This is a genomic window from Streptococcus sp. M143, assembly GCF_000162495.1.
Lineage (GTDB): Bacteria > Bacillota > Bacilli > Lactobacillales > Streptococcaceae > Streptococcus > Streptococcus dentisani.
The window spans coordinates 1-230,686 of record NZ_GG730097.1 but is presented as its reverse complement, the minus strand read 5'-3'; the positions used below and the strand labels follow the sequence as shown (position 1 = coordinate 230,686).

Annotated in this window: 216 protein-coding genes, 8 pseudogenes and 1 other annotated feature; of the genes and pseudogenes, 23 read left to right on the top strand and 201 right to left on the bottom strand. The window is 41.5% G+C overall.

Going from position 1 to position 230,686, the window contains the following annotated elements; all coding sequences use genetic code 11:
• Window positions 1-66 precede the first annotated feature (66 nt).
• From sodA to HMPREF0850_RS07760, 3 genes are all read right to left on the bottom strand, one after another.
• On the bottom strand, window positions 67-672 hold the full coding sequence (gene sodA, locus HMPREF0850_RS07770; RefSeq protein WP_000974733.1) for a superoxide dismutase SodA: 606 nt from the start codon (window positions 670-672) through the stop codon (window positions 67-69).
• Window positions 673-741: 69 nt separating this feature from the next.
• Window positions 742-1,779, bottom strand: a complete 1,038-nt coding sequence (holA, locus tag HMPREF0850_RS07765) for a DNA polymerase III subunit delta (protein ID WP_000879626.1) — start codon at window positions 1,777-1,779, stop codon at window positions 742-744.
• Between the two features lie 32 nt (window positions 1,780-1,811).
• The gene (locus tag HMPREF0850_RS07760) at window positions 1,812-2,747 is read right to left on the bottom strand and encodes a dihydroorotate oxidase (protein ID WP_000255190.1); all 936 of its coding nucleotides are present in this window, start codon (window positions 2,745-2,747) and stop codon (window positions 1,812-1,814) included.
• A gap of 230 nt (window positions 2,748-2,977) precedes the next feature.
• On the opposite strand from HMPREF0850_RS07760, the gene gdhA reads away from it, so the two are divergent.
• The 3 genes and pseudogenes from gdhA to HMPREF0850_RS12800 form a co-directional block, all read left to right on the top strand.
• Window positions 2,978-4,324, top strand: a complete 1,347-nt coding sequence (gene gdhA, locus HMPREF0850_RS07755) for an NADP-specific glutamate dehydrogenase (protein WP_000199570.1) — start codon at window positions 2,978-2,980, stop codon at window positions 4,322-4,324.
• Between the two features lie 31 nt (window positions 4,325-4,355).
• Entirely contained in the window at window positions 4,356-4,841 is a 486-nt protein-coding gene (locus HMPREF0850_RS07750) for a GNAT family N-acetyltransferase (RefSeq protein ID WP_009013946.1), read from the top strand.
• 15 nt (window positions 4,842-4,856) lie between these two features.
• A pseudogene (locus tag HMPREF0850_RS12800) lies at window positions 4,857-5,006 on the top strand (NADP-specific glutamate dehydrogenase); the annotation flags it as partial.
• Window positions 5,007-5,161: 155 nt separating this feature from the next.
• Here the strand turns inward: HMPREF0850_RS12800 and HMPREF0850_RS07745 are convergent.
• The 10 genes from HMPREF0850_RS07745 to mecA all read right to left on the bottom strand — a co-directional run bounded on the left by HMPREF0850_RS07745 (window position 5,162) and on the right by mecA (window position 19,317).
• Window positions 5,162-8,743 carry an ATP-binding protein gene (locus tag HMPREF0850_RS07745; RefSeq protein WP_000058661.1) on the bottom strand — a complete coding sequence of 1,194 codons (3,582 nt, stop codon included), beginning with the start codon at window positions 8,741-8,743 and terminating at the stop codon, window positions 5,162-5,164.
• 261 nt (window positions 8,744-9,004) lie between these two features.
• Window positions 9,005-9,370, bottom strand: a complete 366-nt coding sequence (gene rplL / locus HMPREF0850_RS07740) for a 50S ribosomal protein L7/L12 (RefSeq protein ID WP_001196969.1) — start codon at window positions 9,368-9,370, stop codon at window positions 9,005-9,007.
• Window positions 9,371-9,445: 75 nt separating this feature from the next.
• Window positions 9,446-9,946 (bottom strand): 50S ribosomal protein L10, encoded by a 501-nt coding sequence (gene rplJ / locus HMPREF0850_RS07735; protein ID WP_001287274.1) that lies wholly within the window; start codon window positions 9,944-9,946, stop codon window positions 9,446-9,448.
• A 37-nt stretch (window positions 9,947-9,983) separates the two neighbouring features.
• Window positions 9,984-10,119: a sequence feature (ribosomal protein L10 leader region), on the bottom strand.
• Between the two features lie 62 nt (window positions 10,120-10,181).
• The gene (locus HMPREF0850_RS07730; RefSeq protein ID WP_000649349.1) at window positions 10,182-11,441 is read right to left on the bottom strand and encodes a TRZ/ATZ family protein; all 1,260 of its coding nucleotides are present in this window, start codon (window positions 11,439-11,441) and stop codon (window positions 10,182-10,184) included.
• Window positions 11,442-11,546: 105 nt separating this feature from the next.
• Complete coding sequence (locus tag HMPREF0850_RS07725; protein WP_001254295.1) at window positions 11,547-13,295, bottom strand: ABC transporter ATP-binding protein; 1,749 nt, start codon at window positions 13,293-13,295, stop codon at window positions 11,547-11,549.
• 1 nt (window position 13,296) lies between these two features.
• On the bottom strand, window positions 13,297-15,021 hold the full coding sequence (locus HMPREF0850_RS07720) for an ABC transporter ATP-binding protein (RefSeq protein ID WP_000681730.1): 1,725 nt from the start codon (window positions 15,019-15,021) through the stop codon (window positions 13,297-13,299).
• Window positions 15,022-15,081: 60 nt separating this feature from the next.
• On the bottom strand, window positions 15,082-16,020 hold the full coding sequence (gene msrB / locus HMPREF0850_RS07715) for a peptide-methionine (R)-S-oxide reductase MsrB (protein ID WP_000818183.1): 939 nt from the start codon (window positions 16,018-16,020) through the stop codon (window positions 15,082-15,084).
• A 250-nt stretch (window positions 16,021-16,270) separates the two neighbouring features.
• Window positions 16,271-17,140, bottom strand: coding sequence for a homoserine kinase (gene thrB, locus HMPREF0850_RS07710; RefSeq protein WP_000692411.1), 870 nt, complete (start codon window positions 17,138-17,140; stop codon window positions 16,271-16,273).
• 1 nt (window position 17,141) lies between these two features.
• A complete protein-coding gene (locus HMPREF0850_RS07705) occupies window positions 17,142-18,428 on the bottom strand; it encodes a homoserine dehydrogenase (RefSeq protein ID WP_000216343.1) in 1,287 nt (428 codons plus the stop codon).
• A 148-nt stretch (window positions 18,429-18,576) separates the two neighbouring features.
• Entirely contained in the window at window positions 18,577-19,317 is a 741-nt protein-coding gene (mecA, locus tag HMPREF0850_RS07700) for an adaptor protein MecA (protein ID WP_000782713.1), read from the bottom strand.
• Window positions 19,318-19,439: 122 nt separating this feature from the next.
• On the opposite strand from mecA, the gene HMPREF0850_RS07695 reads away from it, so the two are divergent.
• Window positions 19,440-20,918, top strand: coding sequence for an oligosaccharide flippase family protein (locus HMPREF0850_RS07695; protein ID WP_000789698.1), 1,479 nt, complete (start codon window positions 19,440-19,442; stop codon window positions 20,916-20,918).
• 47 nt (window positions 20,919-20,965) lie between these two features.
• Here the strand turns inward: HMPREF0850_RS07695 and HMPREF0850_RS07690 are convergent, their stop codons facing one another.
• The 16 genes from HMPREF0850_RS07690 to HMPREF0850_RS07615 form a co-directional block, all read right to left on the bottom strand.
• Entirely contained in the window at window positions 20,966-23,491 is a 2,526-nt protein-coding gene (locus HMPREF0850_RS07690) for an MBL fold metallo-hydrolase (RefSeq protein ID WP_000792194.1), read from the bottom strand.
• A 36-nt stretch (window positions 23,492-23,527) separates the two neighbouring features.
• Window positions 23,528-24,340 (bottom strand): LicD family protein, encoded by an 813-nt coding sequence (locus HMPREF0850_RS07685; RefSeq protein WP_000004186.1) that lies wholly within the window; start codon window positions 24,338-24,340, stop codon window positions 23,528-23,530.
• A 57-nt stretch (window positions 24,341-24,397) separates the two neighbouring features.
• Complete coding sequence (locus HMPREF0850_RS07680) at window positions 24,398-26,557, bottom strand: LicD family protein (RefSeq protein ID WP_001011691.1); 2,160 nt, start codon at window positions 26,555-26,557, stop codon at window positions 24,398-24,400.
• 21 nt (window positions 26,558-26,578) lie between these two features.
• On the bottom strand, window positions 26,579-27,550 hold the full coding sequence (locus HMPREF0850_RS07675) for a glycosyltransferase family 2 protein (protein ID WP_000971799.1): 972 nt from the start codon (window positions 27,548-27,550) through the stop codon (window positions 26,579-26,581).
• The gene (locus HMPREF0850_RS07670; protein ID WP_001281448.1) at window positions 27,547-28,383 is read right to left on the bottom strand and encodes a LicD family protein; all 837 of its coding nucleotides are present in this window, start codon (window positions 28,381-28,383) and stop codon (window positions 27,547-27,549) included. Before HMPREF0850_RS07670 ends, HMPREF0850_RS07675 begins: the two co-directional genes overlap by 4 nt.
• A 146-nt stretch (window positions 28,384-28,529) precedes the next feature.
• Complete coding sequence (locus HMPREF0850_RS07665) at window positions 28,530-29,810, bottom strand: LCP family protein (RefSeq protein ID WP_000032491.1); 1,281 nt, start codon at window positions 29,808-29,810, stop codon at window positions 28,530-28,532.
• Window positions 29,807-30,655, bottom strand: coding sequence for a prephenate dehydratase (gene pheA / locus HMPREF0850_RS07660; RefSeq protein ID WP_000686428.1), 849 nt, complete (start codon window positions 30,653-30,655; stop codon window positions 29,807-29,809). The genes HMPREF0850_RS07665 and pheA overlap by 4 nt, the downstream gene beginning before the upstream one ends.
• Complete coding sequence (locus HMPREF0850_RS07655; protein WP_001151355.1) at window positions 30,652-31,128, bottom strand: shikimate kinase; 477 nt, start codon at window positions 31,126-31,128, stop codon at window positions 30,652-30,654. The genes pheA and HMPREF0850_RS07655 overlap by 4 nt, the downstream gene beginning before the upstream one ends.
• Window positions 31,121-32,404: a 3-phosphoshikimate 1-carboxyvinyltransferase gene (gene aroA, locus HMPREF0850_RS07650; protein WP_000769884.1), complete on the bottom strand. Its 1,284-nt coding sequence runs from the start codon at window positions 32,402-32,404 to the stop codon at window positions 31,121-31,123. Before aroA ends, HMPREF0850_RS07655 begins: the two co-directional genes overlap by 8 nt.
• A 90-nt stretch (window positions 32,405-32,494) precedes the next feature.
• A complete protein-coding gene (locus HMPREF0850_RS07645; protein WP_000065975.1) occupies window positions 32,495-32,833 on the bottom strand; it encodes a YlbF/YmcA family competence regulator in 339 nt (112 codons plus the stop codon).
• 10 nt (window positions 32,834-32,843) lie between these two features.
• Window positions 32,844-33,737, bottom strand: coding sequence for a prephenate dehydrogenase (locus HMPREF0850_RS07640; protein ID WP_001140492.1), 894 nt, complete (start codon window positions 33,735-33,737; stop codon window positions 32,844-32,846).
• 9 nt (window positions 33,738-33,746) lie between these two features.
• Entirely contained in the window at window positions 33,747-34,913 is a 1,167-nt protein-coding gene (aroC, locus tag HMPREF0850_RS07635; protein ID WP_001269881.1) for a chorismate synthase, read from the bottom strand.
• A gap of 9 nt (window positions 34,914-34,922) precedes the next feature.
• A complete protein-coding gene (aroB, locus tag HMPREF0850_RS07630) occupies window positions 34,923-35,990 on the bottom strand; it encodes a 3-dehydroquinate synthase (RefSeq protein WP_000702139.1) in 1,068 nt (355 codons plus the stop codon).
• An 18-nt stretch (window positions 35,991-36,008) separates the two neighbouring features.
• Window positions 36,009-36,863 carry a shikimate dehydrogenase gene (locus HMPREF0850_RS07625; protein ID WP_000762490.1) on the bottom strand — a complete coding sequence of 285 codons (855 nt, stop codon included), beginning with the start codon at window positions 36,861-36,863 and terminating at the stop codon, window positions 36,009-36,011.
• Window positions 36,853-37,530: a type I 3-dehydroquinate dehydratase gene (gene aroD / locus HMPREF0850_RS07620; protein WP_000780374.1), complete on the bottom strand. Its 678-nt coding sequence runs from the start codon at window positions 37,528-37,530 to the stop codon at window positions 36,853-36,855. Before aroD ends, HMPREF0850_RS07625 begins: the two co-directional genes overlap by 11 nt.
• Complete coding sequence (locus tag HMPREF0850_RS07615) at window positions 37,527-38,690, bottom strand: class I SAM-dependent rRNA methyltransferase (RefSeq protein WP_001079982.1); 1,164 nt, start codon at window positions 38,688-38,690, stop codon at window positions 37,527-37,529. Before HMPREF0850_RS07615 ends, aroD begins: the two co-directional genes overlap by 4 nt.
• 272 nt (window positions 38,691-38,962) lie before the next feature.
• Here HMPREF0850_RS07615 and HMPREF0850_RS07610 point away from each other — a divergent pair, with 272 nt between their 5' ends.
• Complete coding sequence (locus HMPREF0850_RS07610) at window positions 38,963-40,411, top strand: alpha-amylase (RefSeq protein WP_001181035.1); 1,449 nt, start codon at window positions 38,963-38,965, stop codon at window positions 40,409-40,411.
• 87 nt (window positions 40,412-40,498) lie between these two features.
• Here HMPREF0850_RS07610 and alaS read toward each other — a convergent pair whose 3' ends face one another.
• The 16 genes from alaS to budA all read right to left on the bottom strand — a co-directional run bounded on the left by alaS (window position 40,499) and on the right by budA (window position 59,505).
• Window positions 40,499-43,117, bottom strand: coding sequence for an alanine--tRNA ligase (gene alaS / locus HMPREF0850_RS07605; protein WP_000811720.1), 2,619 nt, complete (start codon window positions 43,115-43,117; stop codon window positions 40,499-40,501).
• 20 nt (window positions 43,118-43,137) lie between these two features.
• Entirely contained in the window at window positions 43,138-43,623 is a 486-nt protein-coding gene (locus HMPREF0850_RS07600; protein ID WP_000847084.1) for an LURP-one-related/scramblase family protein, read from the bottom strand.
• Window positions 43,624-43,921: 298 nt separating this feature from the next.
• Window positions 43,922-45,211, bottom strand: a complete 1,290-nt coding sequence (gene csm6 / locus HMPREF0850_RS07595) for a type III-A CRISPR-associated CARF protein Csm6 (RefSeq protein WP_000153851.1) — start codon at window positions 45,209-45,211, stop codon at window positions 43,922-43,924.
• Window positions 45,183-46,271 (bottom strand): type III-A CRISPR-associated RAMP protein Csm5, encoded by a 1,089-nt coding sequence (csm5, locus tag HMPREF0850_RS07590; RefSeq protein WP_000846387.1) that lies wholly within the window; start codon window positions 46,269-46,271, stop codon window positions 45,183-45,185. The genes csm6 and csm5 overlap by 29 nt, the downstream gene beginning before the upstream one ends.
• Window positions 46,268-47,173, bottom strand: coding sequence for a type III-A CRISPR-associated RAMP protein Csm4 (csm4, locus tag HMPREF0850_RS07585; RefSeq protein WP_000221422.1), 906 nt, complete (start codon window positions 47,171-47,173; stop codon window positions 46,268-46,270). The genes csm5 and csm4 overlap by 4 nt, the downstream gene beginning before the upstream one ends.
• A gap of 1 nt (window position 47,174) precedes the next feature.
• Window positions 47,175-47,837 carry a type III-A CRISPR-associated RAMP protein Csm3 gene (gene csm3 / locus HMPREF0850_RS07580; RefSeq protein WP_000852936.1) on the bottom strand — a complete coding sequence of 221 codons (663 nt, stop codon included), beginning with the start codon at window positions 47,835-47,837 and terminating at the stop codon, window positions 47,175-47,177.
• Entirely contained in the window at window positions 47,837-48,217 is a 381-nt protein-coding gene (gene csm2, locus HMPREF0850_RS07575; protein WP_000996502.1) for a type III-A CRISPR-associated protein Csm2, read from the bottom strand. Before csm2 ends, csm3 begins: the two co-directional genes overlap by 1 nt.
• Window positions 48,218-50,512, bottom strand: coding sequence for a type III-A CRISPR-associated protein Cas10/Csm1 (gene cas10 / locus HMPREF0850_RS07570; protein ID WP_000711728.1), 2,295 nt, complete (start codon window positions 50,510-50,512; stop codon window positions 48,218-48,220).
• On the bottom strand, window positions 50,493-51,224 hold the full coding sequence (gene cas6 / locus HMPREF0850_RS07565; RefSeq protein ID WP_000821018.1) for a CRISPR-associated endoribonuclease Cas6: 732 nt from the start codon (window positions 51,222-51,224) through the stop codon (window positions 50,493-50,495). The genes cas10 and cas6 overlap by 20 nt, the downstream gene beginning before the upstream one ends.
• Before the next feature lie 1,827 nt (window positions 51,225-53,051).
• Window positions 53,052-54,122: an ABC transporter substrate-binding protein gene (locus HMPREF0850_RS07560; RefSeq protein WP_000737949.1), complete on the bottom strand. Its 1,071-nt coding sequence runs from the start codon at window positions 54,120-54,122 to the stop codon at window positions 53,052-53,054.
• Window positions 54,119-54,892, bottom strand: coding sequence for an ABC transporter permease (locus HMPREF0850_RS07555; protein WP_000712666.1), 774 nt, complete (start codon window positions 54,890-54,892; stop codon window positions 54,119-54,121). The genes HMPREF0850_RS07560 and HMPREF0850_RS07555 overlap by 4 nt, the downstream gene beginning before the upstream one ends.
• On the bottom strand, window positions 54,889-55,695 hold the full coding sequence (locus HMPREF0850_RS07550; protein ID WP_000754113.1) for an ABC transporter permease: 807 nt from the start codon (window positions 55,693-55,695) through the stop codon (window positions 54,889-54,891). The genes HMPREF0850_RS07555 and HMPREF0850_RS07550 overlap by 4 nt, the downstream gene beginning before the upstream one ends.
• Window positions 55,676-56,833, bottom strand: coding sequence for an ABC transporter ATP-binding protein (locus tag HMPREF0850_RS07545; RefSeq protein ID WP_000742901.1), 1,158 nt, complete (start codon window positions 56,831-56,833; stop codon window positions 55,676-55,678). The genes HMPREF0850_RS07550 and HMPREF0850_RS07545 overlap by 20 nt, the downstream gene beginning before the upstream one ends.
• A gap of 159 nt (window positions 56,834-56,992) precedes the next feature.
• Complete coding sequence (gene murB / locus HMPREF0850_RS07540; RefSeq protein WP_000177104.1) at window positions 56,993-57,898, bottom strand: UDP-N-acetylmuramate dehydrogenase; 906 nt, start codon at window positions 57,896-57,898, stop codon at window positions 56,993-56,995.
• Between the two features lie 110 nt (window positions 57,899-58,008).
• Window positions 58,009-58,764 carry a YhfC family intramembrane metalloprotease gene (locus tag HMPREF0850_RS07535; protein WP_000152246.1) on the bottom strand — a complete coding sequence of 252 codons (756 nt, stop codon included), beginning with the start codon at window positions 58,762-58,764 and terminating at the stop codon, window positions 58,009-58,011.
• Window positions 58,765-58,773: 9 nt separating this feature from the next.
• Window positions 58,774-59,505 carry an acetolactate decarboxylase gene (gene budA / locus HMPREF0850_RS07530; protein ID WP_000375405.1) on the bottom strand — a complete coding sequence of 244 codons (732 nt, stop codon included), beginning with the start codon at window positions 59,503-59,505 and terminating at the stop codon, window positions 58,774-58,776.
• A gap of 145 nt (window positions 59,506-59,650) precedes the next feature.
• Between budA and HMPREF0850_RS07525 the strand changes: the two genes are divergently transcribed.
• Complete coding sequence (locus HMPREF0850_RS07525) at window positions 59,651-60,922, top strand: aminotransferase-like domain-containing protein (protein WP_000712260.1); 1,272 nt, start codon at window positions 59,651-59,653, stop codon at window positions 60,920-60,922.
• A gap of 19 nt (window positions 60,923-60,941) precedes the next feature.
• On the opposite strand, the gene HMPREF0850_RS07520 is transcribed toward HMPREF0850_RS07525, so the two are convergent.
• From HMPREF0850_RS07520 to HMPREF0850_RS07405, 24 genes and pseudogenes are all read right to left on the bottom strand, one after another.
• Window positions 60,942-61,757 (bottom strand): ABC transporter substrate-binding protein, encoded by an 816-nt coding sequence (locus HMPREF0850_RS07520; RefSeq protein ID WP_009013941.1) that lies wholly within the window; start codon window positions 61,755-61,757, stop codon window positions 60,942-60,944.
• Window positions 61,758-61,914: 157 nt separating this feature from the next.
• The gene (phoU, locus tag HMPREF0850_RS07515) at window positions 61,915-62,568 is read right to left on the bottom strand and encodes a phosphate signaling complex protein PhoU (RefSeq protein WP_000946469.1); all 654 of its coding nucleotides are present in this window, start codon (window positions 62,566-62,568) and stop codon (window positions 61,915-61,917) included.
• A gap of 11 nt (window positions 62,569-62,579) precedes the next feature.
• The gene (pstB, locus tag HMPREF0850_RS07510; RefSeq protein ID WP_001287329.1) at window positions 62,580-63,338 is read right to left on the bottom strand and encodes a phosphate ABC transporter ATP-binding protein PstB; all 759 of its coding nucleotides are present in this window, start codon (window positions 63,336-63,338) and stop codon (window positions 62,580-62,582) included.
• Between the two features lie 12 nt (window positions 63,339-63,350).
• Window positions 63,351-64,154, bottom strand: a complete 804-nt coding sequence (gene pstB / locus HMPREF0850_RS07505) for a phosphate ABC transporter ATP-binding protein PstB (protein WP_000049852.1) — start codon at window positions 64,152-64,154, stop codon at window positions 63,351-63,353.
• A 10-nt stretch (window positions 64,155-64,164) separates the two neighbouring features.
• Window positions 64,165-65,049: a phosphate ABC transporter permease PstA gene (gene pstA / locus HMPREF0850_RS07500; RefSeq protein ID WP_000543050.1), complete on the bottom strand. Its 885-nt coding sequence runs from the start codon at window positions 65,047-65,049 to the stop codon at window positions 64,165-64,167.
• Window positions 65,039-65,956: a phosphate ABC transporter permease subunit PstC gene (gene pstC, locus HMPREF0850_RS07495; RefSeq protein ID WP_001070951.1), complete on the bottom strand. Its 918-nt coding sequence runs from the start codon at window positions 65,954-65,956 to the stop codon at window positions 65,039-65,041. Before pstC ends, pstA begins: the two co-directional genes overlap by 11 nt.
• On the bottom strand, window positions 65,956-66,834 hold the full coding sequence (locus HMPREF0850_RS07490; protein ID WP_000746353.1) for a phosphate ABC transporter substrate-binding protein PstS: 879 nt from the start codon (window positions 66,832-66,834) through the stop codon (window positions 65,956-65,958). Before HMPREF0850_RS07490 ends, pstC begins: the two co-directional genes overlap by 1 nt.
• 210 nt (window positions 66,835-67,044) lie before the next feature.
• The gene (locus tag HMPREF0850_RS07485) at window positions 67,045-68,349 is read right to left on the bottom strand and encodes an RsmF rRNA methyltransferase first C-terminal domain-containing protein (protein WP_001160233.1); all 1,305 of its coding nucleotides are present in this window, start codon (window positions 68,347-68,349) and stop codon (window positions 67,045-67,047) included.
• 6 nt (window positions 68,350-68,355) lie between these two features.
• Window positions 68,356-69,123 carry an inositol monophosphatase family protein gene (locus HMPREF0850_RS07480; protein WP_000448235.1) on the bottom strand — a complete coding sequence of 256 codons (768 nt, stop codon included), beginning with the start codon at window positions 69,121-69,123 and terminating at the stop codon, window positions 68,356-68,358.
• Window positions 69,113-69,391 carry a UPF0223 family protein gene (locus HMPREF0850_RS07475; protein WP_001041967.1) on the bottom strand — a complete coding sequence of 93 codons (279 nt, stop codon included), beginning with the start codon at window positions 69,389-69,391 and terminating at the stop codon, window positions 69,113-69,115. The genes HMPREF0850_RS07480 and HMPREF0850_RS07475 overlap by 11 nt, the downstream gene beginning before the upstream one ends.
• Complete coding sequence (locus HMPREF0850_RS07470) at window positions 69,392-69,793, bottom strand: Spx/MgsR family RNA polymerase-binding regulatory protein (RefSeq protein WP_000631261.1); 402 nt, start codon at window positions 69,791-69,793, stop codon at window positions 69,392-69,394.
• A 197-nt stretch (window positions 69,794-69,990) separates the two neighbouring features.
• Entirely contained in the window at window positions 69,991-70,611 is a 621-nt protein-coding gene (locus tag HMPREF0850_RS07465; RefSeq protein WP_000850607.1) for a TIGR01906 family membrane protein, read from the bottom strand.
• The gene (locus HMPREF0850_RS07460) at window positions 70,601-71,374 is read right to left on the bottom strand and encodes a TIGR01457 family HAD-type hydrolase (RefSeq protein ID WP_000323530.1); all 774 of its coding nucleotides are present in this window, start codon (window positions 71,372-71,374) and stop codon (window positions 70,601-70,603) included. The genes HMPREF0850_RS07465 and HMPREF0850_RS07460 overlap by 11 nt, the downstream gene beginning before the upstream one ends.
• Window positions 71,375-71,384: 10 nt before the next feature.
• Complete coding sequence (locus tag HMPREF0850_RS07455; RefSeq protein ID WP_000524809.1) at window positions 71,385-72,122, bottom strand: acyl-[acyl-carrier-protein] thioesterase; 738 nt, start codon at window positions 72,120-72,122, stop codon at window positions 71,385-71,387.
• A 4-nt stretch (window positions 72,123-72,126) separates the two neighbouring features.
• Entirely contained in the window at window positions 72,127-73,257 is a 1,131-nt protein-coding gene (gene hemW / locus HMPREF0850_RS07450; RefSeq protein WP_001170084.1) for a radical SAM family heme chaperone HemW, read from the bottom strand.
• A gap of 72 nt (window positions 73,258-73,329) precedes the next feature.
• Window positions 73,330-73,728 (bottom strand): YtxH domain-containing protein, encoded by a 399-nt coding sequence (locus HMPREF0850_RS07445; protein ID WP_000517388.1) that lies wholly within the window; start codon window positions 73,726-73,728, stop codon window positions 73,330-73,332.
• 15 nt (window positions 73,729-73,743) lie between these two features.
• The gene (locus HMPREF0850_RS07440) at window positions 73,744-74,127 is read right to left on the bottom strand and encodes a DUF948 domain-containing protein (RefSeq protein ID WP_000895026.1); all 384 of its coding nucleotides are present in this window, start codon (window positions 74,125-74,127) and stop codon (window positions 73,744-73,746) included.
• Window positions 74,128-74,916, bottom strand: coding sequence for a prolipoprotein diacylglyceryl transferase (lgt, locus tag HMPREF0850_RS07435; RefSeq protein ID WP_000609717.1), 789 nt, complete (start codon window positions 74,914-74,916; stop codon window positions 74,128-74,130). It lies immediately after the preceding gene.
• The gene (gene hprK / locus HMPREF0850_RS07430; RefSeq protein WP_000115189.1) at window positions 74,909-75,844 is read right to left on the bottom strand and encodes an HPr(Ser) kinase/phosphatase; all 936 of its coding nucleotides are present in this window, start codon (window positions 75,842-75,844) and stop codon (window positions 74,909-74,911) included. Before hprK ends, lgt begins: the two co-directional genes overlap by 8 nt.
• 131 nt (window positions 75,845-75,975) lie before the next feature.
• Entirely contained in the window at window positions 75,976-76,152 is a 177-nt protein-coding gene (gene rpsU / locus HMPREF0850_RS07425; protein ID WP_000048054.1) for a 30S ribosomal protein S21, read from the bottom strand.
• A gap of 93 nt (window positions 76,153-76,245) precedes the next feature.
• On the bottom strand, window positions 76,246-76,803 hold the full coding sequence (locus HMPREF0850_RS07420; RefSeq protein ID WP_000695596.1) for a hypothetical protein: 558 nt from the start codon (window positions 76,801-76,803) through the stop codon (window positions 76,246-76,248).
• 126 nt (window positions 76,804-76,929) lie between these two features.
• Window positions 76,930-77,549, bottom strand: a pseudogene (locus HMPREF0850_RS07415) (Type 1 glutamine amidotransferase-like domain-containing protein).
• Window positions 77,550-77,562: 13 nt separating this feature from the next.
• On the bottom strand, window positions 77,563-78,180 hold the full coding sequence (locus tag HMPREF0850_RS07410; protein WP_009013938.1) for a class I SAM-dependent methyltransferase: 618 nt from the start codon (window positions 78,178-78,180) through the stop codon (window positions 77,563-77,565).
• A 104-nt stretch (window positions 78,181-78,284) separates the two neighbouring features.
• Complete coding sequence (locus HMPREF0850_RS07405; RefSeq protein WP_000864605.1) at window positions 78,285-78,992, bottom strand: glucosamine-6-phosphate deaminase; 708 nt, start codon at window positions 78,990-78,992, stop codon at window positions 78,285-78,287.
• A gap of 147 nt (window positions 78,993-79,139) precedes the next feature.
• On the opposite strand from HMPREF0850_RS07405, the gene queA reads away from it, so the two are divergent.
• Window positions 79,140-80,168 (top strand): tRNA preQ1(34) S-adenosylmethionine ribosyltransferase-isomerase QueA, encoded by a 1,029-nt coding sequence (queA, locus tag HMPREF0850_RS07400; protein WP_009013937.1) that lies wholly within the window; start codon window positions 79,140-79,142, stop codon window positions 80,166-80,168.
• A gap of 61 nt (window positions 80,169-80,229) precedes the next feature.
• Here queA and HMPREF0850_RS07395 read toward each other — a convergent pair whose 3' ends face one another.
• From HMPREF0850_RS07395 to HMPREF0850_RS07365, 7 genes are all read right to left on the bottom strand, one after another.
• On the bottom strand, window positions 80,230-80,937 hold the full coding sequence (locus HMPREF0850_RS07395) for a B3/B4 domain-containing protein (RefSeq protein WP_000864841.1): 708 nt from the start codon (window positions 80,935-80,937) through the stop codon (window positions 80,230-80,232).
• Window positions 80,938-80,950: 13 nt separating this feature from the next.
• A complete protein-coding gene (locus HMPREF0850_RS07390; protein ID WP_000055209.1) occupies window positions 80,951-81,403 on the bottom strand; it encodes a MarR family winged helix-turn-helix transcriptional regulator in 453 nt (150 codons plus the stop codon).
• An 89-nt stretch (window positions 81,404-81,492) separates the two neighbouring features.
• The gene (locus HMPREF0850_RS07385; RefSeq protein WP_000759524.1) at window positions 81,493-82,377 is read right to left on the bottom strand and encodes a YihY/virulence factor BrkB family protein; all 885 of its coding nucleotides are present in this window, start codon (window positions 82,375-82,377) and stop codon (window positions 81,493-81,495) included.
• A gap of 35 nt (window positions 82,378-82,412) precedes the next feature.
• Window positions 82,413-84,467, bottom strand: coding sequence for a cation:proton antiporter (locus HMPREF0850_RS07380; RefSeq protein ID WP_000421619.1), 2,055 nt, complete (start codon window positions 84,465-84,467; stop codon window positions 82,413-82,415).
• An 11-nt stretch (window positions 84,468-84,478) separates the two neighbouring features.
• The gene (locus HMPREF0850_RS07375; RefSeq protein WP_000361094.1) at window positions 84,479-84,733 is read right to left on the bottom strand and encodes a hypothetical protein; all 255 of its coding nucleotides are present in this window, start codon (window positions 84,731-84,733) and stop codon (window positions 84,479-84,481) included.
• Window positions 84,726-85,283 (bottom strand): tRNA (mnm(5)s(2)U34)-methyltransferase, encoded by a 558-nt coding sequence (locus HMPREF0850_RS07370; protein ID WP_000828444.1) that lies wholly within the window; start codon window positions 85,281-85,283, stop codon window positions 84,726-84,728. The genes HMPREF0850_RS07375 and HMPREF0850_RS07370 overlap by 8 nt, the downstream gene beginning before the upstream one ends.
• Before the next feature lies 1 nt (window position 85,284).
• Window positions 85,285-86,223: a TIGR01212 family radical SAM protein gene (locus HMPREF0850_RS07365; protein ID WP_000867020.1), complete on the bottom strand. Its 939-nt coding sequence runs from the start codon at window positions 86,221-86,223 to the stop codon at window positions 85,285-85,287.
• 91 nt (window positions 86,224-86,314) lie between these two features.
• Between HMPREF0850_RS07365 and HMPREF0850_RS07360 the strand changes: the two genes are divergently transcribed.
• Entirely contained in the window at window positions 86,315-86,680 is a 366-nt protein-coding gene (locus HMPREF0850_RS07360) for a DUF3397 domain-containing protein (protein ID WP_025168386.1), read from the top strand.
• A 109-nt stretch (window positions 86,681-86,789) separates the two neighbouring features.
• Here HMPREF0850_RS07360 and HMPREF0850_RS07355 read toward each other — a convergent pair whose 3' ends face one another.
• Window positions 86,790-88,412 (bottom strand): putative polysaccharide biosynthesis protein, encoded by a 1,623-nt coding sequence (locus tag HMPREF0850_RS07355; RefSeq protein WP_000064193.1) that lies wholly within the window; start codon window positions 88,410-88,412, stop codon window positions 86,790-86,792.
• A gap of 105 nt (window positions 88,413-88,517) precedes the next feature.
• Here HMPREF0850_RS07355 and HMPREF0850_RS07350 point away from each other — a divergent pair, with 105 nt between their 5' ends.
• Window positions 88,518-89,963: a UDP-N-acetylmuramoyl-L-alanyl-D-glutamate--L-lysine ligase gene (locus HMPREF0850_RS07350; RefSeq protein ID WP_000590328.1), complete on the top strand. Its 1,446-nt coding sequence runs from the start codon at window positions 88,518-88,520 to the stop codon at window positions 89,961-89,963.
• A 30-nt stretch (window positions 89,964-89,993) separates the two neighbouring features.
• Here the strand turns inward: HMPREF0850_RS07350 and HMPREF0850_RS0103300 are convergent, their stop codons facing one another.
• From HMPREF0850_RS0103300 to HMPREF0850_RS07275, 16 genes are all read right to left on the bottom strand, one after another.
• Window positions 89,994-90,194, bottom strand: coding sequence for a CsbD family protein (locus tag HMPREF0850_RS0103300; RefSeq protein ID WP_000051179.1), 201 nt, complete (start codon window positions 90,192-90,194; stop codon window positions 89,994-89,996).
• 101 nt (window positions 90,195-90,295) lie between these two features.
• Window positions 90,296-90,946 (bottom strand): DUF1803 domain-containing protein, encoded by a 651-nt coding sequence (locus HMPREF0850_RS07345; RefSeq protein ID WP_000614462.1) that lies wholly within the window; start codon window positions 90,944-90,946, stop codon window positions 90,296-90,298.
• The gene (locus HMPREF0850_RS07340; RefSeq protein ID WP_000892220.1) at window positions 90,930-91,442 is read right to left on the bottom strand and encodes a YiiX/YebB-like N1pC/P60 family cysteine hydrolase; all 513 of its coding nucleotides are present in this window, start codon (window positions 91,440-91,442) and stop codon (window positions 90,930-90,932) included. Before HMPREF0850_RS07340 ends, HMPREF0850_RS07345 begins: the two co-directional genes overlap by 17 nt.
• Window positions 91,443-91,527: 85 nt before the next feature.
• Window positions 91,528-92,463, bottom strand: coding sequence for a manganese-dependent inorganic pyrophosphatase (locus tag HMPREF0850_RS07335; protein WP_000036036.1), 936 nt, complete (start codon window positions 92,461-92,463; stop codon window positions 91,528-91,530).
• Window positions 92,464-92,548: 85 nt separating this feature from the next.
• Window positions 92,549-92,833: a GIY-YIG nuclease family protein gene (locus tag HMPREF0850_RS07330; RefSeq protein WP_000349622.1), complete on the bottom strand. Its 285-nt coding sequence runs from the start codon at window positions 92,831-92,833 to the stop codon at window positions 92,549-92,551.
• The gene (locus tag HMPREF0850_RS07325; protein ID WP_001157796.1) at window positions 92,823-93,569 is read right to left on the bottom strand and encodes a tRNA1(Val) (adenine(37)-N6)-methyltransferase; all 747 of its coding nucleotides are present in this window, start codon (window positions 93,567-93,569) and stop codon (window positions 92,823-92,825) included. The genes HMPREF0850_RS07330 and HMPREF0850_RS07325 overlap by 11 nt, the downstream gene beginning before the upstream one ends.
• 35 nt (window positions 93,570-93,604) lie before the next feature.
• Window positions 93,605-93,964, bottom strand: a complete 360-nt coding sequence (locus HMPREF0850_RS07320; protein ID WP_000689611.1) for a S1 RNA-binding domain-containing protein — start codon at window positions 93,962-93,964, stop codon at window positions 93,605-93,607.
• Between the two features lies 1 nt (window position 93,965).
• Window positions 93,966-95,366: a bifunctional Cof-type HAD-IIB family hydrolase/peptidylprolyl isomerase gene (locus HMPREF0850_RS07315; RefSeq protein ID WP_000338988.1), complete on the bottom strand. Its 1,401-nt coding sequence runs from the start codon at window positions 95,364-95,366 to the stop codon at window positions 93,966-93,968.
• An 81-nt stretch (window positions 95,367-95,447) separates the two neighbouring features.
• Complete coding sequence (locus HMPREF0850_RS07310) at window positions 95,448-95,957, bottom strand: GNAT family N-acetyltransferase (RefSeq protein ID WP_000849922.1); 510 nt, start codon at window positions 95,955-95,957, stop codon at window positions 95,448-95,450.
• Window positions 95,958-96,115: 158 nt separating this feature from the next.
• Window positions 96,116-96,355, bottom strand: coding sequence for a 30S ribosomal protein S18 (gene rpsR / locus HMPREF0850_RS07305; RefSeq protein ID WP_000068664.1), 240 nt, complete (start codon window positions 96,353-96,355; stop codon window positions 96,116-96,118).
• Window positions 96,356-96,386: 31 nt separating this feature from the next.
• The gene (ssbA, locus tag HMPREF0850_RS07300; RefSeq protein ID WP_000609594.1) at window positions 96,387-96,857 is read right to left on the bottom strand and encodes a single-stranded DNA-binding protein SsbA; all 471 of its coding nucleotides are present in this window, start codon (window positions 96,855-96,857) and stop codon (window positions 96,387-96,389) included.
• Window positions 96,858-96,868: 11 nt separating this feature from the next.
• Window positions 96,869-97,159, bottom strand: a complete 291-nt coding sequence (gene rpsF / locus HMPREF0850_RS07295) for a 30S ribosomal protein S6 (RefSeq protein WP_001151782.1) — start codon at window positions 97,157-97,159, stop codon at window positions 96,869-96,871.
• 132 nt (window positions 97,160-97,291) lie between these two features.
• Entirely contained in the window at window positions 97,292-98,500 is a 1,209-nt protein-coding gene (locus tag HMPREF0850_RS07290) for an MFS transporter (protein ID WP_000471478.1), read from the bottom strand.
• 122 nt (window positions 98,501-98,622) lie between these two features.
• Window positions 98,623-99,966, bottom strand: coding sequence for an asparagine--tRNA ligase (gene asnS / locus HMPREF0850_RS07285; protein WP_000167129.1), 1,344 nt, complete (start codon window positions 99,964-99,966; stop codon window positions 98,623-98,625).
• A gap of 152 nt (window positions 99,967-100,118) precedes the next feature.
• Window positions 100,119-101,297, bottom strand: a complete 1,179-nt coding sequence (locus tag HMPREF0850_RS07280; protein ID WP_000777452.1) for a pyridoxal phosphate-dependent aminotransferase — start codon at window positions 101,295-101,297, stop codon at window positions 100,119-100,121.
• A gap of 9 nt (window positions 101,298-101,306) precedes the next feature.
• Entirely contained in the window at window positions 101,307-101,783 is a 477-nt protein-coding gene (locus tag HMPREF0850_RS07275) for a cell wall elongation regulator TseB-like domain-containing protein (protein ID WP_000776853.1), read from the bottom strand.
• 118 nt (window positions 101,784-101,901) lie between these two features.
• Between HMPREF0850_RS07275 and HMPREF0850_RS07270 the strand changes: the two genes are divergently transcribed.
• Together HMPREF0850_RS07270 and HMPREF0850_RS07265 are read left to right on the top strand one after the other, a co-directional pair.
• Entirely contained in the window at window positions 101,902-102,348 is a 447-nt protein-coding gene (locus tag HMPREF0850_RS07270) for a MarR family winged helix-turn-helix transcriptional regulator (protein ID WP_000816313.1), read from the top strand.
• A gap of 91 nt (window positions 102,349-102,439) precedes the next feature.
• Entirely contained in the window at window positions 102,440-102,988 is a 549-nt protein-coding gene (locus HMPREF0850_RS07265; protein WP_000039645.1) for an NAD(P)H-dependent oxidoreductase, read from the top strand.
• 31 nt (window positions 102,989-103,019) lie between these two features.
• On the opposite strand, the gene yaaA is transcribed toward HMPREF0850_RS07265, so the two are convergent.
• The 4 genes and pseudogenes from yaaA to HMPREF0850_RS07245 all read right to left on the bottom strand — a co-directional run bounded on the left by yaaA (window position 103,020) and on the right by HMPREF0850_RS07245 (window position 108,644).
• Window positions 103,020-103,748: a peroxide stress protein YaaA gene (gene yaaA, locus HMPREF0850_RS07260; protein ID WP_000697795.1), complete on the bottom strand. Its 729-nt coding sequence runs from the start codon at window positions 103,746-103,748 to the stop codon at window positions 103,020-103,022.
• A 76-nt stretch (window positions 103,749-103,824) separates the two neighbouring features.
• Window positions 103,825-105,420 (bottom strand): hypothetical protein, encoded by a 1,596-nt coding sequence (locus tag HMPREF0850_RS07255; RefSeq protein ID WP_000821218.1) that lies wholly within the window; start codon window positions 105,418-105,420, stop codon window positions 103,825-103,827.
• Window positions 105,421-105,431: 11 nt separating this feature from the next.
• Window positions 105,432-105,842, bottom strand: coding sequence for a peptide deformylase (locus HMPREF0850_RS07250; RefSeq protein WP_000412253.1), 411 nt, complete (start codon window positions 105,840-105,842; stop codon window positions 105,432-105,434).
• A gap of 104 nt (window positions 105,843-105,946) precedes the next feature.
• Window positions 105,947-108,644: pseudogene (locus HMPREF0850_RS07245) on the bottom strand (cation-translocating P-type ATPase).
• A gap of 311 nt (window positions 108,645-108,955) precedes the next feature.
• On the opposite strand from HMPREF0850_RS07245, the gene mntE reads away from it, so the two are divergent.
• Entirely contained in the window at window positions 108,956-110,140 is a 1,185-nt protein-coding gene (mntE, locus tag HMPREF0850_RS07240; protein WP_001076579.1) for a CDF family manganese efflux transporter MntE, read from the top strand.
• 37 nt (window positions 110,141-110,177) lie between these two features.
• On the opposite strand, the gene HMPREF0850_RS07235 is transcribed toward mntE, so the two are convergent.
• The 8 genes and pseudogenes from HMPREF0850_RS07235 to cdaA all read right to left on the bottom strand — a co-directional run bounded on the left by HMPREF0850_RS07235 (window position 110,178) and on the right by cdaA (window position 118,466).
• Window positions 110,178-112,049: an ABC-F family ATP-binding cassette domain-containing protein gene (locus HMPREF0850_RS07235; protein ID WP_001279120.1), complete on the bottom strand. Its 1,872-nt coding sequence runs from the start codon at window positions 112,047-112,049 to the stop codon at window positions 110,178-110,180.
• Window positions 112,046-113,244: pseudogene (locus HMPREF0850_RS07230) on the bottom strand (CCA tRNA nucleotidyltransferase). The gene HMPREF0850_RS07235 and the pseudogene HMPREF0850_RS07230 overlap by 4 nt, the downstream one beginning before the upstream one ends.
• A complete protein-coding gene (gene dapB, locus HMPREF0850_RS07225) occupies window positions 113,241-114,008 on the bottom strand; it encodes a 4-hydroxy-tetrahydrodipicolinate reductase (RefSeq protein WP_000027889.1) in 768 nt (255 codons plus the stop codon). Before dapB ends, HMPREF0850_RS07230 begins: the two are co-directional and overlap by 4 nt.
• A gap of 151 nt (window positions 114,009-114,159) precedes the next feature.
• Window positions 114,160-115,008 (bottom strand): DegV family protein, encoded by an 849-nt coding sequence (locus HMPREF0850_RS07220; protein WP_000762151.1) that lies wholly within the window; start codon window positions 115,006-115,008, stop codon window positions 114,160-114,162.
• A 2-nt stretch (window positions 115,009-115,010) separates the two neighbouring features.
• On the bottom strand, window positions 115,011-115,385 hold the full coding sequence (locus HMPREF0850_RS07215; RefSeq protein WP_001050090.1) for a DUF1149 family protein: 375 nt from the start codon (window positions 115,383-115,385) through the stop codon (window positions 115,011-115,013).
• 73 nt (window positions 115,386-115,458) lie between these two features.
• On the bottom strand, window positions 115,459-116,811 hold the full coding sequence (gene glmM / locus HMPREF0850_RS07210; RefSeq protein WP_000521439.1) for a phosphoglucosamine mutase: 1,353 nt from the start codon (window positions 116,809-116,811) through the stop codon (window positions 115,459-115,461).
• Between the two features lie 28 nt (window positions 116,812-116,839).
• The gene (locus HMPREF0850_RS07205) at window positions 116,840-117,622 is read right to left on the bottom strand and encodes a CdaR family protein (RefSeq protein WP_001230928.1); all 783 of its coding nucleotides are present in this window, start codon (window positions 117,620-117,622) and stop codon (window positions 116,840-116,842) included.
• Window positions 117,609-118,466 (bottom strand): diadenylate cyclase CdaA, encoded by an 858-nt coding sequence (gene cdaA, locus HMPREF0850_RS07200; RefSeq protein ID WP_001010981.1) that lies wholly within the window; start codon window positions 118,464-118,466, stop codon window positions 117,609-117,611. The genes HMPREF0850_RS07205 and cdaA overlap by 14 nt, the downstream gene beginning before the upstream one ends.
• 136 nt (window positions 118,467-118,602) lie before the next feature.
• Here cdaA and HMPREF0850_RS07190 point away from each other — a divergent pair, with 136 nt between their 5' ends.
• Complete coding sequence (locus HMPREF0850_RS07190; RefSeq protein ID WP_000081029.1) at window positions 118,603-119,571, top strand: NAD(P)/FAD-dependent oxidoreductase; 969 nt, start codon at window positions 118,603-118,605, stop codon at window positions 119,569-119,571.
• 32 nt (window positions 119,572-119,603) lie between these two features.
• Here HMPREF0850_RS07190 and whiA read toward each other — a convergent pair whose 3' ends face one another.
• From whiA to HMPREF0850_RS07140, 10 genes are all read right to left on the bottom strand, one after another.
• Entirely contained in the window at window positions 119,604-120,515 is a 912-nt protein-coding gene (gene whiA, locus HMPREF0850_RS07185; RefSeq protein ID WP_000011264.1) for a DNA-binding protein WhiA, read from the bottom strand.
• Window positions 120,512-121,489: a YvcK family protein gene (locus HMPREF0850_RS07180; protein ID WP_001231058.1), complete on the bottom strand. Its 978-nt coding sequence runs from the start codon at window positions 121,487-121,489 to the stop codon at window positions 120,512-120,514. The genes whiA and HMPREF0850_RS07180 overlap by 4 nt, the downstream gene beginning before the upstream one ends.
• Window positions 121,486-122,376 carry an RNase adapter RapZ gene (gene rapZ, locus HMPREF0850_RS07175; protein WP_000163039.1) on the bottom strand — a complete coding sequence of 297 codons (891 nt, stop codon included), beginning with the start codon at window positions 122,374-122,376 and terminating at the stop codon, window positions 121,486-121,488. Before rapZ ends, HMPREF0850_RS07180 begins: the two co-directional genes overlap by 4 nt.
• Before the next feature lie 50 nt (window positions 122,377-122,426).
• Window positions 122,427-122,807 carry a RidA family protein gene (locus HMPREF0850_RS07170; protein ID WP_001140427.1) on the bottom strand — a complete coding sequence of 127 codons (381 nt, stop codon included), beginning with the start codon at window positions 122,805-122,807 and terminating at the stop codon, window positions 122,427-122,429.
• Window positions 122,808-122,816: 9 nt separating this feature from the next.
• A complete protein-coding gene (gene yihA / locus HMPREF0850_RS07165; protein ID WP_000405196.1) occupies window positions 122,817-123,404 on the bottom strand; it encodes a ribosome biogenesis GTP-binding protein YihA/YsxC in 588 nt (195 codons plus the stop codon).
• 8 nt (window positions 123,405-123,412) lie between these two features.
• Complete coding sequence (gene clpX, locus HMPREF0850_RS07160) at window positions 123,413-124,645, bottom strand: ATP-dependent Clp protease ATP-binding subunit ClpX (protein WP_009013928.1); 1,233 nt, start codon at window positions 124,643-124,645, stop codon at window positions 123,413-123,415.
• A gap of 31 nt (window positions 124,646-124,676) precedes the next feature.
• A complete protein-coding gene (locus HMPREF0850_RS07155) occupies window positions 124,677-124,847 on the bottom strand; it encodes a hypothetical protein (protein ID WP_000442252.1) in 171 nt (56 codons plus the stop codon).
• On the bottom strand, window positions 124,847-125,353 hold the full coding sequence (locus HMPREF0850_RS07150; protein WP_000162504.1) for a dihydrofolate reductase: 507 nt from the start codon (window positions 125,351-125,353) through the stop codon (window positions 124,847-124,849). The genes HMPREF0850_RS07155 and HMPREF0850_RS07150 overlap by 1 nt, the downstream gene beginning before the upstream one ends.
• A gap of 118 nt (window positions 125,354-125,471) precedes the next feature.
• The gene (cmk, locus tag HMPREF0850_RS07145; protein ID WP_000849410.1) at window positions 125,472-126,146 is read right to left on the bottom strand and encodes a (d)CMP kinase; all 675 of its coding nucleotides are present in this window, start codon (window positions 126,144-126,146) and stop codon (window positions 125,472-125,474) included.
• Window positions 126,147-126,155: 9 nt separating this feature from the next.
• Window positions 126,156-126,665, bottom strand: coding sequence for an SAG1386/EF1546 family surface-associated protein (locus HMPREF0850_RS07140; protein ID WP_000410192.1), 510 nt, complete (start codon window positions 126,663-126,665; stop codon window positions 126,156-126,158).
• A gap of 45 nt (window positions 126,666-126,710) precedes the next feature.
• On the opposite strand from HMPREF0850_RS07140, the gene HMPREF0850_RS12790 reads away from it, so the two are divergent.
• Window positions 126,711-126,914 carry a ferredoxin gene (locus tag HMPREF0850_RS12790; protein ID WP_002874767.1) on the top strand — a complete coding sequence of 68 codons (204 nt, stop codon included), beginning with the start codon at window positions 126,711-126,713 and terminating at the stop codon, window positions 126,912-126,914.
• 75 nt (window positions 126,915-126,989) lie between these two features.
• Here HMPREF0850_RS12790 and HMPREF0850_RS07135 read toward each other — a convergent pair.
• The 6 genes and pseudogenes from HMPREF0850_RS07135 to HMPREF0850_RS07110 form a co-directional block, all read right to left on the bottom strand.
• Window positions 126,990-127,974: pseudogene (locus HMPREF0850_RS07135) on the bottom strand (glycosyltransferase family 2 protein).
• Window positions 127,958-128,977 (bottom strand): UDP-glucose 4-epimerase GalE, encoded by a 1,020-nt coding sequence (gene galE, locus HMPREF0850_RS07130; RefSeq protein WP_001156517.1) that lies wholly within the window; start codon window positions 128,975-128,977, stop codon window positions 127,958-127,960. Before galE ends, HMPREF0850_RS07135 begins: the two are co-directional and overlap by 17 nt.
• Window positions 128,978-129,078: 101 nt before the next feature.
• A complete protein-coding gene (locus HMPREF0850_RS07125; protein ID WP_000754619.1) occupies window positions 129,079-130,182 on the bottom strand; it encodes an NAD(P)/FAD-dependent oxidoreductase in 1,104 nt (367 codons plus the stop codon).
• A gap of 16 nt (window positions 130,183-130,198) precedes the next feature.
• The gene (locus HMPREF0850_RS07120) at window positions 130,199-130,996 is read right to left on the bottom strand and encodes a Nif3-like dinuclear metal center hexameric protein (protein WP_000881135.1); all 798 of its coding nucleotides are present in this window, start codon (window positions 130,994-130,996) and stop codon (window positions 130,199-130,201) included.
• Complete coding sequence (locus tag HMPREF0850_RS07115) at window positions 130,983-131,660, bottom strand: tRNA (adenine(22)-N(1))-methyltransferase (protein WP_000624074.1); 678 nt, start codon at window positions 131,658-131,660, stop codon at window positions 130,983-130,985. Before HMPREF0850_RS07115 ends, HMPREF0850_RS07120 begins: the two co-directional genes overlap by 14 nt.
• A 101-nt stretch (window positions 131,661-131,761) precedes the next feature.
• Complete coding sequence (locus tag HMPREF0850_RS07110; protein ID WP_009013926.1) at window positions 131,762-134,098, bottom strand: cation-translocating P-type ATPase; 2,337 nt, start codon at window positions 134,096-134,098, stop codon at window positions 131,762-131,764.
• Window positions 134,099-134,231: 133 nt separating this feature from the next.
• Here HMPREF0850_RS07110 and HMPREF0850_RS07105 point away from each other — a divergent pair, with 133 nt between their 5' ends.
• Together HMPREF0850_RS07105 and HMPREF0850_RS07100 are read left to right on the top strand one after the other, a co-directional pair.
• Complete coding sequence (locus HMPREF0850_RS07105; protein ID WP_000500185.1) at window positions 134,232-134,981, top strand: lysophospholipid acyltransferase family protein; 750 nt, start codon at window positions 134,232-134,234, stop codon at window positions 134,979-134,981.
• Between the two features lie 223 nt (window positions 134,982-135,204).
• Window positions 135,205-136,569 (top strand): LPXTG cell wall anchor domain-containing protein, encoded by a 1,365-nt coding sequence (locus tag HMPREF0850_RS07100; protein ID WP_001015739.1) that lies wholly within the window; start codon window positions 135,205-135,207, stop codon window positions 136,567-136,569.
• 555 nt (window positions 136,570-137,124) lie between these two features.
• On the opposite strand, the gene HMPREF0850_RS07095 is transcribed toward HMPREF0850_RS07100, so the two are convergent.
• From HMPREF0850_RS07095 to pbp2b, 24 genes are all read right to left on the bottom strand, one after another.
• Window positions 137,125-137,808, bottom strand: a complete 684-nt coding sequence (locus tag HMPREF0850_RS07095; protein WP_000175779.1) for an alpha/beta hydrolase-fold protein — start codon at window positions 137,806-137,808, stop codon at window positions 137,125-137,127.
• Complete coding sequence (locus tag HMPREF0850_RS07090; protein ID WP_000753252.1) at window positions 137,789-138,799, bottom strand: ABC transporter substrate-binding protein; 1,011 nt, start codon at window positions 138,797-138,799, stop codon at window positions 137,789-137,791. The genes HMPREF0850_RS07095 and HMPREF0850_RS07090 overlap by 20 nt, the downstream gene beginning before the upstream one ends.
• 19 nt (window positions 138,800-138,818) lie before the next feature.
• The gene (locus HMPREF0850_RS07085; protein ID WP_000364121.1) at window positions 138,819-139,574 is read right to left on the bottom strand and encodes an ABC transporter ATP-binding protein; all 756 of its coding nucleotides are present in this window, start codon (window positions 139,572-139,574) and stop codon (window positions 138,819-138,821) included.
• A gap of 1 nt (window position 139,575) precedes the next feature.
• Window positions 139,576-140,622 carry a FecCD family ABC transporter permease gene (locus tag HMPREF0850_RS07080; protein ID WP_000949306.1) on the bottom strand — a complete coding sequence of 349 codons (1,047 nt, stop codon included), beginning with the start codon at window positions 140,620-140,622 and terminating at the stop codon, window positions 139,576-139,578.
• A 301-nt stretch (window positions 140,623-140,923) separates the two neighbouring features.
• Window positions 140,924-141,535 (bottom strand): CadD family cadmium resistance transporter, encoded by a 612-nt coding sequence (locus HMPREF0850_RS07075; protein WP_000531728.1) that lies wholly within the window; start codon window positions 141,533-141,535, stop codon window positions 140,924-140,926.
• Window positions 141,536-142,321: 786 nt separating this feature from the next.
• Window positions 142,322-142,591, bottom strand: a complete 270-nt coding sequence (gene rpsO, locus HMPREF0850_RS07070) for a 30S ribosomal protein S15 (protein ID WP_001018251.1) — start codon at window positions 142,589-142,591, stop codon at window positions 142,322-142,324.
• A 144-nt stretch (window positions 142,592-142,735) separates the two neighbouring features.
• Window positions 142,736-145,441, bottom strand: a complete 2,706-nt coding sequence (locus HMPREF0850_RS07065) for an ABC transporter permease (RefSeq protein ID WP_162832805.1) — start codon at window positions 145,439-145,441, stop codon at window positions 142,736-142,738.
• Window positions 145,437-146,138 carry an ABC transporter ATP-binding protein gene (locus HMPREF0850_RS07060; RefSeq protein WP_000323387.1) on the bottom strand — a complete coding sequence of 234 codons (702 nt, stop codon included), beginning with the start codon at window positions 146,136-146,138 and terminating at the stop codon, window positions 145,437-145,439. Before HMPREF0850_RS07060 ends, HMPREF0850_RS07065 begins: the two co-directional genes overlap by 5 nt.
• A gap of 121 nt (window positions 146,139-146,259) precedes the next feature.
• A complete protein-coding gene (locus HMPREF0850_RS07055) occupies window positions 146,260-146,952 on the bottom strand; it encodes a phosphoglycerate mutase (protein ID WP_000240121.1) in 693 nt (230 codons plus the stop codon).
• A gap of 188 nt (window positions 146,953-147,140) precedes the next feature.
• Entirely contained in the window at window positions 147,141-147,521 is a 381-nt protein-coding gene (locus tag HMPREF0850_RS07050; protein WP_000856381.1) for a hypothetical protein, read from the bottom strand.
• A 337-nt stretch (window positions 147,522-147,858) separates the two neighbouring features.
• Window positions 147,859-150,651 carry an isoleucine--tRNA ligase gene (gene ileS / locus HMPREF0850_RS07045; RefSeq protein WP_000768067.1) on the bottom strand — a complete coding sequence of 931 codons (2,793 nt, stop codon included), beginning with the start codon at window positions 150,649-150,651 and terminating at the stop codon, window positions 147,859-147,861.
• Between the two features lie 256 nt (window positions 150,652-150,907).
• Entirely contained in the window at window positions 150,908-151,792 is an 885-nt protein-coding gene (locus HMPREF0850_RS07035) for a DivIVA domain-containing protein (protein WP_001123197.1), read from the bottom strand.
• Window positions 151,793-151,800: 8 nt separating this feature from the next.
• On the bottom strand, window positions 151,801-152,592 hold the full coding sequence (locus tag HMPREF0850_RS07030; protein WP_000988888.1) for a YlmH family RNA-binding protein: 792 nt from the start codon (window positions 152,590-152,592) through the stop codon (window positions 151,801-151,803).
• Entirely contained in the window at window positions 152,589-152,849 is a 261-nt protein-coding gene (locus HMPREF0850_RS07025) for a YggT family protein (protein ID WP_000576497.1), read from the bottom strand. The genes HMPREF0850_RS07030 and HMPREF0850_RS07025 overlap by 4 nt, the downstream gene beginning before the upstream one ends.
• Window positions 152,849-153,382, bottom strand: coding sequence for a cell division protein SepF (locus HMPREF0850_RS07020; protein WP_000053360.1), 534 nt, complete (start codon window positions 153,380-153,382; stop codon window positions 152,849-152,851). The genes HMPREF0850_RS07025 and HMPREF0850_RS07020 overlap by 1 nt, the downstream gene beginning before the upstream one ends.
• Before the next feature lie 9 nt (window positions 153,383-153,391).
• A complete protein-coding gene (locus HMPREF0850_RS07015) occupies window positions 153,392-154,063 on the bottom strand; it encodes a YggS family pyridoxal phosphate-dependent enzyme (protein WP_000364415.1) in 672 nt (223 codons plus the stop codon).
• Between the two features lie 3 nt (window positions 154,064-154,066).
• Window positions 154,067-155,323, bottom strand: a complete 1,257-nt coding sequence (gene ftsZ / locus HMPREF0850_RS07010; protein ID WP_009013920.1) for a cell division protein FtsZ — start codon at window positions 155,321-155,323, stop codon at window positions 154,067-154,069.
• 16 nt (window positions 155,324-155,339) lie between these two features.
• Entirely contained in the window at window positions 155,340-156,716 is a 1,377-nt protein-coding gene (ftsA, locus tag HMPREF0850_RS07005; protein WP_000196335.1) for a cell division protein FtsA, read from the bottom strand.
• A gap of 236 nt (window positions 156,717-156,952) precedes the next feature.
• Window positions 156,953-157,657 carry a YwaF family protein gene (locus HMPREF0850_RS07000; RefSeq protein ID WP_001055277.1) on the bottom strand — a complete coding sequence of 235 codons (705 nt, stop codon included), beginning with the start codon at window positions 157,655-157,657 and terminating at the stop codon, window positions 156,953-156,955.
• A 195-nt stretch (window positions 157,658-157,852) separates the two neighbouring features.
• Window positions 157,853-158,464 carry an NUDIX hydrolase N-terminal domain-containing protein gene (locus HMPREF0850_RS06995; protein WP_000994199.1) on the bottom strand — a complete coding sequence of 204 codons (612 nt, stop codon included), beginning with the start codon at window positions 158,462-158,464 and terminating at the stop codon, window positions 157,853-157,855.
• Entirely contained in the window at window positions 158,451-159,824 is a 1,374-nt protein-coding gene (locus HMPREF0850_RS06990) for a UDP-N-acetylmuramoyl-tripeptide--D-alanyl-D-alanine ligase (protein WP_000778761.1), read from the bottom strand. The genes HMPREF0850_RS06995 and HMPREF0850_RS06990 overlap by 14 nt, the downstream gene beginning before the upstream one ends.
• Before the next feature lie 83 nt (window positions 159,825-159,907).
• A complete protein-coding gene (locus tag HMPREF0850_RS06985) occupies window positions 159,908-160,951 on the bottom strand; it encodes a D-alanine--D-alanine ligase (RefSeq protein WP_000814659.1) in 1,044 nt (347 codons plus the stop codon).
• A gap of 173 nt (window positions 160,952-161,124) precedes the next feature.
• On the bottom strand, window positions 161,125-161,721 hold the full coding sequence (recR, locus tag HMPREF0850_RS06980; RefSeq protein WP_000966754.1) for a recombination mediator RecR: 597 nt from the start codon (window positions 161,719-161,721) through the stop codon (window positions 161,125-161,127).
• A gap of 10 nt (window positions 161,722-161,731) precedes the next feature.
• Entirely contained in the window at window positions 161,732-163,774 is a 2,043-nt protein-coding gene (pbp2b, locus tag HMPREF0850_RS06975) for a penicillin-binding protein PBP2B (protein ID WP_001224851.1), read from the bottom strand.
• Between the two features lie 255 nt (window positions 163,775-164,029).
• Between pbp2b and HMPREF0850_RS06970 the strand changes: the two genes are divergently transcribed.
• Window positions 164,030-164,881, top strand: coding sequence for a MurR/RpiR family transcriptional regulator (locus tag HMPREF0850_RS06970; protein WP_001039482.1), 852 nt, complete (start codon window positions 164,030-164,032; stop codon window positions 164,879-164,881).
• Between the two features lie 233 nt (window positions 164,882-165,114).
• Here HMPREF0850_RS06970 and HMPREF0850_RS06965 read toward each other — a convergent pair whose 3' ends face one another.
• From HMPREF0850_RS06965 to HMPREF0850_RS13125, 19 genes and pseudogenes are all read right to left on the bottom strand, one after another.
• Window positions 165,115-165,912 carry an alpha/beta fold hydrolase gene (locus HMPREF0850_RS06965; protein ID WP_000668456.1) on the bottom strand — a complete coding sequence of 266 codons (798 nt, stop codon included), beginning with the start codon at window positions 165,910-165,912 and terminating at the stop codon, window positions 165,115-165,117.
• Between the two features lie 362 nt (window positions 165,913-166,274).
• Window positions 166,275-167,159: an ROK family protein gene (locus tag HMPREF0850_RS06960; protein WP_000150267.1), complete on the bottom strand. Its 885-nt coding sequence runs from the start codon at window positions 167,157-167,159 to the stop codon at window positions 166,275-166,277.
• Between the two features lie 17 nt (window positions 167,160-167,176).
• On the bottom strand, window positions 167,177-168,094 hold the full coding sequence (locus HMPREF0850_RS06955) for a dihydrodipicolinate synthase family protein (protein ID WP_001281470.1): 918 nt from the start codon (window positions 168,092-168,094) through the stop codon (window positions 167,177-167,179).
• A gap of 171 nt (window positions 168,095-168,265) precedes the next feature.
• On the bottom strand, window positions 168,266-168,910 hold the full coding sequence (locus HMPREF0850_RS06950) for a YesL family protein (RefSeq protein WP_000057504.1): 645 nt from the start codon (window positions 168,908-168,910) through the stop codon (window positions 168,266-168,268).
• Window positions 168,911-168,930: 20 nt separating this feature from the next.
• Complete coding sequence (locus tag HMPREF0850_RS06945; protein ID WP_000575429.1) at window positions 168,931-169,383, bottom strand: YhcH/YjgK/YiaL family protein; 453 nt, start codon at window positions 169,381-169,383, stop codon at window positions 168,931-168,933.
• A gap of 273 nt (window positions 169,384-169,656) precedes the next feature.
• Entirely contained in the window at window positions 169,657-170,496 is an 840-nt protein-coding gene (locus HMPREF0850_RS06940; protein WP_001183243.1) for a carbohydrate ABC transporter permease, read from the bottom strand.
• A 15-nt stretch (window positions 170,497-170,511) separates the two neighbouring features.
• Window positions 170,512-171,378 (bottom strand): carbohydrate ABC transporter permease, encoded by an 867-nt coding sequence (locus HMPREF0850_RS06935; RefSeq protein WP_001209417.1) that lies wholly within the window; start codon window positions 171,376-171,378, stop codon window positions 170,512-170,514.
• A 219-nt stretch (window positions 171,379-171,597) separates the two neighbouring features.
• Window positions 171,598-172,926 (bottom strand): ABC transporter substrate-binding protein, encoded by a 1,329-nt coding sequence (locus tag HMPREF0850_RS06930; RefSeq protein ID WP_000672132.1) that lies wholly within the window; start codon window positions 172,924-172,926, stop codon window positions 171,598-171,600.
• Window positions 172,927-173,040: 114 nt separating this feature from the next.
• On the bottom strand, window positions 173,041-173,739 hold the full coding sequence (locus tag HMPREF0850_RS06925) for an N-acetylmannosamine-6-phosphate 2-epimerase (RefSeq protein ID WP_001135644.1): 699 nt from the start codon (window positions 173,737-173,739) through the stop codon (window positions 173,041-173,043).
• A gap of 245 nt (window positions 173,740-173,984) precedes the next feature.
• Entirely contained in the window at window positions 173,985-177,482 is a 3,498-nt protein-coding gene (locus HMPREF0850_RS06920) for an SIALI-17 repeat-containing surface protein (protein ID WP_000877277.1), read from the bottom strand.
• A 328-nt stretch (window positions 177,483-177,810) separates the two neighbouring features.
• Window positions 177,811-178,794 (bottom strand): acetylxylan esterase, encoded by a 984-nt coding sequence (locus HMPREF0850_RS06915; RefSeq protein WP_000795094.1) that lies wholly within the window; start codon window positions 178,792-178,794, stop codon window positions 177,811-177,813.
• A gap of 318 nt (window positions 178,795-179,112) precedes the next feature.
• A complete protein-coding gene (recG, locus tag HMPREF0850_RS06910; RefSeq protein ID WP_260468682.1) occupies window positions 179,113-181,158 on the bottom strand; it encodes an ATP-dependent DNA helicase RecG in 2,046 nt (681 codons plus the stop codon).
• Entirely contained in the window at window positions 181,149-182,252 is a 1,104-nt protein-coding gene (gene alr / locus HMPREF0850_RS06905) for an alanine racemase (protein WP_000648102.1), read from the bottom strand. The genes recG and alr overlap by 10 nt, the downstream gene beginning before the upstream one ends.
• Window positions 182,242-182,604: a holo-ACP synthase gene (gene acpS, locus HMPREF0850_RS06900; RefSeq protein WP_025168385.1), complete on the bottom strand. Its 363-nt coding sequence runs from the start codon at window positions 182,602-182,604 to the stop codon at window positions 182,242-182,244. The genes alr and acpS overlap by 11 nt, the downstream gene beginning before the upstream one ends.
• A gap of 44 nt (window positions 182,605-182,648) precedes the next feature.
• Window positions 182,649-183,680: a 3-deoxy-7-phosphoheptulonate synthase gene (locus tag HMPREF0850_RS06895; RefSeq protein ID WP_000864032.1), complete on the bottom strand. Its 1,032-nt coding sequence runs from the start codon at window positions 183,678-183,680 to the stop codon at window positions 182,649-182,651.
• A gap of 1 nt (window position 183,681) precedes the next feature.
• Complete coding sequence (locus HMPREF0850_RS06890) at window positions 183,682-184,713, bottom strand: 3-deoxy-7-phosphoheptulonate synthase (protein ID WP_000232182.1); 1,032 nt, start codon at window positions 184,711-184,713, stop codon at window positions 183,682-183,684.
• A gap of 79 nt (window positions 184,714-184,792) precedes the next feature.
• The gene (gene secA, locus HMPREF0850_RS06885) at window positions 184,793-187,306 is read right to left on the bottom strand and encodes a preprotein translocase subunit SecA (RefSeq protein ID WP_001274103.1); all 2,514 of its coding nucleotides are present in this window, start codon (window positions 187,304-187,306) and stop codon (window positions 184,793-184,795) included.
• A 160-nt stretch (window positions 187,307-187,466) separates the two neighbouring features.
• Window positions 187,467-187,757 (bottom strand): hypothetical protein, encoded by a 291-nt coding sequence (locus HMPREF0850_RS06880; protein ID WP_000472760.1) that lies wholly within the window; start codon window positions 187,755-187,757, stop codon window positions 187,467-187,469.
• A gap of 18 nt (window positions 187,758-187,775) precedes the next feature.
• Window positions 187,776-188,118 (bottom strand): annotated as a pseudogene (locus HMPREF0850_RS13125) (hypothetical protein).
• Between the two features lie 208 nt (window positions 188,119-188,326).
• Here HMPREF0850_RS13125 and HMPREF0850_RS12785 point away from each other — a divergent pair.
• Window positions 188,327-189,537, top strand: a pseudogene (locus tag HMPREF0850_RS12785) (ISL3 family transposase).
• Between the two features lie 117 nt (window positions 189,538-189,654).
• On the opposite strand, the gene ftsX reads toward HMPREF0850_RS12785, so the two are convergent.
• The 18 genes from ftsX to HMPREF0850_RS06775 form a co-directional block, all read right to left on the bottom strand.
• Window positions 189,655-190,581, bottom strand: a complete 927-nt coding sequence (ftsX, locus tag HMPREF0850_RS06860) for a permease-like cell division protein FtsX (protein ID WP_000625563.1) — start codon at window positions 190,579-190,581, stop codon at window positions 189,655-189,657.
• The gene (gene ftsE / locus HMPREF0850_RS06855) at window positions 190,574-191,266 is read right to left on the bottom strand and encodes a cell division ATP-binding protein FtsE (protein WP_000022255.1); all 693 of its coding nucleotides are present in this window, start codon (window positions 191,264-191,266) and stop codon (window positions 190,574-190,576) included. The genes ftsX and ftsE overlap by 8 nt, the downstream gene beginning before the upstream one ends.
• Before the next feature lie 18 nt (window positions 191,267-191,284).
• A protein-coding gene (gene prfB, locus HMPREF0850_RS06850) for a peptide chain release factor 2 (protein ID WP_125838340.1) occupies window positions 191,285-192,380 on the bottom strand; the annotation gives its coding sequence in 2 pieces (ribosomal slippage) (window positions 191,285-192,307 and window positions 192,309-192,380; 1,095 coding nt in all).
• A 111-nt stretch (window positions 192,381-192,491) separates the two neighbouring features.
• Window positions 192,492-193,148, bottom strand: a complete 657-nt coding sequence (locus tag HMPREF0850_RS06845; RefSeq protein WP_000268640.1) for a CBS domain-containing protein — start codon at window positions 193,146-193,148, stop codon at window positions 192,492-192,494.
• A 133-nt stretch (window positions 193,149-193,281) separates the two neighbouring features.
• Window positions 193,282-194,709 (bottom strand): cytosine permease, encoded by a 1,428-nt coding sequence (locus tag HMPREF0850_RS06840; RefSeq protein ID WP_000041464.1) that lies wholly within the window; start codon window positions 194,707-194,709, stop codon window positions 193,282-193,284.
• A gap of 132 nt (window positions 194,710-194,841) precedes the next feature.
• Complete coding sequence (locus HMPREF0850_RS06835) at window positions 194,842-196,269, bottom strand: cytosine permease (protein WP_000041462.1); 1,428 nt, start codon at window positions 196,267-196,269, stop codon at window positions 194,842-194,844.
• Window position 196,270: 1 nt separating this feature from the next.
• A complete protein-coding gene (locus tag HMPREF0850_RS06830; protein ID WP_000805401.1) occupies window positions 196,271-196,456 on the bottom strand; it encodes a hypothetical protein in 186 nt (61 codons plus the stop codon).
• A gap of 1 nt (window position 196,457) precedes the next feature.
• A complete protein-coding gene (locus HMPREF0850_RS06825) occupies window positions 196,458-198,236 on the bottom strand; it encodes a phosphotransferase (protein ID WP_000947697.1) in 1,779 nt (592 codons plus the stop codon).
• 402 nt (window positions 198,237-198,638) lie between these two features.
• The gene (locus HMPREF0850_RS06820) at window positions 198,639-199,349 is read right to left on the bottom strand and encodes an ABC transporter ATP-binding protein (RefSeq protein WP_000062212.1); all 711 of its coding nucleotides are present in this window, start codon (window positions 199,347-199,349) and stop codon (window positions 198,639-198,641) included.
• The gene (locus HMPREF0850_RS06815) at window positions 199,349-200,113 is read right to left on the bottom strand and encodes an ABC transporter ATP-binding protein (protein WP_001186019.1); all 765 of its coding nucleotides are present in this window, start codon (window positions 200,111-200,113) and stop codon (window positions 199,349-199,351) included. Before HMPREF0850_RS06815 ends, HMPREF0850_RS06820 begins: the two co-directional genes overlap by 1 nt.
• Entirely contained in the window at window positions 200,113-201,069 is a 957-nt protein-coding gene (locus HMPREF0850_RS06810) for a branched-chain amino acid ABC transporter permease (RefSeq protein WP_000856259.1), read from the bottom strand. Before HMPREF0850_RS06810 ends, HMPREF0850_RS06815 begins: the two co-directional genes overlap by 1 nt.
• 3 nt (window positions 201,070-201,072) lie before the next feature.
• Window positions 201,073-201,942: a branched-chain amino acid ABC transporter permease gene (locus tag HMPREF0850_RS06805; RefSeq protein ID WP_000941414.1), complete on the bottom strand. Its 870-nt coding sequence runs from the start codon at window positions 201,940-201,942 to the stop codon at window positions 201,073-201,075.
• Window positions 201,943-202,060: 118 nt separating this feature from the next.
• Window positions 202,061-203,221 carry an ABC transporter substrate-binding protein gene (locus HMPREF0850_RS06800; protein ID WP_000726138.1) on the bottom strand — a complete coding sequence of 387 codons (1,161 nt, stop codon included), beginning with the start codon at window positions 203,219-203,221 and terminating at the stop codon, window positions 202,061-202,063.
• 86 nt (window positions 203,222-203,307) lie between these two features.
• Window positions 203,308-203,577 carry a YlbG family protein gene (locus HMPREF0850_RS06795; protein WP_000462110.1) on the bottom strand — a complete coding sequence of 90 codons (270 nt, stop codon included), beginning with the start codon at window positions 203,575-203,577 and terminating at the stop codon, window positions 203,308-203,310.
• A 78-nt stretch (window positions 203,578-203,655) separates the two neighbouring features.
• Window positions 203,656-204,246 (bottom strand): ATP-dependent Clp protease proteolytic subunit ClpP, encoded by a 591-nt coding sequence (gene clpP / locus HMPREF0850_RS06790; protein ID WP_000613470.1) that lies wholly within the window; start codon window positions 204,244-204,246, stop codon window positions 203,656-203,658.
• 173 nt (window positions 204,247-204,419) lie between these two features.
• Window positions 204,420-205,049 carry a uracil phosphoribosyltransferase gene (gene upp / locus HMPREF0850_RS06785; RefSeq protein WP_025168381.1) on the bottom strand — a complete coding sequence of 210 codons (630 nt, stop codon included), beginning with the start codon at window positions 205,047-205,049 and terminating at the stop codon, window positions 204,420-204,422.
• An 88-nt stretch (window positions 205,050-205,137) separates the two neighbouring features.
• Window positions 205,138-205,605 (bottom strand): deoxycytidylate deaminase, encoded by a 468-nt coding sequence (locus HMPREF0850_RS06780; protein ID WP_000136986.1) that lies wholly within the window; start codon window positions 205,603-205,605, stop codon window positions 205,138-205,140.
• Window positions 205,606-205,623: 18 nt separating this feature from the next.
• On the bottom strand, window positions 205,624-206,181 hold the full coding sequence (locus HMPREF0850_RS06775) for a TetR/AcrR family transcriptional regulator (protein WP_000003903.1): 558 nt from the start codon (window positions 206,179-206,181) through the stop codon (window positions 205,624-205,626).
• A 124-nt stretch (window positions 206,182-206,305) separates the two neighbouring features.
• Between HMPREF0850_RS06775 and HMPREF0850_RS06770 the strand changes: the two genes are divergently transcribed.
• Genes HMPREF0850_RS06770 through HMPREF0850_RS06755 form a run of 4 tightly spaced genes read left to right on the top strand, consistent with a single transcriptional unit; the run spans window position 206,306 to window position 209,390 of the window.
• A complete protein-coding gene (locus HMPREF0850_RS06770) occupies window positions 206,306-207,151 on the top strand; it encodes a DegV family protein (RefSeq protein WP_000219944.1) in 846 nt (281 codons plus the stop codon).
• Between the two features lie 56 nt (window positions 207,152-207,207).
• Window positions 207,208-208,389: an NAD(P)/FAD-dependent oxidoreductase gene (locus tag HMPREF0850_RS06765; protein WP_000680072.1), complete on the top strand. Its 1,182-nt coding sequence runs from the start codon at window positions 207,208-207,210 to the stop codon at window positions 208,387-208,389.
• Window positions 208,390-208,402: 13 nt separating this feature from the next.
• Window positions 208,403-208,924: a DUF1697 domain-containing protein gene (locus HMPREF0850_RS06760; RefSeq protein ID WP_009013910.1), complete on the top strand. Its 522-nt coding sequence runs from the start codon at window positions 208,403-208,405 to the stop codon at window positions 208,922-208,924.
• Between the two features lie 10 nt (window positions 208,925-208,934).
• Entirely contained in the window at window positions 208,935-209,390 is a 456-nt protein-coding gene (locus HMPREF0850_RS06755) for an 8-oxo-dGTP diphosphatase (RefSeq protein ID WP_001081767.1), read from the top strand.
• 58 nt (window positions 209,391-209,448) lie between these two features.
• Here the strand turns inward: HMPREF0850_RS06755 and HMPREF0850_RS06750 are convergent, their stop codons facing one another.
• From HMPREF0850_RS06750 to HMPREF0850_RS13120, 19 genes and pseudogenes are all read right to left on the bottom strand, one after another.
• Window positions 209,449-209,994 carry a GNAT family N-acetyltransferase gene (locus HMPREF0850_RS06750; protein ID WP_009013909.1) on the bottom strand — a complete coding sequence of 182 codons (546 nt, stop codon included), beginning with the start codon at window positions 209,992-209,994 and terminating at the stop codon, window positions 209,449-209,451.
• Between the two features lie 57 nt (window positions 209,995-210,051).
• A complete protein-coding gene (gene nadE / locus HMPREF0850_RS06745) occupies window positions 210,052-210,876 on the bottom strand; it encodes an ammonia-dependent NAD(+) synthetase (protein ID WP_000058052.1) in 825 nt (274 codons plus the stop codon).
• A complete protein-coding gene (locus HMPREF0850_RS06740; protein ID WP_000283155.1) occupies window positions 210,873-212,333 on the bottom strand; it encodes a nicotinate phosphoribosyltransferase in 1,461 nt (486 codons plus the stop codon). Before HMPREF0850_RS06740 ends, nadE begins: the two co-directional genes overlap by 4 nt.
• Window positions 212,334-212,449: 116 nt before the next feature.
• Window positions 212,450-212,937, bottom strand: a pseudogene (locus HMPREF0850_RS06735) (DUF6773 family protein).
• Entirely contained in the window at window positions 212,927-213,400 is a 474-nt protein-coding gene (locus HMPREF0850_RS06730) for a DUF6773 family protein (protein ID WP_000797308.1), read from the bottom strand. The pseudogene HMPREF0850_RS06735 and the gene HMPREF0850_RS06730 overlap by 11 nt, the downstream one beginning before the upstream one ends.
• Window positions 213,390-213,599 (bottom strand): helix-turn-helix transcriptional regulator, encoded by a 210-nt coding sequence (locus HMPREF0850_RS06725; protein WP_001107503.1) that lies wholly within the window; start codon window positions 213,597-213,599, stop codon window positions 213,390-213,392. The genes HMPREF0850_RS06730 and HMPREF0850_RS06725 overlap by 11 nt, the downstream gene beginning before the upstream one ends.
• A gap of 197 nt (window positions 213,600-213,796) precedes the next feature.
• Window positions 213,797-214,207: a GNAT family N-acetyltransferase gene (locus HMPREF0850_RS06720; RefSeq protein WP_000281295.1), complete on the bottom strand. Its 411-nt coding sequence runs from the start codon at window positions 214,205-214,207 to the stop codon at window positions 213,797-213,799.
• Window positions 214,208-214,307: 100 nt separating this feature from the next.
• Window positions 214,308-215,672, bottom strand: coding sequence for an amino acid permease (locus HMPREF0850_RS06715; protein ID WP_000097710.1), 1,365 nt, complete (start codon window positions 215,670-215,672; stop codon window positions 214,308-214,310).
• A gap of 76 nt (window positions 215,673-215,748) precedes the next feature.
• A complete protein-coding gene (gene greA / locus HMPREF0850_RS06710; RefSeq protein ID WP_000818765.1) occupies window positions 215,749-216,231 on the bottom strand; it encodes a transcription elongation factor GreA in 483 nt (160 codons plus the stop codon).
• A 62-nt stretch (window positions 216,232-216,293) separates the two neighbouring features.
• Complete coding sequence (gene mltG, locus HMPREF0850_RS06705) at window positions 216,294-218,045, bottom strand: endolytic transglycosylase MltG (RefSeq protein ID WP_000927553.1); 1,752 nt, start codon at window positions 218,043-218,045, stop codon at window positions 216,294-216,296.
• 74 nt (window positions 218,046-218,119) lie between these two features.
• Window positions 218,120-218,623: a GNAT family N-acetyltransferase gene (locus tag HMPREF0850_RS06700; RefSeq protein WP_000702422.1), complete on the bottom strand. Its 504-nt coding sequence runs from the start codon at window positions 218,621-218,623 to the stop codon at window positions 218,120-218,122.
• Complete coding sequence (locus HMPREF0850_RS06695; protein ID WP_000405263.1) at window positions 218,620-219,087, bottom strand: GNAT family N-acetyltransferase; 468 nt, start codon at window positions 219,085-219,087, stop codon at window positions 218,620-218,622. Before HMPREF0850_RS06695 ends, HMPREF0850_RS06700 begins: the two co-directional genes overlap by 4 nt.
• Before the next feature lie 9 nt (window positions 219,088-219,096).
• Complete coding sequence (gene murC / locus HMPREF0850_RS06690; protein WP_000048079.1) at window positions 219,097-220,431, bottom strand: UDP-N-acetylmuramate--L-alanine ligase; 1,335 nt, start codon at window positions 220,429-220,431, stop codon at window positions 219,097-219,099.
• Window positions 220,432-220,442: 11 nt separating this feature from the next.
• Entirely contained in the window at window positions 220,443-221,054 is a 612-nt protein-coding gene (locus tag HMPREF0850_RS06685; protein WP_000806747.1) for a hypothetical protein, read from the bottom strand.
• 47 nt (window positions 221,055-221,101) lie between these two features.
• Window positions 221,102-224,197 carry a DEAD/DEAH box helicase gene (locus tag HMPREF0850_RS06680; protein ID WP_001096252.1) on the bottom strand — a complete coding sequence of 1,032 codons (3,096 nt, stop codon included), beginning with the start codon at window positions 224,195-224,197 and terminating at the stop codon, window positions 221,102-221,104.
• Between the two features lie 92 nt (window positions 224,198-224,289).
• Entirely contained in the window at window positions 224,290-225,456 is a 1,167-nt protein-coding gene (locus HMPREF0850_RS06675; protein WP_000521346.1) for a MalY/PatB family protein, read from the bottom strand.
• Between the two features lie 7 nt (window positions 225,457-225,463).
• Window positions 225,464-226,558 carry a cystathionine gamma-synthase gene (locus HMPREF0850_RS06670; protein WP_000031983.1) on the bottom strand — a complete coding sequence of 365 codons (1,095 nt, stop codon included), beginning with the start codon at window positions 226,556-226,558 and terminating at the stop codon, window positions 225,464-225,466.
• 145 nt (window positions 226,559-226,703) lie between these two features.
• Window positions 226,704-228,662, bottom strand: a complete 1,959-nt coding sequence (locus tag HMPREF0850_RS06665; RefSeq protein WP_000748531.1) for a peptide ABC transporter substrate-binding protein — start codon at window positions 228,660-228,662, stop codon at window positions 226,704-226,706.
• Window positions 228,663-229,120: 458 nt separating this feature from the next.
• Window positions 229,121-229,759, bottom strand: coding sequence for an LPXTG cell wall anchor domain-containing protein (locus tag HMPREF0850_RS13120; RefSeq protein ID WP_232191480.1), 639 nt, complete (start codon window positions 229,757-229,759; stop codon window positions 229,121-229,123).
• Between the two features lie 10 nt (window positions 229,760-229,769).
• Here HMPREF0850_RS13120 and HMPREF0850_RS13115 point away from each other — a divergent pair.
• Window positions 229,770-230,686: hypothetical protein (locus tag HMPREF0850_RS13115; protein ID WP_232191479.1), on the top strand; the 917-nt coding region annotated here is incomplete at its 3' end.

Genomic DNA, 230,686 nt, shown 5'->3' with positions numbered 1-230,686 from the left:
ACGATTTTGTCAGACTCCTGCCTTATAAAGCAAAAAGAGAAGAATGACTCTTCCCTTCCTATTTTTTTATTTTGCTGCTGCGTAAAGCTCATCTACTTTGTTCCAGTTGATGACTGAGAAGAAAGCTTTGATGTAGTCAGGACGTACATTGCGGTATTTCACGTAGTAAGCATGTTCCCAAACGTCCAAGCCCAAGATTGGTTTTTTACCTTCTGAGATTGGTGTGTCTTGGTTTGCTGTTGAAGTTACTTCAAGCTTCCCTTCTTTGTTGACAACCAACCATGCCCATCCAGAACCGAAGCGAGTTGTAGCTGCTGCTGTAAAGGCTGCTTGGAACTCTTCAAATGAACCAAATGTTGCATCGATTGCTGCTGCAAGTTCTGCTGATGGAGCCGTTTTCTCAGGAGTCATCAATTCCCAGAAAAGAGCGTGGTTCAAGTGTCCACCACCATTGTTGATAAGTGCTTGACGGATATCAGCTGGGATAGATTCTACATCAGCAAGCAAAGCTTCAAGGTCTTCACCGATTTCAGGGTGTTTTTCAAGAGCAGCATTTGCATTGTTTACATAAGTTTGGTGGTGTTTGTCATGATGCAAGTGCATTGTTTCTGCATCGATGTATGGTTCCAAAGCGTCATATGCATATGGAAGGTCTGGTAAGATAATAGCCATCTGTAATACCTCTTTTTCTTTCTATATGAAAATGATAACGCAATCATCCTCTTTTTTCAAGTTTTTTGCTCAATTTGCTTCTGCCGCAATCTGCAAGAGTGCCTTTTCAAACAGGTAGCCTTTTTCATAGACACCTGTCTTAATCTGGTAGTCTGTTTCAATCAAATAAGAAATCGCTCGCTTGAGAAAGGCCAAGGAAATCCCTCTCGAATCTCTCAATGCAAACTTGATTTGATAAGGATTAGGATTGCGCCCCAAGTAAGTTCCCAGACTACTTGCAATCTGCGATTCCGTCTGACCAGCTTCTGATAAAATCTTCACTTGGGTAAAGGTACGAAACTGTCCTAACATGACAGCTATGAGCTTAATCTCGTCTTCCCCTTGCAAGGTCAAATCTCTAACCAAGTCACGGGCCTGGTCGATCTTTTTACCCAAGATAAGCTGAGTCAAATCAAAAATATTGTCCTGCAAGGTCTTAGGAATAGCCTCGACAATGTCCTTCTCCTCTATCACGCCGTCGGATTTATAAGACTGTAAAAAAAGGAGGTTTTTCTGGATTTCACTAAATTGAAAACCAGATTTGATAAGTAGATTTTCAAAGGATTGCCCCACAAACTGCAGACCTTGTTTTTGGCTCCATTTTTGGAAATACTGGCGGAGTTCTTGTTCCTTAGCCTCGATAGCATCAAATACTGTCGCGTCACGCTTGAGCAGTTTGACCAATCGTCTCTTGCTATCCAGTTTTCCTTCTGCAAAAATCAAAAGTTTAGTCGTCGGTGAAGGATTATCAAGGTATTCCTCAAATGACTTGAGCTCATCATCTGTTAAAAAGCGTTTCTTGGCTGTTGTGATATCGACAAAATGATCTAATATCACGATTTTTTCATCCGCAAAGAAAGGGAGACTGACCAACTCCAACTCCAAGTCTTTATAAGCTACTTCTTTCATATCAAAGTAAGCAAAGTTTAGATCAGCTGGATCATAACCAATCTGCCTCAACACTTGACTCTTCAGAACTTCAAACTGGCCCTGGTCTGTCCCTGTAAATAGGTTCAAGCTAGATAGACTTGATAAAGTCAACTTCTGACTGTCTTCAATGGCTAGCATCTTCTCTCCTTTCTTCTGATTTTTTATTAAACTTAATCAATATAGCGCAATTTCCCACGGAAATCTTCTAGGTTCTCATAACCTTTTTCTGCCATGATTGCTTTTAGTTCATTGGTAATGCGTTCAAAAGCACCGACACCTTCTTTGTGGAGCGTCGTTCCTACTTGCACCATACTAGCACCGCAAAGGATGTGTTCAAAGGCATCACGACCCGTTAGAACACCACCCGTTCCAATGATTTGGATTTGAGGATTTAAGCGTTGATAGAAAGCATGAACATTAGCGAGAGCAGTCGGTTTGATATACTCTCCACCAATGCCACCAAAACCATTTTTAGGACGAATCACGACCGACTCGTCTTCTATATAAAGGCCGTTTCCGATAGAGTTAACACAGTTAACAAACTTAAGAGGATATTTGTTGAAAATAGCTGCCGCTTGGTCAAAGTGGACAATATCAAAATAAGGTGGCAATTTGATCCCAAGAGGTTTGGTAAAGTAGGCAAATACTTCTGCCAAGATACGGTCTGTTGTCTCAAAATCATAGGCAATCTGAGGTTTTCCTGGAACGTTTGGACAAGAGAGATTGAGCTCTGTCAGTCCTTTGAATTCACTCTCTTGAACTTTTTTCAAGATGGTATGTGTTTCTTCTGGAGACATGCCAACTAGAGATAGGAAGAAGGTTCGGTTTGGCTCTTTTTCCTGCAAGTCCAAAAGGTAGTCCAGATAATAATCTAAACCATTATTTGGCAAGCCCATAGAGTTGATAGAACCAAGTGGAACATCTTGGTAACGCGGTTCAGGATTTCCCTGACGGAAGTCCAAGGTTGCTGTCTTCGTGACAAAGGTTCCTGCTGCTGAGTCTTTGACACCTTCTAGTTCCTCTATCGTCATACAAGCCACACCCGCTGCATTCATTAAGCAATTGTCAAACTCAAAGCTAGCTATTTGCGTTTTTGTTGATACCATGATTCTAATCCTCCAGATTCCTTTTATTTCTAATATTATACCATACTTTAAGCTTTTCTCTTTGAGAAAGTTATTTCTAGAGAAAACGTTCGTTTTTTGATAATGCTCTTAGTATTGACTGAATGTAAATTGAAAGAATTTTTAGAAAATTTCTGTTTTTTTCTTTACACTCAAAAAAAATTCTGCTATAATGGCTCATGTAATAAAATATAACAACAAAGGAGAACGATATGACATCTGCTAAAGAATATATCCAAAGCGTGTTTGAAACTGTAAAAGCTCGTAACGGGCATGAGGCTGAATTTCTCCAGGCGGTTGAAGAATTCTTCAGTACCTTGGAGCCTGTCTTTGAAAAACACCCTGAGTATATCGAAGAAAACATCTTGGCACGTATCACTGAGCCTGAGCGCGTGATTTCTTTCCGTGTTCCTTGGGTGGACCGTGATGGAAAAGTTCAAGTCAACCGTGGTTACCGTGTTCAATTTAACTCAGCTGTTGGACCATATAAAGGCGGACTTCGTTTCCACCCAACTGTAAACCAAGGGATCTTGAAATTTCTCGGATTTGAACAAATCTTTAAAAACGTTTTGACTGGACTTCCAATCGGTGGAGGTAAAGGGGGATCAGACTTCGATCCTAAAGGAAAGACTGATGCTGAAGTTATGCGCTTCTGCCAAAGTTTCATGACAGAATTGCAAAAATACATTGGACCATCACTTGACGTCCCAGCTGGCGATATCGGTGTTGGTGGACGTGAAATTGGTTACCTTTATGGACAATACAAACGTCTTAATCAATTTGATGCGGGTGTCTTGACTGGTAAACCTCTTGGATTCGGTGGTAGCTTGATTCGCCCAGAAGCAACTGGTTACGGTTTGGTTTACTATACTGAAGAAATGCTCAAAGCCAACGGTAACAGCTTTGCTGGTAAAAAAGTGGTTATTTCAGGTTCTGGTAACGTAGCTCAATACGCTCTTCAAAAAGCAACTGAACTTGGTGCAACTGTGATCTCAGTATCCGACTCAAATGGTTATGTCATTGATGAAAATGGTATCGACTTCGACCTTCTAGCAGATGTGAAGAATAACCGTCGCGCTCGCTTGACAGAATACGCCGCTGAAAAAGCAACTGCTACATACCATGAAGGTTCTGTATGGACTTACGCTGGTAACTACGATATTGCTCTTCCATGTGCGACTCAAAACGAAATCAATGGTGAAGCAGCTAAACGTTTGGTTGCTCAAGGAGTTATCTGCGTATCAGAAGGTGCCAACATGCCGAGTGACCTTGATGCGATTAAAGTCTACAAAGAAAACGGAATCCTTTACGGACCTGCCAAAGCTGCCAACGCTGGTGGGGTTGCTGTATCTGCTCTTGAAATGAGCCAAAACAGCCTTCGCCTCTCATGGACTCGTGAAGAAGTTGACGGCCGCCTCAAAGACATCATGACAAACATCTTCAACACAGCTAAAACAACTGCTGAAACATACAGTCTTGGTACTGACTACCTTGCAGGAGCAAATATCGCTGCCTTCGAAAACGTAGCAAACGCTATGATTGCACAAGGTATTGTTTAATTAATCGATACATCCTATCGGAGGACAAATGATGAACTTAAGGTCAATGGAAGTGAGAGACAATCCAGCTGTAGCACAACTCATTAGAGCTAGCCTTGAAGAATTCGGGCTTGACAAACCAGGAACTGTCTACTTTGATTCTCATCTAGATCATTTGGCCGACTATTATCAACAGCAAGAGAGATCAGCTTACTTTGTCCTGGAAGATGAAGGGCAGCTGGTTGGCTGTGGTGGCTTTGCACCTGTGTCTGATAAGATTGCTGAATTACAAAAACTGTATGTCACTAAAAATTGCCGTGGCAAAGGTTATTCCAGCAGGTTGATAAAGCGGATATTCCATGAAGCCCGCCTAGCAGATTATGAACAACTTTATCTAGAAACCTCTACTGCACTGGCTACGGCCGTGGCCATCTATCAACACTATGGTTTTACAGCATTGCAACAACCACTTTCTAACGCCGCCGGCCACCCAGCTATGAATATCTGGATGATAAAATCTCTCTTATCAGATGAATAGATATCCATATACTCTGGTCGAGTCGAGGACATCAGGATCAAGATCCTAAACACAGCTAAAACAACTACTGAATCATACGGTCTTGGTACTGACTACCTTGCAGGAGCAAACATTGCTGCCTTTGAAAACGTAGCAAACGCTATGATTGCACAAGGTGTGGTATAAAAAATATAAATTACTGAAAATTGCTACCCGTCTGGGCAGCAATTTTTTTCATTCAATTCATTAATCAAACCAAATATTTCACTAAAATACTATAAAACAGTAGAATTTACTGATTTTATCTAGCACCTTAAGAAGTAATAAATATAAATTATAATTTAAAACTCCTTTTCCAATTCTCTTTCAATCGCATTGCGCTTGCCATCTATTAGTTTATCCAAGTACAGTAGCAAGTTAATGTAGCCTATATCAGTTTCAAATATCTCTTTAATTCTTTCTAGGAGCTCTTTTTCTAATTCCAACACCGGAACGTGACTACCAGTAAAAAAATGTGAGTAGGGACTAAAATGTATTTCTTGGAATGACTTCTGGCCAAATCCTTTAGCTCTGAGAAGATTAAATAGTATTAGTTTTTGATTGTTGTTTTCTAAAAATTCTACACCTAGATTAACCAATCTAATTGCAAATTGCTCATTGTTTGTTTCCTCAAGCATTTCTAATATGATCTGACTGTCATTTTTTATAATATCATCAAGCATATTGTTATAGTAGTAATATGGCCTATTTATTACAAAGCGGATAAACTTTTTATAAATTTCTTTCTTATCTCTAAATCCATTTATAGTATGTAATACCATGTATCCTAAATTAGAACTTCTCATTTTTAGCTCATCAATTTTCTTCAATACTTCTACCGCAAAATTAATATCATTTTCTCCTAATTTTTGAAAAAGCTTATAGGTGTGATCCTTACTGCTCCCTAAATTGATTAAATACTGAGACTTTAAATCGTTTTCTCCAATTAGATTTATTAATTTTGGCACCTCTTCTTCTCTTATAAAATCAGAAATAACAAAATTTGTATTCCCAGCTTTTTGTATTAACAACTCTTTTAAACTAGGATCTTTCAAAATCAATCTCTCAAAATTTAAAATTGTAAAATAACATGGTAAAGAATTAGCTTCTAGAATACTCTTTAATGTTTGTAAATCTTCATTTTTTACTTTTTCAAGTTGAGTTAAATAAGCAAGCTCCCATTCATATTTTTCTAATTCTGGAGAGGATGCAATAACACGCTGCATTGAACTTTTCTCAATATTTTCTAAAAAACTAATAGGAGTCCTGTTTTCAAAATGATAGTTTGATTTAAACATAGAATTTAAAAATTTTATCTTATTATCATTTTTTAATAGCAAAAACATATTAAATAGCACCAGTTCAATATTTATATCATTCATAAACAAGCTATTTTTAAATTGATTTGCAAAATTGAAAATATTTTGCAAATTGCTTGAATAGCTATTTGCAATTTGTTGTAGTTTAATTTCAGCATCATCCTCATAAAACCAAGCATGGTTAGGATTTGTTAAATTATTATATATTTTTTGTCTGTCAGAAATTATATAATCATCAAAAACAATCGGTAAGTTTTCTTTCACTTCAGCTTTATGTAAAGTATAAACTATTTGTTCTTCAATCATAGATAATTTTTTTATGTCGTAAAAAAATAATTCTCTAATGCTTCTCAAATCTCTATTAATAGTCATACGATGACTTTCTGAATAAGTCAAAATTTTTCTTCTGTAATCATACAGTATTCTCTCAATATAAAGTCTAATATCAACACTCCCAACATTATATATCTTTGCTAAAAGTTTGAGTATACTTCTATGATACTCTTTCAGTTTTTCACTATCAGGAATGGTACATTTCCTAAATGTAAATGATTCCTCATAAGCTTCTGTCCTGTCGATAGTAATTTTAAGATACTGCTTCAAAATTGCCGCGCTTAATTCTTGATTATAACTTTTCATCAAATCAAGATTAGCAAGTTCAGAAATAGTATTTTCAGCCAAGGTATAATCAATATATTCTCTTTCTGTAACCAACCCGTAGTTTGCTTCAAGAATACTATAAACCTCAGAAATCTTATTAGGATTTTTATCAAAGTACTTTAACAATAATTGGAGAATTTGACTACAATATTTTGTCCGTGTAGTTACAAATACAATATTTAAAACTGAATCCTTAATAGATTCCTTTTTATCCTTCTGATTAATAAAATTAGTCCTTGTATAAGCCTGAGACTCTATATTATCAATTTTATTTTTAACGTGTGAAATTGCTTCTAGAGGAAGTAATACTCCAAATTGTATTAAAAACTTTTCTTTAAGTTCATCACTTTCAAAATCACTTTCATTGTAATAATATGATTTAACTGCATCAGAAACGCCTTTTAAATCACTCTCTTTCCTAATAAAATTGGAACATTGATTTAGTATTTGAACAACTCTTTGATCGTTTACTGGATATAACTCATGTAAAATTTCTAAAATTGATATTTTCTTATTAATTAAAAACTTGATAACTATATAATCATCTAATGATTGATCTGCTATCTTTACAATTTTGTCGCTATAAATATTACACAACTCTCTCTCGTGAAGCTTCTCCACTGCACTCTTAAAGTCAGTATTTGTTATATCAGTTATTTTTAGTAATTTTTTAAATTCCTGGTTCTCTTCTAAACTTTCCAGTCTAATCTTTTTTAAGTAAGATAAAATAAATAAAGTCTTTTGTTCTGCATAAATAATGTTATTTTTATTTAAAATTTCTTCATAGTAATCTTTTAAAATATCAATCTCGTCATTAAAATTAGTCAAATCATGAGAACTCGATAACTTCGCTGCAATGACTGCAATACGTGGGTTACTTTTAGATATCGTTTTAATATGCTCAATTTCTTTATTGGTAAAATCGTTTCGAGAGAATTGATTGAGTAATTCCTTAAAATTATCATCTTTTATAAGTTCTGGCTCAATATTATTGTACCCATAAACTTTAATATTATTGATTACATCTTTTTTAGCATAATCACGTACCGTAAGAATAAACCGAATATTACTAGTCGTGTTCAGTAGCCCAAGTGTAGAAATATAATTTTGTGTAGTATTAACATCATCAATAAAAACAATATTTTCTTTGTGTAACTTTAGATTGCGTTTTACATCTTGGTAAATATCCTGATTATTGCTCTTGACACAAATAATGTTATATTCATTTCGGTCGAGCAAAGAGCAAATTTCAATTGCTAATCTAGTTTTCCCTGTTCCAGGCTTAGCAGATATTAAGAAGATTCGTTTTTCACTTGATTTAATCGTATTTATAATTTCACTTACATCTCCAATATAGTCATTTGATATAGGTGCATTAGTTTTACTCTCATCATGAATTCTTATGAAGTCATTGATAGACCAAACTTGCTCTGTAGATTCACTGATTGATAGATACTCTTTTGCTAAATATTGAAAATCTAACTTTGTAAGATCATCAGCAAGTTCATTAATTCCAATCAATTCTAGCTGATAAGGCTCAGCCATTTTTTCTAGATCTTCTTTTTGTTTAATTGTTATATTTGAAGAAGTATGACAACAAATAAGCCTCCCAACTTTATCTTCAGCAATATTTTCCTCTAAAATTTTTTTCTTAACTGACTGAATATCTCCTTCTAATTTAGATATTACAGACTTATGGGTGCCATACATAATATAAATATATTTACCATCTTTGTTAGCGTAAGAATCTGGAGTCCCTTTAGTTGTTTTATCTGTTCCTTCCTGTGAACCTAATGAAACAATATTAAAATTGTATTTTCTACTTAGGTACGCGTCACCTAGTTTTTGAAACTTCCCTCCCTCTAGCTCTTTGATATGTTGTTCAATTTTATTTCTTAAACTCATTATAATAACCTTTCCAAATAAGCATTTCAACATAATTATATCACACTAAACAAAACTATGAGTTATAGATTAAGGAAAAAACGAAGACTGTACTTCGGCCATGTTTGATTGAAAGTCTATTTTTCAAAAGTTGTTTGTCTCCTAGATAAACTATATAAATAATTTGCCCCTTTTTTGCCCCTTTACGAACAAAAAGAAAAACCGCTACTCTTACGAATAGCGGTTTAATCATGTTTTTAAGCTACTAATGTAGTTGCTCTATTATTTAAGAGTAACTGAAGCTCCAGCTTCTTCCAATTTAGCTTTGATTTCTTCTGCTTCTGCAGTTGGAACGCCTTCTTTGATGACACCTGGTGCACCATCAACAAGTTCTTTAGCTTCTTTAAGTCCAAGACCAGTGATTTCACGTACAACTTTGATAACGCCGACTTTCTTGTCGCCTGCAGCTGTCAATTCAACGTCAAATGAATCTTTAGCAGCTTCTTCAGCGCCACCAGCAGCAGCTACAGCTACAGGAGCAGCCGCAGTTACACCAAATTCTTCTTCGATAGCTTTTACAAGGTCGTTCAATTCAAGGATTGAAGCTTCTTTAATTTCAGCAATAATGTTTTCAATGTTCAATGCCATTGTTATTTCCTCCAAATAAGTTTTAAATTTTATAATAGTTTTTTTCGTAGCTAGGCTACGCTGCGTAGCTTAAGATTAAGCTGCGTCTTCTTTGTTGTCTGCAACCGCTTTGACTGCAAGAGCAACGTTGCGCACTGGCGCTTGAAGTACAGAAAGGAGCATAGAAAGAAGTCCTTCGCGGTTTGGAAGAGTTGCAAGAGCAACGATCTCTTCTTTAGATGCGACAGCGCCTTCGATTGCACCACCTTTGATTTCAAGTGCTTCAGCGTTTTTAGCAAAGTCGTTCAAGATTTTCGCTGGTGCGATAACATCTTCGTTAGAAAATGCTACTGCAGATGGTCCAACAAATACTGATGCAAGATCTTCAAGACCAGCTTTTTCAGCTGCACGACGCAAGATTGAGTTTTTAATGACTTTATACTCAACTTCGCTTCCACGAAGCTCACGACGAAGAACTGTATCTTGCTCAACTGTCAAACCACGAGCGTCTACAACGACGATAGATGCAGCAGCTTTCATTTTTTCAGCTACTACGTCAACTAGTTCCGCTTTTTTAGCAATAATTGCTTCACTCATTAGTGTGTTCACCTCCGTAATTATTTTGCTTGGGGAATTTTCCAAAAGAAAAACGCGCCCAAACCTAGACACGAAAGTACAATACGCTTCTTTTTACATGATACGTTTTGTCCTCGGTAGGATCTTTATGAGTCGAGCTCCCCTACTGTCTTAGGCAGTTTTTTCAAACCGTATATAAGTATAGCATAGACAAAAAAAGAATGCAAGATTTTTACAAACTTTTTTTGAAATTTTTTTAAATCTCTACTGTCAAAACTTTGCCTTGCTTAATCACCTGTTCTCCTGCAATATAGACATCGTCAACATCACTGGATTTGACAGCATAAACCAGGTGAGATAACATATTTTCCTGAGGTTGAAGATGGATTTTCCCTTGTGGTTGAATGACCAGAAAATCCGCTTGCTTGCCAACTTCCAGACTTCCTATCAGTTCTTGCATACCGAGAACCTTAGCACCTTCTATCGTCAGAGCTTTGAGGGCTGTTTCGATAGGAAATTGACTGGCATCTCCACTCTTCATCTTCTGAAGGAGGGCTGCAGTCCGTCCTTCCTCAAACATGTCTAGATTGTTATTGGAAGCAACCGAGTCAGTCGCAATTCCGACTGCTACTCCTGCTTTTTGAAGTTGGATGATTGGAGCAATTCCTGAGCCTAGTTTGAGGTTACTAATAGGATTATGGGCGATAGCCACATGAGAAGTTGCCAAGTGTTCAATTTCTCGCTCGTTTAGTTCGACCCCATGAGCAAAAACAGACGGATGATCTAAGTAACCCAGTTCTTCTAGAAAGGCAAGGGGACGTTTGCCGTATCGTTTCAGGATAATTCCTGACTCTTCCTTGGTCTCTGCCACATGGATATGGATTGGAATGTCCAGCTCTTTTGCCATATCTAAGCTCGCTTGAAGCAAGTCTTTGCTACAGCTGTATGGAGAATGTGGCGCTACCATAACCTTGAAATTTGGATCTTCATATCCTAAGATTTCCTCGATGATAGCTCGTATTCTGCTTATAGTCTCAGCAGTTGTTTCTGTCTCTGAAGAAAAGAGGGTCGGTGAGAAATAACACCGCATCTTGGAAGTCTTCACTACCTGATAAATTTGCTCAATATCCACACCATTGGGATTATACATATCGTTGAAGGTGGTTGTTCCTGACTGGAGCATCTCTGTCAGAGCCTGCTTGACCGCTCTTGTAGTCATGTCTGCTGTAAATCCTGCTTCAGCTGGCCAGATATAGTCATTGAGCCATTCATGGAGATTGCTATCATCTCGGATCCCTCTCAAGCCTGTCATAGCAGAATGGGTATGGCAATTGACCAAACCAGGCATGATCCAAGCCCCTTGATAGTCTATAATCTGCTCGGCTTGATCTAAAATCTCTTGCTTCTCTTTACCAACATAGATGATTTGAGAATCCTTAACAGCCAAAATACCATCCAGATGCACGTGGAAATCTTGGTCACAAGTCACGATATTTACATGCTGATAGGCTTTCATTGTTTTCTCCTTCTAAGACCCTGATTTTTTCTAGCTATTGTAACAAAAAAGTCACCCGAAGGCAACTTTTAGTGTCATTAAGACTTTAAAATGGATAGGAATGGTTTATTCAGAGCTAAAAGCCGCAGCCTTTTGCATTTGGTAATACTTGCCCTTTCTAGCCATGAGGTCCCGATGATTGCCATACTCAACAATATCACCATCCACCAAGACTAGAATCAAATCCGCGTCCTGAATGGTAGACAAGCGATGAGCAATGATAAAGCTTGTTCGCCCTTTCATGAGTTTTGCAAAGGCATCCTGAACCAACACTTCTGTCCGTGTATCGATGGAAGAAGTCGCCTCGTCTAGGATGAGAATCTTGGGAATAGCTAGAAAGACTCGGGCGATGGTCAAGAGCTGGGCTTGACCGACAGATAGTGATTCTCCTGCATTTTCCAACTTGGTATCGTATCCCTGTGGCAACTGTTGGATGAAAAAGTCTGCATTGGCTGCTTTGGCAGCGGCAATCACTTGCTCCCGACTGGCATCAGGATTCCCAAAGGCAATATTGTCATGAATGGTTCCTTGCTTGAGCCAGGTTTCTTGGAGCACCATGCCAAACTGCTGTCTCAATGATGCTCGGGTATAATCATAAATGGATTTCCCATCTAACAAGATATCTCCCGAGTTAATGGGATAAAAACGCATGAGGAGATTGATAAGAGTTGACTTACCAGCACCTGTCGGACCAACGATGGCTACCTTGCTACCAGCTGGGATATCGATAGACAAATCCTTAATCAAGATCCTTTCAGGATTGTATCCAAAAGAAACATGCTTAAAGGAAATGGCTCCCTTGACTTGGTCACTGGTCAAGACTTCCTTACCTGTTTCAGCCACCTCTGGACTTTCTAAGACAGTATAGACGCGCTCTGCGCAAGCGAGAGCACTTTGCAATTCGGCTAGAACTGAAGAAATATCGTTAAAGGGCTTGGTGTATTGTTGGACATAGTTCAAAAAAGTCACTAAACGCCCAATAGTCAAGGTGGATCCCATCATGATACGATAGGCCCCTACTCCAGCTAGAAGGGCATAAATCAGCGCATTGACAAAGCGAGTTGAAGGATTGACCGTTGATGAATAAAAGATAGCTGACTGAGAATAACCTGCGTAGTTGCCATTAGCCTCGTGCAGTCTTCGAATAAACTCTGTCTGAGCATTAAAGGACTGGATAATGGTCTGCTGGCTAAGCGATTCTTCAATCAACTGAGTCTGAATCCCCCTGGTCTCTGTTTGCTTCTGGAAGAGATGATAGGACCGTTTGGCAATAAAGCGTGAAATCACCATAGATAATGGCGTCAACAGCAAGACCAAGAGGGTCATGAGAAGGTGAATTTGGAGCATGGCTAGAATACTAACCAAAATCATCAAAACACCAATGAAAAATTGATTGAAAATCATGGTCAAGCCGGCTGCCAGCTGTTCTATGTCTGTGGTCACACGACTGACCATCTCTCCACTGCCCTGCCGGTCCACAAAAGCAATCGGTAAACGATGGAGCTTATGGATGATTCGCTCTCGCAAGTCTTTGGTATAAGAGAAGATTAGGCGATTATAAAGAAGAGGATTGGCCCATTGTACCAGAGTATTTCCTATTACCACCAAGATCATCTGGAGGAAAATCTGCCAAAAAACTGGTGAAGAACCAGCCACCAGGACCTGGTCGATGACCTGCCCAATCAAGATAGGAAGATAAATTGATAAGCCAACTTGGACAATAGTTCCTAGAAAGGCTAGGAAAAGGAGGAAGGGATGACTTGCAAGGTCTTTCGCCAAACGTGTGAGCGTCTGGTTTGCAGTTTGTCGTCTCATGCTAGTCCTCCTTTCCATGTTGGGATGCATTGATTTCACGATAGACTTGACTGAACTTCATCAAGTCCTCGTGCTTGCCGATAGCTAAGAGCTCACCTTTTTCCAAGAGGAGAATCTGGTCTGCCATCTGTAAAGTCGAGGTTCGTTGAGAGATCAAGATTAAACTTGTGTTAGGTAAGTTCTCTCGGATAGCTCTCAAGAGCTTGGACTCGGTAATGGTGTCGAGGGCCGAGGTTGCATCATCTAGGATGAGAAACGGATCTTGGCGCAGGACTGCTCGGGCGATAGACAAACGTTGTGTTTGCCCGCCTGAGAAATTTCGTCCTCCTGCCTCAACTAGTGCGTCTAAGAGTCCTTCCTTTTCACTGACAAAATCCTTAGCTTGCGCAATCTCCAAGGCCTGCCAGAGTTCTTGATCAGTCACTTCTTGATTTAAACCCAAAGTTAAGTTGGAGCGAATGGTTCCCTTAAAGAGTTCTACTTTTTGGGGCACATAGGCAATCCAAGACCGCCACTGCTCCAAATTAAGAGGACTACATCCATCTCGATAAAGGTCAATACTTCCCTTATCTACTGGATAAAGTCCAAGTAAGACTTGCACTAAGCTTGATTTACCAGAACCCGTTCCCCCGATGATACCAAGAATTTGCTCCTGCTTCATATTAAAGGAAATATCTCTCAGAGAGGGTTGGCCCGCATCAGGATAGGTAAAAGTCAATTCTTGGACTTGTAAAACCTGATTACTGGTAGCTTGCTTTTGTTCTAACTCTGAATAGATGTCTTCGGGAGATTCTGCAAAGACTTCCTCGATTCGCTTAGCTGAGATATAGGACTGATTGAGGGAATTTATCAGCATAGCTAGTTTGACCAATTCCACCAAGATCTGCAAGAGGTAGTTGATAAGGGCAATGAGAGCACCTTGACTGAGTAAACCTCCTTGAATTGAAATATAACCCTGCCAGATGATAACAAGGAGAGTCCCATTCACAATCAGATAGGTTAGAGGTGTTAATAAACTAGACCAGAAACCCGTCTTTTCTTGCAAACTGGAATAGACTTGGTTAAGGGTTTGAAAAATCTGTAACTCTCGTTTTTCTTGCCCAAAGGCACGAATAACCCGCATCCCTTGCAATTGCTGGCGAGTTTCCTGAACCAGTTGATCCGTTTTCGTTCTAAGATTACCGTAGAGAGGATTGACCAGACGAGAGAGACCGACAATGACAATCGTCAAAATGACAACCATAACTAAAAACCAGAAAGTCAGATCAGCCGAGATGCGATAAGCCATAAAGATAGCCCCAAAAACGATAATAGGCGCTCGCAAAAAGAGGCGCAGGAATTGATTGATACCAGTCTGTATCTGGTAAGTGTCTGAAGTCAAGCGAGTGACCAAGCTCGAAGTTGTCAAACGATCTCTGCTGTCCTTGGGCAAGGAAAGAATATGACGATAGAGGTCGTCTGTTAGTTCTTTGGCAAACCCAACCGCTGCCTTAGCTGAGTAAAACTGAGCTATCAAGGCTACGAAAACGCCAATCACTGCAAAGATAAGGAGCAGGCCAATCTGCATCCAGAGATGTCCTTGATCTCCCTGAGGCAAAGATTGGTCAACAATCCCAGCTATCACCATGGGAACTAAGAGCTCAAAAACAGCTTCTAGTAACTTGAACAAAGAGGCTAAAATGGATTCTTTGATGTAGGGTTTGAAGTAAGATAGTAAGTGTTTCATAAATCCCTTCTATTCTTATTCTGGAAATGAAGAAAGTGGGAAGCGCCCACCCTCTCTGTTTTATTTATTTAAGTAAGGCAATAGATAGCCGTATCCTGCCTCTTCCATCTCATCCTTGGCCACAAAACGCAAGGAGGCAGAATTGATACAGTAACGGAGACCACCTAACTCCTGCGGTCCATCTGTGAAAACATGGCCCAAGTGGGCATTACCTGACCGAGAACGAACTTCGATTCGATCCATTCCATGGCTCATGTCCTTGTAATAATGAATCAATTCCTTAGAAATCGGACGGCTAAAGCTCGGCCAACCACATCCTGAGGCAAACTTATCCTTGGCGAAAAAGAGAGGCTCACCCGTTGTAATGTCTACATAAATCCCTTCTTCAAAGGTTTGGTCATAGGCATTGGTAAATGGAGCCTCTGTAGCAGCTTCTTGGGTGACATGGTAAGACTCTTCAGACAAACTTTTCCTTAACACTTCTTGACTAGGTTTTTCATAGTGAGAGGCATCAATCAATGGCTTCTCAGCATCGGTCACATCGATATGACAATACCCCGAAGGATTCTTCTTGAGATAGTCTTGGTGATAGTCTTCAGCCAGAATGTAGTGGCGAAGTTTCTCCACTTCTACTGCAATCTTTCGACCCAGCATGCGCTCCTGCTCCTGCACCACTGTATAGATAGCTGGCAGATCTGCTTCATCTTGGTAATAAATCCCAGTACGATATTGGCGACCACGGTCATTCCCTTGCTGGTTGATAGATAAAGGGTCAATGACTCGGAAATAATAGAGTAAAATCTCTCTGAGTGACACTGCCTTCTCATCGTAAATCACTTGAACCGTTTCTGCATGATCTGTTTCCTTGAGCAGCTGATAATTGGTCGTTTCGACTTGCCCATTAGCGTAGCCAACACTGGTTGCTAGCACTCCAGAAATGCGTGAAAAATATTCCTCTAGGCCCCAAAAACAACCACCTGCTAGATAAATTTCTGCCATCTTTATTTCTCCTTTATCAAGTTTTTAACTAATACTCTTCGAAAATCTCTTCAAACCACGTCAGCGTCGCCTTACCGTAGGTATGGTTACTAACTTCGTCAGTTCTATCCACAACCTCAAAACACTGTTTTGAGCAGCCTGCGGCTAGCTTCCTAGTTTGCTCTTTGATTTTCATTGAATATAAACTTCTTTTCAAAAAAAGGATAGGAAGCCCTCTGGTCGAGAGTTTCCCCATCCTATCTTCTATTCTTTATTTTGCTTCTACACGGACACCTTGGGTATCAACCTTCAAATCATGAAATTTGCCTTTGAAGGGTTGCTTTTGCAATTCAGCTTTAATCTTGGGCATCTTGTCATGAGAAGCCAAGACCATAACTGTCGGCCCAGCACCGGAGAGATAGGTTGCATAGGCACCGTTCTCTTTAGCCACTTGCTTAATCGTCGCAAATTCTCTCACCAGATCCTGACGATAGCGCTCATGGAAGAGGTCTCCCTCAATCGCTTGGCCAGCAGTCACCATGTCTCCTGCCAACAATGCCGCAACAGCCACATTGGCTATCGAACTTGCTGCAACAGCTTCCTTGTAGGACAATTTTTTAGGCAAGACACCGCGGCTGTCTCGAGTACGCAATTCATAGTTTGGAATGTAGGCTAGAAAATCACACTCTGGGAAGTCTGCCACAATCGCTGAAACGTGCCCTTCAACGGAACTTGCAATAACGAGATTTCCATAGATAGCTGGAGCCACATTGTCAGGATGCCCTTCAATCTTAGTAGCCAACTGCAATTTGTCGTGGTTAGATAAGTTGAGCTTGCCCAGTTGGTTGGCGAGTTCAATCCCAGCAACGATAACCGAGCTAGAAGAACCCAAACCACGCGCTAGGGGAACATCACTGGTCATTTTCAAGCGTCTCGGTTGTAAGTCTGGCGCAATTTGCAAGGCAATTTTAAGCAAAAGGTTGCGCTCGTCATGTGGAATCCATTTGCCAATCTGGTGTTCAATCAACCACTCATCTCGTTCTTCACAGACCTCAATTTGAAGATATTTGGTTACAGCTACACCGACCGAATCAAAACCTGGCCCGATATTGGCACTGGTTGCAGGTACAATAATCTTCATCCTAGTCTCCTAACACCTTGAAGGTATTCAAGAGGTCAAATTCTGAAGCTTTGGCCAACTCAGCTGAAACATTCTCCAGTTGTGCTTTATTAATCTTATGGGTAATAATCACTACACGCGCCTTGTCACCCTCTTTTCCATCTTGGAGGATTTGCTTGAAGGAAATATCTTGAGCATTAAAGATTTCAGCAAGTTTCAAGACCTGACCTTTTGAGTCTGGTGCCAAGATTGAGAAATAGTAGTTTGCTTTGACATCTTCTGGATTTGCCAAGAGCAAGTCACGGCTGTATTCGTTAAAGTCTTTACCAATGGTACCATCATTCAAGCGACGAACGATACGGACAATGTCCGCTACCACACTTGTTGCAGTTGGTTTTTGACCCGCACCTGGTCCGTAGTACATAGATTCACCGATACCGATAGACTCTACAAAGACAGCGTTCATCACGCCATTCACACTGGCAAGTGGATGCGCTTTAGGTAGGAAAGTTGGAGTCACTTCTGCAGCAATACCTGAAGGAGTTTCCTCGATAGAACCTACCAATTTCACTACATAGCCCAGGTCTTGGGCTACAGCTACGTCTTCTGGTGTGATGTTGCGGATTCCCTTGTGGGCAACATCGTCAAAGGCAACCTTCATACCAAAAGCAAACTGGCTCAAAATCACCATCTTATAAGCTGCGTCAATCCCATCAACGTCATTTGTTGGGTCACTTTCTGCAAATCCAAGTCTTTGAGCTTCAGCCAGAGCATCATCATAAGACCAGCCTTCTTCGACCATTTTGGTCATCATGAAATTAGAAGTTCCGTTCACCACGCCAAGGACACGAGTGATTTTGTCAGAAGCCAGCGAATTTGCCAAAGTACGAAGAATTGGAATCCCACCAGCTACTGCTGCTTCGTAGTAGAGTGCCACATTGTGCTCCTTAGCGATTTCTAGCAATTCTGCTCCATGGACAGCCAAAAGGTCCTTGTTAGCAGTAACAACGTGTTTTCCAGCTTCTAAGGCACGAGTGATAAAGGTTTTAGCTGGTTCGATACGCCCCATCAATTCCACTACGATAGTAATGTCCTTGTCTGATAAAATATCGTCTACATTGGTTACAAAGTTAAAGTCATTCCCTGCTGCAAGTAAGCGGTTCTTCTCATCTTCATCCTTAACCAATACCTTGGCTACTTCAATCTCTGAATGAGCTGACTGGATGATTTTTTCTCCGTTTTCCTTTAGGAGGAATGGTACACCACTTGCAACGGTACCAAATCCAAGTAAAGCAATTTTAACTGTCATGTTTGTCTCCTCGAAATTTTCTAATATAGCCATTATAACAGAATTTTTCGAAAATTCCTATCCAAGAAAACCACTATTTATAGATAGAAAAGAAAAAACGAATCATGGGATTCGTCTTTTCTGATAAGTAAAAATTGATTTCTAAAAACTATGAATTAACTTTTTGAAGACCGAGCACAGCGTCGTGATTAATCAAGATGCGACCATACTCTTGTAAAACCGAACGACTGATATCACTGTCGTCTGCAAACTCACGCATACGAGCCAAGAGCCAGGCTGGATATGGACTAGGATGATTTTCAACATCGACTAAGATTGTCAAATAATAGTATCCATTCATCTTATAGAGTTCAGATGTTTCCATCTGGTAGTTAACCGTCTTTGAAAAAGCAACTAAGTCAGCAAGGCTTGCAAAGCGCAGGATATAGTAGATATAAGGTTCTTTCTTGCTCTCAGTTTCCTTGTCCGCCTGCTCTTGCTCTTCTTCTTTAGCTTCTACCTGTTCTAGAGACTGGATGGCCTCAATATCATCTTTGGTCTTTTCTGCAATACTCTTTTCCAATGTTTTGAGAAATTCGTCCGGCGACATTTGGGCCAATTCTTCCATATCTGGCAGATCCGTCAAATCTTCAAAATCTAGATTTTGGTCAATCTTAGACTTGGTCACAAAGACATCGACCTTATCAGGTTTTGGCGTCACACGAAAACTCAGCATGCCACTATCCAAGAAATTGTCTGGCATCTCTAATTCATCTAAAATAGCATAGAAAAACTCTTCTGTTTTTTCCTGAGGAACAAGAAAGTCTGCGATTTCCATTCCCCGATCCATCAAATCATCTAAAGTCATCGTGATTTTCAGTGTTGTATCACTAATTTGTTTCATCTTCATTTCTACTAACCTCATACTTTCAGTCTATCTATTATACTAGATTTTTACGATTTTATCAAAAGAATGAAGCTGGAATGTGATATAATACTAGAGATAATGTTACATTTAAGAAAGAAAGTTCAATGAAAAATATAAAAGTTAATGCATTGGCTAGCTTGCTGGTCAATATCCTCAATATCGTTTTTCCTCTGATAACCAACCCTTATCTGACGCGGATTCTCAGCAAATCCAACTATGGTTATTTCAATACCGCCAATACCTGGGCTAGCTTTGTTATTCCACTAGCTGCCTTTGGTATTTACAACTACGGGATTCGTGCTATCAGTAAGGTTAAGGACGACAAGAATAAAATCAACTATGTCTTTTCTAAGTTGTTTTATATCTCAGTTTTCACTTCTCTCCTGACGACTGGTATCTACTTCCTCTTTATCTTCTTTGACGCCAGCATTGAGAATCTAAAGGTTCTCTACTACATCCTAGGAGCTCAGGCACTCTTCCAATTCCTCAATATCGAATGGATGAATGAGGCCTATGAAAACTATGCCTTTATCCTTTACAAGACATTGATTATTCGGATTACCATGCTGGTCGCCATCTTTGCCTTTGTCAAAACTGCTGATGATATTGTTCCCTACGCTATCGTCATGACAGCGACAACTATCCTCAACTACCTCCTTAGTTTTCTTTGGATCAAGAGAGAAGTTTCCTTTGTCAAAATTGGTTTCATCGAGTTAGCTAAGGCTTCTAAACCACTCTTTACTATGCTTCTCCTGGCAAATGCCAATATGCTTTATACCTTGCTAGATAGAATGTTTATCACCAAGGGACCAGATGAAAACTATATTTCTTATTATACAATTGCCTATAGCATCGTTATGCTGATTGCAGGTGTCTTAAGTGGAGCTATCAGTGTCAGCATTCCACGTCTCGGCTACTACCTCGGGAAAAAGGATTACAATTCTTATAATTATCTTGTAAATCAAGCGGCATCATTATTCTATTTTCTCATGATTCCAACTAGTTTTGGGATTATGATTTTGGGAAAGTACGCAACGGTTATCTACTCTTCTGAAAAGTATCTTGAGGCAGGTATCGTGACCAGTGTCTTCGCCTTTCGAACCATTATCTGGGCTATTGAATTGATTCTTGGTAAGCAAATTATCTTTATCAATGACCACGAGAACCGCTTAACTGCTTTCTACTTTGCTGGTGGTGGAGCAAATCTCCTCTTCAACTGTATCTTGTATATCAATAATATTTTTGCCCCTGAATATTATATTGCTACTACCATTATTGCGGAAGCCATCGTTGTTTCACTTGAAATTCATTTTATCAAGAAACATCAACTGATTAGTTTAAAAGAAATTTTTGTAACCTTAACACGTTATGGTCTCATATCCCTTGGATTTATCCCGATCTTCTATATTTTCAAGATGATTTTCCAAATCAGTTCCTATACGGTGAACCTCAACATGATCCTCATGGTTCTCTCTACCATAGCTACTTGTGGAATCTACTATCTCTTAACACTCTTTCTCACTAAGGATAAAACACTTCACTATGCACTGAACCTAGTACTAGCTAAGATCAAAAGAAACTAAAAGAACACCCTACTGATAAACGCTCGTTTATCAGTAGGGTGTTTCTTTTATTCTTTTTCTTTCTTGCCAGAAGTATTGGCTTCTAGATTTGAATCTTGTTTTGGCTGTTCAGCAATGGAGGAACTAGCTTCTTGCTTCTTTTCTGACTGATCTACTTCGCCATTGACAGTAGCAACAGCCTGTCTCCAAATGCCTTCCTCGTTTACCTTATAACCATCCGGTGTGGTAGCATTTTTCAACAAGGAACCATCTGTTTGGAAATAGTACCAATTACCATCAAGTCGTTTCCAACCGGTCTGCATAGCTCCTGAGTCATCAAAGTAATAATGATCATCATTTACTTTATGAAGGCCAACCAACATGATGCCATCTTCAGGATTGAGATAATACCAGATTCCTTTATCCTTTATCCAACCGGTTTTCATAGATCCATTTGATTCAAAGTAACGGTAATGATTATCAAACCATTTCCAGCCTATCTGCATGGCACCTGATGCACTAAAGTAATATTGCTTACCATCTACTTGTTGGAAACCGACCAGCATGATACCTTCCTGATCTTCAAGATAATACCATGTTCCTTGATCCTTCAACCAACCAGTCTTCATAGCCCCTGAGTCAGCGTAGTAATGCCAGTGTTTATCAAGCCATTGCCAGCCTGTTTGCATGGCACCGCTGGTATTCAAATAGTAGCGCGTACCATTGATTTCTTGTTTCCCGGTTTGCATAATACCATCTTGATTTAGGTAATACCATTTCTCATTATCCTTAATCCAGCCAGTTTTCATAGCTCCTGAGTTCGCATAGTAATACCAATTGTTCTCTAGCCATTTCCAGCCCGTTTGCATGGCACCGCTGGTATTCAAATAGTAGCGCGTACCATTGATTTCTTGTTTTCCAGTGAGCATGATACCATCTTTGTCCAGATAATACCAAGTATCCTGATCCTTGATCCATCCAGTTTTCATAGCTCCTGAACTTGCAAAATAGTTCCAGTAACCATCAACAAAGGCCCAGCCTGTTTGCATGACACCTTCTTGATTAAAGTAATATGTGCTTCCATTGATATTCTTTTTACCAATGGTCTTTAGACCATCCTCATCATAGAAATACCAATCTGAATCAATCTTTTGCCAAGTTAAAGGTTTACCTGCTGTTTGGAGTGCACCACTTTCGCTAAAGAACATTTTCTTGCCATTAAAGACTTGATATCCTGTTAGCATCTTACCATCTTCTGCAAAGAGATATTTCTTCCCTCCAATTTCAGAAAGCTCACTAAATCGTCTAGCGCCATTTGATTGGATATAATACCAATGACCATCCAGCTTGAACCAACCTCCAGTTTGCATTTTACCATTTGGGTTCAAATAGTAGTCATTTCCCTTGGCATTTTCTCCCCAATCGTCATTAAGGTGAAGCCAGCGACCTGCTTGCATTCGCCCTTTTCCATTAAAGAAGTAAGTGGCTCCGCCAATCTCTTTCCAACCGATAGCCATTTCCCCGTCAGCCAAGCGATATTTCCAGTAGCCACCTTCTTGATACCATTTTTCGTCAACTACAGGGATGTCCGGGAAGAGATTAGAAACATTGGCAAATCCGCTATCACTAATATCAAAAACGGTAGCATCTTGAGTTTGACTAGAAGCTCTGAGAACTTGAATATTTTTCTTTTGGAGATATTCTCTGGTTGAAGCAACATTAATATCACCACCAGTTGTCTGAATAATCATCTTTGGAGATAGGTTTTCAAGAAAATTAATCGTATTTGAAATTGTCGCATCATAATGATGATTCCATTTCATCATATCAACCTTGCCGATAACTGGGCCTAACTTATCTTCCGCTCCTTCGGCATTATCCAAATCTCCACCAAGGTAGATTCTCTTTCCTGCCACAGTCACCACTGAAACGATAGAGTTGGAGTTATCATCTAGAACTTTTTTCAGATTCCCCTCAGCATCATATTCATTCTTATAATTATAGAGTTGGATATCCATATCACCTAATTTAAAGTGACTATCCTCGTCTGTAATATTCTGAATAAGAGTAACTCCTCGTTTGTGTGCGGTTCTCAAAGCATTATCATAATTGAAAAGATTATCCCAGAGTCCCCAGTGTGAGGTAATCCGTTCATCTGAATATTTTTTTAAATAAAACTTATCAACTTGATAACGATTGAGTATTTCATCTGCTCCGCCGATATGGTCACTATGTACATGGGTTCCCAAAATAAAATCTAATTTTTTAACACCAATCTGATCAAGATGGCGAATCAAACGGTCTTCCAAGACTTGATAATTTCTCATGGAAATTCCCCAGCGGCTTGGATAGCGTGGGTCACTCCCATCAGGAAAGTCATAATCTTCCCCCATATCAATCAAGGCATAATGACCATTGCTTTCCAGAAGGATAGCATCACTCCCGGATTTTGCTTTAGTATTTATGAAATGGATACGATTACCTGAACCAGCAGTAATGGTGTCTGCATTAACTTGTTGTGATAAACCAATCAACACAAAAAGGAAAGCAAATAAACTATAACTGACTGATTTAACTAATCTTTTATTCTTCATCTTGAACACTCCTTTCTCGATGAAAACAATCTCTTACTAATCAATCCAATAATTCTTATCAGTTCCTGGAACCTGCTGTTCAACAGGTGGTGGAGTCATATAGTCTGCTCCAAATTCGTAGACAAGAATTTCATGGTATTTTCTCGGAGCCTTCACTACGATGTTTTCGTATGGCATATCAATCAGATCATAGAGCCATTCTTTTTTGATTCCCTCTGGAAAGCTTGGATCAAATATCGTACAGGTAAGATCTGTAGCTTGATTTACACTATATTTCAAAGCAAGGTTCTCTAATTTTTGATTCCAAGTTTGTGGAGAGCTTAGACGAAAAATAGCTGATCCAATATAACGAGGCAGATTTTTAAGTCCACCATTCTCAGACTTGATCCCTTTAAAATTCAAAGAAGAAAGGCGGACAAAGTGTTTATAGAGCTTCATTTTCTTACAATCACTTTCCTCCGTCACGACACCATCGTATGGAAAAATATCAACGCAAGTTCCCAATACGACTGTCGGGTCCAGAAGATTGGCGTCTCTACGTGTTCTAATGTCATGAACACGCATATAACTGTACGGATAGCCTTTTGTTTCTCTAAATGAAATCAATTTGTAGTAGGGATGATTCTCATTTTTTAAAACCTGATAAAGCTTTTCAAATTCATCTCGCGCCAAAGAAATATCCGTATCATCATCCCAAGGGATAAATCCTTTATGGCGTACAGCTCCTAGTAAGGTTCCAAAATCAATAAAATATTTAATCTGATGCTGTTCACATAGTTCATGTAGATACTTTAAAATATCCAACTCCACTTGTTTTATTTCTTCAAGACTTAAAACTCTCTCAGACATACGTTTTATTCTCCTAATTTTGACTAATTTTTTAAACGATTTTTAACTGCGATTTGCTTACTTAGAACTTTTAGTGATTTTCCACAGTTTGAAATCATGGTGAGATACTCTTTGTTCAAGAGGGGGCAATTGCATGTAATCTCCATAGTCAGAAGTCAAAATTTCATGGTAATGTTTTGGAATCATAAATTCCTTGCCTTCAAACGTTCCCACAATCACTTGTTCTAACCACTCACGTTTCCAAACTGGCTTATTCATATCCTTATAAATCAAATAATCAACTTGCTCGTAGTCAGCAACTGCTCTAGATTTAGCAAGTTCATCAATTTGCTCAACATACTTATTCGTATTTGTGAAATAGAAAATGACAACAGAAATATAACGAATCAAAGAATTCAGTAGACTCTTTGTATTTGTAATTCCTTTAAAAGTATAACAACTCAATTGACGTTTCTTTATCAGTTTCGTCATCTTATTTTTAAAATCTGCGTTATCTTCGTAACCATCCACAGGGAAAATGTCTACATAGATTCCCATATTGGAATCGATGCGAACATCTTCTTCTAGCAAGTAGGTATGGTTATCCTGCACTTTCATGAAGGGATAGACGTAGTTGAGATTATTTTTATAAGACATGACCTCATAGCGTTCATCAGGGTTAGCGATAAGGTAATCTTGTAGTTTCTCATAGTCTTCTCTTAGCATGCAGATGTCCATATCATCATCCCAAGGAATGAAACCTTTATGGCGAACCGCACCAATTAGACTTCCATAAGCTAGGAAATACTTAACACCAATTTTCTGACAAACTTCATGAATGTACTCCATGATTCCTAGTTCCATCTGTTGAATTTCACTGACATCTGTTACTTCCTGATACCGAATTCCTTCATCCCGTTTGCAAACCACTAGTCCATAACCGATTGCCAACCAAAAGATGATATTGATAAAGTTGGTAGAGTACATAATCTGACTCTCAAACAACTGACCAAACAAGATACCGAAGAAGAGGATCATAATCAATTTGTCAGTATTTTTCTTGGAAACAATCAAATAAGTTAAAAAACGCTTGATTACATAACCCAATATAAGAAGGAAGGATACTAATCCTAGAACTCCCGAACTGACAAATATAGTCACAAAAATGTTATGGAAATTCCCACCGATAAGGGAATTTTGAATCTCAAATTTACTGAAATATTCTGTGTAATAATCTGGGACATTCCGTACACCGTAACCAAAAATTGGTTTGGCACTTCCCATCTTGATGGCATTTTTCCAAATATAGGTCCTACCACTTGGTGTTGTTTCAATTAAATGGAGTTCACCAGTCTTCTTGGTAACAGACGAATCTGTCTCAGCGTAGGATTGTCCTTTGTTTAAGTCAAAAACAGTCGCAGTTTCAGATGAGATATAAATTGAAGTTACATAACTCAATCCAATATTAGTTGCAGAAACTAGTAAACCAACAACAATAAAAGTGAGGAATCGTTTAACGATACTTCCTCGTGTAGCAAAGAAACTATAAAGTCCAATCATGAGGAGTAAAGAAAGTAATGCCCCTCTACTTTGCATAGTAGCAAAGTAGACTAATTGAATCACATTGTTCAGTTTAAGATATACAGAATATTTACTTCCTTTATGAATCAGATACATAGCCAAAATAATGCTAATATATGAAAATATCGCGCTAGCATTAGGATTGACAATCCCCCACAGACGTCCATTCATGACACCATAGTAATAAGATTGCTCTCCAATCTTAAATAGGATAAGGACTCTACTTACCAATAAACCAAATGCAAAGATTGCGGAAGAGAAAGAAATGATTTGAACTGTATAGGCAATCCAGTCAAATAATTTTTTGAGTTGCCCCGATTGTAACATGGTAAATAATAAAACATAGGTTACCATAAAAAGTATTTCAATCACATTCCCAATCAAATGTCCAGAGCGATTGAATACTGCCGATAGCAGATGACTCCCAGATAACAAGCCAAATAAGACCAAAAACTTTCGATCTACTGTAATCTGTTTCCACTTAAACAACAATGTGTAGCAAATATAAAGTACAACAATCGCTGACAAACCCTTATAGATGGGATTTGCTACCTTATAAACCAGTGAACTCATACTTAAAATCGAAATGAAAACAAACAGATATGCAATCCATAATTTTGATTTTTCAAAGTATTCATCCATTTTTGAAAAATTCATTTTCAACTCCTTCTCATGATATTAGTTTTTTAATCCAACAATTTTCTTATATAGCCATGGAGAAAAGACAAGTGAAAGGATCGCTACCTTGCGAAAAGTAGTGAAATAAGCGTCCTTCCATATTTCGCGTCGATGCCGAACAATCCAAGTCCTCAGCTCGGCTTTCTCCTTTTGATACTCTTCACGTGAAGTAAAGATAATTTTATCGTAAACTGTGATGTACGACCAACATTCTCTATTTTTCAATTCGTATTTTAAATTAGGAAAAGCTTGCGATACTTGAGCTATAATCTTCTTATAAACTTCTATCGTATCAAATACATGCTGATTAACAGACGTTGTAGCACTTCCCTCACGATGATCATAATAATAAATTGGTTTGTCAATAAATACGCTACTGCATCTTGTCTTTAACAACAATTCTGTCAAAAACAAGGCATCTTCAGCTAGATGATAGCTTGTATTAAATTTTTCATCCGCCAGCAGGTCTCTCTTAAACAGTTTTGCGACAGGAAAAAATGACGTTCTAGTAGTCATCAGTAATTCCTTCATGGTTTCTTCTGTTGACCAGATTTCTTTTTTTCCAGAATGAGGAGGTAAATCTGTCATAATTCCATTTTTAATATGGTGCAGAGGAGCGATTGTAAATCCTACGGACTCCTCATCATCAACTGCACCAATCAAGATTTCCAGATAATCTTTCGTAACGAAATCATCGCTATCAATAAAGGTGATCCAAGCACCAGTCGCCAGCTTGATTCCCGTATTTCTCGCATTTGAGACTCCAGCATTTTCTAGATGATGAACCTTGATATTCTCATGCTGAGAGGCTAAATTGTCACAGATAACTCCACTGGAATCAGTGGAGCCATCATTGATCAGAATTAGTTCAAAATTGGCATAAGTTTGTTGAAGAATCGACTCCACACATCTCTCCAGATAAGCTTCTACATTGTAGACTGGAACGATAACGCTAATTTTTTCTCCCATCATGCTCCGTACTCTCCCTTGTACTCTGTGTAACTCTTGTCCATGTCTGCTATAATGGCATCATGATGTGGCACTTGCTTGTCTGCTGGTGGTGGTGTCATATAATCCCCAAAAGCAGTGCTAAGATAGGCATCATAGCCGACTGGGATGGGCATTTCAGTTCCTTCAAATGGCAAGAAGAGATTATCTTCAAAGGATGCGATTGGGTACTTGTTTCTCATGTAGCCAGGACCTGAGCATAATTCCGTGATTCCATCACTCTCAACTAGACTGTACTTGGTCATTTCTTTCTCAGCTTTTTTCCAAATGCGATAACGTAGAGATTTTGGCGTCAAACCGAGTAAAATGCGACTTCCCCATTTCATGACTGCACCATGCTTTTCTGGGACAGTTTGGGCGCAAAAGAGTGAATAGATCAAGGCCCAGCGGACTTGTTTCTTACGCTCAGCTGGATTTTTAGGATAGTAATCTAAAGGTAAAACATCCAAAGCCAAACCGTGTGGCAAATCTAAATCCTTCTGATAAGGCTTGATACAAGTTGTTTCCCTATCACGAATAGTAATAAAAAGGTTCCGATCGACAAAATCCTTGTGACTCTTTGACAAAAAATACCGCTCATCTGCATAACGAGGCCATAATTCAACTAATTTTTCATAGTCCTTGCGAGGCATGAAAAAATCTAGATCATCATCCCAAGGAATGAAGCCCTTGTTGCGAAGGGCACCGATAGCCCCTCCACCACAGAGATAGCACAACAAGTCATGTTCTTTACAAAATGCGACGAAATATTCAGCCATTTCCAGGCTACGAGCCTGAATCGCTTTCAAATCACTCATGTCTCTCCTCTTCTGTCCAATAACGAGTTATATCGTTTTATTATACCATAAAAAAGTCTTAAAAATCCATCAGATACCGTAAAAAATCAAAGCCAATCCACCATTTTTACTGGTGAATGAAGCTTTGATTTTCATTTATTTACCTCTTATCTCATTCCCATTTGGGCGAGTTTAGCCCGGTATTTGTTTTGGTCGACAAGTAGACCTTGTCCTCCGTAGACATCATAAGCATCTACCCAATCGCCAAGTTCTGGCACTGTCAATCTTTCAATACCGTTCTGTGCGCCTTCGATAACTGACAAACCATTAGTCAGTAGGAAAGTATAAGGTAGATTGGTTGAGGTCATTCCAAAGACCTTTCCAAGTGCCTCTGATCCTGTAAAGAGTTTGGTTGGATCTTTGATTTGCTCAAGAACAGCTGACATGACTTGCTGCTGACGTTTGGTACGACCATAGTCTCCTTCATCATCATCACGGAAGCGAGCGTAATTGAGCAAGGTCGAGCCATTCATCTGCTGTTTCCCAACTTTAATAGTTTGAGTTGGTGATTCGGTTTCTGTTGCATGTAGGTCATCTCCAACTGTAGCTTCTGTTAGAGGCTGGCCATTTAACGTTGAAAACTTAGCGTCTATAGTCACTCCATCAGGAAATAGTGTATCAATGGCAGTTGCGAAGGCCTGAAAATCCACTAGAGCATAGTACTTAATGTCCAAATCAAAGTTATCTTTTAAAACCTTGCGGACCATTTCAGCCCCTCTTTGCCCTTCCTGTTCCCCAAGTTCATAGGCCACGTTGAGTTTATTATCCGTTTGTTTCTTGCCATTCACAATCTGGCTGTAGCCATCAATATAGACTAGGTTGTCACGCATGAAGCTGACTAGCTTGATTTTCTTATCCGAACCACTAACATTCAACACCATAATCGTGTCTGTGCGAGTTTCTGCACTATTTTGACCAATACGGCCATCTGTCCCCATGATTAGGATATTCACCCCGTCTTTAGTATCTTGACCATTAAACACCTGTACTTGTGCCGCTTTTGCATCAGCTGGCTTATTGCTAGTAGTTGCCGACTGGAAACCTCGAAGGAACATAATAATCATGCCAGCAGCCACACAGGTTACCAACAGTAAAAGCCAAATTAGAACTCGTTTAAAAAATCTTCTTGGTTTCTTCTTTTTCACTTTTGGAAGAGAGGGAATTTTCTGATGTCTATTCGAGCGACTTTGATTGGAATACTGTGGAATCCCAATGTCCTTCCCTAGATTTTTTCCCCTTTCAACTTCATTAGAGGAAAATCCACCGTCCATTTTTCTTTTTAAATAGTCAAATTCTCTCTTTTCTCTGTCATTTAGGTAATGAATATTCTTAAAAAGGTAGTCATAGCGTAACTGCTCATGATGACTTAAAGGGCTTTCTTTGCTCATAGGTTCTCCTTTCCTAGATCCCTTATGGTGAAAATAGGGTAGGTTCCCAGTATCTTGTACTGGATTCCAATTGCTCCTAGTTCTTGTCTGGCAAAATGAACCAGCTCTTTATCACTATACTCTACATCGATAATGAAAAAGTATTCTCCCAAGGCTGTTTTCAAAGGGCGGCTTTCTATCTTGGTTAGATCAATCCCTCTCCAAGCAAAGGTCGAAAGTGCCTTGTAAAGAGCACCAGGTAGGTTGTCTGGTAAGGTCAAGGCCAAACTCATTTTTTCAGCTTGCGAGTTCAAAGGAATCATCGGTATCTCTGCTCCTAACACCCAAAAACGTGTGAAATTGGCTTCCATTTCCTGAATATCCTCAGCAATCAATTCCAAGCCATATTCTTCAGCCGAATTTTTAGGGGCAATAGCCGCAAAAGGTTGGTCTGGATGTTCAGCAATAAAGCGAGCTGCATAGGCTGTGCTTGCCGTCACTTCAAGTTGGGCTTCTGGATAATGCGCCTCTATGAATTTCTTTCCCTGAGCTAGAGCCTGCGGATGAGAAAAGATTTTCTCAATTTTTGACTGACCAGGAACTGCCATCAGCTGCTGATGAATGGGTTGAACAATTTCTGCAACAGCCTGAATATCCGCCTGATGAAACAGATAGTCCAAGCTTTCATGCACACTCCCCTCAATGGAGTTTTCAACTGGTACCACAGAATAGTCCACCAAGCCCTGTTCATAGGCCTTAATAACATCTGTGATATTGGCAAAAGCCTGCAATTCCTCTTTGGGAAAGGCCGTCTGCACAACATGATGCGAAAAAGATCCCTTGGGACCTAGATAGGCAATTTTCATCTCAATTCCTCTATAATTTCCTCTGGGCTTAACTTGGTCACATCCAGAATCCGACTGGCTACTTCCTCATACCAAGCCTGTCTTTCTTGAAAAATACTGGCTAGTTCTTCCTTGCTATTATTTAGAAAAAGCGGGCGCTGATTGTCCTTGTCAGCTGCGATACGTTGGTAGAGGGTTTCAAAATCTGCTTTTAGGTAGATGTTATCAGGATTGGTTTTGAGCAAGTCACGATTTCTCTGAGAAATGATAATTCCTCCGCCAGTTGACACAACGTGATCCGTTTTTAGTAAGTCAGCTAGGACTTCTGACTCTACTTGACGAAAGGCCACTTCTCCCTTTTCAGCGAAAAAATCCGCAATGGACATGCCTAAACGTTCCTCGATTAAGGCATCCATATCGATGTAGTCTGGGTCCAATCCTCTAGCGATTGTCGACTTACCAGCTCCCATAAATCCGAGTAATACCTTAGCCATGAATCAAGGTCTCCAAATCATCAAAGAAGCTAGGATAGCTGGTATTGATGGCTTCGGCACGATCAAGCTCCACTTCTCCATCTTTTACTAAGAGGGCTGCAATGGAAGTCATCATTCCGATACGGTGGTCACCAAACGTATTGACTCTAGCGCCATGAAGTCTTGATTTCCCTTTGATAATCATCCCGTCTGCTGTAGGAGTGATGTCCGCCCCCATGCTATTTAAAGCATCTGCCACTACCTGAATGCGGTCTGTTTCCTTGACCTTTAGTTCTTCAGCATCCTTAATGACCGTTACACCATGCGCTTGGGTCGCGAGAAGAGAAATAATGGGCAATTCATCAATCAAGCGTGGAATCAAGGCACCATCAATCTCTGTTCCTTTCAAGTCTGAAGACTCGACAGTCAGCGTTGCTGATTTAGCGACTGAGTCAATTTCAGTTACTTCTAATTTTCCACCCATGGCGCGAATGACATCAATAATACCTGTACGCGTTTCATTGATGCCCACATTCTGCAGCACCACACGAGAATCTGGCACAATCAAACCTGCGACCAACCAAAAGGCTGCACTGGAAATATCTCCTGGCACAACTACCTTTTGTCCGGTAAGTTTTTGTGGTCCTTGGACTGTAATTTTCTTGCCATCCACACTTAAATGACCACCAAATTGCTGAAGCATATCTTCGGTGTGGTTACGAGTACATTCTTTCTCGATAATAACGGACTCCCCCTGAGCCTGTATGGCTGCAAACATCAAGGCGGACTTGACTTGGGCAGAGGCGATTGGCAACTCATAGTGAATAGGTGTAAGGTTTTTCGTCCCTTTTAGGCGAAGAGGAGGCAGGTCTCGCTCGGTTTGCCCTGCAATGCTAACGCCCATTTTTTTCAGAGGAAGGGTCACACGATCCATAGGACGTTTAGAAAGACTATCATCTCCGAACATTTCTACTTCGAAGTCTGCACCAGCAAGGACACCTGAGATCAGGCGAATCGAGGTTCCAGAATTCCCCATATCAAGGGCATTTTGCGGAGCTTTTAAGCCATCCATTCCAACACCTTGAATAGTAATAACCCCATCTTTGTCCTCAATTTCAACACCAAGGTCACGAAAAACCTGCATGGTTGAGAGCACATCCTCTCCACGCAGAATATCATAAACCTTGGTCTCGCCCTCAGCCAAACTTCCAAAAATAATCGAACGGTGGCTGATAGACTTATCACCTGGAACCCGGATATTGCCATGTAAGTGGCGAATGTTTGTTTTTAGTTTCATAGTTGACCTCATACTTGCAATACTTTTTCTTATTTTATCACAAAAAAGCCAGAAATTCCTGAAATTTCTGACTTTTATACAGATAAAATACTATTTCAATAATTCTGAAACAGGTTCAAAGACAATTTTTTCAATGTCTGAAAGGTAAATGGACAATTGTTGCTGTTTGGCAAAGAAATCTGACAAAAGAGCGTTCTCTTGGATTTGCTTGCTGAAAGACTGCATCTTTTCTTGGAAAGAGGCGTCTGGCATTTGTCCTGTTTGCGCCATGACTTGGATTTCTTGTTGGAAAGCAAGGTAGTCTACAAAAATCTTGCTGGCTTGATTATCTGCTTGGATGGCATCTTTGGCTGCTTTGACCGCCTTGTATTCTGGTAATTCGCGTAACCCGCGACTGAGTTCATTTGCACTATCGTAAATATTTGACATGATTTTCTCCTTATTTGATGACGACTGTGTAGTCCGTATTTTCTGTAATTAAGCGTTCAGCTCGTTCCAAATCTTGAGCATTTTTAAAGGAAATTTGTAGAATCCCGTGAACATCCTCCCGGTTTTCTTCGTTGATGTGAATGTTGACCAAGGAAGTCCCACGTAGCAATTCCAAAATCCGCAAGATGACATCTTCTTCATCGGGAACGTCGACATAGAGGTCGTAAGAGCTATCCACACCTCCACGCTTATGGATTTCCATAGCCTGCCGTTGCTCACGCGCCTGATTGAAAAAGTTCCAGATTTGCTCCTCATCTCCCTTAGTCATGGCTTGTCCAATCTCATCTAAGCGCTCCTTGAAATCCTCAATTCGATCCAGAATAGTTTCTCGATTGGACAAGAGACCTGAAAGTAGATCTTTCATTTCCTCAAGTGTGTCAGGACTTGTCAGTCTCAAAGGTGTAAAGATATAGTAGGCATTTTCAAAGAGATTAACATCCGCAGAGGCAGCCCCTGTCTTGTGGCTACCTGCCATTGGATGGGCCCCGACAAAGCGAACAGGCTTGCCAGCTAAATATTCCTCCGCTGCTTCCACAATGGCTGACTTGGTTGAGCCCGCATCCGAGATAATGACGCCTTCCTTCAAGTCTAAATCTGCCAGCTCCTTAATAAAAGCAATGGTCTGCTTGATTGGCAAGGTCAGAATGATGACATCTGCCAGAGGAGCGAAACTGGCAAAATCATCCGTCGCACGGTCTATCATGCCTTTTTTCAAAGCAATGTCTCTCGAAGCCTGGCTACGATTGTAACCTAAAATTTCATAATCTGGATGATCGCGCTTGATACCGAGCGCCATTGAAGCACCAATCAAACCGAGACCTGCGATATAGATTGTTTTTGCCATAGGAACTCCTTAATAGTTCTTTGTATATTCTCGGTGGTTAGCTACCGCTTCTTTTAATTCCTCAAGATTATCTGATGAGAATTTTTCAAGGATTTCTTGTGCTAGAACCGTTGCTACAACGGCTTCCATGACTACACCTGCTGCTGGAAGAGCGGTCGGATCACTTCTCTCCACGGTTGCCTTGTACGGTTCGTGGGTTTCGATATCCACACTCATGAGAGGTTTGTAGAGTGTGGGAATGGGTTTCATGACACCACGGATAACGATGGGCTGACCATTAGTCATACCACCTTCGAAACCACCTAGATTATTGGTACGACGAGTATAGCCGTCTTCTTTAGACCAGAGAATTTCATCCATAACTTGGCTACCTTTACGGTAACCAGCTTCAAATCCAAGACCAAATTCCACCCCTTTAAAAGCATTGATAGAAACAACTGCTTGGGCCAATCGCGCATCCAATTTTCTGTCCCATTGGACATAGGAACCAAGACCAACTGGAACGCCTCCGACGACTGTCTCCACAACCCCACCGATGGTATCACCGTCACGTTTGATTTGGTCAATGTAGTCCTTGATTTCCTGTTCCCGTTCTTGGTTGACAATAGAAACTTCAGACTGGGCAGCTCGTTGCTTGATTTCAGCGACGGTTAGATTTTCAGGTACATCGATTTCCTTGCCACCAAAAACCACAACGTGGTTGGCAATCTCCATATCAAGCTCAGCCAATAGGCGTTTGGCTACTGCTCCAACTGCTACTCGCATGGTTGTTTCACGAGCTGATGAACGTTCCAAGGAATTTCTCAAATCATCAAAACGGTACTTGATGCCCCCTACCAAGTCGGCGTGACCTGGACGAGGATGGGTGATTTTCCGCTTGCTTTTAAGGCGGTCTTCGATATCCTCAGCAGACATGATATCCAACCATTTTTGGTGGTCTTTATTGATGACATCCATGGTAATAGGAGCCCCTGTCGTCTTCCCGTGACGAACGCCTGAGGTAAAGACAACCTGGTCACTCTCAATCTTCATACGACCACCACGACCGTAGCCACCCTGACGGCGTTTAAGGTCTCCATTAATATCCTCAGCTGTCAAAGGAAGTCCAGCTGGAATTCCCTCAATGATAGCCGTTAGACGGGGGCCGTGTGATTCTCCTGCAGTTAAATATCTCATACGTTCTCCTTATTTTACCAAGTAGTCTTTCATCTCTTCCAGAGAAACTGGGTGAATGGTCGCTGAACCAAGCTCTGGCACCAAGACCAATTTCAAGGTGTTGCCACGCGCTTTCTTGTCATGAGTCAAAGCCTGATAAAGCTTGTCAACATCCCATTTTTCATAGTCAACAGGTAAGCCAAATTTCTGACACATCTCTGTAATGGACTGAGTTATGCCAGCTGGCATAAGGCCTTTTTCCTCAGCAACCTTGGCAATCTGTACCATTCCCATAGCCACAGCCTCACCATGCATGACCTTGCCGTAACCAGCTGTTGCTTCAATGGCGTGGCCAATAGTGTGTCCAAAGTTGAGGTAAAGCCGAACACCATTGTCCAACTCATCTTCGACCACCATCTTGCGCTTCACCTGACAAGAATGTTCAATCAAGGTCTCTGCATGTTCCAGAACGCTCTCAACAGAGCCATCCAGTTCTGTTAAGAGAGCCCACAGTTCTGGATCCTCAATCAAGCCGTACTTGATAACCTCACCCATCCCTTCAATCAACTCTCTTTTCCCGAGTGTTTCAAGGACAAGCGGGTCAATCAGAACCCCATCTGGTTGGGCAAAAGTTCCCACCATATTTTTAGCAAATGGAGTATTGACCCCCGTCTTTCCACCGATAGAAGAATCAACCTGAGCAGTCAAACTAGTCGGAATCTGAACAAAGTGAATGCCCCGCATATAGGTAGAGGCCACAAAACCAGCCAGGTCTCCAACGACACCACCACCAAGAGCCACGATCCCATCGCTACGAGTCAAACCTTGCTTAACTAGAAATTCATAGACCTTCTGAACAGTGGTTAAATTTTTTCGTTCTTCGCCTTCTAAAAAGTCAAAAACAGCTACCTGAAAACCAGCATCTTCTAGGCTGAGTTTAACCTTCTCTGCATAGAGAGAAGCTACATGGTTGTCGGTTACAATGACCACTTTTTGAGGTTGCCAGAGTTCTCGCAACCATTGACCAGCCTGGGCCAGACAACCTTTTTCAATCTGAATATCATAAGGATGATGCGGAATATCGATTCTGATTTTCATAGTAGGGTCTCCTTTTCACTATTTATATTTTTCTGTTAAGGACTGCCAAATCTCGTCTGTCGGCATTTCTTTACCTGTCCACAGTTGAAAAGCTTCTGCAGCTTGATAGAGTAACATTCCAAGACCATTAACGGCTGGATTGCCCTGACTTCTAGCCCATTTCAAAAATGGCGTCTCAAAAGGTTGGTAAATGATATCTGCGACCAGGAGAGCCTCTGGCAAATTGATACTTTCAGGAACTGGCGACGACTGACCATCCATGCCCACACTGGTAGCATTGACTAATAAGTCCGACTCGGCAATCCTTGATTGCAGTTCAGAAACATCTTCTAAAGCATACAAGTCCACTTTAAATCCTGTTTGCTCCTGCAACTTGGCTAGGTAAGGTCTTGTTTTTTCCATAGAAACTGAACGCACAAAGACTGAAATCTGACTGACCCCGTCCAAAATGGCTTGTGCCAAGATTGATTTGGCCGCTCCACCTGCGCCCAGAATGGTCATTTTCTTATCCGAGATTGCAAAAGAAGGCAAGCTCTTAAAAAATCCCTTGCCATCTGTATTATATCCAATTAACGTTCCGTCTTGATTGACAACTGTGTTGACCGCCCCAATCAAACGAGCCTCATCACTCAACTCATCCAGATAAGGAATCACTTGCTCCTTGTAAGGCATGGAGAGGTTGATGCCAAACATCTGGTAACGGCGAATATTGGCTACTGTTTCTGCCAAGTCACCCGCTTCAATCTCCCAAGCCACATAGACACCATTGGTAGCTGTCGCCTCAAAGGCCCTATTGTGGATGAAGGGTGAAATAGAGTGTTTGATGGGATTGGCAACAACTGCAGCTAAACGTGTATAGCCATCAAGCTTCATCCAAAATCTCCCTGATTTTTTTCATACTTGATAGAGAAATCTGACCCGGTGCACTGGCCGCATCCATGCTAGCAAAAGACCAGCTAGAACCTGTCACATCTGAAGTGATACGCGAAACCTTACCAATTTTCCCCATGGAAATAGTCACGTACTCTTGCTCAGGATTGAGTGTCTTGAAACCTCGCGTATAATTCATCAGATCCAAAACATCCTGAGCTGTATTTGCCATTACTGATACCTTCACTACTTTTGGAGTCAAGCTGGTCAATTCAGACAAGATTTCCATCATGTTTTCAGGTGTTTCCTGGAAATTGTGATAACTCAAGACCAGATTTGGAAAATCCAACATTTCCTCAAAAACATCCTTGTGGCTGAAATACTCAAAATCCACATAGTCTGGTTGGTAGAGTTGGGTCACTTCCTTGATGATTTGAACATACTCTTCTGAGGAAAGTTCGATTTCTCCTCCCTCAGCGCGAGTCCGAAGGGTAAAGACAAGTTCGCGTCCTGCAAATTTCTCAAAGATAGCGGGTGCTACCTGTAAAATAGCGTCTTTTGCAAGAAAGTCCGCACGCCACTCGATGATATCGGCATCTTCATACCTAGTGGCATCCAGTTCTTGCGCTTCTTCTAAACTTCTTGGCATTACTGAAACGACTAATTTCATCTACTAACCTTCATACTAATCACCTTGAGGTAATTACTGCTTTCATCTTTTTTATTATAGACAAAGTCTGCTGGAAGGCCATATTGGTTTAAGATCTGATATTTTCTTCCTGCAAAACCTTTATCAATTTGTTCTGTAAATTTCTGGCGGGAAACATTGGCAGCATTAGTACTGGCAATGATAATACCTCCAGGATTTAAAATTTCTAGACTCTGGGAAATCAACTTGTGATAGTCCTTCGCCACAGAAAATGTTTGTTTTTTATTGCGGGCAAAGCTTGGCGGATCTAGGACAATCACATCATAGGTCAAGCCTTTTCGCTTGGCATACTTGAAGTACTCAAAGACATCCATGACGATAAAACGATGATTGTCCGTGCTGAGTCCATTTGCCTGAAAATGAGCTTCTGACAACTCTCTGGACCGTTTGGCCAAGTCGACAGAAGTTGTCTCACTCGCGCCTCCCATAGCTGCAGCAACAGAAAAGGCAGCCGTATAGGAAAACATATTGAGCAAGGATTTGCCCATTGCAAGACCGTCAACCAGACTCCCACGAACCTCATGCTGGTCTAGGAAAATCCCTGTCATCAAGCCATCATTCATAAAGACTTGATAGAGCAGGCCATTCTCAAGAACAGTAAAGTAGTCTGGCGCTTCCTCACCATAAACATAGGCAGACTCGTAGTCTAGACCTTTAAAACGAATCTTCTCATAAGCCCCCAAGACCTCAGGAAAAACTTCCTTAAAAGCCTTAACTATCAGCTCACGAATCTGGTAAACAAAGGAGTTGTACCAAGAAAAGACAGCATAATCTCCGTAAAGATCAAGAGTCAGTCCACCAAAACCATCCCCCTCTTGGTTAAAGAGGCGAAAGGCAGTAGTCAAGTCATCCTGATAATAAGGCTTTCTAGCTTCCTTGGCCTTACGAAACAGCATTTCAAAAAAGGCTTGATTGAAACGAACCTTTTTCTTGCTGATGAACCAACCGATTCCCTTATTCTGCTGAGAAAGATAGGCGCTCCCTAAAAAATTCCCGTCTTGACTAAGAACTTCTACTGCCTGATCCGTCAGATCAATATCTCTTAAATCACTTGCTTCCAAAAGAACTAGACCCTTAGCTAGCTTTTTTTCAACACGTCTGCTGACCCTAATTCTATTCATAGCTACTATTATAGCAAATTTTGTGACAATTCTCAAAAAAGAAACCGTTTAACCATATGTACTTTAGTTTACTGAGTGTCATTTTTGTTAAAATAAGTTTATTCCATTTACTTTTTCACCAAAACATCCTCTCCCTTGTGATGGAAAGAGAGATTTTAATCGATAAAAATAGACAATTTCAGAAATGAGTATAGAATCTTGCGCAAACGTTTGCCTAGTTCTAAACTTTATGGTAGAATAAAACACAACATTGATAAGCAAGAGGAAAAACAATGCAAAATCAGACACTTATGCAATACTTTGAGTGGTATCTGCCCCACGACGGCCAACACTGGACGAGATTGGCAGATGACGCAGAACACCTAGCAAATCTTGGTATCAGTCATGTCTGGATGCCACCTGCCTTCAAGGCAACCAATGAAAAAGATGTTGGCTATGGCGTTTATGATCTTTTTGACCTAGGTGAATTTAACCAAAAAGGGACTGTCCGCACCAAGTATGGGTTTAAAGAAGACTATCTTCAAACGATTCAGACTCTCAAGGAGCATGGAATCCAGCCTATGGCTGATGTGGTGCTCAATCACAAGGCCGCTGCTGATCATATGGAAGCCTTTCAGGTTATTGAAGTGGACCCTGAGGATCGTACCGTTCAACTAAGCGAGCCCTTTACTATCAATGGCTGGACTCACTTTACTTTCGATGGTCGCCAAGATACCTACAATGACTTCCACTGGCACTGGTACCATTTTACAGGGACAGACTACGATGCCAAACGCCGTAAATCTGGCATTTACCTGATTCAAGGGGACAATAAAGGTTGGGCAAACGAAGAATTGGTCGATAATGAAAACGGAAACTACGACTATCTTATGTATGCCGACCTAGACTTTAAGCACCCTGAAGTCATCCAAAACATCTATGACTGGGCTGACTGGTTCATGGAAACGACTGGTGTGGCGGGATTCCGCTTGGATGCCGTTAAACACATCGACTCCTTCTTTATGGGCAATTTCATCCGTGATATGAAGGAAAAATACGGCGAAGATTTCTACGTTTTTGGGGAATTTTGGAATCCAGATAAGGAAGCCAATCTAGACTATCTCGAGAAAACAGAGGAACGTTTTGACCTTGTCGATGTTCGCCTCCACCAAAACCTCTTTGAAGCTAGTCGGGCTGGAGCAAGTTACGACCTTCGTAGTATTTTTACCGATAGCTTGGTTGAACTCAAGCCTGACAAGGCTGTAACCTTTGTCGACAACCACGATACCCAACGTGGTCAAGCCCTTGAGTCTACTGTTGAAGAATGGTTCAAACCAGCCGCCTATGCCCTTATTCTATTACGCCAAGATGGGCTTCCATGTGTCTTTTACGGAGACTATTACGGCATTTCGGGGCAGTATGCTCAAGAAGATTTCAGAGAAGTTCTTGACCGTCTCCTAGCCATCCGGAAAAACTTGGCCTATGGAGAGCAAACAGACTACTTTGATGATGCCAACTGTATTGGATGGGTACGTTCAGGTGCTGAAAATCAATCTCCAATCGCAGTCTTGATTTCAAATGATCAAGAAAACAGCAAGTCTATGTTTGTTGGTCAAGAATGGGCTGACCAAACCTTTGTTGACCTCCTTGAAAATCATCCAGCACAAGTTACGATCAATGCTGAAGGTTATGGAGAATTTCCAGTAGCAGCAGGTTCAGTCAGTGTCTGGGCAGCAAAATAAACCTATCAGTTATAAGTCAAATCCAAGCGGATTTGGCTTTTTTGCAATCACAAAAAGACCTATCCTAATGGATAGATCTTTAATGTCTTATAATTTACCTGCTACTGCCTCCAAGAGTTCTTGGATTTTCGCTTGATTGCTTCCTCCTGCCATGGCCATGTCTGGTTTACCACCACCACGTCCATTGACGATTGGTGCCAATTCTTTGACAAGGTTTCCTGCATGAAGGTCTTTAGTCTTGCTAGCTACGAGGACATTAACTTTGTCGCCGATAGCTGCAACTAGGACAAGCAAGTCAGAGTAGTCTTTTTGTTTCCAGTTGTCCGCAAAGGTACGAAGGGCACCTGCATCTGATACAGAAACTTGGCTTGCAATGTAACGGTAGCCGTTGACTTCCTTAACGTCCTTGAAGACATCACCTGCAGCTGCGGCTGCAGCTTTTTCTTTCAACTCTGCATTTTCTTTTTGGAGTTGACGGAGCTGCTCTTGAAGACCTTCTACCTTATGAGGAACTTCCTTGAGTTGTGGTGCTTTCAAAGTAGCTGCAATGGCTTTGAGAGCATCTTCTTGCTCACGGTAGGCTTCAAAGGCTTCCTTGCCAGTCACGGCCAAGATACGGCGAGTTCCTGAGCCAATCCCTTCTTCTTTGACGATCTTGAAGAGGCCAATCTCAGAAGTATTACCAACGTGGGTACCACCACAAAGCTCGATAGAGTAGTCACCGATGGTTACAACTCGGACTTCTTTACCGTATTTCTCACCAAAGAGGGCCATAGCTCCCATTTCTTTAGCAGTGTCAATATCCGTTTCAACAGTCTTAACTTCAAGAGCTTCCCAGATTTTCTCGTTGACTTGCTGTTCAATCGCACGAAGTTCTTCAACAGTTACTGCTTGGAAGTGAGTGAAGTCAAAGCGAAGGAATTCTACTTCGTTAAGGGAACCTGCCTGAGTTGCATGTCTGCCAAGGATATTGTGAAGGGCCGCATGGAGCAAGTGAGTCGCAGTGTGGTTTTTCATGACACGAAGACGACGGTCGGTATCGATTTCCAAAGTATATTCTGCATTCAAAGCAAGCGGTGCAAGAACTTCAACAGTATGAAGTGGCTGGCCATTTGGTGCTTTTTGAACATCTGTCACAGTAGCTACGACATTTCCAGCAGCGTCCAAGATTTGTCCATGGTCTGCAACCTGTCCACCCATTTCAGCGTAGAATGGAGTCTCTGCAAAGATTAGAGAGGCAGTTCCTTCTGAAACAGCTTCTACTTCAGCGTTTTCAGCTACGATAGCCACCAACTTAGAAGGCAATTGGCTGGCATTGTAGTTGAAGACACTTTCCACTGTAATGTTTTGGAGGGTTTCATTTTGCATCCCCATTGAGCCACCCTTGACGGCTGACGCACGCGCACGTTCTTGCTGCTCCTTCATGGCTGCTTCAAAACCTTCACGGTCCACTGTCATACCAGCTTCTTCAGCGATTTCTTCTGTCAATTCCACTGGGAATCCGTATGTATCATAGAGTTTGAAGACATCTTGACCAGCAATGACAGATTGACCTTTTTCCTTCAAGTCTGCTACGATACCTTGGGCAAAGTGTTGACCTGAGTGAAGGGTACGAGCAAAGGATTCTTCCTCGCTCTTCACGATTTTCTCGATAAAGTCACGTTTTTCAAGCACTTCTGGGTAGTAGCTTTCCATAATCTTTCCAACAGTTGGAACGAGCTTGTAAAGGAAAGGCTCGTTGATGCCCAATTTTTGACCGTGCATAGAAGCACGACGGAGAAGACGGCGAAGAACATAACCACGGCCTTCATTTCCTGGAAGAGCTCCATCACCGATGGCAAATGAAAGGGAACGGATGTGGTCAGCGATGACCTTAAAGCTCATGTTGTCGCCATCTTGGTCATAAACCTTACCAGACAATTTCTCAACTTCACGAATGATTGGCATGAAGAGGTCTGTTTCAAAGTTTGTCTTAGCCCCTTGGATAACGGCCACCAAACGCTCCAAACCTGCGCCCGTATCAATGTTCTTGTGTGGCAATTCCTTGTACTCACTACGAGGAACAGCAGGGTCTGCGTTAAATTGTGACAAAACGATGTTCCAGATTTCGATGTAACGATCGTTTTCGATATCTTCTGCAAGCAAACGAACACCGATATTTTCTGGATCAAAGGCTTCTCCACGGTCAAAGAAGATCTCAGTATCTGGTCCAGAAGGTCCCGCACCGATTTCCCAGAAATTGTCTTCGATTGGGATCAAGTGGCTTGGATCCACTCCTACTTCAATCCAGCGGTTGTAAGAATCTTTATCGTCTGGATAGTAAGTCATGTAGAGTTTTTCAGCTGGGAAGTCAAACCATTCTGGGCTTGTCAAAAGCTCATAAGCCCAAGTGATAGCTTCATCACGGAAGTAATCCCCGATAGAGAAGTTCCCCAACATTTCAAACATAGTATGGTGACGCGCAGTCTTCCCTACGTTTTCAATATCGTTAGTACGGATAGCTTTCTGCGCATTGGTGATACGCGGATTTTCAGGTTTGATAGTTCCGTCAAAGTACTTCTTAAGAGTGGCTACCCCAGAGTTGATCCACAAAAGAGTTGGGTCGTTTACTGGAACCAAGCTAACTGATGGTTCTACAGAGTGTCCTTTGCTTGCCCAGAAATCAAGCCACATTTGGCGAACTTGAGCACTAGATAGTTGTTTCATAATATCTCCTTATTACTTGTTTAATTTGATTGGCTTTCCAGCATTTCCACATAGTCAATCGCGACACAGAGGGAAATGACTAGGTCTGCATAAGAGTCTTCATAGACGGTTACGGTGTAAGTCGAGGTTAAATGAAAAATCTCTTTCCGAATCTCGGCAATCACTTGGTCGCGGTCATCCAACAATTTGAAATTCAAATCCCAGATATTGCCCTCGATACGAAGCCCCAGATTGTCAAACTCATACTTATCTCGAAAGAAGGTCAACTTCTTACGAATAACGAAATTGGAACCGTTTCGTAGCTGAATAGTAAAGCGAGGAAGCAAGGTGAAAAATTCTTTACTGATTTCACTGACCTGCTCACCATAGGCGTCATAGATGGTAAAGGTCTTAGGAATTTGGAAGAAAGATCCCTCCACTTGATAGTTCACTACTCCTCTGTCATCCTTGATATCAAAACGTTCGCCTCCAAGACGAAACTTTTGTTTCACGAGAAATGTCTTCATAAACACCTCCAAAAATCAAAAGACAAGTCCACATCACGAAGGGCGAAAAACCGCGGTACCACCTTCATTCAATGAACTTGTCATTCTCTTGTTCTTATGCAATTGTCTGATTGAGTAGCATGATTTTCTATCTTAGATGGCTCGCAGCACCGCCATTTCTCTGGACTAAGACAACTGAAAATCAATTCTCAACTTTCTTATTATATCGTTTTTTGGGTTCTGCGTCAACTGGGAAAGCAGGCACATGCAATCTCATTATATGTATCATCAGCAAAAAAAGATTTATTGATAAAGTATATTATTGACGAAGTAAGTCAAGCATTTCATTATTGAGTGTTTGGTAACAAGAGAAATAGTTATCATCAATCTCAAATGTATCTTGTAAAATAAAGCGCAAAGTATCTATAGTCTGTTGCAATTTCTTTGAATTGACTAGTTTACTATCAATCTCTGACAAGCCATGTGCCACCTTATTTCTCTCATTGTTTAAAGAAATGATAACTCTAAGTGACTTAATTAATTCAGGACTATATTTGTAATACTCTAAAATTTTAGTGTATATAATTAGATTTAGAGTTGTTGTAGGAGAAAAGTCTTCTTTTTTGCCCTCATTTTCGTTCTGTGATTTTTTATAATCACTATCTAAATAACCGATAACTTTTTCAAAATCTTGATGTTCTTTGTTTAGCTTAGGTAACTTATTTTTATATATTATTAGATTCGGATGATTCCTTTTTATTCTATCTTCTAATATAAATTCGACTAATGATTTTGACTTAATCAAAACATCTGCTACTTGACCTCGTTTGTTTAAAATCTCTATCATCAAAAAATAATTAAGGGCTTTTTTCTCAACCTCTGAAAGTGGATATTTCTGAATTTCTGAAAGAACTTCTTGTTTTTTAAAAACATTTACTAAGTCGGTTAGAATGATTCTTAAACGAGCTAACTGCTTATTTGAAAGCAGCCCCTTCGAATCTCTCCGGATAACAATCTTTTCAACAGCTAAATAATCATATGACTCTATCAAACTTCTTAAATGACGTTTAACTAAAGAATGATTGAACTTCTCCGCTATATCCATGATACATCTGTTTTCATAATTATCCTGATTATCTTCATTATTTTTAAACAGATTATCTTCCTCTTCCTTGGAGAGTATTTTTTGGGGATTGTTAGATGAATTACTAGGAGTGGTAACTTGAATTGCCTGCGTATTATAGTCATCAATTCGGTTTATAGCGAATAGAGCTGATTTTATCTGAGGAGTACCAGAAGATAGATTTAGAATTAATTCCTCCCCTAATTTAGAATACTCTTTTATAATTTTTCCTATGACCTCATACATTTTATCATACAAATAAACCTCATCATTCCTTAATATTTGCTCATGAATTTTCACATCAGGTTTATAGTCTTTAAATGAAAGAAGGGCTCTCTCAATAAGAGTTTTTTTAACTAACATTTCCTCACTGTAGAGTAAGACGATTCTTTCTGGTTTATATTTTCGAGCTATGTGCATTAAGGCTGAGTCTCTGTTCTTACTGATAGGATCCGTATTACCTACTGCTGAAATTAAAATTGTCATTTGTAATCTCCTTAATCATAAAGTTCGCCTTGCCCATTTCATAGAAGGATTCATTATTCATTATCAGTTTACGAGTTGCTTGTGTTGTTTTAACACTTTTCATTGGTGCTTTTGTTAATTTCAAGACTCCCTTTTCAACCATCCTAGTGGTTCTGCTATTCTCATAACGTTCTTGTAAAATTCCATTTGCTTGTTTAAAAATTGTTTTTGTCCAAGCTCCACTACCAGCACCCAAGTAGATAGGATATTGAATATTTGGCTGAATTTTATTTTCAGGAAAATCTGATAAGAAAAAGTTTTTATATTCTTTGTAAAAGGCTTGCGCTCTCTTTCCTAATTCCTCTATTAGGATTCCAGCTTCCTTAGTAGTTGTAGTAATGGTGAAATTGATTTTAGTTGAGGGCGCGATTGCTTCCCTATATAAAGGGAGAGGCTTGGCAAGAGGGGGCTTGGCTTTATGATCCCATTTTTGAACTAAAATAAGACTTTTATTACTAAATGGTTTGCTATCACTAACACGAATAGCATTAAACAAGTCATCATAGTCCTGCCCTTTTTTTGCTCCCCAAGGAATCAAAGATTTGTTTTCCTTTTTACATTGCAAAACATTTTTATTATTCCAGTCGGGATTGGTATTCATCAAAATAGTCCGAATAGCTCCCTTTAATGAACTTCCAGGAATATAGGGATTACCAAAAGGATCTCTTATAAACTTTGATACTTGATTTAATGCGCCTCCTCTTAAATAGTTATTATTTGTTTCTAACTTAGTTTCTATAATTCTATAGCCACCAAAATTACGGTCAGAAATGCGGTTATCCTCTAAAAAGGAAATCAAGCGATTATTTCTAGCGTTTGGCTTTGTCTCTTGTAAAAAACGCTCAAATTTATGATCGTATCCTTTCTCCACCATTCGATTATAAAACTTACCCATATCAGGGAAATAAAAGTACCCATTTTCATAGATAAATTCTCGAGAAGTATATTTTTCACCATTCCCAATATGGATAGGAGCCATGGCTAGGAGGGTAAATTGAAAGGTTCTATATTCTGTTTTCATCTTTCTTCCTCCATCTTGAAAAATAGTGGTTTAGCATAGTTTAATACTTCATGTGGGAAATCAAGAGGTCTTACATCTACAATATGTCCTGTAAAGGTTTCAGAGAAAGTAGATCCAGAAGCAAACTTATATAAATCCTGCTTACGGTAATTTTCATTAGTTTCTGTACCAAAAGCAAAACCACTTGATTTACTTATTAAATAGGAACCAGTTTCCATAGCATATTCAAGTTCCTTTTCGACTGGTAGAGAAGTCGTCAATGTCATGACAGGTTCTTGATGGGTCTTGGTGAGACGATTTTTTAAGCTATCTGGTAAATCTAAAATAGTCAAATCAAATTGTCCATAACCACTAGAACGTTTCCCACCAATTCCTGTATACTGCAAGCTTGTCATGAGTTCATTCAAGAGGTCAGATTCGTTTGCAATCACGTAAAGAGAAGAATCATCTCTAAATCTAACGGTAGACACTTGAAAAAGATTCCCATCTACATGAGGTTGGTTTTTAGTGATAATGTTTGTTACTGCATGTTCTTCGTCTTCAAAAAGCGTTCCTTTTACATAAGAATCAAATTTATCCAAGGGTATAAACTGAAGTTTCTTCGCCATTTTCGCTTGACGTCTTACTTCTTTGACATCCGTTGTTAAGTCAGGCTGATCAAACTTTGGAAATCCTATCGGCTTAGGTAATAATGGACCTGACTGATAAGGAAAGGCATCAGTCAAAACAAAATGATCTTGACCCGCTATTGACACGAATTCCTCCATTTTCCCCATTTTTTTTGCCTCAATAGCCAAGGCAGAAAATAATCGGTCAGCTGCAAAAGTCATTTTAGAACTATCCAGAGTACCTGCTCCAAAGTGAGCAGACTGAAAGTTCATAATATACATCTTATAGGTCATACTAGACCTCCGTAGTTAAAAGTTCATTCAATCTACTAACATCATAGTTTCCGAAAACTGTATTTGCTTTAAGATCCTCAAAAACAACTTTACCATATCCACGAGAACCTGAACCACCTAAATAATCAAGTTCCAACAGTTTTAATCCATCAAGAATCACTTTGAAGTCTTCTTCTACTTGAGCTTGACTCTTGTCTGTCACCTCATAGATCAGCTCAAATCCAAAGATACTGTCTCGGATAGCACGTTCAATTTGCCTTGGATTTGCTTCAGCAGTGATACGATCAATAGTATTTTCAAACTTAACTTCAGTATAACCTTTGACAGCTCGTGAATCTAAATCCTTTTTGTTAGTTAGAAAGGCATCTCTAAAGATGAGTCTTCCTACTTTATAGTTTTTGTCTGAACTATTCCCAAAGAGACGACTAATAATTTCCCCATCTTCTCCTGGTTTTTCTGCTAATTTAGTATTATATACTCTTGCCAAAAGGATACGCATTTTCCCTTTGATACTAGATCCTGGAATAATGGGTAAGTTTGTAATTGGATCTTTAATCACAGGTGAGTCCGTAGCACCAATCGCCGCAAAAGCATTGCTTGTCCCAATATGAAGTCCTGTCTCTAGACGGATTTGTGCTGTTACTTTAATTTTTGCAAATGCCATTAATCTTTTCCTCCATAAAATTTAAAATAAGCTACTAGCGCTTCCATATAGCGACAAAAACGTTGGAGACTTTCCCTACTATTAATTTCTTTTAAAATTGGTAAAATCTCACCTTTTTGAACTAAGTCCAGTACCGCCTCTTCACGGCCTGATTGATAGACGAATTGGACCCTCAAATAGGCAATCTTATCCTTTAATTCTTCGTACTCACGGACCTTACTTTCATCAAAGAGGGTACTCGTTAAACTCAATAAGTTTCGTAGTTTACTCATGGATAGAACATCTGAATTTTTATTTTTAAAATTACGCTTATCAGTTACTAAATTTTTAATGGTTTTTTCTGCCTTATCTACGTAATTATCATCTGTTAAAATTGCCATCTATGAATCCTTTCTAATCTCATAAATATATAGAAGTAAAGCTATCTCTGCTTCCTTACGTTCATTATCGCTACCTGTATACCAAGAAAAGAATAAATCTTTAAACTCTTTAAACTCTTCTTTTTTATCCTTAGAAGTTTGATCTTCTAAGCGCGTCAAATAATAGGCTAATCGAGCAATATTCATACGATCGTAGTTGCGAAGGAGCTCAATAAGTCTATATACAAAACTCTTTCCTCGCTCATCTTGAATATTAAAGTAGTAACGAATGCTCTTCAGTTTCCCATTATAGACATTGTCAATAAATTGGTCGAACTTCAATGTATAATTTCTTTCAGAATCAACATTGCCAAAAGATTGGTCCAACTTCAAGGTATTACCTGCTTTAAAAAGGGAAATACTATCCTTGTCGTTATCCTTTGCTGCTCCTTCTAGCTTACCAGTTTCTTCAGCCATGAGGCTAACTGGAGTTTTATCTGGAAAGAGGCCGATTCCTGCTGATAGGGTTAATTTGCCATTTGTCCACTTGATAAAGTTTTGTCGGAGACAAATAGTAAACTCAATAATATCCTGCCAAGAACCGATAGCAAATACATCATCTCCACCGGCATAAATGATCGATAGTTTTTTCTCCTTCGCAAACTGGTTGATATAGACCTTAAAGAAGAGACTCATACTTCTAGAGAAGGTTGCCGAGCGTGCCAGAGTATTATATTTGCCACCATCTTGATAGGAGAATCCAGCCATAAAGGCTGCTCCAAGATCATCCACATCTAGTCGAACAACTGCTAATCGCTTAATCCCTTGTCCAGTTTCACTATCCTGAGATAATTTGGCGTACTCGTAAATCTCATCATACTTGTAATCTCCGACAAAGACATGGGTTGCTTTTAGGATATCTGTACTATAGCTATTCTTTACATAAATACGGTCCCACTCTTCATTGGCAAGGTCGGCTTTTGAAATACCACTAATATAGGCTCCCGGACCTATCGGCAGGCCTTTTTCTTTTGTCACAATATAGTAGTTTTCTTGTATTTCCTTGGCAAAGCGATACATCCCTGCACAGATATGGCAGACCTCTTGATCTTTATACTTGGTAAGCTTTTCGACTGAGTGACAAATTGCACATTCTTTCTGGGAGCTTTTTCCTCCTTGGTTGAGTTCAAGCAGAGTTTTGGCATCGTAACGAGAAATTTTCTTTTGGGAAATCATACGACTGGTTGTTTGGTAGACTTTACGATAGTCGACCAGTGTCGTTGTCATATCATTGGCAGAAAATGGACTCCAACCAAATGCTACGTATAGACCTGTCTGGAAATGCTTGACCAAAAACTCATTGAATTCTGCTTCAAAGTGAGCCAAGCTCTCTCTAGTTTTTTCGGTGTTTGGAAGGATAAAGTAGGCGTGCCCTCCACCAACGTAGAGAAGATTAGCCCTCGTAAGCTCTAACTTCTCCAGTAAGTTGTCAGCGATATGTTCCCCCATAAAATCTAGATACAAGGAACGTGCTTTTAGTTGCTTGGCTGCTCCAGCCGTTGCGATATTGTAGATAAAGTCTTGAATCCCTGACAAGTCAAAACTTGCTAATAAAAAGGCCTTCTCGCTATAAAAAGCTTCTAAATCTTGCCCCAGTACCTTCTCATAGTCACGGCAATTCTTGTCTGCTAAATAGTCCTCTATAGCTAGGGCAAAGCCAGCTGTCAGACGACTGTAGGTTGCTAGAGAAATATCCGATAATTCCTTGGTTCTTGTCGAAACAGGCACATAGGAAAGAGTAGACTCAAGGAGATTCAAAAGGGTATATATCTCAGATTGGCTAAAGTCCAATCTCTCAAACTCTTTTTCTAAGGTCTCTACTATCAAGTCATAATCTGACTGGTCAGAAGGCTCACTCGATTCCTTAGCATAGTTTGGTTCCCCGTCAAGCTCTAATGGACGCACATCAAGATAACGCTTACTAGGGCTATCTGAAAATACATTGAAGATATCCGATTGTTTGCTTAGGAAATCTTCTTTACCTCCATGAGTGTCTGCTGCTCCTTTTAAACCTGAAGCAATCTTTGCAGCAGCTGACGTGATATAGACCAAACTATCAGGAGCTAAGTCCTTCGGCAAATCACTAGAAGTCGCCTTGGCTATCTGCTGGGCTATCTTTTCATTATCCGAAAAGCGTCTAAACCATTCGGACCCAATGGTACCCAGGTCTTTCTCATCACACCTGGAACCTTGAATCACCTTGCCGATAGCGTGCAAAAGCGATCCATAAACTAAATCAATCTTTTCTTTCTTCAAGTTCTAAACCTCCCATCCCTAAGCTAGTTTTCATACCGAGACCTGAGTACTCCCCAAATTTTAGAAGCATATTAGCATAAGCTTTCAAGGTATTTGGACCTGTAATCTTAAAGGTCAATTTCCCCCTGAAACCAGGTATTTTTTTGCCATGGACTTTAAAATAGCTGGATTCCAATCGATAGCTGGTAACCCTACTATGCTTGACCAAGTAGTCCAGGGTTTCCTCTTCAATGTCCTGACGATTCTCGACCAGACGTGCATACTTCATCATCAAACTCTGAAAGATGAGACGCATGGTCGGAAAGAGCACGTACTCTCCCTGAGAGCGAAATCCTGTTGGAGTTTGAAAATGTATAGTGTAGAGTGACCGATCTTGGTTTTCATTAAAAAACTCAAAGAGTTGCTCCGAACTGAGATCTTGCATGGACAGAGACTCTACCATGAGAGTTGGTAAATCATGAAGTTCTACTTTCTTGAGCTCCAATAGAACTGGCAAAATCTGCTTGACAGCCTCATCCGTCAGGAGATGAAGGGACCATAGGGTCTTGTCCTTTTGATGGATGATTTTTAGTGAGTAGGGGTTGGTCTCCTGCTCATGTAGCCAAGTCACATAGTCTGGTTCCAAGTTTTCCATAAGAAAACCTTGGAATTTTGTAGATAGGTCGCTCGGTGATTGGTCAATCCGCTTAAATAATAGTTCGATGCGTTTCATATGCCTCCTTTATTGATACAATTGCGCTTTTGGTTTCTCATGAGCGCTTTTTCTTTTACTTTTGGAATTCTTTTCCCTTATGAAACTGTCCCCTCGCGAGGTAGATAGGTAGCTATACGAAATTTTCTTTAATATTTCTGGCGATTTTCAATCGTTTCCGGCCCCTCTCGAGGTAGATAGGTAGCTATACAAAATGGAAATTAACGAAAAATAAGTGCGGTTTATGTTTCCGGCCCCTCGCGAGGTTGATAGGTGGCCATACACGTTGGCTTAAACATACCGACGGTAAATGGTATTAGCTTCCGTCCCCTCTCGAGGTAGATAAGGTATCTATACGGATGGTGGTGGGAGGAGTCTGATGGCTCTTATCCATTTCCGGCCACTCTCGAGGTAGATAGGTTCTTATACTTTATTTTAGCTACCCTATAGATTCGATAGAAAAAATAGTTTCCGGCCCCTCTCGAGGTGGATAGGTTCTTATAAAAATTCGAAAATCATGATAATCCACATAATCTTTAGTTTCCGGCCCCTCGCGGGGCGAATAGATTGTTCTACACGAAATATGGCATTTACAGATACACATGTACTTGGTGCGTTTCCGGCCCCTCTTGAGGTAGATAGGTTCTTATACGGAACTATACGAAGTATTTGATTTGAAAGACGTGTTTCCGTCCCCTCTCGAGGTAGATAGGTTCTTATACAAAAAGAAATTTAACGAAAGGAATTGGGTTGAACAGTTTCCGGCCCCTCTCGAGGTGGATAGGTTCTTATACAGAATCGCTCACTTGCATCACCGTCAGATATTCTACGTTTCCGGCCCCTCGCGAGGTGGATAGGTTCTTATACGGGAAGTCTCAAATTGGAACTACTTCAACATCAACGTTTCCGGCCCCTCTCGAGGTAGATAGGTAGTTATAAAAGGAGTTGGAAGATGAATAAGCAGGAATTGATTGTTTCCGGCCCCTCGCAGGGTAAATAGGAGTCTATACTGCCATACCCACAAATGAAAATCGGATACGATTTCTTGTTTCCGGCCCCTCTCAAGGTAGATCGGTATCTATACAAAAACAGAAAAAATGGAGAAAGCAGCATGAACGAACAAGTTTCCGGCCCCTCGCGAGGGAGATAGGTGGATATACTTATGCTTAAATTTGTTCAAAGCATTGATTTTTCTGTTTCCAGCCCCTCTCGAGGGAGATAGGGGGCTATACGAATGACCGATTGAACAAGAACTTTGAGCGCTACCTGTTTCCGGCCCCTCGCGAGAAAGATAGGGAGATATACCGGCTCTATGCAAACTGGTTGGGTTAAATACTACGAGTTTCCGGCCCCTCTCGAGGTTGATAGGGAGCTATACAAAACCATACGTTGTAATCAAACCTTATGTTCCTGTTCCGTTTCCGGCCCCTCTCGGGGTAGATAGGGAGATATACACTGTGGAGCGGAAAGCTCTGATGTCGATATAGAATTGTTTCCGGCCCCTCGCGAGGTAGATAGGTAGCTATACACAAAGGAGATAGAGAGTGAACAAGGCTAAAGAGTTTCCGGCCTCTCTCGAGGTAGATAGGTATCTATACCCCATATCTTGTATGTAAACCTATAACAAGCACTAGATATAACCTATTGGAAACTACTATTAGTATACCATATTTTGTAAGAGTTTTCATTTCTGAATACCAAATTAATCACATACTTTTTTTATTCCTCCTAAATGTATAAAGGATACTATTTTATCACTAAAATTCCTTTTGCCAAGCCCAAATATTAATTTTTTTAAGAACGAAAAAACGAATCAGCTTGACTGATTCGTTTCGTGTCTGCTAACTCCTACTTCCTATACATCTTAAATTGTAGGAAGAGGTCGCTATATTTGCCTGTCCATTTATGGTCAAACTTCTCATAAACTTCTAGGTGTTTCATAGTATCAGCGTCTGGATAGAAGGATTTGTCCTCACGAGTCTCCTCTGGGAGCATTTCCTTGGCTGGTAGGTTCGGTGTTGAGTAGCCTACATACTCCGCATTTTTGAGAGCATTTTCAGGTTTCAACATAAAGTTGATAAAGGCATAGGCTGCCTCTTGGTTTTTCACGGTTTTTGGAATGACCATGTTATCAAACCAGAGATTGCTGGCCTCAGTCGGAACGACATACTTGAGGTTAGGATTTTTCTCCAACATTTGGCTGGCTTCTCCTGAGAAGGTCACACCGATGGCCGCATTGTTCTGAATCATGTAACCTTTCATCTCGTCGGCTACAATGGCCTTGATATTTGGAGTCAATTTGTAGAGTTTGTCTACTGTCTCTTCCAACTGCTGAGGATCCTTAGAGTTGAGGCTGTAACCAAGTGAGTTAAGTCCGAGTCCCAGCACCTCACGCGCCCCATCAAAGAGCATGATGGAATTCTTGTACTCTGGCTTCCAGAGGTCATCCCAATGCTCAGGCGCCTCATCTACCATGGTTTCATTGTAGACAATTCCCAAGGTCCCCCAGAAATATGGGATGGAGAATTTATTGCCTGGGTCAAAAGACTGGTTGAGGAACTCAGGTCCGATATTTTCGATGCCTTCAATTTTTGAATAATCCAGAGGGACCAAGAGGTCTTCGTCCTTCATCTTGTTGATCATGTATTCACTAGGAATGGCAATATCGTAGGTTGTTCCGCCCTGCTTGATTTTGGTATACATGGCTTCATTGGAGTCAAAGGTCTCGTACTGGACTTGGATTCCAGTTTCTTCTGTGAATTTCTCCAAGAGTTCGGGATCGATATAGTCCCCCCAGTTGTAAATAACCAGTTTTTGACTATCTCGGCTATTGATTTTACTATCTAAATGAGTCGCAATTCCCCACAAGACAAGGATAATTGCTACAATTCCAGCTAAAAATGAATAGAGTTTTTTCATGCTTGTTCCTCCTTCTCACGTGAGATAAAGTAATAACCTACGACTAGGATAATACTAAAGAGAAAGACAAGGGCAGACAGGGCATTGATTTCTAGGGAAATCCCCTTACGAGCACGAGAGTAAATCTCAACGGATAGGGTTGAAAAGCCATTTCCCGTTACAAAGAAGGTCACGGCAAAGTCATCTAGCGAATAGGTGAAGGCCATGAAATAACCTGCAATGATAGACGGAGTCAGGTAAGGAAGCATGATTTCCTTAAACATCTGAAACTGGCTGGCACCAAGGTCATAAGCCGCATGGATCATGTCATCATTCATCTCCTTGAGACGTGGCAAGACCATCAAGACTACGATAGGGATGGAAAAGGCCACGTGGCTAGATAGAACCGTAAAAAATCCAAGTGAAAACTTAAGCTGTGTAAAGAGAATCAAGAAGCTAGCACCAATCATAACGTCAGGCGCAACCATCAAAATATTATTAAAAGATAGAAAGGCTTCTTGGTATTTCTTTCGTGACTGATAGATATAGATAGCACCAAAAGTCCCGATAATGGTCGCAATCAAGGCTGATAAAAAGGCCAAGAAAAAGGTTTGGGTGAGGATCAACATGAGACGGCCATCACCAAACATAGTTTTAAAATGGCTCAAGCTAAAGCCTGTAAAGCTGTTCATATCATCGCCAGCATTAAAGGCATAGCCGATCAAGTAAAAAATTGGCAAATAAAGGATGATAAAGACAAAGGCTAGGTAGAGATCGGCAAATTTTTTCATCGTTCTCTCCTTTCCTTGGTCACCCACATAGTGAGAAACATGGTCAGGATGAGAATCACACCGATGGTTGAACCCATACCGTAGTTGTCATTGGTTAGGAAGTTCTGCTCAATGGCTGTCCCCAAGGTGATAACACGGTTCCCACCAATCAAACGTGTCAGCATGAAAAGACTCAAACTTGGGATAAAGACTGACTGAACCCCACTTCTCACCCCATTCATCGACAGAGGGAAGATAACATGAAGGAAGGTTTCCCACTTGGTTGCACCGAGGTCATAGCTGGCATTGATGAGATTGTTATCCATATCATCCAAGACATTGAAAATCGGCAAAATCATAAATGGAAGCTCGATGTAGCTTGCGACAAAGATAAAGGAGAAATCCGTAAAGAGCAACTGCTGCGAACCGATTCCGATGAATTCCAAGAATTGGTTAATGGAGCCATTTTGACCAAAAATTCCGATAAAGGCGTAGGCCTTGAGGAGCAAATTAATCCATGTCGGCAGGATAATCAGCATGAGCCAGAGCTGACGGTGCTTAAGACGAGTCAAAAAGAGGGCTGTTGGATAACTGATGAGTAGCGTCACTAGGGTCACAATCCCTGCATAGAGCACTGAGTTAAAACTCATTTTAAGATAGGTCAAGTTTTGTGATGCAAAGTAGGATTTATAGTTTTCTAAACTAAACTGCCCTTCAATGTTGAAAAAGGATTGTCCAAAAATCAAGACCAAGGGTGCGAGAACAAAGAGGGCAATCCAAAGCATGTAGGGCACTACAAAGAGTTTAGAGGTTGTTTTCTTCATCTCTTTCCTCCTCGATCGCGTTAATCAGACCTGCTTCTTGCTCTTCGATTTCTACGTATTCTTCGATACGAGCATCGAACTCTTCTTCTGTTTCATTGAGACGCATGATGTGAATGTCTTCTGGTTCAAAGTCCAGACCGATTTCCTCACCCACAATGGCCTTACGAGTTGAGTGAATCATCCATTCATTACCAAGCTCATCATAGGCGATAATCTCGTAGTGAACCCCACGGAAGAGCTGGGTATCGACCTTAACTTGGAGCTTGCCTTCTTCAGGAAGGGTAATCCGCAAGTCCTCTGGACGAATAACAACCTCAACAGGTTCATTTGGCTTCATCCCACCATCGACCGCTTCAAAGCGTTTTCCGTTAAACTCAACCAAGTAGTCCTCAATCATGGTTCCTGGCAAGATATTGGACTCACCGATAAAGGTGGCAACAAAATGGTTGATCGGCTCATCGTAGATGTCCACTGGCGTTCCAGACTGAACAATCTCACCATCGTTCATAACGAAAATCCAGTCACTCATGGCAAGAGCTTCTTCCTGATCGTGAGTGACAAAGACAAAGGTAATCCCCAATCGTTGTTGCAGTTCACGTAGTTCGTACTGCATGTCCGTTCGCAATTTCAAGTCCAGCGCTGACAAAGGCTCATCCAACAAAACCACACGAGGTTGGTTGATGATGGCACGGGCAATGGCTACACGCTGACGTTGTCCTCCAGAGAGTTTACGGATGGAACGTTTTTCATAACCTTCCAGCTGAACCATCTTGAGAACTTCCGCTACACGCTGCTCGATTTCTTTCTTGTCGATTTTACGCAAGCGGAGAGGAAAGGCAACATTTTCAAACACATTCATATGTGGAAACAAGGCATAGGATTGGAAGACCGTATGGACGTCTCGCTTGTTGGTTGGGATGTCGTTGATCCGTACCCCATCCAGTAAAATATCTCCTGTCGTCGCATCCAGTAAACCTGCAATGATGTTTAGGATGGTTGATTTTCCTGAACCAGATGCGCCTAGTAAGGTATAGAACTTTCCTTCTTCCAACTCAAAGTTAATGTCTTTGAGAACCTTGGTGTTGCTGTCTTCAAAAACTTTAGAGACGTTTTTGAATTCAATAATTGGTTTTTTCAATTGTCACAAATTCCTTCTTTTTCATAAATTAACAGATCAGGGCTCTGTCAGGCCGCTACTACCTCGTGTAGGAGATTGAACTGCCTACATACATCTTCACTAACGATAGGCTTTCACCCCCTTTACAATGGTTATAGTAGCAACTTTTCTACCCCAACCTTATTCCTTCTCGCCCAAGATTCGGACTTCTCTTTCAAGAGTGACACCTGAGTGTTCCTTGACTTTTTCAATAACAGATTGGATCAAGTCTTCATAGTCTTTGGCCGTTCCGTCAGCAACATTGATCATAAAACCGGCATGCTTTTCAGATACTTCCACACCACCGATACGATAGCCTTTCAAGCCAGCCTCTGAGATCAACTGACCTGCAAAATGCCCCACTGGACGCTTAAAGACTGAACCACATGATGGATATTCTAATGGTTGTTTAAGTTCACGTAGGTGCGTCAAGCGGTCCATTTCTTGCTTGATAATCTGATGATTCCCTGGAGCTAGGGCAAATTTAGCTGACAAAACAACAGCCCCAGAATCCTGAATAGCTGAATGACGGTAACCAAAAGCCAAATCCTTGGCAGATAAGGTCTCGATTTCCCCTTCCTTGGTCAAAATTTGACAAGACTGCAAGATATGAGCAATCTCTCCTCCATAGGCACCCGCATTCATAAAGACAGCTCCACCGATGCTTCCAGGAATCCCACAAGCAAACTCAAAACCAGTCAAACTATGACGGAGGGCAATACGTGTCGTTTCAATCAAGTTCGCTCCTGCTTCCGCTTCGATGGTATAGCCATCAACCGAAACGTTATTAAGCTTATCACACAAGATGACAAAACCACGGATTCCACCTTCACGAACAATGATATTGCTGGCATTCCCAAGCACCATCCAAGGAATATTTTCTTGATTCGCAAATTGGACGACACGGGCCATCTCATAGCGATTGCGTGGCAAAACTAGATAATCCGCTCGACCTCCTACCTTTGTATAGGTATAGGTCTTCAAAGGTTCCTTAAAACGAATATCGATTCCTTCTAATTGTTCTTGTATTTTAGTTACTAATGTCATATCTCTCATCCTTTTGTAAAGTCATTTCATTATACCATTTTTAAAGGCTTTTGACGAACCGAAAAATGGAAGCATCAAAGCATTGCATAAAAAAAGAGGTGAACCTCTTTTTATGATGATTTTTTCCAAAATGTAGATTTTGTAAGCCAGACAAAGGCCAGTACTTCTACAAGAAGAATGCCCTCCACTACAAGTGGATTTGCAATCCAGCCTACCTGAGATAAGGCTGGAGCCAAGTCAAACAAGGCATGCAAACCATAGGCAGCAAGGAGGTAGATCCATTTCTTTTTACGAACACTTTGATAGACCCAGATAGAGAGACCAATTTGCAGAACCAGAGCAAGCACACGCTCAACTCCTAGTAAATAAACCTGCCACACAGAAAGAGACTGAACCGTTTCGAGTGTTGTCTTTGGAAGAAGATTAGCCACATCAGTATTTGAGGACTGGATGAGTGAAAAGAGGATCAACAAACTGATCAAGCTTCCCATCCCAAGATAGAGCAACTCCAAGCCCCCATGTCCCAAACCATAAGCCAAAGCATCTCGATCTTCTAGCTTTCTCTTTTTCTCCAACCATTTAAAAAAGACAAGACGAGCTGTTTCCTCAAAGAGGGCCGCCATAGCGATTCCATAAAGGACATATAAGAAAGGCTGCTCCTGCATAAGCGGAATGGTTCCATCTTTTTGCGGATGGAGTACCAGAAGGTGAACCATCTTCTCTAACACTTGAGAAGAAACAAAAAATGTGATTGCCCCCAAGCCCATCACTGCAAGAGAGATTTTAAACCGTTTTTTGGCATACCAAGTTCCACTTACTAGAATGAGAACCAAAGCGATCATGGTGAGGATAATATGTATTGTCATCTTTTTCTCCTATTCTGACTTATCAATATCTTTCTTCATCTCGTCAACGTTAAATTTGGCAAATAAATACTGGCGATCTTGGACTGGAAAACGTTGGTCCAACTGGTCGACTGCCCCAACCTCGATCATTCCTTCTTTGATAACAAAGTCCATCACATGCCCACCAAAGGTCAAATCATCTGAGATAAAATGCAAATGGTAGCCTGCAACACTCACTCCATGGAAAATCTCCGGTGTCCAAAATCCAACAATGGTTCCCGATACATTTTCACGGCTATATTCAGGTTGGTGAGTCGCGACATCAGCAAACTTGGTATCAGGTGTGGATTTAGGAATCATCCGCACATGCATTTGTGAAAATTCGCCATGAATCTTGATGGAACGAAAAAGATTTTCCCCATCATAGTAGGACTCAATCCGCTTTTCTAATTCCTTATCCGTCATCTCAAAGCGCTGACGAAAAATCACTTCTGCCTGATGAGGAACCACTGCTGCATAGGGAATAAGGGCATCCGCTGCCACTTCAACGATTTCAGGCGTTTGACCAGACCCCTTGGCTTGATAAGCTTTGCCATCAAGGACAATCAACTCCCCGTCAATCGAATCCAAAGTCCCCAAACCAAGATCACCATGTTCCAGCAATTCTCCCACTGTCATGGTTCCGCCATAGAGACCTGCCATTAGGGCACCTAGAGTATTGTATTGAAATAATTTAACCGGTTCCTGCACTTTTCTATCCATTCTCTTTCTTATCTTCTTTTCAATGAATCATCATACTTTCTAAGTATACCACATTTGCTCCTAGTTGTGAAAGGGAGAAATGATTTTCCCATTGCCAAGCAGGCAAAAAAAAGGTACAATGTAACAAAATCAACGGAGGTCTGGAATGAAGAAAGAAAGTAAATACCAAGCAGTCGTTTCCTTTCTCAAAAAAGGTATCGAATCAGGAAAATTTCCAACAGGTAGCCGGCTTCCCTCCATCCGTCAATTGAGCCAAGACTTCCACTGTAGCAAGGACACTATCCAACGAGCCCTACTGGAATTACGCCATGAACAATACCTCTATGCCAAACCCCAAAGTGGCTACTATGTTCTAGAACAAGGACAGCACCAAGACTTGGAAATCGAAGTCACTGACGAACATGCCAGTGCCTATGACGACTTCCGAATCTGTGTCAATGAAACCCTGATAGGCCGAGAAAACTACCTCTTCAACTACTATGACAACCAAGAAGGCCTTGAGGAACTCAGACAATCTGTCCATCAACTCCTTTTCAACCAAGCCCTCTACTGCAAACCCGATCAACTGGTTCTAACATCTGGTACCCAGCAAGCTCTCTTTATCCTTTCTCAGATTGACTTTCCGAGCGAGGGAGCTGAGATTTTGGTCGAACAGCCTACCTATCATCGGATGAACCGCCTCTTGGTCGCCCAGGGATTGGCCTACAGGACCATTGAACGCCGAATCGATGGGATTGACCTTGAAGAACTAGAAGAACAGTTTAAATCTGGGAAAATCAAGTTTTTCTATACCATTCCTCGCTTCCACTATCCTCTTGGCCATTCCTATTCTGATCAGGAAAAAAGGGATATTTTGGATCTAGCAAATCAGTATGGTGTATATATCGTCGAGGATGATTATCTAGGTGACTTAGACTCTAAAAAGGGACAAACCTTCCACTATCTGGATACTGAGGATAGGGTCATTTATATCAAGTCCTTCTCAACCAGTCTCTTTCCAGCCCTTCGTATTACTGCTCTCATTCTCCCAAATGCCCTAAAAGAGGCCTTTGTTTCCTACAAAAATATCCTGGACTATGACAGCAATCTCATCATGCAAAAGGCTCTTTCTCTTTACATCGATAGCCAGTTATTTGAAAAAAATCGACTGGCTCGATTGAGCCTTCAAGAGAACTATCAGACTCAGATAAAGAAAGTGCTTGAAGAAAACACCTGTCCCTTGCCCCACTATCCTTTACACGATGGCCTTCTCCTTGATTTGAGACGCTATCCTAAAATCGCCAGTTTAAAGCATAGCTCACTCAAACTAGACTTTTTTGAGAAGGCTTATTTGGATGCCTGCCCTTATCAGTTTGCCAAAGTCACTCTTGAAAATCTAGAAGAGCTATTAGAATACATAAAAACAGAGTTGGATTAAAGTCCAACTCTGCTTTTTCTTATTGTTCAACTTCTGTTAGTTTCGCTGCTTTTTCAAGATAAGTTTGATAGGTTCCGTCATCTTTCAGTTTTTGGATAACCTTATCGACTACAGCTTTCAAGTCTGACTGATTCTTCTTGATAGCAACGGCATTGGCTTCGCCATCTTTCATCGTCAAGTTAACAGATGCAACGACAAGATCTGAATTTTTACCTGCGTAGCTAAGAGCAACTGGTTCATCCATATGAACAGCATCCACTTTTCCAGCCTGCAATTCATTGACGGCTTCACCCATATTGGCCAAGGATGTCAACTGGGCATTTGGCAATTGTTCCTTGACCATGGTTTCTGGCACAGTTCCCTTTTGAGCTGCGATATTGGCACTTGCGAGGCTTGTAAGATCCTTGTATTTGTCTAAATCGGCTTTTCTAACCAAGAAACTCATTTTGTTTTCATAGTAAGGGATTGAAAAGTCAAAGACTTCCTTTCTTTCATCTGTAGCACTAATTCCTGCAATGGCCAAGTCAGCCTTTCCAGTTTGAAGACTGGTCAAGACATTGTCAAAACTCATGCTAGAGATTTCAAGTTTAACCCCAAGCTCATCCGCAATCGCTTGAGCCATATCAATATCTGCCCCAACCACTTGGTTTTTACCATCTACCAAGGCTTGGAATTCAAACGGTGCATAGTCTGGACTGGTCGCAACGACTAGCTTTCCTTTTTGTTTAATAGCGTCCACAGCAGACTGGGAACTATCTGTTCCTGACTGGCAAGCTACCAAAACCATGCTGGCAAGCATGCTACAAACAACTAATATCCATTTCTTGAATTTCATAAATAAACGACCTTTCTGTTAATTCTGAATAATTATAACTCTTTTAAAAATAGTTGTCAACCCTTTTAGAGATTTTGATTATAAAACTATTCTTTTCATAAAAAAGAAGACTGATTTATTTTAATCAGCCTTTTCTTCTGTATATTTAAACCGTTTCTTATAGTTCCACAATCTTACCTGTTTCAAAGTAAACAACCCATTCACAGATATTTTTAGCGTAGTCTCCGATACGCTCCAAGAAAGAAATGACTTGGAAGTAATCACGACCTGTAACGATAGCTTCAGGATTTTTCCTAATTTCTTCTGTAGCCAAATCACGGATGCTATCAAAGTAATGGTTGATTTTTTCATCCATAGCCGCCACTTCGTAGGCTTGATCCACAGAACCGTTCAGGTAGAGATCTAGAGCTGCTTCGACGAAGTTTTTCACGTCTCGTCCCATCTTTTTGATTTCTTCTTCAACAGAAGGGATACGTTGCTCCCCCTTCATACGAATGGTCGCCTCAGCGATAGACACTGCATGATCTCCCATGCGTTCCACGTCAGAAACTGCCTTGAGAACGGTCAAGACTGTACGAAGGTCTTGCGAAACAGGTTGTTGAAGGGCAATCATTTCAAATGATTTCTTTTCCAACTTCACTTCATATTCATTTACTTCTGCATCGTCTTCGATGACTTCTTTTGCCAAGTCACGGTCATGCGTAACAAAGGCACGCACTGTACGATTGATCTGCGAGAGCACTTCTTGTCCCATAGCATAGAACTGGTTGTGCAATTTCTCCAAATCTTCTTCAAATTGAGATCGTAACATCATTCAACTCCTTATCCAAATTTTCCTGTAATATAATCTTCTGTTTCCTTGTTTTGTGGGTCTAGGAACATCTTCTTCGTATCGTTAAACTCGATCAAATCCCCATCTAGGAAAAATCCTGTTTTATCAGAGATACGAGAGGCTTGTTGCATCGAACGCGTTACCAAGAGCATGGTGTATTTATCTTTCAGACCATACAAGGTTTCCTCAATCTTACCTGCAGAAATAGGATCCAAAGCTGAAGTTGGTTCATCTAAGAGGATAATTTTAGGACTGGTTGCTAAGACACGAGCAACACAAACACGTTGTTGTTGTCCACCTGAGAGACCAATGGCCGAATCATGCAAACGATCCTTTACTTCATCCCAGATAGAAGCACGTTGCAAGGCCTTTTCTACTGCTTCATCAAGAACTTGCTTGTCCTTAACACCATTGATACGTAGCCCATAGACAACATTTTCGTAGATAGACATAGGGAAGGGATTGGGCTGTTGAAAGACCATACCGATTTCCTTACGCAATTCAACCGTATCAGTGCGAGGACTGTAGATATTGTGACCATTATAGACCACTGATCCAGTTGTTGTCACCTCAGGATTTAGATCGCCCATGCGGTTGATGGCTTTGAGTAGGGTCGACTTTCCTGATCCAGATGGACCTATCAAGGCCGTTATTTCCTTAGGCTGGAAAGAAAGGGAAACACTATTCAAGGCCTTCTTTTTATTGTAATAAACGGACAGGTCTGACACCTGTAAAATCGCTTCTGACATACCATTTCCTTTCTAACCAAAGTGTCCCGTTACATAGTCATTGGTTGACTGTAACTTAGCATTTTGGAAAATATTGGATGTCTTATCATACTCAATCAAATCACCCAGGTAGAAAAATCCTGTGTAGTCACTTGCACGCGCAGCCTGTTGCATACTGTGGGTAACGATGATGATGGTAAAATCCTTCTTTAATTCCAACATGGTTTCTTCCAGTTGGGCTGTCGCAATCGGATCCAAGGCTGACGCCGGTTCATCCATCAAGAGGATATATGGCTTAACAGAGATGGCGCGAGCGATACAGAGACGTTGTTGCTGACCTCCAGAAAGCATCAAGGCTGATTTGTGGAGGTCGTCTTTGACCTGATCCCAAAGGGCAGCCTGTCTCAAAGAGGTTTCTACAATTTCGTCAAGGACTTTCTTGTCCTTAACACCTGCACGTTCATGAGCAAATGTGATGTTGCGGTAAATAGACTTGGCAAATGGATTTGGACGTTGAAAGACCATTCCGATATGCTTGCGCATCTCATAGACATTGATTTCTGGACGATTAACGTCAATCCCTCGGTAGAGGATTTGACCTGTGACCTTGGCAATATCAATAGTATCATTCATCCGATTGAGACTGCGAAGATAGGTAGATTTCCCTGATCCAGAAGGACCAATCAAGGCTGTAATTTTATTTTTTTCAAATTGCATATCGATGCCCTTGATGGATTCATTTTTACCATAGTAAACATGTAAATCCTTGGTAGAGAGGGCCACTTTTTCTTCAGGGAAAGTGATGATATGCTTTTCATCCCAGTTATATTTTGACATGGCTTCTCCTTTAGGCAGCGGTTAATTTCTTGTGTAAATAGCTTCCGAGTTTGCGTGCACCAAAGTTAAAAATCAAGATAAAGATGAGGAGCACGGCGGCAGAACCAGCAGATACAATGGTAGCATCAGGAATGGTTCCTTCACTGTTGACCTTCCAGATGTGGACAGCCAAGGTTTCTGCTTGACGGAAGATTGAGATAGGGCTGGTAACACTGAGGATATTCCAGTTAGACCAGTCAAGGGCTGGAGCGGATTGTCCTGCCGTATAGATAAGAGCGGCGGCCTCACCAAAGATTCGGCCAGAGGCCAAGACAACACCCGTTACGATACCTGGAAGGGCTTCTGGAATGACGACATGGACTACAGTCTCCCAACGAGAAATTCCAAGAGCTAAGCCAGCCTCACGTTGTGTATGGTGAACGTGTTTTAAACTGTCCTCAACATTTCGAGTCATCTGAGGGAGGTTAAAGACTGTCAAGGCCAAGGCACCTGAAATGATTGAAAATCCATACTCAAACTGGACAACAAAGATCAAGTAACCAAAGAGACCCACAACGACTGATGGTAGAGAAGACAAAATCTCAATACAGGTACGAATAAAATTGGTCACAGGTCCTTTTTTGGCATACTCAGCGAGGAAAACGCCAGCTCCCATAGACAGCGGAACAGAAATGATCAAGGTAATGACCAAAAGGAAGAAGGAATTGTAGAGCTGAATCCCGATACCCCCACCTGCTTGATAAGAGGAGGATTTCCCTGTCAAGAAGGACCAAGAGATATGCGGTAATCCTCTCACCAAGATATAGAGAATCAAAGATGCCAAGATGGCAACGATGATACCCGCGATGGTATAGAGGACAGCTGTTGCAAGTTTATCTAATTTCTTAGCGTGCATAGTTTTTCTTTCCTCTTTCTTTCGTAATCAATTTAATCACACTGTTAAAGGCCAAACTCATCAAGAGCAAGACTAAGGCCAGTGACCAGAGAACGTTATTATCAACCGTTCCCATGACAGTATTTCCGATACCCATAGTCAATACAGATGTCAAGGTCGCAGCTGGTGTTGTTAACGAGGTTGGGATAACTGCTGAGTTTCCGACCACCATCTGAATAGCAAGGGCTTCACCGAAGGCACGCGCCATCCCAAAGACCACTGCAGTAAAAATACCTGAACGTGCTGCTTTCAAGGTCACACGCCAGATGGTTTGCCAACGAGTGGCTCCCATAGCCAAACTGGCTTCACGGTAATGACGAGGAACAGCACGCAAGCTGTCTGTTGTCATAAAGGTTACAGTTGGTAAGATCATGACAAAAAGAACGAAAATCCCTGACAAGATCCCAAAACCAGTTCCACCAAAGACGCTACGAACAAAAGGCACCACAACTTGCAAACCGATAAATCCATAGACGACTGAAGGAATACCGACGAGGAGTTCAATGGCTGGTTGCAAAATTTTTGCACCCTTTGGTGATACTTCGGTCATAAAGACTGCCGCACCAATAGCAAAGGGTGTTGCGATAAGGGCTGATAAAATCGTCACAATAAAGGAACCCAAAATCATCGGAAGGGCACCAAATTGTTTCCCTGAAGGATTCCAAGTTTGTCCAAAGAGGAAATCAAAGATGTTGACCCCATTGACAAAGAAGGTCGACAAACCTTTTTGGGCTACAAAAATCAAAATCATCGCCACAATGATGACAATCAAAGAAAGGCAAGTGAAGGTCAAACCTTTACCAAACTTCTCAAGGCGAGAGTTCTTTGAAGGAGAGAGTAATTTTTTCGATAATTCTTCTTGATTCATTATTGACCTCCTTCTACTGCTGTAACGGTACCTGAAGCATCCTTTTGGACTTTCATTTCATTGATGGAGATATAGCCCATGCCCTTAACAATTCCATTTTGGGCTTCATCTGAGAGGACGAAATTCAGGAATTCAGCAGCTAACTCATTTGGCTGACCAAGTGTGTACATATGTTCATAAGACCACAAAGGCCAGTTGTTGGTCGTTACATTTTCAGACGTAGGCTCATAACCATTGAGCTTCATGGTCTTGACCGAGTCATCTACATAAGCAAAGGCAAGATAAGAAATGGCTCCTGGAGTTTGGGAGACAATCGACTTGACCATCCCGTTAGAATCCTGCTCTTGGCTCTGCATTGCAGCTTGGCCATTCATAACCACCGTATCAAACGTCGCCCGTGAACCAGAACTTGCTGCTCGGTTGATGATTGAAATTGCCAGGTCTTTGCCCCCAACTTCTTTCCAGTTGGTCACTTCACCTGTAAAGATTTTGCGAAGTTGCTCGGTTGTCAGATTTTCAACATCCACTTCCTTGTTTACAATCACTGCAAGACCAGCCACTGCAACCTTATGATCCACAAGCGCTGAAGCATCAATTCCATCTTTTTCCTCAGCAAACACATCTGAATTCCCGACATCGACGGCTCCAGACTGCACCTGAGAAAGTCCTGTTCCCGAACCTCCACCTTGAACATTGACTGTTTTTCCGATGTTTCTAGAACCGAATTCATCTGCTGCTGCTTCGACAAGAGGCTGAAGAGCAGTTGAACCAACGGCTGTCATGGATTCTCCACGATCAATCCAGCTTGCACATCCTGCTAGAGAACCTGCCAGCAAAAGAGTCGCAAGGGATAGGACGAGCTTTTTTCTTTTTTTCACTGTTATTCTCCTTGAACATAATGATAAATGTTCTGATTTCTTCCGTTTGTCCTGATCATCCAATAATCATCAATGATTGTCCCGCTTTATTTTATCTAGTCATTCTTAGGAGCGGACAATTCCATCGTATAATATAAGTAATAATGAAAGACTATCAGAAAAAACTCATACTTCCACTATAACATAGAATAGGCTCTTTGACTAGCTTTTTCACCTGAATCTGAGCCCTTTTGGATAATAATTTTTCAAAACATTTCCCGTTACCTTGGCAAAGCCCAATCCGTTTCCTTGAACCAGAACTTGGTACCAGCCATTTGGTCGAGCTTCAGACAATTGAACAGTCTCACCAGCCACATATTTTACAAAGTCCTCATCATTGATTTCGACACTTTGTTTTACTTGACTTGGTTTCAAGGCTAATCCCAGAGCAAAGCTTGGTTCGAAGCGTTTCTTCTTAAAAGTACCCAGATGGAGCCCATTTCGGGCAATTTTGAGTTTCCCTAGATCAGGTAGCATCTCGGGCAGGAGATAGAGTTGATCTCCAAAAGTCTGCAAGATACCAGTTAGATTGACTCGCAAGTGTTTTTGGGTAAAATCATGCCACAAAGCCAGTTGCTCACGACTGAGATTGCTTTTGCTAGCTTTGAATTTAGGTTCTGGATTTTGTCCCTTAAAATGCAAGTGGGCAACAAACTGACCTTCTCCCTTGAAATGATGAGGATACATCCGCGCCGTTTCAGGAAGATCAATTCCTGCTACCATACCGTTCACATGCTCGACTGGAAGCAGTTCAAAATCATAAGTATCCAGTAACCAGTGGACGATTTCTTCATTTTCCTCTGGTGCCCAAGTACAGGTCGAATAAACTAAACGGCCACCTTCAGCAAGCATGGTCACTGCATCTTCAAGAATTTCCCTTTGGAGACTGGCACATTGGCTAGGATAATCGGTACTCCAATAATCCATGGCATCTGGCTGCTTACGAAACATCCCTTCACCCGAGCAAGGTGCATCAAGGACAATCACATCAAAGTAACCTTTAAAAACCTTGGCCAAGCGGTCAGCAGATTCATTGGTTACAACAACGTTTGTCGCTCCAAATCGCTCCATATTTTCTACTAAAATCTTAGCACGCTTACTTGAAATTTCGTTGGAGACAAGAACTCCTTGATTAGCCAGATAAGCTGCTAGTTGAGTGGATTTTCCACCTGGTGCTGCCGCCAAGTCCAAGACCTTCATGCCAGGACTTGGTTGAGCTACCTGGGCCACCATTTGAGCTGCAGGCTCTTGCGAATAAACAAGACCTGTCGCGTGCTCTGGTGACTTCCCTGAAACCTTGCCATAATACCCCCAAGGTGTATGGGGAATAGCATCTGCAAACGATAACTGACTTTCTTTTAAGGGATTGACCCGAAAAGCCGAAACTGCTTCTTGTTTAAAAGAGGCAAGAAAGTCTCTTGCCTCATCTTCTAGTATCGCTTCATATTTTTCAACAAATCCTTCTGGAAATTGCATTTAGTTCTATTTCCTTTCGTAGATATAAGACTGAATCTCCTCTTGCATCTCGATTGGCACCATCATGACAGGCTGACGCGTTGTAAAATCAGCGGGCTCACCCGATACCGTAAGAAGGCGATAACCCAGACTTTCCCCTAAGATACTGGCCGCAGCGTAATCCCATGGCTGCAGATAGGTAATATAAGTCAAAAGACGACCCGATAAAACCTTGGCAAAACTAATGGCCGCACTGCCATATACACGGACACCCAACGCTGCTCGCCCTAAATCTGCCAAGCCCCACTCATTGCTTTCAAACATACCTGAGTTACCGGCAACTAAAAATTCTTGAAGAGGTTTCTTTTTAAAAGGCGGTAAGGGATCATTATTGCGGCAAGGAGGAAAGGTACCACCACCATGGTAACAATCACCTTTCATAACATCATAAATGACGCCAAATTTGCCCACACCATCCTCAAAATAGGCCAACATCACGGCAAAATCTTCCTGCTGAGCGACAAAGTTATTGGTACCGTCAATGGGATCAATCACCCAAACGGAACCTTGACCAACTGCAGCACGTAAACAGCCCTCTTCCGCACAAATCAAGTCCTCAGGATAGGAGGACTTGATCCGATCAACCAAGAGATCCTGAACCTCCTTATCCAGACGCGTCACCAAGTCTGTAGGTGAAGACTTTCGCTCGACCTGCAAATCTTCTTTCATGTGAGCCAAAATATAGGCAGCAGCTTCCTGCACAATCTGTTTGGCAAATTCAAATTTAGTTTCCAAGAGAAATCTTCCCTTCTCTTTTTTCTTTTGCTAATTGAACTGCATGATAGAAGGAATAACCGCTAGCCTTCTCAAATTCGCGGCCTAGGCGTTTTTCTTCACTTTTGCTCGGAACGACAGACTTAAATTCCTTGTAAGACTCTAGCAGTTTTTTTGCTTCTACCTTGTCTTCATAGGCAGCTTCAACATCATTAAAAAAAGAAAGCACTGAAGCAAGTTCTTCAGTGCTCCACGACAAATCTAGTGGGTAACTATACTGTTTGTTCATCTATCCAATACCAGCTCTCAATGTTGCTTCTTTTAGTTCTTGTTTACGGTAACTACGAGGGAGAAAAGCACGAATCTCATCTTCATTAAAACCGATCTGCATGCGTTTGGTATCAATAATAATTGGGCGACGCAAAAGACTAGGATATTGCTCAATCAACTGAAGCAACTCCGATACCGAAATACTCTCTACATCAATATCCAATTTTTGGAAAATTTTTGAACGAGTTGAAATGATGTCATCAGTACCATTTTCGGTCAAGGAAAGAATGTGTTGCAATTCTTTTCTTGTTAAAGGACTGGTCATAATATTATGCTCTTGAAAGGGCACCTTATGCGTCTCTAACCAGGCCTTTGCCTTACGACATGATGTACAGCTCGGTGATAAAAATAGTGTAATCATGCTTTTCTCTTCTTTATCTATACTTTGCTATTCTTATTATACAAAAAAATAAAGCGCTTGACTAGCAATTTCTAGAAAAAAGCCTATTTTTTTCTAGAAAAATAGACTGTATGCGAACAATTTACTCAATTCCAATGAAGTTAATTCACTCCTCGTAAGAATTTTTAACTTCATCTCTGTTTTATCAATGCAACACATTAAAGTATTCTACGACTTTTCAAATAAAGGAAGCCAAAGAAGCTTTCATAGAAGCCAAAGAAGAGAAGGAAAGCATGGAGGAAGAAAGTCTCTGGTAAAATCAAAATAACGGGATCCTTTGCGGGATCAAAAAGCCAGGTATCATCTCCCACAAAGAGAATCTGATGAAAGAGAGTAAAGAATTGCTCAAAACCAATCAACACTCCCAGAAGCCCAATGACCAGAGGTAAAACTAATAAAGTCAGGATACTTTTACGATAGAGGGGTAGAAAGCCTTTTTTTACAATCTTTTTAACAAAGATATAAAAACATGGTAGTGTCACCAATGTGACTAGCTGAACCAAGTGGAAGAGATTCTTCACCACCGCAAAGTGGTGCAGGCCTGCCGCTGACGAACGAAAATCAGGCATCTCTAAGACCTGACTAAAAGGATTGGTCAGGTAATTCATCAAGATATGGAAGTTGTACTGAATGGTTTCGGACTTTAGATAGACTCGATCCGCTAAGTTCAGCCACTGAATCTCCAAAGGATAGAAAATCCATGCCAGATAAATGGTTAAGAGAATAGAAAGGGAGAGGAAAAAAAGCATACTTCCCCAAAAGGTCAGTTTAGTTTTCATCAAAATTCCACTCCGCAAGGCTAGAAACTACATGAGTTGGTGCGATTGGCAGGTCAGCCACTTCTTCTGCCTTGGTAAAACCTGTTGTCACTAAGAGCGTTGGAATACCATTGTCAATCCCTGCTCGGATATCTGTCAGGTAGTTGTCTCCAACCATGAGCAACTCTTCTCTTTTCAAACCTAAGTGCTCAACCGCCTTGTCCATAATGATAGCATTTGGTTTCCCGATATAAACTGGTTTTACTCGTGTTGCTACTTCAAGAAGTGTAATTAGTGAACCAGCACCAGGCAAAAGACCACGTTCCGTCGGGATATTGAGGTCAGGATTGGTTCCGATAAAGTGAGCCCCCTTTTGAATGGCTAGAGTCGCTGTCGCAAATTTTTCATAGTCGACTTGCCAGTCCAGTCCAACTACCACATAGGCAGGATTTTCCTTGTCTTCGACATAACCAGCCGCCTGAATAGCATCCTTGAGTCCTGCTTCTCCGATGACATAGACTGTTTTCTCCAGTCCCAAGTCATTCATATAGTCAATGGTTGCTAGAGTTGCCGTGTAGACAGTTGAAAGAGGCGTGTCGATATTAAAGTTCTGAGCCAACATCTCTTGAACGCTCTCAGGAGTACGAGTTGTATTGTTGGTCACAAAGAGATAGGGAATTTCTCGCTTTTGCAATTCATGGACAAAAGCCTCACCCGCGGGAATCCGGTCTTTTCCCTTGTAAATGGTTCCGTCTAAATCAATTAAATAACCTTTATAAGCCATATCGTCCTTTCTAATTGCCTTTAATTTCTTGCCATGTAATCATAGCTTGGGCATTGATCTCGCCATCACTGATGATCTCATGCTTGCTTTCTAATCCATTGAGTTCATATGCTGAAGCAATCATACCACCTGGTCGCACTTCTTTGACATATTTGAGATTGATTTTCTTTGGAATATACTTGGTCAAAAAATCTGCTCCCATGACCTCAAAAATCCAATCCAAATATTTGCTATTATTAACATGACCATTCATATCCAAGTCGTAAAAACGAACATGGTAGTCTTTACTGATCGGGTCTTCTAGGTTAGCATACTTTGGCCCACGGATGAGTTTTTTATCAAACTCAGACTGATAAGGAGCAACAATCTCAGGTTCGACAGCATGAACTTTACGACTATCTCTGTCCATAAGAACAAAAGTTGCTACCATGCGAATGATTTCTTGACCTGCTTCATCATAAATAGTGAAACGGCGGTAGCAAAAAAGACGATTGTAAGTCAATGCTTCTGTTTCAATCGTAATCTCCTCAGCAAAGCGAGGCAAGCGTACCACGTCAATCGCATAGTCTGTAATAATCCAGACTAGATTGTAACGTTCTAGAACATCCTTGTCGCTAACTCCCAGCTCAATTGACTGCATACCTGATACTTGCAAGGACAGCAAAATCACATCTGGAAGTTTGATATGACCGTTCATATCCGCCATATCAAAAGGAATTTTCATTGTCATTTGATAAGTTAAGCCCATTGTTCTACTCCAAAATAAATCGTTCTGCTACGGTGTCTCCCAAAAAGAGACCTCTCTTTGTCATTCGAACATGATCACCGTCGATCTGCATGAGTCCTTGTTGAACCAAGTCTCTGATGATTTCGCCATAAAGTCCATCAAAGGACCGTCCGAATTTTTCCTCAAATCGTGCCATGGAAACCCCGGATTTCTTGCGGAGGCCTAGGAACATTTCTTCTTCCATCTGCTCCTTTTGGCTCAGGTGTTCTTCTGTTATCCGAGCATTTCCTGCCTCTACCGCATTGAGATAGTGGCGGATAGGACCGTGGTTTTTATAACGCACCCCGTTCACATAACCTGAAGCACCCGCACCGATACCATAATACTCGGCATTGTCCCAGTACATGAGATTGTGGCGGCTTTCAAAGCCAGGTTTAGAGAAATTGGAAATCTCATAATGCTCAAAACCAGCTCGCTCAAGCTCTGCGATGATGTACTCAAACATCTCTGCTTCTAACTCTTCCTTGGGCAGGGGCAATTTCCCACGTCTCATGCGGTTCATAAAGACCGTATGATTCTCCAAAATCAAGCTATAAAGGCTCATATGAGGAATATCAAGCGAGATAGCCTTAGCTACATTTTCCTTGACTTGATCCATAGTTTGACCTGGAAGAGCGTAGATTAGATCGATGGAGATATTGTCAAAACCAGCCAATTTGAGGCGGTCGATATTCTCATAAATATCCTTCTCCAAGTGGCTACGCCCAATCTTTTTCAGCATTTTGTCATCAAAAGTCTGCACACCTAAGGAAACACGATTGACTGGCGAATGTTTCAAAACCGCAATCTTATCCGCGTCCAAGTCTCCTGGATTGGCCTCAATCGTCAGCTCCTCCAAGACAGACAAGTCCAGGTTTTTAGTCAGGCCATCCAAGAGCACTTCTAATTGCGGAGCAGACAAAGCAGTTGGCGTCCCTCCTCCAATGTAGAGAGTTCGCAACTTTTGGATATCATAAGAACGAAACTCTTCTAGCAAATGCTCCAGATAACTATCTACTGGCTGATTTTTAATAAAAACTTTTGAAAAGTCACAATAATAACAAATCTGTGTGCAAAAGGGGATATGCACATAGGCTGACGTTGGTTTTTTCTGCATAGTATTTATTATACCACAAAGACTGGTTGCAGATAAAAATCACCATCTCCAAAAATCAGAGATGGTGATACCTTATACTTCACTAATATCGATGATGATTTCTTCTTGGTCTTCAGCAACGTCTGGGGTTGCTGACTGTTCTTGCCACTGCTCCTTGAGATTGTTAAAGGTTTCCTTTGACGCTTCTGTTGCTTGTCGAGCACATGTTTTGGCTTGGTCAAGGACACTATCAAAAGTGATTTCACCAGATTCTACTTGTTCCTTTGTTTTCAGCACAAAGTCCCTTGCCTGTTCCTTCACTTCAGTTAGTTTCTCACAAACCTGCTCTCTAGCATATTCTGGATCTTCTCTCAAATCATCTAGAAAATCCTGAGCTTGACTACAAACTTGCTTGCCCTTGTCACTCGTCAAAAACAAAGCAAGAGCTGCACCAGAAACCGTTCCTAAAAGGATTGAGGATAGTTTACCCATAAGATTTCTCCTTTTCTATTTTTTGAAAATTTTACTTGCGAAACGAAGAGCTGACAATCCTGCACCTGTCTTAATGGTCTTTGAACCAGCTGATGAGGCTTTTTTACCCAAGACACGCGCATGTTGGTTGAGGTCAGATACTGATTCTGACAAGTCCGCTACAGCTGTAAAGAGTGGATCAATCGTCGCAACTTTGATATTGATATCGTCTGCCAACACATTGACCTTAACCAACAATTCATTGGTATGATGCAGGGTAACGTTCACATCTGAGCTCAATGTTTTGATGGTTTTCTCTGTCTCATCAATCATACGACCTGCTTTTTGAATCGTGATCGTCAAATAGACTAAACAGACAATCAAAGCAATCGCAACAAGAATATATGCAACTTCTAACATTTATTTTTCCTCCTCTGTATGATAGAAAGGGGCTTTCTTTCGATTTTGATAAAGTATGATAAAAATACCGAGTCCGATAAGAACGACTGATAACCATTGGGAAACTCGCAGACCAAAGAACATGAGACTGTCTGTCCGCATGCCTTCGATAATCATACGACCAAAGCCATACCAAATCAAGTAGAAAGCCGTGATCTGACCACGTCTGATTCCCTTTAATTTTCGTCTAAAAATCAAAATCAAAGCAAATCCGATCAGATTCCAAACCGACTCATATAGGAAGGTCGGTTGACGATAGCTCCCCTCGATGTACATCTGGTCACGGATAAAGCCTGGCAAATAATCCAGATTATCTACCGCTGCACCATAGGCTTCTTGGTTAAAGAAGTTCCCCCAGCGTCCTAGACTCTGGGCAACCATGACGCTCGGTGCTGCAATATCTAAGAAATCCCAAGTATTAATCAGCTTTCTATCTGCAAAGATATAAAGGACAATAGCCCCTGCTATCAAACCTCCATAAATGGCCAAGCCACCATTCCAAATGGCGATGATTTCACCTGGATTTTGCAGATAATAATCTAAGCGAAAGAGTACGTAGTATAGCCTAGCACCTAAAATAGCTACCGGAAAAGCAATCAGGATAAAATCTAAAATATCATCTGATAGAATTTTCTTTTTAGGAGCTTCCTTCATGGCAAGGTAGACTGCCAAAATCAAACCAGCCACAATACACAGAGCATACCAACGAATAGAAAAAGGACCGATTTCAAATGCGACTGGATTAATCATTTTTCACCTCATTTTTGGAGATGAGATTAGTCAAGCGTTCTTCAAATAAACGCGTCGCATCAAATCCCATTTCTTTAGCGCGATAGTTCATGGCTGCCGCCTCAATAACGACAGAGATATTGCGTCCTGTTTTTACTGGGATGCGGATACGCGGAATCGTCACACCAGAAACTTCTAGTTCTTCGGCATTGTTTCCTAGACGATCAAAGGTCTTATGGGTATCGTAATTTTCCAAATAGACTGCCAGCTGAACTTGTGAGGAATCTTTTACAGCGCTTGCTCCGTAGAGACTCATCACGTCAATAATACCCACTCCACGAATCTCAAGTAAATGCTTCAATATTTCAGCGGGCTCTCCCCAAAGAGTCATTTCATCCTTAGCAAAGATATCCACACGGTCATCTGCTACCAAACGGTGTCCGCGTTTCACAAGCTCAAGACCTGTCTCACTCTTACCGATACCACTATCCCCTTGGATCAAGACACCCATACCATAGATATCCATCAAGACACCATGCACACTCGTACGTTCAGCCAAACGGGAATCAAGGTAGCTAGATAACTCTCCAGATAAACGACTGGTTGATGTTCGACTGGTTAAAATCGCAATCTTACATTCCCTAGCAGCTTTCAACATTTCTTCTGGCACTACCAAGCCACGAGCAACGATGACAGCAGGTGTTTCAGGTAGAAACATTTTCTTCAAAACTTGATAACGGTTATGGGCAGGCATAGCGACCAAATAGGACCACTCCTTCATCCCTAACAGTTGAATCCGTTCTGGAGTATAGTAATCAAAATAGCCCGTCATTTCAAGACCTGGTCTCATAATGTCCGCAGTGTTGATTTCCTTTTCAAGTAACTCGCCTTCACCATAGACAATATCTAGTCTGAGCTTTTCAATGACATCTCTTACTAAAACCGACATAATTTCCTCCTTCAATCGAGTTCTCCCTACTATTATATCAGATTGTAGTTGGAAGTTTCCTTTTTTTGCAGGATTTACAGTATTTATTTAAAAAGTAAAAAGACTAGATTTCTCTAGCCTTTCATTTCAAATTAGAATTTTTTACGTTTACGAGCTGCTTCTGATTTACGTTTACGTTTTACAGAAGGTTTTTCATAGAATTCACGTTTGCGTGTTTCTTGAAGAGTACCAGCTTTAGTAACCGCACGTTTGAAACGACGAAGTGCATCGTCAAGAGATTCATTCTTACGTACTACTGTTTTAGACATTTTTTTCACTCCCTTCAAGTTCAAGATCTATTCTATTCTACACACAAAGTGAATAATTGTCAAGAGAAAAGCGACCATAAACTTATATTATCTTCACTTTCTTCTTTTGAAGATGAAATAAATCGCTAAGATGCAGAGAATCAAGCCCAAAATCGCTGGTTTCACAATTGATATGCCACTTCCTCCACTAAATAAAAGACTATGAGCAACCTTCAGAAACGCTCCAATTACTACCGTTGCTAATAATCCATACCAACGTCTACTCCATGTTAAGGATATAATCGCCGTAAAAAATGCTAGAATCATCGCCAGAATGATAATTTTTTCAATACTCCATCCGCTCGTTAAATAAGTCTTCTCAAAATTCAAAAATTCAATTACTTTTACATCAACTATTTCTGGCTTTGGGAACCAGAACATACTAGTGAATAAGCAAAATATAGAAAAGAAAATCAGGCTATAGGATTTTTTATAAGCTCCCATTACGATTGGAATAATAAAGAGAGGGCGAATATACCAACTCAGAGTATTCTGGTGTCTAGTAAATGCCCACTCAAAAAAGCTCGTATCTGATAAAAAAACGACAATGATAGCAATCGTTAGAAACAAGAAAATAACCCCACCTATTTTATCTAGCGTTTTTATTTTCATAACTTTTCTCTCCTTGAATTCGTAAAATTAATTCATCCATAGCAAATTCTCGCTAAGTGAGTTATCAACCTCTAATCATTTTAGTGGCAAAATATTAATGTTCTTCCAACCACATCTTTATTATCTTTATTCTATTGTTAAGATATCTATTTGCTCATCATTAACGATAATTGCTTGGCGGTTATGAAGTGGTAGCAATTCGAGCTGCTTTTTATACATTTCAAAGGTCTTTTTGCTACTATCAGTAAAAGGTTCCTCACCATAATGTGGAAGGATGTAAAAATCCACTTCATCCAATCCCGCTGTATCGGATAACTCTGTCGCTACTGTCTTGTCGTCCATGAGTTTATTGTAGTCAATATCCTTGGCTGCAATGATAGCCCCTGCTGATTCTCCCACATAGACCAACCCATCTCTTATTTGTTCTTTGATGAGAGATAGGAGTTGCTTTTTCTTTAATTCTTGTAATAAATAAAAGGTATTCCCGCCTGAGATATAAAGAATCTTGCTTTGGAAAATCTTTGCCTGTGCAGTTTCTCGATCACAAGAAGCAATATCTAGAATCTCTATCTCAAAGCCTAAATCTCTGAATGTTTGCTGAGCCTCATCGATATAGGCAGTATAGTCCTCTTTGTTCCCAGCGGTAGGAATAAATAAAACCTTTTTTCTAGATTTTTTTCCTTTGCATAATCACTAAAAAGATTTTTGACACCAGCAAAATATGAACATAAAAATAATTGTTTCATGATTGTACCTCCATTAGTTTTTAACAATTTTATAAAGGATCCACGATCCCTTTCTTTGACTAGTTACGAGCTCAAAGCCTATTGATAACAAGAATCGTTTAAATACTTCTTCGCTTTGAAATTTCAGTAAAAAATAAGATAACTTGTTATATTCACAAGCTAGTAAGAGCATCCCGTCTGATTTGAGTATTCTTCGAAGTTCCATAAAAGAAGCTTCTAGATCCTGCCAATGAAAATGAGTTTGAAAGGCTGTGATTAAATCAAAACTTTCATCAGAAAAGCCTGTCTCCCTAACGTCTCTTCGTTCAAAATTTAGATTAGCCATCTCTATCTGTTTGGCTTGAGTTATTGCGGTATCTGAAATATCGATTCCAGTTACGGTACTTTGCGGAAAAGTTTCTTTCAGCAGAATGGTTGAACGGCCGTTTCCAACTCCTACATCTAAGATTACAGGGTAAAATGTCCTATCCAGATGACGAATTGCCCATACAAACATGGAGAGATAGGCTCGATTCCACAATTTCATCATTCGTTTTCCTAGAAAGCCCGAAGGATTCTTTGATTGCTGAATTAAGCGACTAAACAGTAACATTAAAAGTAAAAAACAAATAAAACCGATTATATAAATCAAAGTTCGAGCCTCCCCCGTATAGCTATATTATACCACTTTAGCAAGATAGTGAACATTTGAAGTAAAAAGCCACTCACTCCAAAGAGCAAGTGGTTCTTGTATTTTTATTTTTCAAGTAAGCTGAGCGCTGCTGCATCCGCAATAATGGTCACATCAGGGTGGTTTTGTAGGCTACTTGCTGGTAGACTTTCAGTTACTGGGCCTGATACTGTTCCAGCGATGGCTTCTGCTTTCGACTCACCGTAAGCAAAAAGAATAATAGACTTGGCATCTAAGATGTTTTTAATCCCCATTGAGATGGCTTGAGTTGGGACGTCTTCAATCTTGTCAAAGAAGCGAGCATTGGCTTCGATAGTAGACTGGTCTAGTTCTACTAAATGCGTTTGACTGTCAAATGGAGTGCCAGGCTCGTTAAAGCCGATATGTCCATTGCGACCAATTCCCAAGATTTGCAAATCAACTGGATGGTCAGCCAAAATTTGGTTGTAGCGTTCCACTTCAGCTTCAGCATTGTCCTTAATCCCACGGGGTAAGAAGCTTTCTTTAAATGGTTTTTGGTTGAATAAGTGTTCTTGCATAAAGTAACGATAAGACTGTGGGTTGTCCCCATCAAGCCCTACATACTCATCAAGGTTCACACTGGTTAGATTTGAGAAATCAAGATCACTCTCAACGATTTCCTTGTAAAACTCTAGCGGACTGCTTCCTGTCGCAAGTCCCAATGTTTGAGCGCCATTGGCCAACTTTTCCTTCAAAATCTCAAAAGCTACTTTTCCACCTTCGACTTGATTTTCAACTTTAATAACTTTCATTTCATATCCTCCATATTTCTATATTCATTATATGGTATAGACCAATTTTTGTCAAGTGAAAACGATTTAATTTCCAAAAAAAGAGCGTCCAAACTTGAAACATGTTATAATGGATAAGATTAGAACTTAGAAAGAATGATGAAAAAAATGAATACAGCTGATTTTGATTTCCACTTACCTGAGGAGTTGATTGCCCAAACACCACTTGAAAAACGGGATGCCTCTAAACTCCTCATCGTAAACCGAGAAACAGGAGAGTTTCAGGATAAACACTTCCACTCTATTATTGATATGTTGGAACCTGGCGATGCTCTTGTTATGAACGACACCCGTGTTCTACCAGCCCGCCTTTATGGTCAAAAGGAAGAAACAGGAGGCCACGTGGAACTTCTCCTTCTCAAAAATACTGCCGGTGATGAGTGGGAAGTCCTAGCCAAACCTGCCAAACGCCTCAAGGTCGGCACTCGCGTCAGCTTTGGAGATGGTCGTCTCAGCGCTGTCGTTACGGAAGAATTGACCCACGGAGGCCGTATTGTCCGCTTTGAATACCAAGGAATTTTCCTAGAAGTTTTGGAAAGTCTAGGAGAAATGCCACTACCACCCTACATTCACGAAAAACTAGATGACCGTGAACGTTATCAAACCGTCTACGCTAAGGAAAGTGGCTCTGCTGCTGCACCGACTGCTGGCCTCCACTTCACCAAAGAACTGCTCGCAGAAATCCAAGCCAAGGGTGTCCATTTGGTTTATTTGACCCTCCACGTTGGTTTAGGAACCTTTAGACCCGTTTCTGTTGACAATCTGGACGAACATGAAATGCACTCAGAGTTCTACCAACTTTCTGATGAAGCAGCAGCCACCCTTCGCTCTGTCAAGGAAAATGGAGGTCGTGTTATTGCTGTTGGAACTACTTCGATCCGCACACTGGAAACCATCGGTTCCAAGTTTGATGGGCAAATCCAAGCAGATTCTGGCTGGACCAATATCTTTATCAAACCAGGTTACGAGTGGAAGGTTGTAGACGCCTTCTCAACCAACTTCCATCTGCCAAAATCAACTCTCGTCATGTTGGTTTCTGCCTTTGCAGGTCGTGACTTAGTCCTAGATGCCTATCACCATGCTATTCAAGAACACTACCGTTTCTTCAGTTTCGGTGATGCCATGTTTATCTATTAAAAATAGCTCCGTCATTTCTTTAGGATAGTTTATTCCTAAGAGATGACAGGGCTATTTCTGTTTAAAGTGTAATTTCTGGGGACTCAGAAGTTAGATGGACCAGTTTGCCATGAACTCCAAAGTAGTCTTTCACCAAATCCTGTAATTCTTCCATGGCAACCCGAGCACGCGCCGCCTGTTCACCATTGATCGCTTCAATGACCAAGACAGCATCCTTCGTCTCTTCTGTCAACATGGTTCTCTGGGCTTCACGCCAGTTTAAACAACGACAGACTGCTCCCTCATCATCATAATAGATGATTTCTTCAGGTAAAGCAGGCGCATCGCTTTCAGCTCCTAGTGGGAAAAAAGATTCACCCCCCTTGGCCTTTCCAAGACGAAGATGACCAGCAATCTTTTCCAAATCTTCACCACCACAGGGAACCGCATAAGATAATGAAACGCTATTATAGATATCTACTAAAGGATTAATAGGATTGAACTCTCTTCCCTGACTGACCCGCTTAAGCAGGGCTTCAATCGAAGAACGAGCACCTTTTTTCGTTTTGAACTTGCTGAAAGCCTGACGCCATTCTTGAATGACATCATTCTGAGTAAAATTCTCATCCGAAATGAAATCCTCAGCTCGTTTAGCTCCTTTATCTAGCAAGGTTTTGAAATAGGGATCCTTGCTTTCATCAACTGTATTATCTAATCCCTTTACTACTAAAACGCTAATCTGTGCTTCTGGAAACAAGCTCCAAAATTCATTTTCAACGATAACTTTCATCTTTCACCTCTTATTATAAATAATTTCTTTTCTGGCCTTTTTTGACCATATCCCAATCACTTGTAATATTTTTTCTAACCCGAATTAGTAGGCTCTCCAGTTCCCTGGCCTCTTCCCTGGAAAATCCTTTTAGGGCAGAATTCTCTGAATAGTGATGTTCAGCAAGGATAAAAGGATAAAGTGCCTCTCCTTTTTCAGTGACAAACCACTCTTTATTTTTCCGATTTGTACTGCTCATTCCTTGTTTTATTAACCCCTTTTCTTCCAGTTTTTTAACGGAACGGGCAACAGTTGAGCGATCAACCTTTAGCAAATCTGATAAAGCTTCTTGGATAATACCTGGATTTTCCTTGATTCGAACCAAATAAAGATACTGACCACGAGCTAGGTCTATATCACGAAATTCGATATTGGCAATAGAATCTAGGGCACGGGCTATAATTCCGATTTCGCGTAATAACGACATGTTTCCTCCTTTCGCATCTATGATGATAGAATAGCATATTTTTGTTGCAAATGCAACAAAAAGACACTTTGTTTTCAAAGCGTCTTTTTTTATTCTTCATTTTTTAAAAAGAATGTGTTATCACGAAATTTTGGCTCCTTCAAACTCTGTACACTGGCATTGATAACTGCTCCGATAATCAGAATCTTTGCGATGAGTATAAACCAGAACATCATGACCACCACGATAATGGAACTGAAAAATCGAACATCGACTAGATGGTTGACATAGTTATTGAAATAGACAGAAAAGATATTCAACAGAAAGACAAGCGTCAGCAAAACAAAGATACTACCAGGAAAAACGTAGCGAATACGAGGGACTCTGACATTTGGAAGGAAATAGTAGAGCATGACCAAGATGGCAAAGAGCAGGGCATAAATCAAAGGGCCTGTAAAGTCCTGTAGATAATCAAAGAAAGGACTGTCTGATTGCCAGTAAGTTTTGAGCAAGTTGAGCAACATACGCCCAAACATACTCAAAAATAAGGCTAGGGCAAAAAGAATCTGCAAGCCAAAGCTGACGAGTAAACTCATCAATTGATGGGAGATAATTCCTCGGCTCTTAGCCACTCCATAGGCCTTATTAAAAGCTTTTTGGAGAAAATCCATCGATTTCGAGAAGGTCCAAAGGGCTGACAAGACTGCAAAACTCAGCAAACCAGTCGATGGTTGAGTCAAGACTTCTCGGGCAATCTTTGCTACCACATCATAGACTGTATCTGGTACAAATTCCTTGATAGTGAGCAAAAAATTTGAAATCGGAATTTGAAAATAGGGCAAAATATTGACCATTATCATAAGCAAGGGGAAGATTGAAATCAACCAATAGTAGGCAACCGCAACACTGGTCAGTTCACTATCGGAAGCTTGATAAAAATGTAAAAAAGCTTTCAACAAGGGCCGTTCCATCAGCTCTTTCCACCACTTTTTCATGTTGCTATCCTCCTAATACAACTTGATTTTCTAAACTAATTTCTTCTGACTAATTCCATCATATCATAGGGTAGAGTATTTGCGGCTTCTTTTAGAGAATAATTCTCAAGATTGTTGACATTTTGCCGTAATTTCTTGGCATACTTGGTTGTAATCAATTTCTTCTCTTCGAATTCAAAGATTAACTTACGTTCTAGGTAGTAACCTCTTAGCATTTCATCGATATTGTTTGGTTTGATACGAGTGATAACACGTTCGACGAAGGCACCACTACCGATAATAGCTGTTTCACGCAAGCGAGACTCCTGCATAAAGCTGATCAGACTACTCTTGTAGATTCCTTTTAGGTTTTCCAAACTTTCGATAATCAACTCCGTATTCTCTAGATAGAGTTCGGATATTTGATCATAGTCAATAGCTCGAAGTCGACGTTGCTCCTTGTCATTCCAACTCCGGATGGTCTGGCCAAAGGTCAGCAATTCATGCAGGACAAAACGCAAGATACGGAGCGACACAAGGAAGTAATATGTTAGGCGGGAAGCAACCTTGCGATTAATACTCTGTTCCATATTTTTCAAATAGCGTTGGTAAACTTGATAACCACGCTCACCGATTTTCCCTTCCTCGTAAGCCTGCTCCAAACCATCGCTTTCGATACTCAGGATGAGGAGTTTTAAAGCCTCCCAGTCCTCTTGGACTCTCTTGTTTTCCAGACTAAGGATGAGGTTTTCAATCCGACCATGATAATTATCAATAGCTGCATAAAGAGGAAGTTTGTTCTTGTGATGGTCCAGCTCTTTTTCTAATTCTGCAGCTACATCATTCAGAATCGCAATATGCATCAAATGATCCTTGCTTTCCTCTTGTTCCTCAGATAAGTGAGGGAGGACCAGTAAACCTGTTAGAAAGCTTAATAGTGTAACGCCTGCTACTAGGAAGAGTAACAGAGGGTATTCCTGCTCCAAATGACTTGGTATGAGGAGAATGGTCGCGATAGATACTGTCCCTTTAACACCAGAGAAGGTTAAAAGAAGCATATCTTTCATGTACTTATGAATTTTTTTCTTAAGTCGACGCGTTCTCACAAAGTAAAAACCAGCAATCATGACAAAGCGGATCGCAAAAAGCAAGAAGGTCAGAACGACAACTGAAAGTAGTAAAAGAAAGGGATTGTAGAGAGAATTAGACAGAATCGGCTCTGCAATCAACTCTAATTCCATTCCCAAGAGAACAAAGACTGATCCGTTTAGCATAAAGGTCACTGTGTGCCAGACGGTCTCCGTCACGGTGTCTACTTGAGCCTCAAGGAGCGTAATTTTCTTAAAGCGGCTGGCCTTCAAAATACCTGCGACTACAACTGCGATAATCCCTGAAACATGGATTTCTTCAGCGATAAAGAAGGTCATGAGAGGCAAACTCAGTTCAAGCAAGAGTTCACTCGCTATATCAGTCGCTCGCACACTCAGTAAAAATGTATGCAAGAAACGATTGATCATTGCCGTCACAAAACCGACTGCAAAACCACCAAGGATTGAAAGTGCTAGGGATGTTCCAGCCTGACTGAGGGAAAAAGCGCCAGTTGTCCATGCAGCCAGTGCCACCCGAAAGGCTACCAAGCCCGAAGCATCATTTAGAAGTCCTTCTCCTTTGAGAATATTGGATACCCGTTTTGGAAAACGAAAACGCTCAGAAAGAGAAGCAAAGGCTACCAGATCCGTCGGACCAAGCGCTGCCCCAACAGCCAAACAGGCAGCTAAGGGAAGACTGAGCCAAAGGAAATGAGCCAAGGCTCCCAAACTCAAGGTCGAGATGAAAATCACTGGAAAGATTAAGTAGACAATGATGCGCCAGTGTTTTAAAACAGATGTAATATCTGCTTCTTCTGCCTCCCGGAAAAGTAAGGGACCAATAACCATGGCCAGAAACAGCTCTGTATTGAGATGAAAGTCCGCATCGGGAACAAATAAGCCAATCCCAATCCCTAAAAGGATTTGCACAAGAGGAAGGGGCAAAAAAGGGAGAAGTTTATTGGTCGTGGTTGAAATGATTAAGACAAATAAAAATAGAATCAAGTAAATGAGTAATTCCACACAATTCCTCCTTAATCTTTTTTACAACAAGATTCAAAAATCTCCTTTTGCTCTTGGATTTTCTGATCAATCTTAGAACAGTCTTTGTGCTCAATTTTTTTCTGGCATCGTTCCATTTCAAGAGCCACTAATTTTTTCTTAATTTTAAGCATTTTCTTGCTCATATGTGCTTCGTCGAGCACCCCGACTGCTCGCTCGTGATGCGTTGACTCGACAAAATTTTGGCGCATAGCCTCTAGCTTCTCACGAAGGTATTGTTTATCCATGTCTATACCTTTCTAATTTTTCAATCATAACTAAAAACGGTGGATTGTTAACTTGGTTGAGAGTCCGATAAATGGCAACTGTACACTCTTGTTGGTTCAACTGGCTAACAAAGTCCAAAACAGCATCCCTTTCAATGTCTCCTCCCTCATGACCATAGTAGATCATAATGGCAATCCGTCCCCCCTTGACAAGCAAATGGCACAGCTTTTCTAAAGCTTCAATAGTAGTCTGAGGTTGTGTAATGACAGATTTGTCAGCAGAAGGCAGATAACCCAGATTAAAAATCCCTGCCTTAGCTTCTGTCACAAACTGGTCAAGCGTCTCATGACCTTGCAAGATTAACTGGGCATTTGTCATTCCAGCCTGATACAAACGCTCTTGCGTCTTCTCCAAAGCCTGCTCCTGGATATCAAAGGCATAGACTTGCTTGGCTAACTTGGCTAAAAAAAGCGTATCATGTCCATTGCCCATGGTCGCATCCACTACGATATCATCCTGAGTCACAACCTCAGCCAAAAAATCATGTGCCATCTCAAGTGGTCTTTTCATTTTAAAACTCCTGTTTTACAGCCTTGCATCCTTGCACACTTCCACGACGGCGCATCTCAGTTTCAATAGCATTTAGCACTTCCCATTTATTGAGGCTCCACATGGGACCAATCAGCATATCTCTAGGTGCATCTCCTGTGATTCGATGGATGACAATATGCTTAGGAATGATTTCCAACTGGTCACAGATAACCTTGACATACTCGTCCTGACTCATCAGTTGCAAGCGTCCTTCGTGGTAATCTCTTTGCATACGCGTATTGGTCATGAGATGGAGCAAGTGCAGTTTAATTCCTTGAATATCATTATCCGTGACGCAGCGGCGGACATTTTCGACCATCATCTCATGAGTCTCACCGGGCAAGCCATTAATCAAATGGGAAACAATCTCAATCTTGGGATATTTCCTCAAGCGTTTTACTGTTTCAACATACAATTCATAAGAATGAGCACGGTTAATCAGGTCAGAGGTTGCTTCAAAGGTTGTCTGTAAGCCCAATTCTACCGTCACATGCATGCGCTCCGATAACTCAGCCAAATATTTGATGGTTTCATCGGGTAAACAGTCTGGCCGTGTTCCGATATTGATCCCTACTACACCTGGCTCATTGATAGCCTGCTCATATCGCTCCCGAATCACTTCCACCTTTTCATGGGTATTGGTAAAGTTTTGAAAATAAACCAGATACTTTTTAACATCTGGCCACTTGCGGTGCATAAAGTCGATTTCCTTATAAAATTGCTCACGGATAGGGGCATCTGGTGCTACAATGGCATCTCCAGAACCTGAAACCGTACAAAAGGTACAGCCCCCATGAGCTACAGTTCCATCCCGATTGGGACAGTCAAATCCCGCATCAATAGGAACTTTAAAAGTCTTTTCTCCAAAGAGTTTTCGATAATAATCATTCAAGGTATTATAAGATTTCATAACTTTCATTATAACAAAAATCACCCACAATCTCAAAAGCCTGACTTTCCTACAGATTCCCTTGTTTCTCGTTTCCTTTAATGATTTTTTATGATACAATATGGGTATGATTTTAATGAAAATAGCAGCTACTTTATTGTTGGTATTAACCCTCGTGGTCTCCATCATTGTAACAAAACTTTTTAAACTGAAAAAACTAGGACTGAACTTTGCAGATTTAGCTTTTCCACTTTTGGTATTCGAGTATTATCTTATCACTGCAAAAGCCTTTACCCACAACTTTCTGCCACGACTTGGTGTTGCACTTTCTCTCCTAGCAATCCTCCTAGTTGTCTTTTTCCTACTCAAAAAACGAAGTTTTTATTACCCTAAATTTATCAAATTCTTCTGGAGAGCAGGTTTTCTCCTAACCTTAGTCCTCTATATCGCTATGATTGTAGAATTAATGATGCTCACACCCCAATAAATCCCTAGAACAACTGATTCTAGGGATTTTAATTTATGGAAATTAAGTGTCAGCTAACCCAGACACTTAACAAGGAGCTAGCTTTTCTTTTAGTTATAAATCTATTTTGTTAAGATCGTTTAAATTTTGCTCGTAGGCGGTCTGCTTGAGGTTTCCCAATAATCTTATCCAATAGGTGAGTGCCAAGACTCATTAAACCATAGAGTCCTCCCCCGAGACCTCCGATGAGGGCTACATAAAGGAAACTCCAGAAGCGTCCTGTTGGTTGGAAGAAAAATCCTAAAATCCACTGTAGGAAACCAACCAGAATAAACATGACCATTGTCAAAATCATAATCAAAATTGTCCGTTTTAAGATAATCTTACGACGTGCACCCGTCACCTGACAAATATCTCGGTACATCAGAACATTTGGAATGATGAGACCGATGGTCGTTGAGATCAAGGGACCGTAGCTGTGGAAAATAGCAATGGTTGGCAATTGCAAGACGATCTTAGCAATGGAACCATAGACAAAATAAAGAACTGCCTTGCGGTTTCGGAACATGGCCTGAAGCATAGGAGACAAAACCATATACAAGCCTAAAATAGTAGACTGTAAAACCGCAAAGACAAACAAGCCCATGGCCAGACTATCTGGCTTACCGTAAAAGACTGTATAAAGAGGCTCCCCCACCATGACGACTCCAACTGTTGCTGGTAAAAGAAACATAAAGAGCATGGTCATACTATCTTGGACAAGACGAGCAGCGGCTCTCAAATCACCTTTTACATAATTTTCCGTCAAAAGTGGCAAACCAACACTTCCAATCGAGACACCGACAGAAATCAAAATCATAGTAATTTTATTAGGGTTGGCTGAGAAATAAGAAAACATGACAACCAAGTCTTCATTGCTGTAGTTGGTAAACCAGGTCATGCTATTGATGAAGGTCATCTGGTCTAAAATCTGGAAGAGCTGGATGGCTGATCCTGTCAGGATAAAGGGAATGGCTTCCTTGATGGTATCAACCAGGAGTCGCTTACTATTGATCTTATCCCGTGTTTCAAATACCCTCTTGAGCAAACCTTCTTGGGCAAGGAAATAGATCAAAACTGCAAAACTAGCCACCATTCCCACAAAGGCAGCAAAGGTAGACTGAGTAACCGCTGATAAGTAATCACCAGAACCCATCTTCATGATAATAAAAGTAGCCAGCAACATCCAGATAACACGGATCACCTGCTCGGCGATTTGACTCATAGCATAGGGCTTCAGGTTATTCATCCCTTGGAAAAAGCCACGGATAACACTCATAGATGGAAAAATCAGAACTGCCCAAGCCAAACTCTGCATGATAGGAATTAGGTCTGTCCCCACGCCTGATAAATCTGCCAACCAGGGAGAAAAGAGATACAAGACCAAGGCAAAGACTAGTCCCAAGCCCGTCATAAAGCCTAGAAAACTCCGAATCAAGGCAAAGCTATGCTCTTCTTCTCGCATAGTATTGTACTTAGCCACTTGTTTAGCAACCGCAACCGGGATACCCGCTGTCGAAATCAGCAAGAACCAGGCGTAAATATTATAACCCATGGTAAAGAGACCATTTGCCTTGGCGGCATAAGTCCCCATCCAAATATACCAGGGAATAATATAGATAGCACCAAGGAGGCGACTAATAAAGTTACTAGCTGTTAGCCAAGCAGTCCCTCGCAACATCTGGGCTTGCTGGTGATTATTTTCGTTAGACATAGCTTCCTCATTCAATTTTGATAACTAGGAAAAGTTCCTTATCTTCCATTATAAACTTTTCCTTGTTACTTGTAAAATTCAGACTTGAAGTTTATAATAGAAAGTATGATAAAGATTGAAACCGTATTAGATATTTTAAAGAAAGATAGTCTCTTCCGTGAGATTATTGATCAGGGACATTACTACTACAATTACAGTGATGTCGATTTTGATAGTATCAGTTACGACAGTCGTAAAGTAAAAGCAGGCACTCTTTTTTTTGCAAAAGGTGCTACCTTTAAAAAAGAATACCTTCTTTCTGCTATAACTCAGGGCTTAGGTTGGTATGTAGCTGAAAAGGACTACGAGGTCGGTATTCCTGTTATTGTCGTGAACGACATTAAGAAAGCCATGAGTTTGATTGCCATGGAATTTTATGGCAATCCACAAGAAAAACTCAAAATTCTCGCTTTCACAGGGACAAAAGGAAAGACAACAGCGGCCTATTTTGCCTATAACATCTTGGCTCAACATCATCGCCCAGCTATGCTGTCTACCATGAATACAACCTTAGATGGTAAGACCTTCTTTAAATCTGCCCTCACAACTCCTGAGAGCATTGATCTCTTTGATATGATGGCTCAAGCTGTTCATAACGGAAGATCCCATCTCATCATGGAAGTCTCCAGTCAAGCCTACTTGGTTAAGCGAGTCTACGGCCTAACTTTCGATGTAGGAGTGTTTCTCAATATCAGTCCTGACCATATCGGTCCGATTGAGCATCCAAGTTTTGAAGATTACTTCTACCACAAACGTCTCTTGATGGAAAATAGCCGAGCAGTTGTCATTAACAGCGACATGGACCACTTTTCTGTGCTAAAAGAACAAGTTGAAAATCAAGAGCATGATTTCTATGGTAGCCAGTCAAGTAACCAAATCGAGAATTCCAAAGCCTTTAGCTTTTCCGCTACAGGTAAACTCGCTGGTGATTATGATATTCAACTCATTGGCCACTTTAACCAAGAAAATGCCGTTGCAGCTGGACTTGCCTGCCTTCGTCTAGGTGCCAGTCTAGAGGACATCAAAAAAGGAATCGCTGCAACCCGCGTCCCAGGACGTATGGAAGTCCTCACACAGAAAAATGGTGCCAAGGTCTTCATCGACTACGCCCACAATGGCGATAGTCTGAAAAAACTGATTTCTGTTGTTGAAACCCATCAAACTGGAAAGATTGCTCTGGTTCTCGGTTCGACTGGAAACAAGGGTGAAAGTCGTCGCAAAGACTTTGGCCTCCTCCTCAATCAACACCCTGAGATTCAAGTCTTTCTAACCGCGGATGACCCCAACTATGAAGATCCAATGGCGATTGCGGATGAAATCAGTAGCTATATCAGTCATCCTGTTGAAAAAATTGCCGATCGTGAAGAAGCTATCAAGGCGGCTATGGCCATCACAAATCAAGAACTAGATGCCGTGATTATTGCAGGTAAGGGAGCTGATTGCTACCAGATTGTCCAAGGAAAGAAAGAAGACTATCCTGGGGACGCAGCCATCGCAGAACGTTATCTATAAAAAAATCAAGGGAATGTTTCCCTTGATTTTTTAGTCTTCTTTCTTAAATGAGTTTTTAAGACCTTCAACGGCACCTTCTACAGCACCTTTAGCATCTTCAACAACTTCTTTTGCTTTCGCAACTGTTTTTTCTACAGTGCCTTCTGCTTCTGTCTTGCTATCGCCAGTAACTTTACCAAATCCTTCTTTGATAGCACCAGTTGCTTGATCCAATTTATTTTCAAGTGACATAGCTCTGTCTCCTTTGCTTTTAATACGATAATGGTTATCGCTTACATTCAGTTTATGCTTATTCTTTAGCAAAGTCAAACAATCTGCCCAAAAGCAACTAATTAAGACAAATAGAAAGACAATCTCTCCTTGTCAAAATCGACGGCCAACTCATACTTTCCAGCTTCATTTTGCACAATATAGCCTAGAACGACTAAACTGTCCACAAAGATATCACGACGTTTCTGCATGAGCTGGTCTTTTTTGAGAAACTTCAGTAAAAAGGTCGTCATATACTTGAGGGCGTACTCAGGATTGACATCTCCTAAAATATCATAGAGTTCCTGCTGTTTTTGTGTCAAAGGATATTGATTCTTGACCTTGTAGAAATAATTAGACAGGGTCATTTTTTGTCTTGCAAAGTCCGTCTTTTCGACTAGAATGGCTGCATTGGTTTGATTGCGCAATTCTGTCTCAAAAGTCTTCTCCAACAAGGCTTGATAGACTGGACTGTCCTCTCTGATAAAAATCTCTTGGTCAAGGGCCAGACTGTCTATCGATTCTAGAAAAGGGAGATTGAGGGAATAACGTTTGTTTTCCCTTCGGATCAAACCTGCCTTTATATACTCTTCCATGAGTTTATCAACTGCTACATCTGGAAACTGAGCCTTGATTTCTCGGAGAATCACATCGTCATGATGGTCCAGATAGTCAACCAAATCTATAAAAAATGGCTGTCGAGTCAAATGAGATGGATTAAAAATCTGAATCATGAAGATTCCTTTCTTTACATTCTAAAAGGGGGGATGCTGCTAGTTGACTAGGATTGGTCCCTGGTTGATTCAGAGGCACTGGAAGTTCGAGCTTCCTGTAATATTCCCTCCAAAAATCACTAATCTCCTGCTCCCCATCCCCAAATTGCATCGGAATAGTCTCAAAAATAGGAAGAATTTCCGCAATATACTGGGAGCAATAAAAGCCATTCCCATCTGGATAAAAAGAGGCATTATAGGGTGCACCCAAATGTTTGCTAGCTCTCTCCTTTACCAAGTCAACTTCCATCTCTGGGTAGACATAAAGATCATAGAGATGAGTCGGTTCAAAAAATTCAGTCGGTTCTTGACAAATAACACCTGCTTGCCCACTAGCATGGTAGATCAAACCATCCAAAAAGATGGCTACATGACTATAGTTCCCAGTAGAATCCTGGATGGCCTGCCCAATATCTGAAAGGTCCTTCACAAAAATCAAATCGCCATTTTCTAACATCTTTCTCTCCTAGAAAAAAAGGAGCCGAAACCCCTTTAGCTATAAGGAAACGTTAGTTTCCTTGTTTAAGTTATCACTCAGGCTATTACCCATTAAAGCTTTCAGTCAACTGAGGCACCACTTGTTTCTTACGTGAAACAGCACCTGGAAGGAAAGCGTGGTTGTTTTCAAGTTTAAAGTTAAAGGCTGCTTCGACCTTGTCCATGTTTGATCCAAGAGCAAGGATTTCTGAGTTTGAGTTGACGATATCTGTAATCATCAAGACAAAGTCAGAGTAGCCGTTTGCCGCATTAGCCGCTTGCATTGCTGCTTCAATTTCAGCTTGACGTTCCAAGACTTCAGCAATATCAACAGTATTGACTTGGGCAACACGAACCTTATTTCCGTTGAGTTCAAATGTCTTAGCATCGATGTCAATCAATTCTTCAGCAGATTTGCTAGCCAAGTTTGTACCAGCCTTGAGCATAGCAAGACCGTACTCTTCCAAGTTGACGCCTGCTAATTCTGCCAATTCAGGAGCAATGACTTTATCAGATGGGTGAGTTGTTGGAGATTTCAAAAGAAGAGTATCTGAAATCAAACCTGAAAGCATCAAACCTGCGATTTCTTTAGGAACTGCTACACCATGTTCTTTGAACATGCGGTACACGATAGATGAAGCTGATCCAACTGGTTCCAAGCGCATGTAAAGTGGGCTTGCAGTTTCAAAGTTAGCCACACGGTGGTGATCCACAACTCCGTAAACTTCTACTTCAGCGATATCTGACACTGATTGTTGGAATTCATTGTGGTCAGTCAAGATGACTTGTTCTGCACCTTCTGCTTTAGCTGATGTAATCACGCGTGGCGCTTCTACACCAAAATAGTTCAAAACAAAGGCTGTTTCTTCGTTTGGAGTACCGAGAGCAACCGCTTCTGTGTCCAATCCATAAGCTTCTTTTGCAAGATAAGCAAAGGCTACAGATGACCCGATGGCATCTGAGTCTGGATTTTGGTGACCAAATACTAGAATCTTAGACATGATAATACCTCATTTAATTTATTCATCTTATTGTAGCACTTTTTTCCTTTTTTTACAAAAGTAAGAGAAGTCAAAGGACTCCTCATTAGATATCAATATGATTGACTAGATTTTTCTCTTGATTTTCAGATAAAAATCGTTCTTTCTGTGGTCTCTTCTTACGTTTGAGGAGAGCTTCTGCAGACATGGCTTCTTCCTTACTGGCAAAACCCTGAGTATAGATGAGTTTGACTGGCAAGCGTGCTCGGGTATACTTGGCTCCCTTGCCACTATTGTGGACAGTAATTCGTTTCTTAACATCAGTTGTATAGCCCGTATAGTAAGAACCGTCACGGCACTCCACCACATACATATAGGCTTTATGATCCATAGTAAATCTCTTGAATTTCTGGTGTATAGGAACCATCATCATTGTGAACGATGAGAGGTGGCAGGACCTTAAAGCCACTCGTCGAGCCATCCTTGATAGCTTCGATTAAGAGCATATTGGCCTCCTTCTCACGTTTAGGATAGACAAATTGCAGGCGCTTGGGTGCCAAATTGTGGCGTTGAAGCATGTCTAAGATATCCAAGAGCCGATCTGGACGATGAACCATGGCCAAACGACCATTGGATTTGAGAATACTCTGAGCACTTCGACAGATTTCTTCTATGTTAGTCGCAATTTCGTGTCTGGCCAGAAGGTAGTGTTCACTCTCGTTCAGATTGGAATGTGGATCCACCTTGAAATAAGGCGGATTACACAAAATCATATCTACCTTACTTCCCTGAATGTGGGCAGGCATATTTTTCAAATCATCGCAGATGACCCGCATCTGCTCTTCCAAGCCATTCAACTGAACCGAACGCTCTGCCATATCTGCCAAGCGCTCCTGAATCTCTACAGATATTATCCGCGCCTGAGTACGTGAACTAGCAAAAAGTCCCACTGCACCATTTCCAGCACAAAAGTCCACAATTAAGCCCCGTTTAGGGAAGCGAGGAAAGCGCGATAAGAGAACACTATCTACCGAATAGCTAAACACCTCTTTATTTTGAATGATTTTGATATCTGTCGAAAAGAGCTGATTGATTCGCTCTCCTGGTTTTAATAATTGTTCTTGCATATATGTTTTTAATAAAAGATACGAAATCTAATAGACTAGTTTTTCTCTCTCAGATTGTTGAGGGCTTCCTTTGTCCAGATCGGCATCATTCGCCCAAGTGGTGCAAAACCATGCTTGATACGATCATTTGAAAAACGTCTCCGTCTTGGTAGCTGGTGTTTTTCTTCCTCCAGAGTGCGAATAGATAGACTGGCTTTACCTGAAAATTCGTCTAAATCAACAACCTGAACTTGTACTTCTTCACCAATTTTCAAAACTTCATAGATATTTTCAATAAATCCTGTCCGAATCTCTGAAATATGGATCAGCCCAATCACCCCTGTCTCTAATTCGACAAAGGCACCATAGGGCTGGATTCCTGTAATACGCCCATTTAGCTTATCACCGATTTTCATCTTAATCCTCAATTTCAATCGTTTCAATTACCACATCTTCAACTGGTTTGTCCATGGCCCCTGTCTCAACAGCAGCAATGGCATCCAAGACCGCAAAAGATTCTGCATCTACCAATTGCCCAAAAACAGTGTGACGACGGTCAAGGTGAGGAGTTCCACCTTGCTCTGCATAGATCTCAGCGATTGGTTCAGGCCAGCCACCACGCGCAATCTCTTTCTTAGAGTAGGGCAAGTGTTGGTTTTGCACAATAAAGAACTGGCTGCCATTGGTATTTGGACCAGCATTGGCCATAGAAAGAGCCCCACGAACATTATAAAGTTCTTCTGAAAATTCATCCTCAAAAGCATCTCCATAAATAGACTCTCCTCCCATACCAGTACCAGTTGGGTCTCCACCTTGGATCATAAAGTCCTTGATAATACGATGGAAAATCACACCATCATAGTAACCGTCTTTTGACAGAGCAACAAAGTTAGCCACTGTTTTAGGAGCATGTTCAGGGAAGAGCTTGATACGCAAGTCTCCGTGATTTGTCTTAATGGTCGCAAGAGGACCTTCTACTGTTTCAATTTCTACTTGTGGGAAATACAATTCTTTTTCTACCATACCAAATCCTTCTAAGGCATCAAAAATGCCATCTTCTTCTACTGTTTTTGTAATATAATCTGCTTTTTCTTTGATTTTTTCGTGGGAAACTCCCATGGCAATACTGATTCCAGCATAATCAAAGAGTTCCATATCATTGAGACCATCCCCAAAGACCATGACATTCTCTGGTTTCAAGCCTAGATGTTCCACCACCTTGGCTACACCAGTTGCTTTGGATCCTGAAATCGGCACGATATCAGATGAATGTTCATGCCAACGCACCATGCGAAGTTTATCTGATAAGGACTCTGGTAAGTGCAAGCTATCTCCTTTATCTTCAAAGGTCCACATCTGGTAAATATCAACTTTTTCATGAAAGTCAGGATCCACATCCAAGTTCGGATAAATCGGATCAATAGCCTCACTGATCAGTTCTGTCCGAGTGGATAGTTTGGCAGCATGACTCCCAACCAATCCATAGTCAATTCCTTCTCTCTTAGTCCACGAAATGTATTCTTCTACATCTTTCTTCTCAATCTGATGTTGATAAATGACCTGTCCTTTTTTATCTTCTATATAGGCACCATTCAAGGTCACAAAAAAGTCAGGCTTGAGCTCGCGAATCTCTGGAACAACTCCAAAAATACCACGCCCAGATGCAATCCCTGTCAAAATCCCTTTTTCTCGCAACTGCTTAAAAACCGTGGGAATCGTAGCTGGAATAAAACCTGTCTTTGATGTACGCAGGGTATCATCAATATCAAAGAAGACAATCTTAATCTTCTTTGCCTTGTATTTTAATTTCGCATCCATCTCTCTACCTCTCTCAATCTAACTCTTTCCATTATACCATAAAGTAAAGAAATCCCATATCTCCAAAAAATTTGCTATCTCTTATTCTAATTCCTTGGATAAGTACAAAACCAAATCATCATTATTTTGAATAGTGGCATTCATTTCCAACGGTTGGTTTCGATACCAAACTCCCGTTCCATCTGGAATATAGCCTCGTTTGATGTACAATCTCTGGGCAGGTCCATACCCTGAATGGAGGCCAACACCAAGGGTTACCTTATCCGATATGAGCTTAACTCTTTTTTCTGCTTCTTCCAGCAAGAGATTTCCAATACCTTGATTTTGAAAGGGCTCAAAGACATTGAAATCTGAAAGTTCTGGATGGATTTCTGCGAACGGACCTTGCTTAGCGCAGGGCAAAATTGTGATATAACCCGCTAAAGCACCCTCAACCTCTGCAACTAAGACTTCTCTCTCCCCACATTCTTGTTCAAGAAAATATCTATCCAAAATTTCTTCTCTACCCGGCCAACCTTGATTGATAAAACCTTGGGATAGATTTTTAATGTCATATTCTTGCATTTTTCTAATTGAACATTTCGTCTTCATAAGATGCTCCTTTAAAGCTTTCTCCTACCATTATAGCACGACAACAAAGATTAAAAGAAAAAACCTAGTAAGACAAAAGAATCTTACTAGGTCAAAAAGTAGACGTTTCGAACGGAGCCCTGTAAAAGTCTGAAAAAGAGGTCCCCCGGACCTCTTTTTTAATCTTCGTTTACGAAAGGCATCAAAGCCATTACGCGAGCGCGCTTGATAGCTGTTGTTACTTTACGTTGGTTTTTAGCTGAAGTTCCTGTTACACGACGTGGAAGGATTTTCCCACGTTCTGAAACGAAACGGCTAAGAAGCTCAGTATCTTTGTAATCAACATATTCAATTTTGTTTGCTGCGATGTAATCAACTTTTTTACGGCGTTTGAATCCGCCACGACGTTGTTGAGCCATGTTTTTTCTCCTTTATAGTATTAATTGTCCATTAGAATGGTAAATCATCATCTGAAATATCCAACGGATTGGTTGCTCCAAATGGATTTTCATCACGTGAAAAGTCAGGTACTGATTGTGTAGGTGCTGTATAACTAGCAGTTGGTGCAGAATAAGCCCCACCTGTATGTCCTTCACGCACGCTACGGCTTTCCAACATTTGGAAATTGTCAGCCACGACTTCTGTTACGTAGACACGTTGTCCTTGCTGGTTATCGTAACTACGAGTCTGGATACGACCTGTGATCCCGATAAGAGAGCCTTTTTTAGCCCAGTTAGCAAGATTTTCAGCCTGTTGGCGCCACATAACGACATTGATGAAATCAGCCTCACGTTCGCCGTTTTGACTCTTGAATGTACGGTTTACTGCAAGAGTAAAAGTCGCAACTGCTACATTTGATGGGGTATAACGCAACTCAGCGTCACGTGTCATACGCCCTACAAGTACAACATTGTTAATCATAGTTTACCTTCTTACGCGTCAAGTTTGACGATCATGTGACGAAGAATGTCAGCGTTGATTTTTGAAAGACGGTCAAACTCTTTAAGAGCTGCGTCATCGTTTGCTTCAACGTTAACGATGTGGTAAAGTCCTTCACGGAAATCTTGGATTTCGTATGCAAGACGACGTTTTTCCCATGATTTTGATTCAACAACAGTTGCACCGTTGTCAGTCAAGATAGAGTCAAAACGTGCTACCAAAGCGTTTTTCGCTTCTTCTTCAATGTTTGGACGAATGATATAAAGAATTTCGTATTTAGCCATTGATATGTTCCTCCTTTTGGTCTAATGACCCCAAGTCTTTGCAAGGGGTAAGTGAGGTTTGCTCACAATTAACTATTATACTAGAAAAGCTAGTAGATGGCAAGAGAAAAAAGATAAAAATGAAAAATAACTCTATTTCTTAGAAATAACATTCTCTTTTAGTTCCAAAAATCCGGCCATCTCTTTCAAAATGAAAAATAGCAAAAAGCTGGCTAGTACTAAAATGAACCCTAAGTAAAGAAAGGCTACTACAAATCCTAGATAGTCAATCAACCACCCCGTCAGAGGAAAAATGACGATCATACTCAGGCTGAACATCATAGAGTAGACACTTAGCATGGTTGCCCGTACCTCACTTGGGAGTCGCTTTTGTAAATCGTTGTCAAAAATCGGTTGAAAGAGAGCATATAAGGCGTTACTAATCAAATAAACTAAAATATAAATCAGTGGCGTACCAAAGTAGGACAGCAAATAAGTTCCTCCCGTCAAGAGGACAAGAATTGGAAAAAGCTTTAAAGCTGAATACCTCTTTCCAATCTTACTTGCTAGATAAACTGCCCAGATATTCAACGCACTGCCCATCAGCATGACCATCGAAATCTGCCATCCTTCTAGGTCAGGCAGTTGATTTTGATAGTAAAAATAAAACATACACATCAGTGTTCCGATGATTTGGGACAGAATCATCCAACCAAAAAGACTGGGATTTCTCTGCAACTCCTCTTTGACAGTCAACATAATCCTTTTCATCGTCAAACGCTCAGATTTTTGCGCTTTAACACTAGGCTCTTTTAGCATCCAAGTTAGAAAAAGAACGATAATCGAAGTAGCAATCATGATATAGTAGGTCAAGTGCAATTGACCATGGACAAAAAATCCTGCTAAAATGGTCCCCAAAGACCGAGTTCCTTCTGCGACTCCTGACATAAAACTTGAGATAGATAAGTAGCGCTCTTTTAATCCAGCCTCCACGGCTGAATCATAAACCATGGCTGCACTCGTCCCCGAATCAAAATTATAAGACAAGGCACTCACCACCATAGCGAGTGCGTAAATCCAAAAATTACCTTGTCCTAGTAACATGAGAATAGACGACGCAATCCCAGCTATTCGACTTAAATATAGATTGGTTTTATAGGAATAGCGGTCAGCTAACATTCCAGAGGGAATTTCACAGATGACACTAGTGGCATGAAAAATACTTTCCAATAAGCCAATCTGCCAAAGTGACATCCCATTTTGACTGAGAAATAAAATCCAAAAGCTGGTAATTCCCAAAAAGGCAAAAAATTCCACACCAGCCATGAGACCGATATTCTTCCGATAATTTGCTTTAAACATCATTTCTCCTTTAACAAGTGTATATATCCTTGTGTCTGTCACTTGTTAATCCCAACTTTACATGTTCCTCACCTCTTCCTTCTTCTACTTTGAAAAAACGCCCCTAGGGCGTTTTAGTCTTTTTATGGTTTGATACGGTGCAACATACGTGGGAATGGAATCGCTTCACGGATGTGTTTTGTTCCAGCTGCAAAGGTTACCATACGCTCGATACCGATACCAAATCCACCGTGTGGAACAGTACCGTATTTACGAAGGTCAAGATAGAATTCGTACTCTGTACGATCCATACCAAGTTCATCCATCTTAGCGACAAGGGCATCGTAATCTTCCTCACGCATGGAACCACCGATGATTTCTCCATAGCCTTCTGGTGCTAGCAAGTCAGCACAAAGCACGCGCTCTGGATTTCCAGGAACTGGTTTCATGTAGAAGGCCTTGATAGCTGCTGGGTAGTTCATGACAAATGTTGGCACACCAAAGTGGTTCGAAATCCAAGTTTCGTGTGGTGAACCGAAGTCATCTCCATGTTCCAAATGCTCGTAGTCAGCATCAGCATCGTTTTCATGCTCTCGCAAGAGGTCAATGGCTTGATCATAAGTGATGCGTTTGAATGGCTCAGCAATGTAGCGTTTCAAGAGCTCTGTATCACGCTCCAAGATTTCCAAGGCTTGAGGCGCACGGTCAAGAACACCTTGGAGAAGGGCTTTTACATAAGCTTCTTGCAAGTCAAGTGATTCATCGTGTGTCAGGTATGAGTACTCCGCATCCATCATCCAGAACTCAGTCAAGTGACGGCGCGTTTTTGATTTTTCAGCACGGAATACTGGACCAAAGTCAAAGACACGACCAAGAGCCATAGCACCCGCTTCAAGATAGAGCTGACCTGATTGACTCAAGTAGGCTGGCGTTCCGAAGTAATCTGTTTCAAAGAGTTCTGTTGAATCTTCTGCTGCATTTCCTGAAAGAATAGGGCTATCAAACTTCATGAAGCCGTTCTTGTCAAAGAACTCATAGGTTGCATAAATGATGGCGTTACGGATTTGCATTACCGCTACTTGCTTACGAGAGCGGAGCCACAAGTGACGGTTGTCCATCAAGAAGTCAGTTCCGTGTTCTTTTGGTGTGATTGGGTAGTCTTGAGATTCACCGATCACTTCGATGTCTGTAATATCAAGCTCATAACCAAACTTAGAACGCTCATCTTCTTTGACAATCCCTGTCACATAAACAGAAGTCTCTTGGCTTAGGCGTTTAATCGTATCAAATTTCTCTAGCCCCACTTCCTCACCGAACTTTTCAATAAAGTTTGGTTTGAAGGCAACTCCTTGGAAAAAGGCAGTTCCATCACGCAATTGCAAGAAGGCAATTTTTCCTTTTCCTGATTTGTTGGCAACCCAAGCTCCGATGGTCACTTCTTGACCAACGTAGTCTTTTACATCGATAATTGTTACACGTTTTGTCATAATCTATCTTCCTTTTTTCGTTTAACTTGTCCGAAGACATCATTACCCACTATTTTACCATAAATAGACTGCGATAGCTAGGTTCTACTAGAGAAAAATCGCGAGATTTTCGTTACAAAAAATCTTCGCTAAAAAGGCGAAGATTCTAAGTTTTATTTTTCCATAAACTGATGCAAACGGCGAATAGCTTCTTTTAATGTATCCAAGTCGGTGGCATAACTGAGACGAACATTTTCTGGTGCTCCAAATCCAGCTCCTGTAATCAAGGCAAGTCCGACTTCTTCAAGGATAGCTGTTGTAAAGTCCGTCACATCGGTATAACCCTTCATCTCCATCGCTTTTTTAACATTTGGGAAGAGATAGAAGGCCCCTTGGGGCTTGACAACTTCAAATCCTGGCACTTGACACAAGAGAGGATAAATAGTGTTCAAACGTTCCTCAAAAGCCTGGCGCATGATTTCGACAGAATCTTGTGGCCCAGTTAGGGCTTCAATGGTAGCATATTGCGATACAGCAGTCAGGTTGGAGGTTGTTTGTCCTGTTAGTTTGCTCATAGCAGCGATAATCTCAGGATTTCCCACAGCATAACCTACCCGCCAACCAGTCATGGCATAGGCCTTAGATACACCGTTAATCACGATGGTTTGCTTGCGAATGGATTCTGACAGACTAGAGATTGGAACAAATTCATTCCCATTATAAACTAGACGACCGTAAATATCATCTGCTAGGATAAGGACATCATGTTCAACCGCCCAATTTCCGATAGCCAAGAGTTCCTCACGAGAGTAAATCATACCGGTCGGATTCGATGGCGAATTGAGAACCAAGACCTTGGTCTTAGCTGTTCGGGCTGCTTCTAGCTGCTCTACTGTTACTTTAAAGTGATTGTCTTCCTTGGCCTGGACAAAGACTGGCACACCTTCTGCCATCTTGACCTGGTCTCCATAGCTGACCCAGTAAGGTGTAGGAATGATGACCTCATCACCTGGATTGACCACAGCCATAAAGAAGGTATAGAGAGAGAACTTAGCACCAGTGGCAAAGGTAACCTCGTTAGCTGCTACAGAATACCCATAATGGCGTTCAAAATAGGTATTAACCGCTGCTTTTAACTCTGGTAGGCCTGAAGCAACTGTATAAAAGGAAGCTCGTCCATCTCGAATCGCTTCCACCGCTGCATTCTGAATATTTTCAGGAGTATGAAAATCAGGCTGTCCCAAGGTTAGGAAAAGAACATCCTTTCTCTGAGCCTTTAATGCTTTAGCTCTTGCATCACTAGCTAGAGTGACGCTTTCTTCCATTTCTAGTACACGTTTGGATAGTTTCATATGTCCTCCTTATTGGATCACTGCTCCTGTTTCAAAGTCGACCAGATAGTACTGGTTTCCTGACTTAACTTCCCAAATCGGCTTATCCTTATAGCGACCAAAGGTGACTTTGTCAATGTCGCTAGCTCCTTTTTCCCTCGAAATCGTCGCTGCCTTGTCTTGAGAAATCCCCTTATCAAGCTGATAAACATAAATCTTATGGTCATTCTTTTCAATCAGTACGGCAATGGCCTCTTGCTTTTTATTATGCCCCAGAACGCTGTAATAGCTTTCTAGTCCATTATAAAAATCAACCTGGTCTGTCTTTTCCAATTCTGCGTACTGCTTGGCCAGTTTTTCTCCCTCAACTCTAGCATCTTGATAGGGTTTCATGCTGAGTGATATCAGATAAAGGAAGGAAGTGGTCATGACTAGCAGTACCAGAGCAATGCCGATTCCATACTGTAAAAGTAGCTTGTTTTTTGCTTTTTTCTGTCTTAGTTTCACTCGTCTATTTTACCATCTCTCCTTCTTTATTACAAGTGAAGACAGGAACATTCTAAGATTCTTTTCCTTTAAAATATAAGTTCTTGTTTTTCTCTCTCATTATTGATAAAATAACCTTATGAAACAATATTTGAAAGAGAAAATTTCCGATAATCAACTAGACTTAAAAACAGCTATCATCCTCAATAAAGCCATACGGACTTTTAAACCATATGAAGCTAAGGCTGCTAAAGAATACGGGCTAACACCCACCCAATTTTCAGTTTTGGAAACCCTCTATAGCAAGGGGGAACTACGCATTCAGGATTTGATTGAAAAAATGCTAGCCACTTCTGGGAACATGACTGTTGTCATCCGAAACATGGTTCGAGATGGATGGATTTCTAGAACTTGCGACCCCAAGGATCGTCGCTCTTTTTTCCTGAAATTAACACCTGCAGGACGCAGAAAAATCGAAGAGATTCTTCCTGATCATATCGATTCTATCGTAGAAGCACTCAGCATCTTGGAAGATGGCGAAAAGGAAGACTTAATCCGCATTTTAAAAAAATTTAAAAATTTGTGAGCAAAATTATTGCTAATTAGTATCATTTGTTGTAACATAGATGGTAACAAAAGGGTTCGCTCTTTGAATTTTAAACTAAAGGAGACACATCATGTCTAAAAAAGTACTATTTATCGTCGGTTCACTACGACAAGGTTCTTTCAACCACCAAATGGCCCTCGAAGCTGAAAAAGCACTTGCTGGTAAAGTGGAAGTCAGCTATCTTGATTACTCAGCTGTTCCCCTCTTCAGCCAAGATCTTGAAGTTCCGACTCATCCAGCTGTAGCTGCTGCTCGTGAAGCAGTCCTTGCTGCGGATGCTATCTGGATCTTCTCTCCAGTCTACAACTTCTCTATCCCTGGAACAGTGAAGAACTTGCTTGACTGGCTCTCCCGCGCCCTTGACTTGACAGATACACGTAGTGCTTCTGCCCTTCAAGACAAGTTTGTTACTGTCTCTTCTGTAGCAAATGCAGGTCACGAACAACTCTTTGCGATTTACAAAGACCTCTTGCCATTTATCCGCACACAAGTCGTTGGCGACTTTACTGCCGCGCGTGTCAATGACTCTGCTTGGGCAGACGGAAAATTGGTGCTAGACAAAGCAGCTGCCTCATCACTTGCCAAACAAGCTGACAACCTTCTTGCAGCCATCAACTAATCAAGCAAAAACCAGCTCATTCGAGCTGGTTTTATGCTTGTTTCACAAAGACGAGTTCTAAGTCACTTGATAAATCAGGTCGGTAGTCAAAGCCGGCAAAGCGGAGCTTGCGAGCTTGTTCGACAGTTTGGATTTGCCCCTCTATCAAGGCAGTCAAAAAGGCGCCACGGGCTTTTTTTGAAATGGTTGAATGGATCTTCAACTGGCCTGCCTTATTCTCCATAAATTTGAAGGTCACCATCTTTTCTCTGATTTCCTTAGAAAATACAGTTTCAAACTCTGATGATAAGAGTGAAAATATCAACTCCTCGTCCTGTAGCGCCTCATCATAGGCTGACTTCCAATGACTCTTTAAAGTCTTACCAGCGACATTTAACTTCATCAAGAAGTCCAAACGGTGGGGAGCCATAGGTGACAAGGCTGGAACAACGCCATACAAAGCTGATGTAATTAAAACATGATTTTCAAGATAGGCTTGTTCAGCCTCGGTCAACTCATCTCGTTTGATGTGGCGATACATGAGACCGTCAAAGAGTTTCAAGGCTGGATAATGTTTAGCCCTCTGATCTTTTAGAGCTTGAATATGGGCGTACTCTTCTTCTGCTTTCTCGGCAGATACCTTATAAAAACTTTCTAATTCACTGGCAGAGTAGTGCGCCAGTGAGTCAAGAACTGCCTGACTTTCTTCACTCAAGGGGAGCGCTTTGATACTCGGCAAGTCTGTGTTCATTTCTTTGGCTGTTGGGATTAAAATTTTCATATTGTTAGTGTAGCATATTTTTCAATCACGACCAAGAATTTCATCTGAAAAACCTCGGTTAATACCGAGGTTTCTTTTACTTGACTTTAAAGGTCTTGAGATAGTTATCTTTTCCAACTTGACCCTCGAAGGATTGCCCATTTTCAAGGTAAGGAAGGTCGTCTGACACTGAAGCCTTGACCTTGTAGATCTTGCCATCAACTTTGAAGAAGTAGACAGTATCACCCTTGATAACAGCTGATTTAAGGTCTGAGACGATTCCCTTAATGTTTTCCACCGTTTCATTATCCAGCTCGAGGTCATTTTTATTGGCATATTTGCTAAGGAGTTCATCTACCGTAGCTGCTACGATGACGTTTTGGTACTCCACGGCATCGACCAATGCATACTCCTTGACCAAGCCTGCATTGTCCTTCAAGCCCATGATGTAGAGCGGTTTGTCATTGAGATTGACCAGAATAGGGAAGGTAGCCTTGTAGGCCTTCTCCTGAACGGCTCCTTCTGCGGAAGCACGGGCAGATTCTTCGGTTGCTGATGCTAGATTGTACTTGGTGATTTCACCAGTGCGCATATTTTCAAGGATAAATCCTAGATTACTTTCGTCAGCATTTGCTGAAGTCACCCCTGTGTAGAGATAAATGTCATTTTCGATAGAAAGATAGTTATATCCCTCCGTCGTTTGGGTGACGTTTTTCTTAGAAACCAAGGCATTCCAGAAGCCGTCTTTATACTTTCCGTTGTAGTTGATTTGTTCGATGGTTTCTTCGGCTGGATAGACACGGTCTACCCATTCTGGCACTTCATCCAAGCTATATTCCTTAGTTTCTCCATTAGTAGCATCCAAGATAATAACAGATGAAGGGCGAGGTACTCCTAGACCAAACTGTTTTTGATAAACGGTTGCTACATAGAAAGGATTGCCTTCATCATCCACCTCAAAGGACGGGGTTTTAAAAATCTTGGTCGGATACTTGATTCGAAGATGACGTTTGACGTCACGGTTAAAATACTCGGAGTCCGAATACTTCATCGGTGTTTTTAAATCTACCAATTCCGCATTCCCTGTCACCATATCAACCTTGATATACTCGCCAATTCCCTTGGACTGATTATTAAACCATTTGATCGGGTCAGCATACTCCAAGGGTGTTACCCGATAGGGTTTGCCATCGACCGTCAGCTGGGTATAGGTATCTGCCGCTACGTACTGGGATACCTTATCTGTCAGAGAGCCCAGATAACGGTCACCAATTTTTTCTGCAGTGCTCCGATCTAGGATTGGAACCTTACTGGTATCACTCTTAGGAAAATCTTTAAAGTCTTTTTCTGTGATGGACACCACATTAGCATAGTTTTTAGCCTGGAAAAAACTAGAAGTCACTAGACTTACCAGTCCAGCAAGGGCAAAGATAAGGCCTGCAGCCAGCAACAATCCTCCACCTAATTTATTAAAATGAAGCCCTTCTAGATTGAGTTCGTTTGCAACCTTTCCATGACGTACATGAATAGTTTTTAGGAGATTGGTATCCTTGCGGAAACTAAACAAAATCCCCATCACCACCAGATGCCCACAGAGAAAGAAGATGAATTCCCAACTGGTAAGATTGAATGGTGGTAAAAAGATATACCAGGTCGTTGCGATAAAAACAAGTTCAAAGATTATACGTTTCATCTGATTTCCTCCTAAATAATTCGTCCTTCCAAATGATCCAGTTCATGTTGGCATATCTGAGCTGGAAAGCCTGTTAACGTAATGGTCTGTTCCTGCCACTTGCTATCGCGATAGGAAACCGTAATCGTTTCATAACGAGTCGTCGTTCGAACCCCAGTCAAAGACAAACAACCTTCCTCTGTCTCATAAGGTCCTTTATAGGAAAGGAGAATAGGGTTAAACATAACCATGGGAACTAGGCCAAGATTAAAGATAATCACGCGCTTCTGCACCCCAATCATATTAGCCGCCAGACCGACACAGGTCTCGCGATTGGCCAGCAGGGTATCCTGCAAATCCTTAGCCAGATAAAGGTCCTCCTGACTTGCAGGTTTCGAGACCTGTGACAAGAATAGGACATCTCGGACAATTTTCTTTTCCATTCTCTTACGCTCCTTACAACTTTACTTTATTATAGCACAAAAGGGGGCAACTTCTAGTCCTTTCCTTCAAATGCAAAAAAAGCCATCCGAAGATGACTTACTTTTTAAATCGCGTTCTTATCAAGACCAAGTTTACGTTGAACAAACTTGACGATTTCGACGATAAGTATCATTGAGAAGCTTCCAGCTAGAACAATAGCCCATTGTGACAAGTCCAGTTTTGTTACGTGGAAGATTCCTTCAAGCGGTTCTACAACAATTGTTGCCATCAAGAGAATGAAGGATACCAAGATTGACCAGTTGAAGGTCTTAGACTTGAATGGTCCAACTGTCAAGATGGATTGGTAAACAGACTTAACGTTGTAGGCATGGAAGAGCTGGATCAAACCGAGTGTTGCAAAGGCCATGGTAAGGGCATCTGCGTGAATGGCTTGATTGTCTCCTACATGGACTGGATAGGTAAGAGCAAGGCCATAAACGGTCAAGACCAGTGCCCCTTGGAGTACACCTTGATAGATGATAGAACTCAAGACACCACCTGAGAAGAAGCTTGACTTACGTCCACGAGGTTTGTGGGTCATAACACCAGGTTCAGCAGGTTCAACACCAAGAGCGATAGCTGGGAAGGTATCGGTTACCAAGTTGATCCATAAAAGATGAACTGGTTGCAAAACATCCCATCCAAAGAGGGTTGCTAGGAAGATGGTCAAAACTTCAGCCGTATTGGCAGAAAGAAGATATTGAATTGTCTTTTGAATGTTTGAGAAGACCTTACGTCCTTCTTCAACTGCGACGATAATAGTCGCAAAGTTATCATCCGCAAGAATCATATCAGAAGCCCCCTTAGAAACCTCTGTACCAGTAATTCCCATACCGATACCGATATCGGCTGTTTTCAGAGCTGGCGCATCGTTGACACCGTCACCAGTCATGGCAACGACCTTACCTTGGTTTTGCCAAGCTTTCACGATACGAACCTTGTGTTCTGGAGATACACGCGCATAAACAGAGTATTGACCAACTACTTTTTCAAATTCTTCATCAGAAAGTTCGTTGAGCTCAGCACCAGTCAAAACATGGTCTTCTGAGTCATTTTCATCGATGATTCCCAAACGTTTGGCAATAGCTTCCGCTGTATCTTGGTGGTCACCCGTAATCATGATTGGACGAATACCAGCTTCTTTAGCGACACGAACAGCTTCTGCCGCTTCGGCACGTTCAGGGTCAATCATCCCAATCAATCCAGTAAAGATCAAGTTGTTTTCCAGTTCTTCAGAAGTAAGATTTTCTGGAATACTATCGATAATCTTATAAGCACCCGCAAGAACACGCAAGGCTTGGTGAGCCATTTCAGAGTTGTTTGTGTGAATTAAGTCATTGACTTGATTATCAATCGGAGCAACATCTCCAGCCTTATCACGAGCAACACAACGTTTCAAGAGTTGATCTGGAGCCCCTTTGACTGCTACGAGGAATTTACCATCTGGCAATGGGTGAACTGTTGACATGAGTTTACGATCTGAGTCAAACGGCAATTCAGCTACACGAGGATATTTCTCTAAGAACCCTTTAACATCGTAGCCCTTGTCCAAGGCATACTGGATGAAGGCTGTTTCGGTTGGGTCACCAATCAGGTTTCCTTCAGCATCAATCTTGGTATCGTTGGCCAAGACAACTGAACGAAGTAGTGGCATGTCCAAGCCAAGTTTAATATCATCAGCTGAGTCATGTAGGACTGCATCATAGAAGACTTTCTCGACTGTCATCTTGTTCATGGTAAGCGTACCAGTCTTATCAGAAGCGATGATTTCTGTTGAACCAAGCGTTTCAACTGCTGGCAACTTACGAACGATAGAGTTTCGTTTTGCCAAAACTTGAGTACCAAGGGCAAGAACGATGGTTACGATAGCAGGGAGCCCTTCTGGGATGGCTGCAACAGCAAGCGCAACAGAAGTCATCAACTCACCAAGTGGATCTTTACCTTGAATGAAAACACCCACTACAAAAGTAACAAGGGCAATGACCAAGATAGCGTACGTCAAGACCTTAGAAAGGTTGTTCAAGTTTTGTTTGAGTGGTGTATCCGTCTCATCCGCATCTTGGAGCATGCTAGCGATATGACCAACTTCCGTGTACATACCTGTATTGACAACAACACCAAGACCACGACCATAAGTCACGTTTGAGTTTTGGAAGGCCATATTGACACGGTCACCAATACCAGCATCGGCAGCGAGCTCTACGGTCAAGTCTTTTTCAACTGGAACAGACTCACCTGTCAAAGCTGCTTCTTCGATTTTAAGAGAATTAGCTTCTAGCAAAAGTAGGTCTGCTGGCACTACGTCACCTGCTTCAAGGGCAACGATATCTCCTGGCACCAATTCTTTGGAATCAATTTCTGCCATGTGTCCATCACGAATAACGCGAGCAGCTGGACTGGACATAGATTTGAGGGCTTCGATGGCTTCTTCTGCTTTTCCTTCTTGGTAAACACCGAAGGCAGCATTGATGATAACCACGGCAAGGATAATGATGGCATCTGCGATATCTTCCCCACCAGAAGTTATGACAGACAAGATGGCTGCAGCCACCAAAATAATAATCATCAAATCCTTAAATTGCTCGATAAACTTGACTAGGAGAGATTTTTTTCTCACCCTCTTCCAGTTCATTACGTCCAAATTCAGCTAGGCGTTTCTGCGCTTCGCTTGACGAAAGACCTTGCTCAGTTGCTTCAACTGACTTCAAGACCTCTTTAGGACTCTGAGTGTAAAACGCTTGGCGTTTTTGTTTTTTTGACATGTGTCTCCTCCTTGACATTGTGTGCAAAACAAGCTCTCTTTTGGTTTTATGACAAACAAAAAGAGACCTGTTAATCCATAACAAGTCTCGCTGTTTAAGATAGCGCCGGAAAACATACTTTTCAGTATACAATTCGGAATGACGACACTATCACAGGTTTCTGCCAGCTACTCCCTTGATGAGTAGTACTATTATATCAAAATTTGAACATTTTTCAAGGGTTTAAATCAGATGAAACAAGACTAAATTTGAATTTTCCCATGAAAACCAGTATAATGAAAACAGAATCTCAGCACTAGAAAGGAAGTCCGATGAATCAATCCATGTCAAATCTCAAGTTGGCGGAACGTGGTGCCATTATCAGCATTTCGACCTACCTCCTCTTGTCTGCGGCAAAATTGGCAACTGGCCACCTCCTTCACTCCTCCAGTTTGGTGGCAGATGGTTTTAACAACGTATCCGATATTATCGGAAATGTAGCCCTCTTGATCGGGATTCGGATGGCTCGCCAACCTGCAGACCGTGACCATCGCTTTGGTCACTGGAAGATTGAAGATTTGGCTAGTTTGATTACTTCCATCATCATGTTCTATGTTGGTTTTGATGTGCTTCGGGACACCATTCAAAAAATTCTCAGTCGGGAACAAACGATTATCGATCCTCTGGGAGCATTTCTAGGAATCATTTCGGCAGCGGTCATGTTTGTCGTTTATCTCTATAACACACGCCTCAGTAAGAAATCCAAATCCAAAGCTCTAAAGGCAGCAGCTAAAGATAATCTTTCCGATGCAGTCACCTCACTTGGTACTTCCATTGCTATCCTAGCCAGCAGTTTTAATTATCCGATTGTGGATAAATTAGTCGCTATCATCATCACTTTCTTTATCTTAAAGACAGCCTATGATATCTTTATCGAGTCTTCCTTCAGTCTTTCAGATGGTTTTGATGACCGGCTACTAGAAGACTACCAAAAGGCTATCATGGAAATTCCAAAGATTAGTAAGGTCAAGTCCCAAAGAGGGCGTACCTACGGTAGCAACATCTACCTTGATATCACCTTAGAAATGAATCCCGACTTATCTGTCTATGAAAGTCATGAGATTGCAGACCAGGTCGAGTCTATGCTAGAAGAGCGTTTTGGAGTCTTTGATACCGACGTCCATATCGAGCCAGCACCTATACCTGAAGATGAAATTTTAGACAATGTCTACAAAAAACTGCTCATGCGCGAGCAATTGATTGACCAAGGAAATCAGCTAGAAGAACTCCTTGCTGAGGACTTTATCTATATCCGTCAAGATGGAGAACAGATGGATAAAGAGGCTTATCGAGCCGAAAAAGAACTTAAAGCTGCGATTAAGGACATTCAGATCACTTCCATCAGTCAGAAAACAAAACTCATTTGCTATGAGCTAGATGGCATCGTCCACACTAGTATCTGGCGTCGCCATGAGACTTGGCAAAATATTTTTCACCAGGAAACAAAAAAAGAATAGAAAAATCCTGTCATTGCGACGGGATTTTTCTATTCTTCTAACTATCAAACTCACTTAGGTATTCATAGCGTTCGTATTTTTCAAGGAGTTCTTCATTTTTCTCGTCTAGCTCTTTCTGAAGCGTCGCCAGTTTGCCAAAGTCGGAGCCATTTGCCTGCATTTCTTCTTCAATGGCTGCGATACGATTTTCCAAGATTTCAATATCGCCTTCAATGCTTGCCCACTCCTGCTTTTCTTGGTAGGTCATGCGTTTCTTGTCTTCACGGACCTTGACCACTTTCTCCTTTTCGGCCTTTTGCACTTGATTGGCCATCTCTGTTTCAAAGGCTTTTTCATCAAGGTAATCAGTGTAATGGCCAAAGAAAGTACGGATGTTGCCATTCTCAAAGGCGAGAATCTTGGTCGCTACCTTATCCAAAAAATAACGGTCGTGGCTAACTGTCAAGACAGGGCCGGCAAAACTCTGCAAGAAATTCTCCAAAACTGTCAAAGTTGCAATGTCTAGATCATTGGTCGGCTCGTCCAAAAGAAGAACATTTGGTTTTTCCAAGAGTAATTTGAGGAGATAGAGGCGTTTTTTCTCTCCACCTGACAATTTCTCAATCAAGGTTCCATGCGTCGAACGTGGGAAGAGGAACTGCTCCAGCAACTCTGCAATGGAAGTCGTAGAACCACCACTGGTCTTGACTTCTTCTGCCACTTCCTGCAGGTAATTGATAACGCGCTTGCTCTCGTCTAAGCCTTCGATTTGTTGAGAGAAATAGGCGATGCGAACCGTCTCACCGATGATAAGTTGACCTTCAGTCGGCGCAAGACTTCCTGCAATCAGATTAAGCAGGGTGGATTTTCCCACACCGTTGTCCCCAACGATACCGATACGGTCTTTGGCCTGCACCAAGAGGTTAAAATCTTGTAAAATGGGCTTGTTCTCATAAGCGAAGGAAACATCTTTAAACTCGATGACCTTCTTACCAATCCGACTGGTCTCAAAGTTCATGGTTAAGTCTGTCTCAGTAGGATTATCTGAAACTTCCTTTTTCAAGTCGTGGAAACGATTGATACGAGCTTGTTGCTTGGTCGCACGCGCCTGCGGTTGTCTGCGCATCCAGGCCAATTCTTGCTTATAAAGTTGTTCTTTTTTGTGGAGAAGAGCCGCATCGCGCTCATCCTGTTCCGCCTTAAGGCGAACATAGTCCTGATAATTGCCCTGATACTCGGTCAAGCCTGCTCGGTCCAACTCGAAAATTCGTGTTGACAAAGCGTCTAGGAAATAACGATCATGTGTGATGAAGAGAACGGTCTTCTTGGAATTTTTCAAAAAGAGGGTCAGCCACTCAATAGTCGCAATATCCAAATGGTTTGTCGGCTCATCCAGAAGCAAGAGGTCGTGGTTTCCTAGGAGAACTTGCGCCAACTGAACCCGTCTTCTCAGACCACCTGACAATTCGCCAACAGGAGTTGATAAGTCCTGAATCCCCAACTTGCTGAGAACCGTCTTGACCTGGCTTTCAATTTCCCAAGCTTGGAGAGAGTCCATCTCTGCCATGACCCGTTCCAAATGAGCCTGCTTGTCCTCACTGTAGTTGAGCAGGAGGAGTTCATACTCACGAATCAACTGGATTTCCTTGAGGTCGCTGGATAGAACCGTATCCAAGACCGTCTTGCTATCATCAAAATCTGGATTCTGAGTCAAGTAACCGATCTTATAGTCATTCTTTGCCGAAAAGGGACTGACATCACCATCAAAGACAGAAACACCCGAAAGAACATCTAAAAGGGTGGTCTTACCCGTTCCATTGACACCAATTAGACCTATTCTGTCCAAGTCATGAATAATAAAGGAAATATCCTTAAAAACGGTCTTGTCACCAACGGATTTGCTTAGTTTTTCAACGATAAAATCACTCATTTTTTCTCCCTCAGGTAAGCATGGATGGCTTGACGGTCATTTTCCAACTCTCCATCAACAATGGCAAACTCAATCTCTGTTAAAACCTCTCCCAAATCTGGCCCAGGTTGATAACCATATTCCTTGATTAAAATACCACCGTTGATCTGGATTTCTTTCTTATCATAAATGGTCAAACTCTGGTAAGTTTCTGTGATGGCTTGTGGGTTGACTGCTTTTCCTTGAGCCTGACGAAGATTTTCAGCCTGTAGAAGGGAATCCAAGTCAAAGCGGTAACAATCGCGCTTGCTCAGCTCTCCTTCTTCTCGCAAAGCCAAAATAGTCAGCAAATCTTGTACTTGCTTGGCAAACTGGCGTGAGGTTTTCCACGCCTTCAAAAATGGCTGCGCATCTTTAATCTCCAAAGTCCACAATAGAGCCGCCCAAGCTTGTTCGGAAGATTCAAAAGTGAAATCACTCTCTAAATCAAACAGTCTGTTGAGCTTGTCCTGACTCCCTGCCATATCTGGAAGATAATTATAAGCTTGACTCTCAATCATGGAAGACAGGCCAACTCGCCAAAAAGGTGCCAGCAAGAGTTTATCAAACTCAACGAAGGTGCGCTCCACAGAAATCTTCTCCAAGAGCGGCGTCAAGGATTTCATCGCTTCAAATGTTTCTGGCTCAAGTTCAAAACCAAGACTGGCCTGAAAGCGAAAACCACGCATAATCCGCAGAGCATCTTCGTTGAAACGCTCACTAGCAATTCCAACTGCTCGCAAAACTTGATTTTCCAAATCTTCTAAACCATGGAACAAGTCAATGATTTCACCTGTCTCATCCAAGGCAAAGGCGTTGACTGTGAAATCACGACGTTTGAGGTCTTCTTCTAGCGAACGCACAAAAGAAACCGCACTCGGTCTGCGATAGTCCACATAGACATCCTCCGTCCGAAAGGTAGTTACTTCATACTCTTCATTCCCATCTAAAACCAAGACTGTTCCGTGCTCAATTCCGATATCGGCTGTTCGCGGAAAAATCTGCTTGGTCTCTTCTGGATAAGAAGAGGTCGCGATATCCACATCATGGATGGGACGATGGAGAAGGGCATCTCTGACGGACCCCCCAACAAAATAGGCTTCAAAACCTGCTTCTTTAATTTTTCTAATACTGGTAAAGCCTTCTGAAATTCAGAAGGCATTTGTGTTAATCTCATAATAAGTGTTCTAATCCATAAACAAGCTCATGACGCTTGACAACTTCTTTGATTCCCAAATTCACCCCTGTCATGAAGGAGCTGCGATCATAGGAGTCATGACGGAGGGTCAATCCTTCTCCCTGATTGCCAAAAATGACTTCCTGATGGGCTACCAAGCCTGGTAGACGAACTGAGTGGATGCGCATGCCATCAAAGTTAGCACCACGAGCACCTGCAATCAATTCTTCCTCATCAGGCGCACCTTGCTGAATAGACTCTCGAACTTCCGCCATTAACTCGGCAGTTTTAATAGCTGTTCCACTCGGAGCATCCTTTTTCTTGTCATGATGGAGCTCGATAATCTCCACATTTGGGAAATATTTGGCAGCCTGCACCGCAAATTGCATCAGCAAGACAGCTCCCAAGGCAAAGTTAGGGGCAATCAAGCCACCCAAATCTTGTTCACGGGAAAATGCTTTTAGTTCTGCAATTTCTTCACTAGTAAAGCCTGTTGTTCCAACCACTGGAGCGAAGCCATTTTCAAGAGCAAAGCGTGTATTTTCGTAGGCAACGGCTGGTGTGGTAAAATCTACCCAAACATCCGCTTCAAAACCAGCCAAGTCGGCCTTATCATTGAATACAGGAACCCCCTGCCATTCTGATTCAGACTCAAAAGGATCCAACACTGCAACCAAGTCCAAGTCTGAATCAGCCAAGACCATCTGACAAGCAGCTTGGCCCATCTTTCCCTTAAACCCGGCAATAATTACTCGAATACTCATCTCTACTCCTGTCTAAGATACAAAGGACGTTAGCTGCCCATGAAAAATAGAGAATGGCACTGACTTTCCACGAAAGGCAAGACAGGCATCTTTTTTCAAGTGGCAGATAGTCCGTGTTCAATTTCTAAGATACAAAGCCTGTAAGAACAATCTAGACGATTGGTGTATAGCTCAAGGCAATACTGCCTTCTCCAAGGTGGGTCCCAATGACACTACCAAAGCTAACAATTGGAATCTCAGAAGTCACACCGCTCTCAATCAAAAGCTGACGTAAGTCCACTGCCTTTTGAGGAGTATTGCCATGAATGACTGTGATACGGTAGTCCCCATCTTTTGTCAACTCTTTGATGATTTCCACCAAACGTTTGATTGCCTTCTTTTCCGTACGAACTTTTTCGTAAACTTCAATAACCCCATGGTCATTAAAGTAAAGGATAGGCTTGATACTGAGGAGATTCCCTAAGACGGCAGCCCCATTTGACAAACGTCCTCCCTTAACCAAGTGGTCGAGGTCATCTACTATGATAAAGGCTGAGTTATCAGCGATTTGGATAGCCAACTTCTCCTGAATCTGGACAAAATCATCGCCTTGTTCTGCCCATTCAAAGGCACTCTCCACCATAAATCCTAGAGGGGAACTTGTGATATGGGTATCTGGAAAGGCAATGGTCAAGCCATCATACTCATCCAACATGTATTGGATGTTCTGATAAAAGCCTGAAATTCCTGACGAAAGAAAGAGTCCCAAAACATGGGTATAACCCTCATCTTTCAAGGAACTTAGAATCTCATCCAATTTGGCAATACTTGGTTGACTAGTTTTAGGCAATTCTGCAGACTGAGCCATTTTTTGATAAAATTCCTCAGCAGTCAGATTGACACCTTCAACATACTCCTCCCCATCAATATTGACAGGAATATCCAAGACAAATAGATTCTCTCTTTGCAGCGTCTCCTCCTCTAAATAGGCTGAAGAATCTGTAATGACAGCTAATTTCATGACTAAAACTCCAAATTGATCCCTGGAAGATCCAAGGCGATTTCTGTTACTTCATACGTCAAACGATTGAGCATGTTCAAACATGGACGTGCCAAGTTTTCAACTTCTTCTTGGTTAAATTCGCTTGGTTCGTTGACAATACGACCTTCCACATGGTTAACTTGAGAAATCGTTCCGCTGATGACGAATTTGTCAAAGACAATCATGAAACTCAAGATAACGACAAGCGAAGTCACTTGGTTTTCTTGGTCATGTTGGAGTAGCTGAAAGTTCACGTCTACCTTGGTTTCAGGAGCTCCATTTTCATTTTCCCATTCAAAGTTACGAGCATCAAAGTGATACTGGCTAACAAATTCTTGTTCTCGTTTAAGATTCATTTTTCTCTCCCATTGCTACAATTTACTATGCAATTGTACCACATTTTTATCATTTCATCTAGTTTTCTAGGCTTTAGTCAATTCCGATTTCATCTTTAACAACCGCAGCAATCGTATCTACGTAGTAGTTAACTTCTTCTGTTGTTGGGGCTTCTGCCATGACGCGCAAGAGGGGTTCTGTTCCACTTGGGCGGACAAGGATACGGCCGTTCCCTGCCATTTCTTCTTCCATCTTCTCGATGATTGTCTTGATGGCTGGCACTTCCATGGCTTTTTCTTTCATGGCATTTTCCACTCGGATATTGACCAGTTTTTGCGGGTAAATCGTCACTTCTGATGCTAGTTGGGACAAGCTCTTGCCTGTTTCTTTCATGATTTTAGTCAATTGAACAGCTGATAATTGACCATCACCTGTTGTATTATAATCCATCAAGATAACGTGACCAGACTGTTCACCACCAAGATTGTAGCCTGATTTTCTCATTTCTTCAACGACATAGCGGTCACCAACAGCAGTCACTGCCTTTTTAATGCCAGCACTCTCCAAGGCCTTATGGAACCCAAGGTTAGACATAACCGTTGTCACGATGGTGTTTTGAGCCAACTGGCCTTTTTCAGAAAGATATTTCCCGATGATGTACATGATCTTATCACCATCGACGATGTCGCCATTTTCATCAACAGCAATCAAACGGTCACTATCACCGTCAAAGGCCAAACCAATAGCTGACTGGCTTTCTTTGACCACTTCTTGAAGAGCTTCTGGATGTGTAGAACCCACATTCAAGTTGATATTAAGACCATCTGGTGTCTCACCGATAACAGTTATTTGAGCCCCAAGGTCTGCAAAGATTTGACGGGCACTTGTAGATGCTGCACCGTTTGCTGTGTCCAAGGACACTTTCATTCCCTCAAGAGGCGTTCCAGTTGAAACAAGGTAACCTTCATACTTACGTAAACCTTCTGGATAGTCCACTAAGGTTCCCAATCCTTCGGCACTTGGACGAGGAAGGGTGTCTTCTGTAGCATCTAGCAAGGCTTCGATTTCTGCTTCTTTGTCGTCATCAAGTTTGAAGCCATCCCCACCAAAGAATTTAATTCCATTATCAAGGGCTGGGTTGTGGCTAGCGGAAATCATGACACCTGCACTGGCTCCCTCAGTTTTGACCAAATAAGCTACTGCTGGTGTCGCAAGGACACCGAGTTTGTAGACGTGAATCCCTACTGATAGAAGACCTGCCACCAAGGCAGATTCTAGCATTTCTCCTGAGATACGTGTATCACGTCCTACAAAAACTTTAGGGGCTTCCGTTTCGTGTTGGCTAAGGACATAACCACCAAAACGTCCCAGTTTAAAGGCCAATTCTGGCGTCAGTTCTACGTTTGCTTCTCCACGGACTCCATCAGTCCCAAAATATTTACCCATTTTATTTATCATCCTTTTCTATTATTTATTATTGTTTAGACGAATCTGATTTCGTTTCTGAACTCGTTGAAGACGAACTGCCCTCTGAGGAACTTGTTGACGAGTTACTCGAACCAGACGCTGCTGTTTTTGTTGTAATTTTCATAGTCGTGTCAAATGGCATAATGACGCTTGGCAAGACATTTCCATTTTTATCAACTGCTTGTAGAGGAACAGAAGCCGAGTAGTTACCTGTTATCCGTTCACTCGTCGGTAAGATGGCAATGACACGATCTACTTTGGAGAGGGTTTCCTCATCACTAATAACCGTTACTTTTTCATCTGACACAGTAACTGTATCGATTTTCACACGAGAATCAATCTGGCTAGGATCAATCTCTGGGACAACGATTACATTGTCTCGTTTTGCTTTTTTACCGACCTTCACTGTTATCTTTTGTGGTGTCGCAACAGCGGTCAAACCACTTGGTAGATTTTCTATGTTTAGAGGAACTTCGATGGTCCCTACACTGGCATTGGTTAAGTCAGCTGTCACCTTGAATTTGCGCGTACTTTCCTGCATTTCGCTTGCCAAAGCAACTCGATTGGAACCTGTCAAGAAAACTGTTACTTCTGATGTGAAGCCGCTAATAAAGTACTGTTCACTGTCATAGTGGATATCAATTGGTACATTGAGTACCGTATTGGTATAGGTTTCCGTCCGCACCTGTCTGGCGCTATTGCTATTCTGATAGTTTGTTGAAGTCGCATAGATAAAAAGGATGCAAGCGAAAAAGAAGGAAGAAATGATATAAAGACTATTCTTTCTCATGTTTCAACCCTCCTAGCAAGCGCTCTTTCAGACCTTGTTTTTCCTCTGATGTTGGAAGCAAGATTCTTCTCAATTCAGATTCAAACTCGTCCAAGGTCAAATCGTGCTTAAAGACTCCATTATAAGTAATTGAGATTCCACCTGTTTCCTCTGAAACCACAAAGGTAAGAGCATCTGACACTTCCGACAAACCAATCGCCGCCCTGTGACGCGTTCCAAACTCCTTGGAAATCTCTGTATTTTCAGTTAGTGGCAAGTAGGCTGAAGTAACAGCAATCCGATCTTCTCGGATAATGACCGCTCCGTCGTGTAAGGGAGTGTTAGGAATAAAAATATTGATGAGCAATTCAGCTGAAATCTTGGCATCTAAGGGAATCCCCGTCGATATGTATTCCTGTAAGGTTCTCACTCGCTGCACTGCTACCAGCGCACCAATTTTACGCGGACTCATGTATTCGACTGATTTGACAAAGGCACGAATCATCTGCTCCTCTGCACTAATCGGAGCATTGGAAAAGAAATCCGTTGCCCGACCCAACCGCTCTAGACCTGTCCGAATCTCTGGTGAAAAGATGACCACTGCTGCAATGACCCCGTAGGTGATGATCTGATTGATCAACCATGATATGGTCGTTAAACCAATCATATTGGAGAGAATTTGAGCTAGAATGAAGACCAAAACTCCCCGCACCAAGATCATGATTTTAGTACCTGCAATGGCCTTTGTAAAATGATACAAAATATAAGTCACAATCAGAATATCAATCAGATTGATGACGATACTCCAAGGGCTTGATAACAAACTCGTCCAGTATTGCAAGTTGGAAAATTGCTGAAAATTCATCCCTAGTTCCCTCCCTATCAAAACACGTTCCGCCCTATTATACCATTTTCTAACAATTTTTTCCCTATCCTACTTCATTTTAATTTGATTAAAAATATGATAAAATAAACTGACTAGAAAAAACGAAGGAGAAATCATGTCTCAACTCTATGATATTACCATTGTAGGTGGCGGTCCTGTCGGGCTCTTTGCTGCCTTTTACGCCCACCTACGCCAAGCCAAAGTCCAAATCATCGACTCTCTTCCCCAGCTCGGTGGTCAACCAGCCATCCTCTACCCTGAGAAGCAAATCCTTGATGTGCCAGGTTTTCCAAACTTAACTGGAGAAGAGTTGACCAATCGCTTGATTGAACAGCTAAACGGCTTTGAAACACCTGTTCATCTCAATGAAACTGTTCTTGAGATTGAAAAACAAGATCAAGGCTTTGCCATTACAACCTCTAAAGGTAGTCACCTGACTAAAACAGTTATCATTGCCATGGGGGGTGGCGCCTTTAAACCACGACCGCTTGAATTAGAGGGTGTTGAGGACTATGAAAATATCCACTACCACGTGTCCAACATTCAACAATACGCAGGTAAGAAAGTAACCATTCTAGGTGGTGGGGACTCAGCAGTGGACTGGGCTCTAGCTTTTGAAAAAATTGCGCCAACTACACTTGTTCACCGTCGAGATAACTTCCGCGCCTTGGAACACAGTGTGCAAGCTCTACAAGAATCATCTGTAACCATTAAGACACCGTTCGTTCCTAGCCAACTCCTCGGAGATGGAAAAACACTCGATAAACTAGAAATCACCAAAGTCAAATCAGATGAAACTGAAACTATTGAGGTAGACCACCTCTTTGTCAACTATGGTTTCAAATCATCTGTCGGCAATCTTAAAAATTGGGGTCTGGACCTCAACCGCCACAAGATTATTGTCAACAGCAAGCAAGAATCCAGCCAAGCAGGTATCTATGCCATTGGGGACTGTTGCTACTATGAAGGTAAGATTGATTTGATCGCGACAGGACTGGGTGAAGCTCCAACAGCTGTTAACAATGCCATTAACTACATCGACCCTGACCAAAAAGTACAACCCAAACACTCAACCAGTTTATAAGAAAAGAACCACGGATCAACTGATTCGTGGTTTTATAATTCATCTGCTATCTTGTTTATTTTTCTGAGTCTGTGGTTGACGCCACTTTTGGTCAAGGGATTGCTCAGGCTATCTGCCAACTGCTGGATAGAATAGTCTGGGTGCTGGATTCGCAACTGAGCTACCTCCTGCAAATCCACTGGTAAATTTTCCAAACCCATTCTATCTTTGATTTTACTGATATTATTGATGGTCTTCATACTAGCAGAAACCGTTCGAGCGATATTGGCTGTTTCAGCATTATTGGCCCGATTGAGATCGTTACGGGTTTCACGCAAAATCTTGACGCGCTCAAAATTATCACGCGCCTGCATGGCCCCAATCACAATCAAGAAATCCATGATGTCTTCTGCCCGCTGGAGATAGGTAACCGCACCTTTCTTGCGCTCAATGACCTTGGCATCCAGCAAAAACTGCTGAAGGAGGGAGACCAATCCTTGGGCATGGTCCATATAAACGGAACTAATCTCCAACTGGTACTTGCCAGACTCAGGATCTTGGATGCTGCCATTTGCCAGAAAGGCACCACATAAGTAAGCACGTCCAGCTTCTTCATCTGCTAAAATATCAGGATCAATGCCTGTCTCCAAACCAAAGAAAGAATCCGCAAGCCGCAAATCAGCTAAAAGCTCCTGCACCCTCTCATCGGTATAGACCGTGTAGACACGGTTCTTACGAAGATTGCTTCTCTGATGGTGTCGAATCTCAGACTTAATCTCATAAAAATGGAGAAAGGACTCATAAAGGTGACGAGCTAACTTGGCATTTTCGGTCACGACGGACAAGGTCAAGCCCGAACTAGATAGCCCGATACTGCCAGACATCTTGATGATGGCAGACAATTCATGACGACTGAGATGGTGTTGACCAAGAATTTCCTCTTTTACTGCAACTGTGAAACTCATTTCCTCACCTGTATAATGCGCATCAATTCATCTACAATCAAATCGCCATCATGGAAGGCTCCTCCATTTTCCAAACGAAGGAAGTTGGATGAAATCACACGAGGAACCTGCTTGCAAAGACCAGCAAAATCATGCTCTACCTGAACCAAATACTCATCGAAACGGTTGGTATCCATGTATTCTCTAGGAACCTTTTCGATATTGACCAAGACCGTATCAATAAAAGGCCGACCTAAGTGTCGATGGAGAACTTCCACATGGTCACTGTCTGAAAAGTGCTCTGTTTCCCCACGTTGGGTCATGATATTGCAGACATAGGCGATTTCCGCCTTAGTCTCCAGGAGAGCCTGCCCAATCTCCTCGATGACAATATTGGGCAAAATCGATGTAAAGAGGGAACCAGGCCCCAAGACGATCATGTCACTCTCGAGAATGGTATTGACTACTCGACGGCTGGCTTGTGGTGTTTCATCATCCAAGGTATTGGTCACATAGACATGGTCGATCATGCCTGGATGATCTGCAATATGGCTCTCACCTGCCACCTCAGAACCGTCTTTAAAGACTGCATGCAGTGTCAAAGGCTGATCGCTTGAAGGGTAGATTTTTCCTGTTGTATGAAAGAACTTACTGAGTAATTGCATAGCATTGTAGGTAGATCCTTGCATTTCAGAGAGCCCTGCTATAATGATATTTCCTAGAGGATGACCTGCAAAAGCACCAGCCTCTTCTGAAAAGCGGTACTGAAAAACCTTCTCATAAAATTTAGGCATATCCGACATGGCTACCAGGACATTGCGAAGATCTCCTGGTGGTGTCAGCTGTTGGATATTCTTTCTTAGTTCACCAGAAGAGCCACCATCATCAGCTACCGTTACGATGGCTGCGATATCAACATCCTTTTCTCGCAAGCTTTTCAAAATGACGGGGATACCTGTTCCTCCACCAATCACCGTTATCTTTGGTTTTCTCATGAACGGTTTACCGTTTCCTTTCTTCTGTCTTTGTCACGATGGCTTTCATTGACAGGCCAGTTTTTAGCAAGGTCCTCAGCAATTCGTTTGGCAAAGGCGACACTACGGTGTTGTCCACCTGTACATCCTACTGCAATAGTTAAAACAGACTTGCCTTCTTTTTTGTAACTTGGCAAAATGGGTTCAATCAAAGCTAACAAGTGCTGATAGAAACTTTCAGACTCTTCATGATTCATCACATAGTCATAAACTGCTTGATCCTCACCTGTCTGATTACGGAGTTCAGGTAGATAATAGGGATTTGGCAAGAAACGGACATCAAAGACCAAGTCTGCATCAATCGGGATACCATACTTGAATCCAAAAGACATGACCTCGATACGGAAAGACTGGGCCTGTTCTTGGTCCGAAAATTGCTCAGCAATGGTTTTACGTAGTTCACGCGGAGTTAGTTCTGTCGTATCCACCACATTTTGGCTCATGTTTTTCAAAGGTGCCAGAAGTTCGCGTTCTAGCTTGATGCCATCTAAAATTCGACCATCTGCTGCTAGAGGGTGACTCCGTCTGGTTTCCTTATAGCGAGCCACCAATTCCTTATCTGCTGCGTCTAAAAAGAGAATTTTGAAGTCCAAATCATCTTGGTTTTCCAATTCATCCAGAACAGCCTGAATCTCTGAAAAGAAGGAACGGCTCCGCATATCGACTACCAAGGCCAGTTTGTGGTCATCATCTTTAGTTTCAACCAACTGTAAAAACTTTGGCAAGAGGGCTGGTGGCATATTGTCAATAGTGAAATATCCCAAATCCTCGAAGGACTGAATAGCTACCGTTTTCCCTGCGCCACTCATCCCTGTCACAATCACCAGGTGAAGTTGTTTCTTTGTCATCTATCTCTCCTTATATCAAAAAAGTTTGGCAGAGCCAAACTTCAACTAGCTTATCCAATCTCTGCGATCACTTCAATTTCGACTTTTACATCACGAGGAAGACGTGCAACCTCTACAGCTGAACGAGCTGGAAATTCCTCTTTAAAGGCAGTCTGGTATACCTCGTTAAAAGGAACAAAGTCATTCATATCGCTCAAGAAGCAAGTTGTTTTAACAACATGATCAAAGTCTGTTCCTGCTTCAGCCAAAATAGCACCGATACTTTTCAAGACTTGTTCTGTCTGTTCTTGTATAGTTTCTCCTACAATTTCACCAGTTTCAGGAGATAGGGGAACTTGACCGCTAGCAAATAAAAGATTACCAACGATTTTTCCTTGAACATAAGGTCCGATTGCTTTTGGAGCTTTGTCTGTATGAATTGTTTTTGCCATTTCTTTCTCTCACAATTTTTCTAATATTGCATCCCAAGCCTGATCCATCCCTGCCTTGCTGACAGACGAAAAGAGAATGAAGTCGTCACTTGGGTCAAAGTTTAATTTCTTTTTGATTGCTGATTCGTGCTTGTTCCACTTACCACGAGGAATCTTGTCCGCCTTGGTCGCAACGATGATAACCGGAATCTCATAATACTTAAGAAATTCGTACATCTGCACATCATCTGCTGACGGGTCGTGGCGGAGATCCACCAGACTGACCACGGCACGGAGATTTTCCCGAGTGGTCAGATATTCCTCAATCATGCGCCCCCACTTTTCACGTTCCTTTTTTGAAACGCGGGCATAACCATAACCTGGTACATCCACAAAGCGCATCTTGTCATCAATGTTAAAGAAGTTGAGTAGCTGGGTTTTTCCAGGTTTCCCCGATGTACGAGCAAGATTCTTGCGGTTCAGCATGGTGTTGATAAAGCTAGACTTGCCAACATTTGAACGCCCTGCAAGGGCAATCTCTGGCAGGTCATCCTGCGGATAGTGGGACTTGTTTGCCGCACTGAGCAAGATTTCAGCATTGTGTGTATTGATTTCCATAGTCACCTCTAGGCTGTTTCTAGGATAGGTTTTTCCGTTCCATCGACAGCTTCTTTTGTGATGCGAACCAATTTCACATTTTCCTGACTTGGCACTTCAAACATAACATCTAGCATGGTTTCTTCGATGATGGAGCGAAGACCACGCGCACCAGTTTTGCGTTCGATAGCCTTATTGGCGATTTCCTGAAGAGCTTCATCGTCAAATTCCAACTCTACATCGTCATAAGAAAGCAAGGTTTGGTATTGTTTGACCAAGGCATTTCTTGGTTCTTTCAAGATGCGAACCAAGTCATCGACCGTCAATTGCTCAAGAGCTGCAAAGACAGGCAAGCGTCCAATCAACTCAGGAATAATACCGAATTTTTGAATATCTTCAGCGATAATTTCTTGCATGTAGGAGCTATTTTCGTCAATTGCCTTGTTACTTTGACCAAATCCGATAACTTTTTCACCTAGACGTTGTTTAACGATTTCTTCGATGCCATCAAAAGCACCACCCACGATGAAGAGGATATTTTTAGTATCCACCTGAATCATCTCTTGTTGTGGATGTTTGCGTCCACCTTGAGGCGGCACGCTAGCTACAGTTCCCTCGATAATCTTGAGAAGGGCTTGTTGCACTCCTTCACCCGAAACATCACGTGTGATAGACACATTCTCGCTCTTCTTGGCAATCTTGTCAATTTCATCCACGTAGATAATCCCACGTTCTGCACGTTCGATGTTAAAGTCAGCAGCCTGCAAGAGTTTGAGGAGGATATTTTCCACGTCCTCACCCACATACCCAGCCTCAGTCAGAGCTGTTGCATCTGCAATAGCAAAAGGTACGTTCAAGCTCTTAGCCAAGGTCTGGGCCAAGAAAGTTTTCCCAGAACCAGTTGGGCCAATCATCAAGATGTTTGACTTCTGCAAATCCACATCTTCTGACTCTTCACGCGTATCGTGGAAATTGATGCGTTTGTAGTGGTTGTAAACAGCCACTGCCAAGGCACGTTTGGCACGATCTTGACCAATCACATAGTGGTTTAAGATATTGAGGAGTTCGATTGGTTTTGGTACTTCAGACAAGTCTGCCAAAACTTCCTCGGCCAACTCCTCCCGAATGATTTCCTGGGCCAACTCCACACATTCATTACAGATAAAGGCGTTGTTCCCAGCGATTATTTTCTTTACTTCTTCTTGGCTTTTGCCACAAAATGAGCAATAAACCATCATATCATTTTTCCTATTTGTAGGCATGATTTCCTTCCATTCTAATTTATCATTCTATCTAAAATAAGGTCATATAAAAAGCGTGGACACTGTTGACCAGATTGGTAAAAGCATTCAACCAGAGTAAGGCAGACAGTCCATAGCGCTTCTTACGAAAAGCCTGTGCTCCAGTCAAAATACAGATCACACACAAAAAAGCTGTAAAAAATCCAAATATACTGCGCTCCATTAGACTTCCTTTCTATCTCGGTATTGGATGGTAAAATCATAGTCGTTTTTCTCATCTCGGGTGTAAGATTTGCTTGCTACTGTCTCAAAACGAGACAAGTCAAACTCCTCAGGGAAATAGGTATCTCCCTCCACCTGAGCATGAATCTGTGTCACGATGATTTCATCTAAATAGGGCTCAAAAGCCTGAAAAATCTGTTTTCCACCAATGATATAGAGATTTTTTTCCTGACTCTGATACCAAGTTAAAACAGACTTCACATCTTGAAACACGAGCGCACCATCCACGACTTCGTCACTGTTTCGTGTCAAAATCAAGGTTTGCCGTTTGGGAAGCAGACGACGTCCCATTCCATCAAAGGTCACTCGTCCCATCAGTATAGCATGATTTAAAGTTGTTTCTTTAAAATGTTTTAACTCTGCTGGCAAATGCCAAGGTAAACGATCCTCTTTCCCGATTACACCCTCTTGATCTTGTGCCCATATCGCTACAATTTTCTTTGTCATGCTTTCATCCTTTTCATTGATAGTACTATTTTATCAAAATTCTCCCAAAAAGGCTGTTTTGAAACGCGCGCAAAAGAGAGAAAAGGAGCAGGCTTCATTTAGCCTGCTCCTCTCGTCCCTAGGACATATATTTTTTTGCTTCTGATTCGATTTTTTCGACCACTTCCTGGATACTCAGTCCAGTTGTGTCAAGGTAAACTGCATCCTCAGCCTGTTTGAGAGGCGAGGTCTCACGATGACTATCCTTGTAGTCACGCGCAGCAATCTCTTCTTTCAACGTTTCCAAGTCAGTCTCAATCCCTTTAGCAATATTTTCCTTGTAACGACGCTCTGCTCTTTCTTCAACAGAAGCCACTAGGAAAATCTTGAGTTCAGCTTGTGGTAAAACAACTGTCCCGATATCACGCCCATCCATGACGATACCACCTTGCTGAGCAATCTCTTGCTGGAGCGAAACCAGTTTCTTACGTACTTCTGGAATGGCAGCAATGCTTGAAACCTTGTTGGTTACTTCATTTTCACGAATCGGATGAGTAATCTCAACATCCCCTACAAAAACAAGTTGCTCACCTGTTTCTGAACGACCAAAACTAATGGGGTGTTGGTTAAGAAGCTCAAGAAGTTGGTCTACATTTCCTGCATCCAACTGATGCTTGAGCGCTATATAAGTCGCAGCACGGTACATAGCACCTGTATCCAGATAAGTGTAACCAAAATCTTTAGCGACAATCTTTGCGACCGTACTCTTACCACTCGAAGCTGGACCATCGATAGCAATTTGAATAGTCTTCATGACCGACTCCTATCTTGTCTTAATCACATCACCTGGGTTGGCAAACCAAGATCCAGATGACATGTGAGAAGGATTTAGGGCTTCTAGCTGGGCAATGGAAATCCCTGCACGTTGAGCAAGAGCTGCTTCTCCCTCTCCAGGCTGTACTGTAAGTGTTCCTTCACCCTCTGTAGTATGTTCTTCCGAACTGCTCTGTGAAGGTGTTGATTCAGAAGAAGCTGTTTCCTCTACCTTGCTACTTGAAGATGATGATTCTTCCACTTTAGAACTTGAACTTGTAGAAGGAGACGATGCATCATAGAAGTCCTTCAAAGATGATGTACGATTGCTTCCACCAGTTGATAGGTAAATCAATACAACTACCATCGCTACAACAATTACAAAGAAGAGGCTAGCTAGAACTGTCAAGACACGATTGGCAACTACGCCTTTCCCTTTTTGTTTCCGGTGTCGACGCTCTGATCTTGTTTCTTCCTCATTGTTTTCGTAAATATCTTCTTGCCACGGTTCTTTTTCCATACCTTACTCCTTGTTTTTTTTACATTTTCTTATTACAATATAAATATGAAAGTCACACTTATACCTGAACGGTGCATCGCCTGCGGGCTTTGCCAAACCTATTCTGAACTCTTTGATTACCATGATAATGGAATCGTTCGATTTTACGATGATCCAGTTGAATTGCAAAGAGAAATCGCTGAGACCAGCGATGTTCTGGAGGCCATCAAAAATTGTCCTACACGTGCACTTCTAAAAGATCCATCGTAGGAAGCAGGGAATAAATATAATTGATTTTTTCTCATTTTTCCCACACTTACTAGTTTAGCATATTTCTAGGTAAAATTATAGTCTTTTTTGGTTATTTTTTTCCTTCAACAAGAGAAAGGTCACTTTTTTCTTTGACGAGATAGAGTGGTCTTTTTTTGGTTTCTAGGTAAATCTTACTGATATACTTACCGAGAATCCCAATTGTCAGGAGTTGAATCCCTCCAAGAAAGAGAATGACAGCCATCAAAGATGTCCAACCAGATGTCGGATTTCCCAAGATAAGAGTCCGAAACACTACAAAAACTGTCATCGCAAAAGAAAGAAAACAAGATAGAAGTCCCGCTACAAAGGCTATACTCAAGGGGAAATCTGAAAAGTTAAGGATTCCTTCAATCGAGTAGAAAAAGAGTTGTCTAAAACTCCAACTGGTCTTGCCAGCCTGTCGTTCAACGTTTGGATAATCAAGATAGTGCGTTTTAAAACCCACCCAGGCAAAGAGTCCCTTAGAAAAGCGATTGGATTCGGTCAGTGTTAAAATAGCATCTACCACAGACCGTCTCATCATGCGAAAATCACGGACACCTGAGGGTAGAGCCACTGGGCTAATTTTTTGCATGAGGCGGTAAAAGAGGTTCGCACAGAAACTGCGGAAAAAGGGTTCTCCCTCCCGACTAGTTCTCCGTGTCCCAACACAGTCCAAGTCTGCATTTTGGTCTAGTAAGTCTTTCATCTCAAGTAGCATACTAGGAGGATCCTGAAGGTCTGCATCCATCACGACCACCAAGTCTCCAGTTGCATGCTGCAAGCCTGCATACAGAGCCGCTTCTTTCCCAAAATTTCGTGAGAAAGAAATATAATGTACCGCAGGATTTTGCACCCGATAGGCCTTCAAAAGCTCCAAAGTGCCATCGCTTGAACCATCATCCACAAAGACATACTCGATCTCTGCCCCCAATTCTGGAAGGAGTGCTTCAACAGACTGATAAAAAAGAGGAAGTACTTCCTCTTCGTTTAGACATGGGACAATGATTGAAATCATCATCTTAGTCTTCAAATCCATTTGGATGCTTGCTTTGCCAACGCCATGCGTCTTCACACATTTGAGTAATATCGAGTTCTGCTTCCCATCCAAGTTCGGCTTTGGCTTTTGCTGGGTCTGAGTAGCAGGCAGCGATATCACCTGGGCGACGTTCTACGATGCGGTAAGGAATAGGACGTCCCACCGCTTTTTCCATGTTTTGGATAATTTCAAGAACAGAGTAACCTTTACCTGTTCCAAGGTTATAAATATTAAGACCTGAACCTTTTTGGAGTTTTTTAAGAGCTGCAACGTGACCTTTGGCTAGGTCTACGACATGGATATAGTCACGAACCCCGGTTCCATCTTCTGTATCGTAATCATCTCCAAATACTTGCACTTGCTCTAGTTTGCCCACTGCTACTTGTGAAACATAAGGCAAGAGATTGTTTGGAATTCCGTTTGGATTTTCTCCCAAGTCTCCACTTTCATGCGCTCCGATTGGATTAAAGTAACGAAGCAAGACCACATTCCATTCTGAGTCTGCCTTGTAGATATCCGTCAAAATTTCCTCTAGCATGAGCTTAGTACGGCCATACGGGTTGGTCACTGAAAGTGGGAAATCTTCTAAGATTGGAACTGTATGAGGGTCTCCGTAAACTGTCGCAGAAGAACTGAAGATGATGTTCTTACAGTTATTTTCTTCCATGGCTTTTAGAAGGCTGACAGTTCCTGCGATATTGTTGTCATAGTAGGCAAGAGGGATACGTGTTGATTCGCCAACAGCCTTCAAACCAGCAAAGTGAATCACACCAGTCGGTTCTTCCTGCTTGAAAATATCTCTAAGGGTATCTGTGTCACGGATATCTGCCTCATAGAACGGCACCTCAACTCCTGTGATTCTTTCAACAACTTCTATACTTTTACGATTGCTGTTGACGAGATTATCCACCACAACAACTTGATGACCTGCTTGGATTAACTCAATAACAGTGTGAGTTCCGATAAATCCAGCACCACCCGTTACCAAAATCTTTTCTTGCATCTTTTTTCCTCGATTCTCAGATTATTTTTTCTTATTTTATCATTTTTGATAGGGAATGTCATTTGACATCCTAAACTACCTGCTAAAATTTCAGTAAAATCTTATTCACTTTTTACTCGTTTGACATAGTTTGCAATTGGATAGTTTACTGGGTCCAAGGTCAATTCCTTGTCTTGGATCAGTTGAGCTAAATGGTAACCAATGATAGGACCCGTTGTGAGGCCTGATGAACCTAGACCACTAGCCGCATAGACACCTGCTAAGCCAGGTACTTGCCCAAAGAAAGGTGAAAAATCACTGGTGTAGGCACGAATTCCCACACGCTCACCTGATGATTTCGCTTCTGCCAAGGCTGGATAGTGAGGTAAGGCTGCCTCCTCCATTTGTTGAAGCAAGGTTTCATCTACCGTCAAATCAAATCCCATATCATTTTCATGAGTAGCTCCTAAGGACAATTTCCCACCTGCAAAAGGGATCAAATCCCACTCCCCTTCTGGCATGACAACAGGGTAAGATTCCATATCTTGGGCAAGTTGATAATCTCGTAGTTGCCCCTTTTGGGGACGAACATCTACCTCATATCCTAAAGGCTCCAAAATGTCTCCCAACCAAGCTCCCGTCGCTAGAATAACCTGATCAAATACCTCTTCGCCAATCTGATAGCCGGATGCTAAAGGTGTCAGACTCACTTTTTCTTTGACCAGCTTGACTTGACTGGCTTCTAGCAGACAAGTCACTAAGAGTTGGCCATCTACTCTCGCTCCACCAGAAGCATAGAGCAGGCGTTCAAATCCCTGCAAACCAGGGAATAATTCATTAGCTGAGGCTTGGTCCATGATAGCTAACTGACCTATCAAGGGAGATTCTTCCCTACGCTGGAGGGCTAGTTCATAGAATTCTTCCAACTTGTATTCATCCTTTTTTAAGAGAAAAACTCCCGAACGCTGATAAAAGTCAATTTCCTGACCAGACTTCTCTAAATCAGCCAACAAATCAACATAAAAGTCAGCCCCCAAGCGTGCCATCTTGTACCAAGCTTTATTGCGGCGTTTGGAAAACCAAGGACTGATAATTCCCGCTGCAGCCTTGGTTGCCTGACCCTGACCATGGTCAAAAACAGTTATCTCTAGGTCGCTTTCTTTCGCGAGGTAGTAGGCAGCTGTTGCCCCCACAATCCCTGCTCCAATAATGGCAACTTTTTTCATTGTCTTCACCTTCTAACTAGATATGGTGGAAAGGATTGGTTGATGCTTGGCTAGGTAAGATATCAATAGACCAGCTATTTTCTGCCTTCCATTGAGTAAGAAGTGCTGCGATTTTTTCCACAAAAAGCACTTCTATATAGTGGCCTGGGTCCAATGCCAACAGGCCATCAGAAAGCATATCCTGGGCTGTGTGATAGTAAATATCACCAGTGATATAGACATCTGCCCCCTTTGCTAAAGCATCAGAGTAGAAAGACTGCCCACTGCCACCACAGATGGCCACTCTTGAAATAGGCTTCTTCAAATCACTCTCTTGATAATGCACCATGCGAAGACTATCAAGACCAAAGACTTGCTTGACATGCTGAGCAAATGCTCCAAAAGTCTGTGGTTGAATGTCACCAATACGCCCAATCCCACGTTCTGGGCCTGTTTCCTGGAGATAAGTCGTCTCCTCAATGCCTAGCATCTGGCAGAACCAGTCATTGAGACCATTCTCAACGATGTCAATATTGGTGTGACTGACATAAACGGCAATGTCATGCTTAATCAAATCAATGTAAATCTGATTTTGTGGACGGCTGGCTACCAAATCCTTAATCGGACGGAAAATTGGCGCGTGCTTAACGATAATCAAATCCACACCCTTTTCAATAGCCTCTGCCACCGTGTCTTCACGAATATCAAGGGCAACCATGACCCTTTGGATATCCTTGTCTAAAGTACCGATTTGCAGGCCACGACTGTCTCCCTCCATGGAAAATTCCTGAGGACAAAAGGCTTCATAACGTTTAATCACTTCACTTGCTAGCATGGAGTACCTCCTTGATGGCTTGAATTTTATCTACAAGAACTTGACGTTCTTCTCTATTTTTCTCTGGGATTTTGTCAAGAGCAACCTCTAACTTAGCTACTTCTTTTTGCCACTTTTGAACGAAGACTGGGCTGATTTCTTTGGACAAGAAAGGTCCAAAGCGAACATCACTGGCTGATAGCTTCATTTGTCCTGCTTCCACAACTAGAATTTCATAAAACTTGCCAGCTTCTTCTAAGATGCTTTCTGCCACAATCTGAAAATCGTTGCCCTGTAGCCAGATGCGCAAGTCGTCTTCACGATTATTGGGTTGGAGGATTAAACGTTCTACACTCGCAAGTTTATCCAATCCTTCTTCCAATATGGTCGCAATCAAACGGCCACCCATACCAGCAATGGTGATAACCGATACTTGGTCAGTCTCTTCAAATGCCGCTAAGCCATTGGCTAAACGAACTTGGATTTTCTCCTTTAGACCGTGAGCCTCAATATTTTTAATCGTAGACTGGTAGGGACCTTCCACCACCTCACCTGCAATGGCACTTTTGATTTGGCCTCTCTCTACCAACTCGATTGGCAGATAAGCATGGTCACTCCCCACATCTAGTAAAATGGCACCTTGCGGTACAAAGGACGCCACCAATTCTAATCTCTTTGAAATCATCTTCTCTCTCTTTCCAAAACTCTATTACCTTTTATTATACCATATTTCAGCTAGCAATCTTGCACCTAAAAAGACCGCAATCCACAGATTGCGGTCTTTCTTTATTTTTTCGCTTGGTAACGACTGGTTAGAATGAAAATCACCGTAAATACCAGCATCATGGCCCCATAAACAGGTAACGTTTGTCCAGTTAAGGCCGAAATTTCAAGTAGCTTTTGAATCATTGGGAAGAGGGCTGTGGCTAGGAAGCCTCCTACTGACCAGACAATCAAGAGGACACGCCAGAGGGTAAATGGCATGCAGGCTCTAAATACGGATAAGAAACCGATAGACCCAAGGAGATAATAGAGGAGGGTTGAGATTTCTAACTCAGACCAACCTTGACTCGCTCCAAATAGTTTCACAAAGAGAACGCTGAAGACGACCATAAGTGCACTTGGTAGGGCACGAAGCATGGATCTTCTGAGGAAATTTGGCTCAACAGGTTTGATATTTCGCTCAAAAGTCAGAACAAATGGCGGGAAACCTTCCACAAATTGGTCAATCATGGTAATCTGGATTGGAATGAAGGGGAAAATCAAAATCCACTCAGACCGCCCTAGTAAAACACTAGCAATACAAATCACCGCAAGCAAAAAGGAATAAATCGTTTTAATCAAGAAAATCGGTGCGATGTGGGCGATGTTATTAACCACACGACGACCTTCAAAGAGAATCTCAGGAACATCATTAAAGTCTGAGTTCAAGAGAACTAGATTGGCAATCTGACGAGTCGCCGGATCCCCTTCAGCCATTACGATCGAACAATCCGCCTCACGAAGGGCCAGGATATCATTGACTCCATCCCCTGTCATGGCCGTTGTATGCCCTGCTTTTTTCAGGGTTTGGATGATGAGTTTCTTTTGATGAGGGGAAACACGTCCGAAAATAGCTGTCTCTTCAGCCATGGCAATCAATTCCTCATCCGTGATTTTTGAACAATCTACATAGCTGTGATAGTCTGCAAAACCAGCCTTCTGGGCAATGCTGGAAACCGTAACTGGATTGTCGCCAGAGATAATCTTGAGGCCCACTTCCTGAGAACGGAGATAGTCCAGCGTCTCGGCTGCTCCTTCTCGAATGGGGTCCAAGATCTCCAGCAGGGCCAGGGCTTGAATGTCAGACGGTTTCTGTGGTTTGTGATGGTCTAGTTTTTCCTGACTGAGTGCCAAGACCAAGAGGCGCGAGCCTCTCTCCAAGGCCTCTCTGGCTTCAGGGACTTCAGAGTCCAACAACATCTCAGGTGCCCCTAAAAAAACCGTCCCCAGACCTTCTAACTCCATAGCTCCCCACTTACGGTCGCTTGAGAAAGGAAGATTCGAAAGCATAGGATAGGAAACCTGACCTTGGAAACGCTGGCGAATGGCTTGGGCCGTTGGATTTTTATCCTCACTAAGAGCGATGTAGCTAGTTAGAATACTGGCAATAGTCTCTTCACCATAAGTTTCCGTCAGAGGAAGAACAGCCTCCACCTGCATCTTTCCTTGGGTTATGGTGCCCGTCTTGTCCAGACAGAGCATATCCACGCGCGCCAAGGTCTCAACAGAGTACATCTCCTGCACCAAAACCTTTTTCAAGCCCAGCTTGATCACCGCAGTCAAGAGCGAAGTAATGGTCAAAAGGGCAATTCCCTTAGGCAACATTCCCAAAAGGGCTGTTGACGAATTTACAACCGATGACTTGAGGGGCAAGCCTTTTAACATCAAGGCTTCTAGCAAGAGAGCTAGACCAAAGGGAATGATAATCTTCCCAGTAAAACCAGCTAGCTTGTCAAGCGATTTCATGATACGGGAGTTAATGGGTTTCACTGTCTTAGCTTCCAGCATGAGTTTGGAAGCATAGTTGTCTGCTCCGACATGGTGGACTTGAGCCAAAACTGCGCCACTGGCTAGGAAACTCCCTGATAAAAGCAGAGCATCCACTTCCTTTTGCACCAAATCACTCTCCCCCGTCAACATGGCTTCATTGACTTCTGCGAAGCCTTCCAGAACCAGAGCATCACTAGGGATTTGCTCTCCCGCAGACAAACGAATGACATCTCCTAGGACCAATTCTTCTGGATTAAGGGCGACTTCCTGGCCATCACGGATGGTTTTGACCTTTTCCTTGGTCATGAGATTGAGCTTGTCCACCATGTGTTTGGCCCGTAGCTCTGTCACAATTCCAGAAAAAGCGTTAAAGCATATAACGGCAAAGAAAACCAGATTGCTCCAAGCCTGCACAAAAGCCAGCGCTAGAGCGATAACAAAGTTTAATGCGTTAAAAAGGGTAAAGACATTTCGTTTAACGATTTGCCAAGTACTGGTACTGGCCGAAGCGGTAAAGTCATTGACCAAACCTTGAGCCTGTCTTTCCTTGACTTCTCTTTGGGTTAATCCCATTATCTTATTTTTATCCATAAATTCTATCATATCATTTTTTCTAGCAGAATTCTAATCTCATCCAAAAACTGTTGGCTGATAACTGAAAAAGTTTGCCAGTAGTCTTTTGATAAGGTATAATAATAAAAGCAATACAATCGAAGGAGATCTCATGTTTTATACTTATTTGCGTGGACTGGTCATGCTGATCTTGTGGTCCATCAATGGCAATGCCCACTATCACAATACTGATAAAATCCCTAGCCGCGACGAAAACTATATCCTCGTTGCTCCTCATCGTACTTGGTGGGATCCTGTTTATATGGCCTTTGCGACTAAGCCAAAACAGTTCATCTTTATGGCCAAAAAAGAGCTGTTTAACAACCGCATCTTTGGCTGGTGGATTCGTATGTGCGGCGCCTTTCCTATTGATCGGGAAAATCCTAGCGCTTCTGCTATCAAGTACCCTATCAACGTCCTCAAAAAAAGCGACCGTTCTCTCATCATGTTCCCAAGCGGAAGCCGTCACTCAAACGATGTCAAGGGTGGAGTAGCCTTGATTGCTAAAATGGCCAAGGTTCGTATTATGCCTGTCGCCTACACCGGTCCCATGACCTTGAAGGGCTTGGTTAGCCGTGAACGTGTCGATATGAACTTTGGAAATCCTATCGATATCTCAGACATCAAGAAAATGAATGATGAAGGAATCGAAATGGTTGCAGACCGTATCCAAGCAGAATTCCAACGTTTGGACGAGGAAACCAAGCAATGGTACAATGATAAAAAACCAAACCCACTCTGGTGGTTTGTCCGAATCCCTGCCCTCATCCTTGCTGTGATTGTTGGTATCCTAACGATTATCTTTAGCTTTATCGCAAGCTTTATCTGGAATCCAGATAAGAAGAGAGAGTCTCTTGGTTAAGACAATGAGAACCGCTACACAAAAACTCGATTTTAAGAGAAAATCCAGCAAGCCTTTCCATAAGAAATGCATAGCATCAATGTTTTTGGACACTTGTTGCTATGCATTTTTATGATCTTTATCCCTGTATAACCAGAAGAAAACTCTACATTCTATATAGAAATTTTTGACAAATTACTTTGATTTTGATATCATATTATTAAAAAAGGGGAGGATTTTTATAATGAATCATAAACATTCTTTATTCGGGAAGTGCAAGTCTGTTTTATTGACGGTTGCTCTAGCGTCTACCTTTACAGCAATGGGGCAAGTTGATGCTGATGAGGTAAAGAATCCAAGTCAAGTTGCTAATGATCTTGCTCAAGTAGGTTCAAATGAACTTTCCACTAAAACTACTCAAACTAATCAACAAATTTCCGAAACAGTTAAGGAGATTCAAGATAAAGTTAATGTCTCTGTAGTACCACTTGATAAAGCTCAACCTGGTGATATAGTTAAAGTAACTACTACTTCAACGGACGCCAAGGTAGATACTAAAGAAAACGCAACTGGTACAGAAGCAACTGCCAAAGCAGAGACTTCTGTAAGTGTTGAAACAACTCATTTAGCTGCTAAGGGAACTGCCGTTGGAGAAAAGACACCTGTTACAACAACAAAGACTGTTACAGATCACGTTAATACAGATGACTATGTAGCTAATGTTACTCAAACTATCAAGAAAACTACATTTGAAAAAGTTTTGAAAGAAGCAGATGTAATAATTACTAAACAAGCGGCTGGTTCTGCAGATATCGTCTTTACTATTGATAAGTCAGTTTCAATGGATTCTTCTATTCAAAATGTTGTACAGAATATCGAGAACTTTGTCCGTGATTTGGCTAATAAAAAAGTTGATGCTCGTCTTGGCTTAATCGCGTATGAGGCTGCTGACAATGTTCAATATTTCGATTTTAATGGATCTAAATTCACTAAGAATGTAGAGGAGTATATTAAGGCGCTTAGATCTATTCGAACATACGGCGGAACAGAAGAGCCTACAGTCCCTCTACATCATATTGCAACCTCAAAAGATTATGATTGGTCTACAGCTTCTAATAATCGTCGTTTTGCATTCTTAATTACTGATGAAAGTATTGATTTCCGTACCCCAGGCATTCCAACAGTAGAAGAGACTCTGAAAGCTCTTAAAGCAGCAGATATTTCTCTATCAGTTGTAGGGATGAGATACACAGAATCGACCTTCAAACCTTTAGTTGAGGGGACAAAAGGGCTTTATCTTAATATTAATCAAGAATTTTCTAGTCTTTTAAATCGTGATTTTACAAATCATGTTGTTAAGACTGTCCAAGAAGGACGTGTTTACCGCATCGTAACAGAGAAATATGACTTCTTAACAGAGGCGCATGTCGTACTTAAACCAAAACCTATCGGAAGCACAAAGGCAGTTTATCATACTTCTACGCTTTCTAATAAAGTATCTGAATTACCCAAAACTGGTGAAAAGGCATCTTCTAATTTATCCGTACTTGGAGTTGCCTTAATTGCAGTAGCCTCTGGTTTGACTGTTGGTGTTAAGAAAAAAGATTAAAGAGATTCTTTTCATATAGAAGGTGGAGGAAAGGAGTTTTGCACCATTTAGATTCTTTGCCAACTATAACAAGAAAAATAGTTAACAATGAGAGAGGGCCTCTTGGTCTTCTCTTTTAATATATTCAGAGCAAATTTCATATTCTACTCTATCATCCCAAAAAGATTTTGTCCCTCTTTCTTTAGAAATAAAGGAGTATTTTCTTTTATAGAATAAATTCATGATAAAAATATCAGTCTTCAAAAATACATATTCCTAGTGTTAGTAATATAAAAATGACTGAGATTAAAGTGTGTGATTTTCTACAAATATCTATCATTTCATCAATCCTATAATATTCTTAATAAATCTCGTCTGCTCCTTTCCAATGACAATCCAGTCACTTTTCATTATAGAACATGTATTTTTCTGCATTCAAAGAAACTCTAAAATCATAAAAACGCATAATATAAGAAACTCAGAGAGTTCATATTATGCGTTTTATTATAGAAAGTTTTACTGAATTTTCTCCTCAAATTTAATTTTTTCCTTGTCTCTTCTCTTACTTTATTCAATCTACCATTCCTTTGCCAACCAACTGGAAAAGGCTAGAAATCGCTCAGCTACTTGCTCATGATGCCCATAAGGATCAAAGACAAACTGACCGGTCGGATAGCGTTTCTGAAGACTGGTATGGATCTGCTCAGCATAAACTGGTGCTTGAACCAAGCGATTGGTATGATGGGCTCCTTCTGTTTGACCATTCTGTAAATACAGCAAACAGTCCAAATTTTTCACCTTTTCTTCCCTGCAGTAAGCCACAAAATCAGGATACCAAAAGGAACCGCAGATAGAAAAGATACAGGAGACCTTGTCAAAATGGAAAAGACTGTATACAGCCGCCAAACCACCTAGTGAGTAACCCCCATAAGCAAGGCGATTTTTGTCCAGGCGATAAAGCGACTGCAACTTGTCTAAAAGACTACCAAATAAATGACCATGATAGGCATTTGCCTGACCGCCAAAATCTTGAGCTCCATCTCTCAGAGCAGATGCCTTCCATGGAGTGTAGTCGTCTAGGCGATTTTTAGAGGTCAAGCCCACTAAAATCACAGATTCTGAAAGGGATGATAGGAAATCCAAGTTTCCATCATTCAAGAGAATCGCTGGATAGGTTTGATTGGGATCATAAGTCGAAGGAAGGCTGACCTTGACTTGGATTCCCTCCCAATCAAACTCATTATTTATTGATAAAGTCATTGATTTTCTCAAGGGAATCAATCACTGCTGGACCATAGTCCATCAACTCATCGTAAGAAATGGTCATGATTTTTTGATTCTTAATTGCAGGAACGTTTTCCAAAACAGCATTTTTCTTCATCAACTCTACTGCGTTGGCATCCAATTTTTTATTGCGGTCGCTGGTCACATAAATAATCAACTCAGGATCCATTGACACGAGATTTTCCAAGGTCAAGCCTGATGTTCCCGTTGCAACGTTGGTATAACCAAGTTGATTCAACAAGCTTTCCTGCAAAGCAGACTTGTATGCACCGAAGGTTTCGTCATTATAAGCAACCATAATCAAAGCCTTTTTCTTTTCACCTTGGCTTGTTGGATTTGCTTTCTTAACAGCGTCAATTTTAGCTTGTAATTGGGCTGCGTATTCATTGGCCTTGTCCTGAACATTGAAAATCATTCCAAGATTTTTGACATCTTCTACAATATTTCCCAAATCTTGCTGAATCGTTGAGAGAGAAGCTTTTTGCGTATAGACTGGGATTTTGTTTTCATTCCAAGTGCTAACTGTTCCCAAGGATTTTTCAGAAAACATCATGTTTCGACCCATGACGGCATCTGGTTCATAAGAAAGGACTGTCTCTTGTGAGACTGTTTTTTTATCGCCAATTTGAGGAATAGTCGCAATCGCGTCTTTGTATTTACCTGTTACAGCATTGTCAGGGTTGAGCATGCCAGCAATTTTATCCTTCAAGCCTAACTCCAACAAAATTTCAGTGGTTGAAAGATTGTTGGTGATAACTTTTTCAGGTGCCTTGTCAAAGACTTGTTCGACTTCATTTCCCTTAGCATCATAGGTCTTGACCGTTAACGGATAAGTCGTCTCTGCGCTGGCCTTTTGACTTGTTTCTGTGCTAGATTGTGTGGTAGCTTTTTCTGTAGTAGTATTGCCACAAGCTGCCATGGTTAGGGTAGCTACTGTTACCAGTAAAATGCTGAGTGTTTTTTTCATTTTGTTTTCCTTTTCTTTCTTATAAATAGTGAATCATAGCTTGCTGATCCTCGGTCCAAGTAACCTGACTTTGAACTCCATATACAGTTTGCAATGACTCAGGTGTGATGGTCTCCTTTGGAGTTCCTTGGTAAAGGATTTCTCCCTCTTTCATCAGATAGAGATAATCCGAATAGCGACAAGCAAGTTGAATATCATGCAGGACAGCTAGAACATTGACCTTGAGATTCTTCACAATGGCCAACAAGTCTAACTGGTACTTGATATCCAGGTGATTGGTTGGTTCGTCCAGGAGCAAGAGAGTCGGTTCTTGCGCCAAGGCGCGTGCCAACAAGACTCGCTGTTTTTCCCCACCTGACAGGGACGAATAGAGACGAGTTTTCTTCTCAAGCATATCCACCTTGACGAGAGCATCTTGAACGAGGGCATAATCTCTTTCCTGTTCCTTCTGTAAAAAAGAGAGGTGGGGAGTTCTTCCCAGCAAGACGATTTCCTCAACTGTACAATCAAACTGCAATTGATTAAACTGGGTTACAACTGCCATTTGCTTGGCTGTTTCTTTGAGTGACCAATGCTCCAGTGGCTTTCCATCTAAGCTTATCAAGCCTTTGTCTGCCTTTTCCTGACGATAGAGGAGTTTAAGCAAGCTGGTTTTTCCACTTCCATTTGGTCCTAGTATCGTGTGAAATTGATGCCCCTCGACCTTAAGAGAAACTCCTTTGAGGATTTTTTTCTCTCCTAGTCCAAAGTGGACATCCTGACAAATCAAGTCCATATCAGGCCCTCACCTCCCTTCGCCTACCTCCAACAATGTAGATAAAAAAGGGAGCACCTACCAAGGCTGTGAAAATACCAATTGGCATCTCAGCATTTGGAATGATGACACGAGAAAGTACATCTGCCCAGACGACAAAGAGAGCACCCAGTAAGGTCGCAACAGGAAAAAGCCTCCTGTAATTCGTTCCTACTAAGCCTCGAGCTAAGTGAGGAGTAATTAGACCAACAAATCCAATAATCCCACAAGTTGCTACTAAGACTGCTGTCAGAACAGCCACCATGGTCACATAAAGATACCAATAAAAGCGTAAGGGAATACCCAAAGTTAAAGCAGCCTCATCTCCCATCATCATCGCATTGAAAACACGATACTGAGTAGCGAAAAATAGAAAGGCCATTCCTACTACTATAGTTGGCAGGACTAAGTCAGACCAGGTAGTCCCGGCAAGCGAGCCCATAGTCCAAAACTTAATGGTCATCACACTGTCAGCATTAGCCCCAACTGAGATAATAAAGTTGGAAAAGGCTAGAAAGAGAGCGTTGACCACCGTTCCTGATAAAATCAGACTAGAAGTCGTCATCCTTCCCTGCATAGAGGCAATGATAAGGACAGCGATTGTTGCCAAAATAGCTCCAAGGAAAGCTCCAAGGCTAATCACCAATTTTAAACCAAGAATGATGCTCAAAGTTGCCCCTAGAGTTGCACCCGCAGAAATTCCTAAGACATAAGGCTCTGCGATGGGATTGTTCACTGTAGACTGCATCACGCTACCACACATAGAAAGACCAGCCCCTACTATCAAGCCTAACAATACTCGGGGGAACCTCATATTCCATACAATGGCAAGAGTAGACTTGGAAACCTCTCCTATCTCAAGAGGAAAACCCAACCTGCTCAAAATGATCCGATAGGTATCTCCTAAGTCAATCGCTACGGATCCCATAGAAACAGCAAGAAAAAGTGAAATCCCTAAAATACCTAGCAAAACACCTAAAAGTAACACAAATTGTAAATCTTGTCGGCTTCCAGAAAATTTGGAAAGCATGAAAACCTCCTTAGACAAAATTAAAAATTTAGAAAATTCTCATAAAAAGTATACCATATTTCTACTAGATGAACAAGGATGGAGACATATATAGACAAGCCGAAGATTGTACAAAAATGTTAGTGAAACAAAAAAATCTCCCCGAAGGGAGATGATCTGGTTTATTTTACCTTACAGTGCTAGGAACCGTAACCGAAGATTATACTTGAGTATATCGAGGTAAGGTGACAACATAAAAAGCCCTCTGAAATCAGAGAGCTTGATTTGAGCCCGGGCTAAAATCCTAGTGAAACAAAAAAATCTACACGATCAGAAAAGTCTCTATCGTGCCATTTTCATACATGATGTATAGTCCAAGTAGAATGAATACTATGGGCACAATGATTCGCTCGTATTTTTCAATTGTCTCGAATATTAACGGAATAGAGGATAACATCCGACTAATCTCGCAAAAGATAATTATGCCGATTACAAACACAAGCAACGCCACGAGGGTCTGTGACCAATCTAACGAAGCAAAATAAGGTATATAGATACCTAAATTATCTCCGCCAGACGCAATTGTCAGCAATGTAACTGTCCAAAACAGTTGATTTGCCTTGCTTTGTTCTAATCTTTCAATAATTTCTTCCTCTTCTTCCTCACCTTCTCCAACAATTGCAAAGCGAATCCCTAAATAGATAGGGATTAAACCAAGCAATCCAACCATCCATTCTTCAGGCACGAAATTAACGACATAAGCAGCAACTAAACTCGCCCCTACAAGTAAGCCTGTTCCTAGATATTGCCCCGCATAAATATGCCATTTCTGTTTATTCTGTGATAGCTGTGCAAATAAAATAATTAAAATAATTAAATAATCGATACTGGTGGAAATATAAACACCAATAGCAGATATGATTGTCTGTCCCATAAAAGCCTCCTGTATTAGTCAGTAATAAATCAGCAGATTTTAGGAGAGCACAGACACATTAATTTAGCTATCGCTAGTGGGTAATGTCGAACGTAGGAAAGCATTTTACTCCTCCTCAAAACGTAGTTATAAAGTAATTTCTAACTGAAATTCGGTGACTACTTCCATGTAAAGTATAACATACTATACTTTACTTCGTAAAGTGTGGGCTCTCCGAGGGGGCTTGCAGACATCTACTCGACTTTTCAAGCCGAGTAGATGCGCACCTTTATGGTGTAACTAGCTGATACTATTTGAGGTTTTTGTAGTCTCCAAAATTGTGACCGATAAAACCTCAATAAAAAAGCCCTCTGAATATCAGAGAGCTGATTTGAGCTCGGGCTAAAATCCTAGTGAAAAAGATAAAACTCCTTATGTTCATCGAACACTGTTTCCTTTCCCTATTTTCATACGGATTTTTAACGCCCTTAGCATCATGATTCTTGCTGGATAAAACGTTTATAGACTAGGCGACGAGGCGAAGATTGTACAAAAATGTTAGTAAAACAAAAAAATCTCCCCGAAGGGAGATGATCTGGTTTATTTTACCTTACAGTGCTAGGAACCGTAACCAAAGATTATACTTGAGTATATCGAGATAAGGTGACAACATAAAAAGCCCTCTGAAATCAGAGAGCTTTATTCTTGCTGGATAAAACGTTTATAGACTAGGCGACAAGCCGAAGATTGTACTGATGGTACATCGAGGCGAAGGCAACGAAGTATAGAAACGTTTTAGACGCAAGATTAACGACGAAGTCCTAGAGAGTTGATTAACTCACGGTAACGGTTAACGTCGTTTTTACGCAAGTATGCAAGCAAGTTACGACGGCGACCGATTTTCTTCATCAATCCACGGTAAGTAGCGTGGTCTTTTTTGTGTTGTTTGATGTGTTCGTTAAGGTGGTTGATTTCCCAAGTAAGGACAGCAACTTGAACCTCTACTGAACCTGTATCACCTTCGTGACGTGCATATTGTGCGATGATTTCATTTTTTTTCTCTTTTGAGATTGCCATGATGTTTCTCCTTTTTATTTGGCTTCATCCGAGTGACAGGTTGGCATGCCTGTAACCAAGAAGAAGTTATTTGTCTTTACGACAGTTCTTATTCTACCAAGAAGCAGAGACTTTGTCAACTGATTTACTGTTTAAAACCTTGAATTACTCTACTGATTTCAGGGCTTCAAGCATATCCACCTTTCTCAAGTGGTGATTGACAAAGAGGCCCAGTAAGGCTATGATTACAGTCACTGTGACGATTGGAAGAGCATAGACTTCCCAGCTGACTCGTGGATAAAAAAGTATGGTGGCAGGTGAAATCATTTGTATCAAAAATTGATGTAAATAGTAGCCAGCTACCAAACCGAGAACAATCCCCACAAGGGATAGCACTATGGTCTCGCGGTAGATATAGAGGGTCACTTCTTTATTGTGGAAACCGAGAACCTTGATAGTCGAAAGTTCGCGGATACGTTCTGACACATTGATATTGGTAAGATTGTAAAGAATGACAATGGCTAGTAAGACGGAAACAAGGACAAGGATTGCCATGGTTTTATTGAGCGAACTAGCCACGGATTCAAAGAGATGGATGGCCGTCGCATTTTGGACTACCCCAGAAACAGCTGCTTTTTCCATAAAGGTAGCAGCTTCTTTCTCCGTATTGGAAGGTGTCGGCTCTTTTAATTTTACTAGGTAGGTATTGTCTTGCGGGCTGGTGCCGTAGACTTGTTCGTAAGTCGCTCTGTTGAGATAAACAAAGTGTCCAACATAGTTTTCAGAAATAGCCGCGACCTTGATTTCCTTCCCATCAAACTCCAGCTTGTCTCCAATCGTAACACCTGCTAGTTGGGCTAATTTTTGACTCACGACCGCTCCATCAGTGACCTGCAACTCTCGCCTATTTTCCTCTAATGCGATAAAGGGTTTGAAGTCTTCACCACTAGTAACCATCATGGTGATGTTTTGAAGTCCTGCTTTCCCTTTAAAATCTTTTTCAATGGATTTAGAGTAAATCTTTTGATAAGCATGGATAGGTTCAGCTTGCAAGGCACTTTCTAAATCGGCCTTTTCTTGTTCCGTTGCACTGCTCTTTTCCGCTACAATCATCTGGTATTGCTGGATTTGTTCAAATTGGCGCTCGGAAACTCCTCCCACAGATGACTGAATGCCAAGACCAGCAAATAAGAGAGCAACCGAACCTGCAACTCCAAAAATGGTCATCAACATTCGTTGCTTATAACGAAAGATATTTCTTGCCGTAACCTTATGAGTAAAGCTCAAATGACTCCATATAAAGCTCAACCGTTCCATCAAAATCTTTGATCCTTTAACGGGAGGTTTGGGAAGCAAAAGTTGGGCTGCTTCATCGTGCAACTCCCTTCGCGCTACCAGATAAGCTGGCAAAACGCTGGATACCCAACTTAAGGCTAGGGCAAGAAGGCTATAAGACCAGTAAAAATACTCCTGACTTTTTCCAACAACCATCCCAGCTGTTATAACATCCGAAATCACGCCGGCAAGGAGATAATGTCCAAGAAGTGTTCCTATAATGGTTCCCACAGTTCCTGCAAGAAAACCATAGAGGACAAACTTGGCAACTATATCTCGGTTACGGTAACCTAGGGCCTTGAAAATACCAGCATTGGTACGCTCTTCGTCCACAAAGCGAGTCATCGTTGTAAAGGTCACCATTGCAGCGACCATATAAAGCACCACTGGAAAGATATTTCCGACAGAACGAATACTGGCTGAAGCGTTACTATACATGAGATAACCTTGTCCACCTGGCATGGTTTGGCGGTTGTATACGTGGTAAGTCGGCTCTGCCAGTTCATCAAGCTCTTTCTGACGCTGTTCAAGTTTCTCTTTTTCCTTAGATAGATCACTCTCCGTCTGAGCCAGTTTTTCTTTTTTAGTCGCCAATTCTTCCTTAGCTTTTGTCAGCTGTCCCTTGGTTTGGCTCTTTTGCGGTTCTGGTAAAGCGGTCACTTGTTCTTCTTGAGTTTTTAATCGACTTTCAGCCTGTTCTAACTGACTCTTGCCATTTTCAAGGTTGCTTTCAGCAGTTTGGAGCTGTTCTTTCCCATCTTTCAGGCTCTTCTGCCCATTTGCTTTGATACTTGCCAATCTTTTTTGACCATTATCTTCCAGCAAGTCTTGCAACTCTTCCTGATGTTGGGATCGTTTGGTCTTATAGTTTGATGAAAAAGCATCCAGATTTTTTAAATCGTCATAGCGCACACGCGCGATACTATAGACATCTGAGTCAAACTGACTGGGTAAAATCACTCCATAGCCAGCCAAGCTTCCATTTCCACTGCTAGAACTCCCTAAGTCTTTTTGAGAAAGGATCTCACCCGACTGAACAAATCCAGTAATTGTGAAAGTTTGGGATTTTACGACGGACTTTTCTTCTTTCTTAGTAAAGATAATGGTCTGCCCAATCTGATAGCGGTCTTTCCAGAAATCAGCCAAGGCAATTTCCCCATCAGCCCCTGGCAGTAGCCCTTCTGTCAGTTGGAAGGTTGAAATGCTCTCTGGTTTGGAATAAAGTCGAACCGCTTCTTCACTATTTTCAACGGTTAGGTCTGCCATATAGCCAAACTCAACACTTGCTCTTTGAAGTGTCTTTAGTTCGTCTTGGTCTTCTTTGTCCAAGCCATAATCTGCTATCACGGCCAGATCCAGAGTATTGGCTTTACGGAGATAATCTTCTGCCGTACGTTCCATGTTTGGACTGGCCACTTTGAGGCCAACTAGAGCTAAAGAACCCAGCATCATCAAGGTCAAGATAGAAACAAAGCGTCCTTTTGAAGTCGTCACTGACTGGAGCAAGTCTTTTCGGTATGTTTTTTTCATGCTAATACTCCAATGTATCGATATCCTGCGGATGCTCATTGATCGTCATACTCTTAACCGTGGCATCGCGCATGTGAATCACCCGATCTGCAATAGGGGCTAGCGCGCCATTGTGGGTCACGATAATCACCGTCGCTCCTTTTTGACGAGACATGTCTTGGAGAATCTTCAAGACTTGCTTCCCCGTCTGGTAATCCAAGGCACCTGTCGGTTCATCACAGAGGAGAATTTTAGGATTTTTGGCTACAGCGCGTGCAATGGAGACTCGCTGTTGCTCCCCTCCAGAAAGCTGGGCTGGAAAGTTATTGAGGCGATGACCTAGCCCTACGTCTTTGAGCACTTGCTCTGGATCCAAGGCATCTGTCACGATTTCTGAAGCCAGTTCCACATTTTCCTTGGCTGTCAGATTGGAGACTAGATTGTAAAACTGAAAAACAAAGCCCACATCTTCACGACGATAGTTTGTTCGTTGGTGCGAACTATAGTTGGCAATATTGGCACCATCAATCCAAATCTCCCCCTCATCATTGGTATCCATACCTCCTAGGAGATTGAGAACGGTTGATTTTCCCGCACCTGAAGCACCAAGTATGATAACCAGCTCCCCCTTTTCAATTTCAAAATTCACATCTCGATTAGCCACAATCTCCGTATCCCCAACCTGGTAACGCTTGTAGCTGTGTTTCATTTCAATATAAGCCATCGTCCTTCTCTCTTTCTTACAATTAAGTCACTCTTTACTATCATTATAACGCTTTTTCAACTAGTTGGAAACTAGAAGCAAAAACAAAAAAGCCTAGTAATCTAGGCTTTCTGTTTATAGATTATTTTCCAAGGTAGTATTCAGAAACTACGTTCAATTTTTCGTCAAATTCGAATACCAATGGTGGGAAGTTAGGGATTTCCACGTCCATGATTTCGTCGTCTGACAAGCGTTTGATGTGTTTTACAAGGGCACGGATTGAGTTACCGTGAGCTCCTACGAATACGTTTTTACCATCTTTAAGTGCTGGAGCGATTTTGTCTTCCCAGAATGGAAGGGCACGTTCCAAAGTCACTTTCAAGTTTTCAGCATCTGGGATAACTGAGTCGTCAAGTGAAGCGTAACGACGGTCAGTGTGAGCTGAGTGCTCATCATCACGGTCCATGTTTGGAGGCAATACATCGTATGAACGACGCCAGATGTGAACTTGCTCATCACCAAATTGTTCAGCAGCTTCAGCCTTGTTTTTACCAGTCAAACCACCGTAGTGACGTTCGTTTAAGCGCCATGATTTTTCAACTGGAACCCAAAGTTGGTCAGCAGCTTCAAGAGCCAAGTTTGTTGTTTTGATCGCACGTTTCAATACTGAAGTGTAAGCTTGGTCAAATTCGATACCAGCTTCTTTGATCAATTTACCAGCGTCAATCGCTTGTTGTGTTCCTTTATCAGACAAATCAACATCAGCCCAACCAGTGAAAAGGTTAGCTTTGTTCCATTCAGACTCACCGTGGCGAGCAAAAACCAATTTTACCATTAGATGGATTCTCCTTTTATTTTTCGAGGTTGCCCTCGTTTATCTATTCCATTTTACACAATTTTTCACAAAAAAGCTAGTGAAAATCAACGAAAAAGAGAAGAGCCTCTCAGCCTTCTCTTTATTATATTATCATAATTGTTCTCAACAGAAAATGAAGCAGTCTCTCCTAAATAATTAAAAAACTACTACTCTTCAATTACAAATTTTTTCAATGTTCCAAAGTAGAGTGAACCACCAATAATGGTTAGAATTCCACCTACCCATCCTAAAAATGGAATCAAGCCGACCGCACCACCTACAATGAGCAAAACAGAAGGTGCATTCGTAACACGTTCATCATCTTTATAATAAACTATAGCCACAATTCCCAATACTAAAACAGCAATTTTAACCAATGACAAAATAATTGAGAGCCCTGTCAATGTCCCAACTGTTACATCTGCGTCTTCAGTCGCTGCAGCAGCTCCAACAGCCATCATAAACATGATGACTGGCGCTAAAAGCAATACAATTCCTGAAATAAGACCAAAAATAGCGTTAACACGAGCAAGTGTATTTGTTTTCATAATAATCTCCTTAAAATTTTTATAGGTATTATTCTATCATAATTTCAATAAAAATTAAACATTTCTATAAAATTTTATAATGAATATTAATACCCTTTAAACTCTCTAAAGAATTTTAAGCTCCATAATTCTTTTATAATTATTAGCAAATATAAAATCATGAGAAAACTGAATACTAGATTATGTTAACCATCTACACGGACAGGCCAGGAAGAACTTCATTTTAGGAAATGGACTAGTAAATTTTCCCATGATAAAACGCATAATATCAAAGCACTTGAACTCTTGATATTATGCGTTTTTATGATTTTAGCGACCTTTCTCAGTCTCTTTCTGATTATTTTGCTTCAAATCCTTCTGCAACTGCATCCGCAAAGTTTTCTTCTACGATGCTTGCACAGTGGTCACAGATAACTGCATGGTAACTGCGTTCTGCAGTAGTTGGATCGATACGACGGCAACGGTCACAAACTTCACCTGCAGCGCGTTCAACTGTGAAGGCAACATCCTCAAAGCTAACTGCGCCTTCTGGGGCTGCTCCTTCTGCGATGGTCAATTCTGATACAATCAAGAGTTGAGCCACATTGCTGTCCACTGCTCCAAGCAGAGTTTTCACCACTTCATTTGGATAAACTGTCAAGTGTGCTTCAAGCGATTTTCCGATAACTTTTGCATTACGAGCTTCTTCCAAGGCTTTTTGAGCTTGTCCGCGGAAGTCCATGAAGGCTGCCCAAGTATCCAAGATTTCTTCCTGGTTAGCAAATGTTTCCGCTTCTGGCAATTCTGACAATTGAACAAAGTCTTCAGCTTCAAACTCAAGATATGACCAGATTTCTTCCGCAGTGTGAGGAAGGATTGGTGTCAAGAGTTTCGTGTTTTTGACAAGGATGTCATAGAAGACAGTCTGCATTTGACGGCGTTCGAGTGATTTGGCACCTTCGATGTAAACAACATCTTTAGCAAAATCAAGGTAGAAGGCTGACAAGTCAACATTGATAAAGTTTACCAAGGACTTGTAGATTGTCAAGAATTCGAAGTCAGCATAGGCATCACGAATGGTCTTAACAAGTTGGTTAAATCGGATAGTCATGTACTTATCAACTGAACGAAGTTCTTCGTAAGCTACTGTATCTTCAGCTGGGTTAAAGTCAGATGTGTTAGCAATCAAGAAACGAAGGGTGTTACGAATCTTACGGTAAGTTTCAGAGACTTGACTTAAGATATCCATAGAGATACGCACGTCGTTGCTTGAGTCAACACTAGTTACCCAGAGACGTAAGATTTCCGCACCAAATTGTTTTTCAACATCGCTTGGAGCAATGGTATTTCCAAGAGATTTAGACATCTTCTCACCTTTACCGTCAAGGGCAAAACCTTGTGACAAGATTTGTTTGTAAGGCGCTACGCCATGGTTGGCAACAGATGTGATGAGTGAAGAGTTAAACCAACCACGGTATTGGTCAGAACCTTCTAGGTAAAGGTCTGCTGGATATTTGAGTTCTGGACGGTTTACTACCACTCCATTCCATGACGAACCTGAGTCAAACCATACGTCCATGATGTCTGTTTCTTTTTTGAACTCGCCATTTGGTGAACCTGGATGCGTAAATCCTTCTGGCAAGAGATATTTGGCATCACGTTCCCACCAGATGATAGAACCATGTTCCTCAAAGAGTTGAGCCACGTGTTCAATAGTTTCAGCTGTCATGATTGGTGTGCCGTCTTCAGCGTAGAAGATTGGAAGAGGAACTCCCCAAGCACGTTGACGAGAGATAACCCAGTCGCCACGGTCACGAATCATGTTGTAAAGGCGTACTTTACCCCATTCTGAGTGGAACTTCACTTTTTCAATTTCGTCCAAGATTTCTTGGCGGAATTTAGATACTGAGGCAAACCACTGTGGTACTGCACGCCAGATGATTGGTTTTTTCGTACGCCAGTCAAATGGATAGGAGTGAGAGATTTCTTCTTGCGCAAGGAGAAGATTACCAAGTTTTTCGATAACAGTTGGTACAACCTTGTCATAGAATTGACCTTCAAAGTCAGAGCCAGCATTGGCCATCATAATACCGCGTTCGTTAACTGTTACAGCAACTTCAAGACCGTTAGCAACACCGACATTGTAGTCGTCCTCACCAAAACCAGGGGCTGTATGGACGATACCAGTACCAGAGTCAGTCGTAACGTGGTCACCAAGGATTACCAACTCATCTACAGCCGTATCCCAAGGGTGAGCTGTTACGATATGGTTCAATTCTTGACCACGGTAGGTTGCCAAGACCTGAACATCAGCCCAACCAAATTTTTCAGACAAACTAGTCAACAATTCTGAAGCAACCACAAACTTACGAACTTCACCAGCAGGTTGTACGACTACGTAGTCAATATCCGCTCCAACAGTCAAACCACGAGAAGCTGTGATAGTAAATGGAGTTGTGGTCCAGACAACGATATAAGTATCTGTATCTAGAACACCTTTTCCGTCTTTGACGCGGTTAGCATAGTAAAGGGAAGTTGAAAGCAAGTCATGGTATTCAATTTCCGCTTCTGCAAGGGCTGATTCAGATGACCATGACCAGTAAACTGGCTTGGCACCACGGTAGATATAGCCTTTCTTAGCCATTTCACCGAAAACACGGATTTGAGCTGCTTCATAGTCTGGAGTCAAAGTCACATAAGGATTTTCCCAGTCACCAGAAACACCCAAACGTTTAAAGTCTTCTCTTTGTTTATCAACTTGAGAAAGAGCGTACTCGCGGCAAAGTTTCAAGTACTCAACCAAGTCCATTTCTTTGCGTTTGACACCTTGTTTTGCCAAAACTTGCTCGATTGGCAAACCATGTGTATCCCAACCTGGGATGTAAGGCGCATAAAATCCTGACATCGATTTCGAACGAACAATAATATCTTTAGAAATCTTGTTCATGGCGTGCCCAACGTGGATATTTCCGTTGGCATAGGGAGGTCCATCGTGCAAGGTGAAATGCGGTTTTCCTTGGTTCAATTCTTGACGACGTTGGTAAAGTTTCGCTTCGTCCCACTCTTTTTGCCATAGCGGTTCTTTAGTAGGAAGTCCAGCACGCATTGGAAATTCAGTTTTTCCAAGATTTAGGGTATCTTTAAGTTTCATTGTTACTCCTTTAATTTAAATTGACAAATTAAAAACCACGAATCGCTAAAAAGGACGAAAATCGTGGTACCACCTTTGTTCGGAAAAAGACTTTGTCTTTTCCCCTCTTTTCCCGTAACGTGGGGAACGTCCAATCTTACTCTTTTCAGACTGGATTGCTTGAGAGGATAATCTGACCACTAGGGATTGCAGGACTCACACCGTCTCCTACTCGCTGGAAATATAGTTGGTTAAATCTTGTTCTCACATTTATTTCTTATAATATTGTAACGGATTCTTGTTGTGCTTCATGTCTAGTAGTTGAAGAAGCAGTTCCAGTTGCTGATGGCGATACTGAGAAATACTCTGTCATCATTTCTGAATCCTCATGTTGTAGTTCAACTGAATGAGACTGTATCTCTTCTACAACCGTATTGATGTCTAACACATGACTTTCCGCTTGACTGTTAGCCTGCTGAGCTTCAAACTCAGCTAATTCTTTGTTACCTGCTTCGATGCGGGCTTGTAACTCAGCCATTTCTTCAGGTGAAAATTGGCGAGTCACATCAATCGGCTCTTCTTCTGGTTGCGAAGGAACAGCTTCTCCCAAGACCTCACCTACGACTTCCTTGAAGGCTTCATCACTTGTTTGGAGATAAGTCGCAGTCGGACGAAGAATATCTTCCCAATCTGAAGATTCGACAATTGCCAACTGGCTCTCAATCGTAGATTTGAGACGTTGATGAAATACACGGCTTTTGTTTTTCAATTCCTCTGTCTCAACAGCTACTTTCTTAGCATTATCTGTTGCCTGACGTAGGATTTCATTAGCCTTGTATTTTGCCTCTTCAAGGAGGCGCTGGGCATCTTGCTCAGCCTGTTGAATAATATTGTTTGAGCGCTCTTGAGCAGCTTGCTTTACACGTTCAGCCGTATCTTGAGCAATCAAAACAGACTGGCTCAACGAATCCTTCATCTCATCAAAGTAAGATAAGCGCTCTTCTAAACTTCTAATGTGTCTTTCCATTTCGTGATTATTGCGAACTAAGTCCTCGTAATCACGAACAACAATATCAAGAAATTCATCTACTTCTTCTGGATCAAACCCTCTGAATTTCGTAGAAAAGGTTTTATCTTTAATTTCTAATGATGTAATTGGCATACTTTTCCTCACTTACTTAATAATAATTGGATAGTCAGTTTTATCTTATCCCTTTTAGTTTGCCCATTTTCTTTGACAATCTTCAGACGACCAAACTTTCTCACACTAATCAAATCCCCTACAGCTACTAGATAATCTAATTTTTCAATGGGGTGGTAGTTTACCTGAACAGATTTTTTCTCTATCAGTTGACCAGCCTGCTTTCTGGATAATTTCAAAGCACTTGATAAGAGGGCATCCAAACGAAAACTGGAAATCAAAATCTCTTGTTCTTGATAATTGATCTCAGATATGATTTTATCGGTGAAAGGACATTCCTCCAGCGACACAGGTAGTCTGGCAATCTTTTGTATCCCGTCCTGAAACAGAGGGATAAAATCACGATTGACAAAAATCTGTGCTCTCTTTTCATCTACCAAGATATCACCAAAGAGCTTACGATCAATTCCTAGTTGATTGATGATTGTCCCCAAAATCTTTGCATGTGTTAGCTGTTCAAATCTACTTGGATAACGGATCTCTAACAATGCTATTTCAAAATCTGACAGTGTCGGACTGAAATAGTCCGGATACAGAAGGACACGGACAAATTCTGTATGGATATATTCTCCGCTACTCACACAGCCCAGTCCATAGGTCCCAGCCAAAACCCTCAGTATATGTTCCTGATGCGGATTGACAAAAGCAGTGAGGACAGGAGTATAAGTATCTTCCACCCGCTTGATCCACTCTAATCCCTTATCAATAAAGGGAGCATCATCAAGAGAAAAGTGCTGGTAAATCGCTTTATTTGTCATCATAGTATCAACAAGAAACGAATCAAGCTGTCACCCAAAAAACGGACGATTAAGATTGCTAGCCAAATGGATAAATCCAAACCTCCAAATTGTAAAGGTAAACGGCGAAGTGGATCAACAATCGGTCTAATCAGCTTTTCCAGTAAACGTTCTAGTGAACTACCGTAAGAATTTGGAAACCAAGAGAGGAGTGCATAGATTAACAAAAGCAGGGAATAGATATTCACTGCATTTTGGATTAGACGAATCAGAAAAATCATTATTTCGCTCTACTTCGTTTAATATCAAAACCAAATTCTGCACTTTGAGAATCATCAGGCAACTTGATATCTTCAATATTCACAACCACATTGACTGGTGTCAACAAATACATTGTACTCGCAACTTTTTTCAGATTACCTGCCAAAACATGACGGGCACCGTCCAGATAGTCTAGACAACGACGAGCCTGAACCTCTGTCATGTACTGGAAGTCAATCAAGATACTTTCATTTCCAGCCAATAAATCCACAATCTCTGTTGCATCCTCATATTTTCTAGGATAACGAACATCAATCGTCACTTTTTCATCTGTACGATGGCTTTGCATAGCCAATTCTTGTTGGCGAGCATGTAAGCGAGTGATGTTGGCATCTTTTGAAGTGGTTGATTGAAACTGCGCTGGCAGTTCTTTAGAAGCTGAACTCGATGAAGCAATCATCTGCTCATCCTGAGGTTGATAAGTCGCAGTTGTTTCTTCCCCATCTTCTGTAAAATAATCTATAAATTTATCAAATCTATCTTTTAAAGACATAGATCTCTCCTATTTAAAAAATGCTGTGCCAATTCGAACAAAGGTCGAACCAAATTGAATCGCTTCCTTATAGTCACGACTCATGCCCATGCTCAACTCTGTCATCGGCATATTAGGAATTTGTTTTTCTCTAATTTCTGCTTGCAGTTCCTGAGTTTTCTTGAAAATTTGTTTCAATTCATCAGAATCTGCCTCAAAAGGAGCCATGGTCATCAAACCAACATACTCAATCTGATCTAGCTGAGCCAAGTCTGGCAAAAGTTCTAGTAATTCTTTTTTTGAAAAACCGTGCTTGCTTTCTTCTCCTGAAATATTGACCTGTAGGAAACACTTGATAACATGATCTGTTCTCTTTTGAATCTCCTGCGCCAATTTTAAGGAATCTAAAGCATGAAAGTAATCCACAAAAGGGATTACTTCTTTGACCTTCCGTCTTTGTAGCGTTCCAATCAAATGCCAAGTGACAGGGAATTCTTTTAACGTCTGATATTTTTCTAAAAATTTATCAACACGATTTTCACCAATATGATGAACACCCAGGGGAAGCAAGGCTTCCGCTGTTTTTACGTCCACATATTTCGTCACTGCAATAATTGAAACAGAAGCTGGATCACGATTTGCTTCTCGGCTAGCTTCAGCGACCTGCTGAAAAACGAACTCTGTATTTTTTTTCAAATCCATTGATTAACGATTCTTGAAGAATGGAGGTGTGTCCAACTCATCTTCGTCCTGATAAGTCGGTGCTTCGAAACGTTCTACCGGTGATACGACTAAATCAGTTTGACGAACGATTGATTCACGGCGCAAGTCCCAATCACCAAAAGCAGAAGATTGACTTGTTTCAAAGCGTCGTTGGCTTTGTTTTGGTAATTCTGCTGTATCTTCTAGGTCAAAATGACGATCAAAATTTTGAGGGTGCGGTTGTCTTGAGGCTTCACGACGAGCCGCTTGTTTTACTGGAGAACCAACAACTTTTTCCACTCGCTCTTGACGAACACCTGTCGCTACAACAGTAACACGGATTTCATCCTTCATGCTTTCGTCAATAGAGGTTCCAAGCCAGATATTCACTCCTTGGCCTGCTGCTTGATTGACAATTTCAGAAGCCTCTTCTGCTTCAATCAAGGTCAAATCAAGACCACCAGTAACGTTGACGATGACATCTTCAGCACCGTCAATGGTTGTTTCAAGAAGTGGTGAGTAAATCGCTTTACGAGCCGCTTCAACGACACGCTCTTCTCCACTGCCAATACCGATACCCATAAGGGCATTCCCTTTGTTTGCCATAACCGTTTTCACGTCAGCAAAGTCAAGGTTGATCAAACCTGGGTTAGTAATCAAGTCTGTAATCCCTTGAACACCTTGGCGAAGGACGTTATCTGCTTCACTAAGAGCTTCAAGAAGCGGTGTCTTCTTATCAACAATTTCAAGCAAGTTGTTATTTGAAATAATCAACAAAGTATCAACATGTTCGCGAAGTTCGTTGATTCCTTCTACAGCGTACTGACCACGTTTGCTTCCTTCAAAGCCAAAAGGACGTGTCACAACACCAACTGTAAGGGCACCTAAATCTTTAGCAATACGTGCAATAACAGGGGCAGCTCCTGTACCAGATCCACCACCCATACCAGCAGTGATAAAGACCATGTCTGCCCCGCTAATCGCTGCTGTCAATGCTTCTTCGCTTTCTTCAGCAGCCTTACGACCAACCTCAGGTCGACCTCCAGCACCCAAGCCACGAGTCAATTTTGGTCCGAGTTGGATAACTGTTTCAGCTTTTGTACTGCTTAAGGCTTGTACGTCTGTGTTCGCCGCAATGAATTCTACTCCTGAAACACCTTCGTCGATCATGCGGTTAATAGCATTACCACCGCCTCCACCGACACCAATTACTTTAATAACTGCACCTTGAGCAGCTGCTGTATCAAATGAAAATGTCATAATTTCTTTTCCTCTTTTATTCATCAAACATGCTTCCGATCAAGCTACGGAAACGGTCTGTTAATTTCGGTTTATCTTGAGAACTTGCTTGGAATTCGTCTCTTGGAGCAAGGCCACTGTCAGATGTGATTTCAGTTGCTGCAGTAGCTGGTTGCACTGGAGTTGATTGTATAATTGGTGTCACACTCTGATTTGAAACACCAAAATTAATTGGTTTTTGGCGAAGGAATTCATCTCCTCTGACTGCCTTTTGAGCCAGAAGATTCACTTCTGTCAATTTACCTGCAAACTCAGACAAGCTGATCACATGGGCAAAAGCAGGGTTGCGAATTCCCACTTGATTTGGCACATAGAGTTTCACTCGAACACCAAACACTTCTTGCGCCAATTCGACAACTCCTGGTAAAATCGCATTTCCGCCGATCAGAACGATACCACCTGGTAGATCCAACAAGTGCCTTCTGTCTAACTCCTGTTTAATTTGATCAAAAATATGTTTGATACGTGCTGAAATAATTTCTGCCAAGTAACTTTCTGTCACTTCAACGGGCTCTACTTCACCAATGACTTCAACTTGGAAAGTCTCGTTACTTGCTAGTGGAACATAAGCTTCACCATAGTTTAGTTTTAAACTTTCCGCGATTTTTTGGGATGTTTTTAAGACCTTGGAAATATCTTTAGTGACATATTCTCCACCCTCTTGGTAAATGTTTGTAAATTGCAATTCTTGATTGCGAATAGTTGCAACTGTAGTCTGTCCACCACCCATATCAATCACTGTCGCGCCAAACTCACGTTCTCCCTCATTAAGAACTGAATTTACAATCGCTAATGGTGAGATGATGACGTTGTCAACATGAATTCCCACACGCTCTACGGTTTTACGAAGGTTATGAAGAATGGTACGAGGCCCTGTGTAAAGTAAACCACGCATTTCCAAACGCACCCCCATCATGCCACGAGGGTCACGAATACCTTGGAAACCATCTACGATAAATTCTTCTGGAATGAAAGTAATCACTTCACGATCAGGCGTCATGCTCTTCGTCAAAGCTGATTTGACAACATTCTCTACGTCTTGATCTGTAATTTCTTTTGTATCTGATGTTACAGGAATCATTCCTTGAGTTGGTTCAACCTGCAAGAGATTTGCTGGTAAACCAACATTGACAGACTTAATTGAAATTCCTGCCTTCTCTTCTGCCTGGGAAATTGCGGATTTAATTGCTGAAGCAGCAGCCTCAATATCAACGATAATCCCGTCTTTGACACCTTTACTCTTGGCATTGCTAACGCCAATTACATTTACTTCACCATCTCTATGTTCGGCAACCAGCACTTTGATGGAGCTAGTTCCGATATCTAAGCCTGTAAAAAAACCATCTCTAGTCATTACATTGCGTCCTCTCTGTCTTCCAAGTTTCTCACTTCTATTTTCAATAACTGTGACGAGACACAGCTATTCACAAAATATTATAACACAAAAAATCCAATCGTGCTTAGTTTTTCATAAATTTCCTCTAGGTTTTTTGTAAAAGTCTTTTAAACAATTTTTCTCAGGAGCAATCATTATTTTTATATCCTTACAGCTATATTTTGCATATTTAATCAAAAAAAGAGAAGGCCTTTTTAAGCTTTCTCTTGAATCATTTTTTCTGCTCTTTGTTGCAAAAAGACCTCTAGTACTTTTGCAGTCAAACTGATAGCTACTACCAACACACTGGACACGATGATGTAATTCGCCAATAGTCCGTGATTCCCCACTAGTGGTGGTTTATTTAAAAATCCATAATCTCCACCTACAACCAAGTTGACAACTCCTATCAAGGCATTTAGAGAAAATGTAATCACTGTCACATTTTTCAAGTTGAGCAGGGAAGCTTCATAATTCTTAAACAAGTATAGGAGCGCATTCCCCAAAAGTGCCACATGCCCGATGATAAAGGACAGGATGGTCACATGCGGAAACGGATAAGGGTCAAAGAGTGGGTATGCCAGAGCTGCAGTTGCTCCAAAGGTTCCTAGAAGTGCAAAGTATTGCTTGTACTTGGAAGTCCCTGGAATCAAGAGCATAACAAACATGGCGATACGGCAATGATAGAAGGGCAAACTTTCTGATAAGGGCATTTGATTCCCCCAATACCAGCTATACAGAACAATCAGTTGAAGAGACTGAAGGATCTGAATGAAGCGCTGGTAAGCCACCTTGTCACGGTAACGATATGAAACATAGAAAGTAAGAGCCAATAAACTTAACAAACCAATATACCAGTGGAGTTCAAACTGGGGCGGTTCTGATATCTGTGTGGTAAATAATTGTTCCCACAAATTCATATTCTATTCCTCGTTCATCTAGCCAGAGTAGTAGAAAGTTCACTATTCTAGCTTTTAAATTTTTTTGAAAAAGCTTGATTCTATACCATGCATAGAATACTTGCTGCTTAAATTCGCAACCTATTATATCATTTGTATCGCAGAAATGCATCTTACAAACACCCTTTTTTGATTTGCAGACTTCTCTAGCATAACCTAATCAATATATTGGTCTCTTTGTCCTTTATAAACCTGCCAAAGAATCTCCATTTGTTCCTTGGTGATGCGTTTTTCAGATAAGGCTGGCAATTGGTCAATGGCAAAAAATTGAAGGTCAGCAATTTCTTGATTCTCTTGAAATTGTCCATCAAGAAGCTTACATTCAAACACAAACTTTGCATATTGTTTGCTCTGTAGTTGGGAACGATTGGTGTCAAAAACTGCAAGTAACCTTTCAGTTTTTGCTGTAAAACCGGTTTCTTCTTCAATTTCTTTAAGAATATTTTCAGTTGGAGAATAGCCGACTTCACCAAAGCCACCTGGCAAAGCCCAACTTTCCTCTCCTTGCCCTCTGACTAGACATACTTTTTCATCCTCAACAATCCAAGCACGGACGTCCATCAGAGGAGTTGCATAAGCACCAGTTGGTCTCAGAAGCTCTGTTACTTCCTCTTGCTTTAGTTCTGTAGTTTCTCTCAAAATATCAGATAAGATCGCACGCAAGTCCTCGTATCGCTCACAGTCAAAAGGATCTTTTGTGAAGGTTAATCCAGTATCCGTAATGGCTAGCATTCTTTGCAGATACTTGGTAAAATCACTTGCATTCATTCTCTAAACTTTCTACCAACTTGGCTAGATTCATGGAGTTAGAGCCTTTGAGCAGAATCTGGTCGTTCGTACCAAGGCTTGCCTTAACCTGCTTGACAAGACCTTCAAATTGGTCTTCGTCAGCTGTCTTCTTGAAGTAGTAAACGTGGCCGATTGGGAACATTTGACTAGCCAGCTGGCTTAATTCGGCAATGTCTTCTCCATAGAAAATAACGGTATCCAGCACATCTGGCGATAGGCTCAAAATCATCTGATTATGGAGTTGGATAGATTGGTCACCAAGTTCCTTCATGTCTGCTAGAACAGCGATTTTCTTGCCCCCTTCGTTGGCTGGGATGGCAGAGAATGTCTCCAAAATCAACTTCATAGCAGTTGGATTGGCATTGTAAACATCTGACAGAATATCTGCTCCGTTGGCAGCTTTCTTCCACTCAGTACGATTACGCGTCAAGTCAAGATTTTGGAAGGCTTGACGAATCTGTTCCTCTGACACTCCTTCTTGCAAGGCAACGTAGGATGCAATCATAGCATTGGTGGCATTGTACTTACCAGTCACTGGCAAATCAAGGGTTTGTTCCAAAAAATTAGCCTTAAAGGTCAGACTATCCTTGCGCTCAACCAAGTCTGTGATTTCCAACTCTGCCCCTTGCCCAAAACGAACTACCTTTTTATCAGTAGGCAAGTAGTCCTCTACAATCGAGTCAGCCGGTGCCAAGAGCAAGGAGCCAGGCCTCATACCATCTGCAATTTGCATTTTTCCTTTAGCGATTTCCGAACGGTCTTTGAAAAAGGCTAAATGAGCTTCTCCAACCAAGGTCACGATGGCTGTCTTAGGATGAGCCAATTCAGACAAAAGATGGATATCTCCCAAGTGATCCTGCCCCATCTCCAAGACCAACTTTTCTGTCCCTTCAGGCATGTGGAGAACTGTGTAGGGAAGCCCAATCTCATTATTGTAGTTTCCTTGTGTTTTGTAGGTCTTGTAGGTTGTTGACAGTAAATGCGCCAGCATATCCTTGGTTGTTGTCTTGCCATTTGAACCTGTAACAGCAAAGACATCAACAGCCGTTTTCTCAAGATAGTAGGCAGCTAGGGTTTGAAAGGCAGTCAACACGTCGTCTACTAGGATGTAGGGTTGATTTGCAACCTTTTTCTCGGATAAGGTTACTACTGCACCATTTTCAAAAGCTGTTTCGATAAAGTCGTGACCATCACGCGCTCCCTTGAGCGGAACAAACAAATCTCCTGCAGTGATTAAACGACTGTCAAACTCAGCCTTAACTAGCGGACTATCTGGATAAACTGTCACATCATTTTTAGCCCTAACAACTTGCGCTACTTCATGGATTGTTAATTTCATTTCTACTCCTTTAAAAAGGGTTGAAGTCCAAGAACTCTAATCACCTACAGTGACAGTTCTGGCTTCTACCCTCTCTTTCATTTTTATAGCAAATGCGCTTCGCGCTTGTCAAAACTTTCCTTGGCAAGGTCAACCAAACGCTCGATTAGTTCTGGGTAGCTGATTCCCATATTGTCCCAAAGTAGTGGATACATAGACCACTGGGTGAAACCTGGCATGGTATTGAGCTCGTTTAGGAAAATCTCGCCCTTGTCTGTATAGAAGAAATCACAACGAGACAGACCGAGACCACCGATGGCACGGAAGGCTGTTTCTGCATTTCGACGCATGACAGCTACTACATCATCACTAATCTTGGCTGGGATGTCCATGGTAATCTTGTTGTCAATATACTTGGCATCGTAGTCATAAAAGGCAACATCCTTGACCACTTCACCAGGAAGCGTACTCTTGACATCGTAGTTACCCAAGAGACCAACCTCGATTTCACGAGCATTCACTCCTTGCTCTACCAAGACACGGCTGTCATATTGAAAGGCAAGCTCCAAAGCTTGGCGGAGTTCTTCTTGGTTTTCAGACTTAGAAATACCAACACTTGAGCCCATGTTTGACGGTTTCGTGAAGACTGGATAAGTCAATTTTTCTTCAACTTCAGTGATTTTAGCAGTCACATCATCACCTTCGACGATAGCCACATAAGGAACTTGAGCAATCCCAGCAGACTCCAAGACACGTTTGGTCGTGATTTTATCCATGGCAAGGCTGGATGACAAGATATTACAGCCGACATAAGGCATTTTCAAAACTTCTAAAAATCCTTGAACTGAACCATCTTCTCCCATCGGACCATGAAGAACTGGAAAGACCACTGCACCTTCTTCGTAGATAGCACTTGGCGCTATTTTCTTGTCCCAGTCAATAGTCGCATTGGTCATGAGACGATCCTCTTGACCTGGAGTCTGGCTAAATTCTTGCGTTTTGATAAAGTCACCTGACTGACTGATGAAGAAAGTCTTGACTGTGAAACGATCGTAATTGACCGCACGCATGACACTCTCAGCTGATAGTACAGAGACTTCACGTTCCGCACTACGTCCACCGTATAAAAGAATAATTGTTTGTTTCATATTACTGTCCTATTTTCTAATAGAATACTCGCACCTTAGTATATCATATTTGCTTCTTTTTTGAAACTTGAACATGGTACTGATAGTAAAGAAATATAAAAAGAGACCGATAACGACAAACTCGGTCTCCCCGTTCTTGTATAAATGAATTGAGTTCGTAAATTTGTTTACTCCTACAACTCTGTCCGATTTTCAATGGCTCGTAGGAGTGTGACTTCGTCCGCATACTCGATATCTGCTCCCACGGCCAGACCTCGTGCCAAGCGAGTGACCTTGATACCAGCTGGTTTGAGGAGACGAGAAAGGTACATAGAGGTCGCTTCCCCGTCAGCCGTCGCATTGGTTGCCACGATCACCTCTGAAACCTCACTATCCATGAGACGGGTCATGAGACTCTTGAGGTTGATATCGTCTGGGCTGATGCCATTCATAGGAGAAATGAGGCCATGCAAGACATGATAGAGTCCGTGGTATTCTTGGATATTTTCCATAGCAGCCACATCGCGACTATCCTCTAGCACCAAGATGGTTGTCTGGTCACGAGTCGGATCTGTACAGATAGAGCAAGGATCATCGTCAGTCAAGCGACCACAGATGGAACAATAGGTCAACTCCCGCTTAGCAGACAGTAGATTTTTGGCAAATTCATTGACATCGTCATCAGACATTCCAATGGTATAGAAGGCTAGACGGGTAGCCGTTTTGATTCCGATACCGGGAAGCTTCGAATAACTATCGATCAGCTTGGCAATAGGTGTTGGATACAGCATAAGTTCCTTTCTAATTCATTGGATGGTGTTTGTTGTAAAGATTGATAATATCGCGTGCAATTGAAGGTCCGACACCGTTTGTAAGGTTGGTGTTATGAGGAAAGACGACTGCGACTGCGATTTGAGGATTTTCGGTTGGTGCATAGGCGACTGCGTTGGTATTATTGGCTTTTTGACCGCCATTAACGTAACTTTCGGCAGTACCCGTTTTCCCGCTGATGGAAACGGCTGCGCCATTTGAAAAGGCACGACCAGTTGTCAGAGCGCTCGTTCCATGAGAAACTTGATAGAAACCTTGTTGCAAGATAGCCATATCTGCTTCTGAGATATTAACTTTGTTCATTTCCTTGGTAGCTGTTTCTTGAACTAGACTACCTAAGCCACCTTGGTCATTGTTTCCATAAACCCCTTCAACGATGTGAGGAGCCAAACGTACGCCATTGTTTGCAATGGTTGCGACATACTGAGCTAACTGCATCGGAGTGTAGTTATCAAACTGACCAAAAGCATTATTTAGATAGTTGGCCAAATCAAACTCTTTTGGTATAAATCCTGTTGATTCATCTGGAAGATCAATTCCCGTTGAAGCCCCGAGTCCATATTCCCCAAAGGTTGACCGCAATTTGCCCATAGCTGTATCTAATCGACTCGTTGCTACCATCATATTGGGTTTATAGGTCTGTCCCATAATTCCCAGAGCTGTTTGCACCATGTAGGTATTGGAGGAATACTCCAAGGCTTCAACCGCTGTAATAGGGAAAGAACCGTATGACAAGGTATACCATGAATTGATAGGAGCTGAACCTTGGAAAACAATCGGCTGGTCTGTCAAAGTTTGATTGCCTGACAAAACTCCATTTTCCCAACCAGAGCTGATGGTCGCTGCCTTAACGACAGATCCTGGCACAAAGACATTGGTTATCGTCCCAAGCGAATCTGAACTTAATTTACCAGATTCAACATCATGCTTGACACCTGACATCGCCAGAACTGCACCAGTTTTGGGATTGAGAGCGACTGCGTAGACCCCTTCAGAATATTTGGCACCACCATTACCCAACTCGGAGTTAAAGTAGCTCTTGAGTAGGTCATCCACTCCATTTTGGAAAGCGAGGTCAATCGTTAATTTGATGTTGTTTCCTTTGCTTCCTTCCTCGACATTTTCCACACTTTCCATGTTTCCATGTTTGTCGAGATGCACTTCTTTGACAGAGCGTTTGCCTTGGAGGACATCTTCATATTGCTTTTCAAGATAAGAAGTTCCCACTCGGTCATTGAGAGAGTAGCCTTTCTTGAGATAAGCGTCAACTTCCTCAGCTGGAAGACCTGACTTTTCACTTGAAACGCTACCGACGATAGACGATAGAGAAGTGTCCAGTACTTTTCGGTCCCATGAGGTTGAAATGCTGATACCTGGTAATTCCTTGGATGCAGAAGCCACAAGAGCAACCTGAGTATCATCTAAAGCATCTGTTGAAATGGTGCCCGTTGCAAAATTTTCAACAGCATTGAGTTGACTAAAGAGATAGATTTCTTTTTTCTGGTCATCTGTATAATTGAGTTGACTCACGTCAATGCTTTCGACCGCATTATTGTAGAGAGTCGCTTCCGATAAACGGTTCCCATCTGAATCCAGACGTTCATCGCTTGGCAAGGATTCGACTGTTTTTTTGTAAATATCCTGGTCCGCCAGGTAATAGTCTGCAATCTGACGGTCTGTGAGTTCAGGAGAAGTGACATTCACATAAGTCAGCAGTTTTCTAGCCGTCTCCTTTAACTCTGCCGCCGTCATCTTATTGTTTCGTGTGAAAGAAACAACTTGCTTGAGTGTATTTTCTACCAAGGGTTTCCCTGTTGCATCGTAGATTTGGCCACGAGCTGAGCTGGTTGTCACCCTAGTCTGGCTGGCTGATGCCAACTTTGCTTCATAGAAATCTTTATTCAGCACCTGCATGTATAACAATCGACCGATAATGGTCATAAACAGTAGGATAACAATGGCAAACAGTAAATTAAGCCGAATCGGAATCGAATGGCTATTGAATTTTCTCATACAACTAAGACTCTTTTCTAGAAAAATTTTCGATTTTCACCTTTATTTTCCCTAAAATAATAGAGCAAACAGGTGAAGCTCGGTACTTTTCATTGTACCATATTTTAAGGAGAAACTCTTGGAAAAGTCGAAGCATTTTTTGACTTTTATCTGAAAATGCCTTTTTATTTGGTTATCCTATCTTCTATGATATAATGATAGTAATAGTTAAGAAAGCGTTAACCTTTAAGACTTTGACTCATAAAAAGGAGCCTCATGAACAAGCCAGACATCGCAACCATAATCGACCTCCATTTTGAAGAATTAACCGAGCTTGAGCAAGAAATCGCTCGCTATTTTTTACAACCTGAAACGATCCAAGATGATCTTTCTTCTCAGCAAGTTACCCAGAAATTACATATCTCCCAAGCAGCGCTGACCCGCTTTGCTAAAAAGTGTGGTTTTACAGGTTACCGAGAATTCATCTTTCAATACCAGCATCAGGCTAGTAAACAGGACACTCATTCGCACAAACACAGCCCTTTGACCAAACGTGTTTTGCGAAGCTACAGTATCATGCGAGAACAAACACAGGATTTGATCGACGAAGAACAACTGGAACGAGTCGCCCAGTTAATCGAAGATGCTGAGCGTGTCTACTTCTTTGGAACAGGCAGTTCCGGTCTTGTCGCTCGTGAGATGAAACTGCGCTTTATGAGACTAGGTGTTGTCTGTGAAGCCTTAACCGATCAGGATGGCTTTGCATGGACGACCAGCATCATGGATGAAAATTGTCTCGTACTCGGTTTCTCACTTTCTGGTACAACTCCTTCTATTTTAGACAGTCTTTTAGATGCAAAAGAGATGGGGGCAAAGACTGTACTCTTTACAAGTGTTCCCAATAAAGATAGTCAAGCCTATACAGAGACCGTTCTTGTTGCCAGCCACAGCCAGCCTTCCTACATTCAACGGATATCCGCTCAACTCCCCATGCTCTTCCTTATAGATTTGATTTATGCCTACTTTTTGGAAATCAATCGTGAGAGCAAGGAAAAAATTTTTAACAGCTATTGGGAAAATAAAAAACTCAACGGCTATCGTAGACAAAAACGCGTTAGAAAATCCTAGTTTGGTTGGACCAAACTAGGATTGTTTTGTTTTGAAATGATAATAGGCTCATAGGTGGTCTTTCCAATCTTTCTCCTTGTGCTAATGCCTTCTTTATCTGTGTTTTCAGTTCTTCCATAAATTCCCCTTTCCGTTTTTGAATTTTTGACAACAAAAAGGAAGTATCGGCTATCTGCTTTTACTTCCTCTCTATAATTTTATTTAATTGTTTTATTTTGACAAACTGGCATTTTTTAAATATCTTTACCTGATTTCAGTTCACCATTTTTCAAAAATGGACTAATCAGTTCCATCCACTCTAAAAGTAAATAAGTTGATAAATATCCATGATTGTAACCTTTAGATTCATAAAGAGTACAATCTGGATGCATTTTTTGAAACAATTTTGCTGATTGCTTGACACAGTCCATTTCTTTTTCACCGTAAATATATAAAACCTGTGCTTTACTCTTTGCAATAGAATCTTTCAATCTATATTTCGCCATATATGTTCTATACATTGTCACTAGTGTCTTCATTGGAAGTCTTGGCATATCTTCCATATAATAGTTTTCTATTTCTTTTGGATATGCCATTTTAGGGTATATTTTTTTCATTAGATTAAGTTGCATTTTACTTACCGATTTGCTAAACATAAGTTTTCCAAAGAGTTTTACAATTATTATGCAAATTTTTGCCAATCTAGGCTGAGGTATACAAATACTGCCATCTATCATTGCTTTCTGAGCTATATTATCATCTAATGATAATAACTCCATCGCAATTTGTCCTCCTAGAGAAACACCACCTAATGCAAACAACTTCCCACCACAATTATCTTTTATATAATCCATTATTATCTGTGCTGAATATTCAGTTGAGATATAATCTCTTTGGTATTCTTCTCCATGTCCATCAAGAGTTGGTAAAATCACATGGTACTCGTCTGATAGCATACGAGCTTGCCTAAGATAATTCCACCAAGAATTACCCCCTCCATGTATCAATAATATATGCAGAAAATTTTTATCTCCAAACTCATGAAATTTCATAACTCATACCCCGATAAATTCTAATTTATCAATTTCTCGTCCATCTCATTATATCACTTTTTCTTCTTGGCTTAGGTTTAGTATTTGGAAACAAAGTATAGAGCTTGCACCATCTTCGCTATCTTAAAAGGAATCTCCTCTCATATATTTTTCGATGGTAGGAATTCTGCTCTTATCGTTCTTTTTTGTAATTCTTCTTTGTCCTTCTCATACCAATGAAGCAAGGTCGCCTAATGGTCTTGATAGACCTTTTCGCTACTTTTCATATACTGGACAGTTTTTCTATCATCAAAAAAAGAATTAAGCCGAACATTTTCACTCAAGTAGTGGTTAAGTGTTCTTCTTAATTCTATAACTCCAAACTAGGATTGTTTTGTTTTGAAATGATAATAAGCTCCCAACATACCAGCTGTATTTTGGTGATGGGCAAATTCTAATCGTGTTTTTTCAGCTAGACTTGGTACTAAGGCTGCCTTCAAGGCTGTGCGGATCTTCGGTTTGAGGATCGCCTCTTGCCCCATAATACCGCCACCGAGAATGACCACTTCTGGATTGGCAACGTAGCAAATATTTGCCAGACCTTTCCCAAGGTAATCTACCATGCGATCAATGCCAGCCATACAGATCTTGTTTCCTTCAGTAGCTTCCTTGAAAATGCGTCGGCCATTCCACTGATCAACTGAGTCACCATGAGCTTCTGCTACATACTCTACCAAGGCTGTCGTAGAAGCCAAGTCTTGGAAAGCTCCATCCTGCATATGCATATAACCGACTTCGCAAGCTGAGTTGCTAAATCCATGGAAGACTTTCCCATCCATAATCAAGCAACCACCGATACCTGTTCCAATGGTCAAGCAAAGTGTCACACTCGCTCCCTTGCCTGAACCAGATACTGCCTCAGCAAGACCTGCGCAGTTGACATCATTTTCAATTTCACAAGGAATATTAAAGCTAGTCTCGATTTCCTTTTTGAACTGAGTTCCTGCGTAGTTAGGAATTTGAGGACCAGCATAGAAGATTTCACCCTTGTCAGGATCCACCATTCCCGCTGAAGAAATGGCAACACCTGCTACTGGGCCTTTTTCTAAATAGCTGGAAACGATATCTTTTGTTTTTTGTAAGATATGGGGTCCACCCTTTTGCGCCTCAGTTGGCATTTCATGCGATTCAACAAGTTGGCCTTCTTGGTCAATCAAACCATATTTGATGTTGGTTCCGCCAATATCAATTGCAACGTAGTGTGTCATAAATACCTCCTTATGGATTAGAGGAAGCGCTCCTTGGTTTCACGAATCAATTGTGCTGCTGCTTCTACAACTGGGCGATCTTCTTCAGTTACTGGTGTCAATGGCGAACGAACTGAACCAATGTTCAAGCCTTCATTGATCTTCAAGACTTCTTTGATTACACCGTACATATTTCCATGAGCAGCAGTCAATTTACCGATGATTGCATTGATAGCGTATTGCAATTCACGAGCTGTTTCCAAGTCTTTTTCAGCAATCAACTCATTGAGTTTCAAGAAGAGTTCTGGCATAGCACCATAAGTACCACCAATACCAGCTTTTGCCCCCATGAGGCGTCCACCTAGGAACTGTTCATCTGGACCATTAAAGACGATATGGTCTTCTCCACCAAGGCTGACAAAGGTTTGGATATCTTGAACTGGCATTGAAGAGTTCTTCACACCGATAACGCGAGGATTTTTCAACATTTCAGTGTAAAGACTTGGAGTCAAAGCAACACCTGCTAATTGAGGAATGTTGTAGATCACATAGTCTGTATTTGGTGCTGCAGCACTAATGTCATTCCAGTACTTAGCAACTGAGTACTCAGGCAAGCGGAAGTAAATAGGTGGAATCGTTGCGATAGCATCCACTCCCAAACTTTCCGCATGGCGAGCAAGTTCCATACTGTCTTTCGTATTGTTGCATGCTACGTGAGCGATAATGGTCAATTTCCCTTTGGCAACTGCCATAACTTCTTCCAAGATCAACTTGCGGTCTGCCACACTTTGGTAGATACATTCACCAGAAGAACCATTGACATAGAGACCTTGAACACCCTTATCAATGAAGTATTGAACCAAGGCACGCGTACGCTCTGGACTTACTTCTCCTTGATCATCATAACATGCGTAGAAGGCTGGAATGACACCTTCATATTTTTTCAAATCTGACATAGATTTTCTCCTAAGATTTCTTTTTTTCTGCTGAGAGCAGTTCTATTTTTTACAAGTTTAGTATACACCTTGTGAAAATCGCTTTCAATATCTTGTATACACTTAGATTTTAGTTTCTACTTGTATTTTAGAAACTGTATCGATTGAAAGTAGTTTCAGAAACAAGCCATTCTACTGGTATTTGGCGAAAATTTTCTCCATCAATCCTGCTTGGAGAAAGACTAGCAAACCAAAACCAAAGAGGATAAAGGCTGACCCACCCAAAAGGAGAGTGAAGGCGGATAGATAAAGAACCATCACAATAAGAAAGAGAATGGCTAACATGAGGAAGAACCATGGAAAGTTAAAACTTGCCAAGATAAGCCCTTTTTGCAGCACTTCTTTCCAAGACAAATCATAGCGAGCAGCGATGGGATAACTAGCCAGCATCACCAGAGTAAGGAAGATGAGAATCCCCAAACAAATAACTTTCACAAGCTGGAAGGGTAAAGCTGTCTGTCCCCAGAAGAGATAGAGATCTAGAAGGCTTAATGACACAATGCCCAACTCCAGCAAACCTAACTGGAAACCCAGTTTCAGATTTTGCTTGAAAGCTCTTAGATAAGTTCGAAAGACTGGTACCCGTCTGCTTCTCTTAATCTCAAACATGGTCTCGTAAAGGCTGATTTTCGCCACTCCAATCGTCACGATGGGCAAACAAGAGACGACAAAAAGAAGATTGACTGTCACGATATCCAAGACCTTCTCACTGAAACGCATGAGAAAATTATCTGTATCAAATGCTGCCTTGATAAGGCTTACTCCTTTTTGTGCCATGTTTGCTCCTCCTGATTCTTTTAATCAATCAAAATTTTAAAGAGATACTTGCGAACCTTTTCTTCCATCCCTGCGTAGCCATTTGGCTGGTGAGGTTCTCCTGGGAAGAAAATCGCAAAATTGTGATAGCCCAACAAGAGTGGGTATTTTTCATGACAATGGACAAAGCCAATGTCGCTCGCTTCGTCGAATGCTACCGCTTCGTCTTTGATACGTGAACCGTAGCTCGAATATTCATGACCTTCTACCAGCAAATGCAAGTCTGCATAGTTCTTATGATGCTCAAATTGATCATTTTCAGCTTGATTGAGGACATTTTCCTGAACAACTAGAAAGACCTTGTCTCCGTCAATCTCATACTTACCTAATTCAAATGAATCCTTACGGTGTTGGTAGAGATAGTCGATAGCCTTGTCTAGATTGGGATGGATTCCCTTGTAAAAGGCGATGTTTTTCAAATCGTCAAAAATCATACTGTTTCCTTCGTTTCTGATAGTTAACTAAAATCATAAATTAAGTTTATAAGTGTCTGACAAAACTTCACGAAGTAACTGCATACTCTCCATTTTGTAGACACTTATGAAACTATATTTCTCTTAGTCTATAACATATTCTTCTGAATTTTGATAGACAGTTTTTCCTATACTCAATGAAAATCGAAGAACAAACTAGGAAGCTAACCGCAGGCAATACTTAAGTATGGCAAGGTGATGCTGACGTAGTTTGAATTCGATTTTCGCAGAGTATTATCCTTTAACAGCTCCCATAGTAATACCCTGAGTGAAGGATTTTTGGAAGACAAGGAAGACGGTTACGATTGGCACGGCTGCTAGAGCTGCACCTGCCATGATCAAACCATAGTTGGTTGCCATTTCAGCCTGCATGGTCGCAACCCCGAGTGAGATAGTCAAGTTCTGACGTGAAGTCAACATTACCAACTGCATGAAGTAGTCATTCCAAGTATTGATGAAGGTAAAGATTGCAAGGGCCGCAAATCCTGGCTTCACAATAGGGAAGGCTACGCTCCAGAAAGTACGAATCTCACCACAACCGTCGATTTTAGCTGATTCAAGCAATTCTGTTGGGATGTTTTCGCTGAATTGTTTCATGAGGAAGACCCCAAACGGCCATCCAATCAAAGGCAAGATAACTGCCCAAAGAGTATCGTGAATTCCCATGAAGTTGACGATACGTACGAGTGGTACAAGGACAACTTGTTTTGGAAGTGCCATGGCAGCGATAAAGACTGCAAAGAGGATGCGTTGACCATAGAAACGTTTTTTAGCCAAGACATAACCTGCTAGAGAAGAGGTAGCACACACTAGGAACATGGTTACCAGTGAGATAAATACAGAGTTCCACATCCACTGCATAGCAGGGTTTTGCACCATGAGTTGTTGGAAGTTCTCCATGGTTGGCATTTTAGGGAACCACTGTGGTGGAATCATAATGGTATCTGGTTGTGATTTGAAGGCCCCTGTCAAAATCCAGTAGAATGGAAAGATGAACAGCACGGTCAACAAGAGCAAGATAATCGTTGAAATAACAGTGAAAGCTGTTAAAGGTTTCTTTTGTGTAGGTTGCATAACTGTCTCCTTTCTTTAGTATTCTACATCGTTTCCGAGGATCTTGAATTGAGCAAAGCTGACAATGGCAATCATCACTGCCAAGAAGACACCGATAGTATTGGCATAGCCGTATTCTGTCAATTGGAAGGCTTTTTCGTAAAGGTAGTACATCAAGGTACTTGTTGAGTAGTTTGGACCACCAGAAGTCAACAACTGAATCAAGGCGAAACATTGGAAAGAGTTGATAGTCGTAATGATCGCGATGTAAAGAGTTGTTGGAAGAAGGCTAGGCCATTTGATCTTCCAGAAAACTTGGAACTCAGTCGCACCATCAACACGCGCTGCTTCAACAAGTGAGTTGTCAATATTCCCCATAGCAGCGATATAAAGGATAATCGGTTGACCAACAGATGTTGTCAAAAGGATAATCATAATCGCTAGCAAAGCCCAGTTTTTGTCACCCAGCCAAGAAATGTTTTGGCTGATGATGTGGCTTGACTTAAGGACAAAGTTTAGAATCCCTGATAGGGGGTCATAGATCCATTTCCATACAACCGTTACGGCAACACTACCTGTAACTACAGGAAGGAAGAATACGAAACGATAGAAAGATCGAGCAATCGCATTTTGATGATAGGTTTGAGATGCTACAAAGAGCGAGAAGAGAACCACAATCGGAACAGACCCAATAACCAGAATAACGGTATTGATCAAAGACTTAGTAAAGACAGGGTCTTTAAACATGCGAATGTAGTTGTCCAAGCCCACAAACTCAAAACTGGTCATGGAGTAGTTAAAGAAACTTGTGATGAATCCCATAATCATAGGAGCCAAGACAAAGATCACAAAGAAGAATAATACTGGTGCTAGGAAAGCATAGGAAATCACTGTTTCCCGCATGCGAATTTTATTGACTTTCACAGTCGGCACCTCTCTTTCAAATAGAATAGTTTTTGATTTTCTTGAACTGTTTTAAAATCAAAATGAAATTTTTTAAGATTCGCTTATGTAAGAACTTCATTTTAATTTCGTGACAGTTCCTACCATTTCAAACAAAAGTCCCCCTTTTCTTACACCGTAGTGCTCAGGGAAAAGGGGGGAATCAATCTGACTTAGTGCTTATTGTTTTGTAGCTTTTTTGATGGTTTCGTTAGCTTTTTCAGTGAAGGCTTTCAAAGCATCTGCTGGTTTTTCGTCACCATTTGATACAGATTGCAACATTGGGAACCAAAGTGTTCTCATTTCAGCAAATCCATTGATTGTGTTATAGTATGGTGAGTAGTATTTAGTCCAGCTGCTGATTGTTTCCATACGTTTGTCATCATAAAGTTTGCCAAATGATGTACGAACTGGGAAGGCACCTGTACGAACAACGTCTTTAGGACCCCATTCTTTGTCATCTGCGATGAATTGAACGAATTTCTTAGCAGCAGCGACTTTCTTATCGTCTTTGTTGTTAAATACTGCAAATCCATTTACAAGGTATTCAAGAGCTGGTTTACCAGAGTCTGATGGGAATGGTACTTCTACCACGTCTACCTTACTTGCTTCCAAGAGTTTCGCTTGGATACCGTTTTGAGCTGGAGCCCAAAGGATTGTGTATGAAGTTTGACCGTTCGCAAAGTTTTGGATGTCTGCTCCACCGTCAAATTGTGAACCATTGTTCAACAAACCGTCTTTGATCCAGCTAGCAGCTTTTTCAAGACCTTTGACGAATTTAGGATCGTCTGTTGTGTATTTGGTTACGTCTTTATCTGTTACAGAACCGCCATAAAGGTTTGCAATGAAGGCACGTGTTCCTTGGTCTCCCCCTTGACCAGAACTGAACAATGAACCTGGTGTATACCCTTTATCTTTAAGCGCTTTCAAAACTTTTTCAAAGTCATCAGTTGTCCAACCTTCTTTTACAAGGTTTGCAACTCCAGCATCTTCCAACATTTTCTTGTTCATTGCCATGTAGAATGGAGCTGAACTGATTGGATACATGTAAGCTTTGTCTCCAGCCTTACTTGCTTGTACGATGTTTTCGTTGTTCACATCTTTGACAAATTCGTCTGTGAAGAGGTCGTTCAACTCAGCCAATTTACCGTTTTTACCGTATTGGATGATCCGTCCTGGTGCGTCAAAGAGTACGTCTGGCGCTGTTCCTGCTTCGATGGCTGTTGTGATCTTTTCAGGACCTGACTTGAAGTCGATGGTTTCCAATTTCACTTTTACATCTGGATTTGCTTTTTCAAAAGCTTCGATGATTGATTTTTCATAAGTTCCAACACCGTCACCAGTTTTTTCTTGTGTGAAGACTGGGAATGCCCACCAAGTGATTTCTGTTTTTCCGCTATCGCTTCCTGATTTTCCAGCATCTTTACTTCCACCAGAGTTACCACAAGCAGCAAGGCCAAGAATCGCAGCACTCGCAAGTACTGTACAAGCTAGTTTTCTAAATTTCATTTGTATTCTCCTAATTGATAAGCGTGTCCATATTGGATAGTGAGTAAGCTTCTGTTTGTATACGTTTTCATTTCATCCGACGCATCGACCACTCTCCTCTGTTTTGAGATTGTATTATTTAAGACCGGCAACAAAGCGTTCCGTAATCTCTTTTGGTCTAGTAATAGCTCCACCAACAACGATACCTCGCACCCCATACTCAAGGATTTGCTTAGCTTGTTCTGGTGTATGAATTTTTCCTTCAGCGATGACATCCACACCGGCATCGCAGAGTTTTTTGATCAGTTCAAAGTCTGGACCATCTACCTTAGGACTATAAGAGGTATAACCTGATAGGGTTGTTCCAACAAAATCAATCCCTGCTTCAACTGCTGCAATTCCTTCTTCAAAAGTACTGGTATCAGCCATCAAGAGTTGATGCGGATATTTTTCTTTGACTTGTCGGATAAAGTCCTGAATTTCTAAACCGTCGTAACGTTCACGTTTGGTACAATCCAGAGCAATGACCTCAATGTCTAGTTCAGCCAGCTCATCAACTTCTTTCATAGTAGCTGTAATGAATGGCTCCTGCGGCGGATAGTCACGTTTGATAATCCCGATAATCGGGAGTTTCGTAACCTCCTTAATCTCCTTGATATCGCGAACACTGTTTGCTCGGATACCGACTGCTCCACCTTGCTCAGCCGCTTTGACTAGCAAGGGAATGACTCCTCCCGCTTCTGTATAAAGCGGTTCGTGAGGAAGTGCCTGGCAAGAGACAATGATTCCATCTTTGATTTGTTCAATCAAGGCTTCTTTGCTAATCTGTGGCATCCTCTTTCCTCCCTTTCTTGTTCTTATGGGCTTATTATATATCATTTGTTAAGCGCTTTCAATAGTTTGTAGTGGAATAGATTTCAGTTTCAAAACTATTTTATAGAACAGACTATCCTGAAAGTAGTTTCAGACATCTTAGAATTTCTTATTAGCACACCTTGAGCCGAAAGAAAAAGATAACAGACTGAAAAACCTGCTATCTCCTTCTATTTTTACAAAGTCAAATGATTAGAATTATTCTCTTACTTTTCTCTCTTTTTCCCCATTGCAAACAAGCCAAGGAAGAAAGCTGTTAATCCTAGTGAGGCAAGGAGGCTACTCTCCTTGTTACCTGTATCAGGAAGTGTCTGCTGAGCAAGAGGAGCTTTGTAAGTATAATCTTCTGCAGCAAGAGTTACAAGCGAATCAGCTCCCTTATATTCTGCAATTTCATGTACAGCTGCATCGGCTGCATTCACGCCACCTGTGTACTCAGGGAGTTCATGTACTGCAGCCTCAACAGCATTAACCCCGCCTGTAAATTCTGGCTTATCTACTTTTGGTGCTGCTTCTTCGCCTACTGTTGCCAAAGGACCTGTGTACTCTGGGACTTCATGAACTGCGGCCTCAACAGCATTAACTCCGCCTGTGTATTCTGGCTTCTCGACTGTTGGGGCTGGCTCTTTGCCGGATGTCCCTAGTGGGCCTGTGTACTCTGGTACTTCATGGGCTGCGGCTTCAACAGCATTAACCCCGCCTGTAAATTCTGGCTTTTCAACTGTTGGTGCTGGTTCTTCGCCGGATGTCCCTAGTGGGCCTGTGTACTCTGGTACTTCATGAACTGCGGCCTCTTCACCATTCACACCGCCTGTAAATTCTGGTTTTTCAACTGTTGGTGCTGGTTCCTCACCCGCTGTCCCTAGTGGGCCTGTATATTCTGGCTTCTCGACTGTCGGAGCTGCCTCTTCACCCGCTGTCCCTAGTGGGTCTGTATATTCTGGCACTTCATGAACAGCAGCTTCACTTCCGTTCATTCCATTCGAAAGCTTAGTGCCCGCTACAGAGACTGGTAAATTATGCATACTCTCAATAGCACCTTCTGCCAGACCTGTAACTTTTTGACCCATATCCTCTGAATCCACCGTAAATAGGAGGGTTTTTGTGTCATACTGGGTCATAAAGCGTGCTGTTTTACCGTTTGCCAATTGAAGGGTTGGTGCCTTGTTGACCAATACTTCCGAATCAAACTCCATAGCAAGGATGCCTGGCCATTTTTCAATCGCATATTTCACTTTTGCTTCCTTAGGAGAAATCCAATCCTTGGTCAAGAAATCCCAGTTGAATTTCTTATAGGATAAAGTATAATCGTTTTGATTGCCATCCGCATGCTCATAAAGCAAACCATATTCGCCATTTCCGAGTTCTTGGAGTGAGTTGTAAGCAAACTTACCACTTTGTATAGGATTGTGTTTCAACCATGTCAACTCACCATTCTCCTCAACACGAGCCAGGTGAACCAAACCATTGTTGCGTCCAGGACCACCAGCATTGCTGAGTAGAATGTATTCCTTTCCTTCATGCATGGTGTGAATAGCGGACATTTGAACATAAACGTCTTTTACTTGAGGATAACGTTTGATTTCCTTATCCCACGTTGCTCCCCCATCATGACTGGTCGCAACCTGAAGATCGCCAGTCAACCCACGCATAAAGAGCTTGAGGTCCCCATTATTCAACTGAACAACAGTTGACTCCGTATTTTGGGCACCTGGATTATTCATGGTAGAAGAGTGAATGGTTTGGTTGCCTACTGGGCGGTTATCATTAACTGCTTCCCCTGCTTGCCATGTTTCTCCATGATCATCTGAGTAAATTACACGAGATGATTGAGAACCACTTAGGTAGGAAACGTTGTTTGTTGTATAAACTGGAATCACCAGTCTTCCCTTATGAGGTCCTGTACGCAAGGCAATCCCAGTACCAGGTCCAGTTCCTAGGAAGTGCATCCAATCTTTCCGAATCCCATGAGTAATATCTTTTGGTGCAGACCAAGTCTTCCCATCGTCATCACTGTAGGACATCCATAGGTAGTTGGTATTGGAAACTCTAAAAATATTCTTCTCGCTATACTCAAAATAAATATTTCCGACTAGCTCATTCCCTTTATACAAATCCCCCTTATCGCTGTAGGCTGGTTTTTTAGGGTCAACGACGACGCGATAATCTGTCTTTCTATTTTGAGGGTCGAAAACCTCTCCGTTTTCTCGAATCGTATAGCGACCTGATTCTCCTTGCTTATATAAAACTTGATAAACTTTATCACCCACTTGTTCATAAGCTTTCGGAGCTTGCCCCGGCAATGAAAATACTGCCTTACTTTCAAGGAACATGTCATAAATTGCAAAAATTCTCTTTGTTTCAGGGTCTTGCACCAAGGCCATATCAATATTAACTGGAGATGGCCAATCTGCATGTTTAGCATGCTCATTATCACGAGGATTTGAGATTACGATTCGGTCTCCCCATGTTTTTCCATTATCTGAGCTACGACGAACAACCATCCCAATATCTCCCCAGTCAGAATGGTGCAAACGTCTTTCATCCGTTCCAGCAATCAGCGTTCCTTTATCAGTCTTGAGAAGAGCTGGGATACGATAACTCTTGATACCATCTTTATTTGGTTGATTGTTCCTACCACCTTCAAAGACGTCTTCTTTCTCAGTAACTTTTGCTCCCTCAGGAAGTTTCTGTTCCAATTCACCTCTTTCAAATAATTGACTCCGTGTTTGAACTTCATCTGGGCTTAAAGCACGATCATAAACAGTTAGGTTTCGAACTTGTAGGTTTGATGCCCAAACTGTCTTATTGCCCCGTTTGGTTGCTCCAAGTTGAGCTTGATTAACATCTGGCATATCTTTGATAAAGTTACCAGATTTGAGACTTGTTCGAGATAAGACACCGTTCACATAGAGACGAACTCGACCATGAGGTAACTCCGCTGTCGGTTGTTCGACAGTAAAGGTCACGGAATTCCATTGTCCTGGGCGAACTTTCAAAGGAGCATCTGTATACTTATCATAGAACTGCTCTCCGTTAGCGCCACGCCCTTCAATAAGAGCTGTATTATCAAGGACCGACATAGTAAAGTACTCATTTTCCTTGGTGTCACTGGATACAGAGAAGAGATTGTAAAAGCGTGGAGCTGATGCATCTGGTTTAAACTCCATGTGAACTGTAGCATTTTGAAGTTTCTTTAGTTTGTCCAGTTCATTTGATAAATCAACTCTCTGACCATTTGCTGCATTGGTTTCAACATCTTCTTTTTCAAGGACAGGATTAGCATTTTTTAAATCTCTTGAGTAATAGTCACGAGGAATAGCCCCCTGATCCTCTGATTCCTCTTCCTTATTTGCTTCTTCTGCAGGGGTTTCCGTAGAGGATGGGGTTTCTGACTCTGCACTCTCATTTTTTTTCAAATGATCTTGGTCCACCTCAACGCCGTTGTCTTGAGCTGCTGCCAATTTACCAGCCAAATCCTTATCCAAATGAGCAAGTTCTCCCGAGGACACTTCTTTTGGCAATCCTGATAAACCTTGACCAGGTTCGACAGTTTCTGTATTGGCCCCTGCTGCATTGGCTTGCTCTTGAGCTAATACTGGATTTGCTCCAAATACTACTGTACCAATCACTACAGATGCCGCCCCAACTGCAAATTTTCTAATACCATATCGTCGTTTTCGATCAAAATCCCTATACTTCATTTTTTACCTTTCATATTCTTCATAAATAAAGCGCTTTCTTTTTTTCTTAAAATTTTTAGTTCCTCCAACTAAACAAGTAAAAAGAAAGTAACCGACTGAATGAGACCTCCCATTCTTCAAACGTCCACTGCTCTTACTCTCTGACCAAACAGCGGAAAGTTTCCTCCTTTCGCACAATGTCTTTCCCTTATTATACAATAAACTCTGAACTTTATAGCTAAATGATATAGAATAGATTCTACTTTTAAAACTATTTTAATATCTCAAGTTTCCTGAAAGTACTTTTCGATTTTGGAAAACAAAAAGGGAGCTCAAGGCTCTCTTAAACTTATTTTTTTACATAGGAAAAAGGAATCTCACTGCCACAGAGCCAGTTGTAGACTTGGTCATTGGCAAAGACATTCATGGCTTCGTGAGCATACTCTGGCATGATGCGATAGGTCTTATCGCAGGTCAGACGGTTGTAAATAGCAAACTGGGTAATAGGATAGCACACATCGTCATCCAAGCCCGTAATCATCTTGACCTCACCTTTAATACGATGGGCAAGATTTTTCACATCGATATAGGCAAGAGTCGCCATGATTTCCTCCTCTGTTTCATGGAAAGGATCGTGAAACTTGAAATATCGGAAGAGTTCATCATAGGCTTCACTGGTATTGCCAATCTCAAGCACTCGTCTAAAGTCTGACAAGAAGGGATAGATGGCAACTGTTTGCTGAATGCGAGGATTGAGCGCTGCTGCAACCAAAGCTAACGCCCCTCCTTGTGAAGCACCATAGCTAGAAAGTCTTTCCTCATCTACCTGAGGCAGACTGGCAACAATTTCAACCAACTGGTAAATATCCAGATAAACATCCTTATAAAAGAGATGCTCACGACCTTCCACAGCACCACGGATGATATGCCCTTTCACAGTATTTCCAAGAGGAGAACGCAAGCCGTCTTGCGAATAGCCCGACTGGCCCCGCACATCCATGGAAACAACACCGTAACCAGCCACAGTATAGGCCAGCATGTCAGCCCAATCCCAGCCACGTCCCATATAGCCATGGAAATGGAAAATTAGGGGAACTTTTCCCTCAGTCTTTGGAAGGACGACGCGTGCATAGACCTTGCCTTCATTAGTTCCCTCAAAAGTGAGCTCAAAGCACTTGACTCGGGGAATGTGGAAATCTCTTTCCTCCAACTGGTAGGCTGGAAGAGTGGAAACTTTTTTTAATTCCTCATCCCAGAAAGCATCAAAGTCTTCTGGAACCTCATCCCGTCCTTTATAAGTCTTAATTTCTTCTAACAAAGCTGGATTTTTCATAGCATGCTCCTTTAATTTTGTAATCGCTATCACAACTGTAGCATATCTAGGAAAGCAATGCAAGAAAGAATGCTAAATAGAAAGTGATTTTAGATTCTCTAACTTCAAACAGAGCACCTGAAAGTAGTTTTAAAAATAAAAAGAGCGTTTCCGCTCTTTGTGTATCAATAGGTGCTAGCTCCTTTCTCTTGTTTGACAGTTTGAAACTTCTTTTGGTAGGTTACTTTAATAGTCATAAGAAAGTCCTCGTTTCTTTTTTGTTGACACTATTATAAGAAATAATCCTAAAAGCTAGCTTAACATTTCCTTAGAGAAAGCTTAATCCAGATGTTCTCTTTTTTCTAGATGGAGAGCAATCATGCGCCATTCTGGATCCTCTTGCCAACCTTCTATAGAACTAATGTAGCTGGCAACCTTTCTGGCTTCTTCTAAAATCGGAAAATCTTCGATAATATCAGCCACTTGAAACTCTGGAAGTCCTGACTGTCTGGTTCCAAAAATCTCTCCAGAACCACGCATTTTCAAATCTTCCTCCGCAAGGACAAATCCATTGGTCGTTTCTGTCATGATACGCATGCGATCTTTCCCAGAATCCGTCTTGGGATTAGCCACGAGAACAGCATAGGACTGCTTGTCACCCCGACCCACACGACCTCTGAGCTGGTGAAGCTGACTGAGACCGAACCGGTCGGCATCCATGATAATCATGACGGTCGCATTGGGAACATTAACCCCAACCTCAATAACCGTTGTCGAAACCAGAATATCCGTTTTTCGCTCTTTGAACTCTTGCATGATCTGGTCTTTTTCGTCACTCTTCATCTTACCATGTAAAAGAGCCACTTCTGCCTTGCCAGCAAAATGAGCTGTCAACTCTTCTGATAAGGCAATGGCATTTTTCAGATCCAGAGCTTCAGATTCTTCAATCAAAGGAGAGATGACGTAGGCTTGAGAACCTTTTTGAATTTCTCCCTCTAACCAAGTCAAGACCTGAGGCAGCTGCTCATGCTTAATCCAACGAGTCACAATAGGCTTCCGTCCTGCTGGCATCTGGTCGATAATGGAAACATCCATATCGCCAAATGCTGTGATAGCCAGCGTCCGTGGAATGGGTGTCGCCGTCATCATGAGAACGTCAGGATTGTCCCCTTTTTCCCGCAGAACACGCCTTTGCCCCACACCAAAACGATGCTGCTCATCGATGATAATCAAACCAAGACGAGCATAATCCACTCCATCTTGTATCAGAGCGTGTGTTCCGATAATCAAATCGGCCTCACCCTTGGCAATGGTTTCCAAGACTTCTCTTTTTTCTGCAGCTTTTAAGGAACCTGTCAAGAGAGCGAGTTTCAAGTCTGGAAAAAGGTTCTGTAAACTCTCAAAGTGTTGCTCTGCTAGGATTTCTGTTGGCACCATAAGAGCTGCCTGATATCCAGCCGTCACCGCCGCAAACATGGCCAAGCCAGCAACCACCGTTTTTCCGCTCCCCACATCCCCTTGCAGAAGACGATTCATGTGATGGTCGGACTTCATGTCAGTCAAAATTTCCCGCAAACTCTTTTCCTGAGCTGGGGTCAGAGAAAAAGGCAGATTTTCTTTAGCAGCTGTCACCTTTTCCTTAGACCAATTCAGAACCAGACCGCTTCCCTGAACTCTATTTTCAGACTTGAGGGTCTGTAGCTGCATTTGAAAGTAGAAAAGTTCTTCAAACTTGATGCGACGAAGGGCCTGTTTGTATTCTGCCAAATCCTTAGGAAAATGCATAGCACGAACTGCCTGACAGCGGGACATGAGTTTGTATTTGTCCAGCAAAGACTGGGGAAGATTTTCCTCTATCAAGAGGTCCAACCCTTGATCAAAGGCTGTCTTGATAACATTGACCAGCCCTGCCTGACTGATTCCTTGAGCCAGACGATAGACTGGCTGGAGATCATCTTCCACCTGAGCCAGAACCTTCATCCCAGTCAGACTGGCCTTGGCACGGTCCCATTTTCCAAAAACAGCAAGAGTTGCTCCCAACTCTATCTTATCTGCTAGATAAGGCTGGTTAAAGAAATTCACCGCAAAAACGACTTCTCCCTGCTTGAGGCTAAAACGCAGGCGATTGCGCTTAAAGCCATAATACTGGACACTAGCAGGAGTCACTACCTGACCAGACAGAACAGCCTTTTCGCCATCTTCCAGATCTAGCACCTGCTTGGTCTTGAAATCTTCATAACGGAAAGGAAAGTAGAGCAAGAGGTCTTGCAAGTTTTCAATTCCTAGTTTAGCGTATTTCTCGGCTGACTTTGGTCCCACACCAGGCAAGACATGCAAGGGTTGATGTAGATTCATGCTCCACTCCTTTCTTTTCTTTAATAATATTCTCTCGGAATGCGGTCGCTGAGGAGACAAACCACCTCATAGTTAATGGTTCCACGGTAGGTCGCTACCTGAGTTGCTGTGATTTCCTTGTCCTCATTAGAGCCAATAAGGGTGACTTTGGTTCCCAACGGGTAAACCTTAGGCAGCCGAATAGTGATTTGATCCATAGATACTCGTCCGACGATTGGGCAAGCTTGTCCATCTACCAAGACAGTGAAATTTTGCATATCTCGTGTCCAACCATCCGCATAGCCGATTGGCACGGTCGCGATGACTTGCTCGCTATCCGCCTGATAGGTGGCTCCATAGCCCATGCAAGCTCCAGCTGGAACTGTCTTGACATGAACCAGAGCAGACTCCAAGGTCAAGGCTGGAGTCAAGTCATAAGGCAAGTTCAGAACCTCTCCACTTGGATTGAGACCATACATGGAATCTCCCATACGAACTGCGTTAAAAATAGTCTCTGCATGCCAGAGTGTCGTTGCTGAGTTGCTGGCATGAACCAGCTCTGGAACTTCCTTCATACTTGCCAAAATAGCTTTAAATCGTTCTAACTGGGTATTAAAATAGGCATCTGATTCTTCATCTGCAGTAGCAAAGTGGGTAAAAATCCCCTCAACGCGAGCACCGTGTTGTTGGAGCAAGGCTTGAGCCTGCTCAGCCTCACCGGCCTCTCTAAAACCAATCCTTCCCATCCCTGAGTCAATCTTGAGGTGAACCGTTAAGCCAGTTAAATCTGCTTCCTTGTCTAACAGTGCTTGAATCCACTCCACCCCAGCCACAGTCAAGGTGATGTCGTATTCTTTAGCCAGAGCAATAGCATCTATCTCAGAAACTCCTAAAATGAGGATTTTCTTGCTGAGTCCAGCCTGACGAAGTTCAATAGCTTCATCAATATTGGAAACGCAAAAGCCGTCGACATCCTCTTGGATAGCTGTGGCAACAGCTACTGCCCCATGCCCGTAGGCATTGGCCTTAACTACTGCCCACTTGAGCGTTCCTTTAGGGATATGATCTCCCATTTGCTGGATATTTTGTCGAATGGCTCCCAGATATATCAGAGCCTTGGTTGGTCTATGTGGACTAGCTTTCATGATTTTCCTCCAAAATGACACTGGCTGTCACAAACTGATCGGTATGGCTGATCGACAGCCAAATCTTTCCTGAAAATGGTGACTGACTAAAATAGGGAGCCCCTCGTTCATTGTTCAAAACTTCCAAATCCTGAAAGGTCAACTTGCCAATTCCTGTCCCCATAGCCTTGGAAAAGGCCTCCTTAGCCGACCAGCGACCAGCCAAGTATTCGATTTGTCTGCGCCCTTTGAGACTAGCAAAACGCCCCATTTCTTTAGAGGTCAGCACGCGCTTAGCAAAGTCCTCACGTCGTGTAACTGCTTTTTCTATCGAAGCCAATTCTTCGATGTCAATTCCGTGTCCAACTATCATAATCATAAAAGGAGTTGAGATTCCCCCAACTCCATCCTTTTCACTTATTTTGTTAAGGTAGTATAAATTTCTTCTACCAAGGCTACTGTATTTTCCCAACCTAGACAAGGGTCAGTTATGGAGCAACCAAAGACCTCTGGTTGGTTTTGACGACCATCTGCTAGGTAAGATTCGATCATAAAGCCTCGAACCGTCTTTTTAATCTTTTCATTCCAGTCACGATTCAGCAAGGCTTGACGAACAATGCGAATTTGTTCCATATACTGCTTGCCAGAATTGTCATGATTGGTATCGATGATAATGAAGGGATTTTCAAGTCCCATAGTCTCATAGCGATTGATGGCATTTAAGAGTGTTTCATAGTAGAAATTGGGTTCATTTTTACCATATTCGTTCATGGCACCACGAAGGATAACGTGGGCCAAAGGATTTCCTGAAGTTTCCACTTCTTGCCCATGGTAAAGGAAGGTTTGCTTGTTTTGAGCTGCATAGATAGCATTAAACATGACTCCAAGGTTTCCAGATGTTGGATTTTTCATCCCAACCGGAGCATCAATCCCAGAGGCTACAAAGCGGTGTTCTTGGTCTTCCACTGAACGAGCCCCTACAGCATGGTAGCTGACCAGATCATCAACCAAAACGAGATTTGACGGATAAAGCATCTCATCAGCTGTTGTCAAGCCCGTCTCCGTAATCACACGATAGTGCAGCTGACGAACAGCCTGCAAACCATTGATGAGACTAGGCGCTTCGCTGGTATTTGGTTGATGAATCAAGCCCTTATAACCATCTCCATTAGTACGAGGTTTAGCCGTATAGACACGCATCACGATAAAAATTTTATCCGCAACTTTTTTCTGCAAGTCTGCTAAGCGATGAGCATATTCCAAAACAGCTTCTTCATTGTCTGAAGAGCAAGGTCCCATCACCAAAAGGATTCGGTCGTCCTCACTCGAGATGATGGCTGCCAACTCTCTATCGCGGGCTTCTTTCTTTCGCAAGGCTTCAGGTGACAACTGGGTCGCAGCCTTGATTGCTTCAATATCTATTTCTTGACCTTTTTCGATAAATGCCATCTTACTCTCCTAGCGTTTGGTAAATTTCGCGAACAAGTGCTTCTGTGTTGTCCCATCCGAGACACGGATCTGTAATGGACTTACCAAAAACTTCTGGTTCATTTTGACGTCCATCTTCTAGATAAGACTCAATCATGAAACCACGAACATATTTCTTGATTTTCTCATTCCAGTCACGGTTAATCAAGGTCTGACGAACGATACGGATTTGATCCATGTACTGCTTGCCTGAATTGTCATGATTGGTATCGATGATGATAAATGGATTTTCCAAGCCCATCTTTTCATATTGGGCAATGGTATCCATCAAATTGTCATAGTAGTAGTTAGGAATATTTTTCCCGTATTCATTCAAGGCACCGCGAAGAATGGCGTGGGACAATGGATTTCCGGTCGTTTCCACCTCTTTACCGAGGAAAAGGAAACTCTGCTTATTTTGCGCTGCGTAAATCCCGTTAAACATAACATTGAGATTTCCAGATGTTGGATTTTTAAATCCTGTTGAGAAATCTGCTCCACTCGCTACAAAACGGTGCTGTTGATCTTCTACAGAACGAGCTCCAACAGCCATATAAGAAATCAAATCATCCACCAGCGGAAGATTTTCAGGATAAAGCATCTCATCCGCTGTTGTCATACCAGTCTCGGTAATCACACGGTAGTGGAGCTGACGAACAGCCTTGATCCCATTGATCAAGCTAGGGGCTTCTGTCGCATTTGGTTGATGAATCAAACCCTTATAGCCATCTCCATTGGTACGAGGTTTAGCTGTATAGACACGCATGACCATAAAAATACGGTCTTTGACCTCTTCTTGCAAAGCAGATAGACGCTTAGCATACTCGAGGACTGCCTCTTCATTATCAGATGAACATGGTCCAATCACCAAGAGAATACGCTGGTCTTCCCCACGGATGATGGCTTCCAATTCCTGATCACGTTGGTTTTTTCTCGCAAGAGCAGCTCCCTCTAATTTAGACAAGGCGCGAACTTCTTCAATGTTAATTTTAGGACTTTTAGCTGTAAATACCATGATTCATCTCCTTATAAAGCAAACGGACACCAAGTAAAAATGTATTTTCACCAGGTATCCGCCTGTATCTTATCTCATATTATTGTCTCTTACCATGACAGTTCTTGAATTTCTTACCAGATCCACATGGACATTGGTCATTGCGTCCGATTTGGCTCAAGTCCACATCTTCTGGAAGATGAGTCTGTTGCGCTGCGATATTACGAGTTGCAGTCGTACTGATATTGTGTTCCGTTTGTGGTCTTTCCTGTTCGTGGATTTGCGCTTTCATCATCAAACGAGTGACGTCAAATTCAATTGACCCAATCATGTCGTTAAACATGCGGAAACCTTCTGCCTGATATTCTACAACAGGGTTGTTTTGGGCATATCCACGAAGACCAACAGCATTTCGCAACTGGTCAAGGGCATCAATATGATCTGTCCACTTGTTGTCTACAACACGTAGAATCAGAACCTTTTGGAACTCTTTCACTGCATCTTCATCACGAAGTTTGGCAACTTGGTTATCATAAACCTTCAATGCACGTTGATACAGCTCATCTTTGATGGCTTGATCTGACAGACCTGCAAGATCTGAACGGCTGATTGAATCTTCTGGAAGCAGGTTATACTTAGCAAAGTTCAGGATTGCTTCCAGTTTTTCATCTTCCTTAGAACGTGCATGTGCATCCACGATACGTCCAATGGTACGACGGATCATAGCATGGATTTCTGGGGCCAAGTCACGATCTGCAGTAATGACATCATAACGTTGTGCATAGATGATTTCACGTTGTTCACGCATGACATCATCGTATTGAAGGACTTGTTTACGAGTGTCGTAGTTGTTTCCTTCGACACGTTTTTGAGCTGATTCCACTTGACGCGTTAACATGCGAGATTCGATGGCTTCGTCAGACATATTGAGACGTTCAAAAACACCTTTCAAACGTTCTGAACCGAAACGTTTCATCAAATCATCTTCAAGAGACAAGTAGAATTGTGACTCACCTGGGTCTCCTTGACGTCCTGAACGTCCACGAAGCTGATTATCAATACGGCGACTTTCGTGACGTTCTGTACCAATGACGCAAAGTCCACCAAGTTCACGAACCCCTTCACCAAGCTTGATGTCAGTACCACGACCGGCCATGTTGGTAGCGATGGTAACTGCGCCACGTTGACCAGCATTCATGATGATTTGCGCTTCTCTGTAGTGGTTTTTCGCATTCAAGACTTCGTGAGGAACACCTGCTTCGACCAATTTCTTAGAAAGAAAATCACTGGTTTCAACGGCAACCGTACCTACCAAGACTGGCTGACCTTTTTGATAACGTGCCTTCACATCTTCAACTACAGCCTTGAATTTTGCATCAAGACTTGCATAGAGAAGGTCTGAGTGGTCAATACGTTGGATTGGACGGTTGGTTGGGATTGGGATGACACGAATGTTGTAGATTTCGCGGAATTCTTCTTCTTCTGTTTTACCAGTACCCGTCATACCTGCCAATTTCTTATACATACGGAAGAGGTTTTGGTAGGTAATAGAAGCTGAAGTCTTAGTTTCGTCTTGAATTGGCACACCTTCCTTGGCTTCAATCGCCTGGTGCAAGCCATCAGAATAACGACGACCTTCCATGGTACGACCTGTAAATTGATCGACAATCAAGATTTCCTGCTCTTCACTAACCACATAGTCAATATCGAGAATCATGATATAGTTGGCACGAAGGGCATTATCGATAAAGTGAGTAAGAGCCACATTTTCAATATCGTAGAGATTTTCCAGTTTGAAGTAGCCTTCAGCCTTGTCAATCCCTGAATCAGACAAACCAATAGTCTTAGACTGGATGTCAATGATATAGTCATCTTTGTCCAAAGATTTGACAAAGTGATCCGCCATATGATACAGCTGACTAGTTTCCACAGCATTGGCTCCTGAAACGATCAAAGGAGTACGAGCCTCATCAATCAAGATCGAGTCAACCTCATCGACCAAAGCATAGTTGAGCGGACGCTGTACCATGTTTTCTGCCCGAACAACCATGTTGTCACGAAGGTAGTCGAAACCAATCTCTGAGTTGGTTGAGTAGGTAATATCACAGAGATAGGCTTCTTTCTTCTCCATTGGTGACTTAGCAGCCAAATTAATCCCTACTGACAAACCAAGCCATGAGTACAATTCACCCATCTCAGTTGCATCACGTTCGGTTAGATACTCGTTGACCGTTACTACGTGAACCCCTTCACCTGCTAGAGCGTTGAGGTATACAGGCATCGTCGCTGTCAAGGTTTTCCCTTCACCAGTACGCATCTCTGGAACGTCACCATGGTGAAGAACGATTCCACCCATGACCTGAACCTTATAAGGAAACAGTCCAAGGACACGTTTTGCTGCTTCACGTACTACCGCAAAAGCCTCATAGAGCAATGAATCAAGCGACTCACCCTTGTTGTAACGTTCCTTAAATTCATCTGTTTTTGCTTTTAGCTGGTCATCCGTCAAGGCTGCCATCTGATCTTCATATTTGAGAACCTTGTCTGCCATCTTTTCCAGACGACGAAGTTCTCCTTTATCATTTTCGATAATCGTTTTTAAAATATTAGCCATTATTTTCCTTACTTTAGATTCTGAATATTTTAGAATGTTCTTTTAATTCTAGCATATTTGCTCTTAATTTTCAAGAAAGAATCCGCGTTTTAACAGGGAAAAGAGGCTGACTTCTAGGTCAGCCTCTTGGCTTTTTATGGACTACATTTCACACAAAAATTTAATTGCCAAGCAGAGCTGGCAAAATTCCAAAAATCAGGAAAAGATTGATCCAGAATGCCATGCAAAATAGCACTCCAAAGAGAAAGAGACTTATCCTTTTAGTCAGTACTGAGAAAAAGATTGCCAATACACCAAAGACGACAAAGAGTTTTTTCATGATGAAGAAATAAATCGAAACTCCTCCTATTTGCAAATCCCATGGAAGACAAAAGACCAGCAGCCATAACAAGCAAATCGTAAGAATGTAGGTCTTGTAGTGTCGATCAATGAACTGCTTTATTTTGAACATCGGAACCTCCTCTAAACTTTAGCTATTGATGGATGTCCTCGTTTTGTTCTCTTGTTTCAGCTTGAACATTCTCTTTAGACAGGCATATATTTTCCAGTCATTCACAAGAGACAAAAAAACTAAAAGGAACCATATCCCCCAAATTGTTAAATCAGCAGGATTTTTCAAGACAATATTGAAAATTAAGAATTAAGAATGAAAAAATTGTAAAAGCGATACTGAACAAAGCCCACAAAGGGAGATAAATCCAGTAAAAGTAATAGAAAAATGCGAAATATTTACTATCTTTGTCCGCCTTCTCAATCCAATGAAAAAAATAAAAGTAGGGTGATAATAGCAATAATATAAAAAATTTCTCCATCACACACCTCTTTTTAATAACGTTTTCTTTGATTTCATTCTATCAAAAAGATCTGGAAATGTCTTCCCAGATCTTACTTGTTTATTGGCTCTATAATATTTGTAGTGGGTCAATCCCCTATAGATATGATGGAGTCTATTTTGTTGTAGAAAAAAGTCCCATAAGATCTATAATGAAAAGCGATCAAACCATCATTAGAAAGATTCATATGGAACCATTATATTTTATCACAAAACTACTCGATATCAAAGACCCAAACATAAAGATTGTAGATATCATCAATAAGAATACACATAAGGAAATCATCGCTAAACTGGACTACGACGCCCCATCTTGTCCTGATTGCGGAACCCAAATGAAGAAATATGACTTTCAAAAACCATCTAAAATTCCTTGCCTCGAAATGACTGGTATGCCTACTAGAATTCTTCTGAAAAAACGTCGTTTCAAGTGCTATCAGTGCTCAAAAACTAGTTGAAAAAACTTCTATGACCGATATCGCTCACCAGCTTTCCATTTCAACTTCAACTGTTCTCCGAAAGTTCAATGACTTCCGTTTTAAACATGATTTTTCTCGTCTTCCAGAGATTATGTCTTGGGATGTTGAAACAGTCAGGGGAGTGACTGTTTCAATCGGGAGATGAAGATGAGCTTTATTGCGCAAGATTTTGACAAGCTTAATATCATCGCTGTCCTTGAGGGTAGAACACAAGCTATCATAAGAAATCACTTTCTTCGATACGATCGAGCTGTTCGTTGTCAAGTGAAAATCATTACAATGAATTTGTTTAGCCCTTACTATGACTTGGCTAAACGACTTGGCTTTCGAATTTCTAAACTCAAGCTAAAACAGTTCCGTGGACTGTTTTACTCCAACACTTAAGCCGTGCTATGAGCCGTGTGCGGGTCCAAATCATGAACCAATTCGATAGAAAATCCCATGAATACAAGGCTATCAAGCGCTACTGGAAGCTCATTCAACAAGAAAGCCGTAAACTCAGCGATAAGAGATTTTATCGCCCTACTTTTCGTATGCACTTAACGAATAGAGAAATTCTAGACAAGCTTTTGAGCTATTCCGAAGACTTAAAACACCACTATAATCTCTATCAGCTCTTGCTTTTTCACTTTCAGAATAAGGAACCGAAGAAATTTTTCGGACTCATTGAGGACAACCTAAAGCTGGTTCATCCTCTTTTTCAGACTGTCTTTAAAACCTTCCTCAAGGATAAAGAAAAGATCGTCAACACTCTCCAATTACCCTATTCCAACGCCAAATTGGAAGCAACGAATAACCTTATTAAACTCATTAAACGAAATGCCTTTGGTTTTCGAAACTTTGAAAACTTCAATAAAAGAATTTTCATCGCTCTCAACATCAAAAAAGAAAGGACGAAATTCGTCCTTTCTCGAGCTTAGCTGACTTCAACCCACTACAGTTAACAAAGAGCCGAAGAAAAAAGAGAAGCTCAAGAAAACTTCTCTTTTAAAATTGTATTATTTCTGATTTGGTCTGCAAGTTGCATTTATATCCAACTAGATCTTCAAGAATCGACGCATTGAAATGCCTGATCCAATTGCCCCAATGAAAATACCAATCACAAACAATAGGACTGTCATCAAAGGGATAAACACATCTGGTGTAATCATTGACAAGTTTTGCCCCACCAAGGATTTATTGACAGATTGATAAACCATATTATAAACAAAGAATACAAGGACTGAAGGAATCGCTGCACCAAATAAACCGATAAAGGCACCTTCAAGTAAGAATGGTCCTCTAATGTAGCCATTTTTAGCTCCTACTAGACGCATGATTTGAATTTCACGGCTCCGAGAAATAATGGTAATACGAATGGTATTGGAAATGAGGAAGACTGCAATAAAAATCAAGAGCCCCGCAATAACCAATCCCCAAACACGGATAAAGGAAGCCAGTTCGAAAAGTCGTTGAGTGTTGGCACCACCGTCTTGAACCTCAGATACCCCTTCAATTTTCTTGGCCTCTTCTGCTACTTTAGGAACATCACTCGGAGAATTGGTATCAACGATATAGGCATCATAGAGAGGATTGGCATCCCCTTCAAAGACCTTCCAGTCCTCCCCCATCGTTTCAGTCAATTTTTGATACTGCTCTTCCTTGCTTGAAAAAGTGACATTCTTAACACCTTGCATGGCTTTTAAGGCATCATAAACCTTGTGGTAGTCATTATTGGTAACTGTCTGACCTTCTTTTTCAATCGTTTCACTATTATCTGCTACATCCTTACGAATGTAAACCATGACCCGAACGTTGTTTTCAATGTCGGTAGCCAGTTTTGCTGTATTAAAAATTACAGATGCAAACAGGGCAACAAGTGTCAAGGTAATCATAACCGAACTCACTGCTGCTACTGTCATCCAGCCATTTCGTTTTAAACTTTTTAATGATTCAAATAAATGGCGAAAAAATCTACTAATCATCGTATCCATATTCTCCTTTAGCTTCGTCACGAACGACACGGCCATTTTCAATGGCAATGACACGGTGGCGCAAGGTATTTACAATTTGACTGTTGTGGGTCGCCATCAAGACAGTCGTACCTTGGAGATTGATGCGTTCCAACAGATTCATAATTTCCCAAGAATTATCTGGGTCCAAGTTTCCTGTCGGCTCATCGGCAATCAAGACCTTAGGATTGTTGACAATCGCACGAGCAATCGCAATCCGTTGCTGTTCTCCACCTGAGAGTTCGTTAGGGAAAGAGCGAACCTTGTGTTTCAAACCGACCAAGTCCAATACTTCCATAACCCGTTTCTTAATATTGCGACGGTTCTCTCCGATAACTTCCATTGCGTAAGCAATATTTTCATAAACAGTTTTCTTAGGCAAGAGTTTATAATCTTGGAAGACTACCCCAACACTGCGACGGAGTAGAGGGATATCTTTCTTCTTGATTTTAACCAAATTAAAGCCTGCAACTGTTAGGCTCCCTTTTTCAATCTTTACTTCTCGATATAAAGCTCGAATAAAGGTTGACTTCCCTGCTCCAGAAGGCCCAACGATATAGGCAAATTCTCCTGGTTCAATACTAAGAGAGACTCCACGAAGAGCAGTCGTTCCGTTATCGTATTTTTTGATAACATCTCGCATTTCAATGATTGACATGTGAGTTCCTTTCTATTCTTAGCTGATTCGCCACTTGAGATAAGCGTCGATGAAACCATCAAGGTCTCCATCCATGACCTTATCTACCTGAGCGACTTCAAAGCTCGTACGGTGATCTTTTACCATGGTATAAGGTGTGAAGACATAAGAACGAATCTGACTTCCCCATGTGATTTCCTTTTTCTCACCTTTGAGGGAGTCGACTTCCGCAGCTTTCTTTTCTTGCTCCATTTGATAGAGCTTGGCTTGCAACATCTTCATAGCACGATCTCTATTTCCATACTGGGTACGATCGACTGTCGATTGAACGACTGTCCCCGTAGGAATGTGTGTCAAACGCACACCTGTTGAAACTTTATTGACGTTTTGTCCACCAGCACCACCTGAACGGAAGGTATCCATTTTGATATCATCTTCACGAATCTCCACTTCGATGGTATCATCCAACTCAGGCATAACCTCAACGGATGTAAATGAAGTATGGCGACGTTTGGCAGAGTCAAATGGCGAAATACGGACTAAACGGTGAACACCCATTTCCGACTTGAGAAGACCGTAGGCATTTGGACCTTCAAAGGACAAGGTCACAGACTTGATACCTGCTTCATCACCAGCTTGGTAATCCAAGACTTCAACTTTAAAGCCTTTGGCATTTCCATAGCGAGTATACATACGGAGCAACATATCACCCCAGTCCTGAGCCTCAGTACCACCAGATCCTGGATGGATCTCCAAAATCGCATTATTATGGTCATAAGGTTCTGACAAGAGAAGCGTCATCTCGTAGCTGGTCATCATCTTATCCAGTTCTGTCAACTGTTCAACCAGTTCATCACGTACAGACTCGTCTTCTGCCAAAAAGTCCAATAAAATCTCAACTTCATCCTGCAACTCCTCCATTTTACGGAAGGTGTTGTAGGTATTTTTTAATTCATTTAATTCTTGCGACGTTTTTTGGGCCGCGATATTATCGTTCCAAAAATCAGGTTCTGTCATCTTGTTTTCCAAGATGGCAATCTCTTCCTCTAGTCCTTCGAGGTCAAAGAGACCCCCTGAAAGAAGCTAATTTTTCACGATTTGCGTCAATTTTTTGACGAATTTCTGAAATGTCCATAAATACTCCTTTATTCACATCGTTTCATTATACCACATTCTCTCATTTCTTTCCATATTTTGCTTGTTATTTCAAATTGTATACAAAAAAGAGGGCTTTCACCCTCCATATTTATAACTTTTTAGCAGAGGTTCGAGCAATCTCCTCTACTTGGATACCTTGCGCTTCAAATTTCTCCTTCAGAAAGGTTAAATCAATCATCCCATCAATTTGAACTTCAATCACGACCTTACCATCCTTGCGCGGAATATTGACTGTGTGTGAAATATTCAGATTTTCTTCTACAATCAAGGTCACAATCTTGCCCAAAACCCCGACTTCATTTTCCGTAATAAACCGAACACGAATTCCTTCCTCGCCGTAGCCAGCGATTTCTAGAAAGGCTTGAAAAACATCACGATCTGTAATCACACCATAAACCTGTTGATTGTCCACAACTGGAAGAATACCGATTTTATTCTTCAACATGAGATAGGTCGCATCTTCTAGACTAGCATAACCTGACACTGTGATGACATCCCGAATCATGACGTCTTTGACTTTGGTCTTATTGAGAAGATAATTCATCTCATAGATGGAGAGACTGGTTGCTTTAGACGGACTGGCTTCAGCAATAGTTCCTTCTGTTACAAGACCAACCAATTGGTCATTTTCGATAACAGGTAAACGGTGCAAGCCTTGCTCGCGCATCAAATCTGCTGCATGTGCTACAGTCGTATCTGGACTGATATAAACTACCTTGCGGGTCATAAAATCTTTAACTGCCATGAGACTTCTCCTTCTTTATTGCTACTATAATTATACACTTTCTTACAAAAACTATCAAACGCTTTCATCTCTTTTTCAAGATTTTGTAACATTCAATCACAAAAAAAGAGAGAAACAACCTTCTCTCTTAAACTTAAATCGTAACGGAATCTCTATCCTTAATCATATAGCGTTTTAAAGGAGTTACGCTAGCTAGCCAGTACAATAGACCACCAAAGATCGCAGTAAAGCCACTACCAGTTGTGAGCAGGAACATAGGACTCTGGATATGCTTTGTTATAGGGTTGTAAACAAATAGTACTGCAACTAACAAGGAAATGATTACACAAGATAATCCTACCAGATTAAATCCTTTGGTAAACTCATAGGCGTCATGTCCTTCAAGGAAATAGGCTGAACGCAAATCGAGTTTTTGTTTTCTTAAGATAAAATAGTCAACAACGATCATTCCGATAATGGGTCCTTGAATATAGGCAGCCAGCGAGATGAAGGAACCAAAGTATTCATCCACTCCTCCCCAGATGGTGAGTAGGCTCACGTAAACCATGGCAATCCAAACCATTAGTTTATAGCTTACTTTAGGCATCCCGCTTTTTACAATCATACAGTTCACGTACGATCCTGTACCCTGAGTTCCAATATTAGCAAAAGCTACCAGTAGTAAACTTAAAAGGGCAAAGGCAGGAGTGCTCAACGTTGAAAGCATCGTTGTTGGGTCACTTTCATAGACACCTGTTTTGACAAACATAGCCAAAGCCATCACTCCACCTGTCGCAGCAAAGAATGGCGCAACAACCCCGTATGACAAGGCTGTAGCCCAATAGCCACTACGTTCTGATTTTGCCAAACGTGGTAAGACAAATGCTTGTGTAGACCAAGAAAAGGCTACGGCCACATTTCCTTCCCCTGACATCATAAAACGTTCAATCGGTGTCAAATTTTCTTGGATGGCAGGTTGGACATTCATAATATCCCTAATCGGAACCGCAACAAAACAGATTCCAACAATGATTAGCCCAACAAATAACAAGGCAACCACCAGGAAGCGATTAGTGCCTTTAATCACCTCTGGCCCCCCAAGAGCAATCAGCGTTCCAAGGAGAACACAGAGAGTGCCTAGAATCGGTGCCCATACTCCCTTGTCTAAACCAAGTCCAAAATTATTTGCCAAATGAATCATGGAGCTGGCAAAAAGATTGGCGGTAACGGCGTACCAACCAAAATTTGCCAGACTAATCACGGTTGATAGAACAGCCACCCCTTTTCTACCTAGAACGGCTCTCAACCAAATCCATAAATCAATTCCATATTTAACCGCAAACAAGATTGGGAGACATTCAATAAAGACCCAGATAATGTTAAAACTAAAAATATTAATCAACATTTGATTAAAGGTCAAATATTGAGCCACATAGGCTCCTTGGGTATAACACCAAGTTGCGATGGCAAAACCACTTGTCGATAAGAAGAGATCCCAGAAAGAATACTGACGATCCTTGTTGGTCATGGGAACGATTCCCGTTATCGTCTCCTGTTGAATGAAGTCATTCATCTTGGACATTTTATTGAATACCTCCTGTCATGGCTAGGATAATCAGAATATGATTGACTAGAATCATATCAATTACTAATGTAAAATTAACTTTCAAAAAAGAGGAAGCAAATAGATATAGATGAAGGTTTTCATTTATCCTTAAATCGTAACAGAGTCCCGATCATTGATCATATAGCGTTTTAACGGAGTTAAGCTAGCTAACCAGTACAATAAACCTCCAAAAATAGCAGTAAAGCCACTACCCGTTGTGATTAAAAAGATTGGGCTTTGAATCTGTGCTGTTACAGGGTTATAAACAAATAGTACCGCTACCAATAAGGAAATAAACACGCAAGACAATCCTACCAGATTAAAGCCATTTGTAAACTCATAGGCGTCATGTCCTTCAAGGAAATAGGCTGAGCGCAAATCAAGTTTTCGTTTTCTTAAGATAAAGTAGTCAACAACGATCATACCAATAATTGGCCCCTGAATATAGGCGGCTAGTGAGATGAAGGAACCGAAGTACTCTTCCACTCCTCCCCAGATTGTAAGTAGGCTCACGTATACCATAGCAATCCAAACCATTAGTTTATAGCTTACTTTGGGCATCCCGCTTTTAACAATCATACAATTCACATACGATCCTGTCCCCTGAGTTCCAATATTGGCAAAGGCTACTAGTAGTAGACTTAAGAGGGCAAAGGCTGGGGTGCTTAGAGTTGACAGCATGGTTGTTGGATCACTTTCATAAACACCTGTTTTGACAAACATGGCTAGAGCCATGACTCCACCTGTCGCAACGAAGAATGGAGCCACAACTCCGTATGATAAGGCTGTAGCCCAATAACCACTACGTTCTGATTTTGCTAAACGTGGTAAAACCAATGCCTGTGTAGACCAAGAAAAGGCAAAGGCAACATTTCCTTCTCCAGAAAGCATGAAGCGTTCTAATGGAGTTAAATCTCCTTGGGTAGCCGGTTGAATATTCATAATATCAGTTATAGGAACGGCGACAAAGCAGATTCCAACGATAATGAGACCGACAATCAACAGGGCGATTACCAAGAATCGATTGGTCCATTTAATCACTTCTGGCCCCCCTAGAGCAATAAGAGTTCCAAGAAGAACACAGAGTGTACCAAGAATAGGTGCCCATACTCCCTTGTCCAAACCAAGACCAAAATTATTTGCCAAGTGGATCATAGAACTAGCAAAAAGATTGGCCGCAACGGCATACCAGCCAAAGTTAGCCAAACTAATAATGGTTGATAACAGGGCTACTCCTTTTTTTCCGAGGACAGCTCTCAACCAAATCCACAAATCAATTCCATATTTAACAGCAAATAAAATTGGAAGACATTCAATAAAGACCCAGATAATATTGAAACTAAAAATATTAATCAACATCTGATTAAAAGTCAAATATTGAGCCACATAAGCCCCTTGGGTATAACACCAAGTAGCAATGGCAAAACCACTTGTCGACAAGAAGAGATCCCAGAAAGAATACTGACGATCCTTATTGGTCATGGGAACAATTCCCGTTATCGTCTCCTGTTGAATAAAGTCATTCATCTTGGACATTTTATTGAATACCTCCTGTCATGGCTAAGATAATCAGAATAAGGTTAATTAGAACCAAGCCAATGACTATAATAAAATCACTTTTTAGAAATGGCTGGGCAAACACATAGTTTGGTGATTCCATTTCTTCTAGCCTTCTTTTCGTTTCATTTGCTATTAATTCTTCAATTTCAGATGTCGGCTTCATCTCAATTCTCCTCCAAATATAAATCTAATGCAAGTTTTCCATACTGCTTGGTATAACGATACCAGATATAAAGAAATTCACCTACGGGTTTTCCAACACTTTCTTGGAACAGGGCCCACAAAAACCAATAATATGAAGTTACTGATACATAGGCAAAATAGTGACGTTTGGTTTTCTTATCTGGAACCTCTTGTAGATAGATTTCAAGTACCTTTTCAGCTTCTTCCACTGTATAATTTGAACACCCGATAAAGGTTCCTAAATCTCCTGCTGGATCTCCCATACCAGAATATTCCCAATCAATCAGGCTCATTTCTCCAGCTTCATTCAACAAGAAATTCGGGCTATAAGAATCTCCGTGGCAGAGAACCTTTTTCGCTTGATCTTCTTGTAGAAACTTCTCAAGAACTGAGACATTCTTATCCAACTCTTCAAGCCCATCAAATTCAAAACGATTGCTAGCCTTTAATTTTTGTCTAAAATCATCAATTCCCTCAAATTGGTCAAAGGAATGTCCCGTTTTTTCTCCAGATTGGTGCAAACGTCTCAAGAGCTCCATTGCTTTTGCTACATCATCCCAATTATCATAATCCAGTTGCTTGGCATTAGGGATAAATTCTGAAATTTTCCAGCCCTCATCCTTGTTCATGGCAACAAAAGTACGATCAATCTTCAATTTTGCAGCAATTTCCATGGAAGCCGCTTCACTAGCACGATCAATATAATTCTCCGTTCCTCTACCTGGATGACGGTAAACATATTTCTTCCCTAGGCAGTCAAATGAAAACGAAGTGTTGGTTAGACCATCTTTCAGGGGTTTAATATTGACAATATCTGAAGCTATACATCCTAATGTCTTACAGATATTATCAATGATTTCCGAATTAGTATTCACCAAATAGTGTTCATCAAACTGACGCAACTCATCTAGTGAATCAAACTCCTTAACAATGTCTGCTGAATAATGCCGAGCTTCCAAAGGAAGTTCTTTGACGTGACGACTATAATAATCTTCCCAGAGCTGTTCGCGATATGGTTCATGCTTAAATTCAGTTTCTAAAATATCTACGAATTTTTCACTAAATGCACGATCAAAATAAACATGCCCCACCATAGCCCAAGTATTCGTCCCACCGATTTGAATATCGATAATCGTGTGATTGGAGTCTTCCTTAGAGCAGTATTCGTCTGTGTCCCCTTCTGCAAATATTGTAGAATAGTAACCCCTGTAAATGTAGCGTTCAAACGGATTTTCTACAAAATAATTATCCGAAGAGCAAATATAAGTGTTAGAAAGTTGATCTCTGACTAGCATGAGAGAAGAACAGTTGTTGTACTTGTAGTAATCATTATTCACAACGATTTTAACGCCAAACTTCTCAGCAAGATAGAACATTTTTTCTTGCAGATAGCCTACAATAACTGTAATGTCCTCTATCCCAGCTTCTTGCAATTGCTTGATTTCTCTCTCAATCAAACGCTCACCTTTAACTTGAAGCAATCCTTTAGGTAGCTCATAAGACAGAGGAGCAAAGCGGCTACTCATACCTGCAGCCATGATAATGGCATTCTTCACCTGATACGGAGCCAAAGCCTCCTCACCTAAGTCAGTTAAGTGATTTTCCTCACTGATCCACTTCTCTTCTTTACATTCCTTGAGAAGATTATTTACCGTCCCCAAAGCGATGTCTAGCTGTTCAGCCAATTGTCTCTGCGTAAAGTTTTCGTCTTTGTGAGTCAACAAAAAACGTAAAAGTTTAAATTGTTTTTCTGATAGCATATCTTCAGCCTCTTTGTTCAATATTTTTGTTTATTTAATTATATGATGAACACATACTTTTGTCAAGTTAGATTCTATATTAAGAAAACGGATGCTCAAATCAGGTTCATCAAAATAGGGACCAAACGAAAAAAGAGCCCCAAATTGGAGCTCTTCAAATTCATCTACAAAACAATCCACTGGATTTGACGATTGCTTGCACAATCTCCATCTGTGACCTAAACTAGTCTCCCAGACTATATGAAAATTGCTTCCGCAACTCTCATCCACCGGCTAAAACAATCCAGTGGATTGGATGATTGCTTACGTAATCCTTATCTGTCGACTAAAAAGGTCCCCCGGACTATAGGGGAATTGCTGCGCAACTCTCATCCACCGACTAAAACAATCCACTAGATTGTTTTAGCCACCTAGATATGCTTTTCTGACTTCGTCTGATGCTGCGAGTTCTTTTCCTGTTCCTGATAGGACAATCTTGCCTGTTTCAAGTACATAACCACGATCAGAGATAGCAAGGGCCTTGTTAGCGTTCTGTTCAATTAGGAGAACCGTTGTTCCTTGCTTCTGAATATCTTGAATGATATCAAAAATTTCTTGGATAAAGATAGGAGCAAGTCCCATTGATGGCTCGTCCAAGAGAAGAAGCTTAGGCGTAGACATGAGAGCGCGTCCCATAGCCAGCATCTGCTGTTCACCACCTGAAAGGGTCGCCGCATCTTGGTTTTTGCGTTCTTCAAGACGTGGGAAGCGTGAGAAAACTTTTTTCAAGTTAGCTTGATTTTCTTCACGATTTCTCTTCAAGAAAGCTCCCATTTCTAGATTTTCCATAACAGTCAAACCCGGGAAAACATGGCGTCCCTCAGGAACTTGTGAAAGGCCACCTGCCACGATTTTTTGCGCTGGCATCTTTTGAATTTCTTTTCCTAAAAACTGAATTTTACCAGCACTTGGACGAACCAAACCTGAAAGGGTGCGAAGAATGGTTGTTTTACCAGCGCCATTGGCACCAATCAAGGAAACAACTTCACCTTCATTAACCTCGAAACTTACATCACGAACTGCTTGGATCATACCGTAATGCACAGAGAGGTTTTCAACTTTTAACATAGACATTAGGCTTCACCTCCTAGATAAGCTTCGATAACGCGTTTGTTGTTCTTGATCTCATCTGGAGTCCCATGAGCAATCAACCGACCATATTCAAGAACATAGATACGCTCAGTGACTTCCATAACCAAATTCATGTCATGTTCGATGAGCATGATGGTAATTTTAAATTCATCTTTGATACGACGGATCAATTCTGTCAATTCAGCTGTTTCTTGTGGATTCATCCCAGCTGCAGGTTCATCCAAAAAGAGGATTTTAGGTTCAGTTGCTAGAGCACGAACGATTTCTAATCGACGTTGTTGACCATAGGCCAGATTTTTAGCAAGTGTATCTGCATCGCCATCCAAATCAAAAATCTTCAACAAGCCCAAAGCTTTGCTTTTCAATTCTTCCTCATTCTTATAGAAAGCAGGCAAGCGTAGAAAGCTCGCAAGGACATGTTGTTTATGATGGTTACTAAATGCAATCAAAACATTTTCCAAAACTGTCAGATCCTTGAACAAACGAATATTTTGGAAAGTACGACTGAGTCCAAGTGAGGCAATCTTATAAGGAGTTTTCCCATTTAGGAGGTGACCATCTAGTGTCACCGTACCTTCACTTGGTTCATAAACACCCGTCAAGAGATTGAAAAGAGTTGTTTTACCAGCCCCGTTTGGTCCAATCAGACCAACCAACTCTCCCTCGTTCAATTCAAGAGTGACATCTCCAACAGCTGTTAGACCGCCAAAATGTTTGGTTAACTGTTTAACTTCAAGTAATGCCATTAGTTTTGTCCCTCCTTCTTCGATTTTTTAAAGAAACGTGATAGACTCAATTCCCATGTCCCAAGAAGTCCACCTGGTCTGAAAATCATGACCAATACAAGAGCCAAAGCATAGATGATCATACGTACGCTAGCTACATCTTGAAGGAGCATATTCAAAATTCCTAAAACAATCGCTGAAACGATGGTACCTGTAATAGAACCAAGTCCACCAAATACAACGATAATCAACACGTTGATGGAATTAATAAAGGTGTAATCTTTTGGCACAACAGATCCGATAAAACCAGCCTGAAGTGAACCAGCAATACTTGCTGTAATGGCACCAAAGACAAAAGCGATAATCTTGATCTTTGTAGTGTTTACCCCAATGGACTCTGCAGCAATCTCATCCTCACGAACAGATAGAGTAGAGCGTCCAATTGGACTACGTAAGAAGTTGAGGGTTGCAATAGTTGTGATAATTACAAAAAGATAAACCATCTGCCAGTTGGTAAAGTTTGGAATACCCAAGATACCAGCAGCACCGTTGGTCAAACTTCCACCATTAATGATAAAGATACGAATGATTTCTGAAACACCTAGTGTCGCAACAGCCAGGTAGTCTCCCTTCAAACGGAGTGTCGGGATTCCAACGAGCAAAGCGACTGCACCAGAAATCAAGGCACCCAAGAGCATTGCTCCAAAGAAGGCACCATAGGTTGGTGATTTTGAGCCAATAATCGCTGCTGCATAAGCTCCAATCGCCATAAAACCTGCATGACCAAGTGAGAATTGTCCTGAAAAACCGACAATTAAGTTCAGACCTACTGCAAGGATGATATTAATCCCAATTTGTTCTAAAATTTGGACATGGAATAGATTGAGAACACCAGCAGAAACCAGTACACTAATCAATCCATAACCTGCTAACAGAAGGAATAACCAGAGAATATTTACTTTAAGATTTGTCTTCATTGTTTACACCTTCTCTTTCACATTCTTGCCGAGGATACCTGCAGGACGAACAATCAGAATCAAAAGTAAGATTCCATATACGATAGCATCACGGAAATCAGACATACCGAAGGCAGTTGCAAAAGTTTCCAACAAGCCAATCACAAATCCCCCCAGAGCTGCACCAGGAATAATCCCGATACCTCCCAGTACGGCCGCAACGAATGATTTCAGACCTGGAGTCACACCCATCAACGGTTCAAGAGAGTTGTAGTAAAGGGCGATTAGGACACCTGCCGCTCCAGCAAGGGCTGAACCCAAAGCAAAAGTAAAGCTGATTGTACGATTTACATTAATTCCCATCAATTGAGCTGCGTCACTATCAACTGATACAGCACGCATCGCTTTACCCATTTTTGTTTTTTGAACAATCACTTGCAATAAAATCATCAAGAGTAAGGAAACTGCTAAAATCATTAACTGAACATTTGTTAAGCTGATTGGTCCTAAATCATAGCGAACTGTTTGAATGGCTTGAGGAAAGGCGCGAGTATTTGCACCGACCAAGTAGACCATTCCATATTCAAGTAGGAAAGACACTCCGATAGCAGTAATCAATACAGCAATACGCGTAGAATGTCGCAAAGGACGGTAGGCAAGAAACTCAATCACAACACCAAGTAGTGCAGTTCCTGCCATTGAAATAATCAAAGCTAAAAAGAAATCCATTTGGAAAGAATTAATCAAAAAGTAACCAATAAAAGCTCCCATCATATAAATATCACCGTGGGCGAAGTTGATGAGTTTGATAATTCCATAAACCATGGTATAACCCAGGGCCAAAAGTGCATAAACACTACCCAGAATTAAACCATTCACAAGTTGTTGGAGCATAGCATTCACTCTTTTCTATCATTATTTTTAGAAAATTTCTCAATTTTCACAAGTTCATAAACACCGAAACAGGGAGTGAGTCAAAGGCTCATTCCCTATTTCAGCTACTATTCTAATGTTATGGTTTTACAACTTCTGCTGCTTCCACTTTACCATTATTCATGGTCATCATGTAAGCAGTTTTCACTGTGTTGTGATCTGCATCAAAGCTCGTTTGACCAGTCACACCATCAAAGTCTTTGGTTTTAGCAAGGTTGTCCTTGATTTCACCTGAGTTTTTAGCACCTTTTGCAGCATTAGCTACTAGGTAAACTGAGTCATAGGCCAAAGCTGAGAATGTTGAAGGTTCTTCATTGTATTTAGCACGGTAGGCTTCAAGGAAAGCTTTAGCTTTTGCAGAAACATCAACTGTAGTTGAGAATCCTGAGATGAAGTAAATGTTTGATGCTCTTTCAGCAGTTGCTTGTTGAACAAATTCTTCACCGTTAAAGCCGTCACCACCAACGATTGGTTTATCAATTCCCATACCACGTGCTTGGTTTACGATTTTACCTGCTTCTGTGTAGTAACCTGGAACAACGATAGCGTCAAACTCTTTCCCTTTCATTTTAGTAAGGGCTGCTTGGAAGTCTGTATCACCTGCCACAAACGTTTCATCTGCTACAATCTCACCCTTGTAGGCTTCGCGGAAAGATTTAGCAATACCTTTAGCATAGTCACTAGCATTGTCCGTATAAAGAACAACCTTCTTAGCGTTCAATTTGTTTGTCACATAGTTTGAAATAATCTTCCCTTGGAAGCTATCTTGGAAAGTTCCGATAAATAGATATTCTTGACCTTTGGTCAATCCATCTTGAGTCGCACTTGGTGAGATCAATGGCACTCCTGCTTGAGTAGCGTTGGCTACAGCCGCAGCAGTTGCACCAGATGTCGCAGGTCCTACGATAGCTGTAACTTTTGATTGGGTAACTAGGTTAGTTGTAACAGAGGCAGCCTCAGCAGTTTCAGATTTGTTATCTTTATCCACAACTTCGATTTGTTTTCCATCGATACCACCTGCAGCATTGATTTCATCAACAGCAAGTTGGGCACCTTTTTGTTCAGAAGTACCATAGGCAGCTACAGCACCTGTTTCTTCAAAGTTAAAACCGATTTTAATAGTCTTTTCGTCTACTGGGTTACCAGTTGTATTTGACGCTCCTGACTTGACCTCTCCACAGGCAGCGAGAAGGGCCACACTAGCAAGAGCCACAAAAGATAGGGCAAATTTTTTCTTCATGTTAATCTCCTTATAGTTGTTTCAAAAATAGTATGTTAAGAATATACCGAATTATCAGAAAATTGTCAACACATTTATCTCATTTTTTAAATGATAACGTTTTCCTCAGTGCGATAGAGATTGCCAACAAAGGGAGTTTCTAACTCTTGAATGTGGCAACGTCTTATTTTTTTGATAAATCTTTCCTTACCTAATCTCTCAACTAAGTCATCTAGCTCCTCAGTTGGAACATAGAGCTGCAAGTAACGATGTCTTTTGGAATGGTAACAGATATCACCGTATTCCTGAAGTTTTTTTGCATCTCGATTATAGTAAAGATAGATGATTAATCCTGATCGATTTGTTTTTTCAAACATGAGGGATCCTCTTTCTAAGAAATCTTCCCCTATTATACCAAAAAAAGCAAACTCCGTCGAGTTTGCTTTCTAGGTTGCTTAGCTCAAAGAATTGTTGGCCATGATTTCATCAATGAAGCCATATTCGAGCGTTTCTTGGGCACTCATCCAGTAATCACGTTCAGCATCTGCATGAATTTGCTCAACTGATTTACCTGAGTTAGTCGCAAGGATTTGCTCCAAAGTCTTACGAGTTTTGAGCAAGTGTTCTGCAGCGATTGCCATATCTGTTTGTTGGGTACCACCACCTGTACCACCCATTGGTTGGTGAATCATGTACTCTGCATTTGGAAGCATGAAGCGTTTGCCTTTTGCACCACTTGATGCAATAACAGTCCCCATAGATGCAGCCATTCCCATAACGATTGTTTGGACATCTGCCTTGATAAAGTTCATGGTATCAACGATTGCCAAACCAGCTGAAACAGAACCTCCAGGTGTGTTGACATAAAGGTAAATATCTTTTGTGCTGTCTTGGGCATCCAAGAAGAGCAACTGGGCAATAACTGAGTTGGCCATATTATCTTCGACTGGCCCAGTTAGCATGATGATGCGGTCTTTCAGAAGACGAGAGTAAATGTCATAGGAACGTTCTCCACGGCTTGTTTGTTCAATAACTACAGGAATCATTCATTTCTCCTTTTAATGTTGAATTTTCTTAGTCATGCGACTCAATACAGAACTATTATATCTTTTTGGTCAAAAAAGGTCAAATTTTTGCTCTATACTATCGACAGAAACAAAAACTCAACCTCCTTTCAAAACTGAAACTAACCCTCAGTCTCAATGTTTACTTTGGAATTTTATTTGGTACCGAACAAGCGGTCTCCCGCGTCCCCAAGTCCTGGGACAATATAGCCATGTTCATTCAAGTGCTCGTCCAAAGCTGCTGTAAAGATTTCTACATCTGGGTGAGCTCCTTGAAGAGCCTTCACTCCTTCTGGAGCAGCTACTAGGCAGACAAACTTGATATTTGATGCACCACGTTTTTTAAGGGAATCTACGGCCAAGATTGCTGATCCACCTGTTGCAAGCATTGGATCAACGACAAAGATTTGACGTTGATCAATATCTTCAGGCAATTTCACCAAGTATTCAACTGGCTGAAGGGTTTCTTCATCACGGTACATACCGATGTGTCCAACTTTTGCTGCTGGAACCAAGCTCAAGAGCCCATCTACCATCCCGATACCTGCACGCAAGATTGGGACAATCGCCAATTTTTTACCAGCCAATTGTTTTTGAACGGTCTTTGTGATAGGCGTTTCGATTTCCACGTCTTCAAGTGGAAGATCACGAAGTACTTCATATCCCATCAACATTGCAATCTCATCTACTAGCTCACGAAAAGCTTTTGTAGAAGTGTCTGTACGACGCAAGATTGACAATTTATGTTGAATGAGTGGATGATTAATGACTTCAAGTTTTCCCATTTTCTGAATTCCTTCTTTCAATTTATTCTTCTTATTATATCAAAAAACGGTTTAAAAAGCTTTCTAAACCATTTATTTTTATTAATTTTTAAATCAAATCTGCCTCTTGAAGAGCTGTCTGAACAGTCTCTAATGGCAAATGGGTCAACTCGGTGCCTTTTTCATGATAAAGGTACTGGGCATAGTCATCCATTCGGTACTGGTTGATATAAACCACACGCTTGCAACCAACTTGTAGCAGTTGTTTTGTACAGTTCAGACAAGGAAAATGGGTCACATAGGCTGTAAAACCCTTTGGAACCCCTCGTTCGGCTCCTTGCAAGATGGCATTGACCTCGGCGTGAAGGGTACGGACACAGTGTCCTTCAATGACTAGACATTCGTGGTCAATACAGTGCTCCGTTCCTGATACTGAACCATTGTAGCCTGTTGAAATGACTTTATTGTCCTTAACTAGGACAGCTCCCACCTTGGCACGTTTACAGGTCGAACGATTAGCAATCAGTAAAGCCTGGGCTGCAAAATACTCATCCCAAGCCAGTCTTTTTTCTGTCATAAGTCTTCTCCTTGTCCTCTATTTTTTGAAAAATGGCAAGCGTAAGTCTGCAATCTTTTCAGCTGGAACCTTCATTCCATCCTTGATCCATTTGAGCAGAACTGATACGATAGCAGAACTCCAAAACGAATGAAGGTAGCTGCTGACACCTTTTGATTTTCCGTGGTATTTTTCCAGAAATTCCTGCATAGCTTGGACAAAAATCTTTTCCAAGTGATAGTCCAGAGCAAGTTGGATAATCTTGGCTTCTTTCTTAGCCGCTCGAAAAAGATGCACCCAGACCAGATAAAGATCGGTTTTAACATCGTAATGACTCAATTGTTCCATGATATTGTGAACGCTACGTTTAAAGACGCTTTCTAAAATCGCTTCCTTAGAGTCATAATTGCGATAGAAGGCAGCACGAGAGACACCTGCCCGCTTGACCAACTCTGAAATGCTGATCTTGGCCATGTCCTTTTTCTCCAGTAATTGCAAAAGCGCTGTTTCAATCGCTTCTCTGGTTAAAAAATTAGATTCTTGATTTGATTTCCTGAGATTTTCAAGAGATTTTTCAGATATTTTTCGTTCAGACATAACAATTTCTTTCTATTTGTGACAACAGAAGGGTAATACTTTTGTTTCAAGGGCTTTCATGATATAATTGTAAAAAAAGACAGAACCTTTGTCAATGTATAAGTGACAAAGACGGAGAATTTCTATGACTTGGAAGATTGTAGCTGACTCTGGTTGTGATTATCGTCAACTAGCAACTCCTGCTATTGATACTGAATTCATCAGTGTACCATTAACCATTCAAGTAGCTGATCAGGTCTTTATCGATGATGCTAATCTCGACATTGATCACATGATGGAAACCATGTATGCGACTTCTGAGGCTTCAAAATCAGCTTGCCCTAGTCCTGATGATTACTTGAGAGCATTCAAAGGTGCCAAACATATCTTTGTTGTTACCATCACTGGTACCCTTTCTGGTAGTCATAATAGTGCACAACTCGCTAAAAACATTTATCTTGAAGACAATCCTGACACACAGATTCATGTCATCGACACTTTGTCTGCTGGTGGTGAGGTTGACCTGATTATAGAAAAAATCAATGACTTGATTGACCAAGGACTTTCTTTTGAAGAAATTGTTGAAGCTATTACGGCTTACCAAGAAAAAACAAAATTGCTCTTTGTCCTCGCTAAAGTTGATAACTTGGTTAAAAATGGTCGTTTGAGTAAGCTTATTGGTACAGTTGTTGGCCTTCTCAACATCCGTATGGTCGGGGAAGCTAGTGAAACAGGAACATTGGAGCTACTACAAAAAGCCCGTGGTCCAAAAAAATCCCTTCAAGCAGCCTATGAAGAAATCATCAAAGCTGGTTATGCTGGGGGCCGTGTCGTGATGGCTCACCGTAGCAATAAAAAATTCTGTCAGCAGCTGTCAGAACGCTTGCTGGAAACATTCCCACAGGCCAATATCAAAATCCTCCCAACTTCTGGTCTCTGCAGTTTTTATGCAGAAGATGGTGGTCTGTTGATAGGATACGAAATTGACTAAAATCTTTACCATAAGAGATGCCAGGCATCTCTTATTTTTTGTGGTAAAATAGAGTTATGAAACATTTTGATACTATTGTCATCGGCGGAGGCCCTTCTGGCATGATGGCTACGATTTCTAGTAGCTTTTACGGGCAGAAAACTCTCCTTGTCGAAAAAAATCGCAAACTTGGAAAAAAATTAGCTGGAACTGGCGGTGGTCGCTGCAACGTAACCAATAACGGAAGCTTAGATGATCTACTAGCTGGAATTCCAGGAAATGGGCGCTTTCTATACAGTGTCTTTTCCCAGTTTGATAACCATGATATCATCAACTTTTTTACAGAAAATGGAGTCAAACTAAAGGTTGAGGACCACGGACGCGTTTTTCCAGCGACGGACAAATCCCGAACCATTATCGAAGCTTTGGAAAAGAAAATTGCAGAGCTGGGCGGTCAGATTGCTACTCAAACAGAAATTGTTTCGGTTAAAAAGATAGACGACCAGTTTGTCCTCAAGTCCGCAGACCAAACTTTCACTTGTGACAAACTGATTGTCACAACAGGTGGTAAATCTTATCCTTCTACTGGTTCGACTGGTTTTGGACACGAGATTGCCCGCCATTTTAAGCACACTGTGACCGAACTTGAGGCCGCTGAAAGTCCTTTATTAACAGATTTTCCACACAAAGCGCTTCAGGGGATTTCGCTGGACGATGTGACCCTAAGCTATGGCAAGCATGTTTTCACCCACGACCTGCTCTTTACCCACTTTGGTCTATCAGGTCCAGCAGCCCTGCGCTTGTCTAGCTTTGTCAAAGGTGGGGAGGTTATTTCACTGGATGTTTTGCCTCAACTTTCTGATAGCTATTTGATGACATTTTTAGAAGAAAACCGTGAAAAATCCTTGAAAAATGCTTTAAAAACTTTGCTTCCAGAACGCTTGGCAGAATTTTTGGTGCAAGGCTATCCTGACAAAGTCAAACAGCTGACTGAGAAAGAACGGGAACAACTTCTCCAGTCCATCAAGGCCCTCAAAATCCCTGTCACTGGCAAAATGTCTCTGGCTAAGTCCTTCGTCACCAAAGGAGGCGTCAGTCTTAAGGAAATCAATCCTAAAACCCTTGAAAGTAAGCTAGTCTCTGGGCTCCACTTTGCTGGAGAGGTTCTAGACATCAATGCCCACACAGGTGGCTTTAATATCACTTCTGCCCTCTGTACCGGCTGGGTGGCAGGCTCAAATCCAATAGATATCAAATAAGAAAGGAAGTCCTTTGGAACATATTATTTTACTAAGAGGCGTTACTCCTAATGGAAAAAATGCTATCCCGAAAATGTCTTATTTGGCGGATATTTTAACAGAAGCTGGGTTTCAATACGTTCGAACCTATATTCAAAGTGGGAATATCATTCTTGAAAGTGACTTAGATTTAGAAGAAATACGAGAACGCATTCATACTCTGATAAAGGAAAAAATTGGAGCTGACTTAAAAATGGTTATCAAGAATAAGGACGATTTTGAAAAGATTGTTCAAGAGAACCCATTTAAAGATGACTATCTTCATGATCGTGTACATGTGATTCTTTATCAGGGATTTATCCAAAGCCTGCCATTAGAAAATTTGAAAGCTGACTACGGTGAGGAAGAAATTTGTGTAGGCGATCACTGTCTCTACCTCTATCTCCCTAGAACTGCAAAACGAAAAAAGCTCAATACCAACTATCTTGAAAAACTTTTTGGCGTGGATTTGACCATGCGAAAGTTAAACGTCGTGGAAAAGTTACTAACAAAATAGGAAAAACAATATGAACAGACGAGAATTAGTCGAATTTGTCAACATGTGCATGATTAAAAACGGAAACAAAGTTCTAGTTCAAAATCGAGTTAGTCCCGACTGGCCCGGCATCACTTTTCCTGGTGGTCATGTAGAGCGTGGGGAATCTTTTACCGATGCAGTTATCAGAGAAGTCAAGGAAGAAACTGGACTAACCATATCCAAACCTCAACTTTGTGGTATCAAAGACTGGTACGATGACGAGGATTACCGCTCTGTCGTCCTTTTTTACAAGACAGAACACTTTACTGGTGAACTCCAATCTTCAGATGAAGGTACTGTTTGGTGGGAAGAATTTGAAAATCTGTCTCATCTGAAACTTGCAACTAAGGATATGTCAGACATGCTGCGTGTTTTTTTAGAAGACGATTTAAGTGATTTCTTTTACTACAAAGACGGTGACGACTGGCTTTATGAGTTAAAATAAAAGAGCAGAAAAAATGACCTGAGCTTCAAAAGTTAACTTTTGAAGCTCAGGTCATTTCTTAGTTCTTTTTAATCTGATAATAAATAAGGTCCGCAACGTAGTCTTTTCTCTCCACACCATTGGTAATGGTTTTTAGATAAGACATTCCCGCTTTTTCCATCACACGGCCTGAAGCTGGGTTGAGACTGGCGTAACGAGCTCTGACTTTTTGAAAGCCTGCTTGAGTAAAACAAAAGTCTAACACAGCTGTCATGGCCTCCGTCATCATACCACGACCCCAATAATTTTTTCCTAAAATATACCCAACCTCACAGCTAGAGTCGATCTCATCCATTGCAACGATGCTGATATCTCCAATCACTTGCTCTGGGTTTTCCTTTAGACAAATGGCCCATTTGTAATAGTTGGGATTGGTATAGGAGGCAACCCAATTTCGAATCGAGTTTCGAGTCACCTCGACATCAGGATGGGGATCCCAGCTGACATAGGTCAGATTCTCAGCAGACGAAGCCCAATTTTGAAACATGGCTTCCGCATCACTCTCCACAAATCTTCTCAAAATCAAACGGTCTGTCTGTAATATTTGCGTACTGATTGCTTTCATAATGTTACCTCGCTTTCTCATTTCTAGGCTCAGGGTAAAAACCTCCACTGGAGGTTTTTACTCCCAGAAGTCATCAAATACGGTGATTGGTAGGTGGCGTTTGTGTTGTCCTTTATGCCACCAGTTTTCAATAATCGCTTGAGCTTCTGGGCTGATTGTTTTGCCTTCTAGGTAGTCGTCAATCTCTTCATAAGTGACTCCGAGGGCGACTTCGTCTGCAATACCTGGTTTGTCTTCTTCTAGGTCTGCTATTGGGATTTTTTCATAAAGGGCTGGGTCTGCACCAAGCTCCTTCAAGAGTTGTTTTCCTTGGCGTTTATTGAGGCGGTAAAGAGGGAGAATGTCTGCACCACCGTCACCAAACTTGGTAAAAAAGCCTGTGATATTTTCCGCGGCATGGTCTGTTCCAATGACCGCTCCGCTATGGGCACCTGCAAGGGCATATTGGGCAATCATACGACTACGAGCTTTAATATTTCCCTTGTTAAAGTCTGAAACAGGACTTCCTGTCGCTTCAACTGCAGCTGTCATGGCATCAGCTGATTCCTTGATATTCACAATCAAGCTGACATCTGGCTGGATGAAAGCGAGGGCTTTTTGAGCGTCTGCTTCATCAGCTTGCACTCCGTATGGCAGGCGGATAGCGATAAATTGGTAGCTGTCATCTCCTGTCTCTGCCCGCATTTCTTCCATAGCTAATTGCGCCAAGCGCCCTGCTAAGGTTGAGTCTTGTCCTCCAGAAATACCTAGTACAAAAGTTTTAAGGAAGGGGTGTTTTTTCAAGTATCTTTTTAAGAAATCAATCGAAAGACGAATTTCTTCCTGGGCATCGATTACTGGTTTGACACCCAATTGCTGGATAATGGTCTCTTGCAAACTCATTCTTCCTCTCCTTCACCAAGGGCTTCCTTGCGCATCTTATCAATCAAGTCCATCTTGTCTTGCCAAATATCACGCGCCAAGTCCACTGGATAATGTTGCGGATTGAGTACCCGTTTATACTCATCCCAAAGCTTGTCAAATTCCTTACGTGCATAGGCCTGAATCTCAGTCAAACTAGGCAAGCTATAAACTAATGTTCCTTCTTTGAAAATATCCACCAAGAGAGGAACGGCATCAAAATTACGAACGGTCTTTTTGATGTAGGTATAAGTTGGATGGAACATCTTGATTTCTATCATGCCACTCACATCCACACCATCATAAGTGATGTAGTCACCTTCTGACTTGCCTTTTTCACGACTAGTAATGCGCCATACCTGCTTCTTACCTGGGGTCGATACTTTTTCAGCATTGCTTGAAAGCTTGATGGTATTGCGCATCTTACCAGTTTCATCTTCGATAGCTACAATCTTATAAACTGCCCCAAGAGCTGGCTGGTCATAGGCCGTAATCAGCTTGGTACCCACCCCCCAGACATCAATCTTGGCGTGTTGCATTTTGAGGTTAAGGATGGTATTTTCATCGAGGTCATTGGAAGCGTAAATTTTGGCATCTGGATATCCAGCCTCATCTAACTGTTGGCGAACTTTCTTGGAAATATAGGCTATATCCCCTGAGTCGATACGAACGCCTTTAAAATTAATCTTGTCTCCCAGTTCACGCGCTACCTGAATGGCAGCTGGCACACCGATACGCAACGTATCATAAGTATCTACTAGAAAGACACAGTCACGATGGGTTGAAGCATAGGCCTTGAAGGCTTCATAGTCGTTTCCATAAACCTGTACCAAGGCATGAGCGTGGGTTCCTAAGACAGGAATTCCAAAGAGTTTCCCTGCTCGCACATTACTAGTACCATTGGCTCCACCAATCACTGCTGCGCGTGTTCCCCAGATAGCTGCATCCATTTCTTGCGCACGACGTGTCCCGAACTCCATCAAGGGTTCATCCTCAATGACCGAACGAATACGTGCTGCCTTGGTCGCTATCAAGGTTTGAAAGTTAACGATGTTTAAGAGAGCCGTTTCAACCAACTGGCATTGGGCAAGAGGGCCTTCCACCTGCACAATCGGCTCATTAGCAAAAACCAAGTCCCCTTCCTGAGCAGAACGAACCGTTAGTTCTAACTTGAGATTTCGTAGGTAATCCAAGAATTCTCCATGATACCCAAGCGTCTCCAAGTAGTCAATATCGCTATCTGAAAAGCGCAAGTCTTTAAGATAATGTACAATTCTTTCCAAGCCAACGAAAACTGCATAGCCGTTCTGAAAAGGTTGCTGGCGGAAATAAACTTCAAAGACCGCCTTTTTATTGTGAATTCCTTGGTCAAAGTAAACTTGCATCATGTTAATCTGGTACAAGTCCGTGTGCAATGTCAAACTATCATCTGGATACATCTGTTTTCCTTCTTCCTACTTTACAAAGGTATGAACGTATTCTACAACTTTCACACCATCCGATAAATTAGTACTATTATAACACATTTTACCGAGATTGATAAAAAGCTAACAAGCTATTCTCCATTCTCCAGTTCATCCATATCTTGCTCAAACTTTTTTTGAGCCCATTCGCCATAACTTTTAAGGCCGAGATTGCCGATAAAAACCCAAGGAAGGTAGATCAGATAAGTGATGGCCCAAGCAGACAAATATTTAAGGTTCAGAGGATTGTGCTGATAAATTTCGATATTGAATTGATAATTCTCCAACATCAAGAGAGTCGTAATAGCGAGAGTTACCAGCAAACACCCTACAATCGTAAAATGAAAACGACTATAGTAGATCACTCCAAGTTGTCGTGCACGATTGAAAAAGAAGAAAATTCCTAAAAGAAGGGTAACCAGAAGAATATTAGAATTAAAAAGAGCAGGTGCTAATACAGCCACCAAATAACTTAGCAGAATGAGCCCGATAAACACATTAAAAGACTCTGTCCCAGCTTTGTTAATCAGTTGTTCTTCTCTTTCGTCTAATAATTGATAATAAAAAATCTATTTTTCATCTTCTTCCTCCCAAACTTGCTGATTTCTGCGATTCAAGTATAGGATAACTCTATCCATAGAAAAACTCCCAACGAGATAGATGATAACTGCTAGAAGCACTTTTAGGGTGTACTTCCAAGTCAATAGATTGACCAATTCCTCGCGATTGCCTACGATATCAATCAATAAAATCACTATAGAAAATCCCAAAGCAGATAAAATTCTTTCTTTTCCAGTATTCTCAACAATATCTCGAATATCAATTCCAACATACATGCGGCGAATAATGGCATACAAACCGACTCCAATCAATAAAAGTAATTCTGGTAAATAGGACAAAAGTGTTAAATTGAAAATATAAACTTTGGCAAAAATTTCCAGTGCCAAAAATAGGCACATTCCCAAGAGAATTTCTCCTGAAATGTTTCCGTCCAATTTTTCCGTACGTTCATCTTTGATCACAAGTTTTTTTCTATTTTTCATCTTCTTCCTCCCAAAATAATTGATCTAATGTTTTTCCTAAGCGTCTGCAAATGGACTGGCAAAGGGAGAGACTAGGATTGTATTTCCCAGCTTCAATCAAGCCTATAGTCTGCCTAGTAACACCCACAGCTTCTGCCAAATCCCCTTGTGTTAAATCACGCTCCACCCGAGCTAATTTTAATTTTAAATTTTTAGCCACTAGCGTCCTCCTTCACATTTTTAAAAAGTTGCGCTTCTTTTAAAAACATTATACCATATATCTAACTAAATGCAATATATAAATGTCATTTTGTAAGATTTTATTAACAAAAAACTCTCTATCATCTTACATGATAAAGAGTATTCGTTATTTTTTGCTACTTAGCTGAGCTCCTCTTCAAAGGAAAGAAGTCTAGGTCACAAATCCTTTTGGTAATAATATCTTTGTCCTGTATAGGGATAGTCTTGCAAGGTAAAAACTTCCTTGTAGCCATGACTTAGATAAAAATCTGGCGCTTGAAACTGGTAAGTATTCACAAAAGCAAAACGACAGTTTCGATTCTTGGCTTCATTTTCTGCTTGCTGCAGTAGTTTCGAACCGATTCCTTGTCCTCGTAGCTCCTCTTTCACAAACAAATATTCGATTTCCAGCCAATTTCCAAAAGTCTCAGCTACTAAGCCTGCCATAAGATTGCCCTTTTCGTCTTCGAGATAAAGATTCAGTGGCTCGCTTGCAGCCTCTTCTCTCTTGGAACGATTATAAGCACGAATTTGATTCCCGATTTCTTGCGCTTTATGCGACTCCTTATTTTCCAATCTAAGGTACATTCAAACCTCCTAATAAACTACTACAGCTTGATTATAATCTTATTTCGATAGACTGTCAAACAAGAAAAAACTCACCAAGCTGAGTTGATGAGTTCATGATTTATTTTCTAAATTTCCACTGGCTATAAATCCCAAAAACAAGAATCCAGATGGCTGAACCAACTGCCCCCATGAAAGTAGACTCTTGCAAAAAGAGAGTCACAAAAACAAAGACAAAAAAGAGGATGGTTAGGGGATTGAGCAAGCGATACTGAGGCATAAGGTAGCCATCAGCCATGAAATCTTGTGACTTGCGGTATTTGAGATGGGCTACCATAATCAAGATATAAATCGCGATGTAAACACCTGATGAGGATGCGGTGATCAAAGCAAAAGCATCTGAAACACCTGGTAGCACGTTGATAAAGGCTGCCAGAGCAATCAAGATCGCTGAGGCAATGATGGCATTTTGTGGAACATTGTGGCGAGAAAGGGTATCGACCTTAATGGCCTTTAAGAAACGATTTGGTGAATCATGGGCAATCTGATATAAGTGTCTCCCTGTTGAGTAGAGAGTTGAGTTAAGAGCAGACGCCGCTGATGTCAAGACAACAAAGTTGATTAGAGCCGCTGCCCACTTGATCCCTGCCAGTTCAAAAACCGTTACAAATGGAGAATCTGAAGAATTAAGATAAGACCAAGGAATAATGGCCATAATCGCAATGAGAGCTCCCCCGTAGAAGAAGATAATTCTGAGAGGAATTTCCTTAACAGCTTTGGGCAAGACCTGACGAGGGTTCTTTGTTTCAGAAGTTGTCACCCCGATAAACTCAATCATAAGATAGGCAAAAAATACCATTTGAAAGGCCATGACAAAGTTCATAACTCCATTTGGAAAAAGAGAGAACTGGTCGCTGATATTTGCCAAACTTGCAACACCATGAGGTGTCTTAAAGCCCGTCAAAACCATAAAGACCCCAGTGGCAATCATGGCTAAAATCGCCACAATCTTGACCATAGCAAACCAAAACTCGACTTCTCCAAAGAGCTTAACCGCAATCAAGTTGACCAAAGCCAAAATCGTTAAAAAGACAAGCTGAATCATCCAGCTAGGCCAGGTAGGGAACCAGAAGCGGACATAGTCTGAGATGGCAGTGATTTCTGCCATACCGATAAAGACAACAGACAACCAATAAGACCAAACTGAGAAATATCCCCAGCCTTTCCCCAAATGACGGGTGATAAAGTTGATAAAGGTATGCTGTTCTGGATCCTGATACAGCATCTCCCCAACAGCCCTCATCATCAAAAACATAAAGGCTCCTGTGATCATATAAATCAGAATGATCGAAGGTCCTGTAAGGCTGATAGAGCGACCAGCACCTAGGAAAAGTCCGGTTCCGATTGTTCCCGCAATGGCCATCACCTGAACATGGCGATTGGTTAAACCACGCTCCATTTTATTTTTCTTCTTATTTGAACTCATATAGTCTCCTATTTATCCAAAAAACCAAAAAGGAGTTGAGCAAGGCAAAACCTTCACTACTCCTTTTTCATCCTATTTAGGCTGTTTTCTCAACCTTTAAGATTTTGACATCATAGCTACCAACTGGTGTTTCAATTGTTGCAGTATCACCAGTCTTCTTGCCAATTAGAGCACGGCCAATCGGACTTTCATTTGATACTTTACCAGCAAAAGCATCTGCACCTGCAGAACCGACGATGATGTAGACCTCTTCTTCGTCTTCACCGACTTCTTGGATTGTTACTGTTTTACCGATTGCTACCTCATCTTGGGCAACTGCATCGCTATTAACAATTTCAGCATAGCGAATTTTTGTTTCTAGACTTGAAATTTGTCCTTCAACAAAAGCTTGTTCATCTTTCGCTGCTTCATACTCACTATTTTCTGAAAGGTCTCCATAGGAACGAGCAATCTTGATACGCTCTACGACTTCGGGACGTCGAACGAGTTTCAACTCCTCTAATTCTTTTTCTAGTTTTTCCTTTTCTTCAAGGGTCATTGGGTAAGTTTTTTCTGCCATTTTTTTAACTTTCTTTTCTATTTACTTTTTTAAAACAAAATTATGTGGAAAACCACATAATTTTAGTTTGAACTACTTGCTTGAGGTAACTTGCTATTGATATGCTCTGCAACGTTTTGATCATGTTCTTCTTTTGTTGTCGCAAAGTATACTTTACCATCTTCAACATTTGCTACAAAGTACAAGTACTCACTCTTTGTCTGGTTTACACTTGCTTCAATCGCATCCGAACTTGGGCTATCAACCGGTCCAGGCATGAGGCCAAGGTGTGTGTAAACATTGTATGGTGAATCAATCGTTGTATCAATTCCAGCGTCATCTGCTAAACTAATCTTTTGACCAAGTTTTCCTTGAGCATATAGGATAGCGATATTACTTTGAAGTGGCATACCAACATTCAAGCGGTTATAGAAGACACCTGCGATCTTCTTGCGGTCTTCGGTCTTAGCACCTTCTTTTTCGACAAGAGAAGCAATGCTGAGCAATTCATTAACTGTCAGATTCTTTTCTTTGATCGTAGCGTAATATGGTGACATAGCCTTATCCATAGCAGCCACCATCTCATCAATCAAACTTTCAACAGTTGTACCGTCTTTGATCGTATAGGTAGCTGGGAAAAGGTAACCTTCAAGACGATAACGAACGCCACTGTCTTTTGTTGGAAGACTTCCAAGTAGGTTTGGATACTTGGCTACTAATTGTGAGATAAAGGTCTCATCTTGAGCTTTTGCCAAGAAAGCATCCGCAGTAAGAGGTTCTTTAAATTCACCTTGAAGTTGTCCTACTGTTTGAGCGATTTGCTCTAATGTATAGCCTTCTGGAATTGTCAAGTTTGCAAGAACAGGTGCCTGAGCTTCAGGAGTCCCACCTTTTTCCAATTCTTGAATCAACTCATCCGTACTCATACTCTTCTTCAAGTTGTAATAACCTGACTTCAAGTTAGCATGGCTATAATATTTAGCATAAAGACTAAAGATAAGGCCATGTTTAACCAAACCAGATTTTTCCAAGGTGCTTCCAATTTCTTGAACATTTGCACCGTCTGGGATTTGAACCGTTACGTAATCCTTAGAGCTCGCATCCACAGGTTTCAAGGAATCTTGAACGTAACCATAACCAAAGTAACCACCAACTGCAACGAGTACTAGGAGAACTAGAACTGTTACTAGGCAACCTTTAGCTTTTGATTTTTTCTTTTTCTTAGTTGGTGTTGCACCTTGACGACGACTACGACGTGGAGCATCAGCTAATCCACTGCTAGATTCTGTAGAAACAGGCTCAACTCTTTCAGGCATTCCTGGGGTGATTTCCTCTTTCTTGTCTTCTGTTTTATAGGTTACGGCAACCTTAGTCGGAGTATCGTTAAATTCTTTTTCTTCGGGTTTAAGCTCAACTGGTTCTACCTTAGGTTGAACAGGTTCCACTACAGGTTCTTCAGCCAGATGAATCGGCTCTACTAGAGGTTCTTCAGATTCTACAACTTCAATCTTGTCAATGATTGGCTGTCTAATCTCTTTCTCTTCTTGGTCATCCGTTTCATCAGTTCTAGCACTTGAAAGTGGAGGAACACTTGGTGCATTTTTTAGGATTTTATCGACAACAGATAGGGAATCAGCCATCAACTCTTCTGTTGACGTTTCTGGTTCAAGATCTGAAGGAGTTGCTGAACTAGCTGGAGATGATGAAGCCGTCAGATTTGGAATCTCTACTTCTTTCTCTCTTTTATCTTGTTCTTTTACTCTTTCTAAATCACGTAGAATCTGCTCTTTAAAGCTTAATTTTTCTTCTTCTCTTGATTTTTCAGTCAAAAGCATTACCTCCTTGTTGACAATCCATAATATTATATCTTAAAAGTCGTAGAAAAGCAACCAACTAGGGCATTCCCTAGCTAGTTTTCTTTATTTTCAGGCTGCCAAACCATATCATACCAGGTTTCCCCAGCAAAGCTTGACTGGGATAATCCTTCATTAACAAAGCCATGTTTTTCGTAATAGGCGATAAGATAATCATGACACGTCAGATTAATGCCCTCTCGTTCATGTTCTAAAGCGACCTCTTTCAGAGTCTTTAATAGTCTTTTCCCAACTCCCAAAGCTTGTGCTTCCTTAGCAATAGATAGGCAAGTCACAGAAATATAACCTCCAGGTTGATGGCTATAGTCTTTTATTTCTTCTGTAAAGGACTGATCATGTAGATGGCGGTGTGGGACGACTGGACCTTCGATATAACCAAGAATACGCCCCTCCTTTTCAGCTACCAGAAAACTGGTCTGAATTTCCCGCAAATGCGCCTCAAAGACGGAACGAGGAATGGCCTCTTCAAGGGAGAAATTCTCTAGCTCTATCTCTATAATCCGATCTAAATCTGAAAATCTCGCTTGTCTGATTTTCATATTTCCTCCTGATAAAAGGGATTAGCCCAAGTCAGATACCATTCAGAACCACTGTCATATTGACTCCCTGTCACTTCTTCTTCAACAAAGCCATTCATTTCAAAATAAGATAGTAGTTCATCAGGACTCTGCAAAAGAATACCTTGATAATCTAGTTCGACTGTCACCTGTTTCAAGGCTGCAAGAAGAAGAGTTCCCAGACCCTGTCCCCAATGGTCAGGATGAATGGTCAATGATTTTATTTCTATCCATTTGGGATGAAGATACTGAGCTTCTCCTAAAACATAGCCTAGGAGCTGATTTTCATCCCCAGCTACAAGAAAGGTACCCGCAGTCTTGCGGATACTCTCTTCTAAGGATTGGCGACTAAATGCCTCTTCTGATGTAGGATTGGCTTCTTCAATCGCCAACATTTCTTCTAAATCTGATAAGGTAGCTTGCCTTATTATGATTGGAATTTCCATCTGTTTTCCTTATTGGAAGTTGCTTGTCAAGTTAGACAAAAGACGTTCAAATGAATATTCATAGGTTTGGATGTCTCCAGCACCCATAAAGACGTAAACAGCATTGTCATGGTCTAGGAGTGGAGAAACATTTTCAACAGTGATAACCTGGTGTTTTTTGCTGATTTTATTGGCTAAGTCTTCTACTTTGACATCACCATGGTCCACCTCACGAGCTGATCCATAGATTTGCGCTAGGTAGACGGCGTCTGCTTGATTCAATGCATGGGCAAATTCGTCCAACAAGGCAATGGTTCTTGTAAAGGTATGCGGTTGGAAGATTGCCACGATTTCCTTGCTTGGGTATTTTTGACGAGCCGCATCCAAGGTCGCAATAATTTCTGTTGGATGGTGGGCAAAGTCATCAATGATCACTGTATCATTGACAATTTTCTCAGTGAAACGACGCTTAACACCAGCAAAAGTTTTCAAGTGTTCACGAACCAAGTTTAAATCAAAACCTGCTGTGTAAAGAAGACCAATAACAGCTGTCGCGTTCATGATATTGTGACGGCCAAAGGTCGGGATATGGAATTGACCCAATTCTTGTCCACGAAAGTGAACGGTGAAGGTCGAACCAGTTGTTGAACGAAGGAGATCGCTAGCTACAAAGTCATTGCTCTCAGCTTCAAAACCATAGTAATAGATTGGAGCATTGGCTGTAATCTTACGCAACTCAGCATCCTCACCATATACAAACAAACCTTTGGTAATTTGTTTGGCATAGTCGTTAAAGGCATTGAAAACATCCTCTAGACTTGTAAAATAGTCTGGATGGTCAAAGTCAATGTTGGTGATGATAGAGTATTCTGGGTGGTAAGGCATGAAGTGACGCTCATATTCGTCTGATTCAAAGACAAAATATTTGGCATTGGCTGAGCCACGACCTGTCCCATCTCCAATCAAGAAGCTGGTATCTGTGATGTGAGACAAGACGTGTGACAGCATACCTGTTGTTGAAGTTTTTCCATGAGCTCCTGCCACTCCCATGCTGACAAAGTCGCGCATAAAGCTACCTAGGAATTCGTGGTAACGTTTGTAGCTGATACCATTTTGATCTGCATAGGCGATTTCAACGTTATTATCTGGACGGAAGGCGTTCCCCGCGATAATCTCCACATCACCTTGTAGGTTTTTTTCATCAAAAGGAAGAATCGCAATCCCTGCCTGCTCTAGTCCACGTTGAGTAAAGTAGTATTTTTCAACGTCTGAACCTTGAACCTTATGTCCCATTTGGTGCAACATCAAGGCCAAGGCACTCATCCCTGATCCCTTGATTCCAATAAAATGATATGTTTTTGACATGCTTTTCTCCCCTACTCAGTAATTCTTGTCAGATTCAACTCTTGGGCAACCTGACGTTCCTGTTCTGTTTGCTTATTCTTTTTATTATAGATTTGACTCTTCTTTAGAAAATCATAGTTGTTCTTTTTAGCTTTTTCCGTTTGGGTTTTTGAAATTGGATTCGCTACTTGGCCAACCTCCTCAGCTAAGATATAGTGAGACTGGCTCAAGTTTTTACTAAATTTGGCAAACTCACCTGGATTTTCCTTTTGAAATGGTGCTGTTGGTTGGTTTCCTTGACGAACAAGTGTTGAACCATTGTGTCGTCTGGTATGACTAACATCCTGAGTCAAATACTTGGCTGAACGTTTCTTCTTCAAATCCGCACGCGCCTCTTCTCGAGCCAATTCAGCATAGGTTTTTTCAACCTTTTTAGATTCTGGGCTCGGCTTTGACTCCTTATTAACCACTGGAGAAACTACGGTTTCTTCCTCATTGATAGGAGACCATTCCAAATAGTTCTTATCGCGGTAATCACCTTTGATATTGCTAATAAAGTCTGACTCATCGTACAAGTCCATGACTGGCATTTTGGTCAGCATGATCTCATCATCTGACACCAATGGAAATCGATCTTGTTTCATTTTGTATTTCCTTTCAACACTTCATTATAGCGTATTGTCTTGATTTTTCAAGTGCTGGCTTCAGAAATTCCCAAAATTTCACGAATTTCTGCCAGACTGAGACTCGCACGCGACTCCGTACCATCTAAAACTTGGGAAACCAAATGTTTCTTTTGTTCTTGAAGTTCTTGGATTTTTTCTTCAATGGTCCCCTTGGTAATCAAACGATAGACCTCGACCATCTGCTCCTGCCCCATGCGGTGAGCTCTTCCGATAGCCTGGGCTTCGACAGCGGGATTCCACCAAAGGTCAACTAAAATAACCGTATCAGCTCCCGTTAGATTGAGACCAACACCACCCGCCTTAAGGGAGATGAGAAAGGCATCTCTTTCCCCTTGGTTAAAGGCCTTAGTCATCTCCTGTCTGTCATGAGCAGGAGTTGAACCTGTGATTTTGAAGGAGGTCAAGCCCAAGTCTGGGAGTTCTTGCTCGATTTTTTCTAACATTCCTTTGAACTGGGAGAAAATCAAGACACGATGCCCGCCATCTGCCACTTGTAGCAATAAATCTCGGAGACTATCGAGTTTACCACTGGCTCCTTGGTAATCGTCCATGAAGAGTGCTGGCGTATCGCAGATCTGGCGCAATCGCATGAGGCCAGATAAGATTTCTACCCGACTTCTCTGAAATTCTTGATCTGTCACTTGCGCTAGGCGTTCTCGCATCTGTTGCAACTGGGCGAGATAGATAGCCTTCTGTTGGTCTTCCAGTTCATTTTTATAGACGACTTCGATCAGGTCAGGTAGTTCTGTTAGGACTTCTTCTTTCTTACGCCTCATGACGAAAGGCTTGATAAACTGCGCGACTCGGTCAGCCGGTAATTTCATAAACTCCTTTTTACTTGGCAAGAGCCCTGGAAGCACAATTTGGAAGATAGACCACAACTCTCCTAAATGATTTTCGATGGGCGTACCTGACAAAGCAAAGACTGCCGGTACCACAAACTGGCGCAAACTCTGAGCAATCTTGGTTTGGGCATTTTTCATGACCTGGGCTTCATCTAAGAAGAGAAAATCAAAAGCCATCTCTTGATAAAGCTCGCTGTCTTGACGAAAGGTGGCATAGCTAGTCACATAGATTTGGTGATTTTCAGAAAGAATTGCTTCTCGATTCGCTTTCAAACCATGAACAACAGCCAAATCCAACTGTGGGGCAAATTTTCTGAATTCATCTGCCCAGTTGTAGATCAAACCTGACGGAGCCAAAATCAAGACCCGACTATCTTCTGTCACCTGACTAGTCAAAAAAGCGATGGTTTGCAATGTTTTTCCCAGTCCCATATCATCTGCCAGAATGCCACCAAAGCCATAGTGATGAAGCATCTGGAGCCAACGGACTCCCTTTTCCTGATAGTCTCTCAAACTCGCCTGCACCCGTATATCTCCCAAAGGAAAATCCTCTGGATGGGTCAAATCATGAGCCAAATGTTGAAATTCCTTCGGAAATGCTATCCAATCGTGGCCTTCAAAAAGCTGAGAAAGACTATAAGCTAGGGATTTTCGAGCCTGGAAAGAACCATCTTTTAGCTCAACACCCAGTTCCTGCATATTCTGACGGATCTGCTTGGTTTCCTCATCAAAAAAGAATACTTGATCAGAAGAACTGATATAGAAATCCTGATTGCTGGTCAGGGCTTTGAGAGCTTGATCAATCTCTTCTTGGGCAATCCCTTGGAAATCAAACTGAATCTCCAACAATCCTCCCTTGGACTCAATCTGAACCTGAGGAGCTTGGACGCTGTAGAGCTGATTCATCTCATCAGATAAAGATACCTGACCCAACTTCTCAAAAGCTGGAATCGTATGGTGAAAGAAAGAATAAACTGCCTCTGGCTTCAAAGCCTGTCTCCAAGACTGAAAATCAGCCTCAAAACCAGCCCCTAAACAGACTTGAAATAGCTGATTTTCCAAGACGGTATCGCTTGAAAATGGTAATTGTTCCAGCTGTTGACGACTAGTCACCTTAACATCTCCATAGTCAAACTGGATATCCAAGCGGATGCGGTCGTCATCCTCTTTATCAAAGTAAAAGATTGGTGAAAAGAGTCTGATTTGCAAGCGCTCAGGAGCAGAAACCGTGCCCAGCTGTCCAAACAAAGGCAGGCAGGCGGCTAGGCGATCACGATCACTGTTGTCAAACTGGAGGCATTTTCCCCCTCTTTCTTCCTGAGGAAGCTCCTTAATTTCCTTTAGTAGGCTGATTTGTTTAGGATTTAAGAGATAAAAATTCCCCTTACGAAAGAGAATCGCTCCCCCATAGAATACGTTGACTCGCCCACATTCAGAAATCTCCATCTCAAAATAATCGGGATACTCCTGCACGGAAAAAGAGAAGAGTTCTGCATCGGGATCTAAATCGTGAAAGAGAAGATTTTCATAACTATCGATCTGGTGCTCAAAATGAAAATCTTCCAAGTTCATCAATAATTCCACCCCCTGCTCAAAAAAGGTCAGAGGGAAAAAGAGGTGACGACCTTGATTGGGGAAAAAGAGGTCTTGACTCAGTCCCTCCTCAATCAAGCCACATAAAAAAGTAAGAACTTCTTGACTAGCTGTATCAAAAGCATCCCAAGACAAGTCATTTTCATAGTATTTCCCAATCATATATGGCTTTCGATGGACCAAGACCTTCAAAAAGAGAGGGATATCACGAATGACATAATATTTTTGACTATCAACTAAACCAATTCGGAGAGTCCAAAGAAGGCGATTGGTTCCAGCTTCCACCTGGCCTTGAGCCGACAAAGTGTAAATTTTCTCTCTCTTCTGAGGTTGGATACGCTCCAAAAAACTACCGCCAAAACTAACCTTGGTTTCGACCTCTTCTTGCTCTTCATGTCCTTTTTCTAAGGCTTGTAAAATCACTTGGCCTTCTTCATCATTTTTCAGATAATGCTCGAGCGCTGCGAGGTGAACACAGTAACCTCTTTTTGGGAAAAAATCACAAGCACAAAAAACAAGATCATCCTCTAAACTGTAGCGCAAGTCTTCTCCCGCCACACGAGTATAGAGGCGATTCCCTTTTTCCTTGATGATCTCAATCTTGCCCGTCTCATAGAGAGCAACACCCTCCATACGCAACTTTCCTGGAATCAATTTAGCCATAGTTACCCCTTTATCTTATCTTTTCATTATACCACATTTTCCCCTACGAAAATAGCCTTCTAGGAAGACTTTTCTCCTAGAAGGCTGGATTTTTAAAGTGTAGCAAAAGTGGTCACGATGCGTTGGCAAACCTCTTCCAGTACTGACTTCGGCATAGCTACATTGAGGCGGGCATGAAGAGTTCCCTCCTCTCCAAAGTCCAAACCTCGGTTCAAGATAACCTTGGCTTCATTCTTCAAAAGCTCTTGCAAGCGGTCATCCGTTAGATCATAGTCTGAAAAATCAAGCCAGATTAAGTAGGTACCTTGCGGTTTCATGACCTTAATCTTAGTTTCGTTGCTCAAGACATCCACTACATAGTTAATGTGGTCCTCGATGACTTCTTTTAGCTCTCCTAACCAGTCCTTCCCATAATGGTAGGCAGCTTCTGTCGCCAAATAACCCAAGCCTGAAATTTCATGTTGGTTATTGGCCAACTGGCGTTTCTGAAAGTCAACTCGAAGTTTTGGATTTTCAATGACAGCATAGGAATTTTTCGTTCCAGCAATATTAAATGTCTTAGTGGCGCTGCTCAAGATAAGGGCAAAGTCTTTAAAGTCTGGATCGATTGTATTGAAAGACTGGTGTTTGTGACCAAAGAGAGCCAAATCTTGGTGAATCTCATCCGAAACTAGCAAAACACAGTGTTTCTGGCAGAGTTGCCCAATCTTTTCCAACACTTCCTTTTCCCACACACGTCCACCAGGATTATGAGGATTGCAGAGGATATAAAGTTTGACATCCTCTTCCACCAAATCCTTCTCAAGTTGATCAAAGTCAATCTCAAACAGACCATCCTTTTCCACCAAAGAGTTGGTAATCAATCGGCGATTGTTCAGTTTGACACTGCGGGCAAAAGGTGGATAGACCGGTGTATTAATCAGAACAGCCTCTCCTTCTTTTGTAAAGGCTTGAATAGCTGTTGAAATAGCTGGTACCACTCCCTCGATAAAGACGAGGACATCCTTGTCAAAGTAGTACCCGTGTTGTGTGGCTTCCCAGTCCTGAACCGACTCAATCAAAGCATCACTGGCATAGGTATAGCCATAGACCAACTGATCTGCGTAGGCTTGTACAGCTTGTCGAACCTCAGGCAAAACCACAAAGTCCATATCTGCTATCCAGGCTGGTAGAACTTCTCGATCAGCTTCCACTTCTTTCCATTTATAGGTATGGTGTCCAAAACGATTGGGCAGGCTTGTAAAATCATATTTTCCCATATCTGTCTTATCCTTCCAAAGCTTGGCGCAAGTCCGCAATCAAATCTCTAGCATCCTCAATCCCAATAGACAAGCGCAAGAGATCATCTGTTAAACCATAGGAATGGCGCACTTCTGCCGGAATATCCGCATGGGTTTGCGTCGTCGGATAGGTGATGAGACTCTCTACCCCACCCAAACTCTCAGCAAATGAAAATACCTTCAAGCTGTTTAGAATATGAGGAATTCGTTTTTCATCTGCTACTTTAAAGGAAATCATACCTCCACGACCTGTATAGAGCACTTCCTTAACAGCAGGTGAATCCTTCAAAAAGGCAACCACTTCTTGGGCATTGGCTGTAGAACGCTCCATACGAAGAGGTAGAGTTTTAAGACCACGAATCAACTGATAACTATCAAACGGTGACAAGACCGCACCAGTCGTATTCAAATTGTAGAAAAGTTGTTCATATAGTTCTAAACTATTAGTCACAACCACCCCAGCCAAGACATCATTGTGTCCTGCTAGATACTTGGTTGCTGAATGAAGAACAATATCCGCACCGTCTTCAATCGGTCGTTGGTAAATCGGACTGTAGAAGGTATTGTCCACCACTACTTTAGCACCCTTGTCATGAGCTAGTTTGGCTAGTTTTGCAATATCAAATTCCAACATCAAAGGATTGGTTGGCGTTTCGATATAGAGAACATCCACATCATTTTCCAGCTCAGTAATCAACTCTGCTTCAGTATTGGCATAGGTAAAATGGAAACGACCTTCCTTCTCCACTTGGTTGAACCAACGGAAAGACCCCCCATAAAGATCTCGCACAGCCAAGACTTTACTTCCTACTGGAAAAACACTAAAAGCCAGTACAATCGCAGCCATACCTGAGCTCGTCGCTAGGGCATAGTCTGCTGATTCGATTGCAGCCAAGACTTCCTCCGCCTTACTGCGAGTTGGGTTTTTAGTGCGCGTGTAGTCAAATCCAGTAGACTGACCGAACTCTGGATGCTGATAAGTTGTTGAAAAATGTAGTGGCGTCACCAAGGCACCTGTCGTCTTATCTGACTTGATACCCGCCTGGGCCAAAATTGTGTTGATGTGTAGTTCTTTGCTCATACAATACCTCCAAATCTATAGTAACTATTGTACCACTTATTTTCGCCAACTCATTTTCTTCTTTTCAAGAGCTAGTTATAGTTTCAAACTATACAAAAACGATAGCTTCCTGAGAAACTATCGTTTATCCTGTTGAATAGACTGGTTATTTAACGTGTTTTGCCAATTCTTCTTGAGCTTTCTTATTTGATTCTTCTTTTTCTTTCAGCCATTTTTCTTTAGCTTTTTCATACTCATCAGCCGTTACAGTCTTATCTTGTAACTTGAGGTACTTGTATGATTCCACACCCTTATTTCCTGCTTGTGAGAATGGTGCTGAGAATGGAACTGTCTTTCTCAAGCTAGGTGTTCCACCAAGGGAAACGTTTGGAATTGCAAGGGCGCTATCAACGAGCCAAGCTTGAATTTCAGCATATTTTTCATAACGTTTCGCTGGATCCTGCTCTTTATTGGCTTCTTCCAACATTTCAGTATAGGTATCAAGTCCAACTGCCTTAGCCTTGTCATTGACCTCACCTGGTTCTAGACCAAGGTTTTGCAACATACCGCCGTTATTGACATTTAGGATATCTAGATAGCTTGATGGATCCAAGTAGTCAGCACTCCAACCGCCATTATAGATATCAAAGTCTTTTTGAGCTGCCGTTTGAGCGAGGTAGCTAGAATTATCGAAGTCATCTGTTGATAATTGTTGGATATCAATAACCACATTCTCAGCTCCTAGAACAGATTCGATGGATTGTTTTAAAGAACTTGCTTCAAGTACACCTTTTTTAGCTGATTGGTCAACTGATACATCCAAGTGAATTGGGAATTGCACACCCTTAGCTTCCAATTCTTTCTTAGCTTCTGCAAATTTAGCTTTAGCCTTGTCAGGATTGTAGTATGGATCTTGCGCGTCTGCAAAGTTGATTCCTTGCCATTCTTGACCATAGTTGACCATCTTTTCTGAAACAACATCGCCAAAGTCTTTTCCGTTGATACTTACAAATGTAGGAGGTACCACTAGGTTACGAATAATCTTCGTTGCTCCGTCTTCTCCTTGAGATTGAGCTCCATAGGCTGTACGGTTATAAGCATAGTTGAAGGCTTGACGGAAGTTTTTATTCAGAACTGCTTCTTGTGTTGATTTCTTTTCGATATCTGAGGACTTAGAAGTGAAGTTATAAGATTTTCTGTCCAAGTTGAAGTTCAAGTAATAAGAAGTTGCGGTTTGCATACTATAGATGATGTTATCCTTGTTCTTCTCTTTAATTCCTTCAAAACTTGAGCTATTTGGATAGAGACGCGCGTAGCTGTAGACTCCTTCTACAAAGTTACGAGCTAGGGCATCTTGGTCACTACCATCATAGTAAGTCAATTTCACATCGTCCACAAAGACATTTTTAGCATCCCAGTAGTTCGGATTTTTCTTGTATTCGATAACAGATTTTGAAACAAATGATTTCATCAAGAAAGGTCCATTGTACAAAATGCTAGAAGGGTCTACCTTACCAAAATCATCCCCTTTTGATTTCAAGAAATCTGCATTGACAGGGAAGAGAATGGTTGAAGTTGTTTTAGAGTTCCAATAAGATTCTGGACGTGTCAAAGTGTACTGAACTGTTTGGTCATCAATCGCCTTCACACCGACAGTTGAAAAGTCAGTTGTTTTACCGTTGATATAGTCATCCAAACCTGCTACAGAGTCTTGAACCAGGTACAAGGCTTCGGATTTTTTATCAGCAGCATATTTCAAACCTGTCACAAAGTCTTGAGCAGTTACAGGTGCGTATTCTTCACCTTCGTATGTATACCACTTGGCATCTTTACGAAGTTTGTAGGTATAAGTCAAACCGTCCTTGGAAACAGTCCAATCCTCTGCCAAAGATGGGACATAGTTACCATATTGGTCATTTTCCATCAAACCATCTACCAGATTGGTAACGATATCATTGGTTGTTGCACGGTTCTCTGCTAGATAGTTCAAACTAGATGGATCACTAGAATAGACATAGTTATATGTTTTAGATGAACTTGCTGAGTTCCCACATGCGCTCAATAGGATACCTGCGCTTAACACGACACCTGCCAGTGTCAGATACTTGGCCTTAGACTTTTTCATTTCCAGAACCTCCTGTTTTAGATATTTGCCTTATTATACAGCTTTAGTTTTATTTAGTCAAGCAATTCCTGTCACAAAAGGTCGAAATTATATTATTTTCTATACAAATTTTAGATTTTTATCTATTTCGTTAGGTATATGCAATGAGTAGTGTAATATTTCTACCTCTTATTCCTAAGCGCTTTAAAAGCTGTCTTGTAATTTGGATATTCTCTTTGGTAGTGATTAATAACCAGTAAGACATCATTAAGTTCTTTAGAACATTTAGAGTGATAATTCTCGTTACTTTGAATGTTAGAAAAGAGAGAACCAATCTGATTCTCTCTCATGCTTAATTAGATCTCACCCTCTACAGTTGACAAAGAGCCAAAAACCCCAGATAGCCTTGAGCTATCCGGGGTTCTTGTTTTCATCGCTAAAATGATATCAACAATTTCATTTTAGTCGATTTCTGGGACTTAGTCTTCTAAATCCATTTCAGAAGCTGCTGATTTCTTCTTCTTGCCAAGAAGAGAGGCAGTTGCCAAGGCAGCTACTCCTAATCCAAGACCAGCAAATTGGTTACTTGCAGTTCCTGTATTTGGAAGTTTTCTACCGTTTGAACGTCCTGGTCCAGCAGGTTGTTGTGCAGGAGCTTGTGAGTGGTTCAATGCACTTGAGATTGAAGCACTGTCAGACAAGCTAGCTGAGGTACTTGCGCTATTGCTCAAGCTTGTGCTTGCTGATTCAGATGCACTAATTGATGCAGATACGCTGTTGCTCAAGCTTGCTGAAGTACTTGCTGAAGTTGAGGCATCGCCTGAACCATTGCTTGTGCTTGTTGAACCTGAACCGCTACCTGAGTTGTTGCTTGCACTGATTGATGCAGACACGCTGTCACTCAAGCTTGCGCTTGTTGAGACTGACTCACTTGCGCTGATTGAGGCTGAAGTACTATCGCTCAATGATACACTTACTGACTTGCTGAGTGAAACTGACTCACTTGCACTTACTGATTCAAGGTAGCTAGGAAGGTTAAACTCTGGTTTAGACTCGCTTGTTGGTTCACCTTTACTATAGCTGAATGAGTTAGATTGTTGTGACGCACTTGTACTCAAGCTGCTTGAAGTGCTATCGCTAAGTGATGTAGATGTACTTACACTGTTACTCAATGATGCACTTGCTGATGCTGAAGCATTGCCTCCAGCATTACTTGCTGTTTCAGATGCACTGATTGAAGCTGAGATGCTGTTGCTCAAGCTTGTGCTTACTGATTGGCTTGCACTGATTGACGCTGACACGCTGTTGCTCATGCTTGTGCTTACTGATTGGCTTGCACTGATTGATGCGGATACGCTGTTGCTCAAGCTTATGCTTGCTAATTGGCTTGTGCTTGCTAATTGGCTCGCACTGATTGAGGCTGACACGCTGTTGCTCAAGCTTGTGCTTGCTGATTGGCTCGCACTAATTGAAGCAGACACACTGTTGCTCATGCTGGTGCTTGCTGATTCAGATGCACTGATTGACGCTGACACGCTGTTGCTCAAGCTTGTGCTTGCTGATACTGAAGCACTAATTGAAGCAGATACGCTGTTACTCAAGCTTGTGCTTGCTGATTGGCTCGCACTGATTGAAGCAGACACGCTGTTGCTCATGCTGGTGCTTGCTGAGTGGCTAGCACTGATTGAAGCAGACACGCTGTTGCTCAAGCTTGTGCTTGCTGATACTGAAGCACTAATTGAAGCAGATACGCTGTTACTCAAGCTTGTGCTTGCTGATTGGCTAGCACTAATTGAAGCAGACACGCTGTTGCTCATGCTTGTGCTTGCTGATTCAGATGCACTAATTGAGGCAGACACGCTGTTGCTCAAGCTTGTGCTTGCTGATACTGAAGCACTAATTGAGGCAGATACGCTGTTGCTCATGCTTGTGCTTGCTGATTCAGATGCACTGATTGAAGCAGATACGCTGTTGCTCAAGCTTGTGCTTGCTGATTGGCTAGCACTAATTGAGGCAGACACGCTGTTGCTCAAGCTTGTGCTTGC

Coding starts and splice junctions, on each gene's coding strand:
- hprK (WP_000115189.1), bottom strand. CDS start 75,844: ATGTCGGTTTTAGTAAGAGATGTCATTGAAAAGCTCAGACTAGATATT.
- aroA (WP_000769884.1), bottom strand. CDS start 32,404: ATGAAACTAAAAACAAACATTCGCCACTTACATGGCAATATCCGGGTT.
- thrB (WP_000692411.1), bottom strand. CDS start 17,140: ATGAAGATTATTGTACCTGCAACCAGTGCCAATATCGGGCCAGGTTTT.
- HMPREF0850_RS07035 (WP_001123197.1), bottom strand. CDS start 151,792: ATGCCAATTACATCATTAGAAATTAAAGATAAAACCTTTTCTACGAAA.
- rplL (WP_001196969.1), bottom strand. CDS start 9,370: ATGGCATTGAACATTGAAAACATTATTGCTGAAATTAAAGAAGCTTCA.
- HMPREF0850_RS07155 (WP_000442252.1), bottom strand. CDS start 124,847: ATGGAGCGCAGTATATTTGGATTTTTTACAGCTTTTTTGTGTGTGATC.
- HMPREF0850_RS07235 (WP_001279120.1), bottom strand. CDS start 112,049: ATGAGTGATTTTATCGTTGAAAAACTAAGCAAATCCGTTGGTGACAAG.
- HMPREF0850_RS07270 (WP_000816313.1), top strand. CDS start 101,902: ATGAAACAATATTTGAAAGAGAAAATTTCCGATAATCAACTAGACTTA.
- HMPREF0850_RS06775 (WP_000003903.1), bottom strand. CDS start 206,181: ATGTCTGAACGAAAAATATCTGAAAAATCTCTTGAAAATCTCAGGAAA.
- HMPREF0850_RS06675 (WP_000521346.1), bottom strand. CDS start 225,456: ATGGGAAAATATGATTTTACAAGCCTGCCCAATCGTTTTGGACACCAT.
- HMPREF0850_RS07675 (WP_000971799.1), bottom strand. CDS start 27,550: ATGATGGGAGAAAAAATTAGCGTTATCGTTCCAGTCTACAATGTAGAA.
- HMPREF0850_RS06780 (WP_000136986.1), bottom strand. CDS start 205,605: ATGACAGAAAAAAGACTGGCTTGGGATGAGTATTTTGCAGCCCAGGCT.
- clpP (WP_000613470.1), bottom strand. CDS start 204,246: ATGATTCCTGTAGTTATTGAACAAACAAGCCGTGGAGAACGTTCCTAT.
- csm3 (WP_000852936.1), bottom strand. CDS start 47,837: ATGGCATTTGCAAAAATTAAAGTAACAGCACAAATCCGTCTAGAGACA.
- HMPREF0850_RS07080 (WP_000949306.1), bottom strand. CDS start 140,622: ATGCTTTCCAAATTTTCTGGAAGCCGACAAGATTTACAATTTGTGTTA.
- HMPREF0850_RS07670 (WP_001281448.1), bottom strand. CDS start 28,383: ATGAGTGATTTGAAAGCGATTCAGGCTCGTAGCCTGGAAATGGCTGAA.
- HMPREF0850_RS06915 (WP_000795094.1), bottom strand. CDS start 178,794: ATGAAAAATCCAGCTTTGTTAGAAGAAATTAAGACTTATAAAGGACGG.
- HMPREF0850_RS07695 (WP_000789698.1), top strand. CDS start 19,440: ATGAAAAATATAAAAGTTAATGCATTGGCTAGCTTGCTGGTCAATATC.
- galE (WP_001156517.1), bottom strand. CDS start 128,977: ATGCAAGAAAAGATTTTGGTAACGGGTGGTGCTGGATTTATCGGAACT.
- HMPREF0850_RS06995 (WP_000994199.1), bottom strand. CDS start 158,464: ATGAATGCAAGTGATTTTACCAAGTATCTGCAAAGAATGCTAGCCATT.
- pstB (WP_001287329.1), bottom strand. CDS start 63,338: ATGTCAGAAGCGATTTTACAGGTGTCAGACCTGTCCGTTTATTACAAT.
- lgt (WP_000609717.1), bottom strand. CDS start 74,916: ATGATTAATCCAGTCGCATTTGAAATCGGTCCTTTTTCTATTCGTTGG.
- HMPREF0850_RS06965 (WP_000668456.1), bottom strand. CDS start 165,912: ATGAAATTTCATGAGTTTGGAGATAAAAATTTTCTGCATATATTATTG.
- HMPREF0850_RS07730 (WP_000649349.1), bottom strand. CDS start 11,441: ATGAAAGCCTATCAGCATGTAAATATCGTGACTTGTGACCAAGATTTC.
- HMPREF0850_RS07360 (WP_025168386.1), top strand. CDS start 86,315: ATGGGTATGATTTTAATGAAAATAGCAGCTACTTTATTGTTGGTATTA.
- HMPREF0850_RS06810 (WP_000856259.1), bottom strand. CDS start 201,069: ATGAAGACAAATCTTAAAGTAAATATTCTCTGGTTATTCCTTCTGTTA.
- HMPREF0850_RS06700 (WP_000702422.1), bottom strand. CDS start 218,623: ATGAAAATCAGACAAGCGAGATTTTCAGATTTAGATCGGATTATAGAG.
- HMPREF0850_RS07355 (WP_000064193.1), bottom strand. CDS start 88,412: ATGTCTAACGAAAATAATCACCAGCAAGCCCAGATGTTGCGAGGGACT.
- HMPREF0850_RS07525 (WP_000712260.1), top strand. CDS start 59,651: ATGAAGAAAGAAAGTAAATACCAAGCAGTCGTTTCCTTTCTCAAAAAA.
- HMPREF0850_RS07255 (WP_000821218.1), bottom strand. CDS start 105,420: ATGAAACGTATAATCTTTGAACTTGTTTTTATCGCAACGACCTGGTAT.
- ftsX (WP_000625563.1), bottom strand. CDS start 190,581: ATGATTAGTAGATTTTTTCGCCATTTATTTGAATCATTAAAAAGTTTA.
- HMPREF0850_RS07655 (WP_001151355.1), bottom strand. CDS start 31,128: ATGGCTAAGGTATTACTCGGATTTATGGGAGCTGGTAAGTCGACAATC.
- murB (WP_000177104.1), bottom strand. CDS start 57,898: ATGACATTAGTAACTAAAATACAAGAACAATTAGAAGGAATCGATATT.
- mltG (WP_000927553.1), bottom strand. CDS start 218,045: ATGCTTTTGACTGAAAAATCAAGAGAAGAAGAAAAATTAAGCTTTAAA.
- HMPREF0850_RS06940 (WP_001183243.1), bottom strand. CDS start 170,496: ATGCAACCTACACAAAAGAAACCTTTAACAGCTTTCACTGTTATTTCA.
- holA (WP_000879626.1), bottom strand. CDS start 1,779: ATGCTAGCCATTGAAGACAGTCAGAAGTTGACTTTATCAAGTCTATCT.
- HMPREF0850_RS07750 (WP_009013946.1), top strand. CDS start 4,356: ATGAACTTAAGGTCAATGGAAGTGAGAGACAATCCAGCTGTAGCACAA.
- HMPREF0850_RS07020 (WP_000053360.1), bottom strand. CDS start 153,382: ATGTCTTTAAAAGATAGATTTGATAAATTTATAGATTATTTTACAGAA.
- HMPREF0850_RS07095 (WP_000175779.1), bottom strand. CDS start 137,808: ATGACTTTATCAATAAATAATGAGTTTGATTGGGAGGGAATCCAAGTC.
- HMPREF0850_RS07280 (WP_000777452.1), bottom strand. CDS start 101,297: ATGAAACTATCCAAACGTGTACTAGAAATGGAAGAAAGCGTCACTCTA.
- budA (WP_000375405.1), bottom strand. CDS start 59,505: ATGGATAGAAAAGTGCAGGAACCGGTTAAATTATTTCAATACAATACT.
- HMPREF0850_RS07725 (WP_001254295.1), bottom strand. CDS start 13,295: ATGAGACGACAAACTGCAAACCAGACGCTCACACGTTTGGCGAAAGAC.
- HMPREF0850_RS07310 (WP_000849922.1), bottom strand. CDS start 95,957: ATGAAGACGAAATGTTCAATTAGAAAAATGCAAGAATATGACATTAAA.
- HMPREF0850_RS06715 (WP_000097710.1), bottom strand. CDS start 215,672: ATGAGTTCAAATAAGAAGAAAAATAAAATGGAGCGTGGTTTAACCAAT.
- HMPREF0850_RS07030 (WP_000988888.1), bottom strand. CDS start 152,592: ATGATGACAAATAAAGCGATTTACCAGCACTTTTCTCTTGATGATGCT.
- HMPREF0850_RS06825 (WP_000947697.1), bottom strand. CDS start 198,236: ATGCTATCAGAAAAACAATTTAAACTTTTACGTTTTTTGTTGACTCAC.
- pstA (WP_000543050.1), bottom strand. CDS start 65,049: ATGCACGCTAAGAAATTAGATAAACTTGCAACAGCTGTCCTCTATACC.
- HMPREF0850_RS06990 (WP_000778761.1), bottom strand. CDS start 159,824: ATGAAATTAACAATCCATGAAGTAGCGCAAGTTGTTAGGGCTAAAAAT.
- HMPREF0850_RS07420 (WP_000695596.1), bottom strand. CDS start 76,803: ATGAAAATAAAAACGCTAGATAAAATAGGTGGGGTTATTTTCTTGTTT.
- HMPREF0850_RS07720 (WP_000681730.1), bottom strand. CDS start 15,021: ATGAAACACTTACTATCTTACTTCAAACCCTACATCAAAGAATCCATT.
- HMPREF0850_RS06805 (WP_000941414.1), bottom strand. CDS start 201,942: ATGCTCCAACAACTTGTGAATGGTTTAATTCTGGGTAGTGTTTATGCA.
- HMPREF0850_RS06765 (WP_000680072.1), top strand. CDS start 207,208: ATGAAACATTTTGATACTATTGTCATCGGCGGAGGCCCTTCTGGCATG.
- glmM (WP_000521439.1), bottom strand. CDS start 116,811: ATGGGTAAATATTTTGGGACTGATGGAGTCCGTGGAGAAGCAAACGTA.
- rplJ (WP_001287274.1), bottom strand. CDS start 9,946: ATGAGTGAAGCAATTATTGCTAAAAAAGCGGAACTAGTTGACGTAGTA.
- ftsZ (WP_009013920.1), bottom strand. CDS start 155,323: ATGACATTTTCATTTGATACAGCAGCTGCTCAAGGTGCAGTTATTAAA.
- HMPREF0850_RS07250 (WP_000412253.1), bottom strand. CDS start 105,842: ATGGAAAAGAAAATTGTCCGAGATGTCCTATTCTTGTCACAGGTCTCG.
- HMPREF0850_RS06695 (WP_000405263.1), bottom strand. CDS start 219,087: ATGGAAATTCCAATCATAATAAGGCAAGCTACCTTATCAGATTTAGAA.
- HMPREF0850_RS07460 (WP_000323530.1), bottom strand. CDS start 71,374: ATGGCTTATAAAGGTTATTTAATTGATTTAGACGGAACCATTTACAAG.
- HMPREF0850_RS07385 (WP_000759524.1), bottom strand. CDS start 82,377: ATGAAAAAGTGGTGGAAAGAGCTGATGGAACGGCCCTTGTTGAAAGCT.
- rpsU (WP_000048054.1), bottom strand. CDS start 76,152: ATGTCTAAAACAGTAGTACGTAAGAATGAATCTCTTGACGATGCACTT.
- pheA (WP_000686428.1), bottom strand. CDS start 30,655: ATGAAAATTGCCTATCTAGGTCCCAAGGGATCTTTTTCGCATCATGTT.
- phoU (WP_000946469.1), bottom strand. CDS start 62,568: ATGTTACGATCTCAATTTGAAGAAGATTTGGAGAAATTGCACAACCAG.
- HMPREF0850_RS06890 (WP_000232182.1), bottom strand. CDS start 184,713: ATGGTATTTACAGCTAAAAGTCCTAAAATTAACATTGAAGAAGTTCGC.
- rpsF (WP_001151782.1), bottom strand. CDS start 97,159: ATGGCTAAATACGAAATTCTTTATATCATTCGTCCAAACATTGAAGAA.
- dapB (WP_000027889.1), bottom strand. CDS start 114,008: ATGAGTATTCGAGTAATTATTGCCGGGTTTAAGGGAAAGATGGGCCAA.
- HMPREF0850_RS06845 (WP_000268640.1), bottom strand. CDS start 193,148: ATGGCAGTTAAAGATTTTATGACCCGCAAGGTAGTTTATATCAGTCCA.
- HMPREF0850_RS06730 (WP_000797308.1), bottom strand. CDS start 213,400: ATGAAAAATAGAAAAAAACTTGTGATCAAAGATGAACGTACGGAAAAA.
- hemW (WP_001170084.1), bottom strand. CDS start 73,257: ATGCAGAAAAAACCAACGTCAGCCTATGTGCATATCCCCTTTTGCACA.
- HMPREF0850_RS07365 (WP_000867020.1), bottom strand. CDS start 86,223: ATGAAAGTTATGAAATCTTATAATACCTTGAATGATTATTATCGAAAA.
- HMPREF0850_RS07320 (WP_000689611.1), bottom strand. CDS start 93,964: ATGAAAATCGGTGATAAGCTAAATGGGCGTATTACAGGAATCCAGCCC.
- csm2 (WP_000996502.1), bottom strand. CDS start 48,217: ATGGCAATTTTAACAGATGATAATTACGTAGATAAGGCAGAAAAAACC.
- cas6 (WP_000821018.1), bottom strand. CDS start 51,224: ATGAAACGCATCGAACTATTATTTAAGCGGATTGACCAATCACCGAGC.
- whiA (WP_000011264.1), bottom strand. CDS start 120,515: ATGAGTTTCACAGTTGCAGTAAAAGAGGAAATTCTTGGTCAACACCAT.
- nadE (WP_000058052.1), bottom strand. CDS start 210,876: ATGAGTTTGCAAGAGACCATTATCCAGCAATTGGGTGTCAAACCAGTA.
- HMPREF0850_RS07390 (WP_000055209.1), bottom strand. CDS start 81,403: ATGTCGTTATTACGCGAAATCGGAATTATAGCCCGTGCCCTAGATTCT.
- HMPREF0850_RS07265 (WP_000039645.1), top strand. CDS start 102,440: ATGTCTAAAAAAGTACTATTTATCGTCGGTTCACTACGACAAGGTTCT.
- HMPREF0850_RS07560 (WP_000737949.1), bottom strand. CDS start 54,122: ATGAAAAAACTCTATTCATTTTTAGCTGGAATTGTAGCAATTATCCTT.
- HMPREF0850_RS06670 (WP_000031983.1), bottom strand. CDS start 226,558: ATGAGCAAAGAACTACACATCAACACAATTTTGGCCCAGGCGGGTATC.
- HMPREF0850_RS07345 (WP_000614462.1), bottom strand. CDS start 90,946: ATGATTCAGATTTTTAATCCATCTCATTTGACTCGACAGCCATTTTTT.
- yihA (WP_000405196.1), bottom strand. CDS start 123,404: ATGGAAATCAATACACACAATGCTGAAATCTTGCTCAGTGCGGCAAAC.
- HMPREF0850_RS07105 (WP_000500185.1), top strand. CDS start 134,232: ATGTTTTATACTTATTTGCGTGGACTGGTCATGCTGATCTTGTGGTCC.
- HMPREF0850_RS07075 (WP_000531728.1), bottom strand. CDS start 141,535: ATGGGACAGACAATCATATCTGCTATTGGTGTTTATATTTCCACCAGT.
- HMPREF0850_RS06685 (WP_000806747.1), bottom strand. CDS start 221,054: ATGAAACAAGATCGATTTCCATTGGTGTCAGATGATGAGATCATGCTG.
- HMPREF0850_RS07290 (WP_000471478.1), bottom strand. CDS start 98,500: ATGTTTAAAGCAAATTATCGGAAGAATATCGGTCTCATGGCTGGTGTG.
- cmk (WP_000849410.1), bottom strand. CDS start 126,146: ATGAAGACTATTCAAATTGCTATCGATGGTCCAGCTTCGAGTGGTAAG.
- ftsE (WP_000022255.1), bottom strand. CDS start 191,266: ATGTCAATCATTGAAATGCGAGATGTTATCAAAAAATACGATAACGGA.
- HMPREF0850_RS07050 (WP_000856381.1), bottom strand. CDS start 147,521: ATGAAAACAAATACACTTGCTCGTGTTAACGCTATTTTTGGTCTTATT.
- HMPREF0850_RS07120 (WP_000881135.1), bottom strand. CDS start 130,996: ATGCTAGCAAGTGAAGTGATTAAACGTTATGAAGCCTTTTGTCCTCAG.
- murC (WP_000048079.1), bottom strand. CDS start 220,431: ATGTCAAAAACATATCATTTTATTGGAATCAAGGGATCAGGGATGAGT.
- HMPREF0850_RS06925 (WP_001135644.1), bottom strand. CDS start 173,739: ATGCCACAGATTAGCAAAGAAGCCTTGATTGAACAAATCAAAGATGGA.
- HMPREF0850_RS07665 (WP_000032491.1), bottom strand. CDS start 29,810: ATGAGCAAAGAAAGCCCTTTAAGTCATCATGAGCAGTTACGCTATGAC.
- HMPREF0850_RS07220 (WP_000762151.1), bottom strand. CDS start 115,008: ATGAAATTAGCTGTCATTACAGATTCTTCAGCCTATTTAGAGGAGGAG.
- HMPREF0850_RS06795 (WP_000462110.1), bottom strand. CDS start 203,577: ATGTTTGAAAAAACAAATCGATCAGGATTAATCATCTATCTTTACTAT.
- HMPREF0850_RS07615 (WP_001079982.1), bottom strand. CDS start 38,690: ATGAATAGAATTAGGGTCAGCAGACGTGTTGAAAAAAAGCTAGCTAAG.
- HMPREF0850_RS06950 (WP_000057504.1), bottom strand. CDS start 168,910: ATGGCACAAAAAGGAGTAAGCCTTATCAAGGCAGCATTTGATACAGAT.
- HMPREF0850_RS07215 (WP_001050090.1), bottom strand. CDS start 115,385: ATGAATCTTAAACGAGAACAAGAATTTGTTAGCCAGTATCACTTTGAT.
- HMPREF0850_RS07405 (WP_000864605.1), bottom strand. CDS start 78,992: ATGAAAGTTATTAAAGTTGAAAATCAAGTCGAAGGTGGAAAAGTAGCT.
- HMPREF0850_RS07340 (WP_000892220.1), bottom strand. CDS start 91,442: ATGTTAGAAAATGGCGATTTGATTTTTGTGAAGGACCTTTCAGATATT.
- HMPREF0850_RS07180 (WP_001231058.1), bottom strand. CDS start 121,489: ATGAGAAAACCAAAGATAACGGTGATTGGTGGAGGAACAGGTATCCCC.
- aroC (WP_001269881.1), bottom strand. CDS start 34,913: ATGAGATATTTAACTGCAGGAGAATCACACGGCCCCCGTCTAACGGCT.
- mecA (WP_000782713.1), bottom strand. CDS start 19,317: ATGAAGATGAAACAAATTAGTGATACAACACTGAAAATCACGATGACT.
- HMPREF0850_RS06895 (WP_000864032.1), bottom strand. CDS start 183,680: ATGGCATTTATCGAAAAAGGTCAAGAAATAGATATTGAAGCAATCAAG.
- ssbA (WP_000609594.1), bottom strand. CDS start 96,857: ATGATTAACAATGTTGTACTTGTAGGGCGTATGACACGTGACGCTGAG.
- cdaA (WP_001010981.1), bottom strand. CDS start 118,466: ATGAATTTTCAGCAATTTTCCAACTTGCAATACTGGACGAGTTTGTTA.
- aroD (WP_000780374.1), bottom strand. CDS start 37,530: ATGAAATTAGTCGTTTCAGTAATGCCAAGAAGTTTAGAAGAAGCGCAA.
- queA (WP_009013937.1), top strand. CDS start 79,140: ATGAATACAGCTGATTTTGATTTCCACTTACCTGAGGAGTTGATTGCC.
- HMPREF0850_RS06750 (WP_009013909.1), bottom strand. CDS start 209,994: ATGAAAGCAATCAGTACGCAAATATTACAGACAGACCGTTTGATTTTG.
- HMPREF0850_RS06945 (WP_000575429.1), bottom strand. CDS start 169,383: ATGATTTTTGACGATTTGAAAAACATCGCCTTTTACAAGGGAATCCAT.
- HMPREF0850_RS07335 (WP_000036036.1), bottom strand. CDS start 92,463: ATGTCTAAGATTCTAGTATTTGGTCACCAAAATCCAGACTCAGATGCC.
- HMPREF0850_RS07190 (WP_000081029.1), top strand. CDS start 118,603: ATGTCTCAACTCTATGATATTACCATTGTAGGTGGCGGTCCTGTCGGG.
- HMPREF0850_RS06970 (WP_001039482.1), top strand. CDS start 164,030: ATGAACAAGCCAGACATCGCAACCATAATCGACCTCCATTTTGAAGAA.
- HMPREF0850_RS06955 (WP_001281470.1), bottom strand. CDS start 168,094: ATGTCAGATTTGAAAAAATATGAAGGTGTCATTCCAGCCTTCTACGCA.
- secA (WP_001274103.1), bottom strand. CDS start 187,306: ATGGCTAATATTTTAAAAACGATTATCGAAAATGATAAAGGAGAACTT.
- HMPREF0850_RS06665 (WP_000748531.1), bottom strand. CDS start 228,662: ATGAAAAAGTCTAAGGCCAAGTATCTGACACTGGCAGGTGTCGTGTTA.
- HMPREF0850_RS07440 (WP_000895026.1), bottom strand. CDS start 74,127: ATGTTAGAAGTTGCATATATTCTTGTTGCGATTGCTTTGATTGTCTGT.
- HMPREF0850_RS07025 (WP_000576497.1), bottom strand. CDS start 152,849: ATGATTTTTCTGATTCGTCTAATCCAAAATGCAGTGAATATCTATTCC.
- aroB (WP_000702139.1), bottom strand. CDS start 35,990: ATGAAAATCAGAATCGATATTCCGCATCATCCTTATGATATTCAGATT.
- HMPREF0850_RS07125 (WP_000754619.1), bottom strand. CDS start 130,182: ATGAAAAAAGTTGCCATTATTGGAGCAGGGATTGTGGGGGCAACAGCT.
- HMPREF0850_RS06740 (WP_000283155.1), bottom strand. CDS start 212,333: ATGTATCCAGATGATAGTTTGACATTGCACACGGACTTGTACCAGATT.
- HMPREF0850_RS06930 (WP_000672132.1), bottom strand. CDS start 172,926: ATGAAATTTAGAAAACTAGCTTGTACAGTACTTGCGAGTGCTGCGATT.
- upp (WP_025168381.1), bottom strand. CDS start 205,049: ATGGGAAAACTTGAAGTCATTAATCATCCACTCATTCAACATAAATTG.
- HMPREF0850_RS07705 (WP_000216343.1), bottom strand. CDS start 18,428: ATGACAGTTAAAATTGCTTTACTTGGATTTGGTACCGTTGCAAGTGGT.
- rpsO (WP_001018251.1), bottom strand. CDS start 142,591: ATGGCAATCTCAAAAGAGAAAAAAAATGAAATCATCGCACAATATGCA.
- HMPREF0850_RS07640 (WP_001140492.1), bottom strand. CDS start 33,737: ATGGCAAAAACAATCTATATCGCAGGTCTCGGTTTGATTGGTGCTTCA.
- pbp2b (WP_001224851.1), bottom strand. CDS start 163,774: ATGAGAAAATTCAATAGCCATTCGATTCCGATTCGGCTTAATTTACTG.
- HMPREF0850_RS07395 (WP_000864841.1), bottom strand. CDS start 80,937: ATGAAAGTTATCGTTGAAAATGAATTTTGGAGCTTGTTTCCAGAAGCA.
- HMPREF0850_RS07350 (WP_000590328.1), top strand. CDS start 88,518: ATGATAAAGATTGAAACCGTATTAGATATTTTAAAGAAAGATAGTCTC.
- mntE (WP_001076579.1), top strand. CDS start 108,956: ATGAATCAATCCATGTCAAATCTCAAGTTGGCGGAACGTGGTGCCATT.
- rapZ (WP_000163039.1), bottom strand. CDS start 122,376: ATGACAAAGAAACAACTTCACCTGGTGATTGTGACAGGGATGAGTGGC.
- HMPREF0850_RS07150 (WP_000162504.1), bottom strand. CDS start 125,353: ATGACAAAGAAAATTGTAGCGATATGGGCACAAGATCAAGAGGGTGTA.
- csm5 (WP_000846387.1), bottom strand. CDS start 46,271: ATGAAAACAGAATATAGAACCTTTCAATTTACCCTCCTAGCCATGGCT.
- alaS (WP_000811720.1), bottom strand. CDS start 43,117: ATGAAACAACTATCTAGTGCTCAAGTTCGCCAAATGTGGCTTGATTTC.
- HMPREF0850_RS06960 (WP_000150267.1), bottom strand. CDS start 167,159: ATGACACACTACGTTGCAATTGATATTGGCGGAACCAACATCAAATAT.
- HMPREF0850_RS07375 (WP_000361094.1), bottom strand. CDS start 84,733: ATGGATAAACAATACCTTCGTGAGAAGCTAGAGGCTATGCGCCAAAAT.
- HMPREF0850_RS06840 (WP_000041464.1), bottom strand. CDS start 194,709: ATGTCCAAGATGAATGACTTCATTCAACAGGAGACGATAACGGGAATC.
- HMPREF0850_RS07600 (WP_000847084.1), bottom strand. CDS start 43,623: ATGAAGACATTTCTCGTGAAACAAAAGTTTCGTCTTGGAGGCGAACGT.
- gdhA (WP_000199570.1), top strand. CDS start 2,978: ATGACATCTGCTAAAGAATATATCCAAAGCGTGTTTGAAACTGTAAAA.
- HMPREF0850_RS07085 (WP_000364121.1), bottom strand. CDS start 139,574: ATGGACTTGATTTGTCAGGATGTCCACTTTGGACTAGGAGAGAAAAAA.
- HMPREF0850_RS06820 (WP_000062212.1), bottom strand. CDS start 199,349: ATGTCTATGTTAAAAGTTGAAAACCTCTCTGTGCATTACGGTATGATC.
- yaaA (WP_000697795.1), bottom strand. CDS start 103,748: ATGAAAATTTTAATCCCAACAGCCAAAGAAATGAACACAGACTTGCCG.
- acpS (WP_025168385.1), bottom strand. CDS start 182,604: ATGATAGTTGGACACGGAATTGACATCGAAGAATTGGCTTCGATAGAA.
- HMPREF0850_RS06815 (WP_001186019.1), bottom strand. CDS start 200,113: ATGGCATTACTTGAAGTTAAACAGTTAACCAAACATTTTGGCGGTCTA.
- clpX (WP_009013928.1), bottom strand. CDS start 124,645: ATGCCTACAAATAGGAAAAATGATATGATGGTTTATTGCTCATTTTGT.
- HMPREF0850_RS06935 (WP_001209417.1), bottom strand. CDS start 171,378: ATGCGGGAAACAGTGATTTCCTATGCTTTCCTAGCACCAGTATTATTC.
- HMPREF0850_RS07060 (WP_000323387.1), bottom strand. CDS start 146,138: ATGGCTTATATTGAAATGAAACACAGCTACAAGCGTTACCAGGTTGGG.
- sodA (WP_000974733.1), bottom strand. CDS start 672: ATGGCTATTATCTTACCAGACCTTCCATATGCATATGACGCTTTGGAA.
- HMPREF0850_RS07370 (WP_000828444.1), bottom strand. CDS start 85,283: ATGAAAAGACCACTTGAGATGGCACATGATTTTTTGGCTGAGGTTGTG.
- HMPREF0850_RS06880 (WP_000472760.1), bottom strand. CDS start 187,757: ATGTTCAAAATAAAGCAGTTCATTGATCGACACTACAAGACCTACATT.
- HMPREF0850_RS07000 (WP_001055277.1), bottom strand. CDS start 157,657: ATGAATTTGTGGGAACAATTATTTACCACACAGATATCAGAACCGCCC.
- HMPREF0850_RS07485 (WP_001160233.1), bottom strand. CDS start 68,349: ATGCAATTTCCAGAAGGATTTGTTGAAAAATATGAAGCGATACTAGAA.
- HMPREF0850_RS07685 (WP_000004186.1), bottom strand. CDS start 24,340: ATGTCTGAGAGAGTTTTAAGTCTTGAAGAAATAAAACAAGTGGAGTTG.
- msrB (WP_000818183.1), bottom strand. CDS start 16,020: ATGGCAGAAATTTATCTAGCAGGTGGTTGTTTTTGGGGCCTAGAGGAA.
- HMPREF0850_RS06800 (WP_000726138.1), bottom strand. CDS start 203,221: ATGAAGAAAAAATTTGCCCTATCTTTTGTGGCTCTTGCTAGTGTGGCC.
- asnS (WP_000167129.1), bottom strand. CDS start 99,966: ATGACAAAACGTGTAACAATTATCGATGTAAAAGACTACGTTGGTCAA.
- HMPREF0850_RS07555 (WP_000712666.1), bottom strand. CDS start 54,892: ATGAAAAAATTTGCCGATCTCTACCTAGCCTTTGTCTTTATCATCCTT.
- HMPREF0850_RS07015 (WP_000364415.1), bottom strand. CDS start 154,063: ATGGATTTGAAAAAAAATACAGAGTTCGTTTTTCAGCAGGTCGCTGAA.
- greA (WP_000818765.1), bottom strand. CDS start 216,231: ATGGCAGAAAAAACTTACCCAATGACCCTTGAAGAAAAGGAAAAACTA.
- pstB (WP_000049852.1), bottom strand. CDS start 64,154: ATGTCAAAATATAACTGGGATGAAAAGCATATCATCACTTTCCCTGAA.
- ftsA (WP_000196335.1), bottom strand. CDS start 156,716: ATGACTAGAGATGGTTTTTTTACAGGCTTAGATATCGGAACTAGCTCC.
- HMPREF0850_RS07140 (WP_000410192.1), bottom strand. CDS start 126,665: ATGGAAAAAGAACCGTGGCAAGAAGATATTTACGAAAACAATGAGGAA.
- recR (WP_000966754.1), bottom strand. CDS start 161,721: ATGCTGTATCCAACACCTATTGCCAAGCTGATCGATAGTTATTCGAAG.
- HMPREF0850_RS06755 (WP_001081767.1), top strand. CDS start 208,935: ATGAACAGACGAGAATTAGTCGAATTTGTCAACATGTGCATGATTAAA.
- HMPREF0850_RS07115 (WP_000624074.1), bottom strand. CDS start 131,660: ATGATTTCAAAGAGATTAGAATTGGTGGCGTCCTTTGTACCGCAAGGT.
- HMPREF0850_RS07100 (WP_001015739.1), top strand. CDS start 135,205: ATGAATCATAAACATTCTTTATTCGGGAAGTGCAAGTCTGTTTTATTG.
- HMPREF0850_RS06920 (WP_000877277.1), bottom strand. CDS start 177,482: ATGAAGTATAGGGATTTTGATCGAAAACGACGATATGGTATTAGAAAA.
- csm4 (WP_000221422.1), bottom strand. CDS start 47,173: ATGACCTATAAGATGTATATTATGAACTTTCAGTCTGCTCACTTTGGA.
- HMPREF0850_RS06680 (WP_001096252.1), bottom strand. CDS start 224,197: ATGGCTAAATTGATTCCAGGAAAGTTGCGTATGGAGGGTGTTGCTCTC.
- HMPREF0850_RS07090 (WP_000753252.1), bottom strand. CDS start 138,799: ATGAAAAAAACACTCAGCATTTTACTGGTAACAGTAGCTACCCTAACC.
- csm6 (WP_000153851.1), bottom strand. CDS start 45,211: ATGACAATTTTAATTTCAGCAGTAGGTAATACGGATCCTATCAGTAAG.
- HMPREF0850_RS07520 (WP_009013941.1), bottom strand. CDS start 61,757: ATGAAATTCAAGAAATGGATATTAGTTGTTTGTAGCATGCTTGCCAGC.
- HMPREF0850_RS07550 (WP_000754113.1), bottom strand. CDS start 55,695: ATGAAGAAAACAACCTCTAAACTCTTTGTAGTGCCCTACATGCTTTGG.
- HMPREF0850_RS07055 (WP_000240121.1), bottom strand. CDS start 146,952: ATGGTAAAATTGGTTTTTGCTCGCCACGGTGAGTCTGAATGGAACAAA.
- HMPREF0850_RS07445 (WP_000517388.1), bottom strand. CDS start 73,728: ATGGGTAAACTATCCTCAATCCTTTTAGGAACGGTTTCTGGTGCAGCT.
- HMPREF0850_RS07170 (WP_001140427.1), bottom strand. CDS start 122,807: ATGGCAAAAACAATTCATACAGACAAAGCTCCAAAAGCAATCGGACCT.
- HMPREF0850_RS07110 (WP_009013926.1), bottom strand. CDS start 134,098: ATGGATAAAAATAAGATAATGGGATTAACCCAAAGAGAAGTCAAGGAA.
- HMPREF0850_RS07325 (WP_001157796.1), bottom strand. CDS start 93,569: ATGCAAGAACAATTATTAAAACCAGGAGAGCGAATCAATCAGCTCTTT.
- HMPREF0850_RS07465 (WP_000850607.1), bottom strand. CDS start 70,611: ATGAAAACTAAACTGACCTTTTGGGGAAGTATGCTTTTTTTCCTCTCC.
- HMPREF0850_RS07680 (WP_001011691.1), bottom strand. CDS start 26,557: ATGAATTTTTCAAAAATGGATGAATACTTTGAAAAATCAAAATTATGG.
- HMPREF0850_RS06835 (WP_000041462.1), bottom strand. CDS start 196,269: ATGTCCAAGATGAATGACTTTATTCAACAGGAGACGATAACGGGAATT.
- HMPREF0850_RS07535 (WP_000152246.1), bottom strand. CDS start 58,764: ATGACAATACATATTATCCTCACCATGATCGCTTTGGTTCTCATTCTA.
- HMPREF0850_RS07470 (WP_000631261.1), bottom strand. CDS start 69,793: ATGATTACACTATTTTTATCACCGAGCTGTACATCATGTCGTAAGGCA.
- HMPREF0850_RS07475 (WP_001041967.1), bottom strand. CDS start 69,391: ATGAACAAACAGTATAGTTACCCACTAGATTTGTCGTGGAGCACTGAA.
- HMPREF0850_RS06770 (WP_000219944.1), top strand. CDS start 206,306: ATGACTTGGAAGATTGTAGCTGACTCTGGTTGTGATTATCGTCAACTA.
- rpsR (WP_000068664.1), bottom strand. CDS start 96,355: ATGGCTCAACAACGTCGTGGCGGATTCAAACGCCGTAAAAAAGTTGAT.
- ileS (WP_000768067.1), bottom strand. CDS start 150,651: ATGAAACTTAAAGATACCCTAAATCTTGGAAAAACTGAATTTCCAATG.
- HMPREF0850_RS12790 (WP_002874767.1), top strand. CDS start 126,711: ATGAAAGTCACACTTATACCTGAACGGTGCATCGCCTGCGGGCTTTGC.
- HMPREF0850_RS07745 (WP_000058661.1), bottom strand. CDS start 8,743: ATGAGTTTAAGAAATAAAATTGAACAACATATCAAAGAGCTAGAGGGA.
- HMPREF0850_RS07455 (WP_000524809.1), bottom strand. CDS start 72,122: ATGGGCTTAACTTATCAAATGACAATGAAAATTCCTTTTGATATGGCG.
- HMPREF0850_RS07625 (WP_000762490.1), bottom strand. CDS start 36,863: ATGAAGCTTGATGGCTATACACGTTTAGCTGCAGTTGTTGCCAATCCC.
- HMPREF0850_RS07330 (WP_000349622.1), bottom strand. CDS start 92,833: ATGGATCATAAAGCCTATATGTATGTGGTGGAGTGCCGTGACGGTTCT.
- pstC (WP_001070951.1), bottom strand. CDS start 65,956: ATGAATCAAGAAGAATTATCGAAAAAATTACTCTCTCCTTCAAAGAAC.
- HMPREF0850_RS06720 (WP_000281295.1), bottom strand. CDS start 214,207: ATGTACCTTAGATTGGAAAATAAGGAGTCGCATAAAGCGCAAGAAATC.
- HMPREF0850_RS0103300 (WP_000051179.1), bottom strand. CDS start 90,194: ATGTCACTTGAAAATAAATTGGATCAAGCAACTGGTGCTATCAAAGAA.
- HMPREF0850_RS07205 (WP_001230928.1), bottom strand. CDS start 117,622: ATGAGAAAGAATAGTCTTTATATCATTTCTTCCTTCTTTTTCGCTTGC.
- HMPREF0850_RS07610 (WP_001181035.1), top strand. CDS start 38,963: ATGCAAAATCAGACACTTATGCAATACTTTGAGTGGTATCTGCCCCAC.
- HMPREF0850_RS07690 (WP_000792194.1), bottom strand. CDS start 23,491: ATGAAGAATAAAAGATTAGTTAAATCAGTCAGTTATAGTTTATTTGCT.
- HMPREF0850_RS07315 (WP_000338988.1), bottom strand. CDS start 95,366: ATGGATGCGAAATTAAAATACAAGGCAAAGAAGATTAAGATTGTCTTC.
- alr (WP_000648102.1), bottom strand. CDS start 182,252: ATGAAAGCTAGTCCACATAGACCAACCAAGGCTCTGATATATCTGGGA.
- HMPREF0850_RS07760 (WP_000255190.1), bottom strand. CDS start 2,747: ATGGTATCAACAAAAACGCAAATAGCTAGCTTTGAGTTTGACAATTGC.
- HMPREF0850_RS06830 (WP_000805401.1), bottom strand. CDS start 196,456: ATGAAGCCGACATCTGAAATTGAAGAATTAATAGCAAATGAAACGAAA.
- HMPREF0850_RS07645 (WP_000065975.1), bottom strand. CDS start 32,833: ATGTCAAATATTTACGATAGTGCAAATGAACTCAGTCGCGGGTTACGC.
- HMPREF0850_RS06985 (WP_000814659.1), bottom strand. CDS start 160,951: ATGAAACAAACAATTATTCTTTTATACGGTGGACGTAGTGCGGAACGT.